We start from the raw sequence: 181,844 nt of genomic DNA on the forward strand, positions 1-181,844 counted from the left end.
TCGAAGCCATAAAGACAAGCGAAGCATCAAACTGAGACGAAACAAAGCCGGACGAAACCCTCAATACATGGCCGATATCATCGCCGCTTGACCGTTAACTTGGATTCACGGCCGTGCCCCTTCATTGACGATAATTGCGTTTCAGATCGTCCGATGTTATAACTCAATTATAACATCGGAGATTTTTCCATGAACCTTACCATTCGCAAAATCGGCAACTCCGAAGGCATTATCATCCCAAAAGAAGTCCTTGAACGTTTGGGGCTAAAGGCGGGCGACGAGTTTCAATTGAAGGAAACCGGGGGTACGCTTGAGCTGGCGCCCCAGAAGGACGATCTTGCAGAACAATTGCGGGCGGCCAGAATTGGTATGAAAAAATATCATGTCGCGCTGCGTGAATTGGCGAAATGATGTCCATTAAATGGCTGTCACGCCAAGCAATTGAAATCATACATCATGAACAATTGTTGGAACACGGTGGCTTGCCGGGTCTCAAGGATGTCAACGCTCTCGAATCTGCTTTGGCCCGTCCGGTCAACAAAGCAGCCTACGGCGAGGAAGATATACACGTTCTCGCCGCTGCCTACCTCTACGGCATTGTTCGAAACCACGGGTTTTCGGATGGCAATAAGCGGACTGGTTGGCTTGCAGCGTTTACTTTTCTGGCGATCAACGGCCTACTTATCGAAGCGGAGCAGGCGGACGTTATCGCTTTTGTTCTATCCGTTGCTGCAGGAGAGATTGACGAAGCCGGTACGGCGCAATTCCTGCGAGATCACACCGTTCCGTTTGATCTCTGACAGCTATTAGATTTCGCCAACTCAACCGCCCGCAGATCCATCATCCGGTAAACTTGCCACTCCTCGGGAAGCCCTTCGGCACGGCCCTGCCCGCTGTTGCGCGGTCGCCCATCCATTCCAGCAGTTCGTCCTTGGACTTGGTGAAGCTGCGGCCGGCGCTGTCGGCCCATGTCAGGCCGTCGGCGATGGCAAAGCAGCGCATGTCGGAGACACCGCCATCCTTGTAGCGTTGCAATCGTACGCCCTTGCCGCGGCCCATTTCCGGGATCTGCACCAAGGGGAAGACCAGCATCTTGCGGTTTTCGCCGACGATGGCGACGTGGTCGCCCTTGACCGGGATGACCAGCTTGGCTTCGTCCGGCATGGCAACGTTCATGATCTGCTTGCCCTTGCGGGTATTGGCAGCCATGTCGCCTTCCAGCACCACAAAGCCGTTGCCGGCAGCCGACGAGATCAGCAGTTTTCGCGCCGGATCGTGGACGAAGGCGGTCAGCACGTCCTGGTCATTTTCCATATCGACGATGATGCGCAGCGGTTCGCCGTGCCCGCGTCCGCCCGGCAGCTTGTCGCCGCCCAGCGTATAGGCCTTGCCGCCGGTGGTGACGACGAGGATGCGGTCGGTGGTCGAGGCCGGGAACGACAGTTTCAGCCCGTCGCCCTCCTTGAACTGCAGCGTCGAGACATCGGAAATGTGGCCCTTCAGCGCCCGGATCCAGCCCTTTTCAGAGATGACGACGGTGATCGGTTCCTTCTCGATCATCGCCTGCTGGATCGCTTCCAGATCGGCTTCCGGCGCATTGGAGAACAACGTCCGGCGGCGGCCGATCTCGGTGGCCTTGGCGAATTTCTTCTTCACCTCGCCGATTTCCCAGGCGACGGTCTGCCACTGCTTGTCGTCGGATGCCAGCAGAGTCTCGATCTCAGCCTTTTCCTTCGAAAGAGCTTCGAATTCGGTGCGGATCTCGAACTCTTCCAGCTTGCGCAGCGAGCGCAGGCGCATGTTGAGGATCGATTCGGCCTGCAGGTCGGTGAGCGTGAACCGCTCCATCAAGGCGGGCTTGGGCTCGTCCTCCTCGCGGATGATGCGGATCACCTCGTCGAGATTGAGATAGGCGATCAGGTAACCGCCGAGGATTTCAAGGCGCCGGTCGATCGCCGCCAGCCGGAAGCGCGAGCGGCGCTGCAGCACGTCGCGGCGATGGGCGAGCCATTCCAGCAGGACCTCGTTCAGCGCCATCACCTTGGGAACGCGGCCCATCGACAGGACGTTCATGTTGAGCGGAATGCGATTTTCCAGCTCCGACAGCTTGAACAGCGATTCCATCAGGATGGTCGGATCGACCGAACGGCTCTTCGGCACCAGCACGAGGCGGACATCCTCGGCCGATTCGTCCCGCACGTCTTCCAGCAGCGGCAGCTTGCGGGCGAGCAGAAGCTCGGCGATCTTTTCGATCAGCCGCGACTTCTGCACCTGGAAGGGAATTTCGGTGACGATGATCTGGTAGCCGCCGCGGCCGGTATCTTCGACTTCCCATTTCGCCCGGACGCGAAAGCCGCCGCGACCGGTCTTGTAGGCCTCGATGATGCTCTCGCGGCTATCGATGATGATGCCGCCGGTCGGAAGGTCAGGACCTTCGATCCCGCCGCGCTCGGGATTGTTCGGATCGAGCATCAGCTCTTCGATGGTCGCGCCCGGGTTCTTGATCAGGTGCAGTGCGGCGTCGCAAAGTTCATGGGCGTTGTGCGGCGGGATCGAGGTCGCCATGCCGACGGCAATGCCGGAGGCGCCGTTCGCCAGCAAATTCGGGAAGGCGCCGGGCATGACGACCGGTTCCTGATCTTCCTCATTGTAGGTTGGACGAAAATCCACCGCGTCCTGATCGATGCCTTCGAGCAGAAGGCTCGCCACATCGGTCATACGAGCTTCGGTGTACCGGTAGGCGGCGGCACTGTCCCCGTCGATATTGCCGAAATTGCCCTGGCCATCGACGATCGGATAGCGCTGCGAGAAATCCTGCGCCAGGCGCACCAGCGCATCATAGACAGACTGGTCGCCATGCGGGTGGAACTTACCGATGACGTCGCCGACGATACGGGCGCATTTCTTGAACGAGGAATTGGAGCGCAGCCCCATTTCGCTCATCGCATGGATGATGCGGCGATGGACGGGCTTCAGGCCGTCGCGCACGTCAGGCAGTGCCCGGTGCATGATGGTCGACAGCGCATAGGCGAGATAGCGCTCTTCCAGCGCCGCCTTGAGGTCAACCGGCAGAATATGATCGTCTCCGCCCGACGGCGGCAAAAGGCTTTGTCCCATGATTTCTTGCTACCGCAACAAACCCTGAACGGCAAGGATTGCAGGGCATTGCGCTGTGGAGAACCCTGTGTGGCAATGGCGATGTGCGATGTCAGCGGACGTGGACGAAACCCCTTCGTCTGGCATCAGTCACCGCGGCAGCTGTCGCCGTGACCGGTTCGGGCCTCAAAATGATTCCTCAGCCCACGCCAGATTTGCAATGTCCTTGAAAATTTGAAGGCTCATCCTGCGTTGATCTGCCTGGAAAGCGCATGCCGTTTGCGGGAAATGGCGGTCCCACGAACAATTTTCATCTTAAAATTGAATAGTCTCACGAAACATCGCTTGCGGAGGCAATTCGAATATATTTCGGCCTTAATCCGTATTAGAAATGCCTTCGAAATTAGAGCTTTACAACAAGGAACCGCTCCATGATGCCTACCCGCAACCTTCGTCTGATGCTAGCGAGCGCCGCTTTTATCGGCCTTTCCGGTCCGGCCTTCGCGCTCGACGGCGCGGATCTCGTCACCAAGCTGAACGCCGCCTATGCCCTCAATGGCGCAACCGTTGCCTATGAAAAGGTCGCTGTCGATGGCACGACCGTGACGCTTACCGGCGTCAGCGTCAAATCGACCGCCGCCCCCGGCAAGGATTTCAAGATCGGCGACGTAACGCTTGAGGGCGTCGAAGAAACCGATGGCGGCGGCTACTATGCCGAAACCGTCACGCTGCCGGATGTCGATGTCAAGGAAGACGAAACAGCGATTACCGCCAAGGACATCTCCATCGGCGGCCTCAGCATCCCCGGCAATCCGGCCGGCGGCACGGTCCACGATATCGTCCTTTACGAATCCGCAACGACTGGCCCGGTAACGGTCACCGCCAAGGGCAAGCCGGTGTTTTCGATGGACGAATCGGAAGCCAATCTGACGAAGCAAGAAAGCGACGCGGGTTTCGATTTTGACGCCACCTTTTCGGGCATCAAGGCCGATCTCTCCGGCGTCGAGGACCCCAAGTCGAAGGATGCGATTGAAAAGCTCGGCCTGAAAAACCTTGCCGGCGAGATGACGATGAAGGGCAGCTGGGAAGTGGCCACGGGCAACGTCTCGCTTGAGGAATACGCCTTCGACTTCGCCAATGTCGGCCGCCTGGCGATCGCCTTCGACGTTTCCGGCTACACGCTGGACTTCATGAAGTCCGTGCAGGAAGCCATGAAGGCGGCGGAAACCAATCCGAACAAGGAAGAAGCCAACCAGGCCATGGGCCTGTCGATGATGGGCCTGATCCAGCAGCTGACGTTCAACAGCGCCTCGATCCGCTTCGACGACGCGACGATCACCAAGCGCGTTCTCGACTATATCGGCTCGCAGCAGGGCACCACGGGCGATCAGCTGGCGCAGTCGCTGAAGGGCATGGTTCCGTTGATGATGGCACAGCTGAACGTGCCGGAATTGCAGAACCAGGTCTCGAGCGCCGTCAACACCTATCTCGATGCACCGAAGAGCCTGACGATCGCGGCCGAACCGGCCAACCCGGTTCCGTTCCCGATGATCATCGGCGCCGCCATGGGCGCGCCGAACACGGTCCCGAGCGTCCTCGGCGTCAAGGTCACCGCCAACGATTGATCCGGCGGATCACAACCGAACATAAGAAGGCCCGGCGAGAGATCGCCGGGCCTTCTTTCTTATAAGCTCAAGGCCAATCGCAGACACGAAAAACCCGGCGATTGGCATCGCCGGGTTGATCAAAATCCAATCAGTAAAGGACTGCCGTTAGTCTTTCTTCAGCGGCGGGATGACGCGCAGTGACAGCTCAAGCAGCTGCTTGGGCATCGCCGGAGCCGGGGCGTTCATCAGGAGGTCCTGTGCCTGCTGGTTCATCGGGAACAGCGTGATTTCGCGCAGGTTCTTGGCGCCGAGCAAAAGCATGACGACGCGGTCGATACCGAAGGCGCAGCCGCCATGCGGAGGGGCGCCGTACTGGAAGGCGCGGTACATGCCGCCAAAACGGTCTTCAACGTCGGTCTGGCTGAGGCCGACCAGCTCGAACGCCTTGACCATCAGTTCCGGCGACTGGTTACGGATCGAGCCCGAGGCGATTTCGAAGCCGTTGCAGACGGCGTCATACTGATAGGCCTTGATCGTCAGCGGGTCCTGCGTCTGCAGCGCCTCGAGGCCACCCTGCGGCATCGAGAACGGGTTGTGGGCAAAATCGACCTTCTTGTCTTCCTCGCTCCATTCGTAGAACGGGAAGTCGATGATCCAGCACAGTTCGAACCGGTCGCGATCGATGAGGTTCAGGTCCTCGCCGGCCTTGGTGCGGGCTTCGCCTGCGAACTTATAGAATTTGGCCGGGTCGCCGGCGACGAAGAAGCAGGCATCGCCTGCATCAAGACCAAGCTGCGTGCGCAGCGCTTCGGTGCGCTCCTCGCCGATGTTCTTGGCAAGCGGGCCGGAGCCGGCAGTCGTGCCGTCTTCTTCCTTACGCCAGAAGATGTAGCCGAGGCCCGGCTGGCCGGTCGACTGCGCCCAGGCATTCATGCGGTCGCAGAAGGCGCGCGAACCACCGGTCTTGGCCGGGATCGCCCAGACTTCGACCTTCGGATCGCGCTCGATCATGCCGGCAAACACCTTGAAGCCGGAGCCGGCAAAGTGTTCGGTGACGGCCTGCATCTCGATCGGGTTGCGCAGGTCCGGCTTGTCGGAACCGTATTTGCGGATCGCCTGATCATAAGGAATGCGCGGCCATTCCTTGGTGACCGGCTTTCCTTCGGCAAACTGCTCGAACACGCCGGTCATGATCGGTGCCATCGTGTCCCAGACGTCTTCCTGGGTAACGAAGCTCATTTCCAGGTCGAGCTGGTAGAATTCGCCCGGCAGACGGTCGGCACGCGGGTCTTCATCGCGGAAGCACGGGGCGATCTGGAAATAGCGGTCGAAACCGGCCACCATCAACAGCTGCTTGTACTGCTGCGGCGCCTGCGGCAGGGCGAAGAACGTGCCGGGATGGATGCGGCTCGGCACCAAAAAGTCGCGCGCGCCTTCCGGCGACGAGGCCGTCAGGATGGGTGTCGAATATTCGGCAAAGCCGGCCGAGTTCATGCGCGAGCGCATATCGGAAATGATCTGGCTGCGCTTGACGATGTTCTTGTGCAGCGTTTCGCGGCGCAGATCGAGAAAGCGGTACTTGAGGCGGATGTCTTCAGGGTAATCCGGCTCGCCGAACACCGGCAGCGGCAGTTCCTTGGCGGCGGAGAGAACTTCGATCTCCTGCGCGTAAAGCTCGATCTCGCCGGTCGCCATCTGCTTGTTGACGGTCTCGTCCGATCGCGCCTTGACGGTGCCGTCGATGCGGATGACCCATTCGCCGCGCACCGTCTCGGCCGCCTTGAAGGCCGGTGAGTCGGGATCGACGACGATCTGCGTCATGCCATAGTGATCGCGAAGATCGATGAACAGCAGGCCGCCATGGTCGCGAACGCGGTGGACCCAGCCGGAGATGCGGACGGTCTGGCCGACATCGGCTTTGCGAAGAGCGGCACAAGTGTGGCTGCGGTAACGATGCATGATATTATCCTGGAACCAAGGGGCTGCGCGGCCACGCCAAAGCGCGCTGCGGCAGCGTCAAAATCGGGCGGAAAAGCGCATGGTGAGGCCGATTTGTCAAGGCCGGGACGTGCGCGCAGGCAATCAAAGACAACCATAGGACCGCGTTTGCGCGACTGCGGAAGCCGCCCATTCATGCCGGATGCTGACCGGACCATCAATTATCGTGACTGTTTTTGCCGGATGGCTGCGTCTAAGACTGAGGCATGGCACGCCGGCATGGAGTCGCGTCCGCCCGGATCGTTTTCTTCATGTCGCAGCTTCGCCCGCTCATCCCCCTCCTCATCACCGCCGGCATCCTGATCGGCGGCAACGGGCTGCAGGGGACCTATATTTCGCTGCGCGCCCTGCAGGAGGGCTTTTCGACATCGCTGATCGGCCTTGTCGGCACCGGCTACAATATCGGCTTTGCCATCGGCTGCATCTATGTGACGCGCATCCTGCGCTCGATCGGTCATATAAGGACGTTCTCGGCGATGGCGGCGATCGCCTCGGCAGCCTCGCTGGCCATGGTGCTTCTGATCGATCCGTGGTTCTGGTTCCTGATGCGGCTGATTGCCGGCATCTGTTTTGCCAGCCTGTTTGCCACCGTCGAAAGCTGGCTGAATGCCCGGGTCAACAATTCCAACCGCGCCCGCACGCTGTCGATCTACCGCCTGGTCGATCTCGGCTCGGTGACGGCGGCGCAATATCTGATCCCGACCGTCGGCATCGAGGGGTTCCAGCTGTTTGCCATCGTCTCCATGGCGCTCACGCTGTCGCTGGTGCCGATCTCCTTTGCCGACCGCTCCAGCCCTGGATTGCCGGAGGCGATCAAGTTCGACGTCAAGGCGCTGTGGAACATCTCGCCGCTGGCCACGATCGGCTGTATCGTCGTCGGGCTGACCAATTCCACCTTCCGCTCGCTCGGGCCGATCTATGCCGAGGGTATCGGCCTGTCGATCACCGCCATTGCCACCTTCATGAGCGTCGGGATCATCGGCGGCGTCGTGCTGCAATATCCGCTTGGGCTCTATTCCGACCGGCTGGACCGGCGGCTGATCATCCTCTTTGCCACCTTCGGCTCGCTGCTTGCCGGGCTGTATCTCGCCCTGTTCGCCGGTAGCGACGAATGGCTGAACTTCATCGGCATCTTCATCTTCGGCGCCTTCGCCATGCCGCTCTATTCGCTCTGCTCGGCCCATGCCAACGACCATGCCGCCGAGGGTCAGCACGCGCTGGTGTCGGCCGGCATGCTGTTCTTCTGGTCGTGCGGCGCCATCATCGGGCCGCTGTTCGCCTCGTTCATGCTGGATATTTTTGGGCCGCCGGCGCTGTTCATCTATACCGCCGCGGTGCTTGCAGCCTTCATGCTCTATACCCTGCAAAGGATGATGGCGCGCGGTGCAGTGCCCACCGGTGAACGCTCGATGCGGTTTCGCAACCTTTTGCGTACCTCCTCCTTCTTCAACAAGCTGGCGGCCAGGCCCGAGGATAAGAAGTAACGTTTGGGCGGCTGACTGCGGCAAGATGCGCGCAAATGGCAATTGATGAATACCGGCATCAAGTTTAAACGGGGACATCTCAATCTCCGGAATCCCGCCATGCCGATCATCAGCCGCCGCACACTTCTGAAGGGATCGGCTGCAGCCGCTGCCTCCTTCGCCATCGGCGGCGGGCTTGCGGCGCGAAACGGAATTGCGGCCCCGGGCCCGCTGCTGCTCAAGGCGCAATTCACCGAGGCAAAACTGGCCCCTGACGGCATCACCCCGAAAATCATGACCTACGGCACAAGCGATGCGCCTGCCACCGGCATGCCGCCGGTCATCCGCATGAAAAAGGGCGAGCCCTTCGCCGCCCGGCTGGTGAATGCACTGGACGAGCCGACCACGGTTCACTGGCACGGGTTGCGCATCGTCAACGCCATGGACGGCGTGCCGGAGATGACCCAACCTTACGTCTATCCCGGCGACAGCTTCGACTATGCCTTCACGCCGCCGGACGCGGGCACCTTCTGGTATCATCCGCATTGCAACACGCTGACCCAGATGGGCCACGGGCTGACCGGCGTCATCGTCGTGGAGAATCCCGATGATCCCGTCTTCGACGCCGAGATCGTGCTCAACCTGCGCGACTGGCGGCTCGGCACCGGCGGCGCCTTCATCGCCCCGTTCAAGCCACGCGATGCCGCACGCGGCGGCACCTATGGCACGGTGCGCACCACCAACTGGCAGCAGCAGCCGCGCTATGACGCACCTTCGGGCGGTCTCGTTCGCATCCGCATCGCCGCCACCGACGTGACGCGCATCTATTCGCTTGCCGCAGAAGGTGCGCCGGCTGTCGTCATCGCGCTCGACGGCAATCCGGTCGATGCGCCCTTCCCGCTCGATCTGCTCGATGTCGGCCCCGGCCAGCGCGTCGAACTGGTCGTGCGCATGCCGGACGCGGAAGGTGCTGAGGTCAAGCTCGGCAATCTGCGCGGCTCAAACCCGTTTACGGTGGCCACCCTGCGCGCCACCGGCACCTCGCTGAAACGCGATATCCGCGACGTAAAACCGTTGCCGGCCAATCCGATTGCCGAAGCCGATCTGTCGATCGCCGAACGCATCCCGCTCGAATTTACCGCAACGGCGGAACATGCGCCGGTTCCCAGCATCTGCGGCACCCTCGGCTATACGTTCTGGGCAATCAACAAGGTGCCGTGGCAGGGCGATACGCCGGATCCGGGAGCCCCGGTTTCCGAGTTGAAACTCGGCAAAAGCTATGTGCTGCAGGTCAGGAACCGCACACCGCATGCGCATCCGATCCACCTGCATGGCCTGAGCTTCCGCATCCTCAGTTCCAACAAGCGCACCGTCCTGCCGCCACCGACCGACACGATCCTGCTCCTGCCGGACGAACAGGCCGAACTCGGTCTCGTCGCCGATAACCTCGGCGACTGGTTGCTCCATTGTCATATCATCGAGCACCAGAAGACAGGAATGTCCGGATATTTCCGCGTTGTTTGAGCATTTTTTGTTGTGGCACCGGGCGTGACGGGATACATCGGGTGAGTTTTAACGGCCGCATTTCCGCCACAGTGATTGAAGTTTGATGATCGAGACAACCGCCGAACTTGCCGCCGCCTGCGAAACGCTGGCCAGCGGGGAATACCTGACAATCGATACGGAATTTCTCCGCGAGACGACCTTCTGGCCGCAGCTCTGCCTGATCCAGATGGCCGGACCGGACATTGCCGTCATTGTCGATCCGATGGCCAAGGATATCGACCTTGCGCCGTTCTTCGAGCTGATGGCCAATACGAATGTCGTCAAGGTCTTCCATGCGGCCCGCCAGGACATCGAAATCATCTACAATCTCGGCAAGCTGATCCCGCATCCGATCTTCGACACGCAGGTCGCCGCCATGGTCTGCGGCTTCGGCGACAGCGTCTCCTACGACCAGCTGGTCAGCCGCATCAAGAACGTCCATATCGACAAGTCCTCGCGCTTCACCGACTGGAGCCGCCGGCCGCTGTCGGAAAAGCAGCTCGATTACGCGCTGGCCGACGTCACCCATCTGCGCGATGTCTACCTGCACCTGAAGGCCGAGCTCGAGCGCGAAGGCCGCTCGCTGTGGCTGACCGAGGAAATGGCCATCCTCGAAGCCAAGGAAACCTATGACATCCATCCGGACGACGCCTGGCAGCGCCTGAAGATGCGGCTGAAGAAGCCGATCGAACTTGCCGTGCTGCAGAAGGTCGCCGCCTGGCGCGAGCGCGAGGCCCGCAACCGCAACGTTCCGCGCGGCCGCATCCTCAAGGATGACGGTCTCTACGAGATCGCCCAACAGCAGCCAAAGGACGTCGAAGCACTGTCGCGCCTGCGCACCATCCCCAAGGGTTGGGAGCGTTCGGCAGCCGGAACGGCAATCCTTGAAGCGGTCAATGCAGCGCTCGACTTGCCGAAGGCCGACATGCCGAAGCTGCCGCGTCAGAACCAGGCCCCGGAAGGCGCCCAGGCCGCCGGCGAAATGCTCAAGGTCCTGTTGAAGCTGATTGCCGAAAAACAGGGCGTCGCCGCCAAGATCATCGCCAATAGCGAGGATCTCGAACGGATTGCATCGGAAGGCCAAAACGCCGATGTCGGCGCCTTGAGAGGCTGGCGTCGCGAACTGTTCGGCGATACAGCCCTGAAGCTGATCAACGGCGAAGTCGCCCTGCGCTTCGTCGATCGCAAGATCGAAGCCGTCGAGCTTTAAGACATTTCGCCAGAGCATTTCCGCTGTTCTTCGAATCGCGAAAACGCTCTGTCTTTTTGTTTTGCCGCAATTCCGGACGCAAAACCGCTGCGCGCTTTTGCTGGAATTGCTCTAGGGGTGCATCTTTGCACCCTTGGTGATCTTGTCGGCGATCTTCTTGTCGGCATGAAGTGCAATGCCGACAACCTTTGCATCATCCGGACCGAACAGGGCGAATACCTCGCGGTTTGCCGCGTCGTGCCCGGTCGCAAACATCTCTTCGACATAAAGCGATGTCTTGACCTCGCGCTCCAGCGCCCGACGGTGGATAGCGGCAATGGTCTTTTGGTCGGCAGATAGCACGATGACCGGCTGGATGCTCAAGGGATTGTAGACGTTGCCATCCGCATCGCGGTAGACTTCGCCGATTATTCCGGGCTTTTCGGCAATGATGCCGCTGGTCAGGAACGCCGTGACGTTGAGCTTTTGCCAGACGGCCAGATCCTCGCGCAGCACGATTGCAAATTTGGTATCGAACATGAATGCCAACTCCACTCTTGGAAACAGGACGCTCGAAGCGTCCGGGGCCTCCATAGCCCGCAGTGGTCATGGCAATCTTGAACGTTCGTGCATATCGGCGGCGTCCGACAGCATCAAGGTCGCGCCCGTCTCGGGCGGCATCGAGCGGATCGAGGCGCATTTTCACGGCAACGCCTTTGAGCCGCATCGCCATGATACCTATGCGCTCGGCCTGACGTTGCAGGGCGTGCAGGCGTTCCGCTACCGTGGATCGGTCCGTTACAGCCAGCCCGGTGATATCATCGTGCTGCATCCCGACGAGGTCCATGATGGCGGTGCGGGAACGGAGGAAGGCCTGCGCTACCGGATGCTGTACCTGCCGCCCGAAATGCTGATCGATGCGCTTGGAGAAAGGCCGCGCGGCCTGCCCTTCGTGCCGTCGCCGGTGATCGCCGACCGGGCCTTTGCCGCAAGTCTTGCGGAGGTTATGCGTGATCTCGATGGGGCCATCGGCGAGCTGCGTCTGGACGATACGCTCACCGGTATCGCCGACGCGCTGTTGCGGCATTCGGACGGCGGCCGCAAGGCGTCCGGCCGGACGTTTGATCCGGCCGCAATCCGCAGAACCTGCGACTTCCTGCAGACCCATTCCGACCGGCAGGTGAATAGCGCCGAGCTCGAAAACGTCAGCGGCCTCGACCGTTTTACGCTCGCCCGGCATTTCCGCTGGAGTGTCGGCACCAGCCCGCACCGCTATCTCGTCATGCGCCGGCTCGAGCGGGCGCGCGGCATGATCGGCAGCGGCAGGAGCCTCGTCGATATCGCGCCCGAAAGCGGCTTTTCCGACCAGGCGCATTTCACCCGGCACTTCAAGAAAGCCCATGGGATGACCCCAGGGCGCTGGGCGAGCCTTTGCGGCCGGGCTTGAATGATGCGACACACCGTTACACGAAATCGCTTGACCCGACCTGTCCAAGGGGAACAATACCTGCCTGCACGGGGGGAGTGGAAACTGATTCATGAGAGAAATATCCCCAACGGAGAACTGGCTGCTGATCGCGCTCGGCATGGCGCTGTCCGGCGTGCTTTATGGCCTTGTGGTCTTTCCAGGTGAACCGATCATCATCGGTGCGGTGTTTGCCGTCTTCATGGGTCTGCCGCTGATCGCCTTTGAACGCCGGATCCTGTTTCGCCCGCTTTACCGGCGGATCGAGCGGCTTCCGACCTTCGCCTATATCGTTGTTGCACTGATAATCTACGAGCTCCTGATGAGCGCGGGTTATGCCCTGGCAGCCATGCTTCTCTGGTGGCTCAAGCTTGTCAAACCGGCATCGCTCAGCGACATCATCGTCATGCCGTTCCATGTTTTCCTTTATGCGCTGGCCGTCTGCGCTCTGATCGTCTTCATCCTGCGCGTACGCGACCTGCTCGGCCGTGACGTCTTTACCAGCATGCTGATCAGCCGTTACCGCCGGCCGGTGAAGGAGGAGCGCGTTTTCCTGTTCATCGACCTTGCAGGTTCGACGTCCTTTGCCGAAAAGCACGGCGATTTGCGCGCGCAGGAATTTCTCAAAGCCCTGTTTGCGGCCTTCGCCGAACCGGTCCGGCGGCACAAGGGTGCGATCGACGACTATGTCGGCGACGCCGCGATCGTCACTTGGCGGCTGGAACGGGGCATCAAATTTGCGCGCTGCGTTCGCTGCATCTTCGATATCCTCGATGACATCGAAGCCAATGCCGATACCTGGCGCAAGAATTTCGGCCACGTTCCGCGGCTGCGCGCAGCCCTTCACGGCGGGTTCATCATCACGGCGGAAATCGGCGTCGATCATCACAAGATCGCCTATTTCGGCGATACGGTGAATACGACGGCCCGGCTGGAATCCCTGTGCAAGTCGCTCGGCCGACAGGTGCTGATCTCGGCTGAGCTCGCTCAGCGCATCAAGCTGCCGGATACGATTGCCATCGAGGATCTGGGAACCCATGCCGTCAAGGGGCGTGGCCAGACGCTCGGCGTCATGGCATTGGCCGAGCAAGCCAAGGCCGAGCTTATCGCCCCGATCGAACTGCGGATTCCCGCCGAGTAAACGCCCTGCCGCTGCACCGTCACCAAAGCTTCATCCAGCCGTCAAGTCGCCGACATCAAAGCCCTGCTAAGCGGAACCCCTCGACCAACCGCTCAATGGGGACATGATGAAAAACGCTCTCTTCACTTCCGTGGCTTTCAGCCTTCTGATGACATCGGCCGCTCTTGCCGAAGACACCGTCTTCCCGGCCAAGCTTGCCGCCCACGCCATCCTGCCGGCCAACACGATCATCGCCGCGCCTGCCGACGCGGCCGGTTACCTGAAGACATCGGGCAAGTTCACGACCCCGGATCGCAAGCGCACCGAAGCGCTCGGCACCGTTCCCGGCAAGGACGGCGTGCGTCTGACCGGCCTGTCGCTGCCGTTCGACGGCCAGCCGATGCAGGGCTTTTCCGGCATCAAGACCATGGCGGACGGTACCTTCTGGAGCATGTCCGACAATGGTTTCGGCTCGAAGCTGAATTCGTCCGACACGATGCTGATGTTGCACAACATCAAGATCGACTGGGATGCAGGCAAGGTCGAAGCCAAAAAGACGCTTTTTCTCTCCGATCCCGACAAGAAGGCGCCCTTCCCGATCGTCATGGAAGGTGCGGCCACACGCTACCTGACGGGTGCTGATTTCGACGTCGAATCGATCCAGCCGGTTGCCGATGGTTTCTGGGTCGGCGAGGAATTCGGTCCCTACATCCTGAAATTCCACCTCGACGGCAAGCTGACCGACGTTATCGCCACCACCGTCAACGGCAAGCCGGTCATGTCGCCCGACAACCCGACGCTGGCTGTTCAGGCCGACCCGTCCAAGCCGATGCCGGCGCTCAACGTCAAGCGCTCCGGCGGCTATGAAGGTCTGGCTCTGTCGAAGGACGGCAGCAAGCTCTACGGCCTGCTCGAGGGCCCGGTCTGGACCGACGCCGAAAATGTCGAGCAGGCCGAAGGCCGCCCGGCGCTGCGCATCATCGAACTCGACGTCGCCTCGAAGGCCTGGACCGGCCGCAGCTGGCTCTATCCGCTGGCCGAAGGCGGAGAAGCCATCGGCGATTTCAACATGCTGGACGGCACGACGGCGCTGGTGATCGAGCGCGACAATGGTGCAGGCACCATCGACAAGGCCTGCGCCGACCCGAAGGCACCGAAGCCGGATTGCTTTGCCGTCGGCTCCAAGGTCAAGCGCGTCTACAAAATCGAGATGACCGACGAGAACGCCGGCAAGGCGGTGCGCAAGATCGGCTATATCGATCTGCTCAAGATCGCCGATCCGGACAACAAGAAGCGCCAGGGCGGCGGCGAAGGTTTTTACGACATGCCGTTCGTCACCATCGAGAACGTCGATCGCGTCGATGACACCCACATCATCGTCGGCAACGACAACAACCTGCCCTTCTCGGCCGGCCGCTCGCTCGACAAGGCCGACGACAACGAATTCGTCCTGCTCGAAGTCGGCGAGTTCCTGAACGCCAAGTAAACATCACTGCGACAGATAAGCGAAGGCTCCGCAAAATCAATTGCGGGGCCTTCGTACTGCTGACAGCCGTGGCTTTGGCTACTTTTGTGACGGCAGCAATGTGCGCGGTAGGCATTCCACACTCTCCGTCATCCCGGACTTGTTCCGGGATCCAGTCAGCTCACGTCTCTGAGCTGGAAGAGTCTTTTGACCCGACGGACGTCGGGTCGCTGGATCCCCACCACAAGGGTGAGGATGACGGAGCTTGGGTTGGCCGCTTCGCCAACGGGAACATCCGCAGGTTTGGTCACCGATCCAGGCGACACCAGGTCGTGGCGCCTGTACCCATGTCATCTACTGATCACTCGAACCGGAACGCGATCCGCTTGCCGGTCAGCTTCGCCAGCTGCTGCAGGCGGCCATCGAGCCGTTCGCCGGCGAATTCCGAATAGGCGGATGGAACGATGAACTCGAGATCGAGGTCAGGCGAGGTCGATGGCCTGATATCGAGATTGCGCGCGACCCCGGGCATGGACGCCGAGAGCAGATAGACCACCCTCAAAAGACCGCCGAGAAGCTTGGCGAGCTCCAGCATGCGCGGGGTGGCGATCGCCGCCAAAGGCTCGGTGGCGCCGTCGTCGTTCAGGCCCTCGAAACGGTAATAGTTGGCAAGGGCGATATAGGCACGCCCGGCATGGGTGATGCCGGAAAACGTGCTGTGGGCGATGATGTTGAGCGCCTGCAGGCCGCGATAATCCGGATGGGCGCGCCAGCTGATATCGGCGAGCAGGCAGGCCGCCTGGCGGTAGCGCCCCTCTTCCTCGGTCTCATCGATGCCGAAATGCGGCACCACTTTGCCGCTCCAGTCGGCAAGCTCGCGGGCATGCTCGGGCGAGCGGGCGCGCAGAATGGCAATTTCGCGCGCGGCAGCCAGCAGCGGATCGTGCGACCGCACCGTGTCGGATAGCAGCGAATAGAGGTAGCCTTCACGAACGCCGAGCGCCGAAAACGAAATCATCGACGGCTTCATCTGGGCGATGACTTCCTGCAGGGCAACGGCGCCGAACGGCAGCAGGGCGCGGCGGCTCTTGGAAATATGCGCGTAAGCCGGCGATTTGACATCCTTCGGCTCGATCACCTCCGGCAGGAAGGCCATGGCTTCGTCGAAGGAGATTTCGTAGCCCTGCATCATGTGCAGCGGATAGTCGCGCAGTTCCATATGCAGCTTGGCGATCGAACGCCAGGTACCACCGACCGCGTAGAACGTGCGGCCGCCGGCATTCTGCAAAACCTGCGCGCCCTTCAGGTAGCGGCGCACATGGCTGCGGGCCTTGACGACCGATCCCTCGGCATGTTCCGACAGGCGGATACCGCCAAGCGGCAGGGTGATGCCCTTGCCGACCTTGGGGCCGAAGACATCGACAAGCTCCAGCGAACCGCCGCCGAAGTCGCCGACGACGCCATCGGGATCGTGATAGCCGCTGATGATACCGAGCGCGGAGAAATAGGCTTCCTCCTCGCCGGTCAAAACACGGACCTTCTGGCCGAGAATGATCTCTGCGCGGCGGATGAAATCGGGGCCGTTCGAGGCATCGCGCGCGGCAGCTGTCGCCAGCACGAAAACGGTGGAGGCGCGCGCCTGCGTCGACAATGCCCGGAATCGGTGCAGCGCCTTCAGCGCCCGTTCGACGCTTTCGGCGTCCATCCGGCCGGTCGCATCGATGCCCTTGCCGAGGCCGCACATGACCTTTTCATTGAACAGAATGGCCGGAGACCGGCTCAGCCCCTCATAGATCACCAGGCGAATTGAGTTCGACCCAATATCCACGACGGAGACCGGGGCAATACCAGGCAAACGCCCCTGGGCTTCAGACTCTACCATGCAATTCCAGTTTTATCTTCTGCGGCCGCTATCCCAGCCGGCAATTACCTTCGGCGTGCTGGATTTCAAGGCCTCTCCCCGCCCGGACAGGCTGGGATTGGTCATGAAATAGACCTGCGCATTGAACGGTTCGGAATCCTTGGCGACTTCCATGCGCCGTGACGTTCCGTCAGGAAGGATCTCGTAGCTCTGCTGGTTATCGATGAGATTACCCAGCATAATCTGCGACAGCACCTGTTCATGCACAGTCCGGTTGATGAGAGGCACAAGGGTCTCCACCCGCCGGTCCAGATTGCGCGGCATCATGTCCGCTGACCCGATATAGACGAGCGCGTGCTCCGAGGGAAGCCCATGGCCGTTGCCGAAACAGAAGATGCGTGAATGCTCGAGGAAGCGCCCGACGATCGACTTGACGCGGATCTTGTCGGACAGGCCGGGAACCTGCGGCCGCAGGCAGCAGATGCCGCGCACAACCAGGTCGATCTGTACTCCGGCGCGGCTGGCCCGGTAGAGCGCATCGATGATTTCCGGATCGACCAGCGAATTCATCTTCATCCAGATCGACGCCGGACGGCCGGCCTCGGCATGGACGATTTCCTCGCCGATATGCTGCAGGATGCGCGGACGCAACGTATGCGGCGAAATCGCCAGCTTCATTCCCGCTTCCGGCTCGCCGTAGCCGGTGATGAAATTGAAGATATTGGCCATGTCATGGGCAATCTTCGGATTGCAGGTGAAGAACGACAGGTCGGTGTAGATCTTCGCTGTGACCGGGTGATAGTTGCCGGTGCCGAGATGACAGTAGGTCCGAAGCTTGCCTTCCTCGCGGCGCACCACCATCGACATCTTGGCGTGCGTCTTCAGTTCGATGAAGCCGAACACCACCTGCACGCCGGCGCGTTCGAGGTCGCGCGCCCAGCGGATATTGGCTTCCTCGTCGAAACGGGCCTTCAGTTCCACCAGCGCCGTCACCGACTTGCCGGCCTCGGCCGCATCGATCAGCGCGCGGACGATCGGGCTGTCGTTCGAGGTGCGGTAGAGCGTCTGCTTTATCGCCAGAACGTCAGGATCGCGCGCAGCCTGGAGCAGAAACTGCACCACCACGTCGAAGCTTTCGTAGGGGTGATGGACGACCATGTCCTTTTCGCGGATGGCGGCGAGGCAATCTCCGGCATGTTCGCGGACGCGCTCGGGAAATCGCGCATTGTACGGCTCGAAGCGCAGATCCTCGCGCGGCGCCTTGGTGATCTCCGAGAGTGTGTTGAGCGCCAGAAGGCCTGGCAGGACGGCAACGCGGTTTTCCGGAACGCCGAGTTCGCCGACGACGAACTGCCGCAGTTCGAACGGCATTTCCGAATCGATCTCGATGCGAATGACCGAGCCGCGCCGGCGCCGCTTCAGGGCCGTCTCATAGAATTGCACGAGATCTTCGGCTTCTTCCTCGACCTCGATATCGCTGTCGCGAATGATGCGGAAGGTGCCCGAACCCTTGACCTCGTAACCCGGGAACAGCCGTTCGATGAACAGGCTGACGGCATCTTCGAGCGTGATGTAACGGATCACCGCCTTGGCGTCCGGCAGACGGATGAAGCGATCAAGCGCGACGGGCAGGCGCAGAAGCGCCGTCATCGGCTCGCGCCCGCGCGTGCTGGTCAGCTGCAGGCCCATGGTGAAGCCGAGATTGGGGATGAACGGAAACGGATGGGCGGGATCGATCGACAAAGGCGTCAGGACCGGAAAGATCGCCTGCTCGAATTCGTTGGCAAGCCAGATTCGGTCCTGCGCCGACAACGAGACCGGCCGGACGATCAGTATGTCTTCCTTGGCCAGATATTGCTGCAGGACGGCCAGAGAGGCTTGCTGCTCCATCTGCAGATTGTCGATTTCCTTGAGAATATCCTGCAGCTGCTCGGCCGGGGTCTTGCCGTCCGGGCTGCGCACGACGACACCCTGGCGGACCTGGCCTTCGAGACCGGCGACACGGACCATGAAGAATTCATCGAGATTGGCGGCCGAAATCGACAGGAAGCGGACGCGCTCCAGCAGAGGATGGGCGGTGTTGAGGGTTTCCTCAAGGACGCGGCGATTGAACTGCAGCCAGGAAAATTCGCGGTTGATGAAGCGCTCGGGGCTGGTCAGAAGATCGATTTCGTCGGCCACCGGCGCGTTTGCCGTCGTTGCAGGTGTCACAGTGTCCATTGTCCTCAGTCCGCCTTTTTGCTTTTCTCGAAGCAGCTAGCTCAGTTTGACGACCTAACTGTGACAGTCAATCGATTTCGCCAGTCTTTCCAAGGGCGTTGAGCACTTCCAGTGCCAGCGCCCGGTTGATGCGGGTGCCGCGCGCCAGCGCCAGATGATCCAGCCGCTCGACAATCGTCTGGGCGGATTCCAGCGACCGCTCCATGCGGGCGACGATATAGGCGATCAGCCGGTCATCGACGGCAAGCTGGCGGTCGGCCAGGAGCTTGACCAGCACCTGGGCCAGCAGTTCATCATCGGGCTCGCCGATCTCGACCACCGTCGCCGCCTTCAGGCGCGAACGCAGGTCAGGCAGGTCGACCGGCCAGGACATCGGCCAGAGGCGGCTGGTGATCAGCAGGCTGGTGCCGTTTTCGCGCACGCTGTTGATGACGTGGAACAGGGCACGATCATCGAACCCCTGCCGGTCGGCATCCTCGAAAAGCACCGGGCCTGCCGCTGCGATTTCGGCCGCGTTACTATCGGCCGTCGGGTGAATGGACATGGCAGCGCTGTTTTCCCGCCAGATCGCTGCAAGGTGCGATTTGCCCGATCCCACGGGACCGGCCAGGATCACCACCGGCGACGGCCAGCGCGGCCAGCTGTCAATGATCGTCACGGCCGCCTTCAGGCGTTCGGACACGAGCAGATCGTCACGACCCGTCTGCGGTTCGTGCTCGAAAACGAGCGGCAATTGTTCGAACTTGCGGACCATACGCTGTTACTCTTGAAGCTTGGGGCTTTTGTGTTCCTGCTCGATCGTCAGGATATGGCGATGACCATGGTAGAGCGCACTGTCGAGATAGCGGCCGATGCCGAAGCGGACAAGCACGCCGATGGCGGCAGCGCACGGGACTGCGACCAGCAGACCGACGAACCCGAACAGTGCGCCGAAGGCCAACAGCGCGAACATCAGCCAGACCGGATGCAGCCCGACGCTCTTGCCGACCAGCCGCGGCTGAAGAATATTGCCCTCGAGGAACTGCCCCGCAAAGAAGATAGCCGCGATGATGACGATATTGAGGTACTCCGGCCAGAACTGCACCAGAGCAACGCCGAGGGCAAGTACGAGACCAACCATCGAGCCGACATAGGGAATGAAGCTGATCATGCCGGCAAACAGGCCGATCAGCAGGCCGAAATTCAGGCCGGCGAAGGTGAGCGAAATCCCATAGAACAGGCCGAGAATGATGCAGAGCGAGCCTTGGCCGCGCACGAAACCGGCAATCGTCGCGTTCATGTCGCGGGATATCTGGCGCACGGTCGCAACATGATCGCGCGGCACCCAGCTATCGACCCGCTCGACCATCCGGTCCCAGTCGAGCAGCAGATAGAAGGCGACGACGGGGGTGATCACGAACAGCGAGATGATGTCGAGCAGCGCCACGCCCGAATTCCACAATTGCTGGAACAGCGTGCCGAGGAAACCGGCGCCCTGTTCGAGCAGCTTGGCGGAGTTTTGCTTGATCGTGTCCATCTGCCCGGAAACCCAGTCCGGCAGCCAGGCGGCGTCCGGGCTGGTCAGGAATTCCTGCAGCTTCGAGACGTAACCGGGCATCTTCTGGATGAAGTCGGAGGCCTGGGTAAACACGATCGGTATGATCACCACCAGCGACAGAGCAAAGACGACGACGAAGCCGATCAGGATGACGACCGTCGCCATCAGCCGGCTGAGGCCGATGCGCTCCAGCCGGTCGGCGACGGGATCGAGGAAATAGGCGAGCGCCATGCCGGCGATGAACGGCAGGAGAATGGTGGAGAATACCATCAGGAAGGCGATGAATGCGGCAAGGAAAAGCAGCCAGAAGATGATCTGGCGCTGCAGCCCGCTGCCGCTCAATTTGTTGACCATGCCGCTGTTCCGATGCCTTGCCGTAAGCGCTGCCCAGCGCTGCTTCCAATGTTGGAGATAGGATGTGGTACCGGCCATGGTCAAGCCTGTGGTGCAAAAGGGCTGGCAATGGCCGGCAAAACATCAAAAAAGCGGGAGTAACCGGGGCAATAAGCTTGCACTTGCGGCACCACCATGCCAATCGCAATCCAAATATGACGAGCCGGCGGAGATCAAGCCATGAGCGAGCCAGGAAAGAACGGTCTGACCTACAGCGATGCAGGTGTGGACATCGATGCCGGAAACCTTTTGGTGGAAAAGATCAAGCCGCATGTGCGCTCGACAAGGCGTCCCGGCGCCGATGGCGAGATCGGTGGCTTCGGCGGCCTGTTCGACCTGAAGGCGGCCGGTTTCAAGGATCCGGTCCTCGTGGCTGCCAATGACGGCGTCGGAACCAAGCTGAAGATCGCCATCGAAGCCAACAAGCATGACACGGTCGGCATCGACCTCGTCGCCATGTGCGTCAACGACCTCGTCGTCCAGGGCGCCGAGCCGCTATTCTTTCTCGACTACTTTGCCACCGGCAAGCTCGATCCCGACCAGGGTGCCGCCATCGTCGGCGGCATTGCCGCCGGTTGCCGCGAGGCAGGCTGCGCCCTGATCGGTGGCGAGACCGCCGAAATGCCCGGCATGTATGCCGGCGGCGATTACGATCTCGCAGGTTTTGCGGTGGGTGCCGCCGAACGCGGCCAACTGCTGCCGGCCGGCGACATCGCCGAAGGCGACGTCATTCTCGGCCTCGCCTCCTCCGGCGTGCATTCCAACGGCTATTCGCTGGTGCGCAAGATCGTTTCGCTGTCGGGCCTCGCCTGGGACGCGCCTGCGCCGTTCGGCGAAGGAACGCTTGCCGACGTGCTGATGACCCCGACGCGCATCTATGTGAAGCCGCTGTTGAAGGCGATCCGCGAAACCGGCAAGCTGAAGGCGCTCGCCCACATCACCGGCGGCGGTTTTCCGGAAAACATTCCGCGGGTGCTGCCGAAGCATCTCGCCGCTGAAATCGACCTGACCGCCATCCAGGCACCGGCCGTATTCTCCTGGCTGGCCAAAACCGGTGGCGTCGCCGCCAACGAAATGCTGCGCACCTTCAACTGCGGCGTCGGCATGATTGTCGTGGTTGCTGCCGAAGATGCCGATCAGGTCACCTCGGTGCTGAAAGCCGAAGGCGAGACCGTCTTTGCACTCGGCCGCATGGTCGCCCGCGATGAAGGCGCTGCCGGCACGATCTACAAGGGCACGCTCACTCTATGAACGACACGGTGAAAGCGGCCCGCAAGCGGGTCGTGGTGTTCATTTCCGGCGGCGGCTCCAACATGCTGGCGCTGGTCAAGGCTGCCTCCGCGCCGGACTATCCCGCCGAAATCGTTGCCGTGATCTCCGACAAGGCAGATGCCGGCGGCCTGGCCAAAGCCGCTGCGCTGGGCATCGCCACCTTCTCGTTCGTGCGCAAGGATTTCGACAGCAAGGACGCCCACGAAGCGGCGATCCTTTCGGCGCTGGAAACGCTTTCGCCCGACATCATCTGCCTGGCCGGCTACATGCGGCTGCTGACTGCCACCTTCATCAATGCCTACGAAGGCCGGATCATCAATATCCACCCTTCCCTGCTGCCGCTCTTCCCCGGCCTGCACACCCACCAGCGCGCCATCGACGCCGGCATGACTGAGGCCGGCTGCACCGTGCATTTCGTCACTGAAGGCATGGACGAAGGCCCGGTTATCCTTCAGGCAAAGGTGCCGGTATTGCCGGGCGATACGGCGAACGAACTTTCAGCACGCGTGCTGGTCGAAGAGCACAAATCCTATCCGGCAGCGCTGCGGCTTGTGGCCGAGGGCAAGGTGCGGATGCTGGATGACGGGGTTGTGTCCGCCGCATCCTGAGAGGTTGGGCAGGTATGACCAACCGGTTGACCAACTGAGATATCTTCCGTTAGGATACGTCCGCATACCAGCGGAGATCGGGCTATGACCAGAACTGTAAAGGTCGCTGAAGCCAAAACGCATTTGTCGGAATTGCTTACGAAGGTGGAGTTAGGCGAGGAAATCATTATTTCGAGAGGCGACACGCCAGTGGCACGGCTCGTGCCAATCGATGATGAGGAGCGCCGTGCAAATCTCTTCCGCTTGATCCGGCGAGACCGCGCGAAAAACAAACCGGTCTCGCTTGAAGAGATTTTAAAATGGCGGGACGAAGGTCGTAAATGAAGTCCGATTTCGTCGTTGACGCCTCGGTCGCCGCTGTGTGGTTTCTGCCGGATGAGGATAGCGACGTCGCTGACGCCGTCATGGGCGCACTGCTTCGCAAAACTGCATGTGCGCCCGATCTTCTGCGACACGAAGTTCGCAGCGTATTGTTGATGGCAGAACGCCGCAAACGGATCAGCAGTGATCTTGTCTTGGCATCCCTCATCGGTTGCATCACTTGCCAATCGTCATTGCCGATTCCGGCGACGACGCTCTCGTGATCGGCCTCGCGCGCGCGCATCAACTTTCAGCATATGACGCGGCTTATCTCGCGCTTGCGATCACCGAAGGGCTTCCGCTCGCCACGCTCGATAAAAAGCTTCGACAAGCCGCCGCCGCAGAAGCGGTTCAACTCTTCTCCGCATAGTTCAGCCCGCCATCAGCTTCCCCCTATTCAACATCGCCCATTGCAACAGCATGATCGTCTTGCCATCGCAGATGTCGCCCGTGTCGATCATCGCCATGGCGTCGGCGAGCGGAACTTCCAGCACTTCGATATCCTCGTCCTCATGCGCGGCGCCGCCACCGTCTTCGGCGCGCACCGTCACGTCGATGATCGCGGCGAAGAAGTGGACGGTTTCGGTCACGGCACCGGGCGACATGAAGGCCTGGAAGACGGGACGAACGTCCGTCACCAGATAGCCGGTTTCCTCCATCACCTCGCGCTTGATCGCCTCGGCCGGATGATCGCCGTCGAGCAGCCCGGCCGGCGTTTCCAGAAGCCAGCCCGAATGGCCGTTGAGATGGGCCGGGATACGGAACTGCCGCACCAGGACGACGCTGTCGCGCTTGGGATCATAGAGCAGGATGGTGGCGCCGTTGCCGCGATCGTAGACCTCCCGCTTCAGCGTCTTGGTGATGCCGTTCGAGCCGGTATAATTGAAGGTGACGTTGCGCAGGTGGTACCAGTTTTTCGAAAGCGTCTCGTCCTTGAGGATTTCGACCTTGGCATTTTCGAACTTCGTCATCGACTGCTATTCCTTGCGCATCCATACGCGATTGTCGTGAAAGGCAGCTCCCCCATAGGGTGCCGCCGCGTCGGCGCCGGTGAGCACATTGATGCCCTCGCCATCCAGATGCGCATCGTTGGGCCAAAGGCCTTCGGCGATGACCACACCACGCCGGGCGCCGCCGCCGAGCTTGGCGTGCAGCCGGATCTCGCCGCGATCATTGCCGATCCGCACGACCTCGCCGTCGGCGATACCAAGAGCCTCGGCATCCTCCGCATGGATCATCGCTTCCGGCCGGACTTCCTTCTGCACTGACGACGGCGTTTCAGCGAACGTCGAATTGAGGAAGGACCGGGCCGGCGATGTCGCCAGGCGGAACGGATGGGTTGGGGTCGCCACCTCGATCAGATCGACATGGTCTGGAAACTCCGGCAGTTGCGCGTGCGGACCGAAGACACCCAGCGCCTTTGGGGGGCGGTTCGGTGCGGGCGTGCCGGTCCAGTCGGCCTTGAAGCGGAATTTTCCATCCGGATGGCCGAAACCATCGACGAAATGCGCGGTGTCGAAATCCGGCTGGACGTCGAGCCATTTTTCGCGCTTCAGCGCGTCATAACCGATCCCGTAATTGACCAGGATATGGTCGATATGGCCGCGCTCGCTCAAACCGAAACCGGGTTTTTCCGCGACGCCGAGCCGTTTTGCCAGTTCCTCGATGACGAACAGATTGGTGCGCACGGTGGATGGCGGCTCGACCACCTTGGGGCCGAGCAGGATGTGCTGGTGGCCGCCGCCGCGATAGAGATCGTCATGCTCGAGGAACATGGTGGCGGGCAGCACGATGTCGGCCACCTTGGCCGTATCGGTCATGAACTGCTCGTGCACCGCGACGAACAGGTCGTCGCGCAGAAAACCGCGCTTCACCAGCCGCTGTTCCGGCGCGACATTGACCGGATTGGTGTTCTGGATCAGCATCGCCGTCACCGGGCCGCGATGGCGCAGCGCTTCGGCATCTCCGGTCAGCACCCGGCCGACCTGCGACTGGTCGAGCATGCGGATATCCGGATCCAGCATCACTGATCCGACCAGCTCGCGCTTGTCGAACCGGAAAATATCGTTGTTGGTATGGAAGGCGCCGCCGCCTTCATGCTGCCAGGAACCAAGTACGGTCGGCACCGAGGCTGCGGCGTGGATGGCCACCGCACCGTTGCGCTGACGGGTAAAACCGTAGCCGAGACGGAAATAGGTTTTGGGCGTTGTGCCGATCAGCCTGCCGAACGCTTCTATCTCCTCCACGGGCAATCCGGTGATGGCGGAAGCCCATTGCGGCGTGCGGGTCTTCAGATGGTTCTCAAGACCGGCCGGATCGTCGGCATATTTTGCGAGGTAGGCCCGGTCGGCATAGCCGTCACGGAACGCGATATGCATGACGGCGCAGGCAAGGGCGGCGTCGGTTCCCGGCTTCAGCACCAGGCCCATATCGGCCTGCTTGATCGTCGGATTGTCGTAGATGTCGATAACGACGATCTTCGCGCCGCGCTCCTTGCGGGCCTTGATCGCGTGGGTCATGACGTTGACCTGGGTGGAGACCGCATTGGTGCCCCAGATGACGACGCAATCGGATTTGGCCATCTCGCGCGGATCGGGGCCACGCAGCGAACCGGTCGCCATCGCCAGCCCGGTCCAGGCGAGGTTGGTGCAGATCGAGCCGAAGAAGCCGGAATATTTCTTGGCGTGTCGCAGGCGGTCGATCGAATCGCGCTGCACCTGCCCCATCGTGCCGGCATAGAAATAGGGCCAGACGGCTTCGGACCCATATTGCTGCTCGGCCTTGACGAAGGCGCCGGCGATCTCGTCCAGCGCGTCCTCCCAGGACAGCTCCTGCCAGCGGCCCTCGCCCTTGGCACCCTTGCGGCGCTGCGGCACCATCAGGCGGCCGGGGTGATAGATGCGCTCGGAATAGCGTGCGACCTTGGCGCAGATGACGCCGGCAGTGTAGGTATTGGCGCTGGCGCCGCGCACCCGGCCGATCCGGCCTTCGGGCGTAATATCGACCTCCAGCGCGCAGGCCGAGGGACAGTCGTGCGGACAGACGGTGTGGCCGACGGACTTTTCTGGTTTTATAGGGGTCGCAACGTTCATGGCTTTTCTATATTGCATCGCGAAAGGGTGTCACAGTCCCCTTCGCCATACATTCCAACATTTCACGGGACGATAAGGGACGCGAATGAATTACCGTCACATCTACCACGCCGGAAACTTCGCCGATGTCCTCAAGCATGCCGTGCTCGCCCGGCTGATCGTCTACATGGCGCAGAAGGAAAAAGCGTTTCGTGTGCTCGATACCCATGCGGGCATCGGTCTTTATGACCTTTCGAGCGAAGAAGCGCAGAAGACCGGCGAATGGGTCGACGGCATCGGCCGCATTCTCGACGCCGATATTCCGGCTAAGGCTAAGGCGATCCTCGAACCATACCTCACGGCCGTGCGCGATCTCAATCCGGATCGGGGCCAAGATGGCGGCCTGACGCTCTATCCCGGCTCGCCAAAACTGACCCGCATGCTGATGCGGCCGCAGGACCGGCTGTCGGCGATGGAACTGCATCCCGACGACTACGAGACGCTGCACCGGCTGTTCGACGGCGATTTCCAGAGCCGGATCACCGAGCTCGACGGCTGGCTGGCGCTCGGCGCCCATCTGCCGCCGAAGGAAAAGCGCGGCATCGTGCTGGTCGATCCGCCGTTCGAAATCGCTGGCGAATACGAGCGGCTGGCGGACGGCTTGCACAAAGCCTACCGGCGGTTTTCCGGCGGCACCTTCTGCCTGTGGTATCCACTCAAGCAGGGCGCGCCGATCGCCGAATTCCACGCCGCCCTTCAGGCATTGGAAATCCCCAAAATGCTCTGCGCCGAGCTCTCGGTCCGCAGCGACCGTGACACGGCCGGGCTTTCCGGTTCCGGCCTGATCATCGTCAACCCGCCGTTCACGCTGAAAAGCGAACTGGACATCCTCTTGCCCTTCCTCAAGGACCGGCTGAAGCAGGACCGCCATGCGTCTGCCCGCGCCTTCTGGCTGCGCGGCGAGGACGTGCTGGAACGGGGTTGAACAAGAGCGGGATTGAACCGGGACTTGACGGTCCCCTATCAAGAGACGCAATCTGACAGACGTCCACCGCGTGGACCTAAGGGAGACGATCATGACCGGAATGCTTGTCCCAGCTGTTCTATTCTCTCTGGCGGCGGTTGCCTGCAGCACCGCACCGGTGGCGGCGGCCGACTATATGGACGACGGCACGGGGCGCGTTGCCGATGCTTGCGGCAGCCCCGCCGTGCTGGGATTCATCAGGTCGAATTTCGACGACAAGGCAGACGGCTATCTGAAAACCGATATGGCCATCGCCGAAATCCGCGGCATGCACCAGAACCGCGTCGAGCTTCGCGACGAGACCCATCTGGTCCAGCGCGAATATTGCCGGGCTACGGCGACCACCACCGATGGCAAGCGGCGGCCGCTGTGGTATCTGATCGAACGCGGCTGGGGTTTCGCCGGCATCGGTCCGAACATCGAGTTCTGCCTGAGCGGGCTTGATCCCTGGTACGTGTATGGTGCGCAGTGCGCTTCGTTGCGGTGAAATCGGTGATTTCATGCTTTCGCTTTTCTGTCGCCGCCCTCTGTGGACTGTTGCTGCTTGCTGCCTGCAGCGGCGAGAGTGGGGAAGACAGCTCCAAGGTCAAAACAGACCCCGCTGCGTCCACGGCCAACACGCCGATCATCGGCACGCCGGCCAGCGGAACACGTCAGAAAACCCGGTCGGTTCCGCTGGGCAGCGGTTTCGATTTCTATGTCCTGTCGCTGTCCTGGTCGCCAAGCTGGTGCCTGGACAACGATCCGTCGGGACGATCGATGCAATGCGACCCGGACAACGATCACGGTTTCATCGTCCACGGGCTCTGGCCGCAGAACGAGCAAGGCTATCCGGAATTCTGCCGGACGCGGGAATCCGACCGGGTGCCGGACGCGTTGGGGCGAACCCTGTTCGATATCATGCCGTCGATGGGGCTGATCGGCCATGAATGGCGCAAGCACGGTTCCTGCTCGGGGCTGAGCCAGAAGGATTATTTTTCCGTTTTGCGCGCCGCCCGTGAAAAACTGGTGATCCCGCCGTCCCTGCAATCGGTCGGATCGGACCAGAGGACAAATGCCACGCAAATCGAGACGGCGCTGACATCGGCCAATCCGGGCCTGCGCCCCGATGCGCTGGCGGTCACCTGTGCCTCCGGCCGCGTCGATGAAGTCCGCATCTGCTTCAACAAGGATCTCAGCTTCCGCGCCTGCGGCGAGATCGATCGCGCCGGCTGCAAGGTAAAAAGCCTCGAGCTTCCGGCGATCCCCTGATCTTCCCATCAATGACCATGCAACGAAAGAAAGTCCGCATGAAGATCTTCTACTCCCCCACCTCCCCCTATTCCAACAAGGTGCGCATGGCGGCGCGCTACGCCGGCCTTGCGACCGAAAACGTTTTGACCGACACCAACGGCAATCCGCAGGACCTGATCGCCAGCAACCCGTTCGGCAAGATCCCGACGCTGGTGACCGACGAGGGCAAGGCGATCTACGACAGCCGCGTGATCATGAATTTCATCGACCGCGAGACCAAGGGCAAGCTTTATCCGCGCAACGCTGAGAAGCGCACCGATGTGGACATACTGGAAGCCTTGTGCGACGGCATCTGCGACTGCCTTCTGGCGATCGTCTATGAAAAGCGCTTCCATCCGCCGGAAAAGGTCCACCAGCCCTGGATCGACAGGCAGTGGGAAAAGGCCGGCCGCGGCCTCGACCTCCTCAATGCCAACATGCCGAAAACCGGGGCCAAGCTGCATGCCGGTCATTTCGCGCTTGCAGCGCTGCTGCGCTATCTCGAGTTGCGTTTTGCCGGTGAATGGCAGAAGGGCCGCCCGAAGCTGAAGAACTGGCCGCAGAAGTTCGAAAAGTTCTTCCCCGACTACGCCCAGTTCAAGGTCTGAGACCGCCGAGATCACTGATTAAAATGCAAAAAGGCCGGATCGCTCCGGCCTTTTTGTCAGGTGCAGTCTGATGGATCAGAACTTGACGCCCATACCGACGCGGACGCTGTGTTCGTCGTAGCCCGACGAAACCCTGCCGCCCGGCAGGTTGAAATCCTTCGAACCGTAGTCCGAGTAGCGGTATTCGACGCGCGCCGTGACATTGTCGGTCACGAAGGCTTCGGCACCGGCACCGGCCGTCCAGCCGAGCAGCGTGTTCTTGTCCGAGCCGCCTGCATTGCCAGTGGCCTTGACGCTGGATGCAGCGACACCGGCCGTACCATAGACGAGAACCGGGTTCAGGTCGTAACCGACGCGGCCGCGAACCGAGCCGTTGACGCCCTGTTCCATGCGGCGGTCGGAGTTGCGCGCATCGTTGTCGCCGTAGTTGATATCGGCTTCCGCACCGTAAACGATGTTGCCGCTCTGCATGTTGTAGCCGCCATAGAGACCGCCGCCGAAGCCGGCCGCACCACGGCCGCCGGTCGCGCCATACTCGCCACGAGCCCAGTTGGCGGTACCACCGACATAGGCGCCCGACCAGTTCTTGACAACCGGTTCGTTATATTCGGCAGCCGGAGCGGCCGGAACTTCGTCGATCGCGTCGGCAGCCTGCACGGCGGAAAAAGCGATGAGGGATACGGCAGATGCCATAAGAGTGGTGATGAGAGTACGCATTAAAGTCTCCTTTACGAACCGATGTTCCGGACCCTCGCGGTCCCAAACTGATACATCGGGAAATTTCTATTTAACCCCGCCCGGTTGATGGAGAAATTGACAATCAAATGCGGATTCTCAAGAGCTAAATTGTGAAATTTTAAAGGCGGAAGCATGGCTAAAATTCGATGTTGCTTCGGAGCCACATGGTAATTATTAACCATGAAACAGTATTAATAAAATATATACTATAACAACGCGAAATAATTCAATTTACCGCTTTTGCATTAATTTTTCCGAAACGAATGCATCGGGCCGTTTCACAAGAACGCCCCTCCTCCTATATCCTTGCGGCATGCAAAAATACGAATCGCATAACGGCACCCGGAGCACGCCTTTGAAAACAGCGCTGGTCACCGGTGGTGCCAAACGCATTGGCAAGGCTATCGTCGAGGATCTTGCCCGGCACGGCTTTGCCGTGGCCATTCACGCCAACACATCGCTGGCGCAGGCGGAGGCGCTCGCAGCCACGATACGCGCAAACGGCGGCACCGCGTCGGCAATCATGGCGGACCTGGCCGATACGGCCTCGACCCAGGCATTGATGCAAAAGGCCGTCGCAGCGCTTGGACCGATCGGCCTGCTGGTCAACAACGCCTCGCTGTTCAAGAAAGACAGCCTTGAAGACTTTGACGAAGCGATATGGGACCGGCATTTCGCCCTGCACGTCAAAGCCCCGTCCCTGCTGGCCCGTGATTTTGCCGCCCAATTGCCGCCTGAGAATTCCGGGCTGGTCGTCAACATCATCGATCAGCGGGTCTGGGCTCCCAATCCGAGATTTTATTCCTATATGTTGTCGAAGTCGGCGCTTTTGACGGCGACGAAAACGATGGCGCAGGCCTTGGCTCCGGCAATCCGCGTCAACGGCATCGGCCCCGGCCCGACGCTGCCGAACGAACGGCAGAATACGACGGATTTCGACACGCAGATCGAGGCGCTGATCTTGAAGCGTGGTCCGCAGCTTGACGAATTCGGCCGGACGATCCGGTTCCTGTTCGACACGCCGTCGATCACCGGCCAGATGATCGCGCTTGACGGCGGCCAGCATCTGGCCTGGGAAACGCCGGATATTTTGGAGATCGTGGAATGAACGGGCGCGTGCCCAACGATGGCGGCATTCTCTATGATGAAAATGCCAGGGACGACGAAGACCTGATCGAGGGAACGGATCCGGCTGCGCCGGCGCCGATCCTCGACTGGGCGGAGACCAGCGCCATTCCCGACGGCTTGCGCGGTGCCGACCTGATCCAGGCCTTCGTCAAGCTCTTGCCCAACAGCCCCGGCGTCTACCGCATGTTCAACGAAGCCGGCGACGTGCTCTATGTCGGCAAGGCACGAAACCTGAAGAAGCGCGTCAGCAACTATGCGCAAGGACGGCTGCATTCCAACCGCCTGACCAAGATGGTGCGCGAAACCGCCCATATGGAATTCGTCACGACGCGCACCGAGATCGAGGCGCTGCTGCTCGAAGCCAACCTGATCAAGCGCCTGCGGCCGCGCTTCAACGTGCTGTTGCGCGACGACAAGTCGTTTCCCTATATTCTGGTGACGGGCGACAGCCGCGCACCGGCGCTGTACAAGCATCGCGGCGCGCGCAGCCGCAAGGGCGATTTCTTTGGTCCCTTCGCCTCGGCCGGCGCCGTCGGCCGCACCATCAATTCGCTGCAGCGTGCCTTTCTGCTGCGCACCTGCACCGACAGCGTGTTTGAAAGCCGCACCCGCCCCTGCCTGCTGCATCAGATCAAGCGCTGCGCCGCACCCTGCACCCATGAGGTCAGCGACGCCGACTATGCCGAGCTGGTAACCGAGGCCAAGGATTTCCTCTCGGGCAAGAGCCAGGCGGTGAAGGCGACGATTTCGGCGGCGATGAGCGAGGCCTCCGAAAATCTCGATTTCGAGCGGGCGGCGCTCTACCGCGACCGGCTCGCGGCGCTGTCGCATGTCCAGAGCCACCAGGGTATCAATCCGTCCGGGGTCGAGGAAGCCGATGTCTTCGCCATCCATCACGAAGGCGGCGTCTCCTGCATCCAGGTATTCTTCTTCCGCACCGGCCAGAACTGGGGCAACCGCGCCTATTTCCCCAAGGCCGACCCAACGCTCACGTCAGCCGAAGTGCTCAGCGCGTTCCTTGCTCAGTTCTACGACGACAAGCCCTGTCCCCGGCAACTCCTGCTCTGCGAGACAGTCGAGGAGCAGGAGCTGCTCGGCGCAGCACTCAGCGAAAAATCCGGCTACAAGGTCGTCATTCTGGTGCCGCAGCGTGGCGAGAAGAAGGATCTGGTCGAGCATGCCATTGCCAATGCCCGCGAGGCGCATGGCCGCAAACTGGCCGAAACCGCCTCGCAATCACGGCTGCTGGACGGCTTTGCCACGACGTTCAAGCTCGAGCGCGCCCCGCGCCGCATCGAGATCTACGACAATTCCCACATCATGGGCACCAATGCCGTCGGCGGCATGGTGGTGGCGGGGCCGGAAGGTTTCGTCAAAAGCCAATACCGGAAGTTCAACATCAAATCGACCGACATCACCCCAGGCGACGATTTTGGCATGATGAAGGAAGTGATGACGCGACGGTTTTCGCGGCTTTTGAAGGAAGAGGGAAAACCCGACCGCAGTGTCGAGACCAACGAGGACAGCGCGTTCCCGGCCTGGCCGGATGTGATCCTCATCGATGGCGGCCAGGGCCAGATGACGGCGGTGCGCGCCATTCTCAAAGAGTTGGATATCGAGGATTGCGTCACCGCCATCGGCGTCGCCAAGGGCGTCGATCGCGAGGCCGGCCGCGAGCGGTTCTTTCCGCCGGGCGGCAGCCGTGACGGGTTTTCGCTGCCGCCGCGCGATCCCGTGCTCTATTTCATCCAGCGCATGCGCGACGAAGCGCACCGGTTTGCCATCGGCACGCACCGGGCGCGGCGCAAGAAGGAGATGGTCAAGAACCCGCTCGACGAGATCGGCGGCATCGGCCCGACCCGCAAGCGCGCCCTGCTCCATCATTTCGGCACCGCCAAGGCCGTCTCACGCGCCGGGATCAACGACCTGACCGCCGTCGAGGGCATTTCCGAAGCGGTGGCGCGGCTGGTCTACGATCATTTCCATGAGGACGGCACGAAATAGGCGTGTGCCTGCCTTCAAGGCCTAGACGGTCAGCCGCCCCAGACCGGAGAGCATATAGGTCAACTCCGCCTGACGCCGCGTTCCGGTCTTGAGGAAAATGCGTTTCAGATAGGTTCGGACCGTTTCCAGCTTCAGGCCGAGCTTGACGGATACGGCCTCCAGGCTTGCGCCGGAGGCAAGTTCCCGGGCCACACGGGCCTCTCCGGGCGTCAGGTCGAACAGGCCGCTCAGCACCCGCATATCCGGCGGCCCTGCCTGGCCGACCGGTGTCGCGATCAGCACCGCAAGGCTCTTGGAAAAGATGTCGCGCGCATTGCGCCTCACCGGCAGCAGATGCAGGATCAGGGCCGGCATGCCCTGTTCCGCCGCCAGGGGAATGGACTGGACGTTGGATGCCTGCGCGACAACCAACTGATCCAGCGCCGCCAGAACCAGTCCGTTGACCGTAGGGTTTTTCAGTGAAATCCTGTTGGCGGCACCGGTGCGAATGCGCGGCGAGAGCGCTTCCATATCATCGTTCATCGCCAGCACCCGATTGTCGTTGCCGAGAACCGCGGCCGGAAGACCGATCAACGCAAGCGTTGCCGCGATGCTTTCTGCCTGCCGGAAAACCATCCGCGACGCGATCAGCGTGGCGCGGGCAAGATCGCCTTTCAAGCTGTTGGCACGATCGAGAGCCGCGATCGAGAAAGGTCCGTCACTGCTGCGGCCGATCATGTCGAAGATCAGGGTGTGTCCCGACGGCTCGGTCAGCACCGCTCCCATGCTCCAGCCGAGACCAACCGGCCGTAAAAATGTGTTGTAGATGGGATCGGCCGCGATTTCTTCGGCGGTCATCAGATCGACATCCCGGGCGAACGCCATCGGCGATAACTGCATCGAGCGCTCGGGCCGCGGGTTCTGCAGTTTCACCTCGCTCGCCGCATACCGCTCCATCTGTTCCGCGATGTTCGGCGAACACACCCATCGCATCGTCGAATCCGTATCAATGGTCAGGATGCCAGCGGAAAACCCGGAGACTTCCTCAGCCAGACTGGCGCAGACATCCGGCCACAGCTCGGGAATAACTGCGGCTTCGTAAATCCTGTCGATCAGCGTCATGTCATCGGACATTATTTGCTCTGCGTTGGAGCATTTATTCGATGATGCCCTAAGGACGGAGCTTTTGCCAAGCGCAATGCGTGAACAGACCAAAAATGGGGCTTTCAGTTCACCCTGCGTTCAGACGAATTCCGCCATAATTCAGGCCGATCTCTAATGACTGGTTGACGCCGCAGTCACAAAGTCTTTCATCTGTCGTCAAAGAACTCGCAGAGAACCCGAATCGATGTCCACCACGCCTGCCGCTTACAACATTCCCAATCTCCTGACCTATGCCCGTATTCTGGCCGTGCCGCTGATCGTCCTGTGTTTCTTTGTCGAAGGCAGGCTGCAGAGCTCGGATTTTGCCCGATGGACGGCGCTGGGGCTGTTTGCCGTGGCCTCGATCACCGATTTCTTCGATGGTTACCTGGCGCGCATCTGGAAACAGACCTCCAATATCGGCCGCATGCTGGATCCGATCGCCGACAAGCTGCTGGTCGCTTCGGTTCTGCTGCTGGTCGCCGCCGATGGCACGATTGCCGGCTGGTCGATCTGGGCTGCGATCATCATTCTGTGCCGTGAAATCCTCGTTTCCGGCCTGCGCGAATATCTCGCCGCCCTGAAGGTCAGCGTGCCGGTAACCCGCATCGCCAAATGGAAAACGACGATCCAGATGGTTGCCATCGCCTTCCTGCTGGCCGGCCCTGCCGGCGACAAGGTGCTGCCCTACACGACCGAAATGGGCATCGGCCTGCTCTGGCTTGCCGCCGCCATCACGCTCTATACCGGCTACGACTATTTTCGCGCCGGCCTGAAACACATGGTCGACTGATGGCGAGCGTCAATCTCGTCTATTTCGCCTGGGTGCGCGAGCGGATCGGCAGGGGCGAGGAAACGCTGGAGCTTCCGGACAGCGTGGTCACGGCAGGCGACCTGCTCGCCCACCTGAAGACGCTGGGCGACGAATACGAGACGGCGCTGGAGCATGAAAACGTCATCCGCGTCGCCATCAACCAGGAACATGTCGATCACGACGAGACGATCACCGGTGCGCGGGAAATCGCTCTTTTCCCGCCGATGACCGGAGGCTGAGACCGTGACGGCCGCTCCCGTCACGGTGCGCGTCCAGCGCGGCGATTTCGATCTGGCATCGGAAGTACAGGCACTTTCGGCCGGCCACCACGATATCGGCGCCGTGGTGACGTTTTCCGGGCTTTGCCGCGACGAAGCCGGAACGCTGAGCGCGCTTGAACTCGAGCACTATCCAGGCATGGCGCAAGCCGAAATCACCCGTATCTGCGACGAAGCTATCACCCGCTTCAGCCTTCAGGCCGTCACAGCCATCCATCGCTACGGCAAGATCGCGCCCGGCGAAAACATCGTGCTTGTCATCACCGCCTCGCCGCACCGGCAGGCGGCCTTCGATGGTGCCAATTTCATCATGGATTTCTTGAAAACCGCGGCCCCCTTCTGGAAGAAGGAACATGGCACCGATGGTACTGTGGGTGGCTGGGTAAGCGCCAAGGACGAGGACGACAGCGCAAGGGACCGCTGGTCGGACTGACCAGGCCAATCTGTCAGGGCTGAAACTGCTCCTTGCGCGTCAGCACCAAAAGCAGCACCAGGAACGAAAAAATCACAAAATCCCGCCACAGCATTGGCCCATAGGCGCTCCATAGCGTTTCGCTCAATCCCATCACCGCTGCCCCCACGGCCGCCAGGACAGGTGCGGTCTGGCCGCCGATCGCGGCAATGAACAGCACCTTGACGCCGAACACCAGACCAGCGCCGAAATCCATCGTGCCGTAATAGGCCGTCGCCAGAATGCCCGCGATCGCCGCCAAAAGGGCCGAAAATCCGTAGGCGGCGATGAAGATGCGGCGGCCATCCACGCCGCACAATGCCGCAGCACCCGCATCGTCGGACACGGCCCGCCATGCACGGCCCCAGGCCGAGCGCGCGAGGAACAGCTGCCCTGCCCCGATGATGGCCAGCATCAGCGCCGTGTTGACAAGCTGCACCACCGTCAGCGTCACCGGAAATCGTGGATCGGACCAGAGCGTCACCGGCGTATTGAGAAAAGGCGGCAGCCACAGGCTGCGCGTCTGCGCCGCGATCCGCGACACTTCCATCAGCACCAGCGCGATGCCGAGCGAGACGACCACCACCGTGTTGGCCGAGGTTGCCGCCAGCCTGTGCATGATCGAACGGCCGATCAACAGGCCGGCGCCGAGCGTATAGACCAGAGCTGAGACCGCACCGACCGCAAACGCTGCCGGCAGCACCAGCCACAGGCGGTTCCAGGCAAAATCGGAAAACAGCAGGAATATCTGCCCGGCAAAGCCGAACAGTGCGCCATAGGTGAGATCCGCTCGCCGGGTAACGGAAAAGGCGATGGAATAGCCGAAGGCGAGCAGCGCATAAAGAGCCGCGATAGGCAGGGCGCTGGCAAGCTGCTGCAGAAAATAGGCCATGACACATCCACTGATGACAAAATCAGTATAACTGGTAAAATGCGTTTTACCAGTTAGGATATTGCATGACGTTTTCCTGGACCCAGCATCGCTTTTCCGGTGGCACACTCGCCCTCGATGTCGCCAATTCGGTGATCCTGCGTTTCGACGCCGAGCGGCGGATCGACCGCTATGCCGATCCCGTTGCGATGCGCGACTTTGCCGCTGCAGCAAACCGGTTCTCTGCGGAAAAGCAGCTGTTCGGGGTGCTGGATCCGGTTGCCCTGGAAAACCGCGAGGCGTTTCTGAACCTGCGCGAGGCCACCGACCGGCATTTTCGTGCCCGCGTGCTCGGCGCCTCCACCGGAGACGATCTGGCCGACCTGCTCGACGCGGCCTCCGCCATCATCCGCAGGCATAAGGCGGAAACCGCGCGAACGCCGCTCGATGCCGCCACGGCGCGCTCGGCGCTGATGCTGGCGACATTCAGCGAGCCAGAGCGGCTGAAAATCTGCCCCAATTGCCGATGGCTGTTTCTCGACCGCAGCCGCAACCGCAGCCGCACCTGGTGCGACATGACGGTCTGCGGCAACCGCGCCAAGGCCAACCGCCACTACCAGCGCCAGAAGAAGGAGTTTGCCGCATGAGCACCCGGCGCCTCACCCTTGCTGCCCCGCTTCTTACCGTTATGGCCGTTCTGCCTGCCTGCCAGCGCGAGACCGGCCCCGACCCGCTTCAGTTGACCGGCAAGATGTTCATCTTCAACTACCGCCTCGCCTATGCAACCTACATGATCACGCTGACAAAGACCGAACAGGTTGCGGACGGCAGCACCGTTGTCGCCACATTCGAAGATCCATCCGGCGGTCCGCCCCTGACGCTCGACCGCAAGCTGTTTCCAAAGCTCGACAAGATCGTTCTAGAAAGCCCCGACGTCACCTGCGTGAAGAGACAAAAACCCTATGCGGTGACGATCGAAGTCAAAGGCCCCGACGGCACCATCCTGCAGACACTGAAAACCTCGGTCATTTCCAACCTCGACCAGGACATCATGCCCGCAGAAGCCCTGGTGGTCGGCCCGGCCTATGACAAGAACCCGGACGTCTTCAAGAACGGCAAGGCCCCGGAGCATTTCCAGACAGCGAAGTGTCCTACCTGAGACGCCATAACATAAAAAAGCCGGAGCGTTTCCGCCCCGGCTTTTTACAGTCTTTTCAAATTCCTCGGGTCAAAACCCTCAGAGATTGATTCAGCCGACGATTTCGGTGTCGGAGAACCAGTACTTGATTTCCTGGGCAGCGGTTTCCGGAGCGTCCGAACCGTGAACCGAATTTTCGCCGATCGACAGAGCGTGGGTCTTGCGGATCGTGCCTTCGTCGGCGTTGGCCGGGTTGGTCGCGCCCATGATTTCGCGGTTCTTCAGGATGGCGCCTTCGCCTTCCAGAACCTGGACGACGGTCGGGCCGGAGGTCATGCCTTCAACCAGTTCGCCGAAGAAAGGACGTTCCTTGTGAACGGCGTAAAAACCTTCGGCTTCGCGGGTGCTCATCCAGACGCGCTTGGAAGCGATGACGCGCAGACCTGCGTCTTCGAGCATCTTGGTGATGGCGCCCGTCAGGTTACGCTTGGTTGCGTCCGGCTTGATCATCGAAAATGTGCGTTCAATCGCCATTGTCTCAATTCCCTTTGCTTACATAAATCGGGGGTTTTTCCGCGAATTTTGCGGTTCAATAGCCGCCAATTCCGTGCAAAACAAGGGGGAGACGCGAAGTTTCACGCCGCTGTCACGCAGCGCCCGGCACCGTTATGCAGATCGAGGCAACGCTCGAACCACTCGATCACCGGATCGCCCGGCTCGAGAATCCGCTTCGTCGAGACGATGCGCGCCCATTGCAGTGGCCCGAAGACGATATAGTCGGCAAACAATGGTGTCTCGCCGCCGATGAACGGCTGCTTCTTCAGCATCGTGCGCAACGGCTCAAGCTTTGCCGCGAAGGTCTTTAGTTCCTCTATCCCGGTTTCGGCCACCGCCTCGAGGCTCATGCCGAAGCGGGCTTCGCGGGAGGTGCGGAAATAGGCCTGATCGACCGGCTCCAGGCTGCCGTGAATGTCCTTGAGGATGATGCGCACAAGCGATGTGTGCAATGTCATCAGCGACCAGCTCTCGATGAACCGTGCCATCCCCTTGCCGCCCTCGCCGCCAAACAGCGATGGACGATCCGGATAGGTCTTCTCCAGATAAAGCGCGATCTCAAAGCTGTCACTGACCAATTGCTCGCCGTCGCGCAGCAAGGGTACGATCTTCGTTGCCGCGTTCTCGATCACCGGGATCTGGGTGAAGCCCACCGGCATGGTCTGGTGATCCAGGCCCTTATGGGCAAGCGACAGGACCGTCTTCCACGTATGGGGCGAAAACGGCCGGCTCCGGTCTGCGCCGCAGAGCGTATAGAGGGTGCGGGTCATGTCGTCTCCTTCAAAGGCATGGCAACCAAAAGCATGGCAACATGGGCATTCGAAACCACAGACAGCCAACAATCAAATCAGTAAATTTCATGGATCGCATCACCCATCGCGATGCGTTTTGGCGCTAGACTGCGCAAAACCTTGGGGACTACCGCGATGCTCGATCACTACCGGATGTTTGCCGACTATAATCGCTGGGCCAACCGGCTTGTCTTTGACGCGGCTGGCAAGCTCGACGACGCGCGATACCGCGACAACAAGGGCGCTTTCTTCGGCTCGCTGCACGCGACGCTCAACCACGTGCTATCAGCCGACCGGATCTGGATGAAGCGTTTTACCGGCACCGGCGAAGCGCCGGCAACACTCGACGGCATCCTGTTCGATGATTTCGCCGAACTCTCGGCTGCACGAACCGCGGAAGACGCGCGCATCGTCGCCTTTGTCGCCGGCCTCAGCGAAGACGATCTCGCCGGCCGGTTTACCTATACGCCGGTCAGCAACCCCATCCCCGTCACCCAGCGCCTCGCCCCGCCGCTCGCCCATTTCTTCAACCACCAGACCCACCATCGCGGCCAGTGTCACATGACATTGACGGCGCTGGGCGGGCCGAGCCTTGCGCTGGACATGAGCTATTTCTTGCGGGCGCCGGAATTCCGGCATTATGCGGAGTGAGGCAAGCACCGGAAATCATTTGGTTCTTCGCTGATGTCACAGCAATGTCACAAGGCTTGAGCAAGTCAGCCGCGTCATAGTCCGTTCATATTTTAAGAATGGAGCAGGACGACGCCATGGATTGGTATCCCATCGAAGCGCTTGAGGCCGGCAAGCTTGCCGTGCTGCATTTTGAAAATCAGGACGAGCAGCGCTGGGTCGGCTACATCCATGACGACGGCATCTGCCACTGGCCGGAGAATGTGTCGGGACGCCGCCCCGATGGCTGGCAGGATCTCTCTGCCCTGTTCTCGGCGCTGCCCGACAGCGCAAAGCAGATCGTCTCGGCATCGTTCTGACGCCTGCCCCGGTTATGCGGCAGCGCCTGTGGCGTGCCGCAAAGCCCAATATTCCCAGACAGCGACAACGAACAGCACTGCGGTCGCGGTGATCTGGATGATATAATTGCTGCAGAACGGCACGAGCCCGGCGGTTGCCGCAAGCAGAACCAGCCCGGCGATATGCGACACCGGGATTTTTCGGGCGACTGCCATCTTCACCCAGATATTGCCGGCGAGAAACAGGATCGGGCCGCCGATCATCGCCAGTGCGTTTTTCAGCGAGCTATCCTCCTGCGCATGCGACAGGCTGAAATCCTCGCCGACCGCCGTCAGGATGATGCCGGCGATGATCGGCAGATGGCCGTAGGTGAACAGGTTGTGCGCAACGCTCTCCGGGCGTGAGGTGTTTTCCGCCTTGTCGGCCGCATCCGCCTGTCCATGATGGAAATAGATCCACCACATGAAGCCGGTGCTGAGGAAGGCACTGCAGAACACCGCAAAGGTCGTGTTCGAGTTCATATGCTCGGCGGCGTTCTTGCCGGTGGTCAGGATGGTTTCGCCCAGGCAGATGATGACGAACAGGGCGCAGCGTTCGGCCATGTGCTCGCCCGAGACATCCAGCGTTTCCGGCGGCGATTTTCCAAGGCCCGGCACGGCGTAGCGGACGGCGGGCGAGGCATAGTCGATGATCAAAGCGAAGCTCCACAGCGCGATCCGGCCTTCCAGCTCCATCATCGCGCCGGCCAGCCAGAAGACGGACGAGGCCAGCGTCCAGAGCGTGATCCGCACGAAGGTGGTGAAGGATGCGTCGTCGACACCCCGATAGGCATAGAGCGTGAAGAGCGAGCGGCCGACCTGCATGGCGCAGTAGATCAGCGCGAACATCAGCCCATGCTCGCCAAAGGCTTCCGGCAGCGCCAGCGCCAGCAGCACGCCGCCGAACATCAGGCAGAACAGCATCAGCCTGACGGCTTCCGTGCCGGTGTGCAAAAGATTGGTGACCCAGGTCGTATTGATCCAGACCCACCAGATTGCCAGGACCAAAAGCATGGATTCGAATGCCGCCGTCGGCCCGAAATCGGAGGCCAGCGTATGCGACAGCTGCACGAGCGCGAAAACGAAGACCAGATCGAAGAACAGTTCGGGAAAACTGGCGCTGGTCTGGTCGGGCTCTTCTGTGCGCAGCCAATTCGGACGCTTAGCCGGCATGAGACGCTCCGTTTTTGCCGCTGCTCTTTACCCGATCATCCCTGTACATGATGTTTTCCCGCCTGATTTCGCAGGTGATATAGAGCGCTGCCCGTGTCGGGCAACGGCGCAAATTACGGCGGCCCGGCAGTTTTGCCAAGGGTAACCGCTCGCGCCTTTGACAGTCTTTTAATCCCGATGCTTTATCAGCTTTCTCCTGCAACCACCGCGCTTTCCGCGGTTTTGTGAGGGATGCGCAATGACGGACAAGCCCCAGCACGACGGCAATCAGGCGCAGAACGCCGCGATCCTGCTCAGGGTCGCCCAGACCATGGCCAAGCTTGGCGTTGCCGCTTTCCCGCGCAATTACGAACTGTTCTACGAGGCCCTGTCCGGCAACAATCCGCAATTGACGCGCGAGGTCGCGGCGCTCGGCGCGCACCCGATGCAAAACCAGATCGAGCAGATCGGCATCCAATATCACCTGTCCGGCTTTGCCGCGATCGAGGCCGACACGATCCGCGCCGATACGGCCCGCTCGATCTCCGCCGTCAGCCATGTGCTGAAGGACAGCATCGCCAAGAAGGAAGTCTTTGCCGCGATGCTGCGCAGCTTCATCACCCGGCTAGAAACCGATCCGGTCGCCGGCATGTCGGACTTCGCCGATGATGCCGCGCACCTGCGCGATGCGGTGGCGGTGTTCGAGCGCGAGGAAAAGGCCTTTGCCGCCGCGATGAACGAGACCGTGACGCAGCTTGGCGGCATCGACAGCGATATCGAGACGATGCGCAAGGCCGCCACCCGCGATCCCGTCACCGGCCTGCCGAACCGCATCGCCTTCTCGGCCAAGCTCACCGCACTCTATGACGACGGCAAGGCTGTCGGACCGGCAGCGCTGGCGCTGGTCGCCGTCGAGGGCCTGCGTGACATGGGCGAGCGCCATGGCGCCGCAACCGTCGAAAAGGCGCTGAAGAAACTGGCGCCGGAATTCCGCAAGTCCGTCAAGAAGAACGATTTCGTCGCCCGCATCGGCACCGACGAGTTCGCCTTTATCTTCCACGACGTCTCGGCCGACAATGCCGAGGCGATTGCGCAGCGCATCTGCACATCGGTCGAAGGCGTCCAGGTGGCCTTGCCGAACCGGGCGTTCACGACACAGGCGCTGTCGCTATCCACCGGCATCGCCATGGCGTTTACCGCGTCCGGTGGGGTCGATCTGTTCACCCAGGCCGAGCTTGCGCTTCGGGCCGTGCGCAGCGGCGGCAAGCCGGGAACTTTGGTGTTTTCCGCCGCAATCGGCGGCCGGACGAAAAAAACCTACTCTCCGCACGCCGCCTGACCCTGTTGCACTGCGGCAAACCCTTGCCTTCTCGGCCGAGTTCGGCCAAAACGCCGCCATGATCACGCTCAATAATCTTTCGGCCCGCATTGTCGGACGCCTTCTCATCGACCAGGCCAGCGTTGCGCTTCCGGCCGGCATCAAGGCAGGCCTCGTCGGCAAGAACGGCGCCGGCAAGTCGACCCTGTTCAAAATCATCACCGGCGACATGGAAGCCGAGACCGGTTCGGTCTCGATCCCGAAGAATGCCCGCATCGGCCAGGTGGCGCAGGAAGCCCCCGGCACCGAGGAGCCGCTGATCGAGATCGTGCTCAAGGCCGACAAGGAGCGCGAGGCGCTTCTCGCCGAAGCCGAGACCGCCACCGACCCGCACCGGATCGCCGACATCCACATGCGGCTTGCCGATATCCAGGCCCATTCGGCCGAATCGCGCGCCGCCAGCATTCTGGCCGGCCTCGGTTTCGATGCCGCCGCGCAGTTGCGACCGGCCTCGTCGTTCTCCGGCGGCTGGCGCATGCGCGTGGCGCTGGCTGCCGTGCTGTTTTCCGAGCCGGATCTGCTTCTGCTCGACGAGCCGACCAACTATCTCGACCTTGAAGGCACGTTGTGGCTTGAGGATTACATCAGCAAGTACCCGCACACGGTCATCATCATCAGCCATGACCGCGACCTGTTGAACACCGCCGTCAATGCCATCGTCCATCTCGACCAGCAGAAGCTGACCTTCTATCGCGGTTCCTACGACCAGTTCGAGCGCCAGCGCGCCGAGGCGATGGAATTGCAGACCAAGGCCAAGGTCAAGAACGATGCGGCGCGCAAGCACCTGCAGGCTTTCATCGACCGTTTCAAGGCCAAGGCCTCCAAAGCCCGCCAGGCGCAGAGCCGCGTCAAGGCGCTGGAGCGCATGGGCACGGTCTCGTCCGTCATCGAGGATCACGTTCAGGGCTTCAAGTTCCCCGATCCGGAGAAGGAAGCCGCATCGCCAATCATCGCGCTGGAAAACGGCACCGTCGGCTATACGCCGGGCAAGCCGATCTTGCAGCACATGTCGCTGCGCATCGACACCGACGACCGCATCGCGCTGCTCGGCTCGAACGGCAACGGCAAGTCCACCTTCGCCAAGCTGATCTCCGGCCGCCTGCCCGCCACCGGCGGCTCGGTCCAGACGGCGCCGGGCCTGAAGATCGGCTTCTTCGCCCAGCACCAGCTCGACGACCTGATCCCCGAACACGATGCCGTCGAACATGTGCGCCAGCGCATGCCCGGTGCCACCGAAGGCAAGGTGCGCGCCCGCGTCGCCCAGATGGGCCTTGCCACCGCCAAGATGAGCACGCCGGCCAAGGACCTCTCCGGTGGTGAAAAGGCCCGTCTGCTGATGGGCCTTGCCGCCTTCGATGCGCCGAACCTGTTGATCCTCGATGAGCCGACCAACCATCTGGATATCGACAGCCGCAACGCACTGATCCAGGCGCTGAACGAATATACCGGCGCCGTCATCCTGATCTCGCACGATCGCCACCTGATCGAGGCGACGGCCGACCGGCTGTGGCTGGTGAAGGACGGTACCGTCTCCAACTATGACGGCGACCTAGAGGACTACCGCGCAACCATCGTCCAGAGTTCCAAGGGCAAGGGCGGCAAGAGCAAGGGTAACGGCGGCGAGGAGCAGCTGAGCAAGGCCGAGCAACGCAAGGCCAATGCCGACAAGCGCGCCACCTTCGCGCCGCTGAAGAAAAAGATCAACGATGTCGAATCCTTGACGGCAAAACTGAACAAACAGATTCAAGCCCTCGACAAGGAGCTTGAAGACCAGGACCTCTACGACAAGTTCCCGGAAAAGGCGGCTGCCAAGGTCAAGGAACGCGCCGAAGTCGTGGCCAAGCTCGCCAAGGCCGAAGAGCACTGGATGACATTGTCCGACGAATACGAACAGGCAATGGCAAGCTGATCGGCGGCGGCCAACTGAAAAAAGCGTTTCCAGTTATCGACCTGTGATTGGGAACACGGGCCACTAGGCTCCCCGTCATTCCCGTGCTCGTCACGGGAATCCAGCCACGCGACGTCCGTCGCGTGAAAAGACTTCTTTAGCGGCGCAGACGCGCCGCTGCTGTACCCCCGCCACAAGTCCTCGGGTTAACCCGAGGAGAGGAAGACGGAATATGAGGTGCCCGCCGGATCAAACCGCACGGGCATTCCCTTCAAGCAGACAATGCCCCCTTCCGCGCCGGTATCGTCATAGCCGCGACTCAGGACGGTTGCGGCTCCCCGGCCGCTGTTTCCTCCGTGCCGAAAATGCCGCGCGGGGAAGCGGGATCGTCAACACCGACAGCATGGCAACGATGTAGGCTCTTGTGGCCGATGACCTGGCGGCCGGACGGCTTGTCCGGCCGTTTGCGCTGTCGATCGGCGGCCCGCTGACCTTCGCCTATTTTGCCATCTTTCCACTCGGCATCATGCAAAATCCACCGGCGGGGAATTTCATCCACTGGCTGCACACCGAGGCCCAAACGGACGGCACCGCCTGATCAGGCAGGAACACGCTTGCGGGCCGGGATGGTCATGGCCATGACGCCGCTGATGACGCAGGCAAGACCCACAAGTGCCGTGCTGCTGATGCTTTCTCCCAGAAAGATGACGCCGATCGCCACGCCGATCGGAACGCGCAGATAGGCCTGCGCCGTCGTCCCGACCGAGCCAAGCGTGTGCACCAGCCGGAAATAGATGACGAAGGCCAGTGCCGTTGAAAATACCGAGAGGCACAGCAAGGCGAGGATCGAGCCTGTGGAAGGCGCCAATGTCCAAGGTTGTTCGATCGCCAGGCTGAGCGGCATCAGGATGACGGCGCCGCAGATCAGCGACCCGGCCGCTGGCATCATCGGATCGAGCGACTTGAAGCCACGGCCGAAAATGGCAGCGCCTGCATAGCAGATCGTTGCGGCGACGATGGCGAGTTGGGCCGGTAGCTGGTCACCGGCACCGTTCAACGCTTCCAAGCCGACGACAAGGGTAATCCCGGCAATCCCGGCGACGACGCCGAACAGCTTGCGTCCCGTCACCGGTTCATGGCGGGTGAGAAGGGCTGTCAGAAAGGCAAAGATCGGCGTCGTCGAGTTCAGGATGGCGGCGAGACCGGCATCGACGGTTTGTTCCGCCCAGGCGATCAGCGTGAAGGGGATCGCGCTGTTCAGGCAGGCCTGAAACAGAAACCGTCCCCACGTCGCTTTGTCCTTCGGAAGGGAAAGCCCCCGGAGGCGCAGGACTGCCAGCAGCAACAGGCCGGCGATCAGGGTGCGGGTGGCAATCAGCGTGATCGGCGAAATGGTCTCTACGCCGATCTTGATGAAGGTGTAGGAGGCGCCCCAGAGCGTCGCGAGCGCCAGCAGCACCGCCAGTTCCTGTTTCAGATTTATCGTGTCCGGTGTCATGATCGTCTCACATCAGAAGGATTGCCAAATTCCATCCTGCTATATCGACCTTGACGCCGGAATGCTTCGATGAAGACCGAAGTGTAAAGCTCTGTTGGGAAAAGTCTCCGGCCGCCCCGCTCCTACCGGGCGAACTTTCGCGCACCAGCAACACAAAGGATGACAGCAACAGTCACCGCCAGCATCGTTGAGCTCACCGGCTCATGCAGCAGGGTTGCTGCCAGCGCCAGGCCGAAGAACGGCTGCAGCAGTTGCAACTGGCCGACGGCGGCAATGCCGCCCTGTACGAGGCCGCGATACCAGAAGATGAAACCGATCAGCATGCTGAACAGCGACACATAGGCAAGGCTGAGCCAGGTGGGCAGCGCAACGCCGGAAAACGTGTCCGGCCTGAAGACAATCGATAGCGCGATCATCACCGGCAGCGACAGGACCAGCGCCCAGCAGATCACTTGCCAGCCGCCCAGCGTGCGTGACAGCCTTGCCCCTTCGGCATAACCGAGCCCGCAGACGATGATTGCGGCAAGCATCAGTCCATCACCGAGAGGGGATGTCGATCCACCCTGTACAAGCGCAAAACCGGCGACCAGCGCACTGCCGAGCGTCGAGAATATCCAGAAGGCCGGCTTTGGCCGCTCGCCGCCGCGCAGCACGCCGAAGATCGCCGTCGCCAGCGGCAGCAGGCCGACGAAAACGATGGAATGCGCCGAGGTGACGTGCTGGAGCGCCAGCGCAGTCAACAGCGGAAAGCCGACGACGACACCGAGGGCGACGACAACCAGCGAGACGATATCGCCGCGCGACGGCCGCTTCTGCCGGAAGACGAGAAGCAGGCAAAGTGCCAAGAGGCCGGCAATCGCCGCGCGCGCAACGGTCAAGAACACCGGGTCCAGCTGCATCACCGCTACTCGGGTTGCCGGCAGCGAACCGCTGAAGATCACCACGCCGATCAATCCGTTGATCCATCCGCTCGCCATCCGGTCCATTCAAAGCTCCTTGGTTTTCCTTCTTATCGGCGGCGGTGGCTGGCAATGCCAGCAACAGTCATGTACGGTTTAGCAAAACTGTTATGGTATCGGATCACGTACAGATGCTCGACGAAACGAAGAGTGGTACCCTTATCGCCATGGTGATCGCCGCCATCAGGCAACGCATTGCCGGCCGCAGCCTGACTGCAGGCGACAAGCTGCCGTCGATCCGGGCGTTTGCGCGAACCTTGCAGGTCTCCACCTCCACCGTGGTCGAAGCCTATGACAGGCTTGCCGCCGAAGGCGTGATCCAGCCGCGTCCGGGCTCGGGCTTTTACGTGGCGAGCCAGGCCGCCGCCCTCGCTCTGTCGGAAATCGGGCCGAAACTGGACCGCGCGGTCGATCCCTTCTGGGTATCGCGCCAATCGCTGGATGCAGGCAGCGATGATCTCAAACCGGGATGCGGCTGGCTGCCGCCCTCGTGGCTGCCGGACGACGGCGTGCGCCGCGCCTTGCGGACCCTGTCGCGCGCCGATGGCGCGTCGCTTGCCGACTACGGCACGCCGCTCGGCCTGCCGCCCTTGCGCCAGTTGATCGCACGCAGAATGGCCGACCACGGCATCGACGCTTCGCCGGACCAGATCATGCTGACGGAATCGGGAACGCAGGCGCTCGATCTCATGTGCCGGTTTCTGCTGGAACCAGGCGACACCGTCATGGTGGACGATCCCTGCTATTTCAATTTCCATGCGCTGCTGCGCGCCCACCGCGCCCGCATCGTCAGCGTTGCCTACACGCCCACCGGGCCTGATATCGAGCAGTTCGCCAAAGTGCTGCAGGAGCACAAGCCGCGGCTCTACATCACCAACTCCGCCATTCACAACCCGACCGGGGCGACGCTGTCGCCGGTGACGGCGCACCGCGTGCTGAAACTGGCCGAACATGCCGGGCTGACCATCATCGAGGACGATATCTTTGCCGATTTCGAACATGTTGCCGCCCCGAGACTTGCCGCCTTCGACGGTCTTGACCGCGTCATCCATATCGGCAGTTTTTCCAAAACCCTGTCGGCATCGGCGCGCTGCGGCTTCATCGCCACCCGCCCGGATTGGATCGAGGGGCTGATCGATCTGAAGATCGCCACCACATTCGGCGGCGGACGGCTCACCGCCGAGCTGGTGCTGAATGTGCTGCGCGACGGCAGCTACCGCAAGCACATGGAGGGACTGCGCCTGCGCCTCTCCCGCGCCATGACCGATGTCAGCGCCCGGCTAAAAAACCTCGGGCTCGAATCTTGGATCGAGCCGCAGGCCGGCATGTTCCTGTGGAGCCGGCTGCCGGACGGTCTTGATTCGGCTGAGATTGCCCGGGAAGCGCTGGCCGACAACATCGTTCTTGCCCCCGGCAACGTCTTCAGCCTGGCGCAGTCGGCAACCCGCTTTTTACGGTTCAATGTCTCGCAATCCCAGGACGACCGCATCTTCACGGCGCTGCACAAGGCCATGACGAAAAAGCGGTAGGCAGTCGCTGCAGATCGCGGTCGGACACTATCCACAAGCAAACGCTAAATTTTTACCAAAACCTTTAAGCCACCGTTCAAATCGAGGCTTTAACGTCCTTTTCCATGAACAACGAAACCCAAAATGCCTTCCGGTTCCGGCGCGTCAAATGGGGCGATCCCCGCCACGCGATGAACGCGTTGCGCAACAAGGAGCCGGTTTTCGTCGAAGAGGCTCAGGCATCAAGCCGCCTGTTCTGGGTTCTCGTCGTGCTGCTGGTGATCGCCGTCTTCGCCAGCATCGTCATCTTCGGCAGCCATCGCAGCTTGCCGTTCTGGAACTGATGCGCCCTATCCCAATTCGAACGTGGTGATGCCGTAGATCTGCCCGAGCGGCAGGTCCGGCACCGGTCCGCGATACATCCGCGCCGTTTCGAACACCGGCTTCAGATTGTAGCGATCGCACAGCCCTCGGGCTGCCGCGTTGGGCTCGGGGATATCGAGATAGACCTGGCCGCCGCCAACACTGGTCACCAGCTTGCGGAAAATCAGGTCGGCATTCGTTTCGCTGTCGGCAAACAGCGGGCCAATCTTGTGGCCTTCGCGGCAGGCCCGGATGGTGCCGTAGCCGGCAACCTCGGAATTGCGCAGCAGGGCGAAGCTTTCGCGCGTGTCCATAGCCTTCAGCCATTCGCGCAGGAAGGCGTTGCGCCGGGCCGGATTGAATCGCGCATCGTAATCGGAGAGCATCGGCACCAGCACGGGCGAGACCGAGACCAGTTCGGTGCCCGGCGGCTCGGTGCACTGGACCTCGCCGCCATAGCGGAAATTGGCATGGGCGTAAACGAAGCCCGACTTGCGGTAATTGTCCTGCTGGGCCACCACCCCATCCAGCCCGACCGTCCGGTCTCCCGCTTCCGAAAGCGCCTTTTGCCAAAGCGCAAGACCGATCCCCTGCCCGCGATAATCCGGATGCGCCATGTAGAACCCGAGGAACGCATAGGTCTCGTCGTAACGCACCAGCGACAATGCCGCGGCCATGATGCCGTCTTCCTCGGCAATCCAGTAGCCGTCCGGGTCCGCTGCCCAGAAAGCCGGTGCATCGTCGAGACCCGGATTCCAGCCCTCTTTGGCGGCCCAGTCGATCAGGACATCGAGATCGGCGCGGTCGGCTTTTCGGATGATAGGAGGCATGGGCAAAACTTCCGCAAACTTTACAATCGTCCGGTCTTATCTATAGTGAATATTCAATTGTTCAAATCGGAATATTCAAATGCCGCTCTACGTCCGGGACGAGACCGTGAATGATCTGGCTACGCAGGCACAGCGTTTGCTCAAAACCAAAACGAAGACGGAAGCGATCCGGATTGCGCTGGAGCGCGTCGTCCACAGAGATACCCCACCTGAAACCTTACAGGAGCGACTGAAGGTTTTTCAGGATCGTTTTCGCGCTCTTGGCGAACCTGTCGAAAATTTCGACGAGAAGGCGTATCTGGACGAGATGTGGGGCAACGAATAATGTTCCTCGAAACCTCGGCAATCGTCGAATACATAGCAGAAGAGCCGCGCGCCAACGAGATGGCTGACCGTTTGAGCGCTACGACATCGCCGCTTGTGACCGCACCGACCGTTCTGTTCGAAGCGGCTGTTGTTTTGTCTCGCAAGCGCAAGTGTTCCGTTGCCGAGACCAAGACTTTGCTCCTGGATTTTCTGGAAGCGATGGACGTGAGCGTCATCCCCATCACGCCCGAAATAGGCTTTGCCGCCATCGACGCCTTTGCGCGATACGGCAAAGGGCGCGGGCATCCGGCCCAGCTGAATTTCGGCGACTGTTTTTCCTATGCTGCATGCAAGGCGGCGCATGTGCCGATGCTGTTTGTCGGCGACGACTTCACGAAAACGGATCTGGCATAACGGCCGCGCCGGACGGCTTGCCCGGGACTGTCTTTCTGCTACAAAAGCCCACCATAAAAGTCATACAAATCGAGCGAAGCACCATGAGCCCCATCCATATCTCGATCGTCGGCGTCGGCAAGATCGTCCGCGACCAGCATCTTCCTTCCATCGCCAAGAATGCGGATTACAAGCTGATCGCTGCCGCCAGCCGCCACGGCGTCGTCGATGGCATCGACAATTTCAAGTCGATCGAAGCGATGCTCGACGCGGTTCCGGCGATCGATGCGGTGTCGCTCTGCATGCCGCCGCAGTTCCGCTATGCCGCAGCCCGCACGGCGCTGGAAGCCGGCAAGCACGTCTTCCTCGAAAAGCCGCCGGGTGCGACGCTGAGCGAAGTCGCCGACCTTCAGGCGCTGGCCGACGAAAAGGGCCTGTCGCTGTTTGCCAGCTGGCATTCGCGCTATGCGCCCGCCGTCGAGGCCGCAAAGGCATTCCTTGCCTCGACCAGGATCAACGACGTCAAGGTGATCTGGAAGGAAGACGTGCGCCACTGGCATCCGAACCAGGACTGGATCTGGGCCGCCGGCGGCCTCGGCGTCTTCGATCCCGGTATCAACGCCCTGTCAATCGTCACCCATATCCTGCCGAACCCGCTGTTCATCACCTCGGCAACCCTTGAGTTCCCGGAAAACCGCGACGCGCCGATCGCCGCCTCTATCGTCTTCAGCGACGCCAAAAACCTGCCGGTTTCGGCCGAATTCGACTGGCGCCAGACCGGCCATCAGAGCTGGGACATCGTTGCCGAAACCGATGCCGGCATGATGGTCCTCTCCGAAGGCGGCGCCAAGCTGTCGATCGACGGCAAGCTGGTTCATGACGAGCCGGAACAGGAATACCCGGCGCTCTACGCCCGCTTCGCCGATATCATCAAGGCAAAGACGTCAGACGTCGATCTGGCGCCGCTGCGGCACGTCGCCGATGCCTTCATGCTCGGTCGTCGCAAGTTCGTGGATGCGTTCTTCGATTGAGCGTTTCAAGAATCATGAAGGCCGCGCACCGTTCGGTGCGCGGCCTTTTTTTTGTGACAGGCGTAATATGATTAAATCGTACTGCATGCTAAAATCCTGTGAAATGGAGGATCAGGCAATGCGAACAACACAAGCCCTCAGCATAACCCTTCCCATCGAAATGGCCGAAATGGTCAAGGCGAAAGTATCGTCGGGCGAATATGCCAGCGAAAGCGAAGTGATCCGGGATGGATTGCGCACGCTTGCCGCGCGCGACGCGGCCATCGAGAAATGGCTGATCGAGGAGGTCGTGCCGACCATCGACGCTCATGATGCCGACCCGAGCCGCGCGCTTTCCGTTGAAGAGGTCCGAAAGCGGCTTCATGATCATATGGATGCACGTCAGGAACAAAAACAACCTGGCCGCCCATGAGCCACGCCATTATCTTCGACGTGGCGGCAGAGGCCGATCTCAGCGACTTATATGACTATCTGCTGCCGCGCGCCGGACCGCGTGACGCCAGAGTGTATATTAACGAGATCGTTGATTACTGCGTGTCTTTCGCCACCTTTCCCGAACGAGGCAGCCGTTCGGATAGAAGGACGGGTTTGCGCTTAGTGGGCTTCCGCCGCCGGGCAACCATAGCCTTCCGCATCAAGGGTGATGTTGTCACCATCATGCGCATATTCCATCGCGGCAGGAATGTTACATTCTCTCAAGAGGACTGAGCATTCTTCGAAACGGTTGATCAAGCCTTCTTCACCCAGCGCCCGTCCTGATTCTGCTGCCAATAGGTCAGCGCATGGCCCTCGCCCTTGAGCACCTTCCAGTGCGCCCGCGCGCCTTCCAGCTGGCCCTGGTCATAGCCGTCGAACATGAACACCACCCGCTCGTAGGCGCCGACCGGCGGCGGCACGGCGCCGTCGATGATGAAGCGGACGGTGGCGTTGTTGCCGTTATCTTCGCCAGCGGTCAAGAGAATCGGCTGATCGCTCGAAAACTCCGTCGCGTCGGTGCCATGCGGCAGAAAACTGTCGTCGCGATAGGTCCAGAGGTGATTGTCGAGCATGTCGCGGCGCTCGTCGGCCACCGTCTGCACGACGACGCGCCAGCCACGCTCGACACAGCGGTCGAGCAGCGGCGGCAGCGCGTCTTCGAGCTTGGATTCCGTCAGGTGGTAGAACAGGATTTCGGTCACGTCGCCGTCAGCTCTCGTAATTGGAGCGAACGAGTTCATCGAGCAACCGCACGCCAAAACCGGAGGCCCAGGACTGGTTGATCTCGTCGGTCGGCGAGCCCATCGCCGTACCGGCAATATCCAGATGCGCCCAGGGCGTGTCCTTGACGAAGCGCTTGAGGAACTGGGCGGCGGTGATCGAGCCGGCATAGCGCCCGCCGGTGTTCTTCATGTCGGCAAACTTGCTGTCGATCATCTTGTCATATTCCTTGCCGAGCGGCAGGCGCCAAAGCCTTTCCTGCGTCGTCAGCCCCGCCGCCGTCAGCTGGCCGGCCAGCGTGTCGTCATTGGTGAACAGGCCCGCATGATGGCTGCCGAGCGCCACCATGACAGCGCCGGTCAAGGTGGCAAGGTTGATCATGAATTGCGGCTTGAAGCGGTCGTTGCAATACCACAGCGCGTCACAGAGCACGAGCCGGCCTTCCGCATCGGTGTTGATGATCTCGATGGTCTGGCCGGACATCGAGGTGACGATGTCGCCCGGACGCTGGGCGTTGCCATCCGGCATGTTTTCCACAAGGCCGATGATCCCGACGACATTCGCTTTGGCCTTGCGCGTTGCCAGAACATGCATCAGGCCGGTGACGGCGGCCGCACCGCCCATGTCGCCCTTCATCTCCTCCATGCCGGCGCCCGGCTTGATCGAGATGCCGCCGCTGTCGAACACCACGCCCTTGCCGACGAAGGCGACCGGCCGGTCCTTCGGCTTGCCGCCCTTCCATTGCATGATCGCCAGCCGTGGCGGCCGCACCGAGCCCTGTGCCACGCCAAGCAGCGCGCCCATGCCGAGCTTCTTCATGTCCCGTTCGGTGAGGATTTCGACCTCGACGCCGAGCTTTTCCAGCTCCTTCGCCTTGGCTGCGAATTCGACGGGCCCGAGAATATTGGCCGGTTCGTTGACGAGATCGCGGGCGATGAACACACCTTCGGCGATCGCCTGCGAATGGGTGGCCGCCTTCTTGGCGGCGATCGCCGCGCCGGTGACGATCGTCACTTTTATCGGCTTCGGCAGTCCTTTCTGGTCGTCATCATCCTTCTTCGTCGTCTTGTAGGTGTCGAAGCTGTAGGCGTTCATTTCCATGCCCAGGGCAAAATCGGCGGCAGCCTTGCCGGACACTTCGACGCCGGGCGCATCGAGGAAAATCGCCACCTTTTCGGCACCACGGACTTTCGATGCCGCAGCACCGCCGGCCTTCAGCCAGTCATGCGCCGTCAGGCCAGCGCCGTCGCCGATACCGAGCACCAGAATACGATCGACGGGGGCGCCCTGCGGCGCGACGATGTCGAGGGCGCGCAGAGATTTCGCCTTGAATTTGGCGATGCGTGCGGCCTTGGCAATGATTTCATCCGGATCGGCTTCCGCAGCCCCTGCCGCCTCTTTTCCGTCAAGAGTCTTGAGCAGGATCGCCAGGCCGCCCGACAGGCGCGCTGACTTGCTGAAACCGATTTCGAATTTCAATGACATGAAGAACTCCAGAATTGCCCTGGCCCGACGCCAGTCTGTTACATGGGGGTTACAGTGGCAAACATTCGCCATCAACCGCAAGCCCGGAAACAGGTTCATGCACCGTTGTTGGTTTCGATGACCTTGGCAAGGCGCCACCTTATGTTTACATGCTGTTAACCATCATTCTTTGCCGAGCCTTAGCCCTGCTCCTTTACAATTTCGTTATCGTGGAAAACATGCAAACCCGTTCATTCAGCGCAATAGGGACATTCGGCTCGGCCATGTCCGGGCCGGCGGTAGCGAACCGGACAAACGGCAGGAAGATGGGCCAGGACCCCGTATGAAGTTGATCGAACGCTATATCCTGAAGCGGGCAACGGGCATGTTCTTTGCCACGCTTTTGCCGCTGATGGCGATCGTCTGGACGACGCAGGCCCTGACCAGCGTCAATCTGGTCACCGATAGCGGCCAGTCGACGCTGGCCTTCATGCGCCTTGCGACACTCATCCTGCCCTCGATCATTCCGCTCATCCTGCCGTTTGCGCTGGTGATCGGCGTGGCGCAGACGCTGACGGCGATGAATGCCGATTCGGAGCTGACAGTTCTGAACGCGGCCGGCAGTTCGCGCATGATGATCATCCGGCCGATCATCTATCTCGGCCTTGCACTCAGCGCGGTATCGTTCACCGTCGACAACTTCGTCGAGCCCTATTCGCGCATGGCCGTGCGCAAGATGATCGCCACCGCCCACGCGGATCTCTTGTCGTCGGTCGTCCAGGAAAACACATTCCGCAAGATTACCGATGGTCTCTATGTCCAGGTCGCCTCGCGGCGCAACGGAGGCGTGCTTCACGGCATCTTCGTCGCCGATTCGCGCGATCCCGCCTATGAGCTCGTCTATTACGCCCGCGAAGGCGCCGTCGACGACAGCGGCTCGGCGCTGGTGATGAAAGACGGCGAGGTGCACCGCAAACTGCCGGATGGCAATGTCTCGATCATCAAATTCGACAGCTACGCCTTCGACCTGACCGACATGACCAAGATGACCGGCCAGGTGACGATCAGAGCCAAGGACCGTGACCTGCCGTTCCTGATCAATCCGGATCCGAAGGATCCGGTCTACGAGAAAAATCCGGAAGCCTTCACCGCAGAACTGCATCGCCGCTTGACGGAATGGACCTTTCCCCTGCTGTTTGCCCTGATCGCACTGGTCTTCAGCAGCGATGCCCGGTCGCACCGGGAGGCCCGCGTGCATCCGATGATCACGGCGCTTTTGACATGCCTGTTCATTCGCTGGACCACATTCTATGCGGCCAACAGCGCCGAGGAATCGCGGTTCTTCATCCCGATCATGTATTTGATCCCGCTTGGCACCGGCTATCTGGCGATACGCCAGCTGGTGGGCAACAGGCGGCTTGAAATTCCGCTCACGCTGGAGCAGAAGGTCAACGAGATTCTGGTTCGCCTGCGCCTGACCAAGGCCAACCCGGCATCTGACGGGAACCAGGTGAAATGATCTCCACGACGCTCGGGCGTTATTTTTTCAAGCGTTACGCGATCACCACATTCTGGTTCCTCGCCGGCATCTTCGCGTTGATCTTCATCATCGACTTCAGCGAACTGTCGAACCGCATGTCGCAACTGCCGCGCTATTCGGTCACCGGGGCGCTGTTGATGACGACGTTCCGCATTCCGATGATCCTGCAGCAGACGGTGCCCTTCGTCGCCCTGTTTGCCGGCATGGCGTCGCTGATCTCGCTCAATCGGCGCTATGAACTGGTGGTGACGCGTGCGGCCGGGATCTCCGCCTGGCAGTTTCTGCAGCCCTTCGTGATCGGCGCGTTCCTGTTCGGTATTGCCACGGTTATTGCGCTCAATCCGATCGCATCCTGGGGGACGAAACAGGCCGAGGCGCTTGAGGCCGAATGGGGCAGCTCGTCCTCGGCCGTATCGGCGATCTCCATCCCCTGGCTGCGTCAGATCTACGGAAAAGACGATACGATCATCGGCGCGCGGTCCGTTCAGGACGAAGGCAAGACGCTGGTCAATGTGACAGTGATCCATTTCGATCCGCTCGGCACGATCGTTTTAAGACAGGACGCTGCGTCGGCAAAACTGGAAGATGGTTACTGGCTTCTTAACGGGGTGATGGAAACCCGCAACGGCGAACTGCCGCGCCGCCTCGCAACGGTACAATTGCCGACTCACCTAAAGCCGGAATTTGTCCAGGAAACGTTAACGAAGGCTGATTCTATTCAATTTTTCGACTTGAGACGCAAAATTGCAGTCGCCAAGTCTTTTGGCTTCCCGACCAATGCGATGGAAACCCAATTCCACTCCATGCTGGCGCTTCCGCTGCTTCTGGTCGCCATGACTCTGATCGCCGCAAGCGTCTCGTTAAAATTTAGCCGGTTTAACCAATCGAGACCGGTAATTCTCGGTGGAATCCTGTCGGGCTTCGTGCTTTATGTCGTCACCGTGCTTGTCAAAGCATTCGGGAGCAGCGGCATAGTGCCTCCGTTCGTTGCAGCCTGGTTGCCAGTTGTTGTAGCGATGGCGCTGGGCTCGACGATTCTATTGCATGAGGAGGATGGCTAGTGGCGGCAGGCAACCGCAAACATATCAGGCTGCTGGCGGCCATTCTGCTTTCCGGTGTTGCGCTCCAGGCGCCGACGCCGATCGCACCCGCATGGGCACAAGAAACCAAGATCGATTCGTTCAATCCGAAAATGCCCGATGACGCCAAGATGCTTCTGTCGGCCAATGAACTTGTCTACAACAAGGACGCTGAGCGCGTGATCGTGCGCGGCGCAGTCCAGATCAATTACGGCGGCTACCAGATGGTCGCCCAGCAGGTCGAATACAGTCAGAAGACCGGGCGAATCATCGCGACCGGCGAAATCGAGCTGATCGAACCGGGCGGCAACAGGGTCTATGCCGACCAGATGGACGTGACCGATGATTTCGGCAACGGCTTCATCGAGCGTCTGCGGGTCGAAACCACCGACCTGACCAAGCTTGCCGCCGTCACCGGCGAGCGGCGCAATGGCGAGGAGATGATCCTCAACAACGCCGTCTATACGGCCTGCACGCCGTGCGCGACCGATCCCGATCACAAGTCGCTCTGGCACGTCAAGGCGCAACGCATCGTCCAGAACGGCAAGACCCATACGATTCGCATGGAGAATGCCAAGTTCGAGCTGTTCGGCAGGCCGATCCTGTATCTGCCGGTGCTTGAGGTTCCGGACCAGACGATTAAGCGCAAGAGCGGCTTCCTGTTCCCGAAATTCGGCTATACGCAGAAGCTCGGCGCCGGCGTTAGCGTTCCCTACTACTGGGCGATTTCGCCCTATATGGATGCGACGGTGACCGGCACCGGCCTCACCCGCCAGGGCTTCCTGCTGCAGGGCGAATTCCGCCAGCGCTTCGAAAACGGCGAACATATTCTCAGCATGGCCGGCATCAGCCAGCTCAACCGCAGCAGTTTCACCGGCAACACCGTCGATGCCCAGGAAACCAATCGCGGGATGATCGGTTCCAAGGCCAAGTTCGAGATCAACCCGCGCTGGACCTTCGGCTGGGATGTTCTCGTTCAGAGCGACAACAACTTCGCCAAGACCTACGAGCTTTCGACCTTCGACGGCACGACCTTTACGAACCAGGTCTACCTGTCGGGTCTCGGCAAGCGCAATTCCTTCGACGCGCGTGCCTTCTATTTCGACATCCAGGATGCGGATCCCAACAGCCTTGCCGAAAACAAGCAGGCCGTCGCCCAGGTTCTCGACTATTCCTATACCCACCCGGAACCGGTGTTCGGCGGCGAATTGACGGCCGATATCAACCTGACCAACGTCAATCGTAACCGCGAGGACGAATTTGAGATACCGGGTATCGTCGATCGCTTTCGCGGCCTTGAGGGCACCTATCACCGCCTGACTGCCGACCTCGAATGGAAGCGCAACTTCATCGTTCCAGGCGGCCTGTCGCTGACGCCGATCCTGGCCGCCCGCGGCGATCTGATCGGATCATCGATGGCCGATCCCGGCACCGGCTATACCGGTGATTTCAACAATGACGACGCGGCAACGCGCCGGATGCTGACGGCCGGTATCGACGCGCGCTATCCGATCCTGTTGACGACGGACTACAGCAGCCACATCATCGAGCCGATCGCCCAGATCTTCGCCCGGCCCAATGAGGAATATGCCGGCGGCCTGCCGAACGAGGATGCGCAAAGCTTCGTGTTCGACGCGACATCGCTGTTCGACCGCGACAAGTTCTCCGGCTATGACCGCATCGAAGGCGGAACCCGCGCCAACCTTGGCGTCCGCTATACCGGCGCCCTTGGTAACGGCTATGCCCTGCGCGCCATTGCCGGACAGTCGTTCCATCTTGGCGGCGTGAACTCGTTTGCGACCGACGATCTGGTCAAGGCCGGTGCCAATTCCGGCCTCGAGACCGACCGGTCCGACTATGTGGCGATGGTTGGCATCGATGCTCCATCGGGTCTCACGGCAAGCTTCAGCAGCCGTTTCGATGAGCGCGATCTCGACTTGCGCCGCGCCGATGCGACGCTCGGTTATCAGGGCATCCTGTGGCAGACGGCGGTGACCTACACCAGCATCCAGGCACAACCGCTCTACGGCTCGATCAAGGACCAGGACGAGATCCAGACCGCAGCCGCCTACAAATTCGCCGATTACTGGTCGGTGTTCGGCTCGGTCACCTACGATCTGAACAGCAATGTCGTCACCCGCAATGGCATCGGCATTACCTATGACGACCGGGATACGATCTTCTCGCTGGTCTACAAGGAAGAGCGCGACAGCGATCAATCCGTCGCCAACGACTGGTCGATCGGCGCGCGTATCAGCTTCCGTACGCTCGGCGACATCGATGTCGGCGACACGAAGTTCGACGGCTTGAACTGAGGCGCGCCGCCCTGACGGCGCCCTCGTCTCTCCTGCGGCAGCCGTTTTTTAAACGCGCTGTGGCGGGGAATCGACGGCCGAGGCGCTATTTTGCGGCGTTCGGCAGGTCTTGTCATTGTTCGGCCGCATGTATTATGCATCTGTTGCGCAGAAATGCGCAGGATGCTGGCGCTTGGCATGAAGACCATAGCCCCGGACACGCGATGTCCGGCGGAAGATGAAAAGGACTAAAGAATGGGCGGGAAGCTTTCGATCACGCGCACGGTTTCGGCAATGATCCTTGCCTGCGGCCTGGCACTTTCCTCCGCGCCGGCCACCTACGCCGCGAGCAAGGTGGTTGCCGTCGTCAACGGTTCGCCGATCACGTCCGGCGACATCGCCAAGCGTGCTGCCTTCATGCGCCTGCAAAGGCAAAGCGGTGGCCCAGGCGCGGCCCGCCAGCAAATGATCGATGAAGCGCTCAAGCGCGAGGAAGTCCTGCGCGTCGGCGCTTCCGTCAGCACCACCGAAGTCGAAGGTGCCGTCGGACGTTTCGCGGCCGGCAACAAGCTTTCCGTTCAACAGCTGTCGCAGGTCCTCGACCAGGCAGGCGTCGGCATCGATCACTTCAGAAATTATGTCGCCGTCGCCATGAGCTGGCCGCGGGTCGTCAACGCCCGTTTCGGCGGCGGTGGCGGTGGACGCCTGTCGAACGAGGATCTCGTCCGGCGCATGCAGGAAGCCGGCGGCACCAAGCCGGTGACCACGGAATATTTCCTGCAGCAGGTGATCTTCGTCGTGCCCGCCTCCAAACGCAACGCCATCATTGGCAAGCGCCAGGCCGAAGCCAATGCGTCGCGGCCGAAATATCCGGGCTGCGAACAGGCAAAGGTGTTTGCCGCCACGATGCGCGACGTATCGATCCGCAATCTGGGCCGGATGATGGCGCAGGAGCTTCCAGCCGACTGGAAGCCGCTGATCGAAAAGGCGGGCGACAGCGGCACGACCGCAACGCGCGTCACCGAACGCGGCGTCGAATATCTTGCCATCTGCAAGAAGCGCGAAGTTTCCGACGATCTGGCCGCCGAAATCGTTTTCCGTGCCGAGGATCTCGGCAAGAAGACCGACGGCGAAGAACCCAACAGCAAGCGTTACATCGAGGAACTGCGCAAGCGTGCGCAGATCATCGAAAAGTAACGTAGCAGCATGAGCCAGATGCGCGACAGGCCGCTCGCCCTGACCATGGGCGATCCCGCAGGGATTGGCCTCGACATCAGTCTTGACGCCTGGATCAACAGGCAGGTCTTGCGGACACCGCCGTTCATTCTGATCGGCGATCCCGCAGCCCTGCAGCAGCGCGCCCGGGCTCTCGGCCATGAGATCGCGATCCGCGAGACCAATTGCGCGGAGGCTTCCACCATCTTTGAGAGTGCGCTGCCGGTTTTGCCGGTGGCGTGCGCCGCCCCGGTCACTGCGGGAATCCCGGCTTCTGCCAATGCGGGTGCGATCACCGGAGCCATCGAAACCGCCGTGCGGCTGACCATGGAAGACGCGACCTCTGCCATCGTCACCAATCCGATCGCCAAGTCGGTGCTCTACGGCGCCGGCTTCAAATTTCCCGGCCACACCGAATTTCTCGCCGATCTTGGCGCGCGCCTGACCGGCGATGAACTGCTGCCGGTGATGATGCTCGCCGGGCCGAAGCTGATGGCCGTGCCCGTCACCATCCATATCCCGCTGAAGGATGTGCCTGAACAGCTGACCGCCGACCTGATCTACCGGACCTGCGTCATCACCGTGCGTGACCTCAAGGACCGCTTCGGCCTTGCCTCTCCGCGTGTCGCCGTTGCCGGTCTCAATCCGCATGCCGGCGAAAATGGGGCTCTGGGCCTGGAAGACGATGCGATCATCCGCCCCGTCATCGACCGGTTGAAGGCCGAAGGCATCGAAATTACCGGTCCCCTGCCCGCCGACACCATGTTCCACGACCGCGCCCGCGCCACCTATGACGTGGCGATCTGCATGTATCACGATCAGGCGTTGATCCCCGCCAAGGCGCTCGGTTTCGACGATAGCGTCAACGTCACGCTTGGCCTGCCGTTCATCCGCACATCGCCGGACCACGGCACGGCGTTCAGCCTTGCCGGCAAGGGCATCGCCCGCGCCGACAGCCTGCTGGCAGCCCTGCGGATGGCCCAGCAATTGGCCGGCAACGCCGCGCGAGGGCAAAACTGATGGCGGCGATCGACGGCCTGCCGCCGCTGCGCGATGTGATAACGCGCCACGGGCTCGACGCGAAAAAAGCGCTCGGCCAGAATTTTCTGCTCGATCTCAACCTGACCCAGAAGATCGCCCGCACGGCCGGTCCGCTGGAGGGGATGACCGTCATCGAAGTCGGCCCCGGTCCCGGCGGCCTCACCCGCGCCATCCTGTCGCTGGGCGCCAAGAAGGTGATTGCGATCGAGCGCGACGCCCGCTGCCTGCCGGCCCTTGCCGAAATCGCCGATTTCTACCCCGGCCGCCTCGAGGTGATCGAGGGCGATGCACTGAAGATAACGTTCGAGGACCTTGTCACCGAAGGCCCCGTCAAGATCATCGCCAACCTGCCCTACAATGTCGGCACCCAGCTTTTGGTCAATTGGCTGCTACCAAAGGCATGGCCGCCGTTCTACCAGTCGATGACGCTGATGTTCCAGCGCGAGGTGGGTTTGCGCATCGTTGCCGATGCCGATGACGACCATTACGGCCGTCTCGGCGTGCTCTGCGGCTGGCGCACCAATGCCCGCATGGCCTTCGACGTATCGCCTCAGGCCTTCTCGCCACCGCCGAAGGTCACATCGTCCGTGGTTCATCTGGAGCCGATCGAAAATCCGATCCCCTGCTCGTCCGAAGACCTTGAAAAAGTGACGATGGCCGCCTTCGGCCAACGCCGCAAGATGCTGCGCCAAAGCGTCAAGTCGATCGGCGGCGAAGCCTTGCTGGCCAAGGCGGAGATCGACCCCAAGCGCCGCGCCGAAACGTTGTCGGTGGAAGAATTCTGTAGGCTGGCGAATTGTCTTTGATGGCAGCTCCGGTCTCTCTCTTCTCCCCAGCGGGGAGAAGAGAGAGGATACTGCGCGTTCCCCTCAAATGAGGGCTCGGCCATCAGCTTGATCAAGCGATCTTCGGCGTTTCCGTCAAAAGCCCGTTGACGAATTCGAACAGGCCGGGGCGGCGGTCGCGGCGCAGGCGTTCGGCTTCGACGATGGCCTGGACGGACGCAAACGCGCTGTCGAGGTCCTCGTTGACGACGATATAGTCGTATTCCAGCCAGTGCTCGATCTCGGAGCGCGAATTGGCCAGCCGCGTGGCGATGACCTCTTCGGTATCCTCGGCGCGGCGGTGCAGGCGCGACTGCAGTTCGGCCATGGTCGGCGGCAGGATGAAGATCGACACCACGTCGCCGCCCATCTTTTCCTGCAGCTGCTGGGCGCCCTGCCAGTCGATATCGAACAGCATGTCCTGCCCTTCCGACATGGCGGCCTCGACGGCGTCGCGCGGCGTGCCATAGAAATTGCCGTGCACCTCGGCCCATTCCAACAGCGCGTCGGTCTGGCGAAGCCCCTCGAATTCGCGGATCGACTTGAAGAAATAATGCCGTCCATCGATCTCGCTCGGACGCCGCTTGCGCGTCGTCACGCTGACCGAAATGCTCATGTGCGGGTCGGATTCGAGCAGGTTGCGCGCAATCGTCGATTTGCCGGCGCCCGAAGGCGACGAGATCACCAGCATGAGGCCGCGGCGCTGAATGGCTTTGACAGAGGTTTGGCTCGCGGGGCTCATGGTCACTCCAGATTTTGGACCTGTTCACGGAACTGGTCGATAACGACCTTCAGTTCGATACCGGCGGCGGTCACGGCAGCGGTATTCGACTTGGAACAGATGGTATTTGATTCGCGGTTAAATTCCTGGGAAAGGAAATCGAGTTTGCGGCCGACGGGCCCACCTTTTTTCAAAAGGTCGCGGGCAGCCGTCACATGGGTGCGCAGGCGGTCGATCTCCTCGCGGATATCGGCCTTGGCCGCCAGCATCGCCACCTCGGCATACAGGCGATCCGGATCGACCTTCGAGCCGCCGTCCATCACCAAGGCGATCTGGCTGGCAAGGCGGGCGGTGATCGCGGCAACGCTGCGCGACGGATCGGCATCGATCTCGCCGGTCAGCATCTCGATCCTGTCGATCTGCTCCAGAAGCACGCGGTAGAGCGCCACGCCCTCCCCTTCGCGCATCGATGTCATATCGGCAAGTGCCTGCCGCAGCCCGGAGAGGATATCGCCGTCGCGCGCAACGCGCTCGCCTTCCTGTTCCTCCGGCTCGCGGAAATCGACGATGCCGCGAATGGACAGCAGCGTGTCGAGACGCAGCGGTGACGGATCGATGACATCGCGCAACTGCTCGCGCAGCGACAGGACGGCGGAAAGGGCACCCTGGTTGATCACCGGCTCGACACCGGCTTCGCTGGCGCTGACACTGAGATTGACCTGCATGTTGCCTCGGGAAAAGCACTCGCCCGCCAGCTTGCGGACTTCGGTCTCCAGATGCTCGGTGCCCGCCGGCAGGCGCAGGCGCAGATCCAGCCCCTTGCCGTTGACCGAGCGCAGTTCCCACGCCCAGCGGTAGCGTCCGCAAGTGCCTTCGCGGCGGGCAAATCCCGTCATGGATTGCAGCGGCATCGTCTTGTCCTCCGGCCCCGCCAGTGTCCGCGCGCAAAACAGGCGAAGAGGATGCGGAACGTTGAATTGATCATGAATGTGTACGGCCCCGGTACGGTCAACCGCAAGGGTCAAGCGTACCGGAGCCGTGTCATCCACAAGCCTGATGGGATCGACTTATTCCGCTGCCGGTGCCGTCTCGGCCGCTTTCGCGGCAGCGGCCTTTTCAGCCTCGATCTTGCGCCAGCGGCGGACATTGTTGTTGTGCTCGTCGAGCGTGGCGGCAAACACATGCCCACCGGTGCCGTCTGCGACGAAATAGAGATCCGACGTACGCGACGGGTTGGAAACCGCTTCAAGCGCTGCCCGGCCCGGATTGGCGATCGGCGTCGGCGGCAGGCCCTTGATCAGGTAGGTGTTGTAGGGCGTGTCCTTCTCCAGGTCCGACTTCAGGATCGGCCGGTCGGCCGGTTTGCCGTCGCCGCCGAAGATGCCGTAGATGATCGTCGGATCGGACTGCAAGCGCATGCCCTTTTCCAGCCGATTGATGAAGACGGACGCGACGCGCGACCGTTCGTCGGCAATGCCGGTTTCCTTTTCGACGATCGAGGCCAGGGTGACGAATTCGTCGCGGCTGGCGATCGGCAGGTCTGGATCGCGCCGGTCCCAGATCTGATCGACCAGCTGTTTTTGCGCCGCCGCCATCTGCGCGACGATTTCCGCACGCTTGGTGCCGCGCGAGAATTTGTAGGTATCCGGACGAAGCGTGCCCTCTGCCGGGATCTGCGCCGGCAGGTCGCCTTCCAGAACCGGATCGCTGCTCAACCTGGCAAACATCTGCTTGACCGTCAGGCCTTCCGGCAGCGACACCGAGTAGAGGATGGACTTGCCCGATTTCAGCAGCTGCATGATCTCCTGCATCGAGGAGCCGGCCTTGATCTCGTATTCGCCGGCCTTCAGCGTATCATTGTCCTCGAGATAGGCTTCCGACATGAAACGGAAGACGCGGCCGTCGGAGACGATATTGTTGCGCTCGAGGCTGCTGGCGATCTCCTGGATGCCGGCGCCGTTGCGCACGATGAAATTGGTATTGGCGGTCAGCGGACCTTTGTCCTCATAGGCGGACATCGCATAATACACCGTCCCGGCCGCAGCGATGGTCAGGCAGACGATCACCGTCATCAGGAAGTTCAGAAAGATAACGACCTGGCTTTTTGCCTTGCGCGACCGCCTGGGCGGCTGCGGCACTTTTTCCGGACGAAGAGCTTCGCTCGCCGATTTCGGGATGATCGGGCCGTTGGTGCCCGCCTCGTTGCGGCCGAAAGGCGCTGCGTTGTTTTCGTTTGCGTCGTTCACTGGTGTCCTGGGTCTGGAATTCGCGTCATGCACGTCTCCATCCCTGATGCGAACTCCAGAAGAGAAACAGGAATGAGAATCACCTTGTCACGATTATAGCGACGTTAAGCGCCTGGCCTTGTGTCAGCATGGCCAGAAAGCCACGGACTGACGATATCGGCTCAATCGCAATCGTCCATATGCCATGTTTGAACCGAGCAATGCGGCAAAAGCACGATAGCGGGAGAATTATCGTGTTTGCGGGGCAACGCCGGCCCCTGCCGGCGTTGATGAACGGGCCGCCATCCGGCAGGCCTGTCGCGTCCGGATCAGGCGTAGCGGCGCAGAACCAGCGAGGCGTTGGTGCCGCCGAAGCCGAACGAGTTGGACACCGCGACATTGATCTCGCGCTTGCGCGCCACATGCGGCACCAGGTCGATCTCGGTTTCGACCGAGGGGTTATCCAGGTTGAGCGTCGGCGGCGCGACATTGTCGCGGATCGCCAGCGCGCAGAAAATCGCCTCGACGGCACCGGCAGCACCGAGCAGGTGACCGATCGCCGACTTGGTCGAAGACATCGAGATCTTGCCCGCATGTGCGCCCATGACGCGCTCGACCGCACCGAGCTCGATCGTGTCGGCCATGGTCGAGGTTCCATGGGCGTTGACATAATCGACCTCGGATGCCGGCAGCCCGGCGCGCTTCAGGGCCATCTGCATGCAGCGATACGCACCGTCGCCATCTTCGGCCGGAGCGGTGATGTGGTAGGCGTCGCCGGACAAGCCGTAACCGACCACTTCGGCATAGATCTTGGCGCCACGCGCCTTGGCATGTTCGAGCTCTTCCAGCACGACGATACCGGCGCCCTCGCCCATGACGAAACCGTCGCGATCCTTGTCGTAGGGGCGCGATGCCTTGGTCGGGTCGTCGTTATGCTGCGTCGACAACGCCTTGCAGGCGGCAAAGCCGGCCAGCGCGATGCGCGAAATCGGCGATTCCGTACCGCCGGCGACCATCACGTCGGCATCGCCCATGATGATGAAGCGCGCCGCATCGCCGATGGCGTGGGCGCCTGTCGAACAGGCGGTGACGACGGAATGATTGGGGCCGCGCAGCTTGTGGCGGATCGACACCTGGCCGGAGGCAAGGTTGATCAGGCGGCCTGGAATGAAGAAGGGAGACACCCGGCGCGGACCGCGGTCGCGCAGCGTGATGCCGCCTTCGACGATGCCTTCGAGACCGCCGATGCCCGAGCCGATCATCACGCCGGTGGCGATCTGGTCTTCGTCGGTCTTCGGATGCCAGCCGGCATCGGCAAGCGCCATGTCAGCGGCGGCCATCGCATAGATGATGAAACTGTCGACCTTGCGCTGCTCCTTCAGTTCCATCCAGTTGTCGGGATTGAAGGTGCCATTGCTGCCATCGCCGAACGGCAGGCGGCAGGCGATCTTTGCAGGCAGGTCTTCGACTTCGAATTCGGTGACTTTGCGGGCGGCATTGTCGCCGGCGATGAGCCGCGACCAGGATATCTCAGTTCCGCAGCCCAAGGGAGATACCATGCCGGTACCGGTGATAACGACACGTCTCATGCCCGTGATCCATCCTGCCTGTTCGTTCCAGAACCGGACCGGACCCTTGCGCAAAAAACCGGATCCGTACATCCTTTTCCGTGATGCTTTACTGCGTGATCTCAGGGACGGAAGCCATCAGGCTTTCCTTGACCACGCCTTTCGCTCCCGTAATGGGGAGCCGGTCCCTTGCAGGGACGAAGGGCGGGCCGCGAGGCGGCCCGCCGCAACACGGCCTGATATCAGGCCTGTGCCTTTTCGATGAACTTGACGGCGTCGCCGACCGTCAGGATCGAATCCGCTGCATCGTCGGGAATTTCGACGCCGAACTCTTCTTCGAATGCCATGACCAATTCGACGGTGTCGAGCGAGTCAGCGCCCAGATCGTCGATAAAGCTTGCGCCTTCCGAAACCTTTTCGGCATCGACGCCAAGATGATCAATAACAATTTTCTTTACGCGTTCTGCTACGTCGCTCATGTCGGATTCCTCGACCTTTGTTTTTCTCAACGATGCCGTTCTGACATCGGTACCCTATTAACGCCTGGTAGATCAAGACGATCCGCCCGGCAATTCGTTCAATCGGAAGCGGGCAAACCACGCCGGCCGAAGCCATCGTATACCGCATATCTTCCGATCGACTGCGCACAGCCATGGCCCGCTTAACACGGTTTAAGTCTGCCGCAAAGTCCGAAAATCGCCGGGAATGGCTTGGTCAACATGCAATTCCCGGTATTTCGCCCCCACGTCTGCCATTGATGCGAAAACGCGGCGGCACAGGCCTTTGACGGCCCGTACCAGGGATCAGATCATCGCCATGCCACCGTTGACGTGGAGGGTCTGGCCGGTGACGTAACCGGCCTCATTCGAAGCCAGATAAGCGACGGCAGACGCCACTTCGCCGCCTGTGCCCATCCGCTTCATCGGGATGGCGCCCATGATGGCGTCCTTCTGCTTGTCGTTCAGCTTGCCGGTCATCGCACTTTCGATGAAGCCGGGCGCGACGCAGTTGACCGTGACGTTGCGGGTGGCGATTTCCTGGGCGAGCGACTTGGAAAAGCCGATCATGCCGGCCTTGGCGGCACAGTAATTGGCCTGGCCCGGATTGCCGGTGACGCCGACGATCGAGGTGATGTTGATGATGCGGCCATGGCGGCGGCGCATCATCGGATGGGTCAGCTCGCGGGTCAGCCGGAAGACCGAGGTCAGGTTGACTTCGATGACGGCATCCCAGTCCGCGTCGCTCATGCGCACGAACAGGCCGTCCTTGGTGATGCCGGCATTGTTGACGAGGATATCGACACCACCGAGTTCACTTTCCGCCTTTTCGCCGAGCGCCTTGACGGCATCGCGGTCGGCCAGGTTTGCCGGGAACAGGTGAACGCGCTCGCCAAGCGAATTGGCCAGCTCTTCCAGCTTTTCGACGCGGGTGCCGTGCAGGCCGACGATAGCGCCCTGCGCGTGCAGGATGCGGGCAATCTCTTCGCCGATGCCGCCGGATGCGCCGGTAACGAGGGCCTTGCGGCCAGACAGATCGAACATGGTTGTTTTCCTCTTTTGGAGCGAATAGCGGATAGGCCGGGGCGAGTAGCGAGTAGCGAGTAGGGAAACAGGAAGAGCAATCGTAGCTTCAGCTTTTCTATTCCCTATTCGCTATTCCCTATTCACTCCCCCCAATTCAGCCGAGCAAAGTCTGAATCGCCGCGTCGATGTCGGCGGGAGAATTGACGGCAATGCCGGTAACTGTCTTGTCGATGCGGCGCGCAAGACCGGTCAGCACCTTGCCGGAGCCGATCTCGTACAGCGTCGTCACATCATGGGCTGCAAACCACTCGACGGTTTCGCGCCAGCGGACCTGGCCGGTGACCTGCTCGACCAGCAGCGTGGCGATCTCGCCGGCATCGGTCACCGGGGCCGCGCGCACATTGGCGATCAGCGGCACGGCCGGATCGTGCTTGGCAACAGTTGCCAGCGCCTCGCGCATGGCATCGGCTGCAGGCGCCATCAGCGTCGAATGGAAGGGAGCGGAGACCGGCAAAAGGATGGCGCGCTTGGCGCCCTTTTCCGTGGCCAAAGCCGCGGCCTTCTCGACCGCCGCCTTCTCGCCCGAAATCACCAGCTGGCCGCCGCCATTGTCATTGGCGATCTGGCAGGAACCGATCTCGCCGACGCCATCGCAGATAGCCTGCACATCGCTGTGCTCGAGCCCGATGATCGCCGCCATCGCGCCTTTACCAACAGGAACTGCCGCCTGCATGGCATTGCCGCGAATGCGCAACAGCCGGGCCGTGTCTGCCAGAGAAAACATGCCGGCGGCACAGAGCGCGGAATATTCGCCGAGCGAATGGCCGGCGACATAGGAAACCTTCGACTTCAGGTCGAGCCCCTTGGCTTCCAGGACCCTGAGAGCCGCGATCGACACCGCCATCAGCGCCGGCTGGGCGTTGGCCGTCAGCGTCAGCGTTTCTTCCGGGCCGTTCCACATGATGTCGGAGAGCTTTTCGCCGAGCGCGTCATCGACTTCGGCAAAGACGCTTGCTGCCTCAGGAAAGGCATCGGCCAGATCCTTGCCCATGCCGAGCGCCTGGCTGCCCTGTCCTGGAAATGTGAATGCAATTGCCATGAGGTTTTTCCTCGTCATGCGCGGTCGAGCCGCGCCGTTTCATTCCAACTCGTTGCCGGCAAACATATGGCAGGCAGAGGCTTTTTCCTCTCCATTCACATTCCTGGCGCGCGAGTCAAGCTTTTGAGGCTCAAAGGCCGCTCCTGTGCACGGCAACCGCTTTTCTCTTGCGCCGCAGCAAACAGCCTCTACATTTGCCGCCGAACAAGTTTTGAGGCACGTTGAGCACCATGAAATACAACACACTCGGCCGCACCGGCATCAAAGTTTCGCAAATCTGCCTGGGCACAATGACCTGGGGCACGCAGAACAGCGAGGCGGAGGCGCATGAGCAGATGGATTATGCCGTCAGCCAGGGCGTCAACTTCTTCGACACCGCCGAACTCTACCCCGTCACCCCGGCCGGTCCCGAAACCATGGGCCTGACCGAGGACTATATCGGCACCTGGCTGAAAAAAAGCGGCAAGCGCAACGAGATCGTCGTCGCCACCAAGGTCGCCGGCCCCGGCCGCCCCTATATTCGCAATGGCACGCCGGCCAGCCCGAAAACCATGCGCGAGGCGCTGGAGACCAGCCTGAAGCGCCTGCAGACCGATCATGTCGATCTCTACCAGATGCACTGGCCGAACCGCGGCCACTATCATTTCCGCCAGTCCTGGACCTACGATCCCTCGCATCAGGACACATCAGCGACGCTCGAAGACCTCGCCGCCGTCGTCGAAACGCTCGGTGCCTTCGTCAAGGAAGGCAAGGTCCGCGCCGTCGGCCTGTCCAACGACACCGCCTGGGGCACGATGAAGATGCTGGCGCTTGCCGAAAAACTTGGGGCCCCCCGCATCGCATCGCTGCAGAACGAATACAATTTCCTCTACCGCGCCTTCGACCTCGACCTTGCCGAAGTCAGCCACCACGAGAATGTCGGCCTGCTGGCCTATTCGCCTTTGGCCGCCGGTCTGCTCTCCGGCAAATACCTGAACGGCGCCAATCCCGAAGGCTCGCGCCTGTCGATCAACGGCGACCTTGGCGGCCGCTACACCGAGTACCAGGAGCCCGCAGTCCAGGCCTACGCAGACCTTGCCCGCGAACACGGTCTCGACCTCGCCCAGATGCAGCTCGCCTTCAGCCTCACCCGCCCCTTCATGACCGCAGTGATCATCGGCGCCACCAGCATGGAACAGCTGAAGACCAATATCGGCGCGAAGGACGTGGTGCTGCCGGCCGACGTGCTGAAGGGCATTGCCAAGCTGCACAAGATCTATCCGGCACCGATCTGAGGGATGTTTGAAGCACATGACCGCTTGCTCTATGAGCGGTCATGTCCAGCGTTTTAAGCTGATCGCCACTCGGGCAGCAAGGACTGAGCGTCAACCGCATCGTCCGCAAAACGGCCATTTTCAAACCTCCATCCATCGCCCTGGCAAGCATGATCTTCGTCAACTGTCAGCGCACAATGTTGCAACGCCAAGCCTCAAACAAGCTCGAAACATTGCCGTGTCAGCCAATGAAGGCCAGTGCTGCGGCAAAGGACGTAATGCTGCCACCAGGGGATGTCAGCTTGGCGTGAATGTCCCTGACGCCTCCGCCTTCAGCCAGCCGATAAATTGCTGCACCGTCTTGCGCGCATTCGTTTGCGGATGTGTGACGGCATAATACGCAAAATCGGTTGGCCAAGGGGTGTCGAGCGCCAGGGCCAGACGGCCAAGAGCGATTTCCTCCGTGGCATAGAGGTCGCGCACAAGGGCTATGCCCTGACCGGCGATGGCCGCACGCACAAGCAGGAAATCGTCGTCGAAAGATGGCCCACGCTCGGCCTGCCCGTCGCCGGTCACGCCGGCTGCCTGAAACCACATCCGCCAATCCGCTCGCGCACTGTCCTGAAGCAGCGGATAGGCAAGGCAATCTGCGGGATTGTTGATCGCTGGGCCGTTCCGCAACAGCGCAGGCGCTGCGACAGGCAGGAGAGCCGGGGTCATCAACCGTTCCGAAACGAGGCCGGGATAGCGGCCAAGGCCGTGGCGGATGGCAATATCGACGCGGTCCCTTTGCAGATCGGCAAGTTGCGACGTCGCCTCCACCCGGATTTCAATTTCCGGATGACGGGCCGTAAACCGTCCGAGGCGAGGCACCAGCCAGGATGCCGCAAAAGACGGCTCCGTGCTGACGGTCAGCGCCGGCCGGGCATTGACCGCCTCCAGGACATCGAGACTGCGCGCGATCTGGTCAAAAGCCAGAACGAGTGCCGGGTGAACCTTCTCGCCGGCTGGCGTCAAACGCACACCATAGCGCGTGCGCGTGAACAGCATCACGCCAAGGCGATCCTCCAATTGCTTGATCTGCTGGCTGATGGCCCCGGCGGTGACGCCCATCGCATCCGCCGCTTTCTTCAGGCTGCCATGCCGCCCCGTTTCAGCAAATGCGCGCAGCGCAAGAAGAGGAAGAACAGGATTCAAAGATTAGCCTACCTAAACTCTAAGAGCAGATTGAATCGTTTTTTATCGGTATCTATTCAACGTATTAACAGACCATAGGCCGCTACGCAAATTTAGCCAAGCACACATCAGGAAGAGACGGAGACCGCATGCCAGACTTAGTGACGGAGCCACAAAACAGCAACGCCGATCAGGCCGGGTTTTGCATCTCCCAGCAGGGCAACCTGAATGATTGATCTTTACACCGACTCCTCCCCGAACGGCTTCAAGGCAACAATTGCGCTCGAAGAATTGGCACTGCCCTATCGCCTGCATCATATCGACATCGACCAGGGCGAGCACCGGCAGCCGGCCTTTGTGGCGCTCAATCCGCACGGCCGCATCCCCGTAATCGTCGATCACGAGACGGGCGTCACCCTGTTCGAATCCGCCGCCATCCTGCTCTATCTCGCAGAAAAAAGCGGGCAGCTTCTTCCACAGGGAACCGTCGCACGATGGGAAGCGATCAAGTGGCTTCAGTTCCACGCATCGAGCCTCGGACCGCTTTTGGGTCAGCGGGTGTACTTCGAAATGTTTGCCGCAACGAAAATACCCGATGCCATCGAGCGCTACCGCCGCCTGACCGAAGATGCGTTCGCGGTGCTCGACGGCCGCCTTGCGGACAATGAATGGCTGGCGGGCGACAATTATTCCGTCGCGGATATCGCCCATTTCGGCTGGACGCACATCGCCACGATCTGCGGATTTGGCTTTGCCCATCACCAGCATCTTGCCCGCTGGCACGATCAGGTTGCGCTTCGCCCTGCCGTCCAGCGCGGCATTTCCCTTCCGGCTCCAGCGACCGGTCCCTGAGCAGATTTCACAGAGGAATAGCGACCACCATGAACATTATGGATGACACGGCGCCGGCGGGCACCCTGCTTGGAGGGGCTTCCTTTGACGCCTTCGCAGCGCATCCGGGCTATCGCCGCATGTTTGCACCCAACCATCTGACGATAGGCATCTTCCTGCCGCTGCGCTTCTGGCAGGGGGACATGCGGGTACTGGAAGGCCAGGCCGAACACGTTGCCGATATCGATCGCCGCGGCTTTGCGGCCGTCTGGGTCCGCGACGTTCCGCTCTACGATCCAAACTTCGGCGATGCGGGACAGGTCTTCGACCCCTTCACCTATCTCGCCTACCTGGCGGCGAAGACCGAACGTATTGCACTGGCAACCGGGAGCGCGATCTTCAGTTTGCGTCATCCCATCGACCTTGCGAAAATGTCGGCGACGATCGACCATCTGTCCGGCGGAAGACTGGTGATGGGGATCGCATCGGGCGACCGGCCCGTCGAATTCCCGGCCTATGGTATTGATTTCGATGCACGCAGCGCCCGTTTTGCAGAAGCGGTCGCCTGGTTTCGCCAGCTTGTCGCCGACGGCCAGCCCTCCATTCGCGGAACGTTGGGCACACTTCATGGGGCAACCTTGATGCCCAAAGCGGCTGCGGGACGCATTCCGCTGATCGTGACGGGATCAAGCCGGCAGTCACCGGAATGGGTGGCTGAACACGCGGATGGCTGGCTGACATATCCGCAGGCGACGCATACCGCCGATGGCCCCAGACGGCTTGCCGAAAACATTCGTGCATGGCGCAACCGCATCCCCGATGGCGGATTCAGACCGCACATGACCAACGAATGGCTCGATCTTGTCGACGACACCGATTTCCCGCCCACCCCGCAACACGGCGGCTTCGTGCTCAAGACCGGCAGAAAAGGCTTGATCGCGCTTCTCCATGCGTGGCGGGAAGCAGGCGTCAATCATGCGGCCCTCGGCATCCAGTTTTCGGAGCGCCCGGTCAAGGAAGTTATCCGGGAACTGGCCGAAGAGGTCCTGCCACACTTTCCGTCGTTCGAGGGGCATCAACGGTTACCGGCAACATGGTGATGACCGTCGAAAGCCTACCTTGTCTACGGGGATAAAGGACCATTAGAGCGGACTTATCTCCCCCTCGGAAGGGAGGGCACGGCAAACCGCCCTCCGATGACGTTCATCCCCGCCGCTCGATATCGGGCAAGGTCCAGCTCTTGTCGAAGAAATGTTCCGTCGGACCATACCAGCGGAAATAGGCGAACCATCCCCGGCCGGGGATGGTCTTGACCCAGTTGCCGCCGCCCCTGGGAGACTTGGGGCCGAAATGAATATCCGCGGAGCCGTCCGCATTGAGCTTCAGCTTGTCCTGGCTGGAGACGCCCGCCTTCATCGTGTCGGTCTTCACCATGGACCGGGTCAGGACGTCGTAGACCGTCACCGCCCAGAATTCCTTGGCCGGCACATTGGCGGGAACATGCAAGGTGTAGTTCTTGTCTCCTTGCAGCCATGCGCCATCCTTGTCCCTTGCAGCGCTCATATACTGGGAGCCCGCCCCGACGATCTGCTTCACCATGCCTTCAGCGACGGTTATGGCTTCAAAAGTGTAGTCGGTCCGCTCGTCGAGCTGGCTGTAGTTTGCCGTCTCCTGGGTCGGGTCGAGGGTCAGGACCCACTCCCAGTGCGTGCCGGGATAGGACGATGCGTTGTCCAGACGCGGCGCCATGCTGATCGTCTGCGCCATCAGAAAGCCGACCTGGGCTGCATCCGTCAGGATCTTCTTCTGCCGGGCGTCAGGCTTGAACGGCTTGCCTTTTTCGATGCCGAGCGGCTTCAGCATGGCGTGAAAAAACCGGTCCCGCTCTTCCACTGTCTCTCGGTCGAGAACATCGGCAAGAAGCTGCCAATATTCGAAACCTCTGGGAGCGACGGAATTCAGCGGACGGTCGCCGGCACGAACGACGCGCGTTTCGGGTGGACTTCCAGCCTTTGAAAGCGGATAAGCCTTGATGCCCGTCAACGTGTTGACCGCCGACTTGATATCGCCATCCTTGACGAAGGCCCGGCCGATGAAAATCACATGGTTCGTCTTCGACTGCGCAGTCAGATACCCGTCTGGAACGGTGCCGGTATAGCCCGGAGGCAGAAGCAGGAATTTTCCGCCTTTGCCCTTGTCGGGGCCAAACGGTCCGACTTCGACGACGGGCCGCTGCCAGAAGTCGTCGATAACCCCATAGACACCCAACGGAGAGTCGATAACGACCGGGCCATCGCGTTGCAGATCGGCAAACACCGCTGCATAGATCGTGGTGTTGTTGCCGGTCAGGGCGATGACGGCCGGCGTGGTGTAGCCATCGACAAGGCCGACTTCGTTGTAGTCGACGCCCCAGTCACGCTTGTTGGCCCGCCTGATGGCTTCCAAGGCCACGATCGGCGTTGCCCAGATATAGGCCTGCGAGGCGCGCTGGAAATCCATCTCGTCATAGATCTTCTTGACGGAGCTGGCGCTGGGATAGCCGCCCTGAAGCTCGATCCGTCCGATATGGGTTTCAACGCGCCCGCTCAGAACGTCCTTGGCTGACACTGGTGTCGTGGTGGCAAGCGCCGCCAAAACGGCTGCGGAAAGAAATCTTCTCTGCATATGCCTTCTCCCTAACATTGCGTCTCAGGCTATTTTTTGACCCGTTCGATGTCGGGCAGGACCCATGCCTTGTCGAACAAGGCCTTGGTCGGTGCGTAGAACCGGAACATCACCTCGAAATCGCGCTTCGGATCGGTCGGTATCCAGTTCACGTCCTTGCCGTGCGGGGCTTTCGGCCCGAGGAAAAGATCGACCGAACCATCAGGATTTTTCATCAGGTCCGCGATCTGCGACGAGCGGCTGGCGCGCTTCATGTTGCGGATCAGCGCGTGGGTCTGACGGTCATAGGCAGTCAGCGACCAGTATTGTTCGACCGGCACGCTGGCCGGTACCTTGAGCCGGTAGGTCTTTGCTCCGTCGAAGTCCCTGCCGTCCTTGTCCTTGATCGAGATCAGGTAGAACTGGCCGGTTCCCATACGCTTCAGCCCGACGAAAGCATAACTGTACGCGACGGCACGCAGATCGACGGGGTAGGCGTCCGGTTCGTTGTAGGACGCCTGCGCACTCTTCACCAGCTCGGGATTTCCGGCATAGTTCCACCTGCTGGCTTCGTAAAAGGGAAGCAGGCCCGTGTCATATGCCGTTTCCAGCCATTCACGGCCCTCGCGGATTCCAGCCTCAAGGTGCTTGGCGGCCGCAGCTGTCGGCTTGAACGGTTTGCCCTTTTCAATACCCAGAGACTTGAGCTGGTTGATCATGACCCGGTCGCGGGACAACCACGGCTCGGTCTGAACGATCCTGTTCAACGATTCGAAGAAGCTGGCATCGTAGCGGATGGTGGAATCGAAAATCACGTCCTTGGCATCGGTGAAAACAGTCTCCTGAGGACTAGCCGCCTGTGAAAGCGGGTAAACCTTCAGCCGTTTCGCATACGCGACCGATTTGGCGATGTCGGCTTCGCTATGGCTTGACAGATTCGACCTCAGCAGAGCGTATCCCCCGAACGTATCCGATCTGAGCGGGATATAGCCTTCAGGAACGGCGTCGGTGTAGCCGGGAGGAAGGACGAGATATTTGCCGCCTTTCCCCTGGTCGGCGCCCGACGGCCCGGCATCTTCAAGCGCCATCTGCCAGACAGTGACGATGTTGCCGTTGATCGAGCCACCGTCCGCAGGCGGCACTTCAATGACGATGGGCCCGGCCTCCTTCGTGTTGGTGAAGGCCATCAGATAGATCGCATCCGGATTGGGCGTCAGCGTCTGATTGTGCCAATCGAGAGGGCGCGACCAATAGACGATCTGGTTGACCTTGCCCTTCGTCTTGGCAAGCATTTCCTGCAGCATCAGATCGTAGTTGACGGCAGGGATACCCCAGATCGCGGCTTCGACAGCACGCCGCTCGATAGTGCGGCCAGCCAGTTCCTGAGGCGTGAAAGCCGAAGCGGCCGTCGAAATCATCGCCGTGGCGATCGCGGTGGCGAGGAACATTCGTCTCATGGCAGGTACTCCTGTGGGTGCCGATCCACCGGAGCACTTTGCCACCAAACGGGGAAGTACGTTACGGTTACAATGGCTGAAACAGGCGGCGCAGCCGGGTCCGGAGCATCATCTTGCGCCAGAATCATCCCCGCAAATCCCCGCCCTCAAAACCCGTGCCATACTTCTTCCCGTCCCACCACGGATACACCGGAAAGCGTTGCCGGCGAGATGGGGCCGGTGCCCGGATGGTTTGGCGAAACGCGCGCAAAATCCCCGGGGCTGCGTGAAAGGCGGTTCTCCTCCGGTTCGCGAAAGCGGACCGGGCGTGCCGGGTGGTCACACCGTCCTTGGACGGTCCAGGGCTAAACCCCGCCTCATTGAAAAGCCCAGCGGATAAGCGGCCGGGCTGGGGCATTGGAGGCTTTCCTGTCAGAGAGGAAAGCGCAGAAGAACCTGAGAAGCGCGGCAAAAGACACTGAACGGGGCGCCGGAAGGCGTCATATAAACTTACTATCCTGCGGCACTTTCCAGCGCCCCGGCCAAGTGACTGAAAGCAAGCAAAACCCACGACGGATTTTCCGGGCGTGGCCATAGGCCGTTGAAGCTGCCGCGAACTCCCTCTCCTCCCCGCCGGGGAGAAGAGGGAAATTCACCTCCCCCTTGAGGGGGGAGGTCGCGACGCAGTCGCGGGTGGGGGTGACCACCGCGAGCACAACAGACAATTGCATATGCCGCAGATCACCCCACCCCGGAGCTTCGCTCCGACCCTCCCCCTCAAGGGGAGGGTAAAACAGCAAGAGAACCCCTCCCGACCCGGAGCCTGCCCATCCGGCCACCCTCCCCGCAAGGGGGGGAGGGAAAGACCGGGCAAACCTCACCTGCCCCCTAATTTCCCCACGGCCCTTGCTTCCTGCCCGAAAATGCGTATAAGCGCGCTGTTCGCAACACCCGGTCTTCTGGCTGGTGGCTGAACGGAGGGCCGGTTTCCCTTAAGAGACCTGTCAGGACCTATAGGGGTCCAGCCTCCCGTGTCTCCGCTCTCGACCGTCTCGAAACAACACTTTCTTGCCGGCTGCTTGCAGCCACTTGAACAGTCGTTGAGGCTTAGCCGCCGATTTCCGGGTGACGATTAACGCAAGAAAGGCAAAGCCTCATGGCTCTTTATGAACATGTATTCCTTGCCCGGCAGGATATTTCCGCACAGCAGGTCGACGCTCTCGTCGAACAGTACAAGGGTGTACTGGAAGCTAATGGCGGAAAAGTCGGGCGCGTCGAAAACTGGGGCCTCAAGTCCCTGACCTACCGCATCAACAAGAACCGCAAGGCTCACTACGTTCTGATGGACATCGATGCTCCGGCACCGGCCGTTCACGAGATCGAGCGCCAGATGCGCATCAACGAAGACATTCTTCGCTACATGACCATCGCTGTCGAGAAGCACGAAGACGGCCCGTCCGCCATGACGCAGAAGCGTGATCGCGACGACCGTCCGCGCCGCGACGGCGACCGTCCTGACCGTGGTGGCTTCGGCGACCGTGGCCCGCGTCCGCCGCGCGAAGGTGGCTTCGGCGACCGTGAAGACCGTCCGCGCCGTCCGCGCGAAGACCGGGCATAAGGAGAGACATTATGGCTGATACATTATCCGCTCCGGCACGCCGCCCGTTCCATCGCCGTCGCAAGACCTGCCCTTTCTCCGGCGCCAACGCCCCGAAGATCGACTACAAGGACATCCGTCTGCTGCAGCGCTACATTTCCGAGCGCGGCAAGATCGTTCCTTCGCGTATCACGGCAGTGTCCCAGAAGAAGCAGCGCGAACTGGCCCAGGCCATCAAGCGCGCCCGCTTCCTCGGCCTCCTGCCTTACGTCATGTCCTAAGACTTGACGATCCGTTAGGTCTCTGACCCGACGGACACTGACTCAAGGTGAGGCGAACAGCCGATGGCGTCGCCTCACCTTCTCCCTTCCGCGTTGGGCGTGGATCGGAAACACCGGCGCATTCAGCGCTAAAACCCATGTTGGGGCTTGGTTCCTTAGTAAGGAAACGCCTCTAACTGCTTGATAGCAGGACAGCGAACCGTGAAAACATTGGACCAGACATCGCTGTTGACCGGCGCATTCGCCGGCGTGACCGCCGCCTTGCTTTCGCTTGGCGCGAACACGCAGTCGTCGTTTGCGATCGTGCTCTATGCCGCGTCTGCGCTGCCGATCCTGATTGCCGGCCTTGGCTGGGGCAATACCGCGGCGATCACTGCCGTCGTCGTCGCCGGCCTGACGGGCACCGTGCTTGTCTCCCCCTATTTCGCCCTATTGATCGCCGTCATCACGCTGATCCCGGCCGCATGGCTCAGCCACCTTGCCAATCTGGCCCGGCCGGCATCCGAGCTTGGCGGTCCCGATGGGGCGATGGCCTGGTATCCGCTCTCCGATATCCTCACCAATCTCGCCGTGCTGGTGACGATCGGCATGCTCATCGTCGGCGTCATCATCGGCTATGACGGCACCATGTCCGACCGGATGATCGATATCGTCATGGACGCACTGAAGGCGCAGGAACCCGGCTACAATCCGGATGCCGCCTCGATCGCCCAGATCAAGTCGATCTTTTCCGTCGCTTTGCCGATGGTTCAGGGCGCCATCTGGGTGCTGATGCTGTTTGCCGCCTATTACATCGCCACCCGCATCGTCCAGACCTCCGGCAAGAGCCTGCGTCCGCGCGAAGACATGCCGTCGACGCTGCGCATGCACCGCTTCTCGATCTTCGCCTTCCTCGGCGGCCTGCTGCTCGCCTTCATGGGCGGCGTTCCGGCGATCGTCGGCGCACTGGTCTGCGGCACGTTCGGCGCCGGCTTCCTTTTGGCCGGCTTTGCCGTCTTTCATTTCCGCACGCGCGGCAAGTCCTGGCGGCTTCCGGTGCTGTGGCTTGGCTATCTGTCGGTCGTGCTCTTCACGATCCCGGCATTCTTCTTTCTCCTGTCGGGTCTGATGGACACGCGGCGCGCCATCGCGCTGTCACCAACGGGGAAAACCACTGAGACTGAAACAAAAGACCTCTGAACAGACAAACGAAAGGACACTATCATGCAAGTCATTCTTCTCGAACGCGTTGCCAAGCTCGGCCAGATGGGCGAGACCGTCAAGGTTCGCGACGGCTTTGCCCGTAACTACCTGCTGCCGCTCGGCAAGGCCCTGCGCGCCAACGAAGCCAACAAGAAGCGTTTCGAAGCCGAGCGTTCGACGCTTGAAGCCCGTAACCTCGAGCGCAAGTCCGAAGCCCAGACCGTTGCCGAAACCCTCGGCGGCAAGTCCTTCATCGTCGTCCGTTCGGCCGGCGAAACCGGTCAGCTCTACGGTTCGGTCGCTGCTCGCGACATCGTCGACGTTCTGGCTGCCGAAGGCTTCAACATCGGCCGCAACCAGGTCGATCTCAACAACCCGATCAAGACCATTGGCCTGCACGAAGTCGTGCTGCACCTCCACGCCGAAGTCGAAATCAAGATTCAGATCAACGTTGCCCGTTCGGCCGAAGAAGCAGAACGCCAGCAGAAGGGCGAAAGCCTGACATCGGCCGACGCCATCTACGGCGTTGACGAAGATGCCCTGAAGCCGGAAGACTTCTTCAACCCGGAAGCCGAATTCGACGGCGAAGACGAGTAATCGTCAGAGCGACGGGCACCTTCGCGGTGCCCCGTTCGCCTCATAGACAAAACGAAAAGCCCGCGATTGATATCGCGGGCTTTTCGCATTTCAGGGGATGATCGCTGTTACTTGACGGCCTGTGGCTCCGCCGCCTTGTCGATATGAACTTCCACCGACATGCCCGGCGCCAAAGCGTCTGCCAGCGGCTGGCAGGGATCGATCGAGACGCGGACGCCGACCCGCTGCGCGACCTTGGTGAAATTGCCGGTGGCATTATCGGCGCGGATGACGCTGAACTCGGAGCCGGCGGCGGGCGAGAACCGCTCGACATGGCCGTTCAATCGCGCCTTGTTGAGCGCATCGACGGTAAACCTTACCGGCTGGCCGATCTTCATGCCGTCGAGCTGGGTTTCCTTGAAATTGGCGATGATCCAGACATCCTTCGGAACGATGGCCATCAGCTGCGTTCCGGCCGTTACATACTGACCCAGCCGCGCGCCGACCTCGCCGAGCGTGCCGTCCTGCGGTGCCGTGATGGTGGTATTGTCGAGATCGATCTGCGCCAGCTGAACGGCAGCTTCGGCGCTGCGCACCGCCGCCTCAAGCCCCGCCCGCGAGCCGATGGTGGTGGCAAGGTTCTGGCGGGACACCTCGATGGCAGCCGTCGCCTGATCGACGCCTGCCCTTCCCTGTTCGAGGGTTGCCCGCGCCGTATCGAGATCGACCGATGTGGCGATGCCCTTTTCCGCCAGCGGCTTGATACGGTCCCACGCCTGCTGGGCCCGCGTCAGCGTCGCGACGGCGCTGTCGCGTTGCGCCTCGCTGGCAGCGATGCTGGCCTTTGCCGAAAGCTCCTGCTGATAGGAGTTTGAAAGCGACGCCTTCTGCGTATCCAGCGTGCCCTTGGCCTGCGCCAGCTTCTGGGCATAGATCCGGTCGTCGATCTTCAGCAGAACCTGCCCTGCCCTGACCGCCTCATAGTCCTTGACCGGGACCGCGGCGACATAACCGGACAGCTGCGGGCTGACGATCGTCACATAACCGCGGACATAGGCGTTGTCGGTCATCTCGACGGTGGTGGCGAAGGGCGGCAGGCGCCAGGCATAGAGAACCAGCAGCACGCCGGCAAAACCAGCCAGCAGTGTCAGGATGGTCGTGGGGGAACGCAGGGTTTTCAGCATCAAATATACTCTGGACGGATCAGGACTGGGCGGCAACTGCAGGTGCAGTTGACGTGTGCGGAATAAGACGCTGCCAGGCCAGATGGCTAAGCAGAAGGACGAGACCGGTAGCGGATGCAATGGCAATGACCAGGAAGGCGTCGTTATAGGCAAGGACATTGGCTTCGCGCGTCACCTGCTGGCCAAGCAATTGCAGGCCTTCGGCATTCAGCAGTGACTTGTCGGTAATCACTTTGCCATAGGATCCCGAGAGTTGCGACACGCGCTGGGCGACGAAGGGATTGGTGAGCAGGATGTGCTCGACCAGGACATTGGAATGGAACTTTTCCCGCAGCGTTACGAACGTACCGAGTGCTGCCTGCGCAACGAGTGCGCCAATGCTCTGGGTGAACAGAAAGATCACCAGAAAATTGACGAGGAAGGGGGCGCCCTTGGCGAGCGCAGTGGCAAATCCCTTCGACATCACCGGCGGAAGGAACATGGCGGCGCCGGCAGCAACCATCGCCTGGCTCAGATACATCTGCTCCGGCCGGGTCAGGCTGGTCGATTGACTATCGAGAAAGGCACCGGTGGCGATCAATACCAGCGCCAGCACATGCGCCGTTTCGACATAGCGCGTCAGCATCAGAACCGTGCAGACCAGCCCACCGGCGATCGACGCCAGCAGGATGATCGCATACATGGTCTGCGTCTGGTCGTTGAGCAGGCCAAGCTGCATGTAGAAATTTGCCGCTGTCGTCGTCTGCTCGGAGCTGACGACGCGAAACAACAGCAGGATGCCGGCCATGTGCATGTTCTCTCTCGAGAAGACCCAGCGCAGATCGATCAACGGCATTTTGCGGGGCAATTCAAGAGCAACCATCAGCGTCAACGCGGCGATGGATCCGGCCAACAGCAGCCCGAGCCACGGCACCTCGAACCACCAGTAGAGCCGCCCGAGCGTCAGGAAAACGGCGAGACAGCCGAAACCGATGGCAAGCAGCAGATAGCTGAGGATATCCATCTTCTGGATGACGTTGGCACGCGGCGGCGGCGTCAGCGGCAGAAGGTAGACGACCGGCAGCGCCATCAGCGCCAGCCCCATTTCGAACGTATAGAGCGCATGCCAGCCGCCGAGATCCATCAGCGGCGGCGAGATGATGCGGGCGATCGGCGCCGAAAGCGTCGTGTTCATCAAGGCAAGGCTGAGACCCACCGACAGCTTGCGGGCCGCCGGGAGCGCTTCGAGCATATAGAGAAAGCCGAGCGTCGACAGAGGCGCTGCGGCCATGCCGCTGAGGAACCGGACGACGGTTGCCGAATGCAGGTCGGAGACGAAGAGATTGAGAACGGAGGCAAGCACGAAGCAGACGATGCTGAGTTCGGCGAACCGCCGAAGACCGTATTGCATCCGGATCTTGAACAGGGCAATCGACATCGACGCATAGGGGGCGATATAGGCGGCCGAGAGCCAGGCGATTTCCGATGTCGTTGCCGAGAGCGAACCCTGAAGCTGGTAGATATTGGCGTTGAGCAGGTTCATGCCGAGGCCCTGCGTCAGGAACAGCAGCAGCGATGACGCCATGTAGATGGCGGCCCTTGCCGGGCTCATCGGTTCTGGCGGTGGCTGAATGGGTTGCGGCACTGGATCGGCGGCCGGCGCTTCGGGCGCGATGCGGTTGTCGTTCGCGCTGCCTGGGGCCACCGTGCTCATCTGCCGCTCAATCCCTGCCGATGGAGACGAGATTGCCGGCCATCAGGCTGACAACCTGCAAGGCGATGGCCTTGTCCTTGTTATCGACGCCGCCCAGAACCTGTTCGCGGATCTCGCAGGCCAGCTTGTCGATTTCGCCGGCGATGTCGCGGCCACGGGCGGTCATGTGGATCTGCTTGGCCCGCCGGTCGGTTGCCTCGACCCGCCGCTCGATGAACCCCTGCTTCTCCATGCCGTCCAGCAGGCGCACGATCGTCGGCGTTTCGATACCGAGTTCGTCAGCCAGTTCGCGCTGGTTGAGGCCATCGCGCTTCGACAGGGCAAACAGGGCTCTGGCACGCGACAGCGTCAGTCCCCGCTCCTTCACCCGCGCATCAAACAGCGCCCGCAGCTTGCGGTTCACCGAAGCCAGCGCATCGAAGAGTTCGCGATTAACGGCAGAGTTTAGCATTTCGTACCTTTTTCATATTAGTAGTATACTACCTATTTCCATCCTATTTAGTTGAACGATGCCCGTCTTTCAAGCCGCTGATCCCGGCCGGGCCAAAAACCGTGTAAACCGCGACTTGCCACGTTAAAATACGGCAATCCATTGGCGGAGCTCCGATTCGGAGGAAATCCGGTCAACAGGAAATAGCGCTATCGACAGATATTTCGAGTTCGACCATAGGCCCCTGTGAACAACGGTGACGGTTGGCCGCTGCGGCCAATGTGGCAGTCACTGTTGCAGCCAAGGCATTGACGCTGGGCGACTAGCCCCTCAAACCGGTGGCACACCAAAAATGACGACAGACAGAGGCGAAACGCCATGAATGAAGCAGCGCGGAGAATTGTACCCATGACGAAAGATCAGGGCGACGCGACCTATCGCGAGGCGCCGAACAACCTTGAGGCCGAACAGGCGTTGCTGGGCGCTATCCTCGTCAACAACGACGCCTTCTACCGCGTCTCGGACTTTCTGAAGCCCGTCCATCTCAACGAACCCCTGCACCGCAAGATTTTCGAGGTCGCCGGCGACATCATCCGCATGGGCAAGACTGCCAATCCGGTGACCATCAAGACCTTCCTGAAGGCCGACGAGAAAGTCGGCGACATGACGGTGGCGCAGTATCTCGCCCGCCTCGCCTCCGAAGCCGTCTCCATCATCAATGCGGAAGACTATGGCCGGGCGATCTACGATCTGGCGCTCCGCCGCTCGCTGATCACCATCGGCGAGGACATGGTCAACATCGCCTATGACGCGCCGCTCGACATGCCGCCGCAGAGCCAGATCGAGGACGCCGAACGCCGCCTGTTCGAACTGGCCGAAACCGGCCGTTACGACGGCGGCTTCCAGGCTTTCAATGACGCCGTGGCATTGGCGATCGACATGGCCGGGCAGGCCTTCGAGCGCGACGGTCACCTTTCCGGCATTTCCAGCGGCATCCAGTCGCTCGATGCCCGCATGGGCGGCCTGCAGCGTTCCGACTTGATCGTGCTGGCCGGACGCCCGGGCATGGGCAAGACCTCGCTTGCCACCAACATCGCCTGGAACGTTGCGCATGCCTATGAACCGGAGGTTCAGGCCGACGGATCGTTCAAGGCGCGCAACGGCGGCGTCGTCGGCTTCTATTCGCTCGAAATGTCCTCCGAACAGCTGGCCACGCGTATCATTTCCGAGCAGACCGACGTCTCGTCGTCCAAGATCCGTCGTGGTGACATTTCCGAAGCCGAGTTCGAGAAGCTGGTCGGCTTTTCCCAGACGATGCAGAAGACGCCGCTCTATATCGACCAGACCGGTGGTATCTCGATCGCCCAGCTTTCCGCCCGCGCCCGCCGCCTGAAGCGCCAGCGCGGCCTTGATTGCCTCGTGGTGGACTATATCCAGCTGATGACCGGCTCGGGCAAGTCGGGCGACAACCGCGTGCAGGAAATCACCCAGATCACCACGGGCCTGAAGGCGCTCGGTAAGGAACTGAACGTGCCGATCATCGCGCTGTCGCAGCTCTCCCGTCAGGTGGAAAGCCGCGAGGACAAGCGCCCGCAGCTCTCCGACCTTCGTGAATCCGGCTCGATCGAGCAGGACGCCGACGTCGTGCTGTTCGTGTTCCGCGAGGAATATTACGTGAAGAACATGGAGCCGCGCGACGAGTTCGACCCGAAATACGAAGAATGGAAGCAGAAGTTCGAAGCGGTCAAGGGCACGGCGGACGTGATCATCGCCAAGCAGCGCCACGGACCGACCGGCACGGTCAAGCTCGCCTTCCAGGCGGAGTTTACCCGCTTCACCGATCTCGCCGATCCGTCGTTCACCCAATACGAGGAACACTGACCGGCGAAAAATGCCGCCGAACCCCAGAACGGTCACTGGCCGTGTTGCAAATCTCCAGGCATGCGGTTAAGCGGAAAGAAATTTAGCAAAGCCTTCGCGGCATTTTGCCGCGATTACCGTCATCAGCCTGGGGAATCTGTTCATGGAAGCTTTTATCGCGCTGCTGCAAGTGCTTGCGATCGACCTTGTTCTGGCTGGCGACAATGCCATCGTTATCGGTCTTGCGGCAGCCGGACTTCCCAAGGAACAGCGCGGCAAGGCAATCCTGATCGGCATCGCCGCTGCCACCGTCCTGCGCATCATCTTCGCCCTCCTCGCAACCCAGCTGCTGCAGATCCTCGGCCTTCTGCTCGTTGGCGGCATTCTTCTCCTGTGGGTCTGCTGGAAGATGTGGCGCGAGCTGCGGACGTCTGCGAAGGAAGAAAACGAGGGCCTGGAAACGCTGACCGGCGAAGACATGGACAAGAGCGGTACCGTCGGCAACGGCGCGCCGCGCAAGACGCTGAAACAGGCGGCCCTGCAGATCGTCATTGCCGACGTCTCCATGTCGCTCGACAACGTTCTGGCCGTTGCCGGTGCCGCGCGCGAGCACCCGAACATCCTCATTCTCGGGCTTGCCGTATCGGTGGCGCTGATGGGCATCGCCGCATCGTTTATCGCCAAGCTGCTGCACAGGTTCCCCTGGGTCTCCTATCTCGGCCTTGCCATCATCCTCTTCGTCGCGCTGAAGATGATCTACGAAGGCTTTATGGAAGTTGAGCCGCTGATCACATCGTCTCTGATGTAGTCGGCCCCTTGGCTGAAAGACGGTGAGGCCTCCCGCCTGCAACGACAATCCGCGACCTCTTCGACAGCGTTCGCGGATTGGCAACGGAGGCGATTGCAGCCGCTGCCGCTTGGCTGTATTTCTCTCGACATGGCCAATTTGCACACTCCCCTTTTCGCCGATCCTGCCTTTGAGGCTGCATCCAACCGCCTGACCATCGACCTCGGTGCGCTTGCCGACAATTGGCGTCATATGGACAGGCTGTCCGGCAAGGCGCGGGCAGCGGCCGTACTGAAAGCCAATGCCTATGGGATCGGCATCGAGCCGGCGGCATGCACCCTCTACGCCGCCGGTGCGCGGGATTTCTTCGTCGCCAGCGTCGAGGAAGGCGTGGCGCTTCGCCCGATCGTGCCGGACGCACGCATCCATATTCTTGCCGGCATGTGGCCGGGCAACGAACAGCTGTTCTTCGACAATGGCCTTGTGCCGATCATCAACTCCGAGGAACAACTGGCTTTCTTCATGTCGGTGCTGTCGCAGCGCGGCGATCACCCTTGCGTGCTGCATGTCGATACCGGCATGAACCGCCTGGGGCTGACGCGTGATGAAGCGCTGGCACTGGCCGGTGATCCTGCCCGCCCGGCAAGCTTCTCGCCCATTCTGGTGATGAGCCATCTCGCCTGCGCCGACGATCAGGCGCATCCGCTGAACCGGAGACAGCTCGAATCATTCCGGACGGTTACGGCCGCTTTCGAAGGCATCGAATCAAGCCTTGCCAATTCGGCCGGCATCCATCTTGGGTCCGATTTTCATTTCGACATGACCCGGCCGGGCATCGCCACCTATGGCGGCGAAGCTGTCAACGGTTTGGCCAATCCGATGAAGCCGGTGGTGACGGCCGAGGCCCGCATCCTGCAGATTCGCCGCGTCAGGACCGGCGAGACCGCAAGCTACGGCGGCTCGGCGCAGTTTGCCCGCGACAGCCGCGTGGCGATCGTCGCCATCGGTTATGCCGACGGCTATCACCGTTCGGTCTCCGGCGGCGGCGTCACCCTGCGCCAAGCGACACCATCCGGCGCCTACGGCTTCCTGCATGGCAGACAAGTACCGCATCTCGGCCGCGTCACCATGGACCTCAGCCTGTTCGACATCACCGACTTCGCCGACAATGCCGTCCGGCCCGGCGACTATATCGAACTCTTCGGCAACAATGTCGCCGTCGATGACGTGGCAAGAGCTGGCGGCACGATCGGCTACGAGATGCTGACCAGCCTTGGGAAGCGGTATGAGCGTGCGTATATCGAGGCCGAATAGCTTTTCGAGATTGCGGCTTGGAATCCGGAAAATGATGTTCTAAACTGGAACAAAAGGAGATCATCGTGTCTGATATCCAATTGAGTGATGAAGATCGCGCGTTTATTGAAGAGCGCGTTCGAAGCGGACCGTACAAGACTGTGAACGACGTGGTTCATGCCGGACTTCGATCGCTGCAGCGTGATGAGGCCACTCTGAAAAGCCTTATTCAAGAAGGGCTTGATGACATTGCCGCAGGACGTTTCTACGAATTCGGTGAAGAGGACGATTTGACCGAATTTATCATGGACCGTTCCAAAGCGCGAAACGCCTGATGCGGAAACGGCGCTTTCGCCTCTCCGAACAGGCGGCAGATGATCTGACCGATATCTACGACTACATTGCCGCAACCAACCCGAAAGCTGCACAGCGTGTCGTGGATGCTATCCAGGCAAAAATCAGATCCATTGCTGCCTTGGGTCTGACCGGCACGCCGAAGGACGATATGAAACCGGATTTGCGTGCCGCCGTTTTCCGTAACCATCTGATTACTTCCATGTCACAGCCTCCCATCTCCTGATCCTGCGTATCCTCCATGGCCGCCAGGACATTACCTCTGAAAACTTCCCCGAAAGCGAAATTTGATGGCGAAAGCCCGGACACAATTCATCTGCCAGAACTGCGGTACCGTTCACGCCCGGTGGGTGGGGAAATGCGAAGGCTGCAACCAGTGGAACACGATCGTCGAGGAAGACCCGATGGGCGGCATCGGCGGTGGCCCCGGCCGGACGCCGAAGAAGGGCCGCCCCGTAGCGCTGACGACGTTGTCGGGCGAGATCGAGGACGCGCCGCGCATCATGACGGGGATTTCCGAGCTTGACCGGGCAACCGGCGGCGGGTTCGTGCGCGGGTCGGCGGTGCTGATCGGCGGCGATCCCGGCATCGGCAAGTCGACCGTGTTGATGCAGGCCGCCGCCGCCCTGTCTCGCCAGGGGCATCGGGTCATCTATGTTTCCGGCGAAGAGGCCGTTGCGCAGGTGCGGTTGCGGGCGCAGCGGCTGGGGGCTGCCGATACCGAAGTGCTGCTGGCCGCCGAGACCAATGTCGAGGACATTCTGGCGACGCTCGGCGAAGGCCGGCGGCCGGATCTCGCCATCATCGATTCGATCCAGACGCTGTGGAGCGACACTGCCGATTCGGCGCCCGGCACGGTAACGCAGGTGCGCACCGGCGTTCAGGCGATGATCCGCTTTGCCAAGCAGACGGGAGCAGCCATCGTTCTGGTCGGCCATGTCACCAAGGACGGTCAGATCGCCGGACCGCGCGTCGTCGAGCATATGGTCGATGCGGTGCTCTATTTCGAGGGCGACCGCGGCCATCATTACCGCATCCTTCGGACCGTCAAGAACCGCTTTGGCCCGACCGACGAGATCGGCGTGTTCGAAATGTCCGACAAGGGCCTGCGCGAAGTCACCAATCCGTCGGAACTGTTTCTCGGCGAGCGCAACTCGAAATCGCCGGGTGCTGCGGTCTTTGCCGGCATGGAGGGAACGCGCCCGGTGCTGGTCGAGGTGCAGGCGCTGGTGGCGCCGACATCGCTCGGGACGCCGCGCCGTGCCGTCGTTGGCTGGGACTCGGCCCGGCTGTCGATGATCCTTGCCGTTCTTGAGGCTCATTGCGGCGTCAGGCTCGGCCAGCACGATGTTTATCTGAATATTGCCGGCGGATACCGGATTTCGGAGCCTGCAGCCGATCTTGCGGTCGCTTCCGCATTGGTTTCCTCGCTTGCCGGTCTTGCCCTTCCCTCCGATTGCGTCTATTTCGGCGAAGTCAGTCTGTCCGGGGCCATCCGGCCGGTTGCGCATACCGCCCAGCGCCTTAAAGAAGCCGAAAAACTCGGCTTTTCACAGGCCGTCCTGCCTGCTGCTTCCGCCGACCTGCCCAAGGGCAGCGGCATGAGCTGGGCGGAGATGGAAAGCCTGCCGGATCTGGTGGCGCGCATTGCCGGCTCGAAGGGAGCCCTGAAGCAGGCCGACAATGATGATTGAGGAGGCCGCCGCTTAAAAATGGCGAATTCCGGTGAAAACAGTGTTCAATCATGGACCATCGAAAGACGCCTCTCGCGTCATCATATATGGTTCGCGGACAATCAGCGTGAGGTCGCTTCAAGGCGGTTTCGGAGTAGGACAATATGCCCATTACAATTCTCGACGGTATCGTTCTCGGCGTCGCGCTTTTTTCAGCCATCCTGGCCATGGTTCGCGGCTTCTCCCGGGAAGTTCTGTCGGTCGCAAGCTGGCTCGGCGCCGCGGCTGCCGCCTATTTCCTCTACCCGTACCTGTTGCCCTATGCCAAGAACTACACCAGCAGCGATACGGTCGCGATGATCGGCTCGGCCGGCGTCGTCTTCCTGATCGCCCTGATCATCGTCTCCTTCATCACCATGCGGATCGCCGATTTCATCATCGACAGCCGCATCGGCGCGCTCGACCGGACACTCGGCTTTCTGTTCGGCGCCGCACGCGGTGTTCTGCTCGTGGTCGTCGCCATGCTGTTCTTCAACTGGCTGGTCGCCCCGCAGCAGCAGCCGGTCTGGGTCACCACTGCCAAATCCAAGCCGCTGCTCGATAATCTCGGCGGCAAGCTGATTGCGCTCCTGCCTGAAAATGCCGATGCCACCATTCTCGACCGCCTGCGCGGCAAGGATACGACCGGCGAAGGCGAGAGCGAGGGCACCGGCGGCACGACCACCCAGCCGCCGGCCGAAGAAACGCCTGCCGCCAACGGTGCAGTCACCAACGGCTAAGCCGAACGAGAGAATGAGGGCCCGCTTTTGCGGGCTCTGTCCATTTTGCAATGATGATATGTGAAACCCTCAGGCCTTGCCGGCTTGAAGGCCCACTGGATAATTCTTAAATCGGAACCGATTTGAGAATTATCCAGGAAACTGAAAGTGCTACAGCGACCTTTGCGCGTCGTGAATGACCCGCGGCGCTGTAGAGACCCAATACGATATGCCAAACGCGTTCCAGCCGTTAACACAAAGGCCAACAGCGATGACCCATTTGCGAGCCGCGGAAATTCACGATGAAATGGACGGCGATACGCTGCATGAGGAATGCGGTGTGTTTGGCATTCTGGGACATCCGGATGCGGCGGCGCTCACCGCGCTCGGGCTGCACGCCCTGCAGCATCGCGGCCAGGAAGCCGCCGGTATCGTCACTTTCGACGGCAAGCAATTCCACACCGAAAAGCGCATGGGTCTTGTCGGCGATCACTATACCGACCCGGCGATCCTGGCAAAGCTGCCCGGCACCATCTCGATCGGCCACACGCGCTATTCGACCACGGGCGAAGTCGCGTTGCGCAACGTCCAGCCGCTGTTTGCCGAACTTGAAGTCGGTGGCATCGCCATTGCCCATAACGGCAACTTCACCAACGGCCTGACGATGCGCCGCCAGATCATCGCCACCGGCGCCATCTGTCAGTCAACATCCGATACCGAAGTCGTCCTCCATCTCATCGCCCGCTCGCGTCATACCTCCACGGCCGACCGTTTCATCGATGCCATCCGGCAGATGGAAGGCGGCTATTCGATGCTGGCCATGACCCGCACCAAGCTGATCGCCGCCCGCGACCCCACCGGCATCCGGCCGCTGGTGATGGGCGAGCTCGACGGCAAGCCGATCTTCTGCTCGGAAACCTGCGCGCTCGACATCATCGGCGCAAAGTACATTCGCGACGTTGAGAACGGCGAAGTGATCATCTGCGAAATCCAGGCGGATGGTTCGATCCAGATCGATGCGCGCAAGCCGGTCAATCCGCAGCCGGAACGGCTCTGCCTGTTCGAATATGTCTATTTCGCCCGCCCCGATTCGGTGGTCGGCGGCCGCAACGTCTATGTGGCGCGCAAGAACATGGGCATCAACCTTGCCAAGGAATCGCCGGTCGAGGCCGATGTGGTCGTTCCCGTTCCGGACGGCGGCACCCCCGCGGCGATCGGTTATGCGCAGGCGAGCGGCATTCCCTTCGAACTCGGCATCATCCGCAACCACTATGTCGGGCGCACCTTCATCGAGCCGACACAGTCGATCCGTGCCTTCGGCGTCAAGCTGAAGCACTCCGCAAATCGCGCCATGATCGAAGGCAAGCGCGTCGTGCTGGTCGATGATTCGATCGTGCGCGGCACCACGTCGCTGAAGATCGTTCAGATGATCCGCGATGCCGGTGCAACGGAAGTGCACATCCGCGTTGCCAGCCCGATGATCTTCTATCCCGACTTCTACGGCATCGACACGCCGAATGCCGACAAGCTGCTCGCCAACCAGTACACCGACATCAAGGCGATGGCGAAGTTCATCGGTGCCGATTCGCTGGAATTCCTGACGATCGACGGGCTGTACCGCGCTGTCGGCGGCGAAGACCGCAACAATGCCCGCCCGCAGTTCACCGACCACTATTTCACCGGCGACTATCCGACGCGGCTTCTCGACAAGAACGGCGATACGACAAGCCCGAAATTGTCGATGCTCGCCAGCAATGGCTGAACCGCTCGCCTGAGCTCGAAAGGGCTTGAGGAACAGCGCTTGCCGCCCTGAACATTCGGTTCCTGACTTGCGTCAGAACCCGGACGTGTGGCACAGCAAGCCCGCATCAATGAATTCGGAGCCACCCAGACATGATCGATCTCAAGGGGCGCATAGCCTTGGTCACCGGCGCATCGCGCGGCATCGGCTATTTCACAGCGCTTGAACTGGCCAAGGCCGGCGCGCAGGTGATCGCCTGCGCCCGCACGGTCGGCGGGCTGGAAGACCTTGACGACGCGATCAAGTCGGCTGGCGGACTGCCCGCGACACTGGTTCCCTTCGACCTTGCCGACATGGCCGCGATCGACAAGCTCGGCGGCGCCATCAACGAGCGTTGGGGCAAGCTCGACATTCTCGTCGCCAATGCCGGCGTTCTCGGCGTCATCTCCCCCGTCGGCCATGTCGAGGCCAAGGTGTTCGAAAAGGTCATGACCGTCAACGTCACGGCCACCTGGCGGCTGATCCGGTCCGTCGATCCGCTGCTGCAGCAATCCGACGCTGGCCGCGCGCTGATCCTGTCTTCAAGCGCCGCCCACAAGTGCAAGCCGTTCTGGGGCCCCTACTCCGCCTCCAAGGCCGCTGTCGAGGCGCTGGCACGCACCTGGGCCGGTGAAACGCAGCGCCTGCCGCTGCGCATCCTCTCCGTCGATCCGGGTGCCACCCGCACGGCCATGCGCGCCCAAGCCATTCCGGGCGAAGATCCATCAACCGTACCGCACCCGTCCGAGGTCGCGGCAAAGCTCCTGCCGCTGGTGGGAGCTGATCAGACGGAAACCGGCAAGCTGTTCATCGTCCGCGAAAACCGCATCGTCGATTACCGCCTGCCGGATTGACCTTCAGATCAGACCGGATCTTTGTCAAAAATGGTGATGCCCGCCGGCAACTGAACCCAGGAGTGCCTGCGACAGGTGTAAACCGAGTCCTGCGGGGCCGGAAAACCCGGGTCGGCGAAACCGCCGACCGCGACAGCCACCGAGACTTGATCCACCTCTTCTTCAGTGTGAAACAGATTTGTTCCACAGACAGGGCAGAAGCGAAACCGGAACCGGGCGCCCTGATCGCCCGTCCGGACATAATCCTTAGCCGTTCCGAAAACCGTATAGGGCACCGCAAATGCGGCCAGTGCTGCAAAGACACTGCCTGTTCGCCGCTGGCAGGCAAGGCAGTGGCAGACGCCAACACCCAGCGGCTCGCCGTGCACTTCTATCTGCAGCTGGCCGCAACCACAGGACGCTCGTCTGGACAGCATGAAACACCTCGTCAGGCTGCAAGCTCTGATCGCCAGCCAAACAGCCGCTTACAAACTTTTGTCCAATGGCAGGCCATCTTCCCCCGGCGTTGACAGATCAGGGTGCCCAGGCCACTTGCTGCCGTATTTCTTGTGCCAGGCGCGTGCGCCGAACGGCAATGTCAGCAGGTAGCCGACGGCGGTGACGACCATGGTTTCCCAGGTAAAGCTCATCAGCGTCGCGACATAAAGGACGACGAACAGGATGACGGGGAGAACCAGATCGCGCCGAACGCGGTTTTCGGACTTACCCGACCAGACCGGCAGCCGGCTGACGAGCAGGAAGGCGATCAGCACCGTGTAGGCAGAGGATATCAGGCCCATAACATGGTCCGGCTCTACACCGAGCAGCCCGAGATAGACCGGAAGCAGCACCAGCATGGCGCCAGCCGGAGCCGGTACGCCGACAAAGTATTCCGATTGCCACTTGGCCTTGATATCGCGCTCGGCCATGACGTTGAAGCGGGCAAGACGCAGACCGGCGGCGATGACGTAGATCAGCGCGGCGATCCAGCCGATCGAACGGGCTTCGTCCAGCACATAGGCGAACAGCACCAATGCCGGCGCCACGCCGAAATTGACGATGTCGGCCAGCGAATCCATCTGAACGCCGAATTTCGACGTGGCCTTCAAGAGACGGGCGACACGGCCGTCGATACCGTCGAGGAAAGCTGCGACCAGCACCATGGCCACCGCAAGCTCGAAGCGCCCTTCGAAGGCGAGGCGAACGCCCGAAAGCCCGGCGCAGATGGCCAGCACTGTGATGACATTGGGGACGAGCATCCGCAGCGGAATTTCCCGCAGGCGCGGCCCGCGCGCTTCATCGTCGTCGTTCGGGCCGTGCGGTTCAAAGGGCGGAAAGGGTGTTTCCATGATCTGTTCCTGTTTCGCTGAAGGCTCGTCCATCAGCCGCGCCGGCTGATCACGGGTCCCTTGGCGGAGCCGAATTCCGCCAGAACGGTTTCGCCGGCAATGGCGGTCTGGCCAAGGCTGACGCGGGGCTCGGCGCCTTCCGGCAGGAAGACATCAAGACGCGAGCCGAACCGGATGAGGCCGAAGCGTTCGCCGGCCTGCAGCGTGTCGTTGGGGACGGACCAGCAGACGATGCGGCGGGCGACGAGGCCGGCAATTTGGACAACGCCGATTTCGCCATGGGCGGTATCGATGACCAGGCCGTTGCGCTCGTTTTCGTGGCTCGCCTTGTCGAGTTCCGCATTGACGAATTTGCCCGCGCGATAGGCGATGCGGCGGATGGTCCCCCGCACGGGCGCACGGTTCACATGGCAATTGAAGACGTTCATGAACACGGTGATGCGCAGCATCGGCACCGTTCCGAGCCCAAGCTCTTCCGGCGGCGTCATCATCGCGATCGACGAGACGCGGCCATCGGCCGGGCTGATGACGAGGTCGTCGTCAAGCGGCGTCATGCGCTCGGGATCGCGGAAGAAATAGGCGCACCAGGCCGTCAGGATGAAGCCGATCCACATCAGCGGCTCCCAGAGAAAGCCGAGAACCAGCGAAACAACGAAGAAACCGGCGATGAAGGGATAACCCTCCTTGTGCACCGGAACCAGCGTGTTGCGCACTGTATTGATCAAGCTCATGAACTCATGTCTCCATATTTTCCTGGCCCCAGCACCTACAGTGAAACGGCGGGCCGGGCAATGCGATTACGGTATCCGCCGGCGGCAATAGCAGGCAGCCTTCGATCAAAGGGCAACCGTGATCTGACTTTCAAACCGCAGCCGGACCGCGCACCACAACGCCGAGATCGTCGCTCTCGCGCACCTTCTTCAAAGTCTCCTCGGCCTGCGTCGCCTCGCGCTGACGGTTCCACATCGAGGCGTAGAGGCCGTCGCGATCGATCAGCTCGCCATGGGTACCGCGTTCGGCGATGCCGCCGTCCTTCAAGACTATAATCTCGTCTGCATGGATGACGGTGGAAAGCCGGTGGGCGATGACCAGCGTCGTGCGGTTCTGCGAGACGATATCGAGTGCCGTCTGGATTTCCTGCTCGGTGCGGGTGTCCAGCGCCGAAGTCGCCTCGTCGAGGATGAGGATCGGCGGGCTTTTCAGAACGGTGCGGGCGATCGCCACGCGCTGCTTTTCGCCACCCGACAGTTTCAGGCCGCGCTCGCCGACCATGGCGCCATAACCTTCCGGCAGGCTCTTGATGAAGCCGCCGATCTGGGCAATGTCGGCAGCGGCCTCGACTTCGGCCTGCGAGGCCGAGGTTCGGCCGTAGCGGATGTTATAGGCGATGGTGTCGTTGAACAGCACGGTATCCTGCGGCACCATGCCGATGACGGCGCGCAGGCTCTTCTGCTTCACATCGCGCACATCCTGGCCATCGATGGTGATCGAGCCTTCCTGCACGTCGTAGAACCGGTAGAGCAGCCGGGACAGGGTCGATTTGCCTGCACCGGAGGGGCCGACGACCGCGACGGTCTTGCCGGCTGGCACTTCGAACGAGATACCCTTGAGGATCGGCCGGGCCGGATCATAGGCGAAGTGCACGTCCTTGAAAGCGATGGCGCCCTTGCCGATCGCCAGCTCCACCGCATCCGGGCTGTCGATGACCTCGGCCTCCACTTCGAGCAGGTCGAACATCTGCTCGATATCGGTCAGGCCCTGACGGATTTCGCGGTAGACGAAGCCGATAAAATTGAGCGGGATGGACAGCTGCATCAGCATGGCGTTGATGAAGACGAAATCGCCGAGCGACTGCTCGCCGCGCTGGACGGCCAGCGCCGACATCACCATCATGATTGCCGTGCCGGCACCAAAAATCACCGCCTGACCAAAGTTCAGCCAGCCGAGCGAAGTCCAGACCTGCGTCGCCGAGCGCTCGTAGCGCTCCATCGACTGGTCGAAGCGCTTCGCTTCCATTTCTTCGTTGCCGAAATATTTGACGGTCTCGAAGTTGAGCAGCGAATCGATCGCCTTGGTGTTGGCGTCGGTGTCGCTGTCGTTCATGGCGCGGCGGATGCCGATGCGCCAGTCGCTGGCCTTGATGGTGAACCAGATATAGATGACCACCGTCACCGCAGTGACCAGCAGGTAGCTGAAACCATAGCCCCACCAGAAGATGATCGCCGTCATCAGGAACTCGATGAGGGTTGGCACCGTGTTGAGGATGGTAAAGCGGACGATGGTTTCGATGCCCTTGGTGCCGCGCTCGATGATGCGCGACAGGCCGCCGGTGCGGCGCTCCAGATGGAAGCGCAGCGACAGCTGGTGCATGTGGATGAAGGTGCGGTAGGCAAGCTGGCGCACCGCATGCTGGCCGACGCTGGCAAACAGCGCATCGCGCAGCTGGTTCAGCCCTGCCTGCAGCAGGCGGGCAAGATTATAGGCCAGCACCAGCATGACGGCGCCGGTGAAGACCACCGGCAAAACGCCGACAATGTCGGTCTTGCCGTTCAGCGCATCCGTCGCCCATTTAAAGAAATAGGGCACGAGCAGCAGCACGACCTTGGCGATCAAAAGGATGACCGTCGCCCAGACGACCCGCATCTTCAGGTCGGCGCGGTCACTCGGCCACATATAGGGCCAGAGATTGATGATCGTCTGCAGCGGATTGCCTGAATCCGCCGATACCGTCTTCTTCTGCGCCACGTCTTGTCTCGCCTTCGTTCCCCGGTTGCCTGTCAGAGACAGCCGTCATTGCATGCCATAGATGTCGCCCGGATGAAGGGCATCCGGCAAAGGCATACAAACGCAATTTTCCAATTGAAAGCGGCGCCCTTCTCAAGGCGCCGCTTTATGTTTCAGATAGGTCTTACAAGCACCCGCGGCAATGGAGCCCGCGGCAAAAAGCGATCAGGGCAGATGCTTCACATGCTTGCGGTGCATCTCTTCCGATTCGGTTTCAGACATTGCCTTGTCCGGCACGCCGAATATCTGGCCGGGCAGGATTCGGTCGGGATCGGTGATCTGATCCTCGTTGGCGAGGTAGATCGTGGTGTAGCGCACACCGGCGCCATAGACGCGCCGCGAGATCTGCCAGAGCGTATCGCCACGGCGGATGATCACCGAGGTCTTGCTCTGCTGCAACGGCGCCTGCTGGACGGTTTCCGGTTCAGCAGAAGCCTGGCCGGTGGCTACAGCGGCGTTGCCGGTTACCGTAGAAGGCGTGCCTGACTCTGCGGAAGGCGCGGTTGACTCTACGGCAGGCTTCTGTGCGGTTTCCGCCGTCGCAGGCTTTGCAGGATCGACACTTTCAGCGGGTGCCGTGCTTACAGCTGCAGCATTCTCTTGAGCGGGTGCCGGCGTCGCAGTTTGGCTGGCAACGGCATCGTTACCCGTACCATCGGTGCGCGGCATCAGCGCCGAGCCGACTGCAGTCTCGATCTTGCCCAGCGATGCCGACACGCTGGCCGCATCCTTCGGAAGCGCCTTCAGCATGGTCAGCGCATCCGTCGCGGCCGTGGCGGTCTTGGCCGCCATTTCCTTGACATTGGCGTCCAGATTGTCGGCAACCTTGAAATCGGCAAGCGACTTCAGGGCAATTTCTGTGGCCGAACGGGCAGCCGCCAGTTCTTCTGCCGTTGGCACCTTGCCACCGGCAAACAGGCCTTTCAGCAGGCTGAGCGCCTTGGTCGCCTCCAGGCGCAAGCCATCGAAGCTGCCGCCATCGAACGGGACGACAGAGCCCTGAGCGTTCCCCTGGGCCACAGCCGCCACCTGATCGCCGACCGGACGATCGAATGGCACGGCGGCACGCAGCTCGACCTTGCGGCCATCGGCACCCATCATGTCGGCACGGATCGTGTGATTGCCGACAGGCAGCTCGATCGTGCCCTCGACGACGAAGCGGCCCTGTTCGTCGCTCTTAGTTTCCCCCACCAGCGTGTCATCGGCATAGATGCGCACCAGCGCACCGGCCTTGGCATTGCCGGCAACAAAAATCTTCTTGCCTTCGATTTCGACTGCGGAGACAGCGACGAGCGCTTTGTCGCCGGTTGCTGTGGCGGCATCAGCCGTCGCCGGGGTCTGAGTGGAAACAGCAGTATCGGCTGGCTTGGAGATATCCGTCGCTGTTGCTGCGGTCGGGGCTGGCTCAACCTTCGCCACCTGACCGGCAGCAGCAGCCGCGTCAGTCACCGGTTTGGTGATGATGCGGCTTGCTTCACCGGGCTTCGAGACCATGGCAAGCAGTTCGCCGGTCTTGTCCTTCGGGATCGAGACGGTCGCGACTTCTTCCGAGGACTTGGTGACGCCGTTTTCGCCGACGCTGCGCAACGTCAACTGATAGTCGCCGGCCGGAAGCGGCTTATCGAAGATCGCGGCGAAATCGCCGGTGGCGCCGACATCGGCAGTTCCAACCACAGTTTCGCCGTTGACGATCTCGAGTTTGGTATTGGGCTGTGCCCGCCCGGCAATCACCGTCGATCCATCCGGCTCGACGCGCAGCACGTCGAAGCCCGGCACCGTCCATGCGGCTGCCGGATCGGCTGGCTTGACGCCTGTCGCATCGGTTGCCGGACCATTCGCCGCTTCGCTCCCAGCCGTCGGCCGGGCGCCCTTTGCGTCGGCGCTGTTGGCGTCCGCGGGCTTGACGTCGGCCAGCTTGGCGTCGGGTTGATTGGCCACACCATCGGCCGGCGCTTGCGCCGTGACCTTGTCCTTGCTGCCGTTGATATTGGGCATGACAAAGAAAATCATCAGCAGCGACGCAATTGCCAGGACGATAAGGGCCACCCAGCCGGCCTTGTTCTTCATCATGCAAAATCTCCAAATGGCCCGGAACCGCCTGCGCCCGACATGGGCGCAGAAGGACAGCTTTTTCCAAGCCTTTATGCCCGCAGCTTTCCGCTTGTTTCTGCTGACCGGAATCAGCCAGTCCATAACGTCAGCTCATGCTTAAAAATTGCTAACGATTCCCGAGGTTTTCCACAAGCATCGCCGTATGTTCAGACCGGCCGAAAGCCCTGTTTCCCGTCATTTTTCTTGACGCATGCTGCCCCGCGATGTCTCTTTGGCCCATGAGTGAGAAAAATATCCCGATTCGATCCATCTGCGTCTATTGCGGCTCACAGCCCGGACGCGATCCGTCCTTCATGGAAGCCGGCCGGATTCTCGGCAAATCCATTGCTGAAAATCACCTTCGCCTGGTCTATGGCGGCGGAACCAAAGGCATCATGGGGGCCGTCGCAAGCGGCGTGCTTTCGCATGGCGGCCGCGTTACCGGCATCATACCAGAATTCCTGATGGATATGGAGGCCACCCGTCATTCGCTGGGACAACTCAGCGAACTGATCGTCACGCCGGACATGCATGAGCGCAAGCACAAGATGTTCGAGCGCTCGGATGCCTTCGTGACGCTGCCTGGCGGCATCGGCACGCTGGAGGAAATCGTCGAGGTGATGACCTGGGCGCAGCTTGGCCGCCACCGCAAGCCGATCGTGCTCGTCAATATCAACGGCTTCTGGGATCCGCTGATGAAGCTGATCCACCATATGGCCGACAGCGGCTTCATCCACACCGCCCATCTCGTCCAACCGCTGGTCATCGATGCCGCCGACGAGGTCGTCCCGGCCCTTCTGGCCCATTGGGCAAGCCAAGTCGACCGCGACGGCGACGACGGGATCATCGCCAAGCTGTGACGCTACGGCCGGAACGGCATTTGACAATGCCATCCGGCCCGTTTCAGCGGTGTTGATCGCTCTGCCGCAGAGTTGTATCCTGCCGGGGATATTGGTCGAGCGAGGAAGATGATTTCCATGAGCGATAAGAACGGTATTTCCGAAGACCTCAGCCGCCGCATCGACAAACTGACCGCCCGTTCCGCCCTGACGCGCCAGCAGATCATTGAGGACGCACTTTCGCACGGCCGCTCCCTTGCCTGGCAGGAGAAGTGGATCGAGGGCGTACAGGACGGTATCGAGGAAGCCGATCGCGGCGACTTTGCCACGGCTGAAGACATTGCAGCGGTTCTCAACAAATATAGCCCGACATAAAATCCGTGCGGATCGTATGGACGAAGCGCTATCTCCTGGAGCTTTCCCGCATCGGCGATTACGTCGCTACGCGCAATTCACGAGCAGCCGACGGCGCTCGTGAATGGCCGGACGACGCATAACCCCGGCGCGATCCTTTAGGATCGCTAACCGCGCTTGGGACTTTGATTGAAGGCGTATCGTTTTCGCAGACCTGCAGCGCAGTCTAGCGAATCATGCTTGACTATTCGGCCGGGTTTGGCACCGCCGCCCGGCGGGCGCGGCTTTCGAGGATCATCGATGTCGAATAGACCGCCAGTGCTGCCCAGATCAGAATGAAGGCAATCAGCTTTGACGTGCCGAAGGGCTCGTGGAAGACGAAGACGGCGATGATGAAGATCATCGTCGGGGCGATGTACTGCATGATGCCGATCGTCGAGAGCTTGAGCAGCTTGGCACCGTTGGCGTAGATCATCAGCGGGATCGCGGTGACGACGCCACAGGCCATCAGCCAGGCAACGTCGGCCCAGCCGGTATCGAGGAAATGTCCCTGACCAGTAAACTCCAGATAGGCGATATAGCCGAGGGCCGGAACGCTGAGCAGCAAAACCTCCAGGAAAAAGCCCTGATTGGGGCCGACCGGCAGCGTCTTGCGGAGAAAGGCGTAGAGCCCCCAGGACAGTGCCAGGCTGATCGAGACCCAAGGCAGCCCGCCTGCGTCAAAGGCCAGCACGACGACGGCGATGGCGGCCAGAACGATCGCGATGATCTGCGCCGGATTGAGTTTCTCCTTCAGAAGCACCGCACCAAGAAAGATCGAGAACAGCGGGTTGATATAATAGCCGAGCGCCGTTTCCAGCGCCCGCCCTGCCCCGATTGCCCAGACATAGATGCCCCAGTTGATGGTGATCAGCACTGCCGTCAGCATCGCCATCTTCAGCATGCGCGGGGTGCGCAGAGCGACCTTCACGTCGTCCGTGCGGCCAAGCAGGATGAGAACGGCACCGGCCAGCGGCACCGACCAGACGATGCGGTGCGCCACGACCTCGGAAGCCGGGATATGGGCAATTGCCTTCATGAAGAACGGCAGGAAGCCCCAGAGAAGATAGGCTGTCAGCGCGAAGGCAAATCCCCGGGGGGAATCGCCATTTTGCACCGCGGGTGCGTGTTTCTCGTCAGACATGGCGTTTCATCCCGTTGCGGCTTGCCCTGCGGCAGCCTTAAGTCATTTTGGCCGTCGTACTCCAAAGACGGTTGATCAACCAATTCATTTCCGTGAACCTTGCTACAGCAAAGCTCACAATCGACGGTCAGAGAATTGTTACGGGATCGACAAAACACCCAGATTTTACGGGGTGCATTTCACAGTCTGGCGCTTTACGTTCCCTCCAGGCAATGACCGGTCAGACGAAGGAATTTTAGATGTCATCCATCCTCGCGCTCCACCCGATTACCCGCCGCTCGCTGCTGAGCGGTGTTGCAGCCACCTCTGCCCTCGTCCTTCTGCACCCCTTTGCAGCGCGCGCGGCCGCCAATCAGGCGCATCTGCGCATCATGGAAACAACCGACATCCACGTCCATGTCTTCCCTTACGACTATTACGGCGACAAGCCGAACGACACGCTGGGCCTTGCCCGCACCGCCTCGATCATCGACGCCATCCGCGCCGAGGCCGGCAATTCCTTCCTCGTCGACAATGGCGATTTCCTGCAGGGCAATCCGATGGGCGACTACATGGCCTATCAGCACGGCATGAAGGAAGGCGACGTGCATCCGGTCATCAAGGCGATGAATGTGCTCGGCTACGAGGCCGGAACGCTGGGGAACCATGAGTTCAACTATGGCCTCGACTATATGTTCAAGGTGCTTTCCGGCGCCAATTTCCCTTACGTCTGCGCCAACCTGACCAAGGGGCAACTCGCGGCCAATCCCAAAGACGATACGCTGTTCTTCAAGCCCTACACGATCATCGAAAAAACCATCACCGACGGCTCGGGCGCCGCAAGCGAACTGAAGATCGGCATTATCGGCTTCGTGCCACCACAGATCATGCTCTGGGACATCAAGAACCTTGAGGGCAAGGCGCAGACACGCGATATCGTCGAGGCCGCCAAAGCCTGGGTGCCTGCCATGAAGGAGGCAGGCGCCGATATCATCATCGCGCTTTCCCATTCCGGTATCGATGGCTCCGGCCAGAGCGACCGCATGGAGAATGCGTCTCTGTATCTCGCCGGTGTCGAGGGCATCGATGCCGTGTTTACCGGCCACCAGCACCTCGTCTTCCCCGGTCCCAAGAGTTTCGACGGCATCGAAGGCGTCGATCCGGTCAAGGGCACGCTGCTCGGCAAACCTGCGGTGATGGGCGGTTTCTGGGGCTCGCATCTCGGCCTGATCGACCTTCTGCTGGAGAAAGACGGCAACAGCTGGAAGATCGTCGATTTCACCACCGAGGCGCGGCCGATCTATCACCGTGAGGACAAGAAGGTGGTCGCCGATGTTCCCGACCGCGCCGATGTCATTGCAGCCGCCAGCGCCGAGCATGAGGCGACGCTCGCCTATATCCGCACGCCGGTCGGCAAGACCACAGCACCGCTCTATTCCTATTTCGCGCTGGTGGCCGACGACCCCTCCGTGCAGATCGTCTCCAATGCGCAGACCTGGTACATCAAGGACATGCTGAAGGAGACCGAGTACAAGGACTTGCCGGTGCTTTCGGCAGCCGCTCCCTTCAAGGCGGGCGGCCGCGGCGGCGCGGATTATTATACCGATGTGCCCACCGGCGATATCGCCATCAAGAACGTCGCCGATCTCTATCTCTATCCGAACACCGTGCAGGCCGTCGTCGTCACCGGCGCGCAGGTAAAAAACTGGCTGGAAATGTCGGCCGGCATGTTCAACACCGTCGCACCCGGCGCCAAGGACGTGGCCCTGCTCAACACCGCCTTCCCCTCCTACAATTTCGACATCATCGATGGCGTCACCTACCAGATCGACCTGTCGCAACCGGCCAAATATGACGGCGACGGCAAGGCGGTGAACCCGGATTCAAACCGCATCCAGAATCTTGCCTTCGAGGGCAAGCCGATCGACCCGGCGCAGAAATTCGTCGTCGCGTCCAATAATTATCGCGCCGGCGGCGGCGGCAAATTTCCCGAGATCGCCAGTGATAAGGTGGTCTTCGCCGCTCCCGACACCAACCGCGACGTCATCGTCCGCTACATCATCGCCGAAGGCACGATCAATCCATCCGCTGACGGCAACTGGAGTTTTGCGCCGGTGGCGGGTGCAACGGCGCTGTTCGAAAGCGGTCCGAAGGCACGCGGGCTGATTGCTGACGTCAAGGGCGTGAAGATCGAGGATGCGGGCGATGGCGCCGATGGGTTTGCGAAGTTTCGGCTGGTGTTGTGAGGTGAGGCTGACAGCGTGGTCAGATCACCTCAACCAAGGTTTCGCCGCGCGCCAGTGCGGCGAGGACTGCCGGTAAAACTGTTTCGAACCGGGTCAGAAGCTCCTGGCGGCGCGTATTTCGCCATCTCATCCAGACAATTGCTGGACTGTGATGCGCCAGAACCTTGCGCTGGGCAAAATCCTCATCTTTCGTTATGATGACCCGGTCTTCCGCCAAAGCGTAGTCCCATATCTGCCGATCGGTAGCGGCCTGCATGCCTATGTCAGCAACATGCGCCGCATCATGCCCGTTGAGCGTGACCCACCGCGCCAGGGCCGGAGGCAACTGCGCATCGACAAGAAACCTCATCACGCAACATGCAGCACGGGATGGTCGCTTTGGCGGGCGGCATATTCCAGCGCCGCTTGGATATCGCCCATTTCAAGCAGGGGGTAATCCTCAAGGATTTCGGCGGGGCTTGCGCCCGCTGCCAACAAATCCAACACGTCCTTGACACGGATACGAAGGTTTCGCAGGGTCGGGCGTGCGCCGCATTGTTCAGGATCGATGGTAATCCGGTGGATTTCGCTCATTCTGCTTCCTCATGGTGCCCCGGCGCATGGTCCGGCAATAGTAACATGTTGTGGAAGGCCGGTCGCCTCATCTTGTTTTTTACTCCGCCGCCGCCAGCCCCGCCTGATCGCGGTTCTTCAGCAGCTTGAACACGATCGAATCCATCAGCGCCTGAAACGATGCGTCGATGATGTTGTCGGAGACGCCGACCGTCCACCAGCGGGCGCCGGTGCCATCGACGGATTCGATCAGGACGCGGGTGATGGCCTCGGTGCCGCCGTTGAGGATACGGACCTTGTAGTCCACCAGTTCCAGATCCTCGATCTCCGACTGGTATTTGCCAAGATCCTTGCGCAGCGCCAGATCGAGCGCGTTGACGGGGCCATGGCCTTCGGCGACCGACATGGTTGCTTCACCATCGACCGAAACCTTGACCACCGCTTCCGAGACGGTCTTCAGATGGCCGTTGGCATCGAAGCGGCGCTCGACCATGACGCGGAAACTTTCGACATGGAAAAAATCCGGAACCGAGCCAAGGATTCTTTGCGCAAGAATGGCGAAGCTGGCGTCGGCACCTTCATAGGCATAGCCGGTGGCCTCGTTTTCCTTGACGATGGAAATCAGCTTATCGAGCTTCGGATCGTCCTTGGACACGATGATGCCGCGGCGCTTCAAAGCATTGATAAAATTGGCCTTGCCGCCCTGGTCCGACACCATGACCTTGCGCAGGTTGCCGACGCTTTCCGGCGTCACGTGCTCATAGGTGCGCGGGTCCTTCAGCAGTGCCGAGGCATGGATGCCGGCCTTGGTGGCAAAGGCGGAGGCGCCGACATAGGGCATCTGGTGGTCGGGCGAGCGGTTGAGAAGCTCGTCGAAGGCATGCGACAGCTGAGTGAGTTCCTGCAGCCGGTCGGCATCGATCGCCGTCTCGAAACGGCTGGTATAGGTTTCCTTCAACGCCAGCGTCGGGATCAGCGTCACCAGATTGGCATTGCCGCAGCGCTCGCCGATGCCGTTCAGCGTGCCCTGGATCTGGCGCACGCCTGCCTCGACGGCGGCCAGCGAATTGGCGACCGCCTGCCCGGTGTCGTTATGCGCATGGATACCGAGATTGGCGCCGGGCACGCCATGGGCGATGACGGCCGTGACGATATCGCGGATTTCCGGCGGCTGCGTGCCGCCATTGGTATCGCACAGCACCACCCAGCGGGCGCCGGCCTCATAGGCGGTCTTGGCGCAGGCCAGCGCATAGGCCGGATTGGCCTTGTAGCCGTCGAAGAAATGCTCGCAGTCGATCATCGCTTCCTTGCCGCTTTCGACAACGGCCTCGACCGAGGACTGGATCGATTCGAGGTTTTCCTCGTTGGTGCAGCCAAGGGCGACGCGGACATGATAGTCCCAGCTCTTGGCGACAAGACAGATCGCGTCGCTTTCTGCCTGCAAAAGGCTTGTTAGCCCCGGATCGTTGGAGGCGGACACACCGGCACGCTTGGTCATGCCGAAGGCGACGAAGCGGGCCGCCTCGGTGCGTTTCTTGCTGAAGAATTCGGTATCGGTCGGGTTGGCGCCGGGATAGCCGCCCTCGACATAATCCATGCCGAAATCGTCCAGCATCGCCGCGATGGCGATCTTGTCCTCGACGGAAAAATCGATGCCCGGCGTCTGCTGGCCGTCACGCAGCGTGGTATCGAAGAGGTGGATACGTTCTCTCATTGCAGCATCTCCCGTGCAGGATCGCTCCGAGTTTGCCGCAACATACCCCCCTCTGTCGGCGACGCCGACATCTCCCCCTCAAGGGGGGAGATTGGCCGCATGCTCTGTGCTCGCCTCACGGGGAAGTTGGTTAGGGAAAAGAATGATCTCCCCCCTTGAGGGGGAGATGTCACGGAGTGACAGAGGGGGGTGTAAGCGGCATACGCAGTCATATCAATTCTTCCCCGCAAACCCATCCGTCGCTCGGATCAGCCTGTCCAAAATGCCCGGCTCGGAATAGGCGTGTCCCGCCCCTTCGATCAGATGAAACTCCGCCTCCGGCCAGGCCTTGTGCAAAGCCCACGCATATTTTGCCGGGCATGGCATGTCGTAGCGGCCGTGGACGATGACGCCTGGGATGCCGTGGAGCTTGTGGGCATCGCGCAGCAGCTGTCCCTCGTCCAGCCAGCCGGCATTGACGAAGAAATGGTTTTCGATGCGCGCAAAGGCGTGGGCGAATTCGTCCTCCTCGAACTTGTCGCTCGTGGATGGTTCCGGCAAAAGCGTGATGGTTTCGCCTTCCCAGATGCTCCAGGACTTGGCGGCGGCAAGGCGGGTCGCCCGGTCGTCGCTGGTCAGCCGCCGGTGATAGGCGTGCATCATCTCGTGGCGTTCGTTTTCCGGGATGGGCGCAAGGAAGCGTTCCCATTTATCCGGGAACATTTCCGAGACGCCAAACTGATAGTACCAGTCGAGCTCGGCCTTGGTCAGCGTATAAATACCGCGTACGACCAGTTCAGAGACGCGCTCCGGGTGTTTTTCCGCATAGGCGAGCGCCAGCGTCGAGCCCCAGGAGCCGCCGAAGACAAGCCATTGTTCGACGCCGGCCATTTCGCGCAGCCGCTCGATATCGGCAACCAGATGCCAGGTGGTGTTGGCTTCCAGTTCCGCATGCGGGATGGACTTGCCGCAACCGCGCTGGTCGAACAGTGTCACGTCATAGAGCTTCGGATCAAACAGGCGGCGATGGTTGGGCGAGATCGTGCCGCCGGGGCCGCCATGCAGGAAGACGGCGGGCTTGGCGCCCGGCGTTCCGGATTTTTCCCAATAGATCGCGTGGCCGTCGCCAACGTCGAGATGGCCGGAGGCATAGGCCTCGATTTCAGGATAGAGCGTGCGGAGAATTTCGGTCATGCTGTCTGCTTTCAGGGATGATTTAAAGCGGCCGGTCAGGAAATGTGCGGAAATTGCGGCCAGACCTCGGTATCGTGGTCCGGATGCTGGAAGGAGATGACCTGCTCCTGCTGCATGTAATAATTCGGATCCTCGTGCACCGGCTGCTCGAAGATTGTCGTCACCCAGGCATTGCGGGCGGCGAAATTGACCTGGATCTGCGGCGCGAGATCGGAGCGATCGTCGAAGGCGCCGATGGCGATTTCCAGTCCGCCCGGATGTTTATAAGTCAAAGGCGTGCCGCAGGCGGCACAAAAGCCGCGGGCAATGTTGACGGAAGACTGGAAGTAGCTCGGCTCACCGCGCGTCCATTCCGTCTCGCCTTTCGCAGTGACAAGCGGGCCGAAGAAGCCGCCGAACGCCTTCTGGCACATGCGGCAATGGCAGATCGACGGGCGGCCGAGCGTGCCATGAATCTTGAAGCGAACGGCACCGCACTGGCAGCCTCCGGTTCGAGTGGTTTCGGTCATCTCAGTCCTCCGGTGGCCAATGTTGCGTATCGTAGTCGGGATGCTGGCGGTTCGATTCGAGAATGGCAATATGCCGTTCAGTGATCGGCTCACTGCCGTTGTCGGTCTCCGTGCCGGGCAATCCCGGCAGATGCGAAAACCAGGGCACGCGCGATTCGACGCCGGATTGGGTCAACGGCCGCACATCATAGGGATCGTCGAGCGAGCCGAGCACGATATTGATGAAATCGGCCTCAGGCATATCGTAAAACAGCGGCGTGCCGCAAAGGAAACAAAAGCCGCGCCGGACCAGATGCGACGAGCGGAACCAGCCCGGGGCGCCGCGGGTGATGCTGAAATTGACGCGCGGCGCATTGGCGAGCGGCATGAAATAATTGCCGGATGCCTTCTGGCACATGCGGCAATGGCACAGATGCGGATCGCCAAGCGTTCCTTCCGCCCGATAGCGCACCGCGCCGCACTGGCAGCCACCAGTATAGATGCGGCTGATGCTCATCCGCGCTCCTCCGGCGGCCATTTTGCCGTATCATGATCCGGATGCTGGTAGGAGACGAGATTGGCGAGAAACGATGTCGCACCCTGATCGGCCATCGTGTCCTCGCCCGGCAATTGCGGGATGTGATCGACATAGGGCAACTTTGCCTCGATGCCCCATTGGATTTTCGGAACGATGCCTTCCGGCGTGTCGAACGCGGCGATTGCCAACGCCACGCCATCCGGCGCTTCATAGGTCAGCGGCGTGCCGCAATCGCCGCAGAAACCGCGAAATGCCGCATTGGAAGACTGGAAGCGTTTGGGTTCGCCGCGCGTCCAGGAAAGCTTTGCCTGACGCACGGAAACCAGTGGCAAATAGAAATTTCCCGCAGCCTTCTGGCACATCCGGCAGTGACAGACGGAGGCATCCCCAAGTTCGCCCTCGACGCGAAAGCGAACGGCACCGCACTGGCAGCCGCCGGTATGGACGAGAATGGTCATGGATGCTCCTCCGCCGCCAGCCAGTTTTCGATATTCAAACCCTCGACCCTCGAAAATTCGCGAGTGTTGTCGGTCACTAAAATAAGATCCAGTGCACGGGCATGGGCAGCAATCAAAATATCCATGGGACCAATGAGATTGCCGCTGCGTGCAAGATGATCACGAATCTCCGCATAGTGCACTGCAGCGGCGGGTTCGTATGCTACGATATCAAGGCGTTCCAGCATGTTTTCCACCAGCGATGACAGGCGCTCCGAGCCTCGCTTCACCGCGCCATAGCGAAGTTCTGACGCGACGAGAGCGCTGATGCAAAGCATGTCGCTTCCAACACTTTCAGCGCGGCGTACGACCTCGCCTTCGGGAACGCGGATCATGTGCGACACAATATTGGTGTCGAGCATGTACTGCCAAACGCTCACAGATCGACATCCTCAAGCGGCAACTGCTTTTCATCGAGATCCGGAAATTCCTCATCCCAGGGTTCAATGGAACGAAGCCACTCCAGCAAGCCGCTTTTCTTTTTCGGCTCGATGATCAGCCGGTCGCCTTCCTTGCGCATGATCGCCTCGTTTCCCGGGAGTTCGAATTCCACGGGAATACGGACGGCCTGATTGCGGCCGTTGCGAAAGAGTTTTACCTCGCGTCCCTGGTCAACCTTGATGACATTCATGACAGCCTCCTTCAGCATAGGCCAAAGCATATGCCTACATCGTCAGTAAGACAAGTTTAGCGCCTGACCTCCCATGTCGTTACCCGTTCTCCCGTCGCCGCATCCTTTCCATCCTTCAGCTGGATGCCCTTGGTGGCTAGATCATCGCGGATCTTGTCGGCTTCGGCGAAGTTTTTGGCTTTGAGCAATTCGAGCCGCATCGCCACCAGCGCGCCGACCGCCGATGCAACCGCGCCGTCAACCTCCGCCTCTTTCGGCAAAACACCAAGCAAAGCGGCACTTGCGGCAAAGACCGGCAGCACGGCCGGATCGGCATTGGCGGCAGAGGCCAAAGCGTGCAGGGCCTGTACCGCCGCCACCGTGTTCACATCATCAGCCAATGCGTTGAGCACGGACGCATCCGGGGTGGCAGTGCCTGGTTTTCCGGCAGGCCACTTGGCCAGCAGGCGCTCCGCCTCCTCCAGCCGCTTGATCGAAAAATCGATCGGCTCGCGGTAATGCGTCATCAGCATGGCCAGACGCAGCACCTCGCCCGGCCATTTGCGGCCGCCAAAGGTCTCAGTATGCAGCAGATCATGGATGGTGACGAAATTGCCGTCCGATTTCGACATCTTGCGGCCTTCGACCTGCACGAAACCGTTGTGCATCCAGATATTGGCCATCACATCTGTGCCATGGGCGCAACGCGACTGGGCGATCTCGTTTTCATGGTGCGGGAAGATCAGGTCCAGCCCGCCGCCATGAATATCGAAGGTTTCGCCGAGATACCGCTGGCTCATCGCCGAGCATTCGATATGCCAGCCGGGACGGCCCCTGCCCCAGGGGCTTTCCCAGCCGGGCTCATTGTCGGACGACAGTTTCCACAGTACGAAATCCTGCGGGTTTTTCTTGTGCGCATCCACAGCGATGCGGATACCGGCCTGCTGTTCATCGAGATTGCGCTTCGACAGCTGTCCGTAGTCCGCCATCGAGCGGGTATCGAACAGGACTTCGCCTTCGGCTGCATAGGCATGGCCCTTGGCAATCAGCGTCTCGATGATTTCGATCATCTGGGCGATGTTGTCGGTGGCGCGTGGCTGCACGTCCGGCTCAAGGCAGCCGAGCGCCTTTGCATCCTCAAGAAACTGCGTCTCGGTCTTTTCCGTCACCGCCCGGATGGCGTCGTTCAGCGGCAGGTCCGGGAAATCCCGCAGCGCCCGCGCGTTGATCTTGTCATCGACATCGGTGATGTTGCGCGCATAGGTGACGTGGCTTTCGCCGTAGACATGACGCAGCAGCCGGTAGAGCACGTCAAAGACGATGACCGGGCGGGCATTGCCGATATGGGCAAAGTCGTAGACCGTGGGGCCGCAAACATACATGCGGACATTGTCGGGATCGATCGGCGCAAAGATCACCTTTTCCCGCGTCAGCGTGTTGTACAGTTTCAATTCCGGCAGTCCGTCCATTCCAATCTCCCATTCCGCATATCACCGAATCACGCAGGCGCCCGGCTGGACCAACGCGTTGTCATCTTGAATTTCGGGAGACGAAAACGGCCAGGCCAGCGGTGGGGCTAGCGAATAATAATCCGGCAGAGGATGCAGATAACCGTTTTCATGGGGTGCTTTATCGCGCTTCGATCCGTTCCGGTCAAGAGGTCAGCTGCGCACCAGCATCTTATGGTGCGATACTGTATTGTTCGTCATTGTTTTGTCATGATTTGGCTTATCTGGAGAGGCCAGATGTCCGGGGACGCAGGGCGTTGAGCACTTGCACATTAAAGCCTGTTTCCTGGGGCACAAAAGGGAACGCCGTTCTGGTGGAGAACACATAGGCGAAGCGTTTCCGCTTAGGGAAAGCATCTGAGGAGAGTTTGAAATGCCTGCTACAAAAACCGACAAGAACAGTCCGCGAGCGGCGGCCAATCTCGTCGAGCAATACCGTCCGCTCGGCCTGAAGGCCGTGCTTGCCGCCGCGCTGCAGATCAAGCCGAAGCCGGTCAAAAAGCCCGCTTGAGTGAAGATATGGCATGATCGCTCAAAAGAGCGACAGCTGCGGATCTGCAGGTGGGTCTTTCGGCTTTACGGCTGGCGGCTGTGAAGCAGGCGGCTTTGAGGCAGGCCGCGTGGATACATGCACCGGCGTCTGAAGATCGGCGCCGGTATTGGTCACCTTGTTCACCTTGTCCGACACAGCGATGACATCGAAATAGTCGTCATCGACCGGCGCCAGCAAATCAGCGACATCGCGCGGTTCCTGCGTGCGGCAATCAAGCCAGCGGGCAAAATCCTCCGGCTTGATCACCACCGGCATGCGATCATGCACATCGCCGATCCGCACATTGGCATGCGTGGTCAAGATTGCGGCCGTATCGACCTCGGATCCATCCACCGAGGACCATGTCTCCATCAGCCCTGCAAACGCAACGATGCCGCCGTTTCTGGGCTTGATCCAATAGGCCTGCGATGCCTCGCCGCTTTCCTTCGATGGCCGATGCCACTCATAAAAGCCCGAGGCCGGGATCAGCACGCGCCGATGACGCATCGCTGCCTTGAACGAGGCCTTTTCGGCCGCCGTTTCAGCGCGCGCATTGATCAACAGCGGAAAATCACGCGGGTCCTTGACCCAGGACGGCGTCAATCCCCAGCGGACCAGAAGCGCCCTGCGGTCCGGCAGATTGCTGCCCGGCCTTTGGCGCTCGCCGGACATGACGATCAGGATCGGCTGAGTGGGGGCGATATTAAAGCGCGCCGGAAAGTCGTCGGTTTCCAGGAGACCGAAACAATCCGCCATTTCCTCCGGTGTCGCCGTCAGCGAAAATCGTCCGCACATTATACCCTCACCCCGATCGCCAGGCTGTTACCGATAATGTCCACACTTGGAATGTTTCTCACTGCTTTGACGGCATCGACGAGCGTCAGACGATCCTGTCGCGACAGCTGATGCAGATCGCCGCCTTCGAAATAGGTGAGAGCCTTCAGGCTTTCGCTCGGTTGGAACGATGCCCCGTAGAGCGCCCGCGCACCGCCCAACGCATTTGCCAAATCCCGCCCGTCTCTGATCATCGCAGCAATATCCCGGTAGTCCTTCACCTCTACTCGCTGGAGCAGAACCTTGACCTTGGTCGCGAACACATCGTCCAGCGATGCGACTAACAGGACGCCATCGTCTGTGAATTGCGGAGTACCAAGCCTTCCCGTACGGACAGGGCCGAAGAAGGATATTTTTACGGGGCTGCCTGGCGAGTCGGCTGAAGTGGCGAGCACAGTCAGCGTACTCGGCTCCTGCTGAATGACGGTGGCTGGCCGTAGAAACGGCATCGCATCGTAAAGTGCGTCAAAATCCAGGAAGTGCTCGGTGAAAAAATCGAAATCGATGGATTGCCGGTGCCCAAGACGCAACGCGATTGCGGTTCCGCCATAAAGCACCAATCCAAGTCCGGCAGCCGGTCTTAGCAGCGGCCAGATTGCCTGCTGCTCTATCGGCAATGTTTCCAGATGCGGAATGAAAGTGATCACCCCAATCTCCGCGACGGCAACGCCGGTACCTCGCCGATTTCAGCGATGCCAAGCCGGTAATGCCAGTAGAACCAGGAGCGCGGGGTGAATTGCCCGATCTCTGCCTGGGTTAAAACGTCTGCTAGAATTTCGGTTCCAGCCAATGCTTCGACACGCTGGATATCCTCGAAATCGCCTATATTCATCACCTGCGCGATCACACGTTCAGGCTCATCCACCGCATCCTGCGGGGATTTCCACCAGATATATTTTTCGGCAAGGAGCGCCAAGCCATCCCGATCTATCGTGCGTGCCGTCATGTCCATGCTCTTGCTTCGCTGGCGTTCATTGTATTTCGTTGGCGAGCTAGAATATAGGCCAGAAGTTAGGAATGCCTGTGATGAAAGACGATATGACCCCGGCCTCTCCTCAACTCGCCTCGTCGGCCATTCTCGAACGCAACGGGCGTTACCTGCTTGTGCGCCGCGCCAATCCGCCATCGGCCGATATGTATGCGTTTCCGGGTGGCCGCGCCGAGGCTGGGGAAACGCCGGCGGAAACGGCGGTGCGCGAGTTTCATGAGGAAACCGGCATCTTGCCGCGCAATCCGCTGCTGTTTGAGACCTACGATCTGCCGCCGAGCGAATCGGATGGGGTGAGCGCCAGGCATTTCTTTCTTTCGGTATTCACGGTCGATGCCGATACGGATCGTGTTGCCGTCGCAGCTGACGATGCGGCTGATCTTGGCTGGTATACGGCCGATGAAATCTTTGGCCTGCCCATCCCCGAAAGCGTGCGGCAATGCGTGGAAAAACTGCAAACACTGCAACCGCGATAAGAGCCTCACCAAATTCCCCTTGCTCCCCGACATGATTCGGGGCTTGAAAGGGCAATGATCCGTTTTCTGGCCACACGATCGTTTCTGCTACTGGCTTTTGTCGGCCTGCCACTCGGTGTGCAGGCGCAGGGCACGCCGCCGCTCGGTGTCCCGGTAGCCACCGAAAAACCTGCCCCTTATGATGCGCGCCTGCTGCGTCTGTCGGAAATCCTTGGTTCCGTTCACTATTTGCGCACGCTCTGCAAGGATCCGGCCGCCGATACCTGGCGGCAATCGATGCAGGACCTGCTCGACAAGGAGGCGCTGGGCGAAGCTGAGCGGCGGGCGCGCATGACGGCTGCCTTTAATCGCGGGTACCGGGCATTCGCCTCCGTTTATACTGCCTGCACGCCTCCGGCCGTGGTTGCCGACGAACGATATCGTGCCGAAGGAGCAACACTTGCTTCAGAAATAACCGCCCGCTTTGGAAATTAACGATAAATTAACCTCTTTCTACAGGAGCCCGTGTCGTTTTGGGAAAAGGCTGCTAAGGTTGTTAAGAGAGTGGTAAGAAGTGGCATCGCCCCGAGTCTGGTGCCAAGTAAAGAGCGTGAAACGGCATGGAACGAATGATGGAACCAAGTCTGAATGACATCGACGACATGATTGTTCATGAGAAGATGCAGGCAGCCCTGGAACACCAGAATGAAGCCTGGGCGGATGGCATGGCAGATGGTATCGAGCCTGAAATCATCGCCGATGCCGCCATTGCGCTTGCCATGCGCGAAACGATCCGCCTTCATGGCGAAAACGGTGCCGAGGCCATGCTGAACTCGCTTCGTGAGCGTATGCTGGCCGGTGAATTCTCGCCGGAACGCACCCTGCAGTAGTTTCGAGGCCATCATGGAACGTCAGATATCAGCATGCCGGCCGCGTGCGATTCGCCTTTCCGCATTGCTTTTCGCTGGCCTGTTTGGTTCGTCCCTGCTTACGCCGCATGCCGCGCTGGCCCTCAGCGAATTGAAGCAGATTCCCGGCGAAGTTGGCCAGGACAAGAAAGCCAACGACGTTCCGGCGGAAGAGACGCCGCGCGACAAAGCGCCGATGCAGATCCCTATGCCGGATCCTCTGGTCAACAAGCCTGCCCGCGATGCCAAGGACGACACGGTCGAAGACACGGCCCCCGCTGCCCCGGTCGAGGTGCTGTCGGACGTTTCGAAAATTCCCGAACCGGTTGCCCGGATGCGCGAACTGATCGTCGAAGCCGCCGCCTCTGGCGATATCGAGCGGCTGCGCCCTCTCCTCGGCAAGGGCCCGACGCAGACGCAGGTCGGCGAGACGGACGCCGATCCCATCGAGACGCTGAAGGGGCTTTCCGGCGACCCGCAGGGCATCGAAATCCTGGCGATCCTGCTCGATGTGCTGTCGACGGGCTTCGTGCTCACCGAAAAGGGCACGCCCGACGAAGCCTATGTCTGGCCCTATTTTACCGAAAAGCCACTGGCATCGCTCACCCCGCCGGAAAAAGTCGATCTGTTCCGGCTGGTGACCGCCGGCGATTTCGCCGAGATGGAAGAAGGCGGCAACTATAATTTCTACCGCGTCGGCATCACGCCCGATGGTCAGTGGAAATTTTTCGTGGCTGGCGACTGAGGACCACGCAAAGCGCTTGCCGCGACGCCTGCGAAATCCTACCTGTTTCACTTGATGAACAGGACAAACGCCATGCAGCCCGCCGCCCTTCAAGAACGTGCCATGATTACCGTGTCCGGACAGGACGCGCAGGAATTTTTGCAGGCGCTGATCACCACCGATCTGGATCTTCTCGAAGACGGCGAAGCCAAACCGGGTGCGCTTCTGACGCCGCAGGGCAAGATTCTCTTCGATTTCATCGTCACCCGCGACGGCACCTCGATCCGCCTCGAAACGGGCACCGACCAGGCCGAGGCGCTGTTGAAGCGGCTGACCATGTACAAGCTGCGCGCGCCGATTTCGCTGGCACTCACCAATCCGGCCCGGGTCACCGTCCGCTTCGAGGCAGCGCCGGGCGCCTATCGCGACGCGCGGTTCGCCAAAGCCGGGCAAACGGTCTACCGCGCCTATGACACTGAGGGCGAGACGGCCGGAACAGATGACTATGACCGCCTGCGCATCCTGAATGGCATTGCCGTCTCGGGCGCCGATTATGCACTGCAGGACGCATTTCCCCATGATGTGCTGATGGACAAGAACGGTGCGCTGTCCTTCAAGAAAGGCTGCTATGTCGGCCAAGAGGTCGTGTCGCGCATGCAGCACCGCGGCACGGCGCGGAGGCGTGTCGTCATCGTCGCCGCCGGCACTGCTTTGCCCGAAACCGGAACGCCGCTGACCGCCAAAGGGCGGTCGATTGGGGTACTGGGTAGCGTTATCGGCTCGTCGGGCCTGGCGATCGTGCGCATCGACAAGGCCGGCGACGCCATCGCCTCAGGCGAGCAAATCCTTGCCGGAGACATCGCGGTGACGCTCACCCTGCCCGCTTGGACCGGCCTGGATTTCCCGGTTGAAGCCGGTGAGGAAAGCGCCTGATGTCTGCCCGTGCCTGGCAGCGCATGCTCTCCGGACGGCGGCTCGATCTGCTCGATCCGTCGCCGCTGGATGTCGAACTGTCCGATATTGCCCATGGGCTTGCCCGTGTCGCCCGCTGGAACGGCCAGACGGACGGCGACCATGCCTTTTCCGTCGCCCAGCACAGTCTTGTGGTCGAGGAAATCTTTCGCCGCCAGTTTCCCTGCACGGCCGAGGAGTGCCAGATGGCGCTGCTGCATGATGCCCCGGAATATGTGATCGGCGACATGATCTCGCCGTTCAAGGCGGTGGTCGGCGGCGGCTACAAGGTCGTGGAGAAACGGCTGGAAGGCGCCATCCATCTGCGCTTCGGGCTCCCCTCCGCGGCACCGGCCGAGCTGAAGACCCGGATCAAGAAGGCCGACCAGATCGCCGCCTATTTCGAGGCGACCGTGCTGGCCGGATTTTCGCTTGTAGAGGCCCGCAAATTCTTCGGCCAGCCGCGCGGCATTACCCGCGAGATGATCCTGATCGATCCGCTGCCCGCCATCGAGGCACAAAAGCTGTTTGCCGAACGGTTTGCCGCCATCGAAGCGGAACGCGCAGCCGTGCGGGCGGTGTCCTGAGATGCCGGTGATCGTCGTCTCGCCTTTGTCGCGCATCGCCGAGATGGCCGTGCGCCACCGTGCCTGCGAAATGATCAGCCTGATGGCGAAGGAACAGGCCTTTCACCGTCCGGCCGTGATCGCGGCCGACCGTCATCTGCTGCTCGGGATGAACGATATCACCTTTGCCGGCAACGCGGCGCTTGTCGCGCCGGGCGAAGAGCATGTGCTGCAGATCATCGACTTTGCGAAACAATGGGACCGGTCGGCACCGCTGTTGATCCATTGCTGGATGGGTATTTCGCGCTCGCCTGCCGCTGCCGTCATTGCAGCTCTCGCTGTCGCGCCCGATCAGGACGAGACCGCGCTTGCGCTGCGGCTGCGCGCCTCGTCCGCCTATGTCACCCCCAATTCCCGGCTGATCGAGATCGGCGACCGCTTGCTGTCGCGCAATGGCCGGCTGGTGGCGGCGATCAAGGCGATCGGCCGTGGCGCCGATACGGACGGCAATGTGCCCTTCGTCTTCTCGCCTTTACCGGAGCCCGCAGTCCATGCCGGCTGAGCGGACCGTCACCGTCGAAATCGGCCTGAACGCCGCGATCGTCGCGGTGACCAACCGTTCGCCGCGCATCCTTGCGGTCAGCGACGAGCAGGGCGACAGCCGCGACGGCCTGCCCTTCGGTCCGTTCGATCCCGCCCGTCACCGGACGTTCGAAACCAGCCTGCGCGACAGCGTCGAACGGCAGACGGCACTCGACCTCGGCTATATCGAACAGCTCTACACATTCGGCGACCAGGGCCGCCACCGTTCGGCCGGCGAAAGCAGCACCCATATGGTGTCGGTCGGCTATCTGGCTCTGACCCGCACCGATGCGGAAAACAATGCGCGGCTGGCCGAGGCCGGCGCGCATTGGCGCGACTGGTACAGTTACCTGCCTTGGGAAGACTGGCGGCAAGGCCGGCCGGTGCTGATCGACCAGCTTATTCTGCCGGCGCTGCGCCAATGGGAAAAGGGCGGGCATCAGGACGAGCGCATGGGCCTGCCGCAGCGACGGACCCGCACGCGCCTTGCCTTCGGGCTCGACGATTTTCCCTGGGACGAGGAGCGCGTGCTGGAGCGCTACGAACTTCTCTATGAGGCCGGCCTTGTCGGCGAAGCGGTGATCGACGGCCGTGCGGCTTCGACCGGCACCCCGCCGGTGGGCCTGACCATGCGCCACGATCATCGCCGGATCGTTGCCACCGCCGTCGCGCGGCTGCGCGGCAAAATCAAATACCGGCCGGTGATCTTCGAGCTGATGCCGCCGGAATTCACGCTGACCGAATTGCAGGCAACGGTGGAGGCGATTTCCGGCCGCCACCTGCACAAGCAGAATTTCCGCCGCCTGGTGGAAGGTGCCGAACTGGTCGAGCCGACCGGCATGCTGACGGCTGCGACCGGCGGACGCCCCGCCGCGCTTTTCCGCTTCCGCCGCCAGATCCTCGACGAACGCCCGGCCCCCGGCCTGAAAGTCGGCGGCCGATAGGTTTACGGCCGCTGGATCCGCTACTCGATGACGGCGCAGGCAAGCCTGTCGCCGGCATCGCCGGAAGGCTGGCTGCGGTTGTCGTCGGATTTCGCATGCACCATCAGCGCCCGGCCGCGAATGCCCTCTTCGCCATTGTCGAGCTCCACCATGCTGTTGAAGACCTGGGCGCGCATGACCCCATCGGCGCCGACATATTGATTGGGCATATCACCGGCGTGCGGGCCGTTGGCGGCAAGAAACCCATGTTCGGTCTTGCCCGGATTGAAGTGTTTGCCGGCGGATTCGTGATTGTGCGCGGCGTCGCATTTACCGGTTTCGTGGACATGGAAGGCCACCCATTTTCCGGGCGGCAGGTTGGTGACCTCAACCTCGATCAGTACACCGTTCTTACCCTGCGTCAGGGCTGCCCGGCCGGTTTCCTTGCCATCCTTGCCGACGAAATTGGCGATGGCCGTCTGGGATGAAGATTGCGCAAACGCGGCGGTTGTCGTGACGAGAACCAGCGCAAGCGTGGTGAACAGGCGTTTCATGAGACATTCCTCCGGTGGAGATGATTTCCTCAGCATGCAACGTCTGATGAGACAAGCGGTTCCACGATCAACCGGCGCGATTTGAAAACCCGGCGGTGGATCAGAATAGCCGAGTGGCCGATGTAGCGATGATCACCAAGAAAAACGGTAATCGTTAATGACCGCACCGCCAGACGCTTGACGACGAGCGCATCGATTGGGGGCTGCAAGCGGCGCACGGCCGCTCCCGGAGCCGGCCGCAATCGTCTGGGGGACGGTAAGTTCGGTGTGACTGGCGGAGCACGGCGTATTTGCGCCAACCGCATGCTTTTAGTAAAGGTTCCTTCCCGGCAACTCACCAGCGCTGTGCTGAATAGCTGGTGACAGCGATAGGACGAACGATGAAGATGATAGCTCTTCTCCTCGCCGGTGCCGTTCTGACCGCGCCAGAGGAAAAACCGGCCATTCCCGACTATTTCGACGGCAATGGCAGCACCGGCCAACCGGCGGTAACCCAATGCAATCTGAGCAGCGAAGACCTGAACGGGCAATTCAAGACCTGCCGCTACGACTGCGGCAAGACGCTGACGATCGGCGCACGCGTGGTCTGCCCGTTCGTGCTGCAGCGGTAGGAGACGACGGATGACAGGTTTCGACTGGCACGCCGATCCGATCGACCGCGACACCCCAATCACGCCGACCTACCGCAACACGCAAAACGTCCGCCGTTTTCTGACGGCCGAATGCGGCACCGGCTTTGCGTTCGACCGTGCCTTCATGGCCTGGATCAAGGACGGTGCGGCAAAGACGATGGGTGACGTCGCCGACGAATGGCAACGCCGTCATGCCGCCGATGCGTGACGCGGCATGGTCCTAGCCGATGACCACATCCAGACCGATATCCAGTGTCGGTGCGGCCATGGTGATCTTCGAGGTCGAGATATAGTCGACTCCGGTTTCGGCGATGGCACGGATGGTCTGGAAATTGACATTGCCGGAGGCTTCGAGCTTGGTCCGGCGCGGATCGGCGGGATAGGTCTCGCCCGACAGCTGCCAATGCGCAGCGTTGATGGCAACAGCTTCGCGCAGCAAATCCGGCCCCATATTGTCGAGCAGGATGACGTCCGGGCTGGCGGTGAGCGCCTGGCGCATCTGGTCGAGCCCATCGACCTCTACCTCGATCTTGACGAGATGACCGCAATAGGCGCGCGCCGCATGGACGGCGGAGGCGACACCGCCGGAAACGGCGATATGATTGTCCTTGATCAGGATCGCATCATCGAGGCCATAACGATGGTTGGAGCCGCCACCGAGGCGCACCGCATATTTTTCCAGCGCCCGCAGGCCGGGAATGGTTTTTCGCGTGCAGCAGACTTTGGCGCCGGTATGGGCGATTTCGGCAGCGAATTTCGAGGTATAGGTGGCGACGCCGCAGAGATGCATGAGGAAATTCAGCGCCACGCGCTCGGCCGACAGCAGGCCACGGGCCGGGCCGGAAATGCGGGCAAGCACGGTGCCGGGCGCGATTTGGTCGCCGTCCTTCACCAGAGCCTCGAAGCGGATCGCCGGGTCGATCAGGCGGAAGGCGGTGCGGGCGAGCTCCATGCCGGCAACAACGCCGGTTTCGCGGGCGTTCATTTCGGCAGTCGCGGTCCGCTCCGGCGCGATCGTCGCATAGGTGGTGATGTCACCGGCGCGGCCGAGATCTTCGAGAAGGGCTGCACGAACCTGATCCTCGACCATCAGGGCGGGCAGTTCGGGACGAAGGGCGGTGGGTGTCATTGGCAGGTTTCTTTCGGTTGTGAGTTCCTCTTCTCCCCAGCGGGGAGAAGTGCCGAGCGACTGCGAGGCGATGAGGGGGCGGCACGGCACATTCTGGGTGTTTAGCCCCCCTCATCCGGCCCTATGGGCCACCTTCTCCCCGCAGGGGAGAAGGGAAGTCTCAAACACTTTCCGTTTCGGTCACCTCGGCAACGACCCGGTCGGCCTCGGCGAGCGTCAGGAACGTCCGGTGCTTCCATTCCGGCCTTGGCTCCGGGCAATCGGAGCGGTAATGGCCGCCGCGGCTTTCGGTGCGCAGATAGGCGCCGGTAGTGATCAGCTTGGCTGTGGTGACGATGTTGCTGAAGCGCAGCCGGGTGTTCTGGCGCTCCAGGTTGGCAATCGCCCGGATGGCTTTGACCAGCGTATCCTGGCTGCGGATGACGCCGACATGATCGCTCATGACATGGCGCAGCGCCGTCAATGGCGGGCTGTCCTCCAAGGTTACCGGATCGTCGTTTTCGCCGGCATTGTCGCCCCAATCGGTGATCTTCGGTTCCGGCAACATACCCTTGATGTTTTCGGCAATGCGTGCGGCAAAGACCACCGCTTCGAGCAGCGAATTGGAGGCCAGCCGGTTGGCGCCATGGACGCCGGTTGAGGTCACCTCGCCGGCGGCCCAGAGGCCATCGATCGAGGTGCGGCCTTCGGCGTCGGTCAAGACGCCGCCCATGTGATAATGCACGGCCGGGACCACCGGGATCGGCTGCGTGACGGGATCGATACCCGCCGACATGCAGGAGGCGTAGACGGTCGGGAATGCTTCGGGGAAATGGGCGCCGACCGCCTTGGTGCAATCGAGGAACGCCCCGCGTCCGGCCTGCACCTCGGCAAACACACCGCGCGAGACGATATCGCGGGGCGCCAGTTCGCCGTCCGGGTGGATATCCAGCATGAAGCGTTTGCCGGCCGAATTGATCAGGTGCGCACCATCGCCGCGCAGGGCTTCGGTGGCCAAGGGTGCCGGATCGCGGCCGATATTGATCGCCGTCGGGTGGAACTGGATGAATTCCGGATCGGCGATGATGGCACCGGCGCGGGCGGCCATGCCGACGCCCTGGCCGCAGGCTTCGGTCGGATTGGTGGTGACCGAGAACAGATGGCCGACGCCGCCGGAGCAGAGCACCACGGCGCGGGCCGGGAACGACACGCGTTTCTTCGACTGGCCGGCATCCGGGCGGGCGATGACACCGGAGATGAAGCGGCCCTGGCGCACCAGTTCCTCGACGACATAACCTTCCAGCACCCGGATCGACGGCGTGTTGCGCACGGCGGCGATTAAGGCTTCCATGATCGCCTTGCCGGCCATGTCGCCCTTGACCCGGACGATGCGGCGCTCGGAATGGGCGGCTTCGCGCGACAAGAGCAGCTGGCCCTCAAGGTCACGATCGAACGGCACGCCATAGCCGAGCAGGTCGTGAATGCGGGCCGGGCCTTCGGCGACCATCATCCGCGTCATCTTTTCATCGACGATACCTGCACCGGCAATCAGCGTATCGGCGACATGTTTGTCGACGGTATCGCCAAGCCCCATGGCAGCAGCGATGCCGCCCTGCGCCCAGGCCGACGAGGCGCCATGACCGATCGGGGCCGCAGCCAGCACGGTGACGGGACGCGGGCTGAGTTTCAGCGCGCAAAAAAGCCCGGCAAGACCGCCGCCGACGATGACGATATCGTCAATGCCGTTGAAGGACTGTGGGCGGAAATGATCGGTCAGCATGCTCTTCCTCCTCCGGACTGGCACTTTCCCTCCCCCTTGTGGGGAGGGTGGCCCGCAGGGCCGGGAGGGGTTTCTTTATTTAAAAGAAAGCCCCTCCCCAACCCCTCCCCACAAGGGGGAGGGACTAGCCCCTTTACTGCTTCAAATTCACCATCCGCTCGACGGCAAGTCTGGCGCGGCCGGCGATTGCCGGGTCGACCAAAACTTCCTCCGTCATGAACAGCAGGCTGTCGAGGATCTTCGGCAACGTGATGCGCTTCATGTGCGGACAGAGATTGCACGGCTTGATGAAATCGACGCCGGTGATCTCGGCCTGGATGTTGGAGGCCATCGAGCATTCGGTGACCAAAAGCACGCGCGGCGGGCGCTTGTCCTTGACATAGTTGATCATGCCGGCGGTCGAACCGGAAAAATCGCAGACGGCGATGACGTCCGGATGGCATTCCGGATGGCCGATGATCTCGATGGTGGGATCGGCTTGCTTGTAGGCCAAGAGTTCGGCTGCGGTGAAGCGCTCGTGCACCTCGCAATGGCCCTTCCAGGTGAGGATCTTCTTGTTGGTCTGCTTGGCGACGTTCATCGCCAGATATTCGTCGGGGATACACAGAACGGTGTCGCTCTCCAGGCTTTCGATGACGGCAAGCACGTTGGACGAGGTGCAGCAGATATCGGTCTCGGCCTTCACGTCGGCCGACGTGTTGACATAGGTGACCACCGGCACGCCGGGATAGCGCTGCTTCAACAACCGCACATCGGCGCCGGTGATCGATTCCGACAGCGAGCAGCCGGCCTTGCCGTCGGGGATCAGTACGGTCTTTTCCGGGTTCAAGAGCTTGGAGGTCTCGGCCATGAAATGCACGCCGCACTGGATGATGATCTCGGAATCGACCCTGGTGGCGTCGCGCGCCAGCTGCAGACTGTCGCCGACGATATCGGCGACGCAGTGGAAGATATCCGGCGTCTGGTAATTGTGGGCAAGGATCACGGCGCCACGTTCCTTCTTCAGCCGGTTGATGGCATGCACGTAGGGCGCATAGACCGGCCACTCGAAGGCGGGGACGAACTGTTTGACGCGCTCATAGAGATGCGCCGTCTCGCGGGCGATCTCCGGCGTGAACGTCAGGTCCGGCCGTTCAAGGATGCCGAAGCGCTCAGCGGCGGTCTTTACCGCGCCGGAAGCCTGCGGGGCTGTATTGGTCTGTGCGATGGTCATCGAACTGCTCCTCTTGCCGCCCCTCCGGCGGCAATCCTATTTTGCTCAAATTGAGCATAATAGGATCAAAACAAAACCGGCAGTGCCGGTGGATGAGATTTAGAAAGTTTTGTGACAATTTTCAAGAATGCCCTCCCGCTATTTCTGCAGGAGGGCAAGAAATCGCGGGAGCTCAGGCCATGGCCGGGCGGACCACGGCCTTTTCCTCGATCGGCCAATGGACGATGGCGGCAAAGATGCCGAGTACCACGCCGAGCCACCAGACCGGATCGTAGGAGCCGAAATGGTCGTACAGGTAACCGCCCATCCAGACGCCGAGGAACGAACCGACCTGATGCGACAGGAAGACGACACCGCCCAGAAGGCCGAGATGGCGCGTGCCGAACATGATGGCGACAAGGCCGTTGGTCGGCGGCACGGTCGATAGCCAAAGCAGGCCCATGACGGCGGCAAAGATGATCACCGATATCGGCGACTGCGGCAGAAGCAGGAAGGCGGAGACGACGATGGAGCGAGCGATATAGATCCACGCCAGGAAATAGGGTTTTGAATAGCGCTGCCCGATGAAACCGGCGGCCAGAGAGCCGATGATGTTGAAAAAACCGATCAGGGCCAGCGCGATCACCGCATAACGCGCATCGATGCCGATATCACCGATATAGGCCGGGAAATGCGCGGTGATGAAAGCCACCTGATAACCGCAGACGAAGAAGCCGGTGACCAGCAAAAGATAGCTCTTGTGACCGAGCGCTTCCTTCAACGCTTCGGCGATCGACTGCTTGTATTGCACTTCCTTTTGGCTGCCGGACGACGAATTGCCGCGCAGCGGGATGGCAAACAACGGCACGAGCAACATCAGCGCGCTCATGTAGAGCAGGCTATCCGACCAGCCGAAAGCCGAGATCAGGCCCTGGCTGAGCGGCGCAAACAGGAACATGCCGGCCGACCCGGCTGCCGTGCAGATGCCGAAGGCCATCGAGCGCTGCTGTGGCGTGACATTGCGGGCAAAGGCAGACAACAGGATGCCGAAGGAGCCGGAACCGACGCCGAGGCCGACCATGACGCCGCCGCCGATATGCAGCCAGATCGGCGCATCGGCAAAGGCCATGATGATCAGGCCGCCCGCATAGACGAGGCCGGAAAAGGCCAGCACCCGCCAGGAGCCGTATTTATCGGCGATCGCCCCGAAGAACGGCTGGCTGACGCCCCAGGCGAGATTCTGGAAGGCCATGGCCAGACCGAACGTGGTGCGGTCCCAGCCGGTATCGGCGAGCATCGGCAACTGAAAGAAGCCCATGGCCGAGCGTGGCCCGAACGTCAGAACGGCAATGAGGGAGCCGGCGATGATGATCAGCCAGGGCAGACCGGGACTGGCGGCAGGCGCCCGCGTGGCGGAAGCGGTGGAAACGGCGGACATAAAGCGACTCCGTGTGATTGAAGCGGCAATCTACGCTGTGACAACCTGCTAAAAAAGCGAAATAAAATGACGTTCGGATCAGCCACATTGATGAATGAAAGCCTTCGTTCAGTAGCGCGCACGGAAACTGTGGCGATATTCCTGCGGTGTGCGCAGCTTCAAAGCTCTGAATTGACGACTGAAATTGGCAAGCGAGGCGTATCCGGCCTCACCAGTACCCAGGCCAAGCAGGCTGATCTGACTAAGCCCGGATCTTCATCGGCCAATGCACTTCCCGTCTGCTGACGATCCGCATCCCATCGCCGAGATTGATGGTCCCTTCCGAGCGCGGTATGGCATTCCAGCCGAACAGAACGCCCGGCACGCGGCGGTCGGCCGACATGCGTTTTTCGGCAAGCCCCTGGATCGGGTTGCCGCCGATACGCTCGCCGGTCACCTGGTCCTGCGTCGTCATGATGCAGCGGGCGCAGGGCTTGACGAGATCGAAGGTGATGCCGCCGATCTCGACGCTTTCCCAAAAGTCCTCTTCCCAGGGCTCGTCATTGTCGATCAGGATATTGGTGCGGAAACGGTCCATGCCGACCGGCTCCTGGCCCTTGGCGATCAGCGTGACGTTGAGATCGGCCAGCGACGCGGTGGTGGTGATCAGCACCGGGAAACCATCGGCGAAACCGACGGGTGCCGCTTCGTCTGCCCATTCATCGCCTACGACGCGCCTTGCCTGGTCGTCCATCAGCACCAGCTTGACCGGACGGCCGAACCAGCCGGAAAGCGTCGTACTGGCGCGATCTTCGGAAACGGCCGCGTTGACCTCGCTATCCCAGACGCGGACATCCAGCCGCCGGGCAGGGTCGAAGGATACGGTCGCCGTGCGGGTGCCCATTTTCAGATGCACACCACCGGCCACATACGTCGCCTCCACCTGCGCCAACGCCTGCAATTCGCGCTGGGTGATGAACTTTCCATCGGGATCGACAAGCATGAAGCGGCGATCTCCGGCCAGTCCGTCGTGCCTTATGGAAACCGAGGTCTGTGCAATGGCGCGGCCGCTTTTCAGCGGATGGATGTTGAGACCGGTCACCTTCATGTCGTCACTCCCAGGCATTCAGATTATGATTCAAAAGCATTGCGTACTGATTCCGGCAATCCAGCCAACACATTGTACTGGCTAGATTTCCTCGATCAGCATGCCGAGCACTGCGCGCAGCCGTTCCTGCCTTTGGCGGGCAAGCGCACGGCCTGCCGCGGTCTGGAAGCCATCCGTCAGCTTGAACAGTTTGGTCTCGAAATGGTCGATGGCAAAGGCCTTGTCATCAAGCGGACGATCTTCCGCCAAGGGATCAAGCGGGTCGTAAAGGCCGCTGCCCATGCGCCCGGCAATGTAGAAGCAGCGGGCAGCGCCGATCATGCCGATCGCATCCAGCCGGTCGGCATCCTGGAGGATTTTCGCCTCGAGGCTTTCCGGCGGGATGTTGGCCGAAAAGCTGTGGGTGACGATCGCGTGGGCCACCGCAGTGATCTCCGCAGTCCTCCAGCCGAGTTCGTCGAGCAGCTCGAAAGCTTTTTCGGCAGCAAGCCGCGAGGCGTGGGCGCGATCGGGCGAATTCTTTTCGACCGAGACGCAATCATGCAGCAGCACGGCGGCGGCGATGATGCGCAGGTCTCCCCCCTCAGAGCCATGGATGCGCAGCGCGTTCTTCCACACCCGGATCAGATGGGCAGCATCATGCGAACCGTCATTCCCGGAGACGGCATGGGGCAGCAATTGTTCCGCAAGGGCCTGGTGAGGCGCAAAGGCTGCGGCAAGCGAGGCAGTGTGGCTCATGTCAAATCCATGCCGAAAGAACAGTCGAATCGTAGTCGTCAGTTTACTTGGCCGGGTTGCGCGTCGATGTCCACCGGCGTTTGCGGCTCGGCGCCAGCCTTGCCGGACAGGATCTTCTGGTAGAACAGTCCGATGCCGATCAGCACGGCACCGAGCCCGATAAACGAGAGCGCGCGCAGAAAACCTTCGAGATTGGCCATGTCGATCAGGAAAACCTTCAGCACCGCCACGAAGACCAGCACCGCCGAGGCGATGCGGATGCTCTTGGCGTTGAAGCGAGAGCCGAGCACCAGTAGCAAGACGCCGAGCAGCAGCCAGACGACCGAATAGGTGTAGGTCTCGCCCTGCAGGAAACCCTTCCAGTCGGCAATGTTCTGCCCCTGCCAGAACCGCCGGACCGACAGCGTTGCCCAGGCAAACACCAGTACGGCAGCGGCGACGGCGAGCACCGTGACATAAGGAACCGGCCGTTTGCCGCGCGCATACCAGGCAAGACCGGCATAGCCCAATCCCGGCAGCAGATAGCCGATCAGCAGCAGATCGAAGAACGGGATCGAGCCGAGCAGTTCGCCGCTGAAATAGGGATTGAGGCCGATCAGATGGGCGCCAAGGATCGACAGGATCGACAGGACGCCGATGACCATGCTGCCATAACGGAAGACCGGGCTTGGTGATTTTCGGTCGAGCGTCATCATGATGGCCGAGCCGCCGATGGCGAGCAGCGTGTAGATCGATTGTTCGCCGAGCGTCGGCACCGCACTGTCAAGCACGCCGCCGTTCATGGCATGACGCACCAGGATGGCGACCGTCAGCAGCACGAACAGGCTGGCGAGCGCCTGCAACAGATTTCGCACCCGCAGGTCCGGCCAGCGGCGAAGCTCGAATGCGCTGAGAACCAAAAGCAGCGCCGGAATGCCGTAGCCGGCGAGGAGTGCATTGAAGACCGGTGTTTTGCCAAGATGGAGCGAGCCGACAATGGTCGGCTCCCAGGCGATGCGGGCAAGCACGGCAATGGCAGCGCCGACCATCATCCAGGGCAGTGCGGGCCAGGACCGCAGGCGCGTTGCCGCGACATAGCCCGTTCCGAAAAGCGCAATCAGGATCGTGGTTGCCAGACCATCGGTCAGGGCATGCAAGGCGATGACGAAAAGGCCGAGCGAACCGGCGATCAGAAACGCCTGTGGCAGATCGAGCCCGTCACTGGCAGCCTTTCTGCGCGAAAACCATTCGGTGAGCCCGAGGAGAACCAGGGCCGCCGCCAGCGCAAACAGTCCGTGCGGCAGGTCGAATGTCAGGTTGCCGGTCATCAGCAGCGACATGCCGATGAGCGCGACCGGCACGACGGCTGCGATGGCAGCCCAGATCGTTGCCAGCGGCGGACGTTCCGTGCCGTGCAGGTGGATGGCGCAGGCGCCAAGGGCGATGAAGGCGCAGGACAGCAGCATGCTGGCCAACATCGCGGTGTGGCCGGACACCGTAAACGTTGCGATGTGACCAGGCATCGATGGGTCGATAAAGGTCAAAAGGCCGCTGAGCGCCGTCATGCTCCAGACGCCGATCACAGCGACGAGTGCCGACAAGATGGCGGGATAAACGGCATAGCGGCGCACCGCGCCAAGTGCGGCCAGAGCAGTAACGATCAGCCCGAACTCGATGACCGGATAGCCGGACGCGGTGGCGAGCGGGCTGATCATCGCCAGCGCTGTCAGCAAAGCGGAAATTCCGGCTGTCACCGTGATCGCGACGAAAGGCGGCGTCATCGTGCGTTCCCAGGACGTGTGCACAGTCTCCAGCGGGTGGTTCGTCTCTACCGGTTCGCTGTCGATGATGCCGGCCTGCCGGCCGGGCCAGACGAAGCCGATACCGGCGATCATCACCAGCATGACCAGGGTCACCGGCCGGGTTTCGAATGGCGTCGAGGAGGCGATATAGGCGAGTGCCCAGAGGCTAAGGCCGATATTGGCCATCGACGGCACAACCGTCCAGCGGCGGATGCGGGCGGCAAGAAGGGTGGCGATCCAGGCGATGCCGAGAAAGCCGAACAAAGTCCAGGGGCTGGGGCTTTCAGACGAGACAAGCGCCGGGGTGACCAGCGACGCCAGCAGGCCGAGGCCGGCCAGCGCCTGACCATGCAACAGCGACAGGGCGACGGTGGCAAGCGATACCAGAGCCAGCAGCGCGAAAGCCGTTACCGGGCCGATGAACCCGTAGACGCCGTGAGCGGCATAGCAGACGCCGAACAAAGTCACCGCGCCCGCAGCTGTCAGGATGCCGGGGATCATCGCATTCTGGAATGCGTCGCCAACCAGCGGCACGGCGCGGCGGCGGATGAATTCGCCGATCGCCATCAGCACCAGCCCGAAGATGGCCGCCATGAACAGACGTACAGCCGGGCTGAGCAGCCCGGCATCAATCGAATACTTGACCATGAAAATGCCGCCGAGCGCCAGCGCGATACCGCCGACCCAGACTGCCCAGCGCGCGCCGAGGCGGCTTTCGAGGCTTTCCTTCTGGCGGGGGGCGACGGCATCGATGGTGGTCGCTGCGTTCGAGCGGGCAGCGACGGGCTCGCCGCGCGAAGCTTTTTCGACCGCATCCTGGCTGGGCGGCGGGCCGCCGAAAATCGCGTCGCCCGTCTTGATATCCGCCAGGCGTTTGCGTTCGAAGGGAGGCGTGTCCAGCGGTTGCGGCGCGCTTTGCGGCACCTCCGGCCGATCTGCGGCTTCAACCACCGCATCGATACTCGGAACGACAGGACGAAGCGCCTCCAGCTGCGCCAGATGTTCCTTCAGTGCGGCAATCTCGGTGTCCAGCCTTTCGGCTGTCTTGCGTCCGTTGAGAAGCGCTGCGAGCGCGAGACCAAAAGCAACGAAAGCAATGACTTCGAGCATGTTTTCTCCCTGGCACCGGGACCGGCGCAATGCTGCCGACCATACAGGTTTTCAACCAAAGGCCAAATCGGAGACGGATGAGCACGGCCATCTGTTCACGGGAAAATTGCCAAACCTTGATTATTCCCCGGACAAAGTCTCAACGGCGCAGCATACGAAGGCGCGGCGCCAACCGGATCGGACGGACACAAGCCTACCGCATCAGATTCTCGACCGGAAAGATGGCGCAGGTTTCCGTGCCATGCGCCAGCAGCTTGCCGTTCTTGTCCTTCAACCAGGCTTCCGAGGTTGCCAGCGTGCGGCCGCGATGGACGATCTTGCCTTCGCACAACACCTCACCCATGCCGGGCAGCAACGGACGAACCAGATTGACCTTGAATTCCACGGTCGTATAGGCCTCGCCTGGCTTCAACGTCGTCATGACAGCGCAACCCAGCGCGGAATCCATGATGGTCGCCGCCCAGCCGCCATGCACCGTACCGAGCGGATTGAGATGCTCGACGGATGGCAGGCCCGCGAACACGACCCTGCCCTCTTCGACTTCAGTCAATCCGAATTTGAGCGTGGCTGCCATCGGCGGTGCTGGATGCACACCTGCCAGAAGATCGCGCATCGCCTTCAGGCCGCCATCGCGCGCAACAGCCGCAAGCGGCACCGTGCCGATGCCGGACACGGTCATTCCGGGATAGAGTTCGACGGTCATGCTTTCGAGTATCCTTATGGGGGGACGATGGCGCCTTGCGGTTTCAGGGCCTTGAGTGCGGCCTGGACGAAACCGTCGCGGGCGGTCGAAAGGCGGATGCCGCGCGGCTCATAGACGTGGCGGTGGAGAAAGAATGCGGTCATGCGGAAGGCGGCAGCCAAACTGTCATAGTCGGCCGCACCACCTTCGGCCAGAAATCCGGGCAATGCCAGCATCTTGTCGGCATAGGGCGCGCCTGCCGCACGGCTGACGGCGCGGCCGGATTTCGGCGAGACATAGACCAGATCGTCGCGCGTGCCGGTCGCGGCGCATTCCGCAAGGTCGAGACCAAAGCCGAGATCGTTCAAAACGGCGATCTCGAAGCGCACGAACAGTTCTCCGGCGTCGCTGGGATCGTGCAGGTTTTCGAGGATGACATCGAGCGCTTCATAGAGATGCGGATGCGGATCGCGCTCGGGCAGAAGCCTTAAGAGCGCCCCCATGGCCTGGACGCCATAGACCGAGGTTGCCGCCTCCATCAACCGCGCTGCACGAAGCCGCACCGGCTCTATTCTGAATTCGCCCAGATGCTCATCGAGCCGTGCCCGCCAGGTGACCTCGACCTCGTTGCCCGGCTGCAGCACCGGCTGCATCGTCCGCGACCGGCCGCCGCGAACCAGGCCGAGATGACGGCCGCGGGCCCGCGTCATCACCTCGGCGACGACGGAGGTTTCCCCGTGCCGCTTGACGCCGATGATGATGGCCTGATCGCTCCATTGCATATCTTGAGTTTTACCCCCGGCGGCAGGTGAAGACAATCAGCACGGAATCCGATTGCCGGACATGCCGGCAACCGAATCTCCCGATGCTCTGCGTCCTACTTCCGCTTCATCGCCTCGGCGAGTGCCGCACCAAAAGCGCCTTGCGACGGTGCCTGCGGCTTTTGCTGCTGGGTGCGGGCCAGGGTCTGGCGGGCCTGGTGGGCGGCCTTCGGATCGCTCTTCATCTCGTTAGCGCCTGACTCAGCGGCACCGTCCTTGCGCATGGTGAGCCCGATACGCTTGCGGGGGACATCGACCTCGGTGACGCGCACCTGCACGACATCGCCGGCTTTCACCACCTCATGCGGATCCTTGACGAAACGGTCGGCAAGCTGGGAGACGTGCACGAGCCCATCCTGATGCACGCCGATATCGACGAAGGCACCGAAGGCGGCGACGTTTGTGACCGTGCCTTCGAGCAGCATGCCGGGTTTCAGATCCTTGATGTCATCGACGCCGTCGGCAAAGGTCGCCGTCTTGAAGCTCGGGCGCGGGTCGCGGCCGGGCTTTTCGAGTTCGGCAAAAATGTCCTTGACCGTCGGCAGGCCGAAACGCTCGTCAACAAAGGTTTTCGGATCGAGCTGCTTGAGCGCGGCACTGTCGCCCATGATGGCGCGCAGGTCGCGGCCGCAGGCGGCGACGATCTTCTTGGCAACGCCATAGGCTTCCGGATGCACCGAGGAAGCATCGAGCGGCTCCTTGCCATCGCGGATGCGCAGGAACCCGGCGCATTGCTCGAAGGTGCGGGCGCCGAGACGCGGCACTTTCATCAGCTCCTTACGGCTGGTAAAGGCGCCGGTCGCATCGCGATGGGCGACGATCGCCTCTGCCGACGATTTTCCAAGGCCGGAAACACGGGCAAGCAGCGGGGCCGAGGCGGTGTTCAGGTCAACACCAACCGCATTCACCGCATCTTCGACGACCGCTTCCAGCGAGCGGTTGAGGCGGCCCTGATCGACATCGTGCTGATACTGACCGACGCCGATCGATTTCGGTTCGATTTTCACCAGTTCGGCCAGCGGGTCCTGCAGGCGGCGGGCAATCGAGACGGCGCCGCGCAGGGACACGTCGAGGCCGGGGAACTCATCGGCTGCGGCCTGCGAGGCGGAGTAGACCGACGCGCCGGCCTCCGAGACGATGACCTTGGTGGGCTTCGGGCCGGCCGGCAGTTGCGTCAGCATATCGGCAACCAGACGTTCGGTCTCGCGGCTGCCGGTGCCGTTGCCGATGGCGATCAGCTCGATCTTATGCTTGCGCACAAGGCTGGCAAGCTCCGCCTGCGTGCCGCGAATGTCGTTCTTCGGCGGAAACGGATAGACGGTGGTTGTCTCGAGCAGCTTGCCGGTGCCATCGACAATCGCCACCTTGACGCCGGTGCGGATGCCTGGGTCGAGACCCATCGTGGCGCGCGAACCGGCGGGGGCAGCAAGCAAGAGATCCTTGAGATTGCGGGCGAAAACGTGGATCGCTTCTTCTTCGGCCCGCTCGCGCAGTTCGCGCATCAGGTCGAGCGACAGCGACATGGAGAGCTTGACGCGCCAGGTCCAGCCGATCATCTCCATCAGCCACTTGTCGCCCGGCAACGTGCCGCCGACCCGGTAGACGGAGGCGATGGTGCGCTCGACCGGCTTGACCGGCGACGTGTCGTCGAGATCGACGACGATATCGACGGAGAGGAACTCTTCGTTCCAGCCGCGCAGCATGGCAAGCGCCCGGTGTCCGGCCACGGTTGCCCATTTCTCCGAATGATCGAAATAATCCGAAAACTTGGCGCCGGCCTCCTGCTTGCCCTCAACGACCTTGGACCGGATCAGCGCCACCTGGCGCATATGGGCACGCAGCCGGCCGAGCAGGTCGGCATTTTCGCTGATGCCTTCGGCGATGATGTCGCGGGCGCCATCGAGCGCCGTCTTCACATCCGGCACATCGGCGGTGATATAGGCGCTGGCGCGGTCGGCCGGGGCAATCGTCCGGTCGGCAAGGATCGCTTCGGCAAGCGGCCCCAGGCCACGTTCGCGGGCGATCTCGGCCTTGGTGCGGCGCTTGGGCTTGTAGGGCAGATAGATGTCTTCCAGTTCCGCCTTGGTGGTGACGCCGGCGATCTTGGTTTCCAGTTCTGCCGTCAGCTTGTCCTGGCTGCGGATCGAATCGAGAATGGAAATCCGCCGCGCCTCGAGTTCACGCAGATAGACCAGCCGTTCGGCAAGATTGCGCAGCTGCGTGTCATCCAGCCCGCCGGTCACTTCCTTGCGGTAGCGGGCGATGAAGGGCACGGTCGCACCTTCGTCCAGAAGCTCAATGGCTGAGATCGCCTGGGCGGGCGTTGCCTTGATTTCCTGGGCGATGAGGACGGCGATGGACTTTGATGGCAGGGACATGGCATTCCGTGGTTTGCGCTGATTTGGCAGGGAGCATAGATGCACATGCCATCAAGGCCAAGTGAAGGCGCCCCCTCGCCTCGGGGCGTCCACAGATGGATACCGGTGCCGGGCCGGCGGATGGCTCAGAATTCCACCGGCTCCAGTGGCGCGCGGGTCCTCTCGAACGCCCGCAGGCGCTCCTCCCGCTCGCCGATATAGTTGCGCGTATAGGGCACGGCCTCCAGTTCATGCGACAGCTGGATCTGGAAGATCGACAGCTTGTCGTAGAGGAAGGCCGTTTCCGACGAGGCCAGATAGAACTCCCACATGCGGAAGAAACGCTCGTCATAGAGCCGGATCGCTTCCTCCTTGCGGGCGGTGAACCGTTCGCGCCAGGCCCGCAACGTGTGGGCATAGTGCATCGGCAGGATCTCGATATCGCGGATCACCAGCCGGGCCTTCTCGATCGCCGGCACCACCTCGGACAGCGCCGGCATGTAACCGCCGGGAAAGATGTATTTCTCGATCCAGGGATTGGTCGCCCAGGGTTTTTCCGCCTGGCCGATCGAATGCAGCACCATCACGCCCTTGGGTGCCAGCAATCCTGCCATCCTGGTGAAGAAATTGCCGTAGTTGGCCATGCCGACATGCTCGAACATGCCCACAGAGACGATACGGTCGAACTGGCGATCGGTCATCGTGCGGTAATCCTGCAGCTCGAACCGCACGCGATCCTCAAGCCCGCGCTTTTGTGCCCGGCTGCGCGAGACTTTCAGCTGTTCTTCGCTCAGCGTGATGCCGGTGACATCGACGCCGGAGGATTCGGCCAGATACATGCCCATGCCGCCCCAGCCCGAGCCGACCTCCAGCACAGACTGGCCCGGCTCCAGCAGAAGCTTGGCGGCGATATGGCGTTTCTTCGCCGTCTGCGCCTCGTCGAGGCCGATACCCGGCGGATCGAAATAGGCGCAGGAATATTGCCAGTCCTGATCGAGGAACAGGTCGAACAGTTTGCCGTCGAGATCATAGTGATGGGCGACATTGTGCCTGTTGCGATTGACCGGCAGGCGGCTTTTGATCTGCTGTTCGGCCACATGCAGGAGCGCCGTCGCCGTGTTGCTGATCGTTGCAGCCCTTTCCATACCGTTGGCCTTGACCATCGATAACAGGTCGAAAATGTTGCCTTCCTCGATGACGATGCGCCCCTCGACATACATTTCCCCGAACCGCAGGCCCGGATCGCGCAGGATCGCCTTTTCGGCCTCCTCGTCCAGCGTCCGCACGGTAACCGGAACGCCGGACCCGTCGCCGAGAATCGCCCGTTCTCCAGACGAGAGGATGAGTGTCAGATTGCCTTTTTGAACCAGCCGTCGGAAAATTCTCAGAAATGTTGTGTTCATTCCGGACCTCGACCACAGATGCAGAGCATTCTGGTGAATGGTCACGTGCCGCCGGCCTCGGCTTTGCCGGACGTTCGGAAACGAGAAGAACCGCAGCTGGAGCGCCATCGGCGTCGTCCGGGAGGGCGGAATGTGGGCAATTCGCAAGAGCGGTTGCCATCCGGCTGCCGGGCAAATCGTCTGGGCGCCCCGGTCGGGGAGCTCTATCCATCAGAACACCCCCTAAAAATAATGATGTTTTACCATTCGGCAATGGCTTTGCTGGTCCCTCAAGGATTTATTTGCTTATCAAATCGGGCGGTCAGCCAGCAGCAACACCCTGCCCTGCAAGCCTCGCGCGGTCATGCGGACGATAGAGATCGAGCAACGGGCCAAGCGGCACGATCCCGGTCGGATTGATATGGGCGATGGAGTAATAGCCGCGCTTGATATGATCGATCCGTGCCGTTTCGCGAATGCCCGGCCATTGATAGATCTCGCGCAGATAGTTCGACAGGTTCGGATAGTCTTCCAGACGCCGCAGATTGCATTTGAAGGCGCCGTGATAGGCGGCATCGAAGCGGATCAGCGTGACGAACAGCCGGATATCGGCTTCGGTGAAATAGATCCCGGCGATGTAGCGGTTGGCGGACAGATGGGCGTCCAGCGTATCCAGCATGTCGAAAAGGCTGGTCACCGCTTCCTCGTAAGCGCCTTGCGTCTTGGCAAAGCCGGCGCGGTAGACGCCGTTGTTGACCCGCTCGTAGATCGGCGCATTCCAGCGGTCGATCTCCGCGCGCAGGCTCTGCGGATAAAAATCCCGGTTATCGCCCGTCAGGTGATTGAAGGCGGTGTTGAGGATGCGGATGATATCGGCCGATTCGTTGTTGACGATGCGTCCTTCCTTGCGGTCCCAAAGCACCGGAACGGAAACCTTGCCCGTATAATGCGGGTCGGACGCCGTATAGAGTTCGTGCTGGTAGCGGATCTTGCCGGCACGCGGACCGGCATCCTGCGGCTGCGCATAGGTCCAGCCGTTTTCGCCCAGTTCCGGCTCGGAGATCGACACGGAAATGATGTCCTGCAGGGCTTTCAGATTGCGCATCATCAACGTGCGCGAGGCCCAGGGGCAGATGAAGGCGACGAAAAGCTGATAGCGGCCGGCTTCGGCGGGTACAGCGGGCTGGCCATCGGGTCCCGGCGATCCATCCACCGTGATCCAGTTGCGAAAGCTGGTCGGCTCGCGGTGAAAGGCGCCGTTCTTCATCTCGCTGGCGGCGACATCGCCGGTTTCCCATTTCCCATCGACCAGCTGCGGCATCGTCACTGTCCTCGTCCAGCCCCGGAACCGCCGGGCCGTCTTCTCGCTCTGGCATCTCATGCGCGCGGAAAAACGGCAAGACGGCGCGTCCGTGACAGACTGTTCGATGATCAGCATCGCCAGCCGGTGGCGGCAAATCGATCTTGACGAATGATTATTATGTCGATAGTTCTCGACACATGGACAATATAACCACCGTCAATGCCTTTGCCGCCCTCGCCCAGACCACGCGCCTGGATGCCTTCCGGCTGCTCGTCACCCATGAGCCGGACGGATTGCCAGCCGGCGAAATCGCCCGGCTGCTCGGGGTCCCCCACAACACCATGTCGACCCATCTGGCGACCCTGCAACGGGCCGACCTGATCACGGCCGAGCGGCAAAGCCGGTCCATCGTCTATCGCGCCAGTCTCGACAGCCTGCGCCAAGTGGTGACTTTCCTCCTGAAAGATTGCTGCGCCGGTCATCCCGATCTGTGCGCGCCGCTGATCGCCGATCTCGTTCCCTGCTGTACGCCGAAGGAAAAAGGCCATGCCTGACCGTATCTACAACGTGCTCTTTCTCTGCACGGGAAATTCAGCCCGCTCAATTCTCGCCGAATCCATCCTGAACGCTGAAGGAAAAGGCCTCTTCAAGGCCTATTCGGCAGGCAGCTATCCAAAGGGAACCGTTCATCCCCTCGCTTTGCAGGAATTGAGGGCGCTCGGTTATCCAACGACCGGCTTCAGCTCGAAGAGTTGGGACGTGTTCGCGGTCGACGGCGCACCGCAGATGGATTTCATTTTCACGGTTTGCGACAATGCGGCCGGCGAGGCCTGCCCTGTGTGGATCGGCCATCCGATGACTGCACATTGGGGTGTCGAGGACCCCGCCGCTGTCGAAGGCACCGAATTCGAGAAAGAGCGGGCCTTCTCGCAGGCCGCACGTTTCCTGAAAAACAGGATCACAGCTTTTCTGAGCCTGCCGCACAGCTCAATCGACAAGCTGGCGATGGAAACACATCTGCGCCAGATCGGCGCAATGGAAGGCGCATCGATCAACCCGGCGAAAGCCGAATGATGCCGGCATTCGATCTGCCACGCCGTCTTGTCGCCGAAGCGCTTGGAACCTGCCTGCTGGTAACGACCGTGGTCGGTTCCGGCATCATGGCCGATAGGCTGACGGACGATACGGCGCTGGCGCTGCTCGGCAACACGCTGGCGACCGGCGCCATTCTGGTGGTGCTGATCACCATTTTCGGGCCGATCTCCGGCGCGCATTTCAATCCGGCCGTATCGCTGGTTTTCGCACTGAAGCGCGATCTGGCGCGCCGAGACCTCGGATTTTATGTCGCGGCACAGGTTGTGGGCGGCGTTGCCGGGACGGTAGCGGCGCATCTGATGTTCGATCTTCCGGTGATCGAGGCTTCTGTGACGCTCCGAACCGGCGGCTCCCAGTGGTTTTCCGAGTGGATGGCAACTTTCGGCCTCGTCGCCGTCATCTTTGCCGGCATCCGTTTCGATCAGAAGGCCATCCCATGGCTGGTCGGGCTCTATATCACCGCCGCCTACTGGTTCACTGCGTCAACGTCCTTTGCCAACCCCGCCGTGGCGCTGGCTCGCTCGCTGACCAACACCTTCTCCGGCATCCGGCCGCTCGATCTGCCGGGTTTCGTCATTGCCGAACTTCTGGGCGCGCTTTGTGCGCTTATCCTGATGAACTGGTTGCTGCGGCAGCCCTCCACCAACATTTAAACATCCGCGCCGAGGCCAATCATGACCGTCACCATCTATCACAACCCCGATTGCGGCACGTCGCGCAACACGCTGGCAATGATCCGCAATGCCGGGATCGAACCATCAGTGATCGACTATCTGCAAAACCCGCCGGGCCGCGACCAGCTCAAGACGATGATTGCGGCTGCTGGCCTCAGCGTCCGCGCAGCGATCCGCGAAAAAGGCACGCCCTACGACGCGCTTGGCCTTGCCGATCCGGCCCTCAGCGACGACCAGCTTCTGGATGCGATGCTGGCACATCCCATCCTGATCAACCGGCCGTTCGTCATCACGCCGATCGGCACGCGGCTCTGCCGGCCGTCCGAAGTCGTGCTCGACATCCTGCCGGATACGCATCAGGGCGCGTTTGCCAAGGAAGACGGCGAACAGGTGCTCGATGCCGGGGGCAAGCGTCTTGTCTGATCTGCCCGCAGCCAGCCTCGACCATCTTCGTAAGCCTGATATCGGTGCGTTACGCGCGCCGTGCTCCAGTCATCCACCGCGCATTCTCATTCTTTACGGCTCGCTCCGGACGGTCTCCTACAGCCGCCTGCTTGCGGAGGAAGCGGGCCGTCTGCTGACGCATTTCGGCGCAGAGGTGAAGTTCTTCAATCCGGAAGGCTTGCCCCTACCCGACGCAGCACCAGCCAGCCATCCGAAGGTGCAGGAATTGCGTGAGCTATCCTTGTGGTCGGAAGGCCAGGTCTGGGTGAGCCCGGAGCGGCACGGCGCCATGAGCGGCATCATGAAGGCGCAGATCGACTGGATCCCGTTGTCGGTCGGGTCGGTACGGCCGACGCAAGGGCGAACGCTGGCGATCATGCAGGTCTCGGGTGGCTCGCAGAGCTTCAATGCGCTCAACCAGATGCGCATTCTCGGGCGCTGGATGCGGATGATCACCATTCCCAACCAGTCCTCCGTCGCCAAGGCCTATCAGGAATTCGACACAAATGGCCGGATGAAACCGTCGGCCTATTACGACCGCGTGGTCGATGTGATCGAAGAACTGATGAAGTTCACGCTTTTGACGCGCGATGTTTCAGGCTACCTCACCGACCGTTATAGCGAGCGCAAGGAGGATGCGGCAAAACTAGAGCAACGGGTCGGGCTGAAAAGCATATGACCTCGCCCTCGCCGCGCAACCGTCTGCTCCTGATTTTCGGTCTCGGGCTGACGCAAATCATCGGTTATGGCACGCTCTACTACAGCTTCAGCATTCTGGCGCCGGACATGGCGGCTGACTTCGGCTGGCCGGTGGAAGTCGTCTTCGGCATCTTCTCCGCCTCCCTTCTGGCGGGCGGCCTCGTCGCGCCGCGCGTCGGACGCTGGATGGACCGGTATGGGGCAAGCCGGATCATGACGATCGGCTCGGCTGCCGCCGCCGTCATCCTGTTCATCTGCGCCTCCGCCTTCCACCCGGTGGCCTATGTCGCCGGCATCGTCGCGATCGAGATCGTCTCGGCGCTGGTACTTTACAACGCAGCCTTCGCAACGCTGGTGCAGATCATTCCCGGCAATGCCCAGCGCAGCATCACGCATCTGACGCTGATTGCCGGCTTTGCCTCGACCATTTTCTGGCCGGTCACGGTCGAACTGCATGACCATTTTTCGTGGCGCGCGGTTTACCTGATCTTCGCCGCACTCAATTTGGCCGTCTGCCTACCGGTCCATTTCTGGATCACCTGGCTTGCGCGACAGGCTGCCAGTGCCGAATCGATAAATCAGCCTGCGCATACCAAGGCCCCGGGCGGTACCGTGATCGCGGAACACCGGCGTCGCGCCTTCCTGCTGACGGCCACAGGGTTTGCGCTGCAAGGATTTGCGCTCGCTTCATTGCTGTTTCATATGGTGCCTCTGCTCGGGGCGGTCGGGCTTGGCGCAAGCGCCGTCTTGGTCGGAACCCTGTTCGGACCAGCACAGGTGCTCAGCCGCTTCACCAACATGCTGATGGGGCGGAATATATCGCCGCTGACGCTCGCAATTCTTTCGGCGGTTTTCATCATCGGCGGCGCTTCGGTGCTGATCGTTTCCGGCGACCACCTTTGGGGCGCAATCCTGTTTGCCCTGCTCGTCGGCCTCGGCTCGGGCCTTGCCAGCATCGTGCAGGGATCGCTGCCGCTGTTTCTTTTCGGCGCTTCGGGCTATGGCGAAATGCTGGGAAAACTGGCCGCCGTCCGGCTGGCGGTCTCGGCGGCGGCCCCCTTCGCCTTTGCCGTGCTCATCGAACAAGGCGGTGCGTGGGTGGCATTGTCATCGGTCGTTGTTCTCGGCATCGGCGCGGTCGTGGCATTCACGGCGATCGGCCGCTGGCCGCGATCAGAACCAGCGGTGGCAGAACCCTGCTGACGGAGGCGCCGGCAGGGTTTGTTGCGGACAAAATTACTTCGGGAATTCCAGGCCCATCTCGCGGAAACGCTCGGGGTCGTCGCCCCAGTTTTCGCGAACCTTGACGAACAGGAACAGGTGGACCGGCTGTTCGAGGATTTCCGACAGTTCCTTGCGCGACGCCATGGAGATCGCCTTGATCGCATCGCCGTTCTTGCCCAGCGCAATCTTCTTCTGGCTGTCGCGCTCGACGTAGATGACCTGTTCGATGCGCACCGAACCGTCCTTGCGCTCTTCCCACTTTTCCGTTTCGACATGCGACGAATAGGGCAATTCCTGATGCAGGCGCAGGAACAGCTTTTCGCGGGTGATTTCAGCAGCGAGCTGGCGCATCGGCAAGTCGGAAATCTGGTCTTCCGGATAGTACCAGGGACCTTCCGGCAGTTTCATGGCGAGATAATCGAGCACGTCGTCGCAGCCGGAGCCGGTCAGCGCCGAGATCATGAAAGTACGTTCGAAATCGACGAACTCGTTGGCAGCCGTCGCAAGTTTCAGCAGATCTTCGCGCTCGACCTGGTCGATCTTGTTGAGAACCAGCATCTTCGGCTGCTCGACATGCTTCAAACCTTCGAGAATGGTTTCCGCATCGCCCTTCAGGCCGCGTTCGCTGTCGATCAGCATCATGATCGCATCGGCATCCTTGGCGCCGCCCCAGGCGCTCGTGACCATGGCGCGGTCGAGACGGCGGCGCGGCTTGAAGATGCCGGGCGTGTCCATGAAGACGATCTGGGCTCGTTTGTGGATGGCAATGCCGCGCACGATAGCGCGCGTCGTCTGCACCTTGTGGCTGACGATCGACACCTTGGCGCCGACCAGCTTGTTGAGTAGCGTCGACTTGCCGGCATTGGTGGCGCCGATCAGGGCGACGAAACCGGACCGGGTCGGGCCCTTTTCGGTTTCTACTGCAGTTGGTTCTGTTTCGCTCATGGTGTCCGTAATTTCCGATTGGGCGACCGGGCGCCGCTGAGGCGCGCAAAATCGCATTGTCTGTCAAAGGATTGCCTGATCTTTCGGGAGGAACCGTGCCTCCGGACAGATCAGGCCGTCGTCGCTTTCTTCCAGACGCCTTCGCGTTCCAGAATTTTCGTGGCGGCCACCTGTTCAGCAGCGCGCTTGGACCGGTCGATGCCCGTCTCGGGACCTATACCGGGTATATCGACCGTCACCGTGAAGCGCGGATCGTGATCCGGGCCGGAGCGGTCGTCGATGCGGTAGCTCGGTGTCACGCCGAATTTGGCGTGGGCCCATTCCTGCAGTTCGGTCTTGGCATCGCGCCGCGCGCCATCGACCCGGCTTGCCCGCGACAACCAGTGGCGCTGGATGAAGCCACGTGCAGCCTCCAGCCCGCCGTCGAGATAGATCGCCGCGATCAGCGACTCTACCACATCGGCGCGCACATTGAGCATCGATTTTCCGGTGAGCTTCTTCACGTCGGCGCCGGTGCGGATGAACAGGTGCAGCGACAGCGTATCGGCGACGAGCGCGCAGCTGTCGGCACTGACGAGCTGGTTCAGGCGAACGGAAAGCTCGCCCTCGTCGGCATCCTTGAAGGTATCGAACAGCAGTTCGGCGACGCAGAGCCCTAGCACCCGGTCGCCCAGAAATTCCAGCCGCTCGTAGTTGGAGCCCTTGGCGTTGCGGGCGCTGGCATGGGTCAGCGCCCGGTCGAGCCGTTCCTTCTGGACAAAGCTGTAACCGATCGCGACCTCAAGCCGCTGCCGGTCCTCGGTGTTCAGCGAACGGCCCTTGCTCATTCGACGCTCTTGAACAGGCGGTCGTAACGCAGGTTGGTCGGCCATTTCCAGATTTCCCGGAACGATGTGTCGTTGCCGAGCGAGAAGAAGATCATCGAGGCGCGGCCGACAAGGTTCTGTGCCGGGACGAAGCCGACGTCGAAGCGGCTGTCGGCCGAATTATCGCGGTTGTCGCCCATCATGAAATAATGGCCTTCGGGAACGATGAACTCGCGGGTGTTGTCGCCGCGCGAATCCGGAAACTGGTCGAGCGTGTCGAAGTTGACGCCGTTGTCGAGCGTTTCGCGGAAAACCGGCACCTCGGCGCCAGTGTCGTACTGGTCGTCGGCGCGGAACATGCCGTCCGGAACGCGCTGAACGGCCGTGTCGTTGACGTAGAGAATGCTGTCGCGAACCTGGACCTTGTCACCCGGCAAGCCGATCAGGCGCTTGATGTAGTCGATGTCCGGGTTCGGCGGGAAGCGGAACACCACGACATCGCCGCGCTTGGGTTCGCTGGCGAAGATGCGGCCTTCGAACAGGTCTGGCGAAAACGGCAGGGAATATTTCGAATAGCCATAGGCGAACTTGTTGACGAAGATGTAATCGCCGACCAAAAGCGTCGGCATCATCGAGCCCGACGGAATGGTGAAGGGCTGGAAGAACACGGTGCGGATCACTACGGCGAGCAGCAGCGCCTGGATGATGACCTTGACGTTCTCCCAAAGGCCGCCAGCCTGCTTCTTGTCGATGTTTTCTGCCACGCCACTTGTTCCTTGATCTGATCACCACACGCGCATCAAAGCCGGGTGGATCTATTCGCTACGGTTCCGTACCCCGATGGCCATCCGATCAGCGGCTGCCTGACGCATATCGTGCGCGGCGCCGTCCTTTCAAATGAACGCAAGCCCGATTGTACGGTCCGTTTCATTTGGACATGCTCTAAACGCTTCCTCAATCTTGAGCAACGGGCAGAGCCTCAATTATGACGAAGGCCTGCGCCAGCGGAAAATCGTCGGTGATGGTCAGGTGAATGACGCCGCGATGGCCAGCCGGCAGCATTTCGGCCAGCCGCTCGGCAGCGCCTCCGGTCAACTGCATCGTCGGCTTGCCGCCCGGCAGATTGACGACGCCCATGTCCTTCCAGAACACCCCCTGCGCCAGCCCCGTGCCGAGAGCCTTTGAACAGGCCTCCTTTGCGGCAAACCGCTTGGCATAGGATTCGGCGCGGTTCTTGCGGCCTTCCGATTTGCGGATTTCGATATCGGTGAAGCAGCGATGGCTGAAACGCTCGCCGAAACGTTCCAACGAACTGGCGATACGCCGGATGTCGATCAGGTCACTGCCGATGCCGATAATCATCGAAATGAAAATACCCTAGTGAAACGCAACAAGAGCAAACGGTGCGCCCTCTGCCAAGTTAAAAATTCGCCAGAAATCAAACATCATCGGCCCAGGCGACGGCACGTGCCTGCATCTTGGTTTGGCGGCGGATGTGCCGGCGGGACTGGAACAGTCTTGCCGCATAATAAGCCGCCGCGTAGAAAACCACGGCGCTGGCGGCTGCAAGCGGCACCGAGCCGATCAGCATCGGCTTCAAAACAGGTTCCCACAAATGGGAAATTTCGAGATGGCGCAACATGTGGAGGATGTCCTGACCGGCCATGGCGCCGTTGCCCTCTGTGCCCAGCATGATCAAGCCAAGCTCGTAAGTGGCCGCCAGGATGAACGGAATGGTCAAAGGATTGGCCAGCGCCGTCGATATGCCGGCCGCGATCATGTTGCCGGACAAGAGATAGGCAAAAGCCAGCGCGATGAGAATGTGAAAGCCGACGAACGGGGTGGCCGAGGACGCAGCGCCGGCAGCAACGCCGACCGCGATCGAATGAGGCGACGACGATAGCCTCAGCACACGCATCGACAGATAACGCAGCCCGCGCGAAAAACCTTTTCGCGGCCACAGGAACTCACGGAGCTTTCCCGACCACGTGGCCGGCTTCTTGCGTCTGAACAACATAACTATCTGATAGACGATGGAGATATGGCTGTTCAATGGCATTCGGCGCGAAAAACTGCATTTCCAGCGCCGCACGTGCAGACAGTCCATTCGGACAGCATCCGTAAAGCGGATCATATCTGCACTTCATGCACAGAAAGCCGATCGGCCATACGCTATACGCATAGGTCCCGGCAGCCTGGCGATGCAGGCAGCCGGACAAGACGATAGTTTAGAACGAGTTGCGGAACAGGCCGCGGTCGATCTGACGCTGACGGTATTCCAGGTCGATGCGGTCGAGCGAACCATTGAGGTAGTTGAGTTCGCGGTCCTCAACAGACGGGACGCGCAGGGCGTTGGTGATCTTCTTCAGTTGCTTAAACATGGTAAACCTTCTTTCGTTTACCTCCCGACGCTGAAGATAGTGAAAGGAGGCTCTCTTCACCAGAGCTACAAAAAGGCGGCAGCCATGCACTGCGCGCATGACCTGCACTTTTTCGCTTTAAAAAATGCACAATCGGAGTGCAATTGCCGCCAACCTATGCGCAACGGCCGTCAATCATGGCGAAACATGGACACGAGCCTCTGCCAGCCGTCGCCCGATGACTATGAGACTTGCGGCTGGCCATCGGTATCGCCCCGATGGAAAGAAAAACGATGACGCCTTGGAGGCGGCATTACTCGAAGACGCGCTTGACCGTCGAAACGCTCGGCAGGTCGCGGATCTGTGTGATGAGGTGGTTGAGCTGACGCAGGTCCCAGACCTCGATATCCAGCTGGAACTCGCTGAAATCAGCGGCCACCTGGCCCATCGACAGGGTGCGGATATTGATATCGCTGGTGGCGACAGCCTGGGCAATCTCGGCCAGCGTTCCCGGTTCGTTGAGCGCATTGATCTGTATACGTGCCATGAACCGGGTATTGTTGGCTTCGTCGAGATCCCAGCGCACGTCGATCCAGCGTTCGGACTCCTCGTCGAACCTCTGCAGACTTGGAGACTGGATCGGATAGATGGTGATCCCCTTGTCCTTTTCCATGATCCCGACGATACGATCGCCCGGAACCGCCCCAGACGCGCTGAAATGCACCTCGGCATTGCCGGAAAGCCCGCGGATCGGCAGAGCCTCCGGTCCCTCGCCGTCCAGCACGTCGAACATGTCCTTCGGGCGTCCGGGCAGCTTGAAGACCATGCCGGCGGCGCTGCGCATGTTGAACCAGCCCTCGTCATTAGGCTTGACCGTGACCCGCTCGTCCTGGTGATCGGGATAGACGGCGCGCAGGACATCGAGCGAGGACAGTTCGCCACGTCCGACGGCGGCGATCGCGTCTTCGATCTCCTTGTGGCCGAGCCGGTGCAGGACAGGCTTCATCCCCTCGCGGGTAAAGGATTTTCCGGCCCGCTCGAACGTGCGTTCGAGGATGCGGTAGCCGAGCCCGGAATACTGCTTGCGTACGGCGGCACGCGTGGCGCGGCGGATGGCGGCCCGGGCCTTGCCGGTGACGACGATCTCTTCCCAGGCCGGTGGCGGCACCTGGATGCCGGAACGGACGATCTCGACCTCATCGCCGTTGTTCAATCGCGTGACCAGCGGCATGATCCGGCCGTTGATCTTGGCGCCAACGCAGGTATCGCCGATATTGGTGTGAACGGCATAGGCAAAGTCGATTGGGGTCGCGCCGCGCGGCAGCGCGATCAGCTGGCCCTTCGGCGTGAAGCAGAAGACCTGATCCTGGAACAGTTCGAGCTTTGTATGCTCAAGGAATTCTTCCGGATTATCCCCTTCCGCAAGCGACTCGATCGTCCGGCGCAGCCAGGAATAGGCGTTGGACTTCGGCGACAGTTTGACCTCGCCGACGGGCTCGACGCTATCCTTGTAGAGCGTGTGGGCGGCGATGCCGTATTCGGCAACTTCGTGCATCAGCCGCGTGCGGATCTGCAATTCGATGCGCTGCCGGGACGGGCCGACGATCGTCGTGTGGATCGACTGGTAGTCGTTCTGCTTCGGTGTCGAGATATAATCCTTGAACCGGCCGGGGACGACGCGCCAGCGGGTGTGGACGATCCCAAGCGCCCGGTAGCAGTCCGGAATATCGGCAACGATGATGCGGAAGCCCCAGACGTCGGAAAGCTGCTCGAAGGACAGCGACTTCGACTGCATCTTCTTGAAAACCGAATAGGGCTTCTTCTGCCGCCCCTTGACGAGAGTGCCCGTCAGCCCTCTGGCCTGGAGCAGTTCACCCAGCTCGTCCTCGATCTTCTTGATCAGCCCTTCGTTGCGTGTCGAAAGCTCTTCAAGGCGCCGGGTGACCGTCTGGAAGGCCTCCGGGTTTATGTGGCGGAAGGCAAGGTTTTCAAGCTCTTCGCGCATGTCCTGCATACCCATGCGGCCGGCAAGCGGCGCATAGATATCCATCGTCTCCTCGGAAATCCGGGCACGCTTTTCCGCCGACATATGGTCGAGAGTGCGCATGTTGTGCAGCCGGTCGGCAAGCTTGACGAGAAGAACGCGCACATCGTCGGAAATCGCCAAAAGCAGCTTGCGCAGGTTTTCCGCCTGCTTGGCCTTTTTCGTCACGAGATCGAGTTTTTTGATCTTGGTGAGACCTTCGACCAGCGCGCCGATGTCTTCGCCAAAAAGCTCGTCGATTTCGGCGCGCGTCGCCGTCGTGTCCTCGATCGTGTCATGCAGCAGTGCGACCGCAATGGTCGATTCATCGAGATGCATCTCGGTCAGGATGGCGGCGACTTCAAGAGGATGGGAGATATAGGGATCGCCGCTCGCCCGCTTCTGCTGGCCATGTTTCTGCATGGCGTAAACATAAGCCTTGTTCAAAAGTGCTTCGTTTACATCGGGCTTGTATTTTTGAACGCGCTCAACGAGCTCGTATTGGCGCATCATCCGCGAGGGACTCCAGGAGAGATCCGGAAACAAAAAGTGCGCCAATCATAGGAGTGGCGCACTGCTTTGCAAATACCGGCGTTGCGCGAATTCCAAACGAAAACGCGGCATTGCATCCGAGCAGCGCGTCCGGCCAAGAGGCCGGACACCGCATTGGCTCAATAGTCGTCGCTTTTTTCCGGCGGAACAAGGCCTTCGATGCCGGCCAGCAACTCTTCTTCCGACATGCGGTCGAAGGTCACCACTTCCGGCTGATCGTCTTCGCCCGACTGGTCGGCAAAAACCGAACCGGCGTCGCCGCTGATCATCGAAGCCGGATCGGGCTCGGGCTCATCGACCTCGACATGCTTCTGCAGCGAGTGGATCAGGTCTTCCTTGAGGTCGCCCGGCGACAACGTTTCGTCGGCGATTTCGCGCAATGCGACGACCGGATTCTTGTCGTTATCGCGATCGATGGTGATCGCAGCGCCCTGCGAGATCAGGCGGGCGCGATGGCTTGCCAGAAGCACAAGCTCGAAACGGTTATCGACTTTGTCGATGCAATCTTCAACGGTGACGCGGGCCATTGCCTGTCCTTTGGATCTCAAGAGCGCAGCTGAAATCATGGATGCCATAAGGACGATCCGCTGCTGCGCTGATTAACAACACCGGAACCCGTCCAGCCGTCGGCTTGACAGCATGCGCGGCTCCGATTTCAGGAATTACCCTGCCCGATACAATCAAAACCGCATAAATTCAAGTTTTTCCTGCAATGCAAAAAAAGATATCCGGAAATCCCGGCTGGGGCAGTGCCGGAGGCGAAAATGATATCCGAATAACCACTCCCGAGCGATTGGCTTTGACATCCGCCTAAATGATGGTTGAATATTGTTAAACCCTGATGAAGCATGGAGAAATTGACATTTGTGCTGAGGGCGTCACGCCTTACCCATCAGAAAAAAAATCTAATCAGAGCTGGATATCTGATATTTTTAGCAAAAAACTGCGAGAACTAGCTATTCCAAGCCGAATTTTCTTAGACTAAAGCGAATGCTGGCTTAGAAAGCTGGAATATGATGGAAGCTTAATGTATTCGAACTGTCTGCTACCGAGGACGTTTATGCTCGCCAAGGTTGAATACAAAAGACATTAAGACAACAAAAAGGAATTACGATGTTCGACCCACGCGAAAAAATCGCGCTCTTCATCGATGGGGCCAACCTGTACGCCGCGTCGAAAAGCCTTGGTTTCGACATTGATTATCGCAAGCTTCTCAAGGCCTTCCAGAAGCGTGGCTACCTGCTTCGGGCGTATTATTACACGGCGCTGATCGAGGACCAGGAATATTCATCGATCCGGCCACTGATCGATTGGCTAGACTATAACGGTTACAAGGTTGTGACAAAGCCGGCCAAGGAATTTACCGATTCTCTCGGGCGCCGGAAGATCAAAGGCAATATGGACATCGAACTGGCCATCGATGCGATGGAACAGTCCGAAACGGTGGATCACCTGGTGATCTTTTCCGGCGATGGCGACTTCACCACTCTGGTGGAAGCGCTGCAGCGCAAGGGACGCAAGGTCTCCGTCGTCTCGACAATGTCGACCCAGCCTCCGATGATCGCCGACGATTTGCGCCGGCAGGCCGACCACTTCATCGAGCTTGTCAGCCTGAAGGCCGAAGTCGGCCGCGACCCTTCGGAACGCCCAGTCCGGGTGACCGAACCCGTCACCGAAGAATTCAACGATTGAATACGAAAAAGGACCGGTTGATCACAGCCGGTCCTTTTTTTCAATCTGATCTTCCCCCACCGGATCAACGGTCCTTCAGCAACCGGCTCTTCTGCCGGTTCCAGTCGCGTTCCTTTTCGGTTTCGCGCTTGTCGTGCAGCTTCTTGCCCTTGCCGAGCGCAAGTTCGAGTTTTGCCCTGCCCTGATCGTTGAAATAGATCTTGAGCGGGATGAGCGTCATGCCGTCGCGGTTGATCGCGCTTTGCAGCCGGTGGGCTTCACGTTTCGACAGCAGCAGCTTGCGGCGGCGGCGCGGCTCGTGATTGAAGCGGTTGGCCTGCAGATATTCCGGCAGATAGGAATTGATCAGCCACATCTCCCCACCCTCGTCGGTGGCGTAGGATTCAGCGATGTTCGCTCTGCCTTCGCGCAGCGACTTCACCTCGGTGCCGGTCAGAACCAGACCGGCCTCGTAGGTATCCATGATCTCGTAGTTGTAGCGGGCCTTGCGGTTCTCCGCGACAATCTTGGTGACCACACGCTGGCTGCCTTTGGGTGCCATCAGTTCATCAGCCCCGCATGGCGCAACGCTGCGTCGATGGCAGCCTCGGTTGCTGGTTCCAGGGTCGACAGCAGCGGCGAACGCACGGTGCGGCTCATCTGGCGCAGGCGGTTGAGCGCATATTTGGCGCCGCACAGGCCCGGCTCCATGAAGATTGCCTTGTGCAACGGCATCAGCTTGTCCTGATAATCGAGTGCCTTGGCATAATCGCCGGCCAGCGTCGCTTCCTGGAATTCGGCACAGAGGCGCGGCGCCACATTGGCAGTGACCGAGATGCAGCCGACGCCGCCATGGGCGTTGAAGCCGAGCGCTGTCGCATCCTCGCCAGACAGCTGGACAAAGCCTGCACCGCAGGACAGGCGCTGCTCGGAGACCCGTTCGATCTTGCCGGTCGCATCCTTGACGCCGATGATCGACGGGTAGGCCTTGTGCAGGGCAGCCATCGTCTCGACGCTCATATCCACGACGGAGCGGCCGGGGATATTATAAATGACCACCGGCAGCTTCACGCTTTCGGCAACCGCTGCGAAATGGGCGAAAAGCCCTTTCTGGGTCGGCTTGTTGTAATAGGGCGTCACCACCAGAACGGCGTCCGCGCCGGCCTTCTCGGCGTGCTGCGCCAGCTCGACAGCCTCTGTCGTATTGTTGGACCCGGCGCCCGCAATCACCGGCACGCGCTTGGCCGCGGTTTCGATGCACAGTTCCACCACGCGTTTATGCTCGGCATGCGACAAGGTGGGCGATTCACCAGTCGTGCCGACCGGCACCAGACCGTGACTGCCTTCGCTGATCTGCCATTCGACATGCGCGGCAAAGCTATCCGTATCCACGGCGCCGGAAGCGGTGAACGGGGTGACGAGTGCGGGAATGGATCCCTTGAACATGCACGACTCCTGACGGCCCGGGAGCTTGAAACCAACCCACGCTTTAGCCGCATTTCATGGTTAGAAAACTGGCGCACCTTAATCATGTGAAGTGCCTGCGGCAAGCACTCTATCGCGCCATTCGTTGCCGGTTACTCTCTATCGCATCGGGGCGAGCGGACGTTTTGCGCATTTCAGAGCCGGGCCAGCTGCCAGAATGGGCGCACCCATATTTATGGAATTGAATGAAAACCGGTAACCTTTCGTTAGCGATTGCGTCGCCAAATGAGAGAATGTCGCCGGCAAGCATGGGGTTGTGGATGCGTGGGCATATGTTTCGCCACATGATTGCGATGCTGGGCGCAACGGCATTGGTTTTTTCGACGGTAGCCGTTTCTGCGCAAGACCATCAGGCTCCATTGCCCCGGCCAAAGCCGCAGGCACTGGTGAAGACCGGCCGAGCCCCTTCCCCTGACGTGACCGGCTCCATCATTTCCGCCACCGCCTCGATACCAGTCAATGCGAACCTGAAAGCCGGATTGGACGCCCTTTCCAACAAGGATGCGGGACAAGCGATCGTGGCCCGCAACGCCATGGCCAAGGGCACGCTCGACCGCCACATTCTCACCTGGGCAATAGCCACCTCCGGACAAAAGGGCGTGCCTTCCTATGAAATCGCCGCCGCGCAGCGGGAGCTGAAGGGCTGGCCCGGGCTCGGCGCACTGCGTGCCAATTCCGAGCGTGCGATGTACCGCGAGAACCCGGCCGCTGCCGATGTTCTCTCGGCGTTTGGGACGACGCGGCCGGAAACGCCCGATGGCACCATCATTCTGGCGCGCGCGTTCCAGCAGACGGGCGACACGAACGCGGCCGCAAAATTGCTGCGTGGCCTCTGGCTGAAGGATGTCCTCGACAAGGACACCGAAACCAAGATCCTTGCAGAGTTTCCGGGCCTCCTGACCACAGAAGACCACAAACAGCGGATGGAAATGCTGCTGTATCGCGCCCGCCTCGACCAGGCTGCCCGCTTCAGCGACCTCGGCAAGGCGCAATCGCTTTATCGTGCCTGGATCGCCGTGGCCAAAAAGGCCGGCAATGCGGCGGCGTTGATTGCAGCTGTCGACCGATCCTGGGCCAACGAACCGGCCTACCTGTTCATTCGGATCGAATATCTGCGCAAGCAAGAGAAATACGAAGAGGCCGCCAAACTTCTGGCCGGCCTTTCGAAAGACAAGGACGCGCTGGTCAATCCGGGCGAATGGTGGGTCGAGCAACGGATCATCAGCCGGGGTCTGCTGGACCAGGGCAAGTTCAAGGCGGCCTATGCGATCGCGGCAAACAATTCAGCGATCAGTCCGGCCGATATCGTCGATGCTGAATTCCATGCCGGCTGGTATGCCCTGCGCGGGCTGAAGGACGCGCAGGCCGCAACGCAGCATTTTCAACGCATCCTGAAGGCCTCCAACAGGCCGATTTCGGTGTCGCGGGCCTGGTACTGGATGGGGCGCGCTGCGGAAGCCGGTGCGCCTGGCGATGCAAAAGAGTATTTTGCCAAGGCTGCGGCCTTTCCCGGCACATTCTATGGGCAGCTTGCGGCCGCACGGCTTGGCCGTAAGGGGCTGAACGTCGCCTATCCGTCGCCGACGGCCGACGATCGGTCCCGCTTCGAAGGCCGCGAGGCGGTGCAGGCCATCGCACGGCTGGAAGAGGCAGGGCATGGCTGGCGGGCAGATAATCTCTACCGCGCCTTGGCCGAGGAGATGACCAGTCCAGGAGAGCTTGCGATCCTTTCTGCCCGCGCAGAAAAAACCGGTGGCCATCAGCTGTCGCTGCAGATCGGCAAGCTCGCGTTCGGCCGCGGCATCGATGTCGCGGCCCTCGCCTTCCCGATCGGCGTCATTCCGGCAAATGCCAATATCAGTGGTGCAGGCAAGGCGCTGGCCTACGCGATTGCCCGCCAGGAAAGCGCCTTCAATCCGGCGGCGATCTCGCCGGCGAACGCACGCGGACTGCTGCAGATCCTGCCGGGTACGGCCAAGGGCGTGGCCGGACGGCATGGCCTTGCCTATTCCCAGGAGCGCCTGACCACGGACACCGCCTATAATGCCACGCTCGGCGCCCATTATCTCGGCGAACAAATCGACGATTTCGGCGGTTCCTACATTCTTACCTTCATCGCCTATAATGCCGGCCCCCGCCGTGTTCCCGACTGGATCAACCGCTATGGCGACCCGCGCGGCAAGTCGATCGACGACGTGGTCGACTGGATCGAGCGCATCCCCTTCGCCGAAACCCGCAATTATGTGCAGCGGGTGATGGAAAACTATCAGGTCTACAAATCCCGGCTCGGGCAAACAGCTGATATCGTAAAAGATCTGCGCGTGGGTCGCTGACAACATTCCTTTATTCGCCTTCCGGCAGCGAACCTGGATTGCCGGACGGCACAAAGTCCGCCGCCCCTCTTTCGGCCCTGTCATGATCAGCTATGGTTCTTCCGACAATCGTCGAAGGGAGACATCGTGACGAGCGCCACCAAAATCAGTTTTCAGGAACGCCGTTTTTTAGCCAATGACGGATTGCAGCTTTACGCCCGCGACTATGGCGAGGACGATCCGCGAACGGCGGCGGCACTTCCGATCGTCTGCCTCCCCGGTCTCAGCCGCAATAGCCGCGATTTTCACCTTCTAGCGGCAGCGTTTTCAACTCATCCCGACAAACCACGCCGGGTCATCGCGCTCGACTATCGGGGGCGTGGATATTCGGATTGGGATGCAGACAAAAGCCGGTATCAGCTACCGGTGGAGGCGGAAGACGTCATCAGCGCCTGCGCCGCTCTCGATATTGCCCGCGCAATCTTCATCGGCACCTCGCGCGGCGGCCTGATCCTGCATCTTCTCGCAACCCTGCGGCCAGCGCTGCTCGCCGCCGTAGTCCTGAACGATATCGGGCCAGTCATCGACATCGCCGGTCTCCTGCAAATCCGGCAGTATTTGGAGGCGCAACGACCGCCGCGGTCGTGGGAAGCGGCTGTCGACAGCCTGAAGCAAATACATGGCGCGGCTTTCCCCGCCCTCGACGATACGGACTGGAGAGATATGGCAGAGGCCGTCTTCCGCGAAAGGAACGGCATTCTCGCCGCTGATTTCGATCCGGCCATCATCGAACCTCTGAAAAGCATGGATGCAAACACTCCGCTGCCGGATCTCTGGTCCCTCTACCAGGGGTTTGAGACAGTGCCGTTGATGGTCATCAGGGGCGAGAACTCCCGCATTCTGTCACAGGCAACCTTCGCGGAGATGGGGCAACGGCATTCGGACATGAAAACAATTACAGCTATGGGACAAGGACATGCCCCGCTGCTGCATCGCCCGGATTTGCTGGCCGAAATCACCGCGTTCATCGACAGGATTTGATAACAGCGCCGGCTACGCGAGCCGTAAGCGGGGCCAAACGCCCAAACGGAAAAAGCCCGGTCTTTCGACCGGGCTTTCCATCACTGATATGAAACCAGAGATTAGAAGTCGCGCTGCAGACGCAGGAAAACCACTTGTCGCATCGTTGCCGACGTAGTTTGTCGTCGCGCCAGCACGGTTGTAAGAACCGCTGTCGATGTCCTGATACTGAACTGTAGCAAGAGCCTTCAGACCGTCTGTGATCTGGTAGCCAGCCGTCAGACCAACACGCCATGCATCAACACCGTTGATGAAAGCATAGTCGCCGAAGTACTGAGCAGCCGGAGTGATCGTCAGCTTGTCGGTTGCCTTGAACTCGTACGATGCTGCAACGGTCCATTCGGATTCGTTGTAGTATGCGTTCGGGTCGGATGCCCAGACACCAGCAAGGTTGAACGTGCCAGCGCCAAGTTCAGCGGACAAGATAGCGCGGATCGCGCCTTCTTCACGCTCTGTGTCGTATGCGCCGAGCAGGGTAGCAGTTACACCACCAACTGAGCCAGACAGCAGGGCAGCAACGCCAACGCCGTTGTCCTTACGACCGAAGTCATTCGGAAGCTGCGTAGCAAGGAACGGACCGCCGCGACCGAGGCCTTCGAGTTCGTCAACCGAGATACCGGCCTTGAACGCGCCGCCATCGTAGGTGTACGAGATCGAGTTGAACAGGGTGGTGGTTGCAAGAGCGTCGGTTTCGCCGGCAATGCCGTCGTCCCACCAGCTGTAGTAGTAACCGAACTTGAAGCCGGCGATCGCGAACGAAGCCGTATCAAGGAAGGTCGAGTCGCTGTTGTCAGCCGCGTCGGCGTTGGTCTGCAGAACGATCGTGCTTTCGAGCGTGCCAAGTTCAGTGTCGTTCTTGGCGTCGAACTGCAGCTGACCACGTGTGAAGGTATCCCAGCTGGACGAACCGTTGCCTTCGAAAGCACCCTTCTGTACTTGGTCACGACCGAAGTTGGTCTGGAAACGGACGTAACCACCGATCTTCAGGCAGGTTTCCGTGCCCGGGATGTAGAAGTAGCCAGTGCCGAAAGCGTCGCAAACGCGAACGTATTCCATTGGTTCCGGCTCAGCAGCAACGATTGCGTCAGCTGCCTGGGCGCCGGATACTGCTGCGAGAGCTGCAGCGGAGCCGAGAAGAAGGCTCTTGATGTTCATTTCTGACCTCCAGTCAGAAATACCTCACCAGGCGCGTTTGACCTCCCCTTCACAACCCCGACCAGTTGCGGGAAGGCCAACCGCTAAAAGACCCTGTGCCCTTATTTGTGACGCTCCAGAATCGGCACGCATCCATCGAGATCATATGGAGCGAGATGTGCATATCGCATGGTGACGTGAAGCGTTTGGTGACCAAGCCATACCTGTACGCGGCGGATGTCGATGCCACCTCTTACAAGCCTTGAAGCACACGTATGGCGGAGCACGTGGGGAACGACGTCGCTATCGGTCGATAACCCCACCTCTTGCTTGGACTGGTTCCACACCGCGCGGAATTGTTGCTGATCGATGGTAACGAAAGGTCCGTTTTGACCGGCTTGGCGGGCAACCGCGGCGACAGCACGCGACGTAAGAGGGACTGACCGGCTCTTTCCGGATTTCGTCACCCAGAACGTCGCGCGATTTTCGTTAATGTCTGTCCATCTTAAATTGATGGCCTCTCCCAGACGGGCGCCAGTATCAACGAGAAAGACACAAAAGCGATGATAGAGTTCTGAATGGCCTTCGATCGCTGCAAAGAGCCGATCTTCCTCGTCGTATTCAAGGAAACGAATACGGCCAGATTTCTCTTTCTGGCGCCGGAATTCGGGTAAACTGTGTATCTCTCCCATTTTTAACGCCTTCCGCAACAGCTTGCTCAGTGCCGCCATCTTTCGATTGATGGTTGCGTTGCTGTTGCCGCGTTTGCGGAGAGAGGCGATCAGGCCATCGAGCATTTCGTCAGTGAATACCGAGAACTCAGGCGTAATCAGCAGAGTGTGGAGTTCATATATAAAGGCCGTCACATTATATTTGTGAGACCCTGGCTCCCAGAGCAAATCTCCATAGCGCTCAAAGAGCAGCTTGAGAGATACGCTTTCCACCGGTTTGGCGGGGCGGCCGACAGCGAATTGGTAGTGGAGACTATAGGCTCCGATACCCGCGCTTTCAAAGTCGGCGTTACCGCCCGCTTTGTCTCGTGCTCGGCCCAAAGAACCCCCTCCAAAGAGGAATTATTCAAAGACGGCCGCGCTCAGTATTCAATTTAAACCTGCTTCGAACGGATCACCAAAGTCTGCACCGTCAACAACAGTTACTCAAATGCAACAGCCCGCAACCTCTGAAGAGGCTGCGGGCAATTTACAATCTGATCAGACGATCAGATTAGAAGTCGCGCTGCAGACGGATGAAGCCAGAAACTTCGTCGCCACCGATGTTGTTGGTCGTACCGTCGAAACGTGTGAACGAACCATCGTCAACGTCCTGGTACTGAACCGTTACGAGCGACTTCAGACCATCAGTGATCTGGTAGCCAGCCGTCAGGCCTACACGCCAAGCATCAACACCGTCGTAGAAACCGAAGTCGCTGAAGTACTGAGCTGCCGGAGTGATGGTCAGCTTGTCGGTTGCCTTGAACTCGTACGATGCTGCAACGGTCCACTCGGATTCGTTGTAGTATACGTTCGGGTCAGAAGCCCAGACGCCAGCCAGGCTGAACGTGCCAGCACCGAGTTCAGCGGACAAGATAGCGCGGACAGCGCCTTCTTCGCGCTCCGTGTCATAACCACCGAGCAGGGTCGCCGTTACGCCACCAACCGAACCGGACAGCATGGCAGCAACGCCAACGCCGTTATCCTTGCGGCTGAAATCGTTCGGCGAATCGGGGAAACCACCAACGCGGCCGATGCCTTCGAGTTCGTCAACCGAGATACCGGCCTTGAATGCGCCGCCATCGTAGGTGTACGAGATCGAGTTGAACAGGGTGTTGGTTGCAAGAGCGTCGGTTTCGCCGGCAATGCCGTCGTCCCACCAGCTGTAGTAGTAGCCGAACTTGAAGCCAGCGATCGAGATCGAAGCCGTATCCAAGAATGTGCGGTCCGTTTCGTCGCTTTCAGCGCCGCTAGCCTGGCTAGCATTGGTCTGCAGAACGATGGTGCTTTCGAGCGTGCCAAGTTCCGTGTCGTTCTTGGCATCGAACTGCAGCTGGCCACGTGTGAACGTGTTCCAGTCAGACGTGCCCGACTGATCACGACCGAAGTTGGTCTGGAAACGGACGTAACCACCGATCTTCAGGCAGGTTTCCGTGCCCGGGATGTAGAAGTAGCCAGTGCCGAAAGCGTCGCAAACGCGAACGTATTCCATTGGTTCCGGCTCAGCAGCAACGATTGCGTCAGCTGCCTGGGCGCCGGATACTGCTGCGAGAGCTGCAGCGGAGCCGAGAAGAAGGCTCTTGATGTTCATTTCTGACCTCCAGTCAAAAGTTTCAAACAGGTCTGGGTATTATACTGAAGGACAGTATTCCCTGCCCCATCCCCAACATTTAAGAAGTCGGACGATCAACCGCCCTTGCTTCCGGAGTTGAAAATACAAGACGGGACCGCTGGCGCAATCACCAACTTGCCAGTTCGTCCTGTTTGGCCCGCCCTTCCCCCTGCGCTGTTGCTGAAACGACACAAAATCGCCTCAAGCGACCGGAAAGTCTTAACAAGACATTAAGAAAACCCTTTGTTCGCCGAGACTTAGCCTTGGTCAACGCGGCCCTCGGCGTATCAGAACGAGGCAAAAAAGCGGCGAAACGCCGCTGCACTAGCGGATTCGCGGTGGTGGGCGGGCATGTCGCGCCGGCTGCATCGATCCTCTCCAGCAGTCACGAACCGGAATCGCGACGCCGCTTTGGACGGCAAACGGAGAGATTTGCAGAATCACGGTCCGATACGGGGCGAAGGCGATTCGTGCGTGGACATCGGCTAAGCCATCAAAACCGTATGCTCCCACGCCGCGCCTCAATGGATAAGCCGACTTGAGCGGATATTCGGTGATGGCCGGGAACAGAGCTGCAGGACCGAAGCCGGTATGCGGAGAAGAGAGAGTGGCCGGTTCAATACTGGGATTGCGCAGTACCGTGTATCGGCGAGCATCCGGCAAATCCCCAAGCGATGGGCAGACGCCAACGCCATTCCGTTTCTGTTTCAGACTTAGCCGAGCGGCTGTGCAGTCGGCAGCGCAAGGCAACATGAAACGGAGGATGGGATCGAACGGAGCGACACAAGGTCATGCAAGCGAGAAAGCGACGATGCGGAGCTGGACGCCAACATAACATGCGGCAATCAATGCGTGCCAGCGTTCTTGACGGAAAATCTTGCGGGTGAGGTCTGATGGCGGAGAAGATGGGATTCGAACCCACGATACCCTTCCGGGTATACTCCCTTAGCAGGGGAGCGCCTTCGACCACTCGGCCACCTCTCCGTTGACGCCTGACTAGAGTCAGGCGCCTTTCATTGCAAGGGGTTTTTGCGGTTTCCCTCGACAAAGTTGATTTTGCACCCGGTTGGCGCGGTCCCGCAGGCTGTAAATGCGGACCGCGCGGCATGCGGCACTCTCTATCAAGAGTTCGGCCCATAGCTTTGTTCAGGATGGGGCGGCGATGCCGTGGCGCGATGGCCAGCCATGGGCCGCGACGGAAACGATTGGCATTGCGTATTGCCGATTGCCCGCAACAGGGGTGTTGCGCTAATCCTTCTCTTTATAGAAGCGCGTCCGCCGACAGCGGGAACGCTGCAGACAAGCACAGGTTCGGAATCCACCATGAGCAATGACAGCAAGCCGGAAATAAAAGTGACGATTGAAAAGCTGCGCAATGGCCGATGGGCTTTCGTGCTCAAGCGCGGCGCCGTCGTCTATCCCGCCCACGGCCAGTTCACCAACCAGATCGAAGCCATTGCCGCCGGGCAGGCCGCGCTCAAGGCGCTGGAAAAAAACCGCTAAGCCGATCCGCTTTTCTTGCTGCCAGAAGGGCCAGAGCTGTTTCTACAGCTCTGGCCCTTCTTTGTTTCCGCCCATTACCGGCCGCTGTATCTCAGGTCTTTTTCGCCAGCCGGTCGATCGCATTCTGGGTGGCGGCGCCGAAATCGCCGTCCAGCGGGCCGCTGTAAAGGCCGCGATCCTTGAGCAGTGCCTGGATTTCCTTGCGGAAGGCGGGCGTGAAATTGTCCGGCGAGGTCTTCAGCTCCTGGAGCTTGGCCGGATCGCCTCCCTCGACACTTGCCGCCGCCCAGCGCACCGCCTCTTTCGGATCCGCCCTGGTACCCAATCCCCAATCATAAAGGCGGCTGAGATTGCCCATGGCATAGGCGCTGCCGGCATTGGAGGCCATTTCATACCAGTTGCGCGCCTGCGCATAGTCCTGCGGCACGGCCTTGCCGTCATCATAGAACCAGCCAAGCAGCGCCATCGAATAGGCATCGCCGACATTGGCGGCCTTTTCATACCAGACCTTCGCCTGGGCATAATCCTGTGGCGTGCCGAGACCATTCTGATAGGCCCAGCCGAGCGAGGACATCGCATTGGCATCACCGGCCTCGGCCGCTTTCTGGTACCAGGAGAGCGACAGGTCGAGGTCTTTCGCCACCCCGTTGCCCTCACGGTAGAACCAGCCCACTGTCGCCATGGCATTGGCGTAACCCTGGTTGGCCGAAAGCTGGTACCATTTTAAAGATTCCGCGTAATCCTGCGGAACGCTGCCGTAGCCATCACGATAGAGCCAGCCGAGCGATGCCTGGGCATAGGAATTGCCGTTGTTGGCGGCATGCTCGAACATTTCCTTGCCCTTCTCGACATCGACGGGACCGTCCGTGCCGTAGATCGAGAACCAGGCGAGGTTCGTCAGTCCATACATATTGCCGCCATCGGCTGCCTTTTGATAGTTGCTGCGGGCATCGACATAATTGCGGCCAGCGTCCTGTGCCCGTCCGAGCATATTGACGAGCATCATGTCGTCGGGGTTTTCGTTGACGGCCTGGGCGCAGGCCGTCAGTGCACGCGCCGCATCAATCTTCAGGAAATTGACGCCGAGGAAGCCCGGCATCGATTGCGGCTCGCCGGCGAGCAAGTAGCAATCACGCGATGCCTGCGTGTCCTTGCCGGTCTGCGAGATGTTCAAGCCCTTCTTTGGCTCAAGTGCGGCGATCTGTGTTTCCGCCTCGGCCCTGTGCTTGCTGTCGGGGTAACGCTCGACGAAACGGGTCAGCGCCGCGCCATCGGTCGATTGCTTGAGCGCCTCCCAGGCGATTTCATCCGGCGTCACAGTCGTCTGCGCCGCTTCGTCCAAGAGCTTCAATTTCTTTTCGGCCAGCATCTTGTAGACCGGGTCGGCGCCGTGTTTGGCCAAAAACACCTCGATCAGATCCTTGTCGGCGAGATCGCGGATATTCTGCCAGTCGGCAGCGGCAGCCGACTGGCCGTTCGGCGAGACTGCCTGTGTGTTGCCATTGTTGGTGATGTTGATGTTCACTTCCTTGATATTGAGGAAGATCTGCGCGCCGCCGAGCGAACCGTAGACGAAGGGCTCCTGCTCGCGATTGGTCGCCGTCACCACGTCATCGCGGACCTTGCCGAGCGCGATGCGGACATCGACGCCGGGTTCGGTCAGATATTTCGACAGCGCCGTGGCAAACGGGCTGTTCTTGCCCTCGCCGTCCATCGCTACCGTGCCGGCCTTAGAGGCGAAGGCGACCAGAAGGTCGGCCGATTCGGGCTCGACACGCGCCAGGCCACGGCTGACCGCGCGGGTGGAGATCGAACGGCTCATCGATTGCTCGAAGGGATTGTTGCGGCAGGCGTCGAGAATGACCAGTTTCAGCCGTGTTGCACCTTCGAGCGAGCGCTGCACGCGATCGAGCGGGATCGCCTCGTCTTCCACATCCTTGTCGGTCTTCAGGCTGACATCGACCGGCAGGAGGAAATTCTGGCCGTTCATCTCCATGCCATGGCCGGAATAATAGATGATGGCGACATCGGCACCGGCGGCGGTGTCCTCGAAATCGCGCAGCGCGCGGACCATTGCGGCGCGGTCGAGATCGTGGACCGCCGTCACCGTATCGAAGCCGGCCTCTTCGAAGGAGGTCTTCATCAGCTCGACATCGTTGGCCGGATTGTTCAGCTGCGACGTGGCCTCGTATTTCTCGTTGCCGATCAACAGGGCGACGCGTTTTGCCGCTTCGGCAGGACCGGACTGACACGCGATGATCGACAACGCCAGAACGAAGAGCGGCAGCCAGCCATGGAAATGACGCTTGAACATGATTTTCCCCTCCGCGCTCGTGCAGCCTGCCGGGATGTAATGCACCCTTGCGAACCGCGCAAACATGATCCCTGTTTCGCCCGGCCTTTTTGCTGCCGGCGCGCTTTGCATGAAAGTATTACGTATGGGCGGGCCTGTTTCAATGTCCGCCTTCAGGCTTTTTTAAGCAAGGATGAAGACAAGGCCAAAGGGAGCGCAAGCTCAGTGCAAGGATGCCGTTGGAAACTGCTACCCTAGCGGCATGCGGCGTGACGAGATGCGCATACGCGAATGATCCAAAGTTGCAACATCCAGCAGTAACGGCGCGCCGCCGCAGATTTTCCGGAGTTTCCCATGTCGATGGTGATGCATCTCGCCGAGGCAAAGCCGGGTCAACTGACCACCAGCTACAAGCACTATTACATCGAGCGCCCCTGCCGCATCCTTGTGGTCGGCCAGCATCTGAAGACGAAGACGAAATATCAGTGCCTGTTGCGCCACATCTCGGTCGGCGGCGCCATGGTGGATTTCAATGCGAACATCCTGCTGCCGAAGCATTTCTTCCTGCAGATCGACGGTTTTCAGGAGGAGATCGGTTGCTCGCAGGTTCATCGGCACCGAACCGAACTCGGCGTGCGCTTCAATATGCAGCTGGCGCCGGAATTCCTAAGCCGCCTGATCCGGATGAACTTTACCAGCGGGCTGATCTGAACGCCGGCCGGTCATCACAAAAGCCCTCTCCTATTTTCGCCAAGTGGCAATCCAGACGGGGCTGGCTGCCGTAGCAAGGGTGAAAGAGGATCAATCATCATGAAAACTGTTCTGATCGCCTATGCGGGAACGCTTGTATCCCTGTTGATTGCGGATGCCATCTGGCTCGGGCTGGTGGCACGGACGTTTTACCGCGATCAGCTCGGCGACCTGATGCTGCCGTCGCCGAACTTCGCTGTCGCCGCTATCTTCTATGTGTTTTTCGCGATGGCCGTCGTTCTGCTGGCCGTGATGCCTGGGGTCAAGGCGGGCTCTCTCCTCACCACACTCGGATATGGCGCGGTTCTCGGACTTGCCGCCTACGGCACCTACGACATTACCAATCTGTCGACGCTGAAGGGCTGGCCGCCCATCGTCAGCGTGGTCGATATGGCCTGGGGCACCTTCGTCACGGCGTTTGCCGCAACCTGCGGGCTGCTGGCCTGCCGCTATTTTGCCGATTCAGCTTCCTGATTCGCGACACCGCGACAAGCAGTATGCGTCAATTTACATCCTCGTTAAATTTTTAATGAATGCTTTCAAAGGATTGCAATATCCCTCACCGATTCTGCCTCCGTCGTAAGCTGCCATCATGAGGAGGGTCAGAGCGATGAACGCAACGATGCGGCGAACGTGGATCGTCAGCCCGCATCGCTACCGAGGGAGTGACGATGCAGAACTCGACGATGTATTCGGTGGTCAGCTCCAAACTGTACGAGCAGCGTTTTGAACGTTTCAAGATCGGCCAGGCCGGCACGTTGATGGCTGTGAGGCCGGCACTTGGTGGGGTCTCGACAAGGACCTGCAAGATGACCGAGATTTCGCGCGGCGGTGCCAGCTTCGTCGTCAATACGACGATCGGCCTTCCCGAACACTATTATCTGACCATCGTCGGCACCAAAAAGCGAATCGGCTGTGCTGAAGTCTACCGGCGCGACAACCGCATCCAGGTGCATTTCATCAAGCCGATCGACGAGGAATTCCTGCATCAGATCGTCCGTTACGAATTCTTCACCGGCGGCGAGCTGAAAAAACACTAGCTGCCGCCGCAATTTGAGCACGTATTGCTATGAACGTGCGCCCTCACGTGATGGATTTGGTTTCCATGATGGCGAAACCTCGCTAGTCTCAAGCCTTATTTCATCCGTGTTAGGTTCCATCTCCAGCAATGTCCGCGTTTTCCAAATTTACTCCCCTCGTCAATTCCCTTCCCTCGACGATTCCCTTTGTCGGGCCTGAAGCGATCGAGCGGCAGCGGGAACGGCCGGTTGCGGCCCGAATCGGCGCCAATGAAAGCGGCTTTGGCCCAGCGCCGTCGGTTCTCGACGCCATCGGAAAAGCCGCCGCCGGCGTGTGGCAATATAATGACCCGGAAAATTTCGAGCTGAAGAAAGCGCTTGCCGGTCATCTCGGCACCGAGGCGGAAAACATCGCCATCGGCGAAGGCATCGACGGGCTGCTTGGGCAGATCGTTCGCATGGTGATCGAGCCCGGCATGCCGGTCGTCACCTCGCTTGGCGGCTATCCGACGTTCAATTTTCATGTGGCGGGGCATGGCGGACGGCTGGTGACGGTTCCCTATGCCAACGATCGCGAAGATCTCGACGGGCTGCTTGCCGCCGTCAAACGCGAAGACGCACCGCTCGTCTATTTTGCCAATCCCGACAATCCGATGGGTAGCTGGTGGGACGAAGACAGCGTTGTCGCCTTTGCCCGGGCGTTGCCCGCGACATGCTTTCTCATCCTCGACGAGGCCTATGGAGAAACCGCACCGGCAGGCACCATTCCTTCGATCGGTTCGTTGATCGACATGCCGAACGTCGTCCGTACCCGCACCTTCTCCAAGGCCTATGGCCTGGCGGGTGCGCGGGTCGGCTATGTCATCGGCACGCCGGGCACGGCGCAGGCCTTCGACAAGATCCGCAACCATTTCGGCATGAACAGGATCGGTACCGCTGCGGCTGTCGCAGCACTGGCGGACAAGGATTATCTGGCGGAGGTTCTGGAGAGAATTGCCGCCTCGCGCGGCAGAATCGCCGAAATCGCTGTGCGCAACGGGCTGAAGCCCCTGCCCTCGGCGACGAATTTCGTGACGATTGATTGCGGCGAGGATGCCGTCTTTGCGCGGGCGATCGTTGACCGGCTGATGGCCGACCACGGCATATTCATCCGCATGCCGGGTGTTGCGCCGTTAAACCGCTGTATCCGGATCAGCACCGGACCGGAGGCGGATATGGCGCTTCTGGAAGAAGCATTGCCGAAAGTCCTGGAAGCGCTCGGCAGGCAATAGAGACCGCGCCTCATCTTCGGAGGTCTCGGCCGCTACCGCCTGTCGTCGATACAATTCTGTTTCAATGCACTGTCATCCATTCGCGGGCGGCGCGCAGGGCCGTGGCGAGATCGGTCTTGCTCATCGTCATCGTCAGGTCGGCACGCAGCGCTGCTGCCCGGTCCGAGCCTTTGATGGCGGCGATGTTCAGCCATTTGTGCGCGGCGACGAGATCGACGTCGCACCCACGTCCGGTTGCATACATCAAGCCCATTTCGCAAAAGACGTCCGCGCGGTTTTCGCCACCCATCGTGGCATCCGAAGCATTCTGAATGTCAAAGCGTGCCATTGTCTCTGTCCCTGTTTACCTGGTTTCTTACGTCCGTAGTCCCTGTTTTATCTGCCTTTTAGAGGCCCCTTGAAGGGGCCGCCGTCTTGTGCGGCTTTGGCCCTTGAAGGTTGTCGGCGGGTTGTTTTTCCCTGCTCGTCTTATGGGTTTGAATATGCAGCAGTGATTTCAATACACGCTTAAAATGCATGATTAATGTGCGGCAAACAAAGTTCAAACGATTGGTAAACTTGGGTTTTTGTTAAACATCCGACCACCCGGAAACGCTGGCTTTTGCCTCAATCTTTACCGAAAATTCAGATGGCGATTTCAACCAATTGCTAACCACGCAAAACGGTCGTCTGTGGTGCGCGCGCAAAACGTACGACCACGAAGGCCATTTTCGACGGCGACCATCCGCCAAAAACACGGCAGACATATTTACGTTTACGTTCGCGTAAGCTATTTTCCTCGAATTGAGCGGTGAGGAGACTGGCTCAGGCAACATTTCGTCCGGATACAGCGGCAAAGCGCGGGTATTCGGCGAATTACCGGAGGGATAAGATGATTCGTACATTGATAGTCGCGGCAGCCATGACGATGGCAACCTCAAGCTTCGCAGCCGAGCCGATCGTCGGCAATTGGAAGACGGCAAGCGGCGAGACCGCCGTCATCGCATCCTGCGGCGGCAGCTATTGCATCACCCTGAAGACGGGCAAGCATGCAGGCAAGCGCATCGGCAACCTGGCCGGCACCGGCGACAGCTATTCCGGCGAGATCACCGACCCGGCCAATGACAAGACCTATAGCGGCAATGCCGCGATCAGCGGCGCCTCGCTGAAAATGCAGGGGTGCGTTCTGAAGGTTCTCTGCAAATCGCAGACCTGGACACGGATGTAACTGGGCCAGCAATCCGGCGGGGATGCCCGCCGGATCCACTTCTGACATTTCAGCACCGTTGTCCTGCATGTTCTCTCAACGGACAGAACCCTCGGACGTTCTGTCTTCCGGCAGGTGTTGTCGCCACCGCCCTCCCCGCGTTTATCAATTCGTTCCGGATTGCCATCGCCGCGCCCGGTTCTCCCCGCGCAAGCCTGCCGGGTGGCGCCCCCGATCCCGTAAGCGGCCTCGCATAAAGCCAAGATGAACGGGAGATGAACCGAGGTCTCAGGAAGAGTTCAGTTTGCTTGTGCGAAAAGGTCATCATCGAGTTGAACCCCGATCGACACACCAGCCCAAACGGACAAAACCATGGACATTCTCGCCCGCCGCCTCACCATCATCAGCATGCTTATGGTCGTCTTTGCACTCACGCTCGCAGCCGCTGTCAGCGCCGATAGCCAGCGCCGCCGCCATCACTATGCCGGCTCGATTGCCGATTGCACCGTGCACACCACGAAGTTCTGCGAACAAGCCAAGCTCTAAAGGTCCAAAACCATGTTCTCCCTCGCCCATTCCGCAACCATCGCACTGCGCATGCTGACGCTCGCAGCCCTTTTGATGGCTCCGATGGGCGCAGTTGCCTACAGCAAGGCCTCCGGCCTTGGCATCGGCAAGCAGGGAGCCGGCCTGGTCCTGTTCGTCACGCTGCAGCGCCAGTCGATGAGCTAAGAGCTGCGCCCAGTCTTCTCGGACTTGCGCATTTGCAGCTGCTGCCTTCCTATGAATCTCCCGAGGAAGGAACGTCATGCCCCTCACGTCATTCGCCATCTACGCAATCGCCGCAGTTGCGGAAATCGCTGGCTGCTTCGCCTTCTGGGCCTGGCTGAAACTCGACAAGCCAATCTGGTGGTTGATTCCCGGCATCGCCAGCCTTGCCCTGTTCGCCTGGCTTCTCACTCTGATTGAAACGGCAGCAGCCGGACGCGCCTATGCCGCCTATGGAGGCATCTATATCGCCGCATCGCTCGCCTGGCTTTGGATCGTCGAGGGGGTCCGGCCTGACCGATGGGATGCAACCGGCGTCGCACTTGCCCTTGCCGGCAGCGCCATCATCCTCGGCGGGCCGCGCTGAACGGCTTTTCCTGAAACGCTGCCTGTGCATTCCAATCTTGTCGTTTGCTTGTAAAAAACGGCATCCTATAATGCCGCATGAACAATCGAATCTCTTCCCTCTCCGCCCTTTCCATCGCAACGCCCGACGTTTTCGAACCGCAGACGTTTGACGATCCGCTTGCTGCCGTGGACGCGCTCTCGGCGCTCTACGATCGCAATACGAAGTTTCTCGTCGATGCGTTTACCGAGCTTGGCCGGACCGGAACGCCGGTCTCGCGCTACCGCGCCTGCTATCCGCAGGTCAGTATCGAGACCAGCAGCTTCAGCCATGTCGATTCGCGTCTGTCCTACGGCTATGTCAGCGCGCCTGGGGTCTACACGACCACCGTTACCCGGCCAAAACTGTTCCGGCATTACCTGAAAGAACAACTCGGCCTGCTGATTCGCAGCCACGGCGTCGGCGTTACCGTATCCGAATCGACGACGCCGATCCCGCTGCACTTTGCCTTCGGCGAAGGCGCCTATGTCGAAGCGGCGATGGCCGAGAATATCGATATCCCGCTGCGCGACCTGTTCGACACGCCGGACCTGACCACCACCGACGACGAGATCGCCAACGGCGCCTACGAGCCAGGACCCGGCGAACCCTCGCCGCTTGCGCCGTTCACCGCCCAGCGGATCGACTATTCACTGGCGCGGCTCAGCCACTACACGGCGACCAGTGCGACGCATTTCCAGAATTTCGTGCTGTTCACCAACTACCAGTTCTATATCGACGAATTCTGCCTCTGGGCGCGCCAGCAAATGGCTGACGGCGGCAATGACTACACAGCCTTCGTCGAGCCGGGAAACATCATCACCCAGGCGGGATCGGACAAGCCGGATTCGGACCTGACGCTCACCCGACTGCCGCAAATGCCGGCCTACCATCTCAAGAAGAAGGGCCATGGCGGCATCACCGTCGTCAACATTGGCGTCGGGCCATCCAATGCCAAGACGATCACCGACCATATCGCTGTGCTGCGCCCGCATGCCTGGCTGATGCTCGGCCATTGCGCGGGCCTGCGCAACAGCCAGACACTCGGCGACTATGTGCTTGCCCATGCCTATGTCCGCGAAGACCATGTGCTCGACGACGATCTGCCGGTCTGGATTCCGATCCCGGCGCTCGCCGAAGTTCAGGTGGCGATGCAGGACGCCGTGGCGGAAGTCACCGGCTACGAGGGCTACGACCTGAAGCGGATCATGCGCACCGGCACCGTCGCCACCATCGACAACCGCAACTGGGAACTGCGCGACCAGCGCGGCCCTGTCAAGCGGCTGTCGCAATCGCGCGCCATAGCGCTCGACATGGAATCGGCGACCATTGCCGCCAACGGTTTCCGCTTCCGCGTGCCTTACGGGACGCTGCTCTGCGTCTCCGACAAGCCGTTGCATGGGGAACTGAAACTGCCGGGCATGGCGACGGCCTTCTACAAGACGCAGGTCAGCCAGCACTTGCAGATCGGCATTCTGGCGCTGCAGAAACTTGCGGCGATGCCACCGGAAAAGCTGCATTCGCGCAAGCTGCGCAGCTTCTTCGAAACGGCGTTCCAATAGCCCTCAGCGGCGCGGCGACAACAGTAGAGACAACAGCGTTCCGGCAACCGCCGACACGACGATCATCAAATGCGCGTTGACGCTGGCGCTGGCTAACAGGTCCAAGGCGGCCCCCTTGGCAGGGGCACCGAAGGATATGGCGCCGGCGGTAATACCGGCCGGATAGGTGCCGACGCCGGCTGGGGCATGCACCGGCAATACCGACGACAGTTCGCCCCCGAGCGCGCCGCCGAAACAGGCTGCAAGCGGCAGGACGCCCATGGTGGCGAGCACCCAGGCAAGCACCGCGACCTTCGTCGACCAGTTGAGAACGGTCATCAGCCAAGCCCTGACGAATACCGGCGCATTGGGCGGCAATCCGGCTTCAACCTCGACCAAAAGCAGCCCGAACTTTTCCGGCAGGCGCCGCTGCAGGACGGCAAGCGCCTGCCCCTTCAACAGGAACAGCGCCAGCGGCGACACGAGAAAGAGCCCCCAGAGCAACCAGCCCAGCGACTGGCTGTCACGGCCGATGATCAGGCCGATGCCGGCGGCGGCGAACAAGGCATGAAGGTCGAGAAGCCGCATGAGCAGCAGCGCCGAGGTGCTGCGCGTCAGAGGAATGGCAAATTCCGAACGCATCAGGATCGGAAAACTGGTTTCGCCTGCCCGGAAGGGCAGCATGATGTTGAGAAGGTTATGAACCTGCGTCACGCGCAAAAGCGACAGGAAACGGCCGCGGGTTTCGTTCGGGAAATAGTCGTATATCCGGTAGCAACGGATGAAATAGGTTCCGACCAGCAGCAGAAGCGCCGACAGGACCGGAACGAGACCGATCTGCGTCCATTGTTGCAAAAGCACCGGCCAGCCCCAGATCCACTGGATGAAGGCCGCGTAGGCGATGACGGTCACAAGGGAGACGGCGGTCATCCGGTTGCGCACAAGCCATGAACCCCGGCTGGCATCCTCTCCTGCATTCATATATTTGGTACTTTCCTGTCCGGTGCCATGGCACGGCTGGTTATCACGATAACCCAGGCGAGAGAACCTGCAGCGTTTTTAAAAGGCTTTGATTTTGGATCCCATATTGGAAGCAAACAGGGCAGAGACCGATACCGCCCCGCCGGTCGAGTTGTCCGTCGTCGTGCCGATCTACAACGAAGAGGAAAGCGTCGGACCACTGGTCGCCCGCATCCGGGAAGCCATGGAAAATTTCGACAAGCCGTGGGAGTTGATTCTCGTCAATGACGGAAGCACTGACGGCACGCTGGTCAGCGCCCGCCAGGAACTGACCAGCGGCCTGCGGCTGAAGATCGTCGAATTGCAGCGCAATTTCGGCCAGACCGCCGCCATGCAGGCCGGTATCGACCTCGCGTCCGGCAGATTGATCGCCACGCTCGATGGCGATCTGCAGAACGATCCGCGTGATATTCCGGCGATGGTCAAGGCGATCGAGGACCGCGAACTCGACCTTCTGGTCGGCTGGCGCAAGAACCGCCAGGACGGTCTGCTGCTGCGCAAGATCCCGTCCTGGTGCGCCAACTACCTGATCGGCAAGATTACCGGCGTGAAACTGCACGACTACGGTTGCAGCCTCAAAATCTATCAGGCCTCGATCATCAAGCAGGTCAAGCTGATGGGCGAGATGCACCGTTTCATCCCGGCCTGGGTCGCAGGCGTTGTCCCGAGCAGCCGCATCGGCGAAATGCCGGTCACCCACCATGCGCGCCAGCATGGAACGTCGAAATACGGGATATCGCGAACCTTCCGGGTGATCCTCGACCTGCTGTCGGTGCTGTTCTTCATGCGCTACAAGGCGCGGCCGGGGCATTTCTTCGGGTCGATCGGACTGGCTGCCGGCGGCGTCAGCGCAGTGATCCTGATCTACCTGTTCATCGACAAGTTCCTGCTCGGCAACGATATCGGCACAAGGCCGATGCTGATGGTCGGTATCATGCTGTTCCTGTCCTCGGTCCAGCTGATCACAACCGGCATTCTCGCCGAAATGATGGCACGTCTCTACACCGGCGAAAACGACACGCCGCCCTACATCGTGCGCAAGGTTTTCGAGCAGGACAGAGCTGATGGTTCGCATTGATTTCCGTCGCGCCGACGCAATGATTTTTGCTGTCGCCGCGTATTTTGCGCTGTGCGTGGCGCTGCGTGTGTTCATCTCTCCGGCACTCGAAATCGACGAAGGCGAACAGGCCTTCGTCTCGCAGTTCCTTGCGCTTGGCTACGGCCCACAGCCGCCCTTCTACAACTGGCTGCAATATGCCGTTGTAGAGATATTCGGCGTTTCCCTGACAGCGCTGACCGTCCTCAAACATCTGCTGCTATTTCTCTGTTGCCTGTTCTATGGCCTGGCCGCCCAAGTCCTGATCAAGGACCGGGCGCTTGCAGCCATGGCTATGCTGGGGGTGCTAACCCTGCCGCCGGTTTTCCTTCTGGCTCAGCGGGACCTTTCGCACACCGTCGCTGCTCTCTTTGCCGTGTCGCTGTTTCTCTACGGATTTTTCAGGACGCTGCGCAGCCCAAGCCTGTTTTCCTATCTTTTGACTGGCATAGCCGTCGGTATCGGGTTGATGTCGAAATACAACTTTGCGCTCGTGCCCGCTGCTGCCGTTCTCGCCGTTCTCCCGGAGCGGGATCTGCGTCAACGCATCTTCGACTGGCGGATGATTGTGGCCCTGGCGGTCGCCTTCGTCATCGTCCTGCCGCACGCCTACTGGATTCTCAACAATCTCACATCCGCCTCGGCCGGCACCATCAACGAGATGAAGGAAGGCCTGTCGGGCGGCCGTTTGATGCAGGCGTTCCATGGCACGCTGTCGCTGATCTCGGCGATCTTTGGCGCCAGCATTTTGCCGGTGGTCTTTTTTGCCGTTGTTTTTCCCTTCGATATCAAACGCATCTGTCTCGCCGAGAGCCAATGGACCCGGATAACAGGGCGGATCATCTGTTTTTGCCTGGCAGCCGTTCTGCTGATCGTTCTCGGCCTCGGCGCTACTCATATCCGCGAAAAATGGCTGGCCGTGTTCATCGTGCTCCTGCCGCTTTATCTCTGCCTGAAGATCGATGCGGCCGGCATCGAAACGACCGGAAAGCTCAAGCGCTTCTCCATTCCGCTTTTCATCATGATCTTTGCGGTGCTGATCGGCGTTTCGGCACGGGTTGTGACCTCACCGATGCTGGGCTCCTACAACAGGCTCAATATTCCCTACGAGGCATTCATCCGCGACATCACGCAAAACCACGCAATCCAGCCGGCTTTGGTGATTGCCGACGACACAAATCTTGCCGGCAGCGTGCGTTTGCAATTGCCGCAGGCAACCGTCATCACGGCTTTCAATCCACCAACGCCTCTTGCGGCGGGCTGGCGCTCGGCCGGACCAGTCTTGGTGATCTGGCGCGGCCAGGGAGAACCGGAGCCGGCCTTTTCCGAAGCTTTCCGGCAGAAGCTCATCGAAGGCGGCGTGGCGAGCGGCGATATCAAGCCGCTCTACAGCGCAACGCCCTACTATCTCGGCATGGGCGATGACCGATACGGTTTCGGCTATCTCTGGGTGGCACAGGAAAACCCTTAACCCCGGGGGGAATTCCGCTTACTTGCCGACGAGCAGCTTCAGTTCACCGGGATGGACGCGCAGTGCGACATTGCGGCCGATCGGCAGAAGCTCGCCGTCGATGACGCAGTTGGTGTTGTGCCGTGCCTTGGGGAAATGCAGGTTGACGGTGGTGACGCTCATCTCGGTGATCAGCGGGCTCTCGCGAAATTTTCCGCGCAGAATATCGAAGGTCAGCTTTGCGACGCCCGACGGTTTGAGCGGCGGCGCGGTGTAGAAGCCCAGGTGACCGCCGGTCACATCATCGGCATGCATCAGCGCATTTGAACCGAAATGATTGTTGGATACCGATATCGCCGATACTTCGCGCTTCTCGCGAACGCCATCCACCTCGAATTCGATCTCGAACTCCGGCGGATTGAACATCACGCCAAGGGCAGCGCGCGTGCTGGCACGGATTTTTCCGAGCCTTGAGGCGAAGCTGAAGGATTCGCGGTAGCGCACCATGCGGGCATGCAGCCCCATGGAAAACTGGTGCACGAAAGCCCGGCCGTCGGCGCTGCCTATGTCGGCATCGACAATCCTGCCTTCGGCAAGCACATCCAGAACTTTCCAGATATCGAGCGGCAGTTTCAGCGCCCGGGCAAACAGGTTCATCGTTCCGGCCGGAACCACGCCGAGCGGCATGCCGTTCTTCCAGGCAACCGCCGCCGCCGCCGAGATGGTACCGTCACCGCCGCCAGCCAGCATCGCGTCCAGATCGTCGCGGCGCGCTGTTTTTTCGAGGATGTCAGCCATACCATCGCCGGAAGCAATGGTGATTTCGATCTCATGTCCGGCTGCGCGAAAGACCTCCTCGGCCTTTTTCGTATAGGCGTCCATATCGGTTGTGCGGAATGTTCCGCCGTCGCGATTGAATATGGCCTTGATCTTCATTCGTGCTCCTTGCAGCTCGTTGCGCTACATATGGCGCGGCACTAAGGCTTTTTCAGCCAGCGCCTGCAAATTGACGAATGTTTATTATTCCGGACGGAAAAGCGACCCGGCGCGCCCGGCTATGACGCAACCTGCAGCATGATATGTTCGTCGCCCCAGAGCTTCATCGCCATGATCACCGGTTCAAGGCTGCGGCCGCGCGGGGTCAGGCAGTAATCCACCCTTGGCGGCACGACGGCAAAGACCGTGCGCTCGACAAGGCCGTCGGCCTCCAGTTCGCGCAGCTGCTTGGTCAGCATGCGCTGGGTGACGCTGGCCAGGCGGCGGCGGATTTCGTTGAAGCGCATCGTGCCATCCAACAGGTGATAGAGGATGACGCCCTTCCATTTTCCATCGATCAGATGCAGCACGCCTTCGACCGGGCAGCCGGGAGAACAGGTCAGGAGCTTGTGGCGAACACGTGGCACTCACGGTATCCTTTTGGGTACTATATACACTTGTTGTGCATTCTTGCGCTGTTGCAGCATAATGCGCATTTAGCTTCTGTTCAAACATGAAGGAGCCAGCCATGCGCGCCATTGCCTACAAGATTCCTCAGGCCATTTCCGCCGAGACCTCGCTGATCGACGTGGAGCTGCCCGTGCCGGTGCCGGAAGGCCGAGACATCCTGGTCGAGGTCAAGGCGATTTCGGTCAATCCCGTCGATGTCAAAATTCGCGCCAATGCCAAGCCAGAGCCGGATCAGTTGAAAGTGCTCGGCTGGGATGCGGCGGGGATCGTCAAGGCGGTCGGTCCCGGCGTGAAACTGTTCCAGCCGGGTGATGCCGTGTTCTATGCCGGCGCCATCGACCGGCCGGGCGCCAACGCCGAATTTCATCTGGTCGACGAGCGCATCGTCGGCAACAAGCCGGAAACTCTGGATTTCCCGGCGGCCGCGGCCTTGCCGCTGACCTCGCTCACCGCCTGGGAGGCGCTGTTCGACCGGCTGAAGGTCAACGATCCGGTGCCTGGAGCTGCCAACGCGATCCTGATCATCGGCGGTGCCGGTGGCGTCGGCTCGATCGCCATCCAGCTCGCCCGGACGCTGACCAATCTTACCGTGATCGCCACAGCTTCCCGCCCCGAAACCCAGAAATGGGCCTATGATCTCGGCGCCCATCACGTGCTGGATCATTCCAAGCCGCTGGCACACCAGATCGACCAGCTGGCGCTCGGCGCCCCGGCCTTCGTTTTCTCCACCACGAATACTGCCGATCACCTGGAAGACATCATTGCCCTGATTGCCCCACAGGGCCGTTTCGGGCTGATCGACGATCCGAAAGTGCTTGATGTCATGCCATTCAAGCGGAAGGCCGTGTCCATCCACTGGGAGCTGATGTTCACCCGCTCGCTGTTCAAGACCAAGGACATGGAAGAGCAGAACAGGATTCTCACCGAGATCGCGCGGCTGGTCGATAGCGGAAAGATCCGCTCGACGCTGACCGAAACGCTGGGGTCGATCAACGCCGAAAACCTGAAAAAGGCGCATGCCCTGATCGAAACCGGCAGGACTAAAGGCAAGCTGGTGCTGGCGGGTTTCTGACGCACCCGTCGTCAAAGTCCGGCTTGCCGCAGCTCCAGCTGCCCCTGTGGCGGAAATCCAGCGGCCCGGCGTCCGCCGGGTCAAAAGACGATTTTTTCAATGATTTGAACTGACCGAACGCCCGTCAAAGGGGCCGGTATGAAGGAGGAGACCGGGGTACTGGGATGATCTGCAAACAGCCAGGATCTGCAAGGGTTGCGGTTTGCCGGCAATCCTGCCTGCCGGAAGCTTTGCAGGTGTTTTTGTCAGCGCGGCTCAGCGGCACGGACCAAGCCCTACGGCCCATCAAAGTGGGCGTGTTCCTATAACGAGGGCTATGCCTGCAGGACCACGACGCGGCCGCCAACGGTTGCGCGCTCATAGAGATCGACGACATCGTGGTTGAGCATGCGCACGCAGCCGCTCGACATCGCCTGGCCGATCGACCAGGGCTGCGTCGGGCCATGGATGCGGAACATCGTGTCGTTGCCGTTCTGATAGAGATAGATGGCGCGGGCGCCGAGCGGGTTGTTCGGCCCGCCGGGAACGCCGCCGGCATATTTCAGGTTCTTGGCCGGATCGCGCCGGATCATGTTGCCGGTCGGCGTCCATGTCGGCCATTCCGCCTTGCGGCCGATATAGGCCGATCCCGCCAGCGCATAGCCGTTGCGGCCGACGCCGATGCCGTAACGCACGGCCTGCCCGTCACTGAGAATGTAGTAGAGCCGCCGCGCCGGGGTATCGACGACGATCGTGCCTGGGTCATGTTTCGTCGGATAGGCCACCTGCTGGCGGCGCAGTTCCGGCTTGACCTTTTCCAGCGGCATGGCCGGCATCGGAAATTTTTCATCCGGCAGAGCAGCATAGTTGGCTGCATGGTTCGGTCCGTTGGTGGCACAACCGGCAAGAAGAGCAGACAAACCGAGCAACAGGCCACGGCGGGAGATCGACATCGTGAGTTTCCTTAAGATCCGGTTGATGCAACCGAAAATAGGGAAAACATGGTTAATGCCCGGTTAAGCCCGTTGAAATTGTGCGCAATGGAACGGGACGGCGAGCTTTTCTCCGCCTCCTGCTAACACCGAAGTGGCCTTTATTGTTTTGGGGCGTCAAAACTCTCCGCCGTCATTCCTGTGCCTGTCACAGGAATCCAGCCACGGCGCGTCTGCGGCGTGAAAAGAGTCTATTGCGTTCAAGGACTTGAACGCGCTGGATCCCGGAACAAGTCCTGGATGACGGAGGAACGAGGTGCGTCAAAAACAACAGAAGCTGGCTGAAAGCGATGAGCAGTCTTCAACAGCCCCCCACCTCCGCCGGCACGCATCACATATTCGGATAGACCGGTCCCTCGCCGCCCTGCGGCGGCACCCAGTTGATGTTCTGGTTGGGATCCTTGATGTCGCAGGTCTTGCAGTGGACGCAGTTCTGGGCGTTGATGACGAAGACGTCTTCGCCGTCCTTTTCCACCCATTCGTAGACACCGGCCGGACAGTAACGGGTCGACGGGCCGGCATAGATATCGTGTTCGGACGACTTCTGCAGCGCCATGTCCTTGACCTTCAGATGCACCGGCTCGTTCTCCTCGTGATTGGTGTTCGACAGAAACACCGAGGACAGACGGTCGAAGGTCAAGACGCCATCCGGGCGCGGATAGGCGATCGGCTTGTGCATCGACGCCGGTTCCAGCGCCTGCGCATCGGTCTTGCCATGTTTCAGCGTGCCGAAGAAGGAGAAGCCGAACAGCGTGTTGGTCCACATGTCGAGACCGCCGAGCGCCACGCCGGCAGCCGTGCCGAGCTTCGACCACAGCGGCTTGACGTTGCGCACCCGCTTCAGGTCCTGGCCGATGGCGCTGTCGCGCCAGCCGTTCTCGATGTCGATCACCTCGTCATTGGCGCGGCCAGCGGCGATCGCATCCGACAGTTTTTCGGCCGCGAGAATGCCCGACAGAACCGCATTGTGGCTGCCCTTGATGCGCGGCACGTTGACGAAACCGGCCGAACAGCCGATCAGCGCGCCGCCGGGAAAAGTCAGCTTCGGCACCGACTGGTAGCCGCCCTCGGTGATGGCGCGGGCGCCATAGGTCAGCCGCTTGCCGCCTTCGAAGGTGCCACGGATCGAGGGATGCGTCTTGAAGCGCTGGAATTCCTCGAACGGATAGAGATAGGGGTTCTTGTAGTTGAGATGAACGACGAAGCCGACGGCGACCAGGTTGTCCTCGAGATGATAGAGGAAGGAACCGCCACCGGTCTTCATGCCGAGCGGCCAGCCGAACGAGTGCTGCACCAGGCCCTGTTTGTGGTTTTCCGGCTTGACCTGCCAGAGCTCCTTGATGCCGAGGCCGAATTTCTGCGGCTCGCGATCCTTTGAGAGATCGAATTTCGCAATCAGCTGCTTGGCGAGCGAACCGCGCACGCCCTCGCCGATCAGCGTGTATTTTCCGAGCAGCTCCATGCCGCGGGCAAAGTTCGGGCCGGGCTCGCCGTTCTTTTCGACGCCCATGTCGCCGGTGGCGACACCGATGACGGCGCCTTGATCATTGTAAAGCACTTCGGTTGCGGCAAAGCCCGGATAGATCTCGACGCCGAGGCCTTCCGCCTTTTCGGCCAGCCACCGACAGACCAGCCCGAGCGAGACGATATAATTGCCGTGATTGTTCATCAGCGGCGGCATCAAGAAATTCGGCAGGCGGATCGAGCCGGCCGGACCGAGCAGCAGGAACTGGTCGTCCGTCACCTTGGTCTTGAAGGGATGCCCCTCCTCCTCGCGCCAGCCCGGCAACAGCCGGTCGATGCCAATCGGATCGACCACGGCGCCCGAGAGGATATGCGCGCCGACTTCTGCACCCTTTTCCAGAATGACGACCGACAGCTCCGGATTGACCTGTTTCAGGCGAATGGCCGCAGACAGACCGGCCGGACCCGCACCGACGATCACCACGTCGAATTCCATGCTTTCGCGCTCGGGCAGTTCAGTGGTCTCGGTCATTGTCGGTCTCCAGTCCTGTCCCGGAATTTGCCCGGTTTTGTTCCCAATTTTGCCTTCCGTCATGGCAAATGCAGCCGGACTTGTCGAGCCGGTCTGCGACAGAGGGCACCCGCATTTGCGCATGAGGTCATGCGGCGGCGATCCATGAAACCCGCCGGCTCGGAAGGATAGCGTCTTTCTGCTCCGTCATTCCTGTGCTTGTCACAGGCATCCAGCCAGTCCAAGTCCTTGGACTGAAAAGAGTCTTTAACCCGACGGACGTCGGGTGCTGGACCCCGGAACAGGTCCGGGGTGACGGAGGCCGGAGAAGCTGTCCCGCAAAAGAGCAACGGCCTCGTAGTATGGCGAATCTATAACATGAGGTCCTATCACCTGCAAATATATGACGTGTACGTAAACGTCAAAAATACATGGACGAGTTACCGCTTCGCCGATTTCATCGCTTCGGTGATGTCAACGGTCTCGACAGAAACGCGGGTGACGCGAGCGATCAGGTCGATGACGTGTTCCTTGTAGTCGGCGAAGCGATAGATGTTGAATTTCTCACGGATCGTTGGATCCTTCGGGGTTTTTTCCTTGTACTGGTCGAGGATCCATTCGAGGCCGGAGCGGTTGCCGAGGCGGTAGCTCCAGACCTCCGGCGGAATACCCGAAAGCGTGGTCTCGCTGTCGAGCCGGATGATGCCGTTGTCCTTGTCGGCCTTCAGCACCGCCTTGGGCGCCACACCGGCTTCGCGGGCCTTTTTGTCCGGCGTATCAAGCCGCAACAACGGCCAGGGCTCGACGGTCTCGTAGCCGATATGCAGTTCCATCAGCCGCTTGCCCCAGCCGGCCCAGGCGAAGAAGTCCGGATAGAAAGGAATGCGCGGAAACTCACGCTTCAGGTTCTGCGCATAGGTCTCGCGGTAGACGGGATCGTGCAGCACGCCATAGACGTAATGAAAGATGTCGTCCTTGGTGATGGGCACAGAGCGTGCGGCCGATCTCCCCCCTTGAGGGGGAGATGCCCCGATAGGGGCAGAGGGGGGTATCGCGGCAAACTCGGAGGATGCGGTTTCACCCCCCTCTGTCGGCCCAGCCGACATCTCCCCCTCAAGGGGGGAGATCAACCCGGAACCGTTCTTGCCATAGGCTTTTTGGAACTGCTTCAGGCCCCAGTCGGTGATGTTGTCGATGCGCTCGCCATCTACCAAGTACTTGAATCGAGGGAACATTTGCGTTGCGCGTGACGCATATCCGGCATCAGGCAAGCCGCTAACTGCATGCACGGTGAATGGGATTTGCGGATGCCCACAAACCATCAAGACCTCGTTGCTTTTGTCGAGGGCGACGCCGAATGCCGCTACGTGGTTTTCGGTAAGCCTATCGTTATATAGTCGGTCCGCGTAGAGAAAGGTTTTCGAAAAGGGTCGCCAATGAGCGCTTACTAGAAACTTCTCATTGAACGCACTTCGCTTGCCTCCCTTGAAGTGCCGTTTGAGGTTCTCGCTCCACTTGACCGTATCGGAATACGCAGGATTCGTTCCCGCCATCTGCCTGTTGTAGGCGTGAATCATGTGATCAGCTTTGGCGAGTTGAGTTTTCGCATCGACATCGTAGACCCATTCATCCCTGTTCGAGGAGTTGCCCCAAGAAAACAGCCTAAATATTGCGCTACGTGACCTTCCCGCTTTGACGTTCTTGTCGGCGAGCGAAATCATTGCCTCAAAGTCGCCAGTACCAAACCAGTTGGCATTCTTGTCCGGCACGATCCGCTCAAATGCCATCGACGACAATTTCGCGCTGGCCAGAAACGCCAGCTTGTCATCCGCCGTGTCCATTTCCGGGCGGCGGGCGTAGAAAATCTTGCAGCCCTTCTGCTTGCGGCGCTTGACGAAGAAGGCGATGGCGACGCCGGTCTGGATGCCGAAGACATTGTTCTTCGTGCCCGACAGTTTCGGATTGGCGCGCACGTCGCCGCCGAGATCGACGATATGGATTTCGGCGAACTCGCCCTCCACCGCCCGGCGGAACCCATCGAAGGTGCGGCTGTCGATGAAGGAGCGATTGGTGATGAAGGCCAGCACGCCATCGTCGTGCATACGGTCCGATGCCCAGCGGAAGAAACGGGCATACATGTCGTAGACCTTGGTCTTCTGCGCCGTGGACAGCCGGATATAGCTCGACTTGATCAGCTCATCGATACGCGGATAATCGCGGTTCTTGTTGTTGTCGTTCTCGTTGGCCTGATTGGCATTATACGGCGGATTGCCGATAATCACCGAAATTTTTCGCGCATTCTGCCGTTTTACACGCGCGACGTTTTCATCCGACAGGCCCGCAAACATATCGTGCTGGAAGCCTGCCTTGATGCCCAATCCGGCGACATTGTCGAGCGTATCGACGAAGCAGAGATTGGGATATTCGGCGAACTGGCAGATGAAGGTGCCGGTGCCCGTTGCCGGATCGAGGATTTCGACATGTTCGTCGATCAGGTTCTTGCTAAAATGCTTTTCGCAGAGCCAGTCGGCGCCCTCGATCATGAACTTGACGATCTCGTTAGGCGTATAGACGACCCCGAGGCGGTCGGCCTTCTTCTTGTCGTAGACCTTGTAGAAATTCTCGTAGATGACCTTCAGGAAGGCCTGTTTTTCCGAATGGCTGGTGATCAGCGCCGCATTGGCCCGGATGGTCGCGTAATAGGTTTCAAGCCCCTTGAGCGTCTCGCGCTTGATCTGACCGGTAAAGAACTTGCCCTCCAGAGCATAAAGTTCCTTGGCAATATTGTTTTCCCGATGGAAATCGCCCTGGTCGAACACATGCGCGAAGATTTCCTCTGTCAGGATATGCTGGATCAGCATTTCGCGCACATCCGCCTCGCCGACGGCAGGATTAATCGTGTCGCGGGCATGTTCGAGGAATTTGTTCGCCGCCGCCTGAAAGCCGGGATTGCCGGCATAGGCCGTATCGATCTTTTCCCGCAGCGCCTTCAAGACAGCGGGAATGTCGGCCTTGAACTGCTCGACGGCCTTGCGGAAATCGCGGATTTCGGCACGCTCGTAGGAAAAGAAAAGGTTGAGCAGCTTCAGCAGCGCCGGTTCCGTCATCGGGCAGCGCATCACCTCCTGCCTGTTTTGGATCAGCACCGCGACACGGCTGTCTTCGAAGATGATATTGTCCTGCGGATAGCCCTTGGCGAGTTTCTTGGCGATCTCTGCATCGAGATCGTCGCCGCTGTCCTTGGCTTCCCAATAGCCGAGCGGTACGCGCAGGTAGTGCAGGATGGTGCCGTCCGGCCGGATGCGGTTCTTCTGCGTCGACTGGAATTCGTACTGGTTGATGAAATGCAGGTTGGAAGACCGCGCCCAGGCCTTCAACAGGTCCTTGAAAGCTTCCGAAATGATGCCTTCCGTCGCAGAGCCCGAAAATTTCTTGTAGCGTTCAAGATCGTTCAAATAGGCGTTGATCAGTATCTGGCTCATGCGGCTCTCCCAATACACGCATCTAGAACGATTGCAGCCGCCGGTGGAAGGGGATTTTCACACGGCCAATCCCCCATCCTGCCTTGCTTTGGCCTTCGACCCATGCGAAGAGGCGCCCTCCAAATAAACCAAGCCCTCCGCCATCAACGCAGACCGGTTGCCGCAAGGCATTCCGAGGCTGCGCGTGCGCGGCGAGACGACATCCGCCGCCCCGCCGGTGGACACCTAAGACGGAGACTTTCATGGCCAAGGCACTCGGCTTCGATTTCGGCACGACCAATTCGGTGCTTGCCGCCTCTAAGGGCGACACGACACAGTCGTTGAGTTTTTCCAGCACCGCCGGAACCACCGATTCGATGCGCACGGCGCTGTCCTTCATGAAGCATGCGAAGCTCGGTGCCGCTGCCGTGTCGATCGAGGCAGGCCAGGCGGCGATCCAGCAATTCATCGACAATCCCGGCGAGGCGCGCTTTCTCCAGTCGATCAAGACCTTTGCCGCAAGCCCGCTGTTCCAGGGCACGCTGATCTTTGCCCGGCGCAACAGTTTCGAAGACCTGATGCGCGCCTTCCTGACCCGCATCGCCGACTATGCCGGCGATGGCTGGCACCAGGATTACAAGCGCATCGTCGTCGGCCGTCCGGTGCGGTTTGCCGGTTCGAGCCCGGATGAAAACCTGGCGCTGGAGCGCTACGACCGGGCGCTGTCGAGCTTTGATTTCCCAGAGGTCCATTATGTCTACGAGCCGGTGGCGGCGGCGTTTTACTTTGCCCAGAACTTGAAAAAGGACGCGACCGTGCTGGTCGCCGATTTCGGCGGCGGCACCACCGACTATTCGATCATCCGCTTCGAAAGCCATGCCGGCAAGCTGACGGCGGTTCCGGTCGGCCATTCCGGCGTCGGCGTCGCCGGCGATCATTTCGACTTCCGCATCATCGATACGGTAGTTTCGCCGCTGATCGGCAAGGGCAGCCAGTTCAGGAGTTTCGACAAGCTGCTCGACGTGCCCTCCAGCTACTACGCCAATTTCGGCCGCTGGAACCAGCTGTCGATCTTTAAGACGCTGAAGGACTTTACCGACCTGAAGCAGCTGGTGCGCTCCGCCGTCGAGCCGGAAAAGCTCGAGGCCTTCGTCGATCTGGTCGATCACGACGAGGGTTATCCGCTTTACCAGGCGATCTCGGCCACCAAGATGCGGCTGTCGCATGAGGAAGAGACGGAATTCTACTTCGCGCCGCTGGGCGAAAAGAGCCGCCAGACGGTGCGCCGCAGCGATTTCGAAAGCTGGATCGCACCGGATCTCGCCCGCATCGAGGAAGCGCTGGACGAAGTGCTGGTCACCACCAACACGCTGCCCGAGGGCATCGACAAGGTGTTCTTAACCGGCGGCACCTCGTTTGTGCCGGCCATCCGCCGTATCTTCGAAGACCGTTTTGCCAGCGACCGCATCGAAAGCGGCGGCGAGCTGCTCTCGATCGCCCATGGACTGGCGCTGATCGGCGAGCGCGACGACATCGAACGCTGGACGGCAATGGCGGCTTGATTGGCGGTTTCCTCTTCTCCCCAGCGGGGAGAGCGACTGTCTTGTTCGTCAAGCGTTTTGCCATGGTTTATTGTCCCGGATGATGGCATTGAGAATGGTGAGAAGCTTGCGCATTGTCGCAACGATGGC

The 181,844-nt window shown here is 60.7% G+C and carries 181 protein-coding genes, 1 tRNA gene and 1 pseudogene; 96 read left to right on the forward strand and 87 right to left on the reverse strand.

Annotation, left to right across the window (positions count from 1 at the left end; genetic code table 11):
• Positions 1-189 precede the first annotated feature (189 nt).
• Positions 190-411 carry an AbrB/MazE/SpoVT family DNA-binding domain-containing protein gene (locus ACP7BS_RS21240; RefSeq protein ID WP_426239718.1) on the forward strand — a complete coding sequence of 74 codons (222 nt, stop codon included), beginning with the start codon at positions 190-192 and terminating at the stop codon, positions 409-411.
• Positions 408-800, forward strand: coding sequence for a type II toxin-antitoxin system death-on-curing family toxin (locus ACP7BS_RS21245; protein WP_426239719.1), 393 nt, complete (start codon positions 408-410; stop codon positions 798-800). The genes ACP7BS_RS21240 and ACP7BS_RS21245 overlap by 4 nt, the downstream gene beginning before the upstream one ends.
• 40 nt (positions 801-840) lie before the next feature.
• On the opposite strand, the gene parC is transcribed toward ACP7BS_RS21245, so the two are convergent.
• On the reverse strand, positions 841-3,117 hold the full coding sequence (parC, locus tag ACP7BS_RS21250) for a DNA topoisomerase IV subunit A (RefSeq protein WP_426239720.1): 2,277 nt from the start codon (positions 3,115-3,117) through the stop codon (positions 841-843).
• Positions 3,118-3,527: 410 nt separating this feature from the next.
• On the opposite strand from parC, the gene ACP7BS_RS21255 reads away from it, so the two are divergent.
• Entirely contained in the window at positions 3,528-4,721 is a 1,194-nt protein-coding gene (locus ACP7BS_RS21255; protein WP_426239721.1) for a hypothetical protein, read from the forward strand.
• Positions 4,722-4,868: 147 nt separating this feature from the next.
• Here ACP7BS_RS21255 and aspS read toward each other — a convergent pair whose 3' ends face one another.
• Positions 4,869-6,662, reverse strand: coding sequence for an aspartate--tRNA ligase (gene aspS / locus ACP7BS_RS21260; protein WP_426239722.1), 1,794 nt, complete (start codon positions 6,660-6,662; stop codon positions 4,869-4,871).
• 290 nt (positions 6,663-6,952) lie between these two features.
• Between aspS and ACP7BS_RS21265 the strand changes: the two genes are divergently transcribed.
• From ACP7BS_RS21265 to rnd, 3 genes are all read left to right on the forward strand, one after another.
• Positions 6,953-8,185 (forward strand): MFS transporter, encoded by a 1,233-nt coding sequence (locus ACP7BS_RS21265; protein WP_426239723.1) that lies wholly within the window; start codon positions 6,953-6,955, stop codon positions 8,183-8,185.
• 99 nt (positions 8,186-8,284) lie between these two features.
• A complete protein-coding gene (locus ACP7BS_RS21270) occupies positions 8,285-9,688 on the forward strand; it encodes a multicopper oxidase family protein (protein ID WP_426239724.1) in 1,404 nt (467 codons plus the stop codon).
• 85 nt (positions 9,689-9,773) lie between these two features.
• Positions 9,774-10,919, forward strand: coding sequence for a ribonuclease D (rnd, locus tag ACP7BS_RS21275; RefSeq protein ID WP_426231794.1), 1,146 nt, complete (start codon positions 9,774-9,776; stop codon positions 10,917-10,919).
• Positions 10,920-11,030: 111 nt separating this feature from the next.
• Here rnd and ACP7BS_RS21280 read toward each other — a convergent pair whose 3' ends face one another.
• Complete coding sequence (locus ACP7BS_RS21280; RefSeq protein WP_426239725.1) at positions 11,031-11,438, reverse strand: DUF2000 family protein; 408 nt, start codon at positions 11,436-11,438, stop codon at positions 11,031-11,033.
• On the opposite strand from ACP7BS_RS21280, the gene ACP7BS_RS21285 reads away from it, so the two are divergent.
• From ACP7BS_RS21285 to ACP7BS_RS21295, 3 genes are all read left to right on the forward strand, one after another.
• Complete coding sequence (locus tag ACP7BS_RS21285) at positions 11,437-12,345, forward strand: AraC family transcriptional regulator (protein ID WP_426239726.1); 909 nt, start codon at positions 11,437-11,439, stop codon at positions 12,343-12,345. The two genes, ACP7BS_RS21280 and ACP7BS_RS21285, sit on opposite strands and share 2 nt — an antisense overlap.
• Before the next feature lie 91 nt (positions 12,346-12,436).
• Positions 12,437-13,504: an adenylate/guanylate cyclase domain-containing protein gene (locus ACP7BS_RS21290; protein ID WP_426231797.1), complete on the forward strand. Its 1,068-nt coding sequence runs from the start codon at positions 12,437-12,439 to the stop codon at positions 13,502-13,504.
• 106 nt (positions 13,505-13,610) lie between these two features.
• Positions 13,611-14,969 (forward strand): esterase-like activity of phytase family protein, encoded by a 1,359-nt coding sequence (locus tag ACP7BS_RS21295; protein ID WP_426239727.1) that lies wholly within the window; start codon positions 13,611-13,613, stop codon positions 14,967-14,969.
• Between the two features lie 340 nt (positions 14,970-15,309).
• Here ACP7BS_RS21295 and ppx read toward each other — a convergent pair whose 3' ends face one another.
• From ppx to ACP7BS_RS21315, 4 genes are all read right to left on the reverse strand, one after another.
• Positions 15,310-16,830: an exopolyphosphatase gene (gene ppx / locus ACP7BS_RS21300; protein ID WP_426239728.1), complete on the reverse strand. Its 1,521-nt coding sequence runs from the start codon at positions 16,828-16,830 to the stop codon at positions 15,310-15,312.
• A 12-nt stretch (positions 16,831-16,842) separates the two neighbouring features.
• Positions 16,843-19,029: an RNA degradosome polyphosphate kinase gene (locus tag ACP7BS_RS21305; protein WP_426239729.1), complete on the reverse strand. Its 2,187-nt coding sequence runs from the start codon at positions 19,027-19,029 to the stop codon at positions 16,843-16,845.
• A 67-nt stretch (positions 19,030-19,096) separates the two neighbouring features.
• The gene (hdaA, locus tag ACP7BS_RS21310) at positions 19,097-19,783 is read right to left on the reverse strand and encodes a DnaA regulatory inactivator HdaA (protein WP_426231801.1); all 687 of its coding nucleotides are present in this window, start codon (positions 19,781-19,783) and stop codon (positions 19,097-19,099) included.
• Between the two features lie 6 nt (positions 19,784-19,789).
• Positions 19,790-20,920, reverse strand: a complete 1,131-nt coding sequence (locus ACP7BS_RS21315; protein ID WP_426239730.1) for an AI-2E family transporter — start codon at positions 20,918-20,920, stop codon at positions 19,790-19,792.
• 219 nt (positions 20,921-21,139) lie between these two features.
• Here ACP7BS_RS21315 and purM point away from each other — a divergent pair, with 219 nt between their 5' ends.
• From purM to ACP7BS_RS21340, 5 genes are all read left to right on the forward strand, one after another.
• Positions 21,140-22,210 carry a phosphoribosylformylglycinamidine cyclo-ligase gene (gene purM, locus ACP7BS_RS21320; protein ID WP_426239731.1) on the forward strand — a complete coding sequence of 357 codons (1,071 nt, stop codon included), beginning with the start codon at positions 21,140-21,142 and terminating at the stop codon, positions 22,208-22,210.
• The gene (purN, locus tag ACP7BS_RS21325; protein ID WP_426239732.1) at positions 22,207-22,839 is read left to right on the forward strand and encodes a phosphoribosylglycinamide formyltransferase; all 633 of its coding nucleotides are present in this window, start codon (positions 22,207-22,209) and stop codon (positions 22,837-22,839) included. The genes purM and purN overlap by 4 nt, the downstream gene beginning before the upstream one ends.
• A gap of 84 nt (positions 22,840-22,923) precedes the next feature.
• The gene (locus ACP7BS_RS21330; protein ID WP_426231805.1) at positions 22,924-23,163 is read left to right on the forward strand and encodes a type II toxin-antitoxin system Phd/YefM family antitoxin; all 240 of its coding nucleotides are present in this window, start codon (positions 22,924-22,926) and stop codon (positions 23,161-23,163) included.
• Positions 23,160-23,423, forward strand: a complete 264-nt coding sequence (locus ACP7BS_RS21335; protein WP_426239733.1) for a type II toxin-antitoxin system VapC family toxin — start codon at positions 23,160-23,162, stop codon at positions 23,421-23,423. Before ACP7BS_RS21330 ends, ACP7BS_RS21335 begins: the two co-directional genes overlap by 4 nt.
• Positions 23,420-23,569, forward strand: coding sequence for a PIN domain-containing protein (locus ACP7BS_RS21340; protein ID WP_426239734.1), 150 nt, complete (start codon positions 23,420-23,422; stop codon positions 23,567-23,569). Before ACP7BS_RS21335 ends, ACP7BS_RS21340 begins: the two co-directional genes overlap by 4 nt.
• Before the next feature lies 1 nt (position 23,570).
• Here the strand turns inward: ACP7BS_RS21340 and ACP7BS_RS21345 are convergent, their stop codons facing one another.
• Together ACP7BS_RS21345 and ACP7BS_RS21350 are read right to left on the reverse strand one after the other, a co-directional pair.
• Positions 23,571-24,170 carry an NUDIX domain-containing protein gene (locus ACP7BS_RS21345; RefSeq protein ID WP_426239735.1) on the reverse strand — a complete coding sequence of 200 codons (600 nt, stop codon included), beginning with the start codon at positions 24,168-24,170 and terminating at the stop codon, positions 23,571-23,573.
• Between the two features lie 6 nt (positions 24,171-24,176).
• Positions 24,177-26,309 carry a molybdopterin-containing oxidoreductase family protein gene (locus tag ACP7BS_RS21350; RefSeq protein ID WP_426239736.1) on the reverse strand — a complete coding sequence of 711 codons (2,133 nt, stop codon included), beginning with the start codon at positions 26,307-26,309 and terminating at the stop codon, positions 24,177-24,179.
• Positions 26,310-26,376: 67 nt separating this feature from the next.
• Between ACP7BS_RS21350 and ACP7BS_RS21355 the strand changes: the two genes are divergently transcribed.
• The 4 genes from ACP7BS_RS21355 (at position 26,377) to ACP7BS_RS21370 (ending at position 29,174) form a co-directional block, all read left to right on the forward strand.
• Positions 26,377-27,255: a 23S rRNA (adenine(2030)-N(6))-methyltransferase RlmJ gene (locus ACP7BS_RS21355; protein ID WP_426239737.1), complete on the forward strand. Its 879-nt coding sequence runs from the start codon at positions 26,377-26,379 to the stop codon at positions 27,253-27,255.
• Between the two features lie 91 nt (positions 27,256-27,346).
• Entirely contained in the window at positions 27,347-27,781 is a 435-nt protein-coding gene (locus ACP7BS_RS21360) for a hypothetical protein (protein WP_426239738.1), read from the forward strand.
• A 5-nt stretch (positions 27,782-27,786) separates the two neighbouring features.
• The gene (locus ACP7BS_RS21365) at positions 27,787-28,545 is read left to right on the forward strand and encodes a ribonuclease T2 family protein (protein WP_426239739.1); all 759 of its coding nucleotides are present in this window, start codon (positions 27,787-27,789) and stop codon (positions 28,543-28,545) included.
• Positions 28,546-28,583: 38 nt separating this feature from the next.
• Positions 28,584-29,174 carry a glutathione S-transferase family protein gene (locus ACP7BS_RS21370; RefSeq protein ID WP_426239740.1) on the forward strand — a complete coding sequence of 197 codons (591 nt, stop codon included), beginning with the start codon at positions 28,584-28,586 and terminating at the stop codon, positions 29,172-29,174.
• A 75-nt stretch (positions 29,175-29,249) separates the two neighbouring features.
• On the opposite strand, the gene ACP7BS_RS21375 is transcribed toward ACP7BS_RS21370, so the two are convergent.
• On the reverse strand, positions 29,250-29,891 hold the full coding sequence (locus ACP7BS_RS21375) for an outer membrane protein (protein WP_426239741.1): 642 nt from the start codon (positions 29,889-29,891) through the stop codon (positions 29,250-29,252).
• Between the two features lie 334 nt (positions 29,892-30,225).
• Between ACP7BS_RS21375 and ACP7BS_RS21380 the strand changes: the two genes are divergently transcribed.
• Both ACP7BS_RS21380 and uvrC read left to right on the forward strand, forming a co-directional pair.
• On the forward strand, positions 30,226-31,020 hold the full coding sequence (locus ACP7BS_RS21380) for an SDR family oxidoreductase (protein ID WP_426239742.1): 795 nt from the start codon (positions 30,226-30,228) through the stop codon (positions 31,018-31,020).
• Positions 31,017-33,044: an excinuclease ABC subunit UvrC gene (uvrC, locus tag ACP7BS_RS21385; protein ID WP_426231815.1), complete on the forward strand. Its 2,028-nt coding sequence runs from the start codon at positions 31,017-31,019 to the stop codon at positions 33,042-33,044. The genes ACP7BS_RS21380 and uvrC overlap by 4 nt, the downstream gene beginning before the upstream one ends.
• A 21-nt stretch (positions 33,045-33,065) precedes the next feature.
• Here the strand turns inward: uvrC and ACP7BS_RS21390 are convergent, their stop codons facing one another.
• Positions 33,066-34,157: a helix-turn-helix transcriptional regulator gene (locus ACP7BS_RS21390; protein WP_426239743.1), complete on the reverse strand. Its 1,092-nt coding sequence runs from the start codon at positions 34,155-34,157 to the stop codon at positions 33,066-33,068.
• Positions 34,158-34,371: 214 nt separating this feature from the next.
• Here ACP7BS_RS21390 and pgsA point away from each other — a divergent pair, with 214 nt between their 5' ends.
• From pgsA to ACP7BS_RS21405, 3 genes are read left to right on the forward strand one after another with little or no spacing between them, the layout of a single operon-like run.
• Entirely contained in the window at positions 34,372-34,959 is a 588-nt protein-coding gene (gene pgsA / locus ACP7BS_RS21395) for a CDP-diacylglycerol--glycerol-3-phosphate 3-phosphatidyltransferase (RefSeq protein WP_113317923.1), read from the forward strand.
• Entirely contained in the window at positions 34,959-35,219 is a 261-nt protein-coding gene (gene moaD, locus ACP7BS_RS21400) for a molybdopterin converting factor subunit 1 (RefSeq protein WP_426239744.1), read from the forward strand. The genes pgsA and moaD overlap by 1 nt, the downstream gene beginning before the upstream one ends.
• A gap of 4 nt (positions 35,220-35,223) precedes the next feature.
• Positions 35,224-35,691 (forward strand): molybdenum cofactor biosynthesis protein MoaE, encoded by a 468-nt coding sequence (locus ACP7BS_RS21405; protein WP_426239745.1) that lies wholly within the window; start codon positions 35,224-35,226, stop codon positions 35,689-35,691.
• 13 nt (positions 35,692-35,704) lie between these two features.
• Here the strand turns inward: ACP7BS_RS21405 and ACP7BS_RS21410 are convergent, their stop codons facing one another.
• On the reverse strand, positions 35,705-36,601 hold the full coding sequence (locus ACP7BS_RS21410; RefSeq protein ID WP_426239746.1) for a branched-chain amino acid ABC transporter permease: 897 nt from the start codon (positions 36,599-36,601) through the stop codon (positions 35,705-35,707).
• Between the two features lie 65 nt (positions 36,602-36,666).
• Here ACP7BS_RS21410 and ACP7BS_RS21415 point away from each other — a divergent pair, with 65 nt between their 5' ends.
• Both ACP7BS_RS21415 and ACP7BS_RS21420 read left to right on the forward strand, forming a co-directional pair.
• A complete protein-coding gene (locus tag ACP7BS_RS21415) occupies positions 36,667-37,227 on the forward strand; it encodes a CGNR zinc finger domain-containing protein (RefSeq protein WP_426239747.1) in 561 nt (186 codons plus the stop codon).
• On the forward strand, positions 37,224-37,739 hold the full coding sequence (locus ACP7BS_RS21420) for a hypothetical protein (RefSeq protein WP_426239748.1): 516 nt from the start codon (positions 37,224-37,226) through the stop codon (positions 37,737-37,739). The genes ACP7BS_RS21415 and ACP7BS_RS21420 overlap by 4 nt, the downstream gene beginning before the upstream one ends.
• A 90-nt stretch (positions 37,740-37,829) precedes the next feature.
• On the opposite strand, the gene ndk is transcribed toward ACP7BS_RS21420, so the two are convergent.
• Together ndk and ACP7BS_RS21430 are read right to left on the reverse strand one after the other, a co-directional pair.
• Positions 37,830-38,252 carry a nucleoside-diphosphate kinase gene (ndk, locus tag ACP7BS_RS21425; RefSeq protein WP_426239749.1) on the reverse strand — a complete coding sequence of 141 codons (423 nt, stop codon included), beginning with the start codon at positions 38,250-38,252 and terminating at the stop codon, positions 37,830-37,832.
• A 101-nt stretch (positions 38,253-38,353) separates the two neighbouring features.
• Entirely contained in the window at positions 38,354-39,043 is a 690-nt protein-coding gene (locus tag ACP7BS_RS21430; RefSeq protein WP_426239750.1) for a glutathione S-transferase family protein, read from the reverse strand.
• Positions 39,044-39,199: 156 nt separating this feature from the next.
• On the opposite strand from ACP7BS_RS21430, the gene ACP7BS_RS21435 reads away from it, so the two are divergent.
• Positions 39,200-39,715: a DinB family protein gene (locus tag ACP7BS_RS21435; RefSeq protein WP_426239751.1), complete on the forward strand. Its 516-nt coding sequence runs from the start codon at positions 39,200-39,202 to the stop codon at positions 39,713-39,715.
• Between the two features lie 116 nt (positions 39,716-39,831).
• Positions 39,832-40,053, forward strand: a complete 222-nt coding sequence (locus tag ACP7BS_RS21440) for a hypothetical protein (RefSeq protein WP_426231825.1) — start codon at positions 39,832-39,834, stop codon at positions 40,051-40,053.
• Positions 40,054-40,065: 12 nt separating this feature from the next.
• On the opposite strand, the gene ACP7BS_RS21445 is transcribed toward ACP7BS_RS21440, so the two are convergent.
• Positions 40,066-41,244, reverse strand: coding sequence for a low temperature requirement protein A (locus tag ACP7BS_RS21445; RefSeq protein ID WP_426239752.1), 1,179 nt, complete (start codon positions 41,242-41,244; stop codon positions 40,066-40,068).
• Between the two features lie 238 nt (positions 41,245-41,482).
• On the opposite strand from ACP7BS_RS21445, the gene ACP7BS_RS21450 reads away from it, so the two are divergent.
• From ACP7BS_RS21450 to ACP7BS_RS21460, 3 genes are all read left to right on the forward strand, one after another.
• Positions 41,483-42,562 carry a GGDEF domain-containing protein gene (locus ACP7BS_RS21450; RefSeq protein ID WP_426239753.1) on the forward strand — a complete coding sequence of 360 codons (1,080 nt, stop codon included), beginning with the start codon at positions 41,483-41,485 and terminating at the stop codon, positions 42,560-42,562.
• Positions 42,563-42,620: 58 nt separating this feature from the next.
• Entirely contained in the window at positions 42,621-44,510 is a 1,890-nt protein-coding gene (locus tag ACP7BS_RS21455) for an ATP-binding cassette domain-containing protein (protein ID WP_426239754.1), read from the forward strand.
• Between the two features lie 403 nt (positions 44,511-44,913).
• Positions 44,914-45,087, forward strand: a complete 174-nt coding sequence (locus tag ACP7BS_RS21460) for a hypothetical protein (RefSeq protein WP_426239755.1) — start codon at positions 44,914-44,916, stop codon at positions 45,085-45,087.
• On the opposite strand, the gene ACP7BS_RS21465 is transcribed toward ACP7BS_RS21460, so the two are convergent.
• Together ACP7BS_RS21465 and ACP7BS_RS21470 are read right to left on the reverse strand one after the other, a co-directional pair.
• Positions 45,088-45,987, reverse strand: coding sequence for a DMT family transporter (locus ACP7BS_RS21465; RefSeq protein WP_426239756.1), 900 nt, complete (start codon positions 45,985-45,987; stop codon positions 45,088-45,090).
• 122 nt (positions 45,988-46,109) lie between these two features.
• Positions 46,110-46,973, reverse strand: a complete 864-nt coding sequence (locus tag ACP7BS_RS21470; RefSeq protein ID WP_426239757.1) for a DMT family transporter — start codon at positions 46,971-46,973, stop codon at positions 46,110-46,112.
• Positions 46,974-47,077: 104 nt separating this feature from the next.
• Between ACP7BS_RS21470 and ACP7BS_RS21475 the strand changes: the two genes are divergently transcribed.
• Both ACP7BS_RS21475 and ACP7BS_RS21480 read left to right on the forward strand, forming a co-directional pair.
• Positions 47,078-48,475: a PLP-dependent aminotransferase family protein gene (locus ACP7BS_RS21475; RefSeq protein ID WP_426239758.1), complete on the forward strand. Its 1,398-nt coding sequence runs from the start codon at positions 47,078-47,080 to the stop codon at positions 48,473-48,475.
• A gap of 104 nt (positions 48,476-48,579) precedes the next feature.
• On the forward strand, positions 48,580-48,798 hold the full coding sequence (locus ACP7BS_RS21480) for a hypothetical protein (protein WP_426231834.1): 219 nt from the start codon (positions 48,580-48,582) through the stop codon (positions 48,796-48,798).
• Positions 48,799-48,804: 6 nt separating this feature from the next.
• Here ACP7BS_RS21480 and ACP7BS_RS21485 read toward each other — a convergent pair whose 3' ends face one another.
• The gene (locus ACP7BS_RS21485) at positions 48,805-49,647 is read right to left on the reverse strand and encodes a GNAT family N-acetyltransferase (protein ID WP_426231835.1); all 843 of its coding nucleotides are present in this window, start codon (positions 49,645-49,647) and stop codon (positions 48,805-48,807) included.
• A 79-nt stretch (positions 49,648-49,726) separates the two neighbouring features.
• Here ACP7BS_RS21485 and ACP7BS_RS21490 point away from each other — a divergent pair, with 79 nt between their 5' ends.
• The 5 genes from ACP7BS_RS21490 to ACP7BS_RS21510 all read left to right on the forward strand — a co-directional run bounded on the left by ACP7BS_RS21490 (position 49,727) and on the right by ACP7BS_RS21510 (position 52,085).
• Positions 49,727-49,972: a type II toxin-antitoxin system VapB family antitoxin gene (locus tag ACP7BS_RS21490; RefSeq protein WP_426239759.1), complete on the forward strand. Its 246-nt coding sequence runs from the start codon at positions 49,727-49,729 to the stop codon at positions 49,970-49,972.
• Complete coding sequence (locus ACP7BS_RS21495; protein WP_426231837.1) at positions 49,972-50,367, forward strand: type II toxin-antitoxin system VapC family toxin; 396 nt, start codon at positions 49,972-49,974, stop codon at positions 50,365-50,367. Before ACP7BS_RS21490 ends, ACP7BS_RS21495 begins: the two co-directional genes overlap by 1 nt.
• Positions 50,368-50,450: 83 nt before the next feature.
• Entirely contained in the window at positions 50,451-51,377 is a 927-nt protein-coding gene (locus ACP7BS_RS21500) for a Gfo/Idh/MocA family protein (protein ID WP_426231838.1), read from the forward strand.
• Positions 51,378-51,495: 118 nt separating this feature from the next.
• Positions 51,496-51,789 (forward strand): ribbon-helix-helix domain-containing protein, encoded by a 294-nt coding sequence (locus ACP7BS_RS21505; RefSeq protein WP_426231839.1) that lies wholly within the window; start codon positions 51,496-51,498, stop codon positions 51,787-51,789.
• The gene (locus tag ACP7BS_RS21510; protein WP_426231840.1) at positions 51,786-52,085 is read left to right on the forward strand and encodes a type II toxin-antitoxin system RelE/ParE family toxin; all 300 of its coding nucleotides are present in this window, start codon (positions 51,786-51,788) and stop codon (positions 52,083-52,085) included. The genes ACP7BS_RS21505 and ACP7BS_RS21510 overlap by 4 nt, the downstream gene beginning before the upstream one ends.
• Before the next feature lie 20 nt (positions 52,086-52,105).
• Here the strand turns inward: ACP7BS_RS21510 and ACP7BS_RS21515 are convergent, their stop codons facing one another.
• Both ACP7BS_RS21515 and ACP7BS_RS21520 read right to left on the reverse strand, forming a co-directional pair.
• On the reverse strand, positions 52,106-52,555 hold the full coding sequence (locus ACP7BS_RS21515) for a DNA polymerase III subunit chi (RefSeq protein WP_426239846.1): 450 nt from the start codon (positions 52,553-52,555) through the stop codon (positions 52,106-52,108).
• Between the two features lie 7 nt (positions 52,556-52,562).
• A complete protein-coding gene (locus ACP7BS_RS21520; protein ID WP_426239760.1) occupies positions 52,563-54,059 on the reverse strand; it encodes a leucyl aminopeptidase in 1,497 nt (498 codons plus the stop codon).
• A gap of 322 nt (positions 54,060-54,381) precedes the next feature.
• Between ACP7BS_RS21520 and lptF the strand changes: the two genes are divergently transcribed.
• The 6 genes from lptF (at position 54,382) to rsmA (ending at position 62,013) form a co-directional block, all read left to right on the forward strand.
• Positions 54,382-55,557 (forward strand): LPS export ABC transporter permease LptF, encoded by a 1,176-nt coding sequence (gene lptF / locus ACP7BS_RS21525; RefSeq protein ID WP_426239761.1) that lies wholly within the window; start codon positions 54,382-54,384, stop codon positions 55,555-55,557.
• Positions 55,554-56,639, forward strand: a complete 1,086-nt coding sequence (gene lptG / locus ACP7BS_RS21530) for an LPS export ABC transporter permease LptG (RefSeq protein WP_426231843.1) — start codon at positions 55,554-55,556, stop codon at positions 56,637-56,639. Before lptF ends, lptG begins: the two co-directional genes overlap by 4 nt.
• Entirely contained in the window at positions 56,639-58,972 is a 2,334-nt protein-coding gene (locus tag ACP7BS_RS21535; protein ID WP_426239762.1) for an LPS-assembly protein LptD, read from the forward strand. Before lptG ends, ACP7BS_RS21535 begins: the two co-directional genes overlap by 1 nt.
• 234 nt (positions 58,973-59,206) lie before the next feature.
• Complete coding sequence (locus tag ACP7BS_RS21540) at positions 59,207-60,148, forward strand: peptidylprolyl isomerase (protein ID WP_426239763.1); 942 nt, start codon at positions 59,207-59,209, stop codon at positions 60,146-60,148.
• 9 nt (positions 60,149-60,157) lie between these two features.
• Positions 60,158-61,186 (forward strand): 4-hydroxythreonine-4-phosphate dehydrogenase PdxA, encoded by a 1,029-nt coding sequence (pdxA, locus tag ACP7BS_RS21545; protein ID WP_426239764.1) that lies wholly within the window; start codon positions 60,158-60,160, stop codon positions 61,184-61,186.
• The gene (gene rsmA / locus ACP7BS_RS21550; protein WP_426239765.1) at positions 61,186-62,013 is read left to right on the forward strand and encodes a 16S rRNA (adenine(1518)-N(6)/adenine(1519)-N(6))-dimethyltransferase RsmA; all 828 of its coding nucleotides are present in this window, start codon (positions 61,186-61,188) and stop codon (positions 62,011-62,013) included. The genes pdxA and rsmA overlap by 1 nt, the downstream gene beginning before the upstream one ends.
• Positions 62,014-62,104: 91 nt before the next feature.
• Here the strand turns inward: rsmA and gmk are convergent, their stop codons facing one another.
• From gmk to fabD, 7 genes are all read right to left on the reverse strand, one after another.
• Positions 62,105-62,773 (reverse strand): guanylate kinase, encoded by a 669-nt coding sequence (gene gmk, locus ACP7BS_RS21555; RefSeq protein ID WP_426231848.1) that lies wholly within the window; start codon positions 62,771-62,773, stop codon positions 62,105-62,107.
• Positions 62,774-62,775: 2 nt separating this feature from the next.
• Positions 62,776-63,663 (reverse strand): YicC/YloC family endoribonuclease, encoded by an 888-nt coding sequence (locus ACP7BS_RS21560; protein ID WP_426239766.1) that lies wholly within the window; start codon positions 63,661-63,663, stop codon positions 62,776-62,778.
• A 156-nt stretch (positions 63,664-63,819) separates the two neighbouring features.
• Positions 63,820-64,998: an endolytic transglycosylase MltG gene (gene mltG / locus ACP7BS_RS21565; RefSeq protein ID WP_426239767.1), complete on the reverse strand. Its 1,179-nt coding sequence runs from the start codon at positions 64,996-64,998 to the stop codon at positions 63,820-63,822.
• A gap of 308 nt (positions 64,999-65,306) precedes the next feature.
• Positions 65,307-66,566, reverse strand: a complete 1,260-nt coding sequence (fabF, locus tag ACP7BS_RS21570) for a beta-ketoacyl-ACP synthase II (RefSeq protein WP_426239768.1) — start codon at positions 66,564-66,566, stop codon at positions 65,307-65,309.
• Between the two features lie 221 nt (positions 66,567-66,787).
• Positions 66,788-67,024 (reverse strand): acyl carrier protein, encoded by a 237-nt coding sequence (locus tag ACP7BS_RS21575; RefSeq protein WP_018327362.1) that lies wholly within the window; start codon positions 67,022-67,024, stop codon positions 66,788-66,790.
• A 324-nt stretch (positions 67,025-67,348) separates the two neighbouring features.
• Positions 67,349-68,086, reverse strand: coding sequence for a 3-oxoacyl-[acyl-carrier-protein] reductase (fabG, locus tag ACP7BS_RS21580; protein WP_426239769.1), 738 nt, complete (start codon positions 68,084-68,086; stop codon positions 67,349-67,351).
• Positions 68,087-68,222: 136 nt separating this feature from the next.
• Positions 68,223-69,167, reverse strand: a complete 945-nt coding sequence (fabD, locus tag ACP7BS_RS21585; RefSeq protein WP_426239770.1) for an ACP S-malonyltransferase — start codon at positions 69,165-69,167, stop codon at positions 68,223-68,225.
• Positions 69,168-69,397: 230 nt separating this feature from the next.
• Between fabD and ACP7BS_RS21590 the strand changes: the two genes are divergently transcribed.
• Positions 69,398-70,441, forward strand: a complete 1,044-nt coding sequence (locus ACP7BS_RS21590; protein ID WP_426239848.1) for an aldo/keto reductase — start codon at positions 69,398-69,400, stop codon at positions 70,439-70,441.
• A gap of 276 nt (positions 70,442-70,717) precedes the next feature.
• On the opposite strand, the gene gcvA is transcribed toward ACP7BS_RS21590, so the two are convergent.
• Positions 70,718-71,617: a transcriptional regulator GcvA gene (gene gcvA / locus ACP7BS_RS21595; protein WP_426239771.1), complete on the reverse strand. Its 900-nt coding sequence runs from the start codon at positions 71,615-71,617 to the stop codon at positions 70,718-70,720.
• Positions 71,618-71,824: 207 nt separating this feature from the next.
• On the opposite strand from gcvA, the gene ACP7BS_RS21600 reads away from it, so the two are divergent.
• Together ACP7BS_RS21600 and ACP7BS_RS21605 are read left to right on the forward strand one after the other, a co-directional pair.
• A complete protein-coding gene (locus tag ACP7BS_RS21600) occupies positions 71,825-72,448 on the forward strand; it encodes a glutathione S-transferase family protein (protein WP_426239772.1) in 624 nt (207 codons plus the stop codon).
• A 29-nt stretch (positions 72,449-72,477) separates the two neighbouring features.
• Entirely contained in the window at positions 72,478-73,527 is a 1,050-nt protein-coding gene (locus ACP7BS_RS21605; protein WP_426239773.1) for an LLM class oxidoreductase, read from the forward strand.
• 103 nt (positions 73,528-73,630) lie between these two features.
• Here the strand turns inward: ACP7BS_RS21605 and ACP7BS_RS21610 are convergent, their stop codons facing one another.
• Together ACP7BS_RS21610 and ACP7BS_RS21615 are read right to left on the reverse strand one after the other, a co-directional pair.
• Entirely contained in the window at positions 73,631-75,091 is a 1,461-nt protein-coding gene (locus ACP7BS_RS21610; RefSeq protein WP_426239774.1) for a DUF1254 domain-containing protein, read from the reverse strand.
• Between the two features lie 29 nt (positions 75,092-75,120).
• Positions 75,121-76,527 carry a DUF1254 domain-containing protein gene (locus ACP7BS_RS21615; RefSeq protein WP_426239775.1) on the reverse strand — a complete coding sequence of 469 codons (1,407 nt, stop codon included), beginning with the start codon at positions 76,525-76,527 and terminating at the stop codon, positions 75,121-75,123.
• Positions 76,528-77,662: 1,135 nt separating this feature from the next.
• Here ACP7BS_RS21615 and rpsF point away from each other — a divergent pair.
• The 4 genes from rpsF (at position 77,663) to rplI (ending at position 80,163) form a co-directional block, all read left to right on the forward strand.
• Complete coding sequence (gene rpsF / locus ACP7BS_RS21620) at positions 77,663-78,124, forward strand: 30S ribosomal protein S6 (protein ID WP_113246009.1); 462 nt, start codon at positions 77,663-77,665, stop codon at positions 78,122-78,124.
• Between the two features lie 11 nt (positions 78,125-78,135).
• Positions 78,136-78,384, forward strand: coding sequence for a 30S ribosomal protein S18 (gene rpsR, locus ACP7BS_RS21625; RefSeq protein ID WP_037107250.1), 249 nt, complete (start codon positions 78,136-78,138; stop codon positions 78,382-78,384).
• A gap of 201 nt (positions 78,385-78,585) precedes the next feature.
• Entirely contained in the window at positions 78,586-79,563 is a 978-nt protein-coding gene (locus ACP7BS_RS21630) for a DUF2232 domain-containing protein (protein ID WP_426239776.1), read from the forward strand.
• A gap of 24 nt (positions 79,564-79,587) precedes the next feature.
• Positions 79,588-80,163, forward strand: coding sequence for a 50S ribosomal protein L9 (gene rplI / locus ACP7BS_RS21635; protein ID WP_426231858.1), 576 nt, complete (start codon positions 79,588-79,590; stop codon positions 80,161-80,163).
• Positions 80,164-80,270: 107 nt separating this feature from the next.
• Here rplI and ACP7BS_RS21640 read toward each other — a convergent pair whose 3' ends face one another.
• Genes ACP7BS_RS21640 through ACP7BS_RS21650 form a run of 3 tightly spaced genes read right to left on the reverse strand, consistent with a single transcriptional unit; the run spans position 80,271 to position 83,470 of the window.
• Positions 80,271-81,326 carry an HlyD family secretion protein gene (locus tag ACP7BS_RS21640; RefSeq protein WP_426239777.1) on the reverse strand — a complete coding sequence of 352 codons (1,056 nt, stop codon included), beginning with the start codon at positions 81,324-81,326 and terminating at the stop codon, positions 80,271-80,273.
• A gap of 19 nt (positions 81,327-81,345) precedes the next feature.
• Entirely contained in the window at positions 81,346-83,019 is a 1,674-nt protein-coding gene (locus ACP7BS_RS21645; protein ID WP_426239778.1) for an MFS transporter, read from the reverse strand.
• A 7-nt stretch (positions 83,020-83,026) separates the two neighbouring features.
• On the reverse strand, positions 83,027-83,470 hold the full coding sequence (locus ACP7BS_RS21650) for a MarR family transcriptional regulator (RefSeq protein WP_318418324.1): 444 nt from the start codon (positions 83,468-83,470) through the stop codon (positions 83,027-83,029).
• Positions 83,471-83,827: 357 nt separating this feature from the next.
• Between ACP7BS_RS21650 and ACP7BS_RS21655 the strand changes: the two genes are divergently transcribed.
• The 9 genes from ACP7BS_RS21655 (at position 83,828) to ACP7BS_RS21695 (ending at position 92,808) form a co-directional block, all read left to right on the forward strand.
• A complete protein-coding gene (locus ACP7BS_RS21655; RefSeq protein WP_426239779.1) occupies positions 83,828-85,330 on the forward strand; it encodes a replicative DNA helicase in 1,503 nt (500 codons plus the stop codon).
• A gap of 142 nt (positions 85,331-85,472) precedes the next feature.
• Positions 85,473-86,117: a TerC family protein gene (locus tag ACP7BS_RS21660; protein WP_426231863.1), complete on the forward strand. Its 645-nt coding sequence runs from the start codon at positions 85,473-85,475 to the stop codon at positions 86,115-86,117.
• 129 nt (positions 86,118-86,246) lie between these two features.
• A complete protein-coding gene (gene alr / locus ACP7BS_RS21665) occupies positions 86,247-87,410 on the forward strand; it encodes an alanine racemase (protein WP_426239780.1) in 1,164 nt (387 codons plus the stop codon).
• Positions 87,411-87,475: 65 nt separating this feature from the next.
• Entirely contained in the window at positions 87,476-87,724 is a 249-nt protein-coding gene (locus tag ACP7BS_RS21670; RefSeq protein ID WP_426239781.1) for a type II toxin-antitoxin system ParD family antitoxin, read from the forward strand.
• Positions 87,724-87,969 carry a type II toxin-antitoxin system RelE/ParE family toxin gene (locus ACP7BS_RS21675; protein WP_426239782.1) on the forward strand — a complete coding sequence of 82 codons (246 nt, stop codon included), beginning with the start codon at positions 87,724-87,726 and terminating at the stop codon, positions 87,967-87,969. Before ACP7BS_RS21670 ends, ACP7BS_RS21675 begins: the two co-directional genes overlap by 1 nt.
• Positions 87,970-88,033: 64 nt before the next feature.
• Positions 88,034-89,437 (forward strand): DNA repair protein RadA, encoded by a 1,404-nt coding sequence (radA, locus tag ACP7BS_RS21680; RefSeq protein WP_426239783.1) that lies wholly within the window; start codon positions 88,034-88,036, stop codon positions 89,435-89,437.
• 143 nt (positions 89,438-89,580) lie between these two features.
• Entirely contained in the window at positions 89,581-90,195 is a 615-nt protein-coding gene (locus ACP7BS_RS21685; RefSeq protein ID WP_426239784.1) for a CvpA family protein, read from the forward strand.
• A 250-nt stretch (positions 90,196-90,445) separates the two neighbouring features.
• Entirely contained in the window at positions 90,446-91,936 is a 1,491-nt protein-coding gene (purF, locus tag ACP7BS_RS21690; RefSeq protein WP_426231868.1) for an amidophosphoribosyltransferase, read from the forward strand.
• Positions 91,937-92,067: 131 nt separating this feature from the next.
• Positions 92,068-92,808 carry an SDR family NAD(P)-dependent oxidoreductase gene (locus ACP7BS_RS21695; RefSeq protein WP_426239785.1) on the forward strand — a complete coding sequence of 247 codons (741 nt, stop codon included), beginning with the start codon at positions 92,068-92,070 and terminating at the stop codon, positions 92,806-92,808.
• Positions 92,809-92,816: 8 nt separating this feature from the next.
• Here the strand turns inward: ACP7BS_RS21695 and ACP7BS_RS21700 are convergent, their stop codons facing one another.
• From ACP7BS_RS21700 to ACP7BS_RS21720, 5 genes are all read right to left on the reverse strand, one after another.
• Positions 92,817-93,224 (reverse strand): GFA family protein, encoded by a 408-nt coding sequence (locus tag ACP7BS_RS21700; RefSeq protein WP_426239786.1) that lies wholly within the window; start codon positions 93,222-93,224, stop codon positions 92,817-92,819.
• A gap of 48 nt (positions 93,225-93,272) precedes the next feature.
• Positions 93,273-94,136 (reverse strand): CDP-diacylglycerol--serine O-phosphatidyltransferase, encoded by an 864-nt coding sequence (pssA, locus tag ACP7BS_RS21705; RefSeq protein ID WP_426231870.1) that lies wholly within the window; start codon positions 94,134-94,136, stop codon positions 93,273-93,275.
• 32 nt (positions 94,137-94,168) lie between these two features.
• Entirely contained in the window at positions 94,169-94,867 is a 699-nt protein-coding gene (locus tag ACP7BS_RS21710; protein WP_426231871.1) for a phosphatidylserine decarboxylase, read from the reverse strand.
• 130 nt (positions 94,868-94,997) lie between these two features.
• The gene (locus ACP7BS_RS21715; protein ID WP_426239787.1) at positions 94,998-96,881 is read right to left on the reverse strand and encodes an ABCB family ABC transporter ATP-binding protein/permease; all 1,884 of its coding nucleotides are present in this window, start codon (positions 96,879-96,881) and stop codon (positions 94,998-95,000) included.
• Between the two features lie 204 nt (positions 96,882-97,085).
• Positions 97,086-98,990, reverse strand: a complete 1,905-nt coding sequence (locus tag ACP7BS_RS21720) for a LysM peptidoglycan-binding domain-containing protein (protein WP_426239788.1) — start codon at positions 98,988-98,990, stop codon at positions 97,086-97,088.
• Positions 98,991-99,250: 260 nt separating this feature from the next.
• Between ACP7BS_RS21720 and ACP7BS_RS21725 the strand changes: the two genes are divergently transcribed.
• Together ACP7BS_RS21725 and ACP7BS_RS21730 are read left to right on the forward strand one after the other, a co-directional pair.
• A complete protein-coding gene (locus ACP7BS_RS21725; RefSeq protein WP_426239789.1) occupies positions 99,251-99,871 on the forward strand; it encodes a TIGR00730 family Rossman fold protein in 621 nt (206 codons plus the stop codon).
• Positions 99,872-99,988: 117 nt separating this feature from the next.
• Positions 99,989-100,225, forward strand: coding sequence for a transcriptional regulator (locus ACP7BS_RS21730; RefSeq protein WP_113246030.1), 237 nt, complete (start codon positions 99,989-99,991; stop codon positions 100,223-100,225).
• A 223-nt stretch (positions 100,226-100,448) separates the two neighbouring features.
• Here ACP7BS_RS21730 and rarD read toward each other — a convergent pair whose 3' ends face one another.
• The gene (rarD, locus tag ACP7BS_RS21735) at positions 100,449-101,387 is read right to left on the reverse strand and encodes an EamA family transporter RarD (protein WP_426239790.1); all 939 of its coding nucleotides are present in this window, start codon (positions 101,385-101,387) and stop codon (positions 100,449-100,451) included.
• A 239-nt stretch (positions 101,388-101,626) separates the two neighbouring features.
• Between rarD and ACP7BS_RS21740 the strand changes: the two genes are divergently transcribed.
• Positions 101,627-103,612, forward strand: a complete 1,986-nt coding sequence (locus ACP7BS_RS21740) for a bifunctional 2',3'-cyclic-nucleotide 2'-phosphodiesterase/3'-nucleotidase (RefSeq protein ID WP_426239791.1) — start codon at positions 101,627-101,629, stop codon at positions 103,610-103,612.
• A 19-nt stretch (positions 103,613-103,631) separates the two neighbouring features.
• Here ACP7BS_RS21740 and ACP7BS_RS21745 read toward each other — a convergent pair whose 3' ends face one another.
• The 10 genes from ACP7BS_RS21745 to cysS form a co-directional block, all read right to left on the reverse strand.
• On the reverse strand, positions 103,632-103,961 hold the full coding sequence (locus ACP7BS_RS21745; RefSeq protein WP_426239792.1) for a DUF5615 family PIN-like protein: 330 nt from the start codon (positions 103,959-103,961) through the stop codon (positions 103,632-103,634).
• Complete coding sequence (locus ACP7BS_RS21750) at positions 103,961-104,185, reverse strand: DUF433 domain-containing protein (protein WP_426231879.1); 225 nt, start codon at positions 104,183-104,185, stop codon at positions 103,961-103,963. Before ACP7BS_RS21750 ends, ACP7BS_RS21745 begins: the two co-directional genes overlap by 1 nt.
• A gap of 79 nt (positions 104,186-104,264) precedes the next feature.
• Positions 104,265-105,878 carry a citramalate synthase gene (gene cimA / locus ACP7BS_RS21755; protein ID WP_426239793.1) on the reverse strand — a complete coding sequence of 538 codons (1,614 nt, stop codon included), beginning with the start codon at positions 105,876-105,878 and terminating at the stop codon, positions 104,265-104,267.
• 213 nt (positions 105,879-106,091) lie between these two features.
• Positions 106,092-107,051 carry a prolyl aminopeptidase gene (gene pip, locus ACP7BS_RS21760; protein ID WP_426239794.1) on the reverse strand — a complete coding sequence of 320 codons (960 nt, stop codon included), beginning with the start codon at positions 107,049-107,051 and terminating at the stop codon, positions 106,092-106,094.
• A gap of 35 nt (positions 107,052-107,086) precedes the next feature.
• Positions 107,087-107,560, reverse strand: coding sequence for a GFA family protein (locus ACP7BS_RS21765; RefSeq protein ID WP_426231882.1), 474 nt, complete (start codon positions 107,558-107,560; stop codon positions 107,087-107,089).
• A gap of 1 nt (position 107,561) precedes the next feature.
• Complete coding sequence (locus ACP7BS_RS21770; RefSeq protein ID WP_426239795.1) at positions 107,562-108,056, reverse strand: GFA family protein; 495 nt, start codon at positions 108,054-108,056, stop codon at positions 107,562-107,564.
• Complete coding sequence (locus ACP7BS_RS21775) at positions 108,053-108,535, reverse strand: GFA family protein (protein ID WP_426239796.1); 483 nt, start codon at positions 108,533-108,535, stop codon at positions 108,053-108,055. Before ACP7BS_RS21775 ends, ACP7BS_RS21770 begins: the two co-directional genes overlap by 4 nt.
• The gene (locus ACP7BS_RS21780) at positions 108,532-108,954 is read right to left on the reverse strand and encodes a type II toxin-antitoxin system VapC family toxin (protein ID WP_426239797.1); all 423 of its coding nucleotides are present in this window, start codon (positions 108,952-108,954) and stop codon (positions 108,532-108,534) included. The genes ACP7BS_RS21775 and ACP7BS_RS21780 overlap by 4 nt, the downstream gene beginning before the upstream one ends.
• Entirely contained in the window at positions 108,951-109,205 is a 255-nt protein-coding gene (locus ACP7BS_RS21785) for an antitoxin (RefSeq protein ID WP_426239798.1), read from the reverse strand. Before ACP7BS_RS21785 ends, ACP7BS_RS21780 begins: the two co-directional genes overlap by 4 nt.
• Positions 109,206-109,261: 56 nt before the next feature.
• The gene (gene cysS, locus ACP7BS_RS21790; RefSeq protein ID WP_426239799.1) at positions 109,262-110,653 is read right to left on the reverse strand and encodes a cysteine--tRNA ligase; all 1,392 of its coding nucleotides are present in this window, start codon (positions 110,651-110,653) and stop codon (positions 109,262-109,264) included.
• A gap of 412 nt (positions 110,654-111,065) precedes the next feature.
• Between cysS and ACP7BS_RS21795 the strand changes: the two genes are divergently transcribed.
• Positions 111,066-111,203: a hypothetical protein gene (locus tag ACP7BS_RS21795; protein WP_426231888.1), complete on the forward strand. Its 138-nt coding sequence runs from the start codon at positions 111,066-111,068 to the stop codon at positions 111,201-111,203.
• Between the two features lie 21 nt (positions 111,204-111,224).
• Here ACP7BS_RS21795 and ACP7BS_RS21800 read toward each other — a convergent pair whose 3' ends face one another.
• The 3 genes from ACP7BS_RS21800 to ACP7BS_RS21810 are packed head-to-tail and all read right to left on the reverse strand — an operon-like array spanning position 111,225 to position 113,004.
• A complete protein-coding gene (locus ACP7BS_RS21800; protein WP_426239801.1) occupies positions 111,225-112,019 on the reverse strand; it encodes an SOS response-associated peptidase in 795 nt (264 codons plus the stop codon).
• Positions 112,019-112,705: a nucleotidyl transferase AbiEii/AbiGii toxin family protein gene (locus ACP7BS_RS21805; protein WP_426239802.1), complete on the reverse strand. Its 687-nt coding sequence runs from the start codon at positions 112,703-112,705 to the stop codon at positions 112,019-112,021. Before ACP7BS_RS21805 ends, ACP7BS_RS21800 begins: the two co-directional genes overlap by 1 nt.
• Entirely contained in the window at positions 112,702-113,004 is a 303-nt protein-coding gene (locus ACP7BS_RS21810) for a hypothetical protein (protein ID WP_426231891.1), read from the reverse strand. Before ACP7BS_RS21810 ends, ACP7BS_RS21805 begins: the two co-directional genes overlap by 4 nt.
• Positions 113,005-113,084: 80 nt before the next feature.
• On the opposite strand from ACP7BS_RS21810, the gene ACP7BS_RS21815 reads away from it, so the two are divergent.
• The 8 genes from ACP7BS_RS21815 to ACP7BS_RS21850 all read left to right on the forward strand — a co-directional run bounded on the left by ACP7BS_RS21815 (position 113,085) and on the right by ACP7BS_RS21850 (position 118,176).
• Complete coding sequence (locus ACP7BS_RS21815; RefSeq protein ID WP_426239803.1) at positions 113,085-113,522, forward strand: NUDIX hydrolase; 438 nt, start codon at positions 113,085-113,087, stop codon at positions 113,520-113,522.
• A 54-nt stretch (positions 113,523-113,576) separates the two neighbouring features.
• A complete protein-coding gene (locus tag ACP7BS_RS21820) occupies positions 113,577-113,996 on the forward strand; it encodes a TIGR02301 family protein (protein ID WP_426239804.1) in 420 nt (139 codons plus the stop codon).
• 125 nt (positions 113,997-114,121) lie between these two features.
• Positions 114,122-114,391 (forward strand): hypothetical protein, encoded by a 270-nt coding sequence (locus tag ACP7BS_RS21825; protein WP_264265995.1) that lies wholly within the window; start codon positions 114,122-114,124, stop codon positions 114,389-114,391.
• Between the two features lie 13 nt (positions 114,392-114,404).
• Positions 114,405-115,154 (forward strand): hypothetical protein, encoded by a 750-nt coding sequence (locus tag ACP7BS_RS21830; protein WP_426231894.1) that lies wholly within the window; start codon positions 114,405-114,407, stop codon positions 115,152-115,154.
• Positions 115,155-115,226: 72 nt separating this feature from the next.
• Positions 115,227-116,066, forward strand: a complete 840-nt coding sequence (locus ACP7BS_RS21835; protein WP_426239805.1) for a YgfZ/GcvT domain-containing protein — start codon at positions 115,227-115,229, stop codon at positions 116,064-116,066.
• A complete protein-coding gene (locus ACP7BS_RS21840) occupies positions 116,063-116,671 on the forward strand; it encodes an HD domain-containing protein (protein ID WP_426231952.1) in 609 nt (202 codons plus the stop codon). Before ACP7BS_RS21835 ends, ACP7BS_RS21840 begins: the two co-directional genes overlap by 4 nt.
• 1 nt (position 116,672) lies before the next feature.
• The gene (locus ACP7BS_RS21845; protein WP_426231896.1) at positions 116,673-117,212 is read left to right on the forward strand and encodes a tyrosine phosphatase family protein; all 540 of its coding nucleotides are present in this window, start codon (positions 116,673-116,675) and stop codon (positions 117,210-117,212) included.
• Complete coding sequence (locus ACP7BS_RS21850) at positions 117,202-118,176, forward strand: NUDIX hydrolase (protein ID WP_426239806.1); 975 nt, start codon at positions 117,202-117,204, stop codon at positions 118,174-118,176. Before ACP7BS_RS21845 ends, ACP7BS_RS21850 begins: the two co-directional genes overlap by 11 nt.
• Positions 118,177-118,196: 20 nt before the next feature.
• Here the strand turns inward: ACP7BS_RS21850 and ACP7BS_RS21855 are convergent, their stop codons facing one another.
• Positions 118,197-118,709 (reverse strand): superoxide dismutase family protein, encoded by a 513-nt coding sequence (locus ACP7BS_RS21855; protein ID WP_426239807.1) that lies wholly within the window; start codon positions 118,707-118,709, stop codon positions 118,197-118,199.
• A gap of 380 nt (positions 118,710-119,089) precedes the next feature.
• Between ACP7BS_RS21855 and ACP7BS_RS21860 the strand changes: the two genes are divergently transcribed.
• Positions 119,090-119,320: a hypothetical protein gene (locus tag ACP7BS_RS21860; RefSeq protein WP_426231899.1), complete on the forward strand. Its 231-nt coding sequence runs from the start codon at positions 119,090-119,092 to the stop codon at positions 119,318-119,320.
• Between the two features lie 10 nt (positions 119,321-119,330).
• The gene (locus ACP7BS_RS21865; RefSeq protein ID WP_426239808.1) at positions 119,331-119,549 is read left to right on the forward strand and encodes a DUF6434 domain-containing protein; all 219 of its coding nucleotides are present in this window, start codon (positions 119,331-119,333) and stop codon (positions 119,547-119,549) included.
• Between the two features lie 12 nt (positions 119,550-119,561).
• On the opposite strand, the gene nadC is transcribed toward ACP7BS_RS21865, so the two are convergent.
• The 12 genes from nadC to ACP7BS_RS21925 form a co-directional block, all read right to left on the reverse strand.
• Complete coding sequence (nadC, locus tag ACP7BS_RS21870) at positions 119,562-120,470, reverse strand: carboxylating nicotinate-nucleotide diphosphorylase (protein ID WP_426239809.1); 909 nt, start codon at positions 120,468-120,470, stop codon at positions 119,562-119,564.
• 160 nt (positions 120,471-120,630) lie between these two features.
• Positions 120,631-122,229 carry an L-aspartate oxidase gene (locus ACP7BS_RS21875; RefSeq protein WP_426239810.1) on the reverse strand — a complete coding sequence of 533 codons (1,599 nt, stop codon included), beginning with the start codon at positions 122,227-122,229 and terminating at the stop codon, positions 120,631-120,633.
• 133 nt (positions 122,230-122,362) lie between these two features.
• Entirely contained in the window at positions 122,363-123,442 is a 1,080-nt protein-coding gene (gene nadA / locus ACP7BS_RS21880) for a quinolinate synthase NadA (protein ID WP_426239811.1), read from the reverse strand.
• 172 nt (positions 123,443-123,614) lie between these two features.
• The gene (locus ACP7BS_RS21885; RefSeq protein ID WP_426239812.1) at positions 123,615-124,859 is read right to left on the reverse strand and encodes an MFS transporter; all 1,245 of its coding nucleotides are present in this window, start codon (positions 124,857-124,859) and stop codon (positions 123,615-123,617) included.
• Between the two features lie 241 nt (positions 124,860-125,100).
• On the reverse strand, positions 125,101-125,946 hold the full coding sequence (locus ACP7BS_RS21890) for an MOSC domain-containing protein (protein WP_426239813.1): 846 nt from the start codon (positions 125,944-125,946) through the stop codon (positions 125,101-125,103).
• 81 nt (positions 125,947-126,027) lie between these two features.
• A complete protein-coding gene (locus ACP7BS_RS21895; RefSeq protein WP_426239814.1) occupies positions 126,028-126,684 on the reverse strand; it encodes an HD domain-containing protein in 657 nt (218 codons plus the stop codon).
• Positions 126,685-126,722: 38 nt separating this feature from the next.
• The gene (locus ACP7BS_RS21900; RefSeq protein WP_426239815.1) at positions 126,723-129,575 is read right to left on the reverse strand and encodes a DUF2339 domain-containing protein; all 2,853 of its coding nucleotides are present in this window, start codon (positions 129,573-129,575) and stop codon (positions 126,723-126,725) included.
• Between the two features lie 193 nt (positions 129,576-129,768).
• The gene (locus tag ACP7BS_RS21905) at positions 129,769-130,278 is read right to left on the reverse strand and encodes a PaaI family thioesterase (RefSeq protein ID WP_426239816.1); all 510 of its coding nucleotides are present in this window, start codon (positions 130,276-130,278) and stop codon (positions 129,769-129,771) included.
• Positions 130,279-130,292: 14 nt separating this feature from the next.
• Positions 130,293-131,039, reverse strand: coding sequence for a DNA repair protein RecO (gene recO / locus ACP7BS_RS21910; protein ID WP_426239817.1), 747 nt, complete (start codon positions 131,037-131,039; stop codon positions 130,293-130,295).
• A gap of 95 nt (positions 131,040-131,134) precedes the next feature.
• Entirely contained in the window at positions 131,135-133,456 is a 2,322-nt protein-coding gene (locus ACP7BS_RS21915) for a Tex family protein (RefSeq protein WP_426239818.1), read from the reverse strand.
• Between the two features lie 125 nt (positions 133,457-133,581).
• Positions 133,582-134,838 (reverse strand): class I SAM-dependent methyltransferase, encoded by a 1,257-nt coding sequence (locus ACP7BS_RS21920; protein WP_426239819.1) that lies wholly within the window; start codon positions 134,836-134,838, stop codon positions 133,582-133,584.
• Between the two features lie 301 nt (positions 134,839-135,139).
• Positions 135,140-136,138 (reverse strand): glutathione S-transferase family protein, encoded by a 999-nt coding sequence (locus ACP7BS_RS21925; RefSeq protein WP_426239820.1) that lies wholly within the window; start codon positions 136,136-136,138, stop codon positions 135,140-135,142.
• 179 nt (positions 136,139-136,317) lie between these two features.
• Between ACP7BS_RS21925 and ACP7BS_RS21930 the strand changes: the two genes are divergently transcribed.
• Genes ACP7BS_RS21930 through arsK form a run of 6 tightly spaced genes read left to right on the forward strand, consistent with a single transcriptional unit; the run spans position 136,318 to position 140,235 of the window.
• Complete coding sequence (locus ACP7BS_RS21930; RefSeq protein ID WP_426239821.1) at positions 136,318-136,674, forward strand: ArsR/SmtB family transcription factor; 357 nt, start codon at positions 136,318-136,320, stop codon at positions 136,672-136,674.
• Positions 136,667-137,194, forward strand: a complete 528-nt coding sequence (locus ACP7BS_RS21935; protein WP_426239822.1) for an arsenate reductase ArsC — start codon at positions 136,667-136,669, stop codon at positions 137,192-137,194. The genes ACP7BS_RS21930 and ACP7BS_RS21935 overlap by 8 nt, the downstream gene beginning before the upstream one ends.
• On the forward strand, positions 137,194-137,868 hold the full coding sequence (locus tag ACP7BS_RS21940) for an aquaporin (RefSeq protein WP_426239849.1): 675 nt from the start codon (positions 137,194-137,196) through the stop codon (positions 137,866-137,868). The genes ACP7BS_RS21935 and ACP7BS_RS21940 overlap by 1 nt, the downstream gene beginning before the upstream one ends.
• 21 nt (positions 137,869-137,889) lie before the next feature.
• Positions 137,890-138,312, forward strand: a complete 423-nt coding sequence (arsC, locus tag ACP7BS_RS21945) for an arsenate reductase (glutaredoxin) (RefSeq protein WP_426239823.1) — start codon at positions 137,890-137,892, stop codon at positions 138,310-138,312.
• Positions 138,287-139,012: an arsenical resistance protein ArsH gene (gene arsH, locus ACP7BS_RS21950; RefSeq protein WP_426239824.1), complete on the forward strand. Its 726-nt coding sequence runs from the start codon at positions 138,287-138,289 to the stop codon at positions 139,010-139,012. Before arsC ends, arsH begins: the two co-directional genes overlap by 26 nt.
• The gene (gene arsK / locus ACP7BS_RS21955; RefSeq protein ID WP_426239825.1) at positions 139,009-140,235 is read left to right on the forward strand and encodes an arsenite efflux MFS transporter ArsK; all 1,227 of its coding nucleotides are present in this window, start codon (positions 139,009-139,011) and stop codon (positions 140,233-140,235) included. The genes arsH and arsK overlap by 4 nt, the downstream gene beginning before the upstream one ends.
• Before the next feature lie 33 nt (positions 140,236-140,268).
• Here arsK and era read toward each other — a convergent pair whose 3' ends face one another.
• The 8 genes from era to rpoZ form a co-directional block, all read right to left on the reverse strand.
• A complete protein-coding gene (gene era, locus ACP7BS_RS21960) occupies positions 140,269-141,201 on the reverse strand; it encodes a GTPase Era (RefSeq protein WP_113313569.1) in 933 nt (310 codons plus the stop codon).
• A 110-nt stretch (positions 141,202-141,311) separates the two neighbouring features.
• Positions 141,312-142,028, reverse strand: a complete 717-nt coding sequence (gene rnc / locus ACP7BS_RS21965) for a ribonuclease III (RefSeq protein WP_426239826.1) — start codon at positions 142,026-142,028, stop codon at positions 141,312-141,314.
• Positions 142,025-142,771 carry a signal peptidase I gene (lepB, locus tag ACP7BS_RS21970; RefSeq protein ID WP_426239827.1) on the reverse strand — a complete coding sequence of 249 codons (747 nt, stop codon included), beginning with the start codon at positions 142,769-142,771 and terminating at the stop codon, positions 142,025-142,027. The genes rnc and lepB overlap by 4 nt, the downstream gene beginning before the upstream one ends.
• A 190-nt stretch (positions 142,772-142,961) precedes the next feature.
• Positions 142,962-143,369: a holo-ACP synthase gene (acpS, locus tag ACP7BS_RS21975; RefSeq protein WP_113313566.1), complete on the reverse strand. Its 408-nt coding sequence runs from the start codon at positions 143,367-143,369 to the stop codon at positions 142,962-142,964.
• A gap of 76 nt (positions 143,370-143,445) precedes the next feature.
• The gene (locus tag ACP7BS_RS21980; protein WP_426231917.1) at positions 143,446-144,024 is read right to left on the reverse strand and encodes a DUF2062 domain-containing protein; all 579 of its coding nucleotides are present in this window, start codon (positions 144,022-144,024) and stop codon (positions 143,446-143,448) included.
• A gap of 211 nt (positions 144,025-144,235) precedes the next feature.
• Positions 144,236-144,388: a DUF3563 domain-containing protein gene (locus ACP7BS_RS21985; RefSeq protein ID WP_082546971.1), complete on the reverse strand. Its 153-nt coding sequence runs from the start codon at positions 144,386-144,388 to the stop codon at positions 144,236-144,238.
• A gap of 292 nt (positions 144,389-144,680) precedes the next feature.
• Positions 144,681-146,903 carry a RelA/SpoT family protein gene (locus ACP7BS_RS21990; RefSeq protein WP_426231918.1) on the reverse strand — a complete coding sequence of 741 codons (2,223 nt, stop codon included), beginning with the start codon at positions 146,901-146,903 and terminating at the stop codon, positions 144,681-144,683.
• 158 nt (positions 146,904-147,061) lie between these two features.
• Positions 147,062-147,469, reverse strand: a complete 408-nt coding sequence (rpoZ, locus tag ACP7BS_RS21995; protein ID WP_113246076.1) for a DNA-directed RNA polymerase subunit omega — start codon at positions 147,467-147,469, stop codon at positions 147,062-147,064.
• A 586-nt stretch (positions 147,470-148,055) separates the two neighbouring features.
• Between rpoZ and ACP7BS_RS22000 the strand changes: the two genes are divergently transcribed.
• Positions 148,056-148,634, forward strand: a complete 579-nt coding sequence (locus ACP7BS_RS22000; protein ID WP_426231919.1) for an NYN domain-containing protein — start codon at positions 148,056-148,058, stop codon at positions 148,632-148,634.
• 64 nt (positions 148,635-148,698) lie between these two features.
• On the opposite strand, the gene smpB is transcribed toward ACP7BS_RS22000, so the two are convergent.
• A complete protein-coding gene (gene smpB, locus ACP7BS_RS22005; RefSeq protein ID WP_426231920.1) occupies positions 148,699-149,175 on the reverse strand; it encodes an SsrA-binding protein SmpB in 477 nt (158 codons plus the stop codon).
• Entirely contained in the window at positions 149,175-150,059 is an 885-nt protein-coding gene (gene dapA / locus ACP7BS_RS22010; protein WP_426231921.1) for a 4-hydroxy-tetrahydrodipicolinate synthase, read from the reverse strand. Before dapA ends, smpB begins: the two co-directional genes overlap by 1 nt.
• A 299-nt stretch (positions 150,060-150,358) precedes the next feature.
• Here dapA and ACP7BS_RS22015 point away from each other — a divergent pair, with 299 nt between their 5' ends.
• Positions 150,359-152,431: a transglycosylase SLT domain-containing protein gene (locus tag ACP7BS_RS22015; protein ID WP_426239828.1), complete on the forward strand. Its 2,073-nt coding sequence runs from the start codon at positions 150,359-150,361 to the stop codon at positions 152,429-152,431.
• A gap of 126 nt (positions 152,432-152,557) precedes the next feature.
• Entirely contained in the window at positions 152,558-153,451 is an 894-nt protein-coding gene (locus ACP7BS_RS22020) for an alpha/beta fold hydrolase (RefSeq protein WP_426239829.1), read from the forward strand.
• A 101-nt stretch (positions 153,452-153,552) separates the two neighbouring features.
• On the opposite strand, the pseudogene ACP7BS_RS22025 reads toward ACP7BS_RS22020, so the two are convergent.
• From ACP7BS_RS22025 to ACP7BS_RS22040, 4 genes and pseudogenes are all read right to left on the reverse strand, one after another.
• Positions 153,553-154,645, reverse strand: a pseudogene (locus ACP7BS_RS22025) (porin).
• A 101-nt stretch (positions 154,646-154,746) separates the two neighbouring features.
• Positions 154,747-155,676, reverse strand: coding sequence for a tyrosine-type recombinase/integrase (locus ACP7BS_RS22030; RefSeq protein ID WP_426231925.1), 930 nt, complete (start codon positions 155,674-155,676; stop codon positions 154,747-154,749).
• Between the two features lie 172 nt (positions 155,677-155,848).
• Entirely contained in the window at positions 155,849-156,925 is a 1,077-nt protein-coding gene (locus ACP7BS_RS22035) for a porin (protein WP_426231926.1), read from the reverse strand.
• A gap of 915 nt (positions 156,926-157,840) precedes the next feature.
• A tRNA-Ser gene (locus ACP7BS_RS22040) sits at positions 157,841-157,930 on the reverse strand.
• Between the two features lie 339 nt (positions 157,931-158,269).
• Here ACP7BS_RS22040 and ACP7BS_RS22045 point away from each other — a divergent pair.
• Positions 158,270-158,449: a hypothetical protein gene (locus ACP7BS_RS22045; RefSeq protein WP_426239831.1), complete on the forward strand. Its 180-nt coding sequence runs from the start codon at positions 158,270-158,272 to the stop codon at positions 158,447-158,449.
• Between the two features lie 91 nt (positions 158,450-158,540).
• Here the strand turns inward: ACP7BS_RS22045 and ACP7BS_RS22050 are convergent, their stop codons facing one another.
• Positions 158,541-160,763, reverse strand: a complete 2,223-nt coding sequence (locus ACP7BS_RS22050) for a caspase family protein (RefSeq protein WP_426239832.1) — start codon at positions 160,761-160,763, stop codon at positions 158,541-158,543.
• 333 nt (positions 160,764-161,096) lie between these two features.
• On the opposite strand from ACP7BS_RS22050, the gene ACP7BS_RS22055 reads away from it, so the two are divergent.
• The 4 genes from ACP7BS_RS22055 (at position 161,097) to ACP7BS_RS22070 (ending at position 163,782) form a co-directional block, all read left to right on the forward strand.
• Positions 161,097-161,453 (forward strand): PilZ domain-containing protein, encoded by a 357-nt coding sequence (locus tag ACP7BS_RS22055; protein WP_426239833.1) that lies wholly within the window; start codon positions 161,097-161,099, stop codon positions 161,451-161,453.
• Positions 161,454-161,552: 99 nt separating this feature from the next.
• Positions 161,553-161,966 (forward strand): DUF2177 family protein, encoded by a 414-nt coding sequence (locus ACP7BS_RS22060; protein ID WP_426239834.1) that lies wholly within the window; start codon positions 161,553-161,555, stop codon positions 161,964-161,966.
• Between the two features lie 197 nt (positions 161,967-162,163).
• Positions 162,164-162,532 carry a PilZ domain-containing protein gene (locus tag ACP7BS_RS22065; RefSeq protein WP_426239835.1) on the forward strand — a complete coding sequence of 123 codons (369 nt, stop codon included), beginning with the start codon at positions 162,164-162,166 and terminating at the stop codon, positions 162,530-162,532.
• Between the two features lie 128 nt (positions 162,533-162,660).
• Positions 162,661-163,782 carry a pyridoxal phosphate-dependent aminotransferase gene (locus ACP7BS_RS22070; RefSeq protein ID WP_426239836.1) on the forward strand — a complete coding sequence of 374 codons (1,122 nt, stop codon included), beginning with the start codon at positions 162,661-162,663 and terminating at the stop codon, positions 163,780-163,782.
• Between the two features lie 61 nt (positions 163,783-163,843).
• Here the strand turns inward: ACP7BS_RS22070 and ACP7BS_RS22075 are convergent, their stop codons facing one another.
• Positions 163,844-164,110, reverse strand: a complete 267-nt coding sequence (locus ACP7BS_RS22075) for a tetratricopeptide repeat protein (protein WP_113246086.1) — start codon at positions 164,108-164,110, stop codon at positions 163,844-163,846.
• Positions 164,111-164,653: 543 nt separating this feature from the next.
• On the opposite strand from ACP7BS_RS22075, the gene ACP7BS_RS22080 reads away from it, so the two are divergent.
• From ACP7BS_RS22080 to ACP7BS_RS22100, 5 genes are all read left to right on the forward strand, one after another.
• Positions 164,654-164,989, forward strand: coding sequence for a DUF2147 domain-containing protein (locus ACP7BS_RS22080; RefSeq protein WP_426231932.1), 336 nt, complete (start codon positions 164,654-164,656; stop codon positions 164,987-164,989).
• Between the two features lie 351 nt (positions 164,990-165,340).
• Positions 165,341-165,514: a hypothetical protein gene (locus ACP7BS_RS22085; protein WP_113312591.1), complete on the forward strand. Its 174-nt coding sequence runs from the start codon at positions 165,341-165,343 to the stop codon at positions 165,512-165,514.
• Positions 165,515-165,526: 12 nt separating this feature from the next.
• Positions 165,527-165,700, forward strand: a complete 174-nt coding sequence (locus ACP7BS_RS22090) for a hypothetical protein (RefSeq protein ID WP_426231933.1) — start codon at positions 165,527-165,529, stop codon at positions 165,698-165,700.
• Between the two features lie 76 nt (positions 165,701-165,776).
• Positions 165,777-166,103, forward strand: a complete 327-nt coding sequence (locus tag ACP7BS_RS22095) for a YnfA family protein (protein WP_426231934.1) — start codon at positions 165,777-165,779, stop codon at positions 166,101-166,103.
• A 77-nt stretch (positions 166,104-166,180) separates the two neighbouring features.
• Complete coding sequence (locus ACP7BS_RS22100) at positions 166,181-167,683, forward strand: AMP nucleosidase (protein WP_426239837.1); 1,503 nt, start codon at positions 166,181-166,183, stop codon at positions 167,681-167,683.
• A 3-nt stretch (positions 167,684-167,686) separates the two neighbouring features.
• Here ACP7BS_RS22100 and ACP7BS_RS22105 read toward each other — a convergent pair whose 3' ends face one another.
• Complete coding sequence (locus tag ACP7BS_RS22105) at positions 167,687-168,643, reverse strand: lysylphosphatidylglycerol synthase domain-containing protein (protein WP_426239838.1); 957 nt, start codon at positions 168,641-168,643, stop codon at positions 167,687-167,689.
• Positions 168,644-168,749: 106 nt separating this feature from the next.
• Between ACP7BS_RS22105 and ACP7BS_RS22110 the strand changes: the two genes are divergently transcribed.
• Both ACP7BS_RS22110 and ACP7BS_RS22115 read left to right on the forward strand, forming a co-directional pair.
• Complete coding sequence (locus ACP7BS_RS22110) at positions 168,750-169,760, forward strand: glycosyltransferase family 2 protein (RefSeq protein WP_426231937.1); 1,011 nt, start codon at positions 168,750-168,752, stop codon at positions 169,758-169,760.
• The gene (locus tag ACP7BS_RS22115; RefSeq protein ID WP_426239839.1) at positions 169,747-171,249 is read left to right on the forward strand and encodes an ArnT family glycosyltransferase; all 1,503 of its coding nucleotides are present in this window, start codon (positions 169,747-169,749) and stop codon (positions 171,247-171,249) included. Before ACP7BS_RS22110 ends, ACP7BS_RS22115 begins: the two co-directional genes overlap by 14 nt.
• An 18-nt stretch (positions 171,250-171,267) precedes the next feature.
• On the opposite strand, the gene ACP7BS_RS22120 is transcribed toward ACP7BS_RS22115, so the two are convergent.
• Both ACP7BS_RS22120 and ACP7BS_RS22125 read right to left on the reverse strand, forming a co-directional pair.
• Positions 171,268-172,164: a diacylglycerol/lipid kinase family protein gene (locus ACP7BS_RS22120; RefSeq protein ID WP_426231939.1), complete on the reverse strand. Its 897-nt coding sequence runs from the start codon at positions 172,162-172,164 to the stop codon at positions 171,268-171,270.
• A 119-nt stretch (positions 172,165-172,283) separates the two neighbouring features.
• Positions 172,284-172,631 (reverse strand): winged helix-turn-helix transcriptional regulator, encoded by a 348-nt coding sequence (locus ACP7BS_RS22125; protein ID WP_426239840.1) that lies wholly within the window; start codon positions 172,629-172,631, stop codon positions 172,284-172,286.
• 101 nt (positions 172,632-172,732) lie between these two features.
• On the opposite strand from ACP7BS_RS22125, the gene ACP7BS_RS22130 reads away from it, so the two are divergent.
• Positions 172,733-173,746 (forward strand): zinc-binding alcohol dehydrogenase family protein, encoded by a 1,014-nt coding sequence (locus ACP7BS_RS22130; protein ID WP_426239841.1) that lies wholly within the window; start codon positions 172,733-172,735, stop codon positions 173,744-173,746.
• Positions 173,747-174,060: 314 nt separating this feature from the next.
• Here the strand turns inward: ACP7BS_RS22130 and ACP7BS_RS22135 are convergent, their stop codons facing one another.
• From ACP7BS_RS22135 to ACP7BS_RS22145, 3 genes are all read right to left on the reverse strand, one after another.
• Complete coding sequence (locus ACP7BS_RS22135) at positions 174,061-174,678, reverse strand: L,D-transpeptidase (protein ID WP_426239842.1); 618 nt, start codon at positions 174,676-174,678, stop codon at positions 174,061-174,063.
• Positions 174,679-175,048: 370 nt separating this feature from the next.
• Entirely contained in the window at positions 175,049-176,713 is a 1,665-nt protein-coding gene (locus tag ACP7BS_RS22140) for an electron transfer flavoprotein-ubiquinone oxidoreductase (protein WP_426239843.1), read from the reverse strand.
• Between the two features lie 419 nt (positions 176,714-177,132).
• Positions 177,133-180,174, reverse strand: coding sequence for a type ISP restriction/modification enzyme (locus ACP7BS_RS22145; protein ID WP_426239844.1), 3,042 nt, complete (start codon positions 180,172-180,174; stop codon positions 177,133-177,135).
• A 242-nt stretch (positions 180,175-180,416) separates the two neighbouring features.
• Between ACP7BS_RS22145 and ACP7BS_RS22150 the strand changes: the two genes are divergently transcribed.
• A complete protein-coding gene (locus ACP7BS_RS22150; RefSeq protein WP_426239845.1) occupies positions 180,417-181,715 on the forward strand; it encodes an Hsp70 family protein in 1,299 nt (432 codons plus the stop codon).
• Positions 181,716-181,844: the final 129 nt, after the last annotated feature.

This window comes from Pararhizobium sp. DWP1-1-3 (assembly GCF_049896125.1).
Lineage (GTDB): Bacteria > Pseudomonadota > Alphaproteobacteria > Rhizobiales > Rhizobiaceae > Pararhizobium.

Bases quoted from the DNA above. Each gene is read 5' to 3' on its own strand.
- ACP7BS_RS21240 (WP_426239718.1), top strand. From the start codon at position 190: ATGAACCTTACCATTCGCAAAATCGGCAACTCCGAAGGCATTATCATC.
- ACP7BS_RS21245 (WP_426239719.1), top strand. From the start codon at position 408: ATGATGTCCATTAAATGGCTGTCACGCCAAGCAATTGAAATCATACAT.
- parC (WP_426239720.1), bottom strand. From the start codon at position 3,117: ATGGGACAAAGCCTTTTGCCGCCGTCGGGCGGAGACGATCATATTCTG.
- ACP7BS_RS21255 (WP_426239721.1), top strand. From the start codon at position 3,528: ATGATGCCTACCCGCAACCTTCGTCTGATGCTAGCGAGCGCCGCTTTT.
- aspS (WP_426239722.1), bottom strand. From the start codon at position 6,662: ATGCATCGTTACCGCAGCCACACTTGTGCCGCTCTTCGCAAAGCCGAT.
- ACP7BS_RS21265 (WP_426239723.1), top strand. From the start codon at position 6,953: ATGTCGCAGCTTCGCCCGCTCATCCCCCTCCTCATCACCGCCGGCATC.
- ACP7BS_RS21270 (WP_426239724.1), top strand. From the start codon at position 8,285: ATGCCGATCATCAGCCGCCGCACACTTCTGAAGGGATCGGCTGCAGCC.
- rnd (WP_426231794.1), top strand. From the start codon at position 9,774: ATGATCGAGACAACCGCCGAACTTGCCGCCGCCTGCGAAACGCTGGCC.
- ACP7BS_RS21285 (WP_426239726.1), top strand. From the start codon at position 11,437: ATGAATGCCAACTCCACTCTTGGAAACAGGACGCTCGAAGCGTCCGGG.
- ACP7BS_RS21280 (WP_426239725.1), bottom strand. From the start codon at position 11,438: ATGTTCGATACCAAATTTGCAATCGTGCTGCGCGAGGATCTGGCCGTC.
- ACP7BS_RS21290 (WP_426231797.1), top strand. From the start codon at position 12,437: ATGAGAGAAATATCCCCAACGGAGAACTGGCTGCTGATCGCGCTCGGC.
- ACP7BS_RS21295 (WP_426239727.1), top strand. From the start codon at position 13,611: ATGAAAAACGCTCTCTTCACTTCCGTGGCTTTCAGCCTTCTGATGACA.
- ppx (WP_426239728.1), bottom strand. From the start codon at position 16,830: ATGGTAGAGTCTGAAGCCCAGGGGCGTTTGCCTGGTATTGCCCCGGTC.
- ACP7BS_RS21305 (WP_426239729.1), bottom strand. From the start codon at position 19,029: ATGGACACTGTGACACCTGCAACGACGGCAAACGCGCCGGTGGCCGAC.
- hdaA (WP_426231801.1), bottom strand. From the start codon at position 19,783: ATGGTCCGCAAGTTCGAACAATTGCCGCTCGTTTTCGAGCACGAACCG.
- ACP7BS_RS21315 (WP_426239730.1), bottom strand. From the start codon at position 20,920: ATGGTCAACAAATTGAGCGGCAGCGGGCTGCAGCGCCAGATCATCTTC.
- purM (WP_426239731.1), top strand. From the start codon at position 21,140: ATGAGCGAGCCAGGAAAGAACGGTCTGACCTACAGCGATGCAGGTGTG.
- purN (WP_426239732.1), top strand. From the start codon at position 22,207: ATGAACGACACGGTGAAAGCGGCCCGCAAGCGGGTCGTGGTGTTCATT.
- ACP7BS_RS21330 (WP_426231805.1), top strand. From the start codon at position 22,924: ATGACCAGAACTGTAAAGGTCGCTGAAGCCAAAACGCATTTGTCGGAA.
- ACP7BS_RS21335 (WP_426239733.1), top strand. From the start codon at position 23,160: ATGAAGTCCGATTTCGTCGTTGACGCCTCGGTCGCCGCTGTGTGGTTT.
- ACP7BS_RS21345 (WP_426239735.1), bottom strand. From the start codon at position 24,170: ATGACGAAGTTCGAAAATGCCAAGGTCGAAATCCTCAAGGACGAGACG.
- ACP7BS_RS21350 (WP_426239736.1), bottom strand. From the start codon at position 26,309: ATGCAATATAGAAAAGCCATGAACGTTGCGACCCCTATAAAACCAGAA.
- ACP7BS_RS21355 (WP_426239737.1), top strand. From the start codon at position 26,377: ATGAATTACCGTCACATCTACCACGCCGGAAACTTCGCCGATGTCCTC.
- ACP7BS_RS21360 (WP_426239738.1), top strand. From the start codon at position 27,347: ATGACCGGAATGCTTGTCCCAGCTGTTCTATTCTCTCTGGCGGCGGTT.
- ACP7BS_RS21370 (WP_426239740.1), top strand. From the start codon at position 28,584: ATGAAGATCTTCTACTCCCCCACCTCCCCCTATTCCAACAAGGTGCGC.
- ACP7BS_RS21375 (WP_426239741.1), bottom strand. From the start codon at position 29,891: ATGCGTACTCTCATCACCACTCTTATGGCATCTGCCGTATCCCTCATC.
- ACP7BS_RS21380 (WP_426239742.1), top strand. From the start codon at position 30,226: ATGCAAAAATACGAATCGCATAACGGCACCCGGAGCACGCCTTTGAAA.
- uvrC (WP_426231815.1), top strand. From the start codon at position 31,017: ATGAACGGGCGCGTGCCCAACGATGGCGGCATTCTCTATGATGAAAAT.
- ACP7BS_RS21390 (WP_426239743.1), bottom strand. From the start codon at position 34,157: ATGTCCGATGACATGACGCTGATCGACAGGATTTACGAAGCCGCAGTT.
- pgsA (WP_113317923.1), top strand. From the start codon at position 34,372: ATGTCCACCACGCCTGCCGCTTACAACATTCCCAATCTCCTGACCTAT.
- moaD (WP_426239744.1), top strand. From the start codon at position 34,959: ATGGCGAGCGTCAATCTCGTCTATTTCGCCTGGGTGCGCGAGCGGATC.
- ACP7BS_RS21410 (WP_426239746.1), bottom strand. From the start codon at position 36,601: ATGGCCTATTTTCTGCAGCAGCTTGCCAGCGCCCTGCCTATCGCGGCT.
- ACP7BS_RS21415 (WP_426239747.1), top strand. From the start codon at position 36,667: ATGACGTTTTCCTGGACCCAGCATCGCTTTTCCGGTGGCACACTCGCC.
- ACP7BS_RS21420 (WP_426239748.1), top strand. From the start codon at position 37,224: ATGAGCACCCGGCGCCTCACCCTTGCTGCCCCGCTTCTTACCGTTATG.
- ndk (WP_426239749.1), bottom strand. From the start codon at position 38,252: ATGGCGATTGAACGCACATTTTCGATGATCAAGCCGGACGCAACCAAG.
- ACP7BS_RS21430 (WP_426239750.1), bottom strand. From the start codon at position 39,043: ATGACCCGCACCCTCTATACGCTCTGCGGCGCAGACCGGAGCCGGCCG.
- ACP7BS_RS21435 (WP_426239751.1), top strand. From the start codon at position 39,200: ATGCTCGATCACTACCGGATGTTTGCCGACTATAATCGCTGGGCCAAC.
- ACP7BS_RS21440 (WP_426231825.1), top strand. From the start codon at position 39,832: ATGGATTGGTATCCCATCGAAGCGCTTGAGGCCGGCAAGCTTGCCGTG.
- ACP7BS_RS21445 (WP_426239752.1), bottom strand. From the start codon at position 41,244: ATGCCGGCTAAGCGTCCGAATTGGCTGCGCACAGAAGAGCCCGACCAG.
- ACP7BS_RS21450 (WP_426239753.1), top strand. From the start codon at position 41,483: ATGACGGACAAGCCCCAGCACGACGGCAATCAGGCGCAGAACGCCGCG.
- ACP7BS_RS21455 (WP_426239754.1), top strand. From the start codon at position 42,621: ATGATCACGCTCAATAATCTTTCGGCCCGCATTGTCGGACGCCTTCTC.
- ACP7BS_RS21465 (WP_426239756.1), bottom strand. From the start codon at position 45,987: ATGACACCGGACACGATAAATCTGAAACAGGAACTGGCGGTGCTGCTG.
- ACP7BS_RS21470 (WP_426239757.1), bottom strand. From the start codon at position 46,973: ATGGACCGGATGGCGAGCGGATGGATCAACGGATTGATCGGCGTGGTG.
- ACP7BS_RS21475 (WP_426239758.1), top strand. From the start codon at position 47,078: ATGCTCGACGAAACGAAGAGTGGTACCCTTATCGCCATGGTGATCGCC.
- ACP7BS_RS21480 (WP_426231834.1), top strand. From the start codon at position 48,580: ATGAACAACGAAACCCAAAATGCCTTCCGGTTCCGGCGCGTCAAATGG.
- ACP7BS_RS21485 (WP_426231835.1), bottom strand. From the start codon at position 49,647: ATGCCTCCTATCATCCGAAAAGCCGACCGCGCCGATCTCGATGTCCTG.
- ACP7BS_RS21490 (WP_426239759.1), top strand. From the start codon at position 49,727: ATGCCGCTCTACGTCCGGGACGAGACCGTGAATGATCTGGCTACGCAG.
- ACP7BS_RS21495 (WP_426231837.1), top strand. From the start codon at position 49,972: ATGTTCCTCGAAACCTCGGCAATCGTCGAATACATAGCAGAAGAGCCG.
- ACP7BS_RS21500 (WP_426231838.1), top strand. From the start codon at position 50,451: ATGAGCCCCATCCATATCTCGATCGTCGGCGTCGGCAAGATCGTCCGC.
- ACP7BS_RS21505 (WP_426231839.1), top strand. From the start codon at position 51,496: ATGCGAACAACACAAGCCCTCAGCATAACCCTTCCCATCGAAATGGCC.
- ACP7BS_RS21510 (WP_426231840.1), top strand. From the start codon at position 51,786: ATGAGCCACGCCATTATCTTCGACGTGGCGGCAGAGGCCGATCTCAGC.
- ACP7BS_RS21520 (WP_426239760.1), bottom strand. From the start codon at position 54,059: ATGTCATTGAAATTCGAAATCGGTTTCAGCAAGTCAGCGCGCCTGTCG.
- lptF (WP_426239761.1), top strand. From the start codon at position 54,382: ATGAAGTTGATCGAACGCTATATCCTGAAGCGGGCAACGGGCATGTTC.
- lptG (WP_426231843.1), top strand. From the start codon at position 55,554: ATGATCTCCACGACGCTCGGGCGTTATTTTTTCAAGCGTTACGCGATC.
- ACP7BS_RS21540 (WP_426239763.1), top strand. From the start codon at position 59,207: ATGGGCGGGAAGCTTTCGATCACGCGCACGGTTTCGGCAATGATCCTT.
- pdxA (WP_426239764.1), top strand. From the start codon at position 60,158: ATGAGCCAGATGCGCGACAGGCCGCTCGCCCTGACCATGGGCGATCCC.
- rsmA (WP_426239765.1), top strand. From the start codon at position 61,186: ATGGCGGCGATCGACGGCCTGCCGCCGCTGCGCGATGTGATAACGCGC.
- gmk (WP_426231848.1), bottom strand. From the start codon at position 62,773: ATGAGCCCCGCGAGCCAAACCTCTGTCAAAGCCATTCAGCGCCGCGGC.
- ACP7BS_RS21560 (WP_426239766.1), bottom strand. From the start codon at position 63,663: ATGCCGCTGCAATCCATGACGGGATTTGCCCGCCGCGAAGGCACTTGC.
- fabF (WP_426239768.1), bottom strand. From the start codon at position 66,566: ATGAGACGTGTCGTTATCACCGGTACCGGCATGGTATCTCCCTTGGGC.
- ACP7BS_RS21575 (WP_018327362.1), bottom strand. From the start codon at position 67,024: ATGAGCGACGTAGCAGAACGCGTAAAGAAAATTGTTATTGATCATCTT.
- fabG (WP_426239769.1), bottom strand. From the start codon at position 68,086: ATGTTCGATCTGTCTGGCCGCAAGGCCCTCGTTACCGGCGCATCCGGC.
- fabD (WP_426239770.1), bottom strand. From the start codon at position 69,167: ATGGCAATTGCATTCACATTTCCAGGACAGGGCAGCCAGGCGCTCGGC.
- ACP7BS_RS21590 (WP_426239848.1), top strand. From the start codon at position 69,398: ATGAAATACAACACACTCGGCCGCACCGGCATCAAAGTTTCGCAAATC.
- ACP7BS_RS21600 (WP_426239772.1), top strand. From the start codon at position 71,825: ATGATTGATCTTTACACCGACTCCTCCCCGAACGGCTTCAAGGCAACA.
- ACP7BS_RS21605 (WP_426239773.1), top strand. From the start codon at position 72,478: ATGAACATTATGGATGACACGGCGCCGGCGGGCACCCTGCTTGGAGGG.
- ACP7BS_RS21610 (WP_426239774.1), bottom strand. From the start codon at position 75,091: ATGCAGAGAAGATTTCTTTCCGCAGCCGTTTTGGCGGCGCTTGCCACC.
- ACP7BS_RS21615 (WP_426239775.1), bottom strand. From the start codon at position 76,527: ATGAGACGAATGTTCCTCGCCACCGCGATCGCCACGGCGATGATTTCG.
- rpsF (WP_113246009.1), top strand. From the start codon at position 77,663: ATGGCTCTTTATGAACATGTATTCCTTGCCCGGCAGGATATTTCCGCA.
- rpsR (WP_037107250.1), top strand. From the start codon at position 78,136: ATGGCTGATACATTATCCGCTCCGGCACGCCGCCCGTTCCATCGCCGT.
- rplI (WP_426231858.1), top strand. From the start codon at position 79,588: ATGCAAGTCATTCTTCTCGAACGCGTTGCCAAGCTCGGCCAGATGGGC.
- ACP7BS_RS21640 (WP_426239777.1), bottom strand. From the start codon at position 81,326: ATGCTGAAAACCCTGCGTTCCCCCACGACCATCCTGACACTGCTGGCT.
- ACP7BS_RS21645 (WP_426239778.1), bottom strand. From the start codon at position 83,019: ATGAGCACGGTGGCCCCAGGCAGCGCGAACGACAACCGCATCGCGCCC.
- ACP7BS_RS21650 (WP_318418324.1), bottom strand. From the start codon at position 83,470: ATGCTAAACTCTGCCGTTAATCGCGAACTCTTCGATGCGCTGGCTTCG.
- ACP7BS_RS21655 (WP_426239779.1), top strand. From the start codon at position 83,828: ATGAATGAAGCAGCGCGGAGAATTGTACCCATGACGAAAGATCAGGGC.
- ACP7BS_RS21660 (WP_426231863.1), top strand. From the start codon at position 85,473: ATGGAAGCTTTTATCGCGCTGCTGCAAGTGCTTGCGATCGACCTTGTT.
- alr (WP_426239780.1), top strand. From the start codon at position 86,247: ATGGCCAATTTGCACACTCCCCTTTTCGCCGATCCTGCCTTTGAGGCT.
- ACP7BS_RS21675 (WP_426239782.1), top strand. From the start codon at position 87,724: ATGCGGAAACGGCGCTTTCGCCTCTCCGAACAGGCGGCAGATGATCTG.
- radA (WP_426239783.1), top strand. From the start codon at position 88,034: ATGGCGAAAGCCCGGACACAATTCATCTGCCAGAACTGCGGTACCGTT.
- ACP7BS_RS21685 (WP_426239784.1), top strand. From the start codon at position 89,581: ATGCCCATTACAATTCTCGACGGTATCGTTCTCGGCGTCGCGCTTTTT.
- purF (WP_426231868.1), top strand. From the start codon at position 90,446: ATGACCCATTTGCGAGCCGCGGAAATTCACGATGAAATGGACGGCGAT.
- ACP7BS_RS21695 (WP_426239785.1), top strand. From the start codon at position 92,068: ATGATCGATCTCAAGGGGCGCATAGCCTTGGTCACCGGCGCATCGCGC.
- ACP7BS_RS21700 (WP_426239786.1), bottom strand. From the start codon at position 93,224: ATGCTGTCCAGACGAGCGTCCTGTGGTTGCGGCCAGCTGCAGATAGAA.
- pssA (WP_426231870.1), bottom strand. From the start codon at position 94,136: ATGGAAACACCCTTTCCGCCCTTTGAACCGCACGGCCCGAACGACGAC.
- ACP7BS_RS21710 (WP_426231871.1), bottom strand. From the start codon at position 94,867: ATGAGCTTGATCAATACAGTGCGCAACACGCTGGTTCCGGTGCACAAG.
- ACP7BS_RS21720 (WP_426239788.1), bottom strand. From the start codon at position 98,990: ATGATGAAGAACAAGGCCGGCTGGGTGGCCCTTATCGTCCTGGCAATT.
- ACP7BS_RS21725 (WP_426239789.1), top strand. From the start codon at position 99,251: ATGAGTGAGAAAAATATCCCGATTCGATCCATCTGCGTCTATTGCGGC.
- ACP7BS_RS21730 (WP_113246030.1), top strand. From the start codon at position 99,989: ATGAGCGATAAGAACGGTATTTCCGAAGACCTCAGCCGCCGCATCGAC.
- rarD (WP_426239790.1), bottom strand. From the start codon at position 101,387: ATGTCTGACGAGAAACACGCACCCGCGGTGCAAAATGGCGATTCCCCC.
- ACP7BS_RS21740 (WP_426239791.1), top strand. From the start codon at position 101,627: ATGTCATCCATCCTCGCGCTCCACCCGATTACCCGCCGCTCGCTGCTG.
- ACP7BS_RS21745 (WP_426239792.1), bottom strand. From the start codon at position 103,961: ATGAGGTTTCTTGTCGATGCGCAGTTGCCTCCGGCCCTGGCGCGGTGG.
- ACP7BS_RS21750 (WP_426231879.1), bottom strand. From the start codon at position 104,185: ATGAGCGAAATCCACCGGATTACCATCGATCCTGAACAATGCGGCGCA.
- cimA (WP_426239793.1), bottom strand. From the start codon at position 105,878: ATGAGAGAACGTATCCACCTCTTCGATACCACGCTGCGTGACGGCCAG.
- pip (WP_426239794.1), bottom strand. From the start codon at position 107,051: ATGACCGAAATTCTCCGCACGCTCTATCCTGAAATCGAGGCCTATGCC.
- ACP7BS_RS21765 (WP_426231882.1), bottom strand. From the start codon at position 107,560: ATGACCGAAACCACTCGAACCGGAGGCTGCCAGTGCGGTGCCGTTCGC.
- ACP7BS_RS21770 (WP_426239795.1), bottom strand. From the start codon at position 108,056: ATGAGCATCAGCCGCATCTATACTGGTGGCTGCCAGTGCGGCGCGGTG.
- ACP7BS_RS21775 (WP_426239796.1), bottom strand. From the start codon at position 108,535: ATGACCATTCTCGTCCATACCGGCGGCTGCCAGTGCGGTGCCGTTCGC.
- ACP7BS_RS21785 (WP_426239798.1), bottom strand. From the start codon at position 109,205: ATGAATGTCATCAAGGTTGACCAGGGACGCGAGGTAAAACTCTTTCGC.
- cysS (WP_426239799.1), bottom strand. From the start codon at position 110,653: ATGGACGGACTGCCGGAATTGAAACTGTACAACACGCTGACGCGGGAA.
- ACP7BS_RS21795 (WP_426231888.1), top strand. From the start codon at position 111,066: ATGCCTGCTACAAAAACCGACAAGAACAGTCCGCGAGCGGCGGCCAAT.
- ACP7BS_RS21800 (WP_426239801.1), bottom strand. From the start codon at position 112,019: ATGTGCGGACGATTTTCGCTGACGGCGACACCGGAGGAAATGGCGGAT.
- ACP7BS_RS21810 (WP_426231891.1), bottom strand. From the start codon at position 113,004: ATGACGGCACGCACGATAGATCGGGATGGCTTGGCGCTCCTTGCCGAA.
- ACP7BS_RS21815 (WP_426239803.1), top strand. From the start codon at position 113,085: ATGAAAGACGATATGACCCCGGCCTCTCCTCAACTCGCCTCGTCGGCC.
- ACP7BS_RS21820 (WP_426239804.1), top strand. From the start codon at position 113,577: ATGATCCGTTTTCTGGCCACACGATCGTTTCTGCTACTGGCTTTTGTC.
- ACP7BS_RS21825 (WP_264265995.1), top strand. From the start codon at position 114,122: ATGGAACGAATGATGGAACCAAGTCTGAATGACATCGACGACATGATT.
- ACP7BS_RS21830 (WP_426231894.1), top strand. From the start codon at position 114,405: ATGGAACGTCAGATATCAGCATGCCGGCCGCGTGCGATTCGCCTTTCC.
- ACP7BS_RS21835 (WP_426239805.1), top strand. From the start codon at position 115,227: ATGCAGCCCGCCGCCCTTCAAGAACGTGCCATGATTACCGTGTCCGGA.
- ACP7BS_RS21845 (WP_426231896.1), top strand. From the start codon at position 116,673: ATGCCGGTGATCGTCGTCTCGCCTTTGTCGCGCATCGCCGAGATGGCC.
- ACP7BS_RS21850 (WP_426239806.1), top strand. From the start codon at position 117,202: ATGCCGGCTGAGCGGACCGTCACCGTCGAAATCGGCCTGAACGCCGCG.
- ACP7BS_RS21855 (WP_426239807.1), bottom strand. From the start codon at position 118,709: ATGAAACGCCTGTTCACCACGCTTGCGCTGGTTCTCGTCACGACAACC.
- ACP7BS_RS21860 (WP_426231899.1), top strand. From the start codon at position 119,090: ATGAAGATGATAGCTCTTCTCCTCGCCGGTGCCGTTCTGACCGCGCCA.
- ACP7BS_RS21865 (WP_426239808.1), top strand. From the start codon at position 119,331: ATGACAGGTTTCGACTGGCACGCCGATCCGATCGACCGCGACACCCCA.
- nadC (WP_426239809.1), bottom strand. From the start codon at position 120,470: ATGACACCCACCGCCCTTCGTCCCGAACTGCCCGCCCTGATGGTCGAG.
- ACP7BS_RS21875 (WP_426239810.1), bottom strand. From the start codon at position 122,229: ATGCTGACCGATCATTTCCGCCCACAGTCCTTCAACGGCATTGACGAT.
- nadA (WP_426239811.1), bottom strand. From the start codon at position 123,442: ATGACCATCGCACAGACCAATACAGCCCCGCAGGCTTCCGGCGCGGTA.
- ACP7BS_RS21885 (WP_426239812.1), bottom strand. From the start codon at position 124,859: ATGTCCGCCGTTTCCACCGCTTCCGCCACGCGGGCGCCTGCCGCCAGT.
- ACP7BS_RS21890 (WP_426239813.1), bottom strand. From the start codon at position 125,946: ATGAAGGTGACCGGTCTCAACATCCATCCGCTGAAAAGCGGCCGCGCC.
- ACP7BS_RS21895 (WP_426239814.1), bottom strand. From the start codon at position 126,684: ATGAGCCACACTGCCTCGCTTGCCGCAGCCTTTGCGCCTCACCAGGCC.
- ACP7BS_RS21900 (WP_426239815.1), bottom strand. From the start codon at position 129,575: ATGCTCGAAGTCATTGCTTTCGTTGCTTTTGGTCTCGCGCTCGCAGCG.
- ACP7BS_RS21905 (WP_426239816.1), bottom strand. From the start codon at position 130,278: ATGACCGTCGAACTCTATCCCGGAATGACCGTGTCCGGCATCGGCACG.
- recO (WP_426239817.1), bottom strand. From the start codon at position 131,039: ATGCAATGGAGCGATCAGGCCATCATCATCGGCGTCAAGCGGCACGGG.
- ACP7BS_RS21915 (WP_426239818.1), bottom strand. From the start codon at position 133,456: ATGTCCCTGCCATCAAAGTCCATCGCCGTCCTCATCGCCCAGGAAATC.
- ACP7BS_RS21920 (WP_426239819.1), bottom strand. From the start codon at position 134,838: ATGAACACAACATTTCTGAGAATTTTCCGACGGCTGGTTCAAAAAGGC.
- ACP7BS_RS21925 (WP_426239820.1), bottom strand. From the start codon at position 136,138: ATGCCGCAGCTGGTCGATGGGAAATGGGAAACCGGCGATGTCGCCGCC.
- ACP7BS_RS21930 (WP_426239821.1), top strand. From the start codon at position 136,318: ATGGACAATATAACCACCGTCAATGCCTTTGCCGCCCTCGCCCAGACC.
- ACP7BS_RS21935 (WP_426239822.1), top strand. From the start codon at position 136,667: ATGCCTGACCGTATCTACAACGTGCTCTTTCTCTGCACGGGAAATTCA.
- ACP7BS_RS21940 (WP_426239849.1), top strand. From the start codon at position 137,194: ATGCCGGCATTCGATCTGCCACGCCGTCTTGTCGCCGAAGCGCTTGGA.
- arsC (WP_426239823.1), top strand. From the start codon at position 137,890: ATGACCGTCACCATCTATCACAACCCCGATTGCGGCACGTCGCGCAAC.
- arsH (WP_426239824.1), top strand. From the start codon at position 138,287: ATGCCGGGGGCAAGCGTCTTGTCTGATCTGCCCGCAGCCAGCCTCGAC.
- arsK (WP_426239825.1), top strand. From the start codon at position 139,009: ATGACCTCGCCCTCGCCGCGCAACCGTCTGCTCCTGATTTTCGGTCTC.
- era (WP_113313569.1), bottom strand. From the start codon at position 141,201: ATGAGCGAAACAGAACCAACTGCAGTAGAAACCGAAAAGGGCCCGACC.
- rnc (WP_426239826.1), bottom strand. From the start codon at position 142,028: ATGAGCAAGGGCCGTTCGCTGAACACCGAGGACCGGCAGCGGCTTGAG.
- acpS (WP_113313566.1), bottom strand. From the start codon at position 143,369: ATGATTATCGGCATCGGCAGTGACCTGATCGACATCCGGCGTATCGCC.
- ACP7BS_RS21980 (WP_426231917.1), bottom strand. From the start codon at position 144,024: ATGTTGTTCAGACGCAAGAAGCCGGCCACGTGGTCGGGAAAGCTCCGT.
- ACP7BS_RS21985 (WP_082546971.1), bottom strand. From the start codon at position 144,388: ATGTTTAAGCAACTGAAGAAGATCACCAACGCCCTGCGCGTCCCGTCT.
- ACP7BS_RS21990 (WP_426231918.1), bottom strand. From the start codon at position 146,903: ATGATGCGCCAATACGAGCTCGTTGAGCGCGTTCAAAAATACAAGCCC.
- rpoZ (WP_113246076.1), bottom strand. From the start codon at position 147,469: ATGGCCCGCGTCACCGTTGAAGATTGCATCGACAAAGTCGATAACCGT.
- ACP7BS_RS22000 (WP_426231919.1), top strand. From the start codon at position 148,056: ATGTTCGACCCACGCGAAAAAATCGCGCTCTTCATCGATGGGGCCAAC.
- smpB (WP_426231920.1), bottom strand. From the start codon at position 149,175: ATGGCACCCAAAGGCAGCCAGCGTGTGGTCACCAAGATTGTCGCGGAG.
- dapA (WP_426231921.1), bottom strand. From the start codon at position 150,059: ATGTTCAAGGGATCCATTCCCGCACTCGTCACCCCGTTCACCGCTTCC.
- ACP7BS_RS22015 (WP_426239828.1), top strand. From the start codon at position 150,359: ATGCGTGGGCATATGTTTCGCCACATGATTGCGATGCTGGGCGCAACG.
- ACP7BS_RS22035 (WP_426231926.1), bottom strand. From the start codon at position 156,925: ATGAACATCAAGAGCCTTCTTCTCGGCTCCGCTGCAGCTCTCGCAGCA.
- ACP7BS_RS22045 (WP_426239831.1), top strand. From the start codon at position 158,270: ATGAGCAATGACAGCAAGCCGGAAATAAAAGTGACGATTGAAAAGCTG.
- ACP7BS_RS22050 (WP_426239832.1), bottom strand. From the start codon at position 160,763: ATGTTCAAGCGTCATTTCCATGGCTGGCTGCCGCTCTTCGTTCTGGCG.
- ACP7BS_RS22055 (WP_426239833.1), top strand. From the start codon at position 161,097: ATGTCGATGGTGATGCATCTCGCCGAGGCAAAGCCGGGTCAACTGACC.
- ACP7BS_RS22060 (WP_426239834.1), top strand. From the start codon at position 161,553: ATGAAAACTGTTCTGATCGCCTATGCGGGAACGCTTGTATCCCTGTTG.
- ACP7BS_RS22065 (WP_426239835.1), top strand. From the start codon at position 162,164: ATGCAGAACTCGACGATGTATTCGGTGGTCAGCTCCAAACTGTACGAG.
- ACP7BS_RS22070 (WP_426239836.1), top strand. From the start codon at position 162,661: ATGTCCGCGTTTTCCAAATTTACTCCCCTCGTCAATTCCCTTCCCTCG.
- ACP7BS_RS22075 (WP_113246086.1), bottom strand. From the start codon at position 164,110: ATGGCACGCTTTGACATTCAGAATGCTTCGGATGCCACGATGGGTGGC.
- ACP7BS_RS22080 (WP_426231932.1), top strand. From the start codon at position 164,654: ATGATTCGTACATTGATAGTCGCGGCAGCCATGACGATGGCAACCTCA.
- ACP7BS_RS22085 (WP_113312591.1), top strand. From the start codon at position 165,341: ATGGACATTCTCGCCCGCCGCCTCACCATCATCAGCATGCTTATGGTC.
- ACP7BS_RS22090 (WP_426231933.1), top strand. From the start codon at position 165,527: ATGTTCTCCCTCGCCCATTCCGCAACCATCGCACTGCGCATGCTGACG.
- ACP7BS_RS22095 (WP_426231934.1), top strand. From the start codon at position 165,777: ATGCCCCTCACGTCATTCGCCATCTACGCAATCGCCGCAGTTGCGGAA.
- ACP7BS_RS22100 (WP_426239837.1), top strand. From the start codon at position 166,181: ATGAACAATCGAATCTCTTCCCTCTCCGCCCTTTCCATCGCAACGCCC.
- ACP7BS_RS22105 (WP_426239838.1), bottom strand. From the start codon at position 168,643: ATGAATGCAGGAGAGGATGCCAGCCGGGGTTCATGGCTTGTGCGCAAC.
- ACP7BS_RS22115 (WP_426239839.1), top strand. From the start codon at position 169,747: ATGGTTCGCATTGATTTCCGTCGCGCCGACGCAATGATTTTTGCTGTC.
- ACP7BS_RS22120 (WP_426231939.1), bottom strand. From the start codon at position 172,164: ATGAAGATCAAGGCCATATTCAATCGCGACGGCGGAACATTCCGCACA.
- ACP7BS_RS22130 (WP_426239841.1), top strand. From the start codon at position 172,733: ATGCGCGCCATTGCCTACAAGATTCCTCAGGCCATTTCCGCCGAGACC.
- ACP7BS_RS22135 (WP_426239842.1), bottom strand. From the start codon at position 174,678: ATGTCGATCTCCCGCCGTGGCCTGTTGCTCGGTTTGTCTGCTCTTCTT.
- ACP7BS_RS22140 (WP_426239843.1), bottom strand. From the start codon at position 176,713: ATGACCGAGACCACTGAACTGCCCGAGCGCGAAAGCATGGAATTCGAC.
- ACP7BS_RS22145 (WP_426239844.1), bottom strand. From the start codon at position 180,174: ATGAGCCAGATACTGATCAACGCCTATTTGAACGATCTTGAACGCTAC.
- ACP7BS_RS22150 (WP_426239845.1), top strand. From the start codon at position 180,417: ATGGCCAAGGCACTCGGCTTCGATTTCGGCACGACCAATTCGGTGCTT.